Here is a 230,686-nt window from a genome sequence, read left to right as displayed (position 1 = left end):
GGTGGTATCCCCCAGGTCGGCATGGCCGTGGCGCAATTCGAGGGCCGCCTGAAGACGCTTCGTCAGCCAGGCGCGGTCCAGGCGCATCCGCTCCCGGGACAGCACCCGTGCCACGATACGATCCTGCGGATCGAGCAGGGCCGTTGCCAGGAAACGCCCCTGACCGTCGGCCAGCTCAATCAGTTGGCCGGCCTGACCGGTCGGCCAGCGCTTGGTATACGTATCGGCAATGATCCAGGGATGCCCCAACTCCAGCATCCGCACCGACTCCGCCCCTATCTTCCATTCGGACGCGTGCATTGTTGCCTGTCTCCGATCTTTATTGTCTACCTGTTCCTTTTACCCACAAACCGCCCCGTTGGCAACCACAAAGCCCCGTTCCGGGTGGGAAGAGACCTGAATCCGTGACGCCTGAACGGCAGAGCGAGCGACATGCCGGAGTCCAACGCCGCCCATTCAGCATCATGCCGGCTTTGCCGAGCGCCCTCGCTACGGTGCAGACACGGCCGGCAATGCCAGGACTGAGGCATGTTAAGCGAGAGGAGCCGTGAAGGTGTCGCGGATTCAGGTCGAATTACATCAGGTAATGCAACCCCCAGTAGCAGAGCATCCCCACCACCACCGTCCCGGCCAACGAGCGGGTCTTGAGGGCGAAGGCCAGGGTCGGCAGGGCGGCCAGCAGTTCAACCTTGCCCAGGACGAACACCCGGGGCGCCGCCTGGGTAAACAGCGTCGGAGCGATCAGGGCGCTCAGGATGGCGGGCGGGATCAACTCCAGCCACTCCACAAACCAGGAAGGAAGTTTCCGGCGGGAGAAGGTTACCAGGGGCAGCATGCGCGGCAGGTAGGTCACAACGCCCATGCAGATAATCAACAGGAGATAGTTGGTGGCGCTCATGGCCGCCCTCCCCGGTGCCGCAGGGAGCGTTTCAGCATGAATCCGGCCGTGGCCGCCACAGTGGAGGCAACAATCACGTAAGCGTTGCCCGGCAGCCAGAGATAGGCTACCACGGAACAGAAGGCCGCCATCAGGGCGGTGGCAACGAAAACCGGGCCGCGCAACTGGAAGACCAGCAGGCAGATGAACATGCCGGTCAGGGCGTAGTCGATCCCCAGGGCGCCGGAGGGAATGAACTGCCCCACATAGACACCGGCCACGGTGCTGACGAACCAGGTAAAGTTGGTAGCCTGGTTGAGCGTCAGGGCGCTCCGCCGCTCCCAGCCCCCCCGGTTGAATCGGACCATGTTGACGGCAAAGCTCTCATCGGTCAGGCCATAGGCGAACAGGGCCAGGAACCGTCGGGAGACGCCGGGAAAATGCACCGCCAGAGCCGAGCTCATCAGCATGTGGCGCAGATTGACCATGAAGGTGGTGGTAACGATGGCCGGGATGGAGGCGCCGCTGCCGATCATGGCAACGGCGATGAACTGGGAGCCGCCGGCATAGACTACGATGGACATGAGCCCTACCTGCCAGGGGAGCAGTCCCCCCTTTTGGGCGAGTACCCCCAGGGAGAGACCGATGGGGAAATACCCTAGGCAGATCGGCCACGCCGCCTTTATCCCCTCTTTCACGCAATCGAATGTCTGTGCCATAGATTTATCATCCGGAAAAGGTGAGTTGCCCAAACCAACAGCATCCGGCCGCGCCCCGGATCCGTGGGGCCTGTGCGGCGGAGCGAGCGGCATGGCCGGGGTCCCGACGCCGCCCGTGGAGCATCATGCCGGCTCTACTGCACGTACTCCGCCCGGAAGGGGAATACTACCGGCAACGCCGGGACAGAGGCATGCAAGTGAGAGGAGCCGCGCGGGCCCCGCGGATTCGGGGCTCACGCCTTTGATACGTTTGCCAGCTTGACGTTCAGGAAGACCGAGCCGATGACCACCGCCATCCCCACCCCCTGCATGCCTGATACGTGTTCCTTCAGCACCAGGGCGATGCAGATCAGCGACAGGATCGGCACCAGCAGGGCGCAGTTGGACGAGCGGCTGGTGGGGATCATGCGCAGGGCGCGGTTCCAGAGGATCAGGGCCAGGGCGGTGGTCACCACCCCCAGGTAGGCCAACAGGAGCATGTCGCCCCCACCGGGCGTCCAGCGTACGGGGTAGAAGGGCACGAGGCAGAGCAGGAACAGTAGCCCGAACAGATTGAAGAGAAACATGCCGGCCGTTACCGAGAAACGGGCATGCTTGATCAACACGCAGAACAGGCCAAAGGAGAGGGAGGTCCCCATGGCCAGCGCCACCCCGATCGAGAGACGCACATCGCCCAACCCACCGCCGGCCGTCACCAGCACGCAGACCCCGGCGAACCCCAGCGCCACGCAGAACACCGCCCACCAGGTGGACCGTTCCCGAAACACCAGCCACGACAGGAAGAGCATGACCAGGGGATAGGTATAGTGCAGGATCACCGCTTGGCTGGCCGGGATATACTCGTAGGTCTTCAGGCAGAGCAGCTGCTGCACCCCCAGGCCGATCACCCCGGCCAGGACGAAAAACAGCGGCCTCCGGCGGAACTCGGCCGCCATGAGCCCGAGCTTGCGCTCCCACGCCAGCCATGCCAAGAGGGCAAGGGTCGCCCAGATGCCCATCCAGACCACGACCGAGAAGCTCCCCAGATGCGTTACCGCCACCTTGAAGCCGGTGCCGAGGGTGGCGAACAGCCCCACGGACAGCAGGGCATAGATGGTGCCTTTGGTTGATTCCGTCATGCCGCGTATTTTTCCAGAGTTTTGCTGCTTTGAAAAGAAAAAAGCCCGCCAAGGCGAGCTTTTTTCTTTGGGACATAGTCGGGTCAGGCTGTGAATCGTGAAAGGTGAATGAAAGGCCGTTTACTTCTTCACGATTCACGATTCACGATTCACGATTCACGATTCACCATTCACACCTTATCCCTATTCAACCCAGTCGTCATCCGATTCTATGGGTGCAAACCCCCGGCGCATGGTATTTTCCGTCACCACCCTCGGGTCCATGAAGTGCAGCAGGTAGTCGGGGCCGCCCGACTTGGTGCCGACGCCCGACATGCGCGCCCCGCCGAAGGGCTGACGCTCCACCTGGGCCCCGGTGTTGTTGCGGTTGATGTACAGGTTGCCCACCCGGAAGTCGCGGCGTGCCTGGGCCAGATGCTCGGGGCTGCGGCTGAAGATGCCGCCGGTCAGGGCAAAGCGGGTCGAGTTGGCCCACTCCACGGCCTGGTCGAAATCCTTGGCGCGCATGACCGCCAGCACCGGGCCGAATACCTCTTCCTGGGCCAGTCGGTGCTGCGGGGTGATGCCGCCGACAATGGTCAGCGGCACCCAGTATCCCTCTCCTTGGGGGATCGGGCTTTCGTAGAGCAACTTCCCTTCCTGCTTGCCCAGGGCGGCATACTCGAGGATGCTCTTCTGAGCGGCGGCGTCGGCCACGGCCCCCATGGTGTTGACCGGGTCCTCGGAGGGACCGATCCGATAGGCCTGGGCAGCCTTTACCAGTCGTTCCGTGAACCTGTCGTAGACCGCATCCAGGACGATGACCCGCGAACAGGCCGAGCACTTCTGCCCCTGGAAGGCGAAAGCCGAGTAGAGTACGTGCGGCACGGCCTCGTCCAGGTCGGCGTCGTCGTCGATGATGATCGCGTTCTTGCCCCCCATTTCGGAGATGATCTTCTTGACGTTGGGCTGGCCCGGATAGACCTTGGCGGCCCGTTCGACGATGCGCAGGCCGACCTCCATGGAACCGGTGAAGGCGATGAGACTGATGTCCGGGTGATCCACCAGGAAGTCCCCCATCACACTGCCACGGCCGGGGACGTAGTTGAACACGCCGGCCGGCAGCCCGGCCTCCTTGAAGATCTCCATCAGGTGATGGCCGATGATGCCGGTGATGTTGGAAGGCTTGTAGATCACCGGATTGCCGGTCACGATGGCGGCGGACGCCATGCCCATGCTGATGGCCAGCGGAAAGTTCCACGGTGCTATGACCGCCGCCAGCCCCTTGGGCTCGTAGAAGTAGTGGTTCAGCTCACCGGGCGCGTTGCCGACCCGTTGGGGGGTTCCCAGACGAATCATCTCCCGTGCATAGTACTCCAGGAAGTCGATCGCCTCGCCCACGTCGGCATAGGCCTGGTCCCACTGTTTCCCGATCTCCAGCACCTGCCACGCCGACAGTTCGAAGGCGCGCCTGCGGGCGATCTCGGCCGCTTTGAGCAGGTACTGAGCCCGTTCGCGTGGCGGCGTGTCGCGCCAGGTCGGGAAGACGGCCTTGGCGGCGGCGATGGCCCTGGTCACCTCGGGGATGCCGGCCTGGCAGATCTGGCCCAGCACCTCCGACGGCTTGGCGGGGTTGACGGTCGGGATCAGGTCGGCGGTGGTCACCTCCTGGCCGCCGATGAAGAGCGGATAGGTCTTGCCAACGTTGGCGCGCACCTGGGCAAGGGCGGCGGGGAAGGCGGCGCGATGGTCGGCGCGGGTGAAATCCACCATGGGGTCGTTGACGAAGCGGGGAAGGCCGCCGGGCCCGGCCACCGCTTTCTTCGGCTTTGCGTCCCGTTCGCTCCGCTCGCGATCCGCAGTCTTGTCCGGGTCTTCCAGGAGGCGCTCGATCTGGGCATCTTCGGCAAAACTCTGGCGCAGGAAGGATTCATTGGCGGTATTTTCCAGCAGGCGCCGCACCAGGTATCCCATGCCCGGCACCATGTCGCCGTAGGGGCAGTAGAGGCGGATGCGCCCCGCGACCTTGAGGATGCCCTTGCGGACCGGTTCGGCCATGCCGTACAGCACCTGGAACTCGTAGCGCGACTCGGGCACGTGCAGCGCGTTGGCCATCTCCATGACGGCCGAGATGGTGCGGATGTTGTGGGAGGCGCAGGCGAAATGGCAGATCTGGTGGTTTTCCAGGATCAGGCGCGCCTGGCGTTCATAGGCGGCGTCGCTTTCGGCCTTGATCGTCCAGACCGGGATCGGCCAGCCCATCTGCTTGGCCTTGACCGTCTCGTAATCCCAGTAGGCGCCCTTGACCAGGCGGATCGATATCTGCGTATTCTGGGCCTTGGCCCAGGCCAGCATATTGGCCAGATCCTTGTCCGTATCCTTCAGGTAGGCCTGGAACACGATGCCGATGTGCGGATATTCCTTATATTCCATCTTCAGGCGGCGGAACACCTCCTGGGTGATCTCCTTGAAGCGGTAGGACTCCATGTCGATGCAGAGGAAACCTTCCATCTCCACGACCTTGGCGCAGATTCGGCGCATCTGGCGCAGGATCGCCTCCACCGACCCCTCGAAATCCTGGGGGTTGGCCAGGCAGAACAGGGCGGTCGGCTTGACGGCGATATTGACCTTGGGCGCGTGGCCCCAGTCCAGATTTCCATCTCCACCGTGGCCGGCCAGCCCCTTCCACCCCTTCTGTTCATTCTTGAGGGCGTCCAGCAACTCCAGGTAGGTCGTCACGTAGACCTCGGCCTCTTCCTCCGAGAGGGTGGCCTCGCCCAGCACGTCCACCACGGCGGCAAAACCGTCCTTACGCAGCTTTTCCATGTTCTTTATGGCTTCTTTGGTGTTTTCGCCCACGATGAACTGGCGGGCCATCTCCTGGATATTGGCCGAGATGAACTTGTTGAGCATCGCTCCACCCAGGGAACCGAGCATCCCGGCCATCTTGGCGCCGGTGGAGAGTACCGGCGGCATATCTTTCTCCTCGCCGAAATACTCGCGGATATGGTCGGTCAGGAGCTTGGAGGTCGTCAGGGAGGGAAAGGCGTCCACAAAGCGGAACATCTGGACCTTGAACTGCTCGTTCTGCATGCTCCAGTCCATGACCTTGCCCATCCAGGCCCCTTTGTTGAAGAGAGAGGGCTTTTCACCGGAGATGGTGGAGAAGAAATCCTTGCCGCGCGCTACGATCTTCGTGTTGAGCTCTGGATTCTGCATATGACTCTCCTTGTGCCACTGTGAATGTGATACGGAATCAGCTGCAAATGGTTTAACCATTAGTACGAAATTTTATTCCTGGTGTCAAGGGAACAAAACGGCAAATGACCAGGCTGCGCTTGTCTCTGGCCGGTAAAAATGGTAGTGTGGTTTAACCATTAGAGGCGGAAAACGAGTAAAAAACGCCTTGAGGAAGGATAGCAACATGTTCAAACATGTCAAACAGAGCCGTGCCTATCAGGATGTGGTCGAACAGATCCAGGACGGCATCATAGCGGGCACGCTCAAGCCGGGGAGTCAACTCCCGGCCGAACGGGATTTGAAGGAACAGTTCGGCGTCAGCCGGGGGACACTGCGCGAAGCGCTGCGGGTACTGGAGCAGAAGGGGCTGATCGAGATCCGGACCGGCGTGGCGGGTGGTTCCATCATCAGGGAGGTCAACAGCGAACAACTCAGCGAGAATTTGGGATTGTTGATTCGCAACCGGACGGTTTCCCTGCGCGACCTGGCCGAATTCCGCGAGGGGATGGAGGGTGGCGTGGCGGCCTTGGCGGCTCAGCGTGGGCAGGAACAGGACATGGCCCTGTTGAAGAAGCTGCTGACCGAGGCCGAGGAACATCTGAAAGAGGGACGCAAGGGGTGGGACGCCTTCATCCGTACCGACGAGATGCTTCACATGGCCCTGGCCCGCATGAGCGGCAACCAACTCTTCATCTCCGTCCTGGAAAGCGTCTATTACAACATCCACACCTACTACGAGAACTACCTGTCCCGGGGGAAGAAGATACTCCAGGAGAATTTCAACGATCTGCAGGCAATCGTGACCGCCGTAACGGAAAGGAATGAGGAGGCGGCAAGGGAATTGGCCCAGGGGCATGTACGGCGTTTCAACACCTACATGGAGGAGAAGGAGGCGTAACCTTTTTCCGCCCCCCCCCCCAAAAAAACAAACGCCGCGCGACCATAAAGGTCGCACGGCGTTTGCATTCGCGGAGGCACCCACGAAAGCGTTGCGATGCAACTTAATCCATCTTGACCGGGACCTTGGCCTTCAGGACATATTTGCCGCCTTTGACTTCCAGCAGGCAGAGCGGCGACTTGATCGGCTCGCGGTTGTTGCGGATGGTGATCGTGCCGGAAACGCCTTCGAAGTTTTTGATCTTGGCGATGGCATCCTTGAACACCTTCGGATCGTTGCTCTTGGCGGCGGTCATGGCAGAGGCGATAAGCTTGACCGCATCATACCCCTGGGCGTCGAACAGGCCCGGAAGGGCACCGTTGTTCTTGCCCTTGAAGGCTTCGATGAATTTGGCGGTCACCGGTGACGCCTGTTCGGGGGAGAACCCGACGTAGGACATGGCACCTTCCACCGCTGTGCCGCCCAGCTTGATGAACTCGGGCGAGAACAGGCCGTCGCCGCCGAATATGTTGACCTTGATCCCCTGCTTGCGGGCTTCCTTCATGAGCAGGGCGCCCTCGGTGTAGTAGCCGGAGTAGAAGAGGATGTCAGGTTTTTTGGCCTTGATGTTGGTCATCTGGCCGGAGAAGTCCTTGTCCCCGTCCTTGATCTTCTCGTCGGCCACGATCTCGATGCCGGCGCCTTTGGCGGAGTCACGGAAGAGCTGGGACATGCCGACGCTGTAATCGTTGTTGTCCGAGGTGAGCATGGCCACCTTCTTGAACTTGAGGTTCTTGGCGTAGTAATCCAGCAGGGCCGGGATCGCCACACTGTCCAGCAGCGTGTCGCGGAAGATGTAATCGCCGATCTCCACCACGCCCGGGCCGGTGGCGCCGGCCGAGAGCAGCACAACCTGGGCCTTCTGGGCAATCGGGGCGGCAACCTTGGTGATGCCGGTGGTCGGGTCGCCCACGATAGCCACAACATTGTCGCGGCTGATCAGTTTCTGGGTGACCGAGGCCCCTTCCTGCTTGTCGCCGCGGTCATCGGCTTCAACGATCTCGATCTTCTTGCCGTTGACGCCGCCGGCCGCATTGATCTCTTCGGCTGCCATCTTCATGCCGACCAGGGTCGGCGCGCCGAACATGGCGACGTCACCGGTCAGGGCGCCGAGAAAGCCGATCTTTACCGTGTCGCCGGCAGCCTTGGGAGCCGCATCAGGTTTTGCCTCTTCCTTTTTCTTGCAGCCGGCGGTTACAGACAGGGCCAGTACGCCGGCCAACAACAGGGCAGCACTCTTCTTGAAGTTCATGGTTTCCTCCCTTGGAGAGATAGTGTCTGGTTAGCGACCCGGCTTATCGAGGTTGTTCAGGATTTCGTCCGCTTCCTTCAGCTTCTGCTGCAGTTTTTTCAATTCCTCTGCGGAATAAACCTTCTTGCCCTTCTTGATCTCGGTGTTGATCTTCCTGATCCGCTGCTGGATGCTGTCCACCTGATCCTTGCATCCCTTGGAGGCCAGGAGGCACTCGTCTTTTTCACTGCTCTTCACATCGGCTGCAAACGCCGCGGTAGCGGCGGAGAGGGCAAAGGCGGTCAGTACGGCAATCAGAACTTTTTTCATGGGTCTGCTCCTTTTCTTTGGAATGAAGCAGGGGCGCAGAAGCGCCCCATGGATTTCAGAAATTAGAACGCGTACTTGAAGATGATCTTGGCATCATAGGGGTTGACCGGTGTCTCACCGTTCAGGGCAACTCCCTTGTAGTAATCGCCCAGGAACACGTAGGCGACACGGACACCGCCGGTAAGGTTTTCGAGCAGCTTGTAGTTGGCCTCGGCGTTGATCTCGGTGCCCAGGTAGTTGCTCTTGTGAGCTTTGCCGAACGCACCGTTATCCTTGGCCACAGCGGCAAAACCGGCATTGGCGGCGGTGGTCAGCCGGTCGGTGAGCGGCAGTTCATAGCCGATATAGCCGCCGATCTGGCCCTGGCCAAAGTTCCCGGCAGTGGCAATGATCGAATTGTCGGTGGTCATGGCGTTTTTATCGCGGCCCAGGATGACCATCTCGTTGTCATAGTAACCGTGCTCAGCAGTGCCAACATTATTGAACACTGCGTAGAAGGCGTTGCTGTGGCCGGTCGTGCCGGAATCACCGGATACATACAGGAACTCGGCATGGGCTTTACCAGAACCGACCTTGTACTTGGCACCGGCATTGAGGGCATAGGCGGTGGTGGCACGCGCGTTGACCGTGCCCACTTCCAGGATACCGAACCCGTTCAGGGTCAGCGGGCCGGCGGTGTACTCGGCGTTCAGGCCCAAGGTATGGAGCTTGACGTCCTGTTGGAAATCAATATTGGTGAGATCATTGCTATCGGTAGTAATAGCATTGTTTCTGAAGAAGTAGTAGGCAGCGCCCACCTTCAGGTCCTTGTTCACTTCATACTTGCCGTCCAGTACGAACAGGTCGTTGGTCAGGTGGCCCAATACGTTGTCTTTATTGTTGCCGGTGTCGTTGAAGCGGAAGAAGCCGATGGTGGGGGTGAATTTGTTGTAGCTGCTGGAGAAGGCGATGCCGGCCATGTCGGCGTCGAACATGATGCTTTTGAAGGAGTCGTTATAGGGCATCATGCCCAGCCTCATGTTGACGTCCTTGAAGATATTGGCATCCAGGTAGATGCTCTTGGTCTCGATGTTGGTCTGGTCTGCACCGATGGCCGCGCCGTGATTGCGATGCGTGCCGTAGGAGCTGTCGCCCCAATAGGCGTAGTCCAACTCAAATTGGGTGACCAGTTTCAGGTCGCTGCTGGCCTTGGCGGTGTAGCCGAGCCGGGCGCGCTGCTCGACGAAGTTGGCCGAGTATACATGTTTGGGCAGGCCGAAGGGGACGTACTGGGTATCGCCACCGTAGGTCGGCCCTACACCGGCATTAGCGGGGAAAGTGGTTGTGGCTGCTCCGTTGAAGTTGGAGTTGATGTACTGCGCCTGGAACATTCCGTGGAACTCGTTTTCCAGCGCCATTGCCGGAGTGGTCGCAGCGGCGGTCACGCCGAGAATGGCCAACGCTGCAAGGACATTACGTCTTTTCATGGTACTTCCTCCTTTGTGTGATGTTCTGCTGATTACATCCCCCCTTCAAAGGGAGTGCGCGTACTGCGCATTACAATATTTGGCTCAGAAACAGCTTGGCCCGTTCATGGTCGGGACTGGTGAAGAAATGCTCCGGCGTTCCTTCCTCCACGATTTGGCCATGGTCCATGAAAATGACCCGGTCGGCCACCTCGCGGGCAAAGCCCATCTCGTGGGTCACCACCACCATGGTCATCCCTTCCTGGGCCAGGTTCTTCATGACATCCAAGACCTCGCCGATCATCTCCGGGTCAAGGGCCGAGGTCGGTTCGTCGAACAGGATCGCCTTGGGGTTCATGGCTAGGGAGCGGGCAATGGCCACCCGTTGCTGCTGGCCGCCGGAGAGTTTGGCCGGATAGGCGGCGGCCTTCTCGGCGATGCCGACCTTCTTGAGCAGTTCCAGGGCAATCTGCTCCGCTTCCCGACGGTTGCGCTTGCGGACCACCGTCTGGGCCAGGGTCAGGTTCTCCAGCACGGTCTTGTGGGGAAAGAGGTTGAAGGACTGGAACACCATCCCGATCTCTTCCCGTACCTTGCAGATATCGACCTTCGGGTCGCTGACATCCATGCCGTCCACGATGATGGTGCCCCGGTCGATGGTCTCAAGACGGTTGATGGAGCGCAGGATGGTACTCTTGCCTGAACCGCTGGGGCCGATGATGACCACTTTTTCGCCGTCCCGGACGCTGAAGGAGACATTCTTCAGCGCCTGGAACGCCCCATAGAACTTGGAGACCTCGCGCGCCTCTATCATAAGTCGGCTATTTTCCTGCATTGAGCCGTTCCTCCATGATACCGATTAACTTGGAAAAAAACAGGGTCATGACCAAGTAGATCAGGGCGATAACCGTATAGGTTTCAAAATAGCTGAAGGTTTCCGAGGCATACTCCCGGCCGCGGCGCAGCAGGTCGGAGACTGCCAGGATGGAGACCAGGGAGGAGTCCTTGAGCAGGGCGATGAACTCATTGCCGATGGGGGGCAGCACCACCTTGAAGGCCTGGGGCAGAATGACCTGCCGCATGGCCTGGCCGCGGGACATGCCCAGGGACAGGGCCGCCTCCATCTGCCCCTTGGGTATGGACTGGATGCCGGCCCGGAAGACTTCGCCCATGTAGGCGCCGTAGCAGACCGCCATGGCGATGATGGCGCTCAGCATATCCGGGATTTTCACGAAACGGCCCAAGGCGTAATAGATGTAGAAGATCTGGACCAGAAGCGGGATGCCGCGAATCACCTCCACATACAGTGAAGCGGCGCCGTTGATGAACCGGTTGTCGGAGATTCTTCCCAGTCCGGTGATCAGGCCGATGCACGTGGCCAGCAGGATGGCCCCGAAGGTGACCTTGAAGGTGACCAGAATGCCGTCCGGGACGAATTTGAAGATCTCGTAATAAGGGTCAGACTTGCCAAAGGCAAGATACAGGGAGACGAAGATCGCGCCAAAAAAAGCGATGCGCCAGGCGGTAAACAACCCGGCGTCGTTCTTGTTGGGGATGGCGGCTCCGTCGCCGACATCTATGGGGGTATGGGATGTAGGATTTTTTGACATGGGCGTTGGGCAAGGGAAGGGGCGGCCGGGAAGCCGCCCCTTCTCAGCAAATTATTTCACCCACTTGGTGTGGATCTTGGTGTCCAGCTTCTTGGCCTTCACCGCCTTGATCCCCTTGTTGAGAAGGGCGACCAGGTCCTTGTTACCCTTTTTCACGACAATACCGTAGGCTTCCTTGGTGAAGGATTTGCCGACGATCTTGAATTTGTCCTTGTACTCTTTTTTCTGGAGGGCAAAGTGGGCGGCAACCGGCTCGTCGCACACCACGCCGAAGATGCGGCCGGCTGCCATGTCCTCGAAGGCCAGGCCGATCTCGTCATAGGTTTTGAGCTCGACGCCGGTGACCTTCTTGATCTCCATCGCACCTGTCGTGCCGATCTGGGCACCGACCTTCTTGCCCTTCAGGTCGGCAATGACCTTGGCGGTCTTGTTGGTTTTGGGGACGATCAGGATTTGGCCGATGCTGGTATACGGCTCGGTAAAATCATATTTTGCCTGGCGTTCTTTCGTGATGGTGACGGAAGAGATGATGGCGTCGTACTGGCCGGAATCAAGACCGGCAAAGATGCCGTCCCAGGCGGTGTTTTTGATCACGACCGCCACGCCAGCCTCTTTGGCGACAGCTTTCAAGAAGTCGATATCATAGCCGACGATCTGCTTGTTCGTGTCAACCATCTCCATCGGCGGCCAAGTGGCGTCGGTGGCGACCTTGATGCTCTTGGGGGCGGCAAATGCGGTGAGGGACAAAGCGGCCAGCAATGCCGCAGTTGCAGTAAACGTACGCAAAAATTTCATTGGATCCTCTCCTTTTTCATTAAACTGTAAACGATAATGGTAAGACCACGCTGTTCTTTTAGGGGATGTAACGCAGTATTGTCAACAAAAAAACACCGGTTCGCAACGTTTCGGAAACCATTTGCACGATGTCGCAGCTTTTTGCTTGCCCTCGCGGGCTCCTTCGTTTATGAAACATGTGGATATTACTATTTTTGATAAAAATAAATTATTCAGTGGATTCCGGAGTATCAGGCAATGAACCGATTCAAAGCAGCAGTGTTGCTGCTGACCACCACCTTTTTCTGGGGGGTGACCTTCACGGTCGTCAAGGAGGCCGTGGAAAGCGTCGATGTTTTCGTATTTCTGGCCCAGCGCTTCATCCTGGCCTTCGCCTTGATCCTGCCGGTCAGCATGATCAAGGGCAAGCGCCTGGACAGGGGGACCCTGCGCCAAGGGTGCCTGATGGGGGTATTCCTGTTCGGCTCCTATGCCTTCCAAACCGTCGCACTGCTCTACACCAGCGCCTCCAATACCGCCTTCCTGACCGGGTTGAACGTCGTCATGGTGCCGGTCATCTCGGCGCTCATGCTGCGCCAGCGTATTCCGAGGACCGTCAGGGTCGCCGTGATCCTTTCCGTTGCCGGCTTGTTCCTTCTGTGCGGCAACGGGACCTGGCACTTCACCACCGGCGACATTCTGGCCGCCATCTGCGCCCTCTGTGTCTCCCTGCACCTGATCTATACCGGCGAGTTTGCCCGCCAGAGCGACTACTACTGGCTGACCGCCATACAGTTGGGCATGGTGGCCCTCTTGAGTACCGCCGGCGCCGTTATCCGCGGCAAGCAGGTTTTTGTCTGGCACCCCCAACTTCTGGGGACCCTGATCGTCTGCTCACTGATCGCAACCGTGTTCGCCTTTCTGGTGCAGACGTCCATGCAGCGTTTCATCAGCCACACCAACACGGCTCTGATCTTCTGTACCGAACCGGTTTTTGCGGCCCTGTACGCCTGGTACGCGATCAACGAGCGGCTGGGCATCTATGGTTTGGCTGGGGCTCTGTTGATTCTAGGCGGGATGATTGTCTCCATCCTGCCGGAAGATTTGGGCAAGCTGGCAAAGGAGGGGAGCGCTGAAGCGGAGATCGGTGAACTGGATGAGTACCGGGCCGGAGAGTAGGGACGCCTACAAACCGGCGCGCCAATCCTCAAGCCTCTCCAGGGCGCGTTCCGCCAGTTTCTGACGCTTTTCCTTTTTCTTCACCCGCCCCGCAAGCTCGGGGAACAATCCGTAATTGACGTTCATGGGCTGGAAGTGACGCACGTCGGCGTTGGTGATGTGATGCACCAGCGCCCCCAGGGCCGTTTCGGCGGGGGGCACCGGCAGGGGGCGTCCCTGCTGGAGACATGCGGCGTTTATGCCCGCCAGGAAACCGCTGGCCGCCGATTCCACATACCCCTCCACCCCGGTGATCTGGCCGGCGAAGATGATGCGGGGGTCGCTTTTGAGCTGCTGGGTCTCCAGCAGCAGGGCCGGGGCATTGATGAAGGTATTGCGGTGCAGGGAGCCCAAACGGACGAACTCGGCCCGCTCCAGTCCCGGAATCATACGGAAGATGCGCCGCTGCTCCGGCCAGGTCAGCTTGGTCTGGAAGCCTACCAGATTGAACATGGTCCGTTCCCGGTTTTCGGCCCTGAGTTGGATCACGGCGTGGGGCTCGACGCCCGTGCGGGGGTCGCTCAACCCCACCGGCTTCATGGGCCCGAACCGGAGCGTTTCCACGCCCCGCTCCGCCATCTCCTCAACCGGCATGCACCCCTCGAAGTGGACGATCTTTTCGAAATCCCGCGGCGGAACCTTTTCCCCTCTGACCAGTTCATCCACGAACCGCAGGTACTCCGCCTCATTCATGGGGCAGTTGAGATAGTCGTCCCCGTCCCCCTTGCCGTAACGCGAGGCGGCGAAGATCGTGGTCATGTCGAGGGAGTCGGCGGCAACGATGGGGGCGATGGCGTCGTAGAAGTACAGCCGGTCCCCGGTCAAGCGGGCCAGCGGTTCCGCCAGGGCATCGCTGGTCAGGGGGCCTGAGGCGATGACCACGGTACCGGCGGCGGGCAGGTCGGTAACCTCGCCCCGCTCCAGCCGGATGAGGGGATGCGCAGCGATCTTCGCGGTGATATAGTCGGAGAAAAGTTGCCGATCCACGGCCAGGGCGCCGCCTGCCGGGACGCGGGTGGCTTCGGCCGCCTCCATGGTCAGGGAGCCGCAGCGCCGCAACTCCTCCTTGAGGAGCCCCACAGCGTTTTCAAGGGAGTCCCCCCGCAGGGAGTTGGAACAGACCAACTCCGCCAGGCCCGCCAGATGGTGGGCCGGGGAGAAGCGCTCGGGCTTCATTTCGTGAAGGACGACGGAAACGCCGCGCTGCGCCGCCTGCCACGCAGCTTCGCAACCTGCCAGGCCAGCTCCGATGATGGTAAGAGTTTCCAATTATTTCGCTTCCTTGCCGCCCTCTTTGAAGTCGCACCCTTCCTTGGGGCACTTGACGTACTCCCCCTCGCGCTTGCTGATCTTCTTCACCAGCAGCGGGAAACCGCACTTGGGGCATTTCCGTTCCACCGGCAGGTCCCACAGGGCAAACTTGCACTGGGGATAGCGGTTGCAGGAGTAGAACATCTTGCCGTAGCGGGATTTCTTTTCCGTCAACTCCCCTTCCTTGCACTCAGGACAGACCACGCCGGTGCCCCGGGGCTTGACCAGCGGCTGGATGTTCTTGCAGGCCGGATAGCCGGAGCAGGCCAGGTATTTGCCGTAGCGACCGTCCTTGATCAGCATCGGCTGGCCGCATTTTTCGCACTTCTCGTCGGACAGGACCGGCTCCGCCGACTCGGCACCTTTTTCCGCATCGATGTTGCGGGTGTATTTACACCCCTCCTGAAAGCCGGAACAGGCGATGAACTTGCCCCGCTTGCCCAGCTTGACCACCAACGGCTTGCCGCATTCGGGGCAGGCCTCGTCCATGGCTTCGGTGGTCAGGTCGGACTTGTTGACCTCCCCCTCCTTCTGCTTGAGCAGGGTGGAGAACGGCTCCCAGAACTCCTTCAGGAGCGGCTTCCACTGTTTTTCGCCCCGGGAGACCTGGTCCAGTTCCTCCTCCAGCCCGGCGGTGAAGTTGTAGTCCACGTAGCGCGCGAAATGGGCCGTCAGCAGGTCGTTCACCACCATGCCCACATCCTCGGGGAAGAAGCGTTTCTTGTCCAGGCGGGTATACTTGCGCTCCACCAGGGTGTTCATGATCGAGGCATAGGTGGATGGGCGGCCGATGCCGTACTCCTCCAGGGTCTTGACCAGGGTGGCCTCGGTGTAGCGCGGCGGCGGCTGGGTGAAATGCTGTTCCGGGATGATCTCGTGCTGTTTGAGGGAGACACCTTCAGCCATGGCGGGCAACAGCCCTTCCTTTTCCTCGTCCTGATCGTCCAGCCCCTCGATATAGAGCTTCATGAAGCCGGGAAACCGGATCACCGTGCCGCTGGCGCGCAGGCCGGCCTGCCGGGCTCCGCTGAACGGGCCGGCGGCGGGGGGCGCGGCAAGGTCCGCCGCAATGTCCACCGAGGTCTGATCCAAGAGCGCCTCGGCCATCTGGCAGGCCACGGTGCGTTTCCAGATCAGTTCGTACAGCTTGTGCAGATCGGGGGTCAGGAACTTCTTCAACTCGGCCGGGGTCTTGGAGATATAGGTCGGCCGGATGGCCTCATGGGCCTCCTGGGCGTTCTTGGTCTTGGTACGGTAGAGACGAGGCTTGGCCAGGGCGTATTCCGGGCCGTAGGCGGCGGAGATGACGTCGTGGGCCTCCAGAAGGGCCTGGTTGGAGAGGTTGACGCTGTCGGTACGCATATAGGTGATCAGACCGACCGTGCCCCCCTCTCCGATGTCGATCCCCTCGTAGAGCTTCTGGGCCGTGGACATGGTCTTCTTGGCCGAAAAGCCGAGCTTGCGGGAGGCCTCCTGCTGGAGGGTCGAGGTGGTGAACGGCGGTGCCGGGGTGCGTTTCTTCTCGGTCTTGGTGATCTTGTCGACCCGGTAGCTGCCCGACTGGAGGGCCGCTTTCAGGCCGGTCGCCACCTCTTCGCCGGGGATGTCGAACTTGCCCAGCTTCTTGCCGCCCACCGCCACGAGGCCGGCCTTGAACTCCTGCCCCGGTGCAACCCCCAGGCGGGCCGCAATGGTCCAGTATTCCTGCTCGACAAAGGCCTGGATCTCCTTTTCCCGTTCGCAGACCAGACGCAGGGCCACCGATTGCACCCTGCCGGCCGAAAGGCCGTAACGGATCTTCTTCCACAGGAAGGGGGAAAGGTTGAAACCGACCAGGTAATCCAGCACCGAACGGGCCTGCTGGGCGTCCACCAGTTCGGCGGCAATGGCGCGGGGATGTTCCACGGCATGGATGATGGCATCCTTGGTGATCTCGTGGAACACGACACGCTGGATCTCGATGCCCGGATTCTTCTTTTTGTCCAGCCCCAGGGCAGCCAGCAGATGCCAGGAAATGGCCTCCCCTTCGCGGTCGGGGTCAGTTGCGAGAAGCAGTCGGTCGGATTCCTTGAGGGCCTTTTTGATGGCGTCGAGGTGCTTCTTGCTCTCGGGCAGCACATGATATTTGGGTTCGAAATCGTTCCCGATATCCACCGAGCCCTGTTTGCTGGGCAGGGCCCGTACATGGCCGAAAGAGGCCAAGACCTTGTAATCCTTGCCCAGGAACTTCTCTATGGTCTTCGCCTTGGCGGGCGATTCTACGATAACGAGATTCTGCGACATGAATACATCCTTCTGAGATAATTAATAATAATTCAGCGCACGGGGGAGAGGCCCGTAGCCTGCTTCACCATTACCCTGCTACGGCAAAATGCTTGCCCGGCAGCGGTGTTATCGCCCCCTTGAGCTCAAGGTGCAGTAACATAGAGGAAACCTCTCCGGCTGTCAATTCCGTTTGGGCGATGATGTCGTCGATATGCAGCGACGAACGGGCCAGGAGCTCATATACGGCGGCTTCCCTGGGGGTCAGGCTGAAGGTTCGGGCGACGGCCTGCTCCGGGGCATGTTCTCCGTTCAGGGCCAGGGGACCGGGCAGTTCCTCCAGGATATCCTCCACGCAGTCAACGAGTTTGGCCCCCTGCTTGATCAAACGGTTACTGCCGCGGCAGGCGGCAAAGGAGATGTTGCCGGGAACGGCAAAGACGTCGCGACCATGCTCAAGAGCAAATTGGGCGGTGATCAGGGAACCGCTGTTTTCGGCAGCCTCCACCACCAGCACGCCGCGGGACAGCCCGCTGATGATCCGGTTGCGGCGGGGAAAGTTCTCCGCCAGCGGCAACGTCCCCAGGGAAAACTCGGACACCAGGCACCCCGTTTCGGACACCGCCTCGAAGAGCGTGCGGTTTTCGGGCGGATACACCTTGTCGATGCCGCATCCCAGGACGCCGACGGTTCTGCCGCCCCCCTGGAGCGCCCCCTTGTGGGCTGCGGTATCGATCCCGCGCGCCATGCCCGATATCACGGCCACGCCATGCCCGGCCAGCGCCTCGGCGAGACGTCCCGTGGCCAGCAGCCCGTAGGAGGTCGCCCGGCGTGAGCCGACGATCGCCACGGCCAATTCGCTACTGCGCAGTTCGCCTCGCACGTACAGAAAGGGGGGCGGATCGGGAATCTCGAACAGGGACTTGGGGTAGTCGGCCGAGACGAACGTGACCAGCCGCGCGCCGCTTCCCGCCAGCCGGCGGCACTCCTCGTCGGCAAAACGCTTCCAGCTCCCTTCCCTGATCGCCCCAACCACGGCCGGGGTCATCCCCCTGACACCCGCCAGCTCCGACGGCGATGCGGCCAGCGCCGCCCCGGGGGCGTCGAAACGTTCCAGCAGGCGCCGAAAGGTGACATTGCCGATGCCGGGCACCGCCTTGAGACCCAGCCAGTAGAATTCTTCCATATCCCACACCCTCCAGTCGCCGCTCCCGCGGACATGAGAGAAAAAAAAGACCGGCCCCCCGGCCGGTCTCGTGTGGTGCGTTCATCCCTATTTTGTCAGGCTGACGAGCTTGTCGCCCTTATAGATCGCATCGATGCTTTTGACCACCAACGCGGTCGCCGTTCTTTTACCGGTTTCCAGAATGACCAGTGCCCCCAGCAGCTCCTGGGGCAAGCGCTCGACACGCCCTTCGACGTATTTTCGGTCGAGGGCCACATCGCGGATAATATAGAGCATATTGCCTGCCTCGGCCCCCTGGGCGCTTCCCAGGTCGATGTAGACGATGTCGCCGGCAGCGATGATCTCAGTCCCGCTGTAGCTCTCGACGATATACCCTTTCAACTCCCTGGTCGGCATCTTGAGGGATACCTCCCGGCGTTTGTCGTCGCGATACGGCATAAGGTAGGAGCCGGGGGAGATTTCCTGATAGGTCTTGGTAATGATGGCGCGCGAGGCCTTTTGCTCCAAGTCGGTCAGTTGCAGCGTTCCCAGCGGAACCACCTTGGTGCCCATGATCTCGCTTGTGACGGGATGGCTGACGGTCCCCTCCTTCCGGTAGACCGAAAACTTTTCCCCTCCTTTCGCGCCTTGCACCTTTCCGATATCGGTGTAGACGATATCGTCGTCCCCGGCCACGATACGGTCATGGTGGATGGCGACGATAGAACCGGCCGGCTTGGCGTCGGTCTCCATCAGAAAGCCTTCACTCCCCCGCACGCTATAGGTGCGTTCGGCAACCACCTCGGCCATGGTTTCCGCCTGAGCCGCCGCCTTTTGAGCTGCCGGTGCGGCCTGGTCCCTGGGCTCGAATTCCAGCCGGTCGGGGAACACCCGAACCTTTTGCCCCGGATAGATCAGGTGCGGATTGGTGATTTGGCTGTTCCTGGACCACATGTTCGGCCAGTAGCGGGGGTTTTTGATAAAGCGGTCGGACAGGCCCCAGAGGGTATCACCCTGCTTTATGACGTAGATGGTCGGTTCCTCATCCGCGGCCAAGGCCAGGCCGGGCACGAAAAGCGCTACGGTAAACAACAGCATGGCAAGTCTGATTCTCATACGCACCTCGGTCGTTCCTGAAAGAGTAAACAGCGGGAAACGCTACAAGCTCTTAATGGGCGGTCAGTCGTTCCCGCGCCTTGGCCGCTACCGGGCTGCCGGGATAGGCCTTGATCAGGCGTTCATAGGCGGCGGTAGCCTTATCCTTCTCGCCCATGGCCGCCAGAGTATACCCCAGTTTCAGAAGTGCATCCGGGGCCTTGGCGCTTTTGGGGTAATCGTCCACAACCTTTTGGAAGGCGTCGCGCGCCTTGGGAAGCGCGGACAGGCTATAGTGGCACTCGCCGATCCAATAGACGGCGTTGGCGGCATAGCTGCTTTTGGGGTTGTTTTTGAGAAACGCTTCAAACGCCTCGATGGCGGCCGGAAAGCTGTTGGCGCTATAGAGGCCGAACGCCTGGACATAGTCGGAAGGAGGCCCATAATCCTTGCCCTTGGAGGCGGCCTCCTGATTGATGACCTCGATCTTGGGCGCCGCCTGCAGCGAGATGCGCGCCTTGAGTTCATCCTGGGCGGTCCGCAATTCCCTGATGGTGTCCTGAAGCTGCGTGAGTTGGGCGCTAACGGCCTTGGCCTGATCTTCCTGGGACTGGACCTGGCCGGACAACTCATTCATACGCTGTTCGGCCCTCTTGTCGGACTGGATAAGATGTTCGACCTTCGCCTCGGTCTCGGTCTGGCGTTTGACCATGAGGTCGTTCGACGCACAACCGGCCAGCGCGAGAGAAGCGGCAACGCATACGGCCCACCGGATGCCGGATGGCATAATTCCTCCAAATGTCAGGATTTTTTCATAAATTAAAGCTATAAACTTTCGTTTGTCAAGCGAAAGCTGGCTTTTCGACCCGAGGAAAAACGGCGGGAGCCGTCAAGCAGAAGAATGGAACTCCGACCGCAAGCTTCTTTTTGCCCGTTACGGGAAAGAGGGCCGCTTATGCCGCTACCCACGCCCTGCCGAGGCAGAAACCGAATTGTTATAATATGGACTACCATGTAAGCCGTACTCCCGGGGGGCCGGACAAACTACGGCCAACCGTTTTTTCTTGGTTTAATTAACGGGCAGAATATGTTAGCATTTTCTCTCCACGCATCCAGCCACCACATCACGACGGGAACCATCCGTGAACACCCCCGAACTTCTGGCTCCGGCCGGCAACATGGAAAAACTCAAGATCGCCGTCCATTACGGCGCCGATGCCGTCTATTTGGGCGGGCGCTCCTTCGGGCTGCGCAATCTGTCGGACAACTTCGACATCGAGGAGATGCCGGCAGCCCTGGACTATTGCCACAGCCACAGGGTGAAGGCATACCTGACGGTCAACAGCTACCCCCACAACGATGCATTGCCGCGGCTCGAGGAATTTCTCCGCCAGACGGCGCACCTCCCCTTCGACGCCTACATCGTGGCCGACCCGGGCGTCATGGCCATGGTGCGCACCATCTCCCCCCAACGCGAACTGCACCTCTCCACCCAGGCCAATACCATCAACTGGCAGAGCGCCCGATTCTGGGCCAGCCAAGGGGTCAAGCGGATCAACCTGGCGCGGGAGATGGGCCTGGACGCTATCCGCGAGACCGTGACCCACGTCCCGGAGGTGGAATTCGAAGCCTTTGTCCACGGCGCCCTGTGCATCTCCTATTCGGGCCGCTGCCTGATTTCCAGCGCCATGGCGGGCCGCGACGCCAATCAGGGGGAATGCGCCCACCCCTGCCGTTGGAGCTACCATCTGGTGGAGGAAACCCGCCCCGGCGAATACTTCCCGGTGGTGGAGGACGAAAACGGCACCTTCATCTTCAATTCCCGGGACCTCTGTCTACTGGAGCATCTGCCGGCACTGGTGCAGAGTGGGGTGTCCGCGCTCAAGATCGAGGGGCGCATGAAGGGGATCAATTATGTGGCCTCGGTACTGCGGGTCTACCGCCAAGCGCTGGACGAGTACCGTGCAAACCCGGCCGGCTGGCACTGCCGGCCCGAATGGCTGGAGGAGTTGGCCAAATTGAGTCACCGGGGGTATACCACCGGCTTTCTCTTCGGCGCTCCCCGCAACGTGGGGCAGGAATATCACGCGGCCTACATCCGCAGCCACGAGTTCGTCGGTCTGGTGGAAACGGCACGCGCCGACGGCGAGGTTGTGATCGGGGTGCGCAACCGCATCCGCTCGGGTGACGAACTGGAGTTCATCGGTCCCGGCATGCGGGCGGAGCGACTGACGGTACGGGATATGCAATTCTTGACGCCGGAAGGCGACTCCGTCGAGGCCGATACCGCCAACCCCAACCAGCGAATTCTCCTTGCCCCCCCCTTTGCGGTCGAGCCCTTTGACCTCGTGCGCCGGGAAAAGGGGGAAACGCCGTGAGGGACCTGAAGGGGTACGTCCACGACGGGGGGAGCGGCTGGCTGCGGGACATGGTGATCCTGGCCTTTGTCCTGGGCATCCCCTTTTTCCAGTTTCTGGGAGGATTGCCGCTGATCGATCCCGATGAAGGACGCTACGCGGAGATCCCCCGGGAGATGGTGGAGCAGGGGGATTTCGTCACCCCGACCCTCAATTACGTCAAATATTTCGAGAAGCCGCCGCTCCTATACTGGCTGAACGCCGCTTCCCTCAAGCTCTCCGGCCTCACCGAGCAGGCCGCCCGCTTCCCGTCGGCACTGTGCGGCCTGCTGACCATGCTGGCAACCTATATCATCGCCCGACGTCTGTACGGCCGGCGCACGGCCCTGATTGCGGCGGCGATCCTGGGGACTGCGGCAGGTTTCGTGCTCCAGTCGCGCATCATCCTGACCGATATGCTGTTGACCTTCTGCCTCACGGCAGCGTTGGGGGCCTTTATCATAGCCAGCCAGCGCGAGGGGCGTCGCAGCACTGCGGGGCCCTGGTACGCTTTCTATCTGTTCTGCGCCCTTGCGGTGCTGGCCAAGGGGTTGATCGGCATCGTTTTCCCGGCCGGCATCATCTTCTTTTACCTTTTGTTGAGCGAACGCTGGAAACTGCTCGGCGAGATGCGCATCCCCACCGGCCTGACGCTGTTCCTGGCCCTGGCCGCTCCCTGGTTCGTGGTGGTTTCCCTGCGGAATCCCGAATTCGCCCGCTTTTTTTTCATCCACGAGCACTTTGAACGCTTCACCAGCACCGTGCATGGCCGCTATCAGCCGTTCTGGTTTTTTCTACCGGTCCTGGCGGCAACCCTGCTCCCTTGGTCGTTTTTCATCCCCGGAGCCCTGAAACGGGCTTGGCGCGACCGCCATCACGACGACAGCCAGGCCGGGCTCTACCTCCTGATCTGGACGGTGCTGATCTTCCTGTTCTTCTCCAAGTCCAACTCCAAGCTGGTCCCCTACATCCTGCCGATCTTTCCGCCCTTGGCCATCCTGATCGCCAACCGTATCGACCAGGTGCTGGATGGCCAGGGACGAGAGCTCAAGCTGGCCTCCATTCTGCTGGGCATGACCCTGACCATTCTGGGCGTCGCGGCCCTGGCCTATGCCCGCCTGCCCGAGCTGGCCGACCTGCTTGCCGGAGTTCTGCCGAGGCTGAGCGACCCGCTGCACCAGTTCATCAACAACGCTCCGGCGGTGACCGCAGCGGGGGGCACGTTCATCGCAGCACTGTTTCTGATACAGGGGATAGCCGCCATGGTCTTTGCGGGCAGCAACCCGTTCCGCATGGTGGTTACGCTCTGCCTCTGTTCCTTTCTGCTTGTAATTTTCATCCCGCGATTGATAATGGTGCCCATCGCCCAGGTCGAATCCTCCCGCCCCCTGGCCCTGCAAGCCCGCTCCCTGGCCGGGCCGCAAACACCCATCGTGACCTTCGGTCCCCAGCAGGGGGTCTCCTGGTACACCCAGCGCCGGATCATGGTCACCGATAAACTGGACGAACTGGAGTTCGGCAGCAAACAGGGGGATCAATCCGCCTGGTTTCCCGACCAGCAGGCGCTGCTGCGGATGTGGGCGAGCGATACCCCGCTGCTGATCATCCTCAAAAAGGGCGAACTCGACCGCCTGCTTCCGTTGCTCCACCCCGCCCCGCGGGTTCTGGGGGAATCGGGCCGGCGACGGCTGATATCGAACCGGTAGTCTTTTATCTCTTCAATACACCGGGCGGCCCTGCCGGGTTGCCCTCGACAAAAATCAAGGAGCAGTTCTTCCATGCGCGAAACCTTTCTCCCCTTTTCCACCCCAACCATCGAAGATGCCGAGATCAACGAGGTCGTCGACTCCCTCAAATCCGGCTGGATCACCACCGGCCCCAAGGTCAAGCGTTTCGAGGAGGCTTTCAAGGCCTATGTGGGGGCTCCCTACGCCATCCCCCTGAGTTCGGCCACCGCCGGCCTGCATGTGACCCTGCTGGCCCTCGGCATCAAGGAGGGGGACGAGATCATCACCACCCCCATGACCTTCGCCTCCACGGTCAGCATGATCATCCTCTGCGGCGCCACGCCGGTATTGGCGGACATCGAACCCGGCACCCTCAATATCGATCCGGCCAGGATCAGGGAAAAGATTACCCACCGCACCCGGGCCGTCATCCCGGTGCACTTTGCCGGCCAGTCCTGCGACATGGACCCTATTTTCGCCCTGGCCCGGGAACACAACCTGACCGTCATCGAGGACGCGGCCCACGCCGCGGGCACCGAATACAAAGGGCGACGCATCGGCTCCCTGGACTCCATCTCCATCTTTTCCTTCCACCCCAACAAAAACATCACCACCGGCGAGGGGGGCATGGTCTGCACGGCCGACGAGGCGTTGGCCGAGGAGATCTCCCTGCTCAAATTCCACGGCATGAGCCGCGAGGCCTGGAAGCGCTTTGCCGCCAGCGGCACCCCCAACTACGACATCCTCCTGCCAGGCTTCAAATACAACATGATGGATATCCAGGCCGCCATCGGCATCCACCAACTCCCCAAACTGGACGACTTCATCCAAAAGCGGACTGAGATCGCGACCTATTACAACCGGGAGTTCGCCGACGTCGCCGAGTTGGCGCTGCCCGCCTCTGCCCCCTATGACCAGCGCCACGCCTGGCACCTCTACACGCCGCTGATCAGGATCGAAAAACTGGACATCGACCGCGATCAGTTCATGGCGGAGTTGAAGAAGCACAACATCGGCAGCGGGCTGCACTACAAGGCCATCCACCACCATCCTTACTATCGCGACCACCTGGGCATAGTCGACAGCGACCTGCCGGTGGCCACCTATGCCTCGGAGAGGATACTCTCCCTGCCGCTCTTTCCCAAGATGACGAAAGAGGATGCCGCCGACGTCGTGACGGCGGTGAAAGCGGTGATTACGGCCCACCGCTGCACCCGGTAAGCCGGAGGGCGTCCTGAATCCGTGACGCCGGAATGCCGCTTTGACCGGAAGAGCCGGGGCCCGCACGCCGCCCCTGTCGTGGCGAGCCACCCACCCTGCCGGTCCTCCGTCGGGTTGCCGGTATCTCCCTAAAGGCAAAGGCTGAGGCCTTCCGGACAAACAAGGCATGGAGGCGTCACGGATTCAGGGGCGTAAAAAACGGGGCGGCATTTTGCGCCGCCCCGCGTCTGTTGCACCTTCTCATGGCTGCTCTCGTCATTTAATGGCGATATTCTTCACCACCCGCTTGTCCTCCACTTTGGGGACCCTGATCTCCAGAACCCCCCCGTCGAACTTGGCGATCACCTTGTCGGCGTCCAGCCCTTCCGGCAACCGCAAGGTTCTGCTGAATTTGCCGTAGCCACGTTCAAGCCTCAGGTAATCACGCGTGTCGATCTTTTCCTCGGTCTTCTTCTCGCCGCTGATTTCAAGCATGTTGTCAATCAGCTTCACCGTGATGTCGTTCTTTGTCAGACCCGGCAAATCGGCCTTGACGACGATAGTGCCGGCGTCCTCGAAGACATCCACCGATGGCGACATCCCTTCGCGCCCCATGTCGTGCAGGAACCCCCTGAACGGTGCCATGCCCGTTTCAAAGAACGGGCGCCGGAACATCTCATTCATCATCCGTTCCATGTCGTCGATCAGGCTGGGAAGCCGTGTGGTTTCAAGCCAACTCCCCCGGGTTGCGGGCACATGCTCCGCCGTTACCGGCACCGTTGTGGTTTCACCGGTGTCCCGTACAGATCTGAGATGTGTCGTGCCTCTCATGACCATGCACCTCCTTTGTACACCATAGTCACCTACGACATAATTATACCACTTTGAAAATGCAGGTCAATATCATTACAATCGCTCCGGACACCCGGCAGTGACGGGTGAACCCCTTAATTATCTTGAAGGATGGGGACTTTTTGCGTAAACTGACACCATGCTGATACTACTGGGCCCGGGATCGTGGCCGCAGGAGAAACCAATTATGAGTATTGCCGAACAGATCAGACAAATCGCCGTGGAGGCCCGTCAGGCTTCGCTGGTTATGGCGCGTCTGTCCACCACCGCCAAGAACGACATGCTGTTGCGGATGGCCGATGCCCTGGAAGGGGACACGGCCGGGATCATCGCCGAAAACGGCAAGGACCTGGAGTCGGGGCGCCGGAAAGGGCTCTCCGCCGCCATGCTCGACCGCCTGATGTTGGATGAAAAGCGGATCGCCGCCATTGCCGCCGCCCTGCGCGAGGTGGCCGCCCTGCCCGATCCGGTGGGTGAGATCACCGGGATGCGCAAGCGCCCCAACGACCTGATGGTGGGCAAGATGCGCATCCCGCTGGGGGTGATCGGCATCATCTACGAGGCCCGCCCCAACGTGACCGCCGATGCGGCCGCCCTCTGCCTCAAGGCAGGAAACGCCGTGATCCTCAGGGGCGGATCGGAGGCGATCCACTCCAACCTGGCCATCGCCGCAATCCTGACCCGGGTCATGGCCGGCATGAACATCCCGCCGGCGGCCCTGGCGGTGCTCCCCTTTACCGAACGGGAAGGGGTGCTGGAGATGCTCAAACAGGAAGAGTCCATCGACCTGATCATCCCCCGGGGGGGCGAGAGCCTGATCCGCTTTGTCTCGGAGAACTCGCGTATCCCGGTCATCAAGCACTACAAGGGGGTCTGCCACGTCTTTGTGGATGCCACGGCCGATTTCGACAAGGCCGAAAAGATCGTCGTCAATGCCAAGGTGCAGCGCCCGGGCGTCTGCAATGCCCTGGAAACCCTCCTGATCCACAAGGATGTGGCGGCCGTCTTCATCCCCCGCATCGCCGCCACCCTGGAAGGGCTCCAGGTGGAACTGCGCGGCGACGAAACCTTCCGGCGGTATGCCCCCTCGGCCACGCCTGCCACCGAGGAGGATTGGCATGCGGAATACCTGGAGCTGATCCTTGCCTGCCGGGTGGTGGCAGACATGGATGCGGCCATCGACCACATCAACCGTTACGGCTCCCTGCATACCGAGGCCATCGTCACCAGCGACTACGGCCGGGCCCAGCGCTTCATCCGCGAGGTCAACTCGTCCTGCGTGCTGGTCAACGCCTCGACCCGCTTCGCCGACGGCGGCCAGCTCGGCCTGGGGGCCGAGATCGGCATCTCCACCACCAAGCTGCACTCCTTCGGCCCCATGGGGCTGGAGGATCTGACCACCACCAAGTTCATCGTCTACGGCGACGGACAGGTCCGGGCTTGACCGGAGAAAAGAGCCGAACATGACCGCTCAACAACAGATCGACACATTCCTCGCCTCGCCGGCCTTCGGGGTTGTGGGGGCATCGAAGAATCGTTCCAAATACGGCAACAAGGTGCTGCGCTGCTACCTGCAGCACGGCTACGAGACCATACCGGTCAACCCCAATGAAAAGGAGATCGAAGGGGTTGCCTGCGTTGCCGCCATCAACGATCTTCCACCCCAGGTCAAGAGCATCTCCATGATCACCCCGCCCGAGGTAACCGCCCAGCTTGTGCCCCTGGCCCTGGAGAAGGGGATCGAGAACATCTGGATGCAGCCGGGGGCGGAGCACCCCGAGGCGGTGGCCCTCTGCCGGCAGCGGCACATCAATGTCATTGCCGACGGGAGTTGCCTGCTGGTGGTGCTGGGGTACCATGACCACTAACCCGGAATGCGGACGTTTAAAACCGGCCTGAGTCTATTTTCAACGCCACAGAGACGCAAAATATCCGGCATAATGGATTGTTACACGATATTTGCTTGCCAGCGGCCTGAAAAGCTGACATAGTAATAAGAGTTAATCTGGACGGGCGTATGCCCGTCCTTTTATTTTGAAAGATTAGGAGTTTTACCATGCAGGAACGTATCAGAAATATCGCCATCATCGCACACGTCGACCATGGCAAGACCACATTGGTTGACGCCATGCTGCGCCATTCCGGCGTCTATCGGGAAAACGAGGCCATCACCGAACGCGTCATGGATTCCAACGACTTGGAGAAAGAGCGCGGCATCACCATTCTGGCCAAAAACCTCTCCATCCACCATGGCCGCTACAAGATCAATATTGTGGATACCCCGGGCCACGCCGACTTTGGCGGCGAGGTGGAACGCGTCCTGAAGATGGTCGATTCGGTACTCCTGCTGGTCGACGCCCTGGACGGCCCCATGCCCCAGACCCGCTTCGTACTCAAGAAGTCCCTTGACCTGGGACTGAAGCCGATCGTGGTTATCAACAAGATCGACCGTCCCGGCAGCCGGCCGGACGAGGTGCTGAACATGGTCTTCGACCTGTTCTGCGAATTGAACGCCAGCGACGAGCAACTGGAGTTCCCGGTTGTCTACACCAGCGCCAAGATGGGCTACGCAAAGCTGGACGTCAGTGCCGATTCCAGCAGCATGGAACCTCTCTTCGCCGTGATCGAGAGCAATGTCCGCCCCCCCCAGGGAGATGCCAAGGCCCCCTTCCAGATGCTGGTGGCCAATATTGACTACAATGACTACATCGGACGCATGGCCACCGGCCGCATCTTCAACGGCGGCGTCTCCTCCGGCGAGACCGTCGCCATGATCAAACAGGACGGCACGATCCAGCGGGGACGCATAACCAAACTGCTGGGGTACGAAGGGCTGAAACAGGTGGAAATCAGCGTGGCGGAAACCGGTGATATCGTTACCGTGGCCGGCTTCGACGAGATCAGCATCGGCGAGACCCTGGCCTCGGCCGAGAACCCCATCGCCGTCCCCTATGTCTCCATCGACGAACCGACCCTGGCCATGAACTTCATGGTCAACGCTTCCCCCTTTGCCGGCCGGGAAGGGAAATGGGTCACCTCGCGCAACATCCGGGAGCGCCTGACCAAGGAGTTGCGCACCAACGTATCCCTCAGGGTGGAAGACACCGACTCCCCGGACACCCTGAAGGTTTCGGGCCGCGGCGAGTTGCACCTGTCGATCCTGATTGAGAATATGCGCCGCGAAGGCTTCGAGCTGGCCGTATCCAAACCGGAGGTCATCATCCGCGAGAAGGACGGCCAGAAGATGGAGCCGATGGAGTACCTGGTGGTGGATGTGGCCTCCGAGTTCCAGGGCGCCATCATCGAGAAGATGGGACCGCGCAAGGGTGAAATGGCGGCCATGAGCCCCATGGGCGACATGGTGCGCCTGGAGTTCATCGTCCCGGCCCGCGGCCTGATCGGCCTGCGGGGCGAAGTACTGACCGATACCCGCGGCACGGCGGTCATGACCCATACCTTCCACGAATACGCACCCTACAAGGGTGACATCCCGGGCCGCAAGAACGGCGTGCTGATGGCCATGGAGCACGGCGAGACGACCGCCTACTCCCTGGACGCCCTCCAGCCCCGCGGCACCCTCTTCATCGGGGCCGGGGTGGAAGTCTACGGCGGCATGATCATCGGCCAGCACGCCAAGGACAACGACCTGGACGTCAACCCCTGCAAAGGGAAGAAGCTGACCAACGTGCGCGCCTCCGGCACGGACGACGCCATCAAGCTGATACCGCCGCGCATCCTGACCCTGGAGCAGGCCCTGGAATTCATCGACGACGATGAATTGGTGGAGGTCACTCCGCTCTCGATCCGTATGCGCAAGAAGGAACTGGACCCGACCAAACGGAAACGGGCCTCAAAAGGCTAACCGCCCGGCATCTGTAAAATATCTGCGGGATGGAATCGGCTGATTCCATCCCGTTTTTTTGTATCTGCGGCCGGGCGAGGCCACCGTTTGCCGACAGTCATTTTGCGTCGGCGGCCAACGCCCCTGGTGACGGCTATGGCACCGGCGCACCGGGAACAGCCCCTCTCCCGCTGGAGTCGCGAACGCAAATGCCCACATCTTAGTCATCGCCGGCACCTCCCCCTGCTCTCCCACGGCACCCCTGTGCACAAAAAAACAGCAAACATATCCCGTATAGACCTCTCCGCGCCCCACCAACAAACATAACAATTCGATATTGCTACAACAATCAGCTTGGCATACCACATGCAAAGTGCCTGCATACCTGAAAAACAGACATGCATAACCGAAACAGGGGAAGATATTTGGCAAAGGCGCCAACCATTTACCGAAATGGCGCGCCTTTTTTATTGGGGGCCGACAGGTTTGCCCAGAGAGAGGTGAGGGACATCATGGCAAAGCCCGACTGGTACGACACAACCGACTGCGAAACCCACGACAAGGGCGCGCCGAAATTCTGCAAGAAATCCGAACCCGGCGAAGGCACCGAACGCTCCTGCGCCTACGACGGCGCCCGTGTCGTATTGATGCCGATTACCGATGTGATCCATCTGGTGCACGGCCCCATCGCCTGCGCCGGCAACTCCTGGGATAACCGCGGCGCCCGTTCTTCCGGCTCACAGCTCTTCCGGCGGGGCTTCACGACCGAGATGCTGGAAAACGACGTCATCTTCGGCGGCGAGAAGAAGCTTTACAAGGCCATCCTGGACCTGGCGGAGCGTTACAAGGGACAGGCCAACGCCATGTTCGTCTACGCCACCTGCGTGACCGCCATGACCGGCGACGACGTGGAGGCGGTCTGCAAGGCCGCCTCGGAGAAGACAACCATCCCGATCATCCCGGTCAATACCCCCGGCTTTATCGGCGACAAAAACATCGGCAACCGGCTGGCCGGCGAAATACTGTTCAAATATGTCGTCGGCACGGCCGAGCCACCGGTGCTGGGTGACTATCCCATCAATCTGATCGGCGAGTACAACATCGCCGGCGACCTGTGGGGCATGATGCCGCTCTTCAACCGCCTGGGCATCCAGATCCTCTCCTGCATCAGCGGGGACGCCAAATTCGAGGAGTTGCGCTACGCCCACCGGGCGAAACTCAACATCATTATCTGCTCCAAGTCCCTGACCAACCTGGCCAAGAAGATGCAGAAAACCTACGGCATGCCCTACATAGAAGAGTCTTTTTACGGCATGACCGATACGGCCAAGGCGCTCAGGGATATTGCCCGAGAATTGGACAATGCGGTCAACGGCCTCGAGAAGCGGACCATGCAGGACCGGGTGGAACAACTCCTGGCCGAGGAAGAGGAGCTGTGCCGCCAGCGCATCGCCCCCTACCGCGCCCGGCTGGAGGGGAAGCGGGCCGTGCTGTTCACCGGCGGCGTCAAGACCTGGTCCATGGTTAACTCCCTGCGGGAACTGGGCGTCGAAATTCTGGCAGCCGGCACCCAGAACTCGACCCTGGAAGATTTCTACCGCATGAAAAGCCTGATGCACAAGGACGCCAAGATTATCGAGGACACCTCCACCGCGGGGCTCCTGGGGGTCATGGCCGAGAAGATGCCGGACCTGATTGTGGCCGGCGGCAAAACAAAGTACCTGGCGCTCAAGACCAAGACGCCATTTCTGGACATCAACCATGGCCGTTCCCACCCCTACGCCGGTTACGAGGGCATGGTGACCTTTGCCCGCCAGCTCGACCTGACGGTCAACAACCCGATCTGGCCGGTGGTGAACGCCCCGGCACCGTGGGAAAAAAGCGATGACGAACTCGCCGCCGATGTTGCCGCGGCTGCGGGTCACGCCGCCACGTTCCTGGCCGAGGACCTCTCGGCCTCCCGGGTCAAGGTTTCTACAAAATGCGCCACGGTCAACCCGCAGAAGAATTCCCCGGCCCTGGGTGCCACCATGGCCTACCTGGGGATCGACAACATGCTGGGACTGCTGCACGGCGCCCAGGGGTGCTCCACGTTCATCCGCCTGCAACTGTCGCGGCATTACAAAGAGTCCATCGCCCTCAACTCCACCACCATGAGCGAGGAAACGGCCATCTTCGGCGGCTGGGAAAATCTCAAGAAGGGCATCAAGCGGGTGATCGAAAAGTTCAAGCCCGAGGTGGTGGGCATCATGACCTCCGGCCTGACCGAGACCATGGGTGACGACGTGCAGAGTGCCATCGTCCACTTCCGCCAGGAAAACCCCGATTGCGCCAGCGTGCCGATTGTATGGGCATCCACCCCCGACTACTGCGGTTCCCTCCAGGAAGGGTACGCCGCCACCGTGGAAGCGATCCTCGCCACCCTGCCGGAAGCGGGCCCGGCCATGGAGCGGCAGGTCAACCTGCTGCCGGGCGCCCATCTCACGCCCGCCGACGTGGAAGAGATCAAGGAGTTGGTCGAGTCTTTCGGCTTGACGGTGCTGACCATCCCGGACATCGCCAATGCCATGGACGGGCACGTTGACGATGTGGTTTCGCCTCTCTCCACCGGCGGCATTACGGTGGACGCTATCCGCACGGCGGGCCGAAGCGTAGCGACCCTGTATATCGGCGACTCCCTGGCCAAGGCCGGCCTGAAACTCAACGAGCGCTTCGGCATCCCGGCCTATGGATTCAACTCCCTGACCGGACTGGCCGAGACCGACCGCTTCATGGAGACGCTCAGCGCCATCGCCGGGCTCCCCATCCCGGAAAAGCACCGCCGCTGGCGGAGCCGCCTCATGGACGCCATGCTGGACAGCCACTACCAGTTCGGCACCAAGAAGGTGGCCCTTGCCCTGGAATCGGACAACCTCAAGGCGCTGGCCACCTTCCTGAGCGGCATGGGATGCGAAATCCAGGCGGCCCTCAGCGCTACCCGTACCAGGGGGCTGGACGCCCTGCCGAGCGCAAACGTCGCCGTGGGCGACTTGGAGGACCTGGAAGACGCCGCCCAGGGTGTCGATCTGCTGGTGGCCAACTCCAACGGCCGCCAGGCGGCCGGCAAGCTCAAGATCGGGGCACACCTGCGGGCGGGAGTGCCGGTCTTCGATCGCCTGGGCGCCCACCAGAAGGTCTGGGTCGGCTACCGGGGAACCATGAATCTGGTCTTCGAGGTGGCCACCCTGTTCCAGGCCAACGCCAAGGAAGCGCTGCGAGTGGCGCATAACTGATAGGCAATTCCGCCGCAGAGCAGACAGGGGATTCGCCGAATCCACCGGGCCTCTGGGCAAACAAGGAGCCAACCATGAAAATAGCATTCACCACTTCAACCGGCGAGATGATCGATCAGCACTTCGGCCAGTGCCAGAGCTTCCACATCTGGGAGGTCGGCCCGGACGCGGCGGAGTTCCTCACGACCGTCACTGCCATCACCACGGCCGAAGACGAGGAGGACCGCATCATGGCCCGGGCCAGCGCCATCGCCGACTGCGCCATCGTCTATACCATGCAGATCGGCGGCCCGGCGGCGGCCAAACTGGTTGCCAAGAAGATCCACCCCATGAAAACCGGCTCTGAAGTCAGCCTGAAGGAGACCGTCGAACGGCTTCAGGAGGTCCTGCGCGGCAACCCGCCGCCATGGATCAGAAAGGCAATGAACAAGGAACAGGCCACCTCGTTTCTGGAGGATTGATGTACCCGCAGGACACGCGCCACATCACACAAACATAACGGAGGAAAGAACCATGTCTTACATCACCGCCCTGACAAAGAACAAACAGGAATGGACCCCCCAATTCATCAAGTCCATCGACGAAGAGCTCTGTATCGGCTGCGGACGCTGTTTCAAGGTCTGCGCCCACGACGTCCTGGCCTTCGAGGAACTGGACGAGGATGACTCGGCCAAGATGTTCATGAAGATCGAGAATGACGGCAACTGCATCGGCTGCCAGGCGTGCGGCCGCACCTGTTCCAAGAAGTGCTTTACCTTTGAGCCGGTCTCACTGTAGAAGACCGGTCGGGATTCGGCGGATTTGAAAATTCTGCCGGATTGCGGCAAGGAGGTGGTATGCTCATCGCAGTCGCATCCAAGGACGGCAAGGAAATCAACCAGCACTTCGGTCATGCCGAGCGTTTTTTGATCTATGACGTGGAACAGGACGAGGCCAAACTGGTTGATGAGAAGAGGGTGGAGCGCTACTGTAGCTTTGATCCGGAGAACCCGCTGCGCGGCCACGCCCTGAGAGGGATTGCCGAGGCGCTTACGGGATGCCGGGCGGTGGTGACGGCCCAAATGGGCGAGCATCCCCAGGGTGAACTGGAAAAACTGGGGATTACCGCTTTCGCGGTATCCGGCCCCATTAAAGCCACGCTGGTGGAACTGGCAAAGATACTGTAGCCCGTTCGAGAGAGTAACCATTCACAACGAGGTGATAACCTGTGGAAAACGGTTCATTCAACTACTGCAACCTGCCGCCGTGGGTTATCGCCTCGCGCCACTTCAACGACAATCCCCAACCGCTGGAGATTCAGGGCGTCAAGGAGGGCAATCGTTTCCTGTTCGAGAAGCTGGCCTCCATATCCTCCCAGGAGGAGCGCGCCCTGATCTTCAACGACTTCATGTCGGTCAAGTTTCAGCTCCACAACTGGCAGGACCAGGCCACCGACACCGCCCGCAAAAGCATCAAGAACAGCTACCTGCGTTTCCTGCGCGGCTGGATGATGGATTCCAACTCCGTAGAGGGGGCGGTGCTCAAACGCTGGGTCGAGAGCCGCATGGGCATCACCCCCACCTTCCACCGCGCCAGGATTTCCGACATCCACAGCGAGGCATATTTCGATTTTTCGGTGGATGTCATGAAGGGGAGCGCCCGCACCAACGCCATCCAGTCCCAACTCGACCTGCTCTACGAATACTGCCAGTTCGAGCTGGTCCGCAAGTATCCGGCAGCCCTCACCATCCCCCTCTACCGGGGCACCTACGATGCCAATGAACACAGCGTGCTGGAGCAGATCGGCAAACGTGAGCAGATCGTCCGTCTGAACAACCTGGTCTCATTCACCTCGGACGAGGAGCGGGCCTGGGAGTTCGGCTCCACGGTGTGGCGGGTCGAGGTGCCGCTCAGCAAGATCTTCTTTTACAACGACCTGCTGCCCGGCAGCATCATGAAGGGGGAGGGAGAGTACCTGATCATCGGCGGCGAATACCGGGTCCGCCAGGTGATGTGCACCCTTTAACAAGCTATTGAAAAATCCAGGTTGTTCAAAAATAGTCAGATCGCCGCACCCGCAGAATGCCCCGCGGAGGCGTAGCAGCGCTACGCCGCACAATTCAGCTTGCTGAATTGGACCGCGAAGGCGCCCGAAGGGTGAGGCCAAAGGCCTCAGTCACAAAAGGGCTTTCGAGGACGGCGACGAGATGGCTGTTTTTCAACAACCTCTTAATCTCGCGGCGGGCAGGCCCCCTTGGGAAAGCGCGGCACCCCCATCTTCCCCAGGATCGTGAACAGGGGGCAGAACTGGGTAAAGCCGGACTGGAACAGGTTGAGGCCGACAAAGCCGGTGAACCAGAGCCAGTAGGGGGAATGGAAATGGGCCAGCAGCAACGAGACGATGATGAATGACCCGGCAATGATGCGGACCACCCGTTCGACGTAATATTCTTCTTTCATGTGCATTTCTCCTCTGTTTCTCTGCGACGGAACACTCACAAGCATTCCATCCTCCAGAAGCGCAAATTGCCCGCTTCTACCTTTTTGCCAACATCTCCGCTATCTTTCCCGCCACCTCCCCCGTCAATATCGGGCAGATACCCTTGTCGTTGGTGGCGCGGATGGTCTTGCAGCAGGTTACCCCATACTTTCCCTTGAACCAGGTATGCAGTTCGCGGGTAAGATGGCTGATCAGCTTCTTGTCTTCCTTCAACACCAGCCCCAGTCCCACGGTGGCGCCGGATACGGCGCCACACATACAGCCGGAGCCGGAGCCGCCGCCGAAACCGCTGGCCATCTGCACCACCTCCTCGGGCAGGTCGGGGCGGAAATGATTCCTGACCACCGCCAGCACCGCCTCGGCGCAATGATATTTCCCCGAGCGATACAGCGCCTCGGCCTCGCTCCGACATTGTTCGGACAGTTCCACCCCTCCCGGCGATGGTTGTGTGTTTTTCGACCAGAACATGAAATCCTCTCTCGTACGTTGGTATGCGGATGGACAGGATGCGGGCGTCGTGTGCCCCCTGCTCTGTCACCCCTGTGTCATCATGCCTCTTGTTGCTTCTTACCGTTATGCCGTTCCTTCCAGTTTTGCACCAAATAGTACAGGACCGGTATGGTCACCCGGGACAGGGTCGTGGAGGCGATCTCCCCACACATCATGGCGATGGCCAGTCCCTGGAAGATCGGATCGAAGACGATCACGAAGCTCCCCACCACCACGGCCGCGCCGGTCAGGAGCATGGGGCGGAAACGTACCGCGCCGGCCTCGATGATGGCCTCGTCCAAGGGCATCCCCTCCCGGCGCTTCATCTCGGCAAAGTCGATGAGGATGATGGAGTTGCGTACGATGATGCCGGCCAGGGCGATGAAGCCGATCATGGAGGTGGCGGTGAAGAACGCCCCGAACAGGGCGTGCCCCGGCAGGATGCCGATCAGGGTCAGGGGGATGGGGGCCATGATCACCAGGGGGGTGGTAAAGTCCTTGAACCAGGCCACCACCAGGATGTAGATCAGCACCATCACCGCGCCGAATGCCATGCCCAGGTCGCGGAAGACCTCGTAGGTGATGTGCCACTCGCCGTCCCACTTCATGCCCACGTGTTCCTCGCTCCACGGCTGCCGCGAGGCCAGCACCTCGATCTTTGCCCCGTCCGGCGTCGGCAGGGCGGCGATCTCGTCGCGCACCTTGAGGATGGCGTAGACCGGGGCCTCGATCTCGCCCGCCACGTCACCGATCACGTAGACCACATTCTTCAGGTTTTTGCGATACAGTGTCTTTTCCTCGGCCCCCGTGGTGGCCCGCACCAGTTGGGAGAGCGGTACGTTGCCCCTGGGCCCGGGGAGGGAGATCGACGCGAGGTCGGCCACAGAACTTCTCTGGGTGACCGGCAGGCGCAGGTTGATGGTGACCGGCTCCTTTTCCCGGGGCAGATGCAGCAACCCCACATCCTGCCCCCCCAGGGCGATCTTGAGCGTCCGCGCCACATCCTCCACCGGGATGCCGGCCAGGGCGGCCTTTTCCCGGTCAACGGCGAGGGTCACCTTCTGCTGGTCGTCCTCCCGATACCAGTCCACGTCAACCACCCCGGCGGTCCGGGCCAGGATCGCCTTGACCTTGGCGGCAACCCCCGCACGGCTGGCGTCGTCCGGGCCATAGACCTCGGCCACCAGGGTCGAGAGCACCGGCGGTCCGGGGGGAATCTCGGCCACCTTGACCCGCGCCCCGTACTTGTCGGCGACCGCCTTCAGCAGTGGCCGAATGCGCTTGGCAATGGCATGGGACTGGTCTTTGCGCTCGTCCTTGCGCAGCAGGTTGACCTGGATATCGGCCAGGTTCGGCCCACGGCGCAGGTAGTAGTGGCGTACCAGGCCGTTGAAGTTGAAGGGCGCGCTGGTGCCGATGTAGAGTTGGAAATCGCTGACCTCGGGCACGTTCCTCAGGGCATCCCCCATCTCGCGGGTAATGCGGGCGGTCTGCTCCAGCGGCGTCCCGTCCGGCGCATCGATGATCACCTGCAACTCGTTCTTATTGTCGAAGGGGAGCATCTTGACCGTAACGGCCTTGAACCAGATCAGCGAGCAGGAGAGCAACAGCAGGACCACCACCCCTGCCAGGAAACTGTAGCGCAGGGTGACGTTATGGATCAGGGCCCCCATGCCCTTGCGGTAAAAGGCGGTCAGCTTCGAATCCTCGGGCGCCTCGTTGGAACCGTAATGGGATTCCCCCTTCATAAAACGGTAGGCAAAGTAGGGGGTCACGATAAAGGCGATCAGCATGGAGAAGATCATGGCCATGCTGGCCCCCACCGGGATGGGACGCATGTACGGTCCCATCAGCCCGCCCACGAAGCCCATGGGCAGGATCGAAGCGATCACCGCGAAGGTGGCCAGCACCGTCGGATTTCCGATCTCGTCCACCGCGCGGACGGCGGCCTCCAACGGTTTGAGCACCGTGGTGGTGAAGTAACGGTGGATGTTCTCCACCACCACGATGGCGTCGTCCACCAGAATACCGATGGAGAAGATCAGGGCGAACAGGGTGATGCGATTGAGCGTGTAGCCGATCAGGTAGAAGATCAGCATGGTCAGGGCCAGGGTGACCGGAATGGCGATGGCGGCCACCGCTCCGGCCCGCCACCCCATGAACACTGCGATCAGGATCGTGACCGAAAGCGCCGCCAGGAACATGTGGAACAGGAGTTCATTATTCTTCTCCTTGGCGGTCTCGCCGTAATTGCGGGTGACGGTGACCTGCACATCCGCGGGGATCACTTTCCCCTTGAGGGCCTCGACCTTTTTCAGCAGGTCCTCGGCCACCCAGGTCGCGTTGGCGCCCTTGCGCTTGGCGATGGAGATGGTCACCGCGGCGTAATCCTGGTTCGGGTCGCCGGTCAGGCCTTTGGCATGGGCCCCCGGCCCCATGCCCATAAAGACATACGTATCCGGCACCCTTGTCCCATCGGTGACCTGGGCCACGTCGGCCAGATACACCGGTTTGCCGTTGTACACCCCCACCACAAGGCGCTTGACCGCATCGCTGCTCTCCAGGAAATTGCCGGTTTCCACCAGCATCTCCCGGTTGCCGCTGGTGAAGGAACCGGAGGCCAGCGCAGCGTTGCCCTTTTGCAGGGCCGCCGCCACCTGGAGGGGCGAGAGGCCATAACCGGCCAGTCGCGGGGCATCCAGGGTCACCCGCACCTGGCGTGTCAATCCGCCCTTGATCTCCGTTTCGGCGGCATTGTCGCCCTTCCTCAGATCATCGCAGATCTCCCGGGCCAGGGTACGGAGGGTGGCGTGGTCATAACGCTGGGACCAGAGGGTCAGGGCCATGATGGGGACATCGTCGATGGATTTCGGCACCACCAGCGGCTCCCCCGCTCCCGGCGGGAGGATGCCGTGGTTGCTCATGACCTTGTTGTAGAGCTTGACCAGCGAATCCTCCATGGGTTGCCCCACCAGGAAGCGCACCGTAATGATCCCCATGCCGGGTCGGCTCATGGAGTAGAGGTATTCGACCCCCTTGATCTCCCAGAGCTTGCCTTCGAAGGGCTTCACCACCCGCTCCTGCACCTCCTGGGGTGATGAGCCGGGGAGGGGGAGGTAGATATCCACCATCGGCACGACGATCTGGGGCTCTTCCTCCCGTGGGGTCATCTTGACCGCAAAGACGCCCAGAAGGAGCGAGGCGGCAACGATCAGCGGCGTCAGCTTGGAGTCGATGAAGGCGTGGGCTATTTTTCCGGCAAAGCCGAGACGTTCCATGGTCTATTCCACCTTCGCGCCTTCGCGGACCTTCTCCGCGCCCGAAACCACCACCCGCTCGCCAGCGGAAAGGCCGGAGAGGATCTCCACCTTGCCGCCAACGCTCTTACCGGCCTTCACCAGCCGCATGCGGGCAATATTAGTCTGATCCACCACCCAGACCGAGGTCAGCGCCCCGCGCTCCACGACAGCATGCTCCGGCAGCAGGATGCCGTTGACAGTGATTCCCAGGCTGATGGAGGCGCGCCCGAACATACCCGATGTCACCCCTTTCTGGTCCAGGGGCACCTTAGCGATGAACGTGCGGCTCTGGGGATCTGATGAAGGGACGATCTCGGCAATCCTGGCGCTGAGGGTTACCTTCAGGGCATCCAGCGTAACCTGAACCGGCGTCTGGACCTTGGCCCTGGTTGCCAACGATTCCGGCAAGGCCAGCTCAAGCTGGTAACTCCCTTCGCTGTCGATGGTCATCAACGGCTGGGCCGGGAAAACCGTGGACCCCAGGTCAACCTGCTTGACAGTGACGACCCCGGAGATCGGGGCAACTATCGTTGCGTAATCGGCCATGCGGGAGGCGGCCCGCGCTTCTTCCCTGGCTTGCCGGTAACGGGCCTGGGCCCGGGCGACCCCCTGGGCGGCCACCTCCTGTTCGGTCTGTTTGGTGTCGAACTCCTGGCGGGTGATGGCCTGCTCCTTATAGAGGTGCTGATAGCGGTCGAACGTCACGTCGGCCAGCCGCTTGCGGGCCTGAGCTTCATCCAGCGCGCGCTGTGCCTCGTCACTACCCGCCACGGCAGCGGCTCCGGTCGCCCCGGTTTCCAGGGCATCAAGGCGGGCCAGAAGCTGTCCCTTCCTGACCCGGTCCCCTTCCCGCACCTTCAGTACGATGACGGTGCCGGGGATACGGGCAGAAACCACGGCGCTGGTGCGCGCCTTTACGGTGCCGACCACCTCCATGAGGTCCGGCACGGCAACGGCCTTCACCGTTTCCACCTGAACGCCCTTGACGACCGGTGCCGGCGCACTTACCCCATGCCCGGCCTCCGGCCCTTTCCCGCCGCAACCGGCGAGGATCGCCGCCAACAGGCTCACGGCGAGCAGATACGAAAACCTCGTCATTTCATAATCTCCTTCAGGAATGTCCCGGCCGCATGATAGACCCCCCCACCGGCCAGGGCATAATTGGCCTCGCTTTCCGCCAGGTTTGAGCGGACCTGATTGAGGGCGTTCTGGGCATCCAGCAACTCAACCATGGTCGCAAGGGAATTTTCGAAACGCCGTGTCAGCAGGCGCACCGTCTCTTCGGCATCCCGCAGGGCATTGCGGGCCACCTCAAGCCGCTTGCCCATCTCCTCCCTCCGCAGACGGCTTTCCTGCACCTGGAGGGCGATATCCCTGCTTGCCTGTTCAAGTTGCTCGGCCGTTGCCGACCGTTCGGCAACGGCCCGGTCCCGGTCGCGATAGCGGCGAAACCCGTCGAAGAGTTGCCACTTGAGGCTCACCCCGGCCGCCCAGGCGTCGTTGTCGGTCCCCAACGGGACATCCCTGGCATTCATCTGGTACGAAGCAAAAGCGCCCACTTCGGGCAGGTAGGCGCTGCGGGCCAGCTTGAGGGCCGCCTCGGATTTCCCCAGTTCGGCACGGTACTGTTGCAGTTCTTTCCTGTTCTCCCGGGCTACGGCCGCCAGGTCGTCGGAGGTGAGGATCGGGACAAAGGCTGGCGCCGATTCCGCGATGTCCAGTTCCTGTCCGCTTTTGAGGCCAACCACATCGGCCAGATGCAGCTTTGCCAGCTCCAGGTCGTTGCGGGCGCTGATAAGCCGCTGCTCCACGGTGGAGAGGTGCGTCCTGGCGCGAAGTTCGTCGGAAAGCAGCCCAACCCCCGCATCACGGCGCACCCCTGCCAGCCTCAGATTTTCGCGCGCATCTCCGATCGCCTGGTCGGCGGCCCTGAGTTGGGCAACCGCTTTCTGCACCTCCAGATAGCGCCTGAAAACCAGGAAAGCGGTATCCTGCCGGGCAGCCTCCACTCCCAGGTCCTGCTTCTCGGACTCCCGGGCGGCCATCTCCCTGGCCGGAGCGATGGAGGGACGGTATAACGGCTGATTGACCGTCAGGGCAGTTCTGAAGTCATGGGAGGCGGAGGGGTGATTAAGATTATTGGTAAGAAAGTCGTTCTGGGTGAAGCGTGCCTCGTCAAGCTTCATCATGAAGGCCTGGGTAGGGGCATTGGAGGCGGTAAGGGCCTCCTCGAAGGTGAGGGAGGGGTAGTAGTACGATTCCGCGATGGCAACCCCCTGGCGCGCCGCGGCGGCATGGTGGCCGGCGGCCCTGATGAGATGGTTATTCTCCAGGGCTGTGCCGATGGCCTCCTTCAGGGTCAGGCGCTGAACCGCGGGTGCAGCGCTTGCCTGCCCCGCCATCACCGCAATCAGCATGAGAATAATGAATGCCTGTTTCACCGCTTAGCTCCCTGAAATAGATTAATATATGAAAAACAATATATATTATCTTTCGGAATGTCAAGGGAAACGTCTCAGCAAACTCCTGTCTCGATGTGCAGGGCAGCCCGAAAATGAATACGCCGGGATGCGGTCAGCATTCCGGCGTATATCATCTCGGCCGCATATGAAGTATGGGACGTACTTATTGCACGATAACGAATTCATCCCTTCTGTTCTTGGCCCAAGCGGCCTCATCGTGGCCGTCAACCGCCGGTTTTTCCTTGCCGTAGCTGATGATGGAAAGGCGGTCGGCGGCAACCCCCAGGGTGGTCAGGTAGTGCAGAGCCGACTTTGCACGGCGCTCACCCAGGGCCAGGTTGTATTCGGCCGAACCGCGTTCATCGCAATGGCCGGCGATCTGAACCTTGATGCCGGGCTTGTTTTTCAGCAGGATATCGGCGTTTTTGCTGAGCACGTCACGGGCATCCTGGCGCAGGTCTGATTTGTCGAAATCAAAATAGACGCTTTCAAAAGCGGTTTCCGCAGCCGGGGCGGCGGCAACAGGGGCTTCAGCCGGCTTGATCGGTTCGGCCGCCGGCGTCGCCTGCTCTGGCTGAGCCTGTTTGGTCGGAGCGGGTGCGACTTCCGGTCTGGCAACTTCCGGGGCCTTTGGCTGCTCGGCCTTGACAACCGGTTCCTCACTCTTGACGACTTCCTTGTTTGCGCAACCGCTGGCCAGCAAAGCCGCTAGACTAAGCGCTGCCAGCACTACCATGGTTCCTCGTTTCATAACAATTCTCCTTGGTCTTGGGTTTAATATGATCTGCTGCCTGACTATCAAAGTGTCAACGAATTATACAACAGACAAAAAGATTTGCAATTGCCAATAGGGAATAATTTCAGACCTGTTGGGGAAGCGTATCCCCGGCGTATGGCCGGTTACGTCGTCGCAGAACGGCCACACAACGGTTCTTCAGTAACCTGTCAGCGGACCGACCAGGCCGGCTGGCTCCCATTTCCCTTGCCCTGGCTGACCCTGATCTGGCCGCTGCCGTCGGCCCGCATCACATAGATCCCATCGGGGCCGCCCCTTTTCGAGCTAAATGCAATGAAACGCCCGTCCGGCGACCACGCGGGATTTTCGTTGCTCCCCGTAGTGGTAAGCTGGGTGTCGCCGCTGCCATCGGCATTGATGACATAGATATGGAATGCCCCGCCATGCATGCGGGCATAAGCGATCTTGTCACCCTTGGGCGACCAGCGGGGATTGACGTTATACCCACCGGCGGTGGTCAGCCGACGCACATTGCCGCCATTGGCGTCCATCACGAAAATCTGCGGCTTGCCCAACCGGTCGGAGACAAAGGCGATACGTTTGCCGTCCGGCGACCAGACCGGCGAGACCTCGATGGCAGGGTTGACGGTCAGGCGCACCGGGTTGCTGCCGTCCCTGGCGATGGTGTAGATTTCCGCGTTGCCGTCCTTGCTGAGGGCTAGAGCGATCTTCGTGCCGTCCGGCGACCAGGCGCCGGTGATGTTGAGCCCTTTGCGTTTGGACAGGGGAATTTCGACCGTGCTCGACAGGGCGCGCTTATACAGGTCGGGATTGCCCCGTTTGTATGAGGTGAAAACGATCTCCCGCCCGTCGGGCGAGAAGTCGGGGTTAAGGTTGATGGAGCCGTTTCTGGTCAGCGGCAGCAGGTTGTGCCCGTCCCAATCCATGACGGCAACCTCTTTGTTGCCGGACTGGGTCGAGATAAAGGCGATATGGGTCGTAAAGGGGCCGCGTTCGCCGGTCATCTGCAGCAGCACCTCGTCACAGAAGGAGTGGGCGAACCGGCGCAAATCCCTGTTCTTCCCCAGGTAACGCTTGGCGATCATCATCTTGTTGTTGAGGGCGTCGTACAGGCGGAACTCCACCGTAAGATTGTCGCCGCTGATGCTGTATTCGCCGCGCACCAGCATATCGAACCCCGCAGCCAGCCACGGGGCGAAATCGGTCGCCCCGAACATGAGGCCGCCGGCAAGCGGCAACGGCTCCCTGATCTCGGCATTTGCCAGACCCGACATGTTCATGTCGAAGGCGATCACGCTGGCCATCTCCTTGGCGGCGCTCGCACTCGACGCGGCGTTTTGCGCGTGGGGTATTTCGACCGCAAGCTTGAGTTGGCGATTGCCCGGCGCCGTTACCTCGACATAACCGGGCTGGGCATGGAGGGCGGTCGGCAGGACAAACAGCAGCATCAGGGTTAAAAGCAGTTTCATGCGGACCTCGTTACAGCTTGTTGCGGGAAATGCCTTTGGGTTTGAAGACAAACGTCCCCTCAAAGACCTTGTGGTTGGGGGGCGGCACGAGTTTATCGCCGGCCTTTTCCACCGCCCGCAGCACCGACAGTTCAAACGTCCGGTCGCCGCTGCTCTTTTCGATCTTCTGGCGGGTCACCTTGCCGTCGGCATCGATATATAAGTGGACAACGACCTCGGGATTTTTGCTGGTATAGGAGATGGTCTGATAGAAGGCGTCCTTCAGACGCGACTGGACATAGGCAGTGTAATCACTGCCGGCCTCGCTGCCGCTGCCGGCCGGCATCCCGGTCCTGCCGCTCCCGGTCGTCTTGACTTTTTTGCGGAGCCGCTCCAGGGCGGCCTCCTGTTGCTGGGACTCGGCCTTGCTCTCAAGCTTTGCCATCTTTTCGGCAAAGGCCGCATCGCTGGAGGTATCCGCCTTTTCGGTTTTCTCGGCCTTTTGGGCTTTTCCGGTCGGTGCGGTGCGCGCCTTAGTGCTCGGTTGCGGGGGGGACGGCATGCTCAACGGGGATTCGTGGGTTTGGGGCGGGGGTGGGGCTTCGGCATCGTTCCCCTTCTGGGTCGGACTGCCGGCCCGGGGGTTGGCTACCGGCAGATTGACCACATCGACATAATAGGTTTCCTGAACGGTTGCGGTGGTCGGGAAAAGTTGCCCCCACCACAGCAGCAACAAAAAAACCGCCAGATGAATGACGGCGGAGATACTGAAGCTAACGCCCATGCCAGCGTCATGTGTGTCCTGCGTTGTGATCATCTTATTTCGGAGACGGCTCCGTCACCATGCCAAGCCGTTCTATGCCGGCCCCTTTGATATCGGCCATGATCCTGACAACCTCGCCATAGGGAACGCCGGCATCGGCCTTGAGAAAGACCTCTTTCTTGGTTCGCGATTCAAACATGGCGGTCAGCTTGGAGCGCAATTCCCCCGCAGGGGTTTCCTCTTTGTTGATAAAGACCTTGTTGTTCTTATCGACGGTGACCACCACCGTTTCCTCCGCCGGGTTCATGGCCTTGGTGTCGGCCTTGGGGAGGTTGACCTGCACCCCCTGCTGCATCATCGGCGCCGTCACCATGAAGATGACCAGGAGCACCAGCATGACATCGACCAGCGGGGTGACGTTAATCTCCGCCATCGTATTCCTGTTGCTATTTTGTCCGCCGCCCATTGCCATCGGTTATTTCCCTGCAACGTTTCGTTGCACGATATTGAGGAACTCGGTGGAGAAACTGTCCATCTCGTTGATCAGCACCCGAATCTTGTGCTGGAAATGGTTGTAGGCCATGACGGCCGGGATGGCGGCCACCAGGCCGATGGCGGTGGCGATCAGCGCCTCGGCGATGCCGGGGGCGACGACGGCCAGCGAAGCGGAGCCGGTCTTGCCGATCCCCTCGAAAGCGGTCATGATGCCCCACACCGTCCCGAACAGGCCGATAAACGGCGATGTGGAGCCGGTGGTTGCCAGGAAGGTGGTATATTTTTCGAGGCGGGTGATCTCCGAGTTGGTGGCGCGGCGCAGGGCGCGGGAGACGTTTTCGATCCCTCCCAGGTCGGTGCTGAGGATGCTGGGGTCGGCCTTGCCGCTTCCCTCGACGAATTTGCCCAACTCGCCGTACCCCTCGTTGAACAGCACCGTCAGCGGCGAACCGGTGAAACGGTCCACCTGGGAGGCGATGGCGTCAAAACGTTTGGATTTCCAGAAAAAGTCCATGAAGCGTTCCGAATCGCTGTTGGCCTTGTAGATCTGGAAGAACTTGAACATGATGATGGTCCACGACAGGACCGAGAAGGCGATGAGAATAAACAGGACAATCCTGACAACGAGACCGGTACCGACTAAAATGCCCACGGGGAGCACCTCCGAGTAAATATGTTCGCCTAAAAACTAGCCCGTTCACGGGATCAAGTCAAGCCAAAATCATCAAAGCACTCAACAACCCATGGTAATGCGCTCAATGCTGAGCGCCTTGCCGTTTTCCGGGTCAACCCCGACCAGTACCCCATTCAGGCGGATATCCTTTTTGGGAATCTCAAATTTTACCGGCAGTTGGGTGAGAAACTTGCGGATGGCCTCTTCCTTGCCGATGCCGATCACGGAATCAAAGCTTCCGGTCATGCCGGCGTCGGTCAGGTAGGCCGTCCCCTGGGGGAGGATACGCTCGTCGGCGGTCTGCACGTGGGTGTGGGTGCCGACAACGGCGCTGACCCGGCCGTCGAGATACCACCCCAGGGCCGACTTCTCGGACGTTGCCTCGGCATGGAAATCAACGAAGATGAGCGGCGTTTCCTTCCTCAGCAGTTCGATCTCCCGATCCGCGACGCGGAAGGGGCATTCCAGGTTCTTCATGTAGACCCGCCCCTCCAGGTTGAGCACCCCAACCTTGACGCCACCCGGGGTGGTGACGACGACGCTGCCGGTACCCGGCACCTCCGTGCCATAGTTGGCTGGACGGAGAATGCGGCGGTCGGCCAGCACGAGCGGAACCTGTTCCCTCTTGTCCCAGATATGGTTGCCGCTGGTCAGACAGTGTACACCCGTGTCGAACAGCTCCTTGGCCGTTTCGGTGGTCAGGCCGAAACCGCCGGCCGCGTTTTCGCCGTTGGCGATGATCAGGTCCACCGCGTGCCGGTCAACCAAACGGTGCAGTTCGCGGGAAAGGGCCTGACGCCCCGGCTTGCCGATGATGTCGCCGATGAAGAGGATTTTGATGCTCATTGAGTGCTTTCTCTACGCCCCCCTCCCATGGGGAGGGGGGGATGCGGGGATATGAGGGGGCTGGCGCCAGCGGATCAGCGGGCGAACTCGACGGCTCGCGTCTCGCGGATCACGTTCACCTTGATCTGCCCCGGATAGGTCATCTCGGCCTCGATCTTCTTGGCAATGTCCCGGGCCATGATCAGCGATTGTTCGTCGCTGACCTGTTCGCTGGACACCATCACGCGAATCTCCCGGCCAGCCTGAATGGCGAAGGAGGAGCTTACGCCGCTGAAGGAGGTGGCAATGCGCTCCAGGTCTTCCAGACGCTTGACATAGGTTTCCATCATCTCGCGCCGGGCCCCGGGGCGTGCGCCGGAGAGGGCGTCGGCCGCCTGGACCAGCACCGCCAGCACGGTGGAGGGTTTTTCGTCCTCGTGGTGGGCCATGATGGCATGCACGATCTTCGGGGATTCACCGTACTTCCTGGCCAACTCGGCCCCGATCACGGCGTGTGACCCTTCCACCTCGTGGTCAACCGCCTTGCCCAGGTCGTGCAACAGGCCGGCGCGCTTGGCCTGTTTGACGTTGATCCCCAGTTCGGCCGCCATGATGCCGCACAGGAACGCCACCTCCAGCGAATGCTGGTAGACGTTTTGGGTGTAGGAGGTGCGGTATTTGAGACGCCCTATCAGCTTGAGCACCTCGGGATGGATGCCGTGGACCCCCAGGTCGAAGGCCGCCTGCTCGCCCGCTTCCTTGATGGAGAGATCGACCTCTTCGGTGGACTTGGCCACCACCTCTTCGATACGGCCGGGATGGATGCGGCCGTCGCCGATCAGCTTCTCCAGGGAGAGACGGGCCACCTCGCGACGAACCGGGTTGAAACCGGACAGGATGACCGCTTCGGGGGTGTCGTCGATAATCAGATCGATGCCGGTAGCCGCCTCCAGGGCACGGATGTTGCGCCCCTCGCGCCCGATGATACGGCCCTTCATCTCATCGGAGGGGAGCGGCACCACCGATACCGTCCGCTCCGCCACGTATTCGCCGGCATACCGCTGAATGGCCAGAGCCATGATCTCCTTGGCCTTCTTGTCGGCAGTCTCCCGGGCTTCCTCTTCGATAACCTTGATGAGCTTGGCCGCATCGTGTTTGGCTTCGCTCTCCATGGCGTTCATCAGTTCCTTTTTGGCCTCGCCGGCCGTCATGCCCGAAATCTGCTCGAGTTTGGCCATCTGGGCGCCGACCGCCTTTTTCAGTTCGTCTTCGCGCTCGGCAAGGGCCTGCTCCTTGGCGGAATGAACCTGCTCTTTTTTCAGGATATCCAGTTCTTTCTGGTCAAAAAGGGCAACCTTCTTGTCCAGATTTTCTTCCTTTTGCAGCAAACGCTTTTCGAGATTCTGGAGCTCACGCTTCTTCTCCCGCATCTCGCGTTCGTACTCTTCCTTGGCCTCGATGGCCGCGTTCTTTGATTTGAGCTCGGCCTCCTTGGTGATGGTCTCGGCCTCGCGCCGGGCATCCTCGATGACCTTGTTCGCGAGGTCATCCGCCTGACGGACGATGGCGTCCGCATCCTTCTTGCTGAACCTGCTGCCGGCGAAATACGCCCCGGCGGCCACCGCCAGGATGGTGACAACCATCCAGATACTCACTTCCATATCAATAACCTCCTCTATCAGGCCGTTGAAGCGTTGCCGCGGGGTCGTATCCCACTCTCCCCGCTCCGGTCGCACCAGCCTGTTTTTTAATCCGGACCACCGAGATGGCTCCGGTTACTTCCGCAGCGGACAACCCGCCGATCGCTGACGATAATCTCCATTCGTATATCGTGCCCTTCTGCCGGGATTGCCCCACCGACAATCTGAAAATCATGGCACAGTCCCACCAAGTGGGCCGTGCGTCCCGGATGTCGCAGGAAGCGGTCGTAAAACCCCTTGCCGTAGCCGATACGATGCCCGTTCAGGTCAAAGGCCACTCCCGGCACCACGATCAGGTCCGGCTCATCGGCGTGGTGATCGACGCCCGTGGGACACGGTTCAAGAATGCCGAAACTCCCCTGTTCGAGACTAGCCAACCCCTCTACCTGACGGAACACCATGTGTTCCCCGCAGACGGCCGGGTACAACACCCGCTTCCCGGCCCTGAAGGCGGCTGCCACGATCTCGGTGGTATCGGCTTCGTTACGCGCCGGGGAGTAGAGGGCAATACACTTTGCTCCGGCGTACTCTTCGAGGCTGAGCAGGTTTTGCTGGGCCAGCAGACTGGAGGCATGCCACGCTTCCTGGCTGAGCGCCAGACGCTGGGCCAACATCTGCTGCCGTAATGACCGCTTGGGCATACTATCGATTCCACCAAATTCGTTAAAAAAACAGACAAGTAGAGAGTGCCCAGAGGAAGAGGGTCCTGGGAAGGTCGATCAGGGAGGGTGAAAGGGGGAATGGCTCGTGAGTGCCGCAGAATTTGGTTGGGCGCTGTTTTTTCCTCGGGAGCGATTCCTTCCTTTCGTCGTTGAATATATTCTGCGGGTGTCAGGTTATCAGCAGGCGGGGACCGGCGTCGCCGCACCTACCGGAACTGATTGTGATGCTGGTGCGAATATATGATCAAGTCTCCCTTACGAGACCTTGTACGTGCAGCCGGATGTTCCGAGCTCATCACGCTTTTTCCAACTTTTCTAGCAACCGGTGCAGCGAGGCATCGATCGGGCCGCCCAGCTCTGTGGAACTGCGCAGTTCCAGCAACTCTTCACTGATGTTGAGCAGCGCCAGCATGAGCACCAACTGGGCATCGCCGTTCTTGAGGGCACTGCCGATTTCGTGCAGCCTGGCATTGACAAACGATTCCACCGCCTGGACCTTTTCGGCGGGAGCCGAACTCCTGACCGAAAGCTCCCGGCCAAGCACCGTCACCAGATGGGTCGTCTTCATAGGGGCTCACCGGCACCTGTCGCGTTTACCGGTATCCCGGCACACCTGCCGCACCTGTCGGCAGAGACGGTCCGGTATCGGCGCAGCCGCCTTCCCGGCAATTCAAATCCCTTCGAGCTTGCCAAGAATGGCATCGACACGCGACTTGAGGCCTTCGCGCTCCGACAGGAGGCGCCCGTTTTCCTCAGCCAGCCGGGCATTGTCGGCTTTCAGGCTTGAATACTTGTCAAGCAGGTCATCGACCTTCTTTTCCAGCGCTGTAAACAGTTCCTGATCCATGGTGCAAGCTCCCTTTCGCGACAGATCACTATACCCAGGGGGTGCAGTGAAGTCAAGCCCTAATTGCGTGAAATCTCGGGCTTCTCCGGCCCTTCGGCGTTGTTTGGCGGCGGGTTTGTCAGGCCTGGAAGAGGGCATCCGTGAACTCCTGCGGATTAAAGTCGCGCAGGTCGTCAATCGCCTCCCCAACACCGATATAGCGGACCGGCAGACCGAATTCATGGCTGACCGCCACCACGATCCCTCCCTTGGCGGTGCCGTCCAGCTTGGTCAGGGCGATACCGGTGACCCCGGCCGCCTCCTTGAAAAGCCGTGCCTGGGAGACGGCGTTCTGGCCCGTGGCTGCATCCAGCACCAAGAGCGTCTCATGGGGGGCGCCGGGGATCTCGCGGCCGATGACACGGTGGATCTTCTTCATCTCCTCCATCAGGTTGACCTTGGTATGCAGCCGGCCGGCCGTATCGACGATCAGGATATCCACCTGCCGGGCCACGGCAGCCTTGCAGGCGTCGAAGACCACCGCGGACGGGTCGGCCCCCTCCTTGTGGCGGACGACATCCACGCCGGAACGTTCCCCCCAGGCCTCGAGCTGCTCGGCAGCCGCGGCGCGGAAGGTATCGGCGGCAGCGAGGAGCACCCGTTTCCCGTTGCCGGTGAAACGGGAGGCCAGTTTGCCGATGGTGGTGGTCTTGCCGACCCCGTTCACGCCGATGACCAGCAGCACAAAGGGGTGTCGGGTATCGGTGTCGAGCACGCTATGGTGGGCGTTCAGACGCGCCAGGATATCAGCCTTGAGAGCCGCACGCAGCGCCGCGCCGTCCTTGAGTTCGTTGCGTCCCAGGCGTTGCTCCAGGGAGCGGATCAACTCCACCGTGGTCTTGACGCCGATGTCCGAGGTGATCAGAATCTCTTCCAACTCCTCCAGGGTGTCGGCATCGATCTCCTTTTTTCCCAGCACCAGGGCGTCGATGCGTCCCACCAGCCCATCCTTGGTCTTTTTCAGGCCGTTTTTGAGGCGCGAGAAAAAACCGGGCCCGCTATCCGGGCGTTCTTCCGCCCCGGCCGACGGAGTTGCCGGCGGCTCCCCGGCCGTCGGTGACGGTTCGATATCATTCGTCTGCGGTTGCCCGGCCCCGGCGATTTTATCCACCAACCCCCGGAAAAAACCCTTCTTTTCCTGCTGCTCCATCAGATCTCCTTCTTGAGCCGCGTCACGGCAGCACGAAAATGATGCAACGCCAAGGCCACCGGGCAGGCGCGGTCGACATCCATCACCAGGGAATAATCGTCGTCGATGCAGCCGATGATCAGGTGGCGCTCGCTGGCGGTCACCACCACATCCTCAATGGCCCCCACCTGCTCACTCCCCTGCATCTCCTTCAACCGGGCCAGGATAATCCCCTTGTGGGCGCCGATGAAGCGCATCTCATAAGGATCGCAGAGACACCACTCCTGTACCGCCTCACCCTCCCAATCCACAAGAATGGCTCCCACTGCCCGGGGGGTCTCCTCGACCAGCGTTTTCAGAATACGTTGAAACGGCATTATCATATCCTCACGACAAAATACCAGCACCCGCACGGGGCATAAAAACAAATGTCATGCCGTCTTGCCGGATCGGGGGGCCACGGCGAGCCTCAACTTCCTTCTTCCCGGCACCACCTTCAGTGCAGCCTGACCGACACGATCCGCGACGCCCCCGGCTCTTCCATGGTGATGCCGTAAAGGGTGTCGGCCACCTGCATGGTGGCCTTGTTGTGGGTGATGATGATGAACTGGGAAACGGCGCTCATCTCCCGCACCATGTCGTTGAAACGGCCGATATTGGCATCATCCAGAGGCGCGTCCACCTCATCCAACAGACAGAAGGGCGTCGGTTTGATCAGGAAGATGGAGAAGATCAGCGCCACCGCCGTCAACGCCTTCTCCCCCCCCGAGAGGAGGGTCACATTCTGGAGCTTCTTGCCCGGCGGCTGCACGATGATATCGATGCCGGTCTCCAGAAGGTCTTCCTCGTTGGTCAGGCGCAACTCGGCCCGCCCCCCGCAGAACAGGCGCGGAAAGACCTCCTGAAACGTGGCGTTGACCTGGTTGTAGGTCTCCAGAAAGCGCTGCCGGGTGGTGCGGTTGATACGCTGGATGGCCTGCTGGAGGCTGCGCAGCGACTCTTCCAGATCGTTTTTCTGGGATGACAGGAAGTTGAAGCGTTCCTCCATGCCGGCGCACTCCTCGATGGCCAGGAGGTTTACCTCGCCCATGTCGTCCAGGAGGCGCTGCAACTCGACTTGGCGCGCCCGGCGGGCCGCCTCGTCGAATTCCACCCCTTCCAGCCGCGCCAGGACCTCGGCCATGCTGGTGCGACTATTTTCTTGCACGGAACGTTCCAAATGTTCGGCCTGCATCGTCAATGTGGAAAAACGCAGGTTCAGATCCGCCTGGAGTTGACGGACCGCGTCGCTCTCCTCACGGGCCTTTTTGGTCCGGGCTTCGGCCTCGGCCAGGGCCGCGGCGGCCTCTTCGCTGGCGGAGCGCACGCCGGCCAGCAGGCTCTCCGCTTCGGCCTGACGGCGGACGAGCCCTTCCAGGCGCTCGGCTTCCGTGGCAATGGCACTCTCCAGACGCACCCGCTCGCCGCCACCCGTCTCCAGTTCCAGCCGGTCGGCGGCCAGGCGCCGGGTGAGTTCCTCCACCTGGCGTTCCAGGTCGGCGATGTCGCGCAGGTGGGCCTCATGCTGTTCCTTGAGGGTGGCCGTCTGTACCCGGATGGCGGTGACCCGCTCCCGGGCAACGGCCAGATCCTTCCGGCGGGCCTCCAGTTCTTCCTTCAGGCGTCCCACCTCCTGCTCAAGCTCCCGGGAGACGTCGTCGGTCTCCCCCAAACGGGCCTGGGACTGCTTCAGTTCGGCCTCCAGCCCTTCCCGTTCCTCGTCCAGGGTTGCCGTCTCCAGGGCCTGCAGGGCCAGGCGTTCCTCGATCCGGGCGATCTCGTCGGCCGTCTGCTGGCGGTCCTTGGCTAGGCCGGTCCGCTTCAACTCGGCCTGGTGCAGCTGGCTCCCGGTGACCTTCAACTCCTCCGCCACCTCCAGGGAGCGGTGCCGCAGTTCGTCACGTTCCTTGGCCAGGGATTCGGTTTCCCGCTCCAACCCGGCCACCGTCTCTTCCAACTCCTTGATTTCGCGCTTCTTATGGATGATCCCTTTTTGTACCTGTTCGGCGGAGCCGCCGGTCACAATCCCGCCCAATGCCGCCATATCGCCATCAGGAGTGACAAAAATGAGCTCAGGATGCTGCCGGGCCAACCGAATGGCCTCGGCGATCCCGTCCACCAGCAGGACATTGGCCAGCATGAACCGGATCAGGCCACCGAACGGCCCGTTGACCGCCACCCGGTCGGACAGCGCCGTAGCACCCGGCACAGCAGGGACAGTTCCCGCCCTCGGCTCCAGGGGGAGAGCGATACCGGCCCGCCCGCCGTTGTTCCCCTTGAGAAACCGCAGGGCCGCCAGGGCGTCGCCATCATCCGCACAGAGTATGCACTGGAGCCGGTCCGCCAGGACCGCTTCCACCGCCGCCTCAAGCTCGGGCGGGGCCTCGACGGCATCGGCCACGACCCCGCTGAAACGGGAACGCAGCCCCTCGTCCTTCATGAGCTTGCGCACTCCCTGGCCGTAACCGGCAAACTGGTTTTCCAACTCCCGCAGGGAGTGGAGACGAGACGAACTGCGGTTCAGTTCATCCCGCCGGGACTGCCATTTTTTTTCCACCTCGGGCAGACGCTGCCGCAACTCGGCCTCCCGTCCGCGCAGGGCGTTTAACTCCACCTGGAGTTGTTCCTGCTCCAACTGCGCCTCGGCCACCTGGGCATCCAGCGCACCGGCGCGCTGGCCGGCCAGTTCCAGGCGTTCCCTGAGTTGCAACTCTTCACGGCGGTGCCGCTCGAACCGTTCCGCCAGACCGGCCAAGCGCTTCTGGGCCGTTTCGTAACGGAATTTGTGTTGGGACGATTCGGCCAAGGCCGCGAACAGCTCCTTGCGCCGGGCCTCCTGCCTGCGGTTGAGCTCCTCCTCGGCCTGCTGGTGCCCGGCCAACGCCTCCTCGGCCCGTTGCAACTCGGCCTGCATGGCGGCGGTATCGGTCGTGGAGCTGTCCCGGCGCAATTGCAGCAATCCCCGGCGCTCGGAACACTCGGTCAGACGCTTCTCCCGTTCCCCGGCCTCGCCTCCAAGTCGCTCCAGCCTCCCCTCCAGGGCGGCCAGTTCCTTGCGCTGGAACATCACGCCGTTCTCGGCGGCGCTGAACTCGCTCCTGACCCGGAAGATATCCTCCTGGGTCGCGGCTAGGCGCTTTTCCGCCTCCACCAGCCGGAGCCGGGCCTCTTCCACCTGGGATTCCCCCAGGGCAGCCCCGGCAAACGCCCCGCGGATACGCTCGTTGAGTGCCGCCAGCTCCCGTTCGGCCTCGCCGCGCCGGGCCTGGGTGTCACGGTATTCGCGCCCCACGAAGAGCAGTTCGATCTCCCGCAGTTCGTCCCGGTACGCGCGGAAATTCTCGGCCTTTTTCGCCTGGCGCTGCAACGAGGCCAACTGCCGCCGGATCTCCCCCAGCACGTCGTTCAGGCGGGAGAGGTTCTGGCGGGTCCCCTCGATCTTCTTCAAGGCCAGATTTTTGCGTGACTTGAACTTGGTGACCCCGGCGGCTTCCTCGATCAGGAAGCGCCGTTCCTCCGGGCGGGAATGGAGGATCATGCCGATCTTGCCCTGTTCGATGATCGAATAGGCGCGGGTGCCGACGCCGGTATCCATGAACAGTTCGGTGATATCCAGCAGGCGACAGGGGGTCTTGTTGATCAGGTAATCGCTCTCACCGTCCCGGTAGAGGCGGCGGGTAAGCTGAATCTCGGCATAATCCAGGTATTTGGCCGGCGCCCGGCCGTCCTCGGTGGAGAAGACCAGCGAAACCTCGGCCACCCCCAACTGCTTGCGGGTCTCGCTGCCGGCAAAGATCACGTCTTCCATGGCCTTGCCGCGCAGGTTCTTGGCCGACTGTTCACCCATGCACCAGCGGATGGCGTCCACGATATTGGACTTGCCGCAGCCGTTGGGGCCGACCACGCCGGTCACCGCCTGCTGGAAGTCCAGCACCACCTTGTCGGCGAAGGACTTAAAGCCTGATATTTCGAGACGTTTTATTTTCATAGGGGTGGCTACTTTATCAGAGGGGAGGAAACTCTGTCCAGAGGGATGTTCCAATGGCGCCCCAGGAGGGACGTTACAGCCGCTGTCTCTTACTGCGCATCCAGGCGCCCCCGAATGTTCGGAGACCATTCTCGGCCAGATCCTGAATCTCGCCCTAGGGATGTTCGATCGCCTACTGTAGGCAACTTTATCGGTTTGTCAACACGAGAAGCACGGGGCCCGGATGAGGGCAAAAAAAAGGGGCCGCGCTTCGCGGCCCCTTCACCTGAGGTCCTGTTGCATGTTTACCTCCTCATTTTTGTGCTAGGCCTTGTGTTCCGCCGTTTTTGCTTCGCCCTTGGCCACGTCCTTCACGCCTTTCGCCATGCCGAACATGAGCAGGATGGCCGGCATGAGCTGTGCCGCGACGATCAGTGCACAGAAGCCGAGAAAGATCCAGACGAAGAGCCCGCTGTCATCGACACGCGGAGTGGTGGCTGCAAATGCGGTTGCGGGTGCGATGGTTCCGATAATGGTAGCTAACGTTTTCATGGCGTCCTCCTTTTATTTTGTGATCCGTTACGCTCTTGACCTTTATTTAGCATCGTGCGTGCCAAAACACTCGCCGGGAGAAAACCAGTCTTATAACATAGCGTCATGACTTGATTTAATAATTTTACAGCGAGGGTGCGGCCGAGATGGGGGGGGTGACACGCGCCGGGAGGTGTATTGCAACGCCATACACCCGTAGAGGGGTAAAAAAACGACAATCCCGCTACGGGTGGGGCTTTGAAGGCTTTGCGCCGGATCAAAGGAGGTGTATATAATTATACGCAAAATTGAGGGGATAGATCACGGGAACCATACCGGTCCGTGACCGGCATTACGCCAGAGGCCCGATTCTCCCAAGCCCCATCAGGATGCAGCACCATCCTCCATGACCACCGGCAGTTCATACCCGGTCAGACGGTAGAGGTTGTGCCAGGCGGTGGCACAGCGGCCGCAGGTATGCCACTGTTCCAATTCCCCTTTCGCCGAGGTGATGTGGCCGGGGTTGATGTCCCGGGAGCCGCACTTGGGGCAGCGTTCTCCATGCTGTTTGACAAACACCTCCTGGGGCACGAACTCCGGCTTAATGGTCCCCTGGATGGCCTTGTAGACCGTGGAGGTGGTGGCAACGCCGGAGATGCAGGCGTCGGCTTCCGATGCGCTGGCATCGGCGATCAGTATCTCGGGCGGTGTGCTGTCCCGGTACACCAGGCTGCAGGTGTACCCCCGGGAGGTGCGCTCGATCTTCAGGCCAAAGGCGGTGTCCTTGAGCGGCCCCAGGTTCAGGTCGGTGCAGCGGGCCTTGAGTTGCTTTTCCGTGACTTTCATTGTTTCCTCGTACGCTTCGCGTGTGATAGGCGGCCTTCCGGCCGCCGGGTTGCGTATCCTATTGCAGTGCCTCCAACTCTTCCCAGCGGCCATAGGCGGCGGCCAACTCCTGTTCCAACTCCCCAAGCCGGGTGTTGATCGCGGCCACCTCGGCGCCGGCCGACTTATAGAAATCGGGGTCGGCCAGGGTGGCGTGCAGCCGCCCCTGTTCCTCCTCAAGGGCGGCGATGCGGTCCGGCAGGGCAGTCAACTCCCGCTCCTCCTTGAAGGAGAGCTTGCGGGGGCGTTCCTTCTGGGACCGCCCCTTCTCCTGTGCCGGTTTGGAGGTAACGGGAGCAGCGGGCGCCTCCGCGGCGGCCTGGCGGAGCCAGTCGTCGTATCCCCCGACGTATTCGCGGACCGCGCCGTCACCGGAAAGTACCAGCGTGCTCCCCACCACATTGTTGAGAAACTCCCGGTCATGGCTCACCAGAAGCAGGGTCCCGGAATACTCCAGGAGCAGATCCTCCAGCAGATCCAGGGTCTCGGCGTCCAGGTCGTTGGTCGGTTCGTCCATCACCAGCACGTTGGAGGGCTTGGTGAACAACTTGGCCAGGAGCAGCCGGTTACGCTCGCCGCCGGAGAGGATCGAGACCGGGCTGCGGGCCCGTTCGGGTGAGAACAGGAAGTCCTGGAGATAGCCGATGATGTGGCGGCTCTTGCCGTTGATCACCAGGGTGTCGTTCCCCTCCCCCACGTTGTCCTGCACGCTCCGGTCCGGGTCGAGCTGTTCCCGCATCTGGTCGAAATAGACGATCTCCAGGCGGCTGCCCGCCTTGACCGCGCCCTGGTCCGGCGTCAACTCCCCCAGCAGCAGGCGCAGCAGGGTGGTCTTGCCCGAGCCGTTGGGGCCGATGATCCCCACCCGGTCCCCGCGCATGATGGTGGTGGTCAGGTCGGTGATGATCGGACGGCCGTCGTAGGCAAAGGAGACGTGCTCCACCTCCGCCACCAGGCGGCCGGAACGCTCCCCCTCCTGGAGCTGGATCTTGGCCGTGCCCTGGCGCTCCCGGCGCTGGCGGTACTCCTCGCGCAGGCTCTTCAGGGCCCGCACCCGTCCTTCGTTTCTGGTCCGGCGGGCCTTGATCCCCTGCCTGACCCAGGCCTCTTCCTGGGCCAACTTCTTGTCGAACAGCGCCTGGCGGGTGACCTCGGCCTCCAAGAGCGCCTCCCGGCGCTCCACAAACTCGTCGTAGCCGCAGTTGAAGGCATAGATCCGCCCCCGGTCCAGCTCCGCCACCCGGTTGGCCAACCGCCGGGCAAAGGCCCGGTCATGGGTCACAAAGACCAGGGTCTTGACCTGATGCAGCAAAAAATCCTCCAGCCAGAGGATGGTGTCGATGTCCAGATGGTTGGTCGGCTCGTCCAGGAGCAGGATGTCCGGCGCGGCGATCAGCGCCTTTGCCAGCAGCACCCGCCGTTTGGTGCCGCCGGAGAGGGCAGAGAAAGCGACCTCGGCGTCCAGTTGCAGCCGCTTCAACACCCGCTCCACCTCATGGTTCAGGCTCCAGCCGCCGCTTTCCTCCAGCTTGTGCTGCAACTCCTCCAGTTCCGCCAGGAGCGCCTCGCTCCCCTCCAGGGAGAGGCTGTGGGCGACCCGGTGGTATTCGGCCAACAGCTCGGCCGCGTTGCCCATGCCCGAGGCCACCACGTCGAAGACCGTGCCGTCGATCCCCATGGGCACATCCTGGGAGACCAGGGCGACCCGGAGCCCTTGCTGGCGCTGAATCTCGCCCCCCTCCAGGGGAAGTTCGCCGCCGATCAGCTTGAGAAGCGTCGATTTGCCGGTGCCGTTGCGCCCCAGCAGGCAAAGCCGGTCCCCCGGCTCGATCTGGAGGTTGATGCCGTCGAAGAGCGGCGGCCCGCCGAAGGCCAGGGTTATGTCGCGAAGGGTGATAAGTGCCACGGGTACCTCATGATGATGTGATTGGCTGTAACGATTGTGCGGATCACGTGGTGCGGATGTATCGCAGTAGCGTGCATTCGCTGGTTATGACAATTCGTCGTCGTTGCGTTATACCTCGGATGGTGAAAAAACTCGCAAAATAATTTACCGGTCCCCCATCATCCCGGCACCACCGCTGACATTGGGCAGGAAGAGTGGGTAAAATTTGCACATTCAACGTTCAAATTTCACCCAGCCACTGGAATCTCGGCACCTTGCGCCCGTCCACCAGAACCTCCTCCAGAAACATGCCGAGCGGCCGGACCCACAGGGAACGGTCGCCGTACAGCTGGCGGTAGACCACCATCTCCTCCTCGGTCTCGCTGTGGCGGGCGATGGCGACCACCTCGTATTCGTTCCCCTTGTAGTGCCGGTAGCGGCCGGGGCGCGGCCGAGTCGGGGCGGCAGTCATAGCCCCTCCTGCAATTGTGGCAACCGGGCGGCAAGGCACCGCGCCAGGGAGTCGATATGGCGCTCGTCCGTGCCGCAGCACCCACCCAGCACCTTCATGCCCAGATCACCGTGCAGGGCGGCCACTGCCGCGCCGAAGACCTCCGGCGCCTCCTCCACCAACGCGATGCTGTTGTCCAACTCTTCCGGGCTCAAGGCGGCGGTGTTGGCCAGCAGGCCGATCACCCGCTCCCTGACCAGCGGTGACGAGTTACGCTCGTGGCAGAGGGCGCGGCGGAAGACCGAGGCGTGGGTGCAGTTGATCAGGTAGGCCAGGGGCGGCCGTGAGGCCTGGCTGTCGATGGCGGCGATGGCGTCCTTGAGCGGCGTGCCGTCCAGCAGGGTCCCTTCAGGGCGGGCCACGAAGCTGATCAGATAGGAGAGCCCGGTGGCCGCCAGGGCCTGGGCCAAGCCGATGGCCTCGCCCAGGGCCGGCAGGGTGGTGGCCAACAGCAGATCGACCCCGGCAGCGGCCAGGGCTTCGGCCTGCCAGGCGTGGAAGGCCGAAGCCTCGGGGGCGCTCAGGGCCTCTTCCGGCTTATAGGCATCCCCCTTACAGCTCAACAGCCCGCCGATGACCACGTTCTTGCCGTAATCCCCCTGCTCCCGGCGCAGGGAGTCCAGGAAGCGGAAATTGTCGCCGTTCAGGTCGCGACCGGCCAGCCCGGCGGCGGCGATACGCTCGCGGCCGGCACGCCAGGTGGGAGTGGAGAGCAGGAGCGGCAGGCCGTAGTTGCGGCCGATCTCAAGGTACTGGCGGCAAATCCGCCCGAGGGTGCTTCGTCCGCGGTCGTCGTAGATCAGGGCCGAGTTGACCACCTGATCGTCCAGGCGGATGTCGGGCATGCGCCGCAGGCGTTCGATGACCGCCCCTTCGGCCAGGATGACGGGAGAGGCTGCCAAAAGCCGCTGGAAAACGCCCGGATGATTCATACGCCCCCCTCCCCGTGCGCCCACGACAACAGCAGCGCGGGGTTGCTCCAAAACGAAAGGCCCCGTGCGGGGCCTGGGCCTTCGTCCCTCAATGCCCCGGCATCCCCGGCGCCCCCCCTTGCTGGGCGGGCAGGTACTGTTCGAACTGTTTCTTGTCGATGGAGCAGCGGTAGGCCTCTTCCGGGTTGATTTGCTTGGTTTTGAGCAGGTCCAGCAGGTGCTGGTCCATGAGCTGCATGCCGTCCTTCTTGGCGGTCTGGATGATGGAAGGAATCTGAAAGGTCTTCGCCTCCCGGATCAGGTTGCCGATGGCCGGCGTGCCGATCATGATCTCCAGGGCCGCGGTACGCCCCTTGCCGTCGGCGGTCTTGAGCAGTTGCTGACAGACCACACCCTTGAGGGATTCGGACAGCATGGCGCGCACCTGTTCCTGCTGATCGGTGGGGAAGACGTCGATGATACGGTCGATGGTCTTGGCCGCGGTGTTGGTGTGCAGGGTGCCGAAGACCAGATGCCCGGTTTCAGCGGCGCTCATGGCCAGGGAGATGGTGGTCAGGTCGCGCATCTCCCCCACCAGGATGATGTCCGGGTCTTCGCGCAGGGCCGCGCGCAGGGCCGAGGCGAAGCTTTCCGTATGCTCGCCGATCTGGCGCTGGTTCAGGAGGGACAGTTTGTTCTCGTGGATGAACTCCAGCGGGTCCTCAAGGGTCAGGATGTGTTCCTTGCGGGTGGAATTGATCAGGTCGATCATGGCCGCCAGGGTGGTGGATTTTCCCGAACCGGTCGGCCCGGTCACCAGCACCAGCCCCTTCTTGAAGTTGGTCATGCGCCGCACCCCCTCCGGCAGATGGAGGTCGTCGGCCGAGAGGATCTTGGTGGGGATGATGCGAAACACGCCGGCGATGCCGCGGTGCTGCATGAAGACGTTGCCGCGGAACCGGGCCAGGTCGGGCACGGCGTAGGCAAAGTCCAGGTCCTTGGTGGCCTCGAACTGGGCGCGCTGCTTTTCGTCCAGGATCTCGAACAGGACCTCCCGGAGTTCTTCATGTGCCAGGCTTTTGAAGTTAAGCCGCACCATCTCGCCGTTCAGACGGAAAATAGGCGGATTCCCGGTGGAGAGATGCAGGTCCGACGCCCCCTGCTCCCTCATCATCCTGAAAAGCGCATCGATCTTTGCCATGTTAGAATCCCTCCACTGTTCCCACGGAGACAGCGCCTTGATTTGGAATCAGTATTACCAAGCTGTTGAAAACCAAGGTTGTTCAAAAACAGTCAGATCGTCGCACCCGCGAGACAAGCCCTGCGGGGGCGTGAGCTTTGCTACGCCGCACACAAGGGCTTTCGAGGACGAAGGCCTGATGGCTGTTTTTCAACAACCTCTTACAACACCACCGAAGCGATATATTCCTCCGGCGATACCTGCCCCTCCATCAAAAGCCGCAGCCCTTCCTGGTCGCTACCGTAATAATCCACCTGGCGCAGGTAATTGTCCAGGGCCGTCACATCCAATGACTGTTTGAAGACCCGCAGAAATTGGTCGTCGAAGACCAGCGCATCCACCAGGAAACGCCGCGTGCTGAATCCGCTGTGACCGCACGCGTCGCAGCCGCTGGTGCGGTAGAAAGCGGCCGGGGGCTGGTCCAGATGCATGACGGTCTGCTCCTCCTGCGGCGGAACGTAGGCGGTCCGGCACGCGGGGCAGAGGATCTGGACCCCCTTGAAGGAGACCAAGCCGTTGACGAACCCCGGCAGGAAGTAGTTTTCCTGCTGGTAGAGCAGGAGGTGCCGCAGGACATTACGGGTGCCGCGTATCTCCAGGCCGGCGAGCACCAGTTTACCGCGCATGGCGGCGCGGCAGGCGGCGGTGAAAGGCATTCCCTCGGTGGCGTCCTCGATCACCAGCACATCCGGGTCATGGTCCAGGACGTCCATGATCAGCCGGGCCCGGCCTGCCTCGGAATGGGGCAGGGGGATGCGCGGAAACCGCTTGTTCATCCGACCCGGCCCCTCTCCCAGGATGATGACGTTCTTTCCGGCGGTATCGGCCTCCTCCAGCATGAGATCCATGAAACGGCACCGCTCCTGGCCGTTGCGCGAGGCGAAAAAGGTAATGCCCTGATTCGTCCGGGCCAGCAGGTTGAAGGCGGCCTCCTGGGCCACCGGCAGATGCAGCTCGGCTACCCGGGGAGGAACGTTGGCGCTGACATGGGTCCGCAGGGTGACGTATTCGCCCCCCTGGCCCGGCATGACCAGGACCTGGAAGGTCACCGGGCGAGATTGGTAGGTAAAGGGGAGCAGGCCGATGGCGTTCCGTTCGGCCAGAGGAGCGATCGCGGCGCTCCTGTGCAGCCGGAGGATAACGTCGGGGTAGTAATTGGGGGCCAGGGTGCCGATGGGACGGGTGATCCCCCCCCGCTTCCCGGTAATAGCCACCTCGTCGCCGAGGGGTTGCAGGGAGAGGGACGAGAGACGATTCTGGATGATGAAAACCATCAGGTAGTTGAGCAACGTGTCGCCGCTGATATCGCCGTTGATGGCCTCAAGGGACTTGTCGGAAAAGGCGGTGGAACTGAAACCAAGACGCTCCTGGCCGACCGGGCCGTACCACGCGTCGACCATCTGGCGGATCTCCCGGATCAGCGCCACGGACAGGTTGACCCGCAGACCGGTGTGGGCCTCGACCGCTTCGACCGCCGCCCGGTTGAGCGGATCGGCAACGGCAACGTTCAGTTCGCCGCCGGTGCAGATCAGGGGGATGAGGTTATAGGCCCGGGCCACGTCGGCCGGCACCAGGGCAATGGCTTCCGGGTCGATCATCTCCTTCTTCAGTCGGATGTAGGGAAGATCCAACTGGTTGGAGAGCGCCCAGTCGATATCCTCCTGGGTAACGACCCCCAGGTTGACCAGCGCCTCGCCGAAACGGATGCCGAAACGTTTCTGTTCTTCCAGGGCGTTGACGATATCCGACTCGGTGATGATCTGTGAAGACGAGAGGATATGGCCCAGGGACCCTTTTTTCACTAATTCTGCCATGCTGCCCTCCTGGAGTCGCAACGCACGTCTGCCGCCCCGTCGAGATGCCGGGAAACGGCATCACGCATCGGGCCGGTCGCTTTTGTTCTCAAAACGGGTATGCTCGCCGAGGAACACCAGTTCCACCGTACCGATGGCGCCGTTACGCTGCTTGCCGATGATGACCTCCGCATTCCTTTCATGGTTCTGGGTACAGGAGCCGTCCCGCTTGCGGCAGTGCTCGCAATAGACCGATTCGCGGTAGACGAACATGATGACGTCGGCATCCTGCTCGATGGCGCCCGATTCGCGCAGGTCGCTCATCATGGGGCGCTTGTCGCCGCGACTCTCCAGGCTGCGGTTGAGCTGGGAGAGGGCCACGACCGGCACGTTCAGTTCCTTGGCCAGGGCCTTGAGCGAGCGGGAGATGTCCGAAATCTCCTGCTGGCGCGATTCGGTATTGGCGCCGCCCCGCATGAGTTGCAGGTAGTCGACGATGATCAAGCCGATGTCGTGCTCGCGCTTCAGGCGCCGCGCCTTGGAGCGCAACTCCAGCACGCTGATGGCCGGAGTGTCGTCGATGAAGATCTTGGAGTCGTAGAGGATGCTGGCGGCCCGTTGCAGCCGGGGCCAATCCGAATCCTGGAAGTGGCCGGTACGCATCTTGCCGGAATCGACCCGGGCGATGGAGGCAAAGAAACGCATCACCAACTGTTCCTTGCCCATCTCCAGGGAGAAGATCACCGAGGCGACCTTTTTCTTGGCCTCGGCGCTGGCGTACTGGGCGATATTGAGCGCCAGGGTGGTCTTGCCCATGGAGGGGCGGGCGGCAACGATGATCAGGTCGCCCGGCTGGAAGCCGGCGGTCATGTTGTCCAGCTCCGTGTAGCCGGTGGGGACGCCGGTGACGTGTTCCTTGCGGTCGTGCAGTGTCTGGAGGATCTTGAAGGTATCCTTGATGATCTCCTGCACCGGCACGTACTGGGGCCGCAGTTTGTTCTCGGAGATCTCGTAGAGGTCCTTCTGCGCCAGGTCCAGAAGCTCGTTGACGTCCGTTTGTCCGTCGTAGCCGCGGGTGGCGATCTCGGTAGCCACGGAGATCAGCTTGCGGTTGATGGACTTTTCCTTCACCAACTTGCAGTAATAGCTGACATTGGCCGCCGTGGGGACATAGTCCACCAAGGTCGCCAGGTAGGCCGCCCCCCCCACCTCCTCCAGTTCGCCCTCTTTCCTGAGCATGTCGGTCATGGTGATCAGGTCGCACGGCTCGCGCTGATCGGAGAGGCGTATCATGGCCCGGAAGATCTTGCGATGGCTTTCGCGGTAGAAATCGTCCGGCCCGATGACCTCCAGCGCGCGGTTGATGGCGTCGTTGTCGATCAGAACCCCCCCCAGGATGGACATCTCCGCTTCCAGGCTCTGGGGGGGGAGTTTGCGTGAATCGTCTGTCATACTCATACCTTTATCTTCAAACAGATTATGGATTTATGGTTTCCGCAGCCCGCTGCGCAATGGCGGCCACGTCAAGCAGGACGCATTCGCCTTCGGGCAGATGGAGCAAGGCGGAAGCGCAGGGATCGTCCGGGGCTTCCCCCAGGGTGGCCTGCTCCGGCGGTGCAATCCTGATGACCCGTTCAACCAGAAAGGCCAGTGCGGCGATGCGGGGATCGGCCACGACGACCTTTTCCAGGTCGTGGCAACTGGGCAGTCCCAGGAAGGCGGCCAGATCCATGACCGCAACTATGGTGTCGTGGAAGTTCATTGCACCGACATAACAAGGAGCCGCGCCGGGTAGGGGCCAGGTGAGCGGCGGTTCGTCAACCTCGGCCACCTGCAGCAGGTTGACGGCAAACCGCCGCCCCTGCAGGGTAAAAAGGAGGTATCCGTGCTGGTGCCGGGTCATGCCTGATCCGGTTCGCCGCGGTCGACCTTGAAGCGTTCCACCACCACCAGCAGCCCTTCCGCCAGTTTTGCCAACTCATTGGTGGCCAGCGCCATATCCTGCATGGCAGCCAGCTGTTCTTCGGTGGCGGCCGAGACCTGCTCGGTGGCGGCGGCGTTATCGTCGGCCACCTTGGCGATCTCGTCCACCGACTTGACCATCTTGCCCGAGCCGTCCATCTGCATCTGGGAAAGGTCGGCGATGCTGTTGGCCCTCCGTTCGGTTTCCAGGACGGTCGTGAGGATTTCCTGAAAGGCCGTGGCGGTGACGTCGATGTTTTTCTTCCCCTCCCTGATGGTGCGGGAGCTTTCCTGGATGATCTCATGCACCCGATGGCTCTCTTCCCGCAGGCTTTCGATCATCTCGTTGATATCCGCCGCCGACTGGGCCGAGCCATCGGCAAGCTTGCGCACCTCATCCGCCACCACGGCAAAGCCTTTGCCGTATTCCCCGGCCCGGGCCGCCTCGATGGAGGCGTTCAGGGCCAGCAGATTGGTCTGGCGGGCCACGTCGGCGATGAAATCGGCGATCCTGCCGACCTTCTGCAGCTTGGAGCTGAAGACGTCGAACTGTCGGCCGATCTGTTCCTGGCAGTCGAAAAAATCCTTCATCCGCTCCAGGGAATCGGTGGCCAGGGTGCCGCCGTGCTGGGCAGTGAGGCTCGTCTCCCGGGCCGCCTTGGCGGTTTCCTTGGCGCGGGAGGCGACCAGTTCGATGGAAATGGCCATCTCGCGAATGGTCTTGGAGGTCTTTTCCACCATTTCAGCCTGGGTTTCGGCGCCGCGGGAAATCTGTTCGATGGCCTGGGCGACCTCTTCGGTGGAGGCGCTGATCTCCAGGGCGTTGGAGTTGATCTCCCGGGCGGAATTGGTGAGTTTGCCCGAAGCCTTTTTGATGTGCCCCACCAGATCGCGCAGATTCTGGAGCATCAGGTTGATCAGGTCGGCCAGCTCATGGGTTTCGTCAGGTATCCGGGTGGGGGGCATGTCCACCGCCCGGGTCAGGTCGCCCCTGCTGATGGATTCGGCCGCTTCGGTCAAGCGGCTGATGTTGGCCGTAAACCCCTTGGAAAAGAGCCACCCCAGGATGAGCCCCAGGGTCAGCGCCATGGCATACCCCAGGATGCCGGATATCTCCGGAGAATAGCCGAATAGGGCGACCAACCGGGGGCTGAAGGCCACCGCCGCCACGACCACTATGAACCCGAGGATAAATTTATAGCCTATGGGAATCCTCATACCACCCCTCCGCCCGTGATTCAATTCATGATATCCGCCGATAGATGCGTTCGGTGCGGCAAACCGGCGCGAAACGGCCGCGCGAGCTGCCGACCAGCACCTCGGATTTGCCCAGCACAAGTATACCACCCGGCCTGAGAATATCCGCGATCCTGTTGAGGATCCTCTCCTGTTCGGGCCGCGCGAAATAGATCAGGGTATTACGGCAACAAACCAAGTCGCTGGGCACGTACTCTTCCGGGTTGCAGATGTCGCCCCGCTGAAAAGCCACCATATCCCGGATCTCGGGAACCAAGCGGAATAACCGCCCGTCCTGGCGAAAATAGCGTTCCCGCAGATCGACCGGCATCTCCTTGAACCGCCCCTCGTCATATTCGGCCGCCCGGGCGGCCTGGAGCGTTTTGTCGTCAATGTCGGTAGCCAGCAGGGACACCCGCTCATGACGGATCTCCCTGCCGAAGAATTCCCGCAGCATGATCGCCAGGCTGTATGGTTCCTCACCGCCGGCGCAGCCGAGACACCAGAATCTGAGCGGCTCGTCCCGGTGATCCGTCCGTGCGGCGAAGAGCTCCGGGATGACCTCCTTGCGCAGTTTTTCAAACACGGAGTGGTTGCGAAAAAACTGGCTGACATGGATGGTAAGCGATTTCTGGAGCAGGTCAAGCTCCTGGTCGCTCCGGCTCAGCAGGTCGCAATAGGCGGCGGCATCGCTGCTGCGTGTCGAACGGATTCTGATGGCCACCCGCCGCTTCATGCAGGTGTCCTTATAGACGGCCAGACTGAACCCGCGCCACCTCTGCAGGATCGCACCGATCGTCTCTAGCTCCTCGTCGCTTATCTCCGGGAGCGCCGGAAAGATACTTACGCCAAAGGGCACCTTTTCTGCCGCCTCTCTGTCCGGGCCGGTCGCCCCGGAGTATGCAGGAACATTCCAACGCGTGCAAACCGGATGCCTTTATGCTGCCCCCGCACCGGAATATTTCCCCAGGCCCCATCTGTACCACGAAGCCGCTCCCGGCGCAACCGCATGTATGGACCTTCCGCCCGGGTTTGCCGATAAGCTGTTTCTCTGGCAGGCTGTTTGCAGTATCATTATCCGGTAGAGGAACACGTACGAGGCGCAAACCACCCGGAGAAAGCCGCTTCGGAACACCCCACAGGAGATTTACCCCCCCATGAACCAGTCTGCAAATTTTGCGGATAGTGATCAAAAACTGTCACACGACCTTCAACGGGTCCTTCTGGCCGACAAGGACGAGTTGTTCGAGATCATGCAGGAATCCGACGGCGAGGTTCTGCTGGCGGCCCTGCGCAACCGGTCCCTCGACGAGAACCATCTGCTGGCTCTGCTGAAGCGCCGCGGCCTGCCCGGAGAGCTCTTCACCGCCCTGTATAACGGCAGGCGTTTCGGCGATAGCTACCCGCTCAGGTTCGCCCTGGCCAGCCACCCCGACACCCCCGTGCACATCGCCGGCAACCTGCTGCCCCAGCTCAATATCTTCGACCTTATCAAGCTCTGTTTCATCCCCGCCGTGCCGCCCGACCAGCGCCTGTGCGCCGAACGCATCATCATCCAACGCCTGCCCGCCCAACCCCTGGGCAACAAGCTCACCCTGGCCCGGCGGGGAACCGCGACGATTGTGGAGGCGTTGCTGCGGGAAGGGCTGCCGCCGGTGGTGGAGGCCTGCCTAGACAACCCGCACCTGAAAGAGGGAGCGGTTCACCAGTTCATCACCTCTGCGGCGTCACATGCCGAAACCATCTCCATGATCGCCCGGAACGGCCGCTGGAAAAACAAACCAAATATCCGCCTGGCGCTCCTCAAGAACCCCCGGACACCGGTCATCTGGTTTACCCTGCTTCTGCCGGGGCTGCCCCCCGGTACGCTTCGGGAACTGCTCTCCGTGCCGCGCCTTACCGGAGCCCAGAAGGAACTGGTCCGGCAGGCCTTGAGCAGCAGGGGGGGCAGGGCATGATGCGGCCGCTTCCCGTCATCCTGATGATGCTTCTCGGCTGGAGCGGCACCAGCGGGGCCGCTTCCTACGGCGTGGCCCGGAGCGCGGCGCCGGTGCTGAACAGCCCGGCTTTCAGCCGCATCTTTGGAGGAGCGGACGGCAGGTCCCTGAAAACCGACCGCTGCGGCCAGGTGCGGGAGATGGAGTTCATCGCCCTGCCGGGGACCGTCTTCAGGGTGCGGGAAACGATTCCGGGGACCGGGGCCACCGTCTACCGGGTGGAGACCGACGATTATCCCGCCCCGGCCGGCATCTCGCTGTATGTGGACAGCCGCTTCATCGAACTTCGCGACGAACAGCCCCCGGCACGTTCCCGAATCCTGCCGCCCCGGGAACGGATCATCGCCGCGCTCCGGGAGGCCGTCGGCAGCCCTTACGTGTGGGGCGGCAACCTCCGGGAGGGGGCACACGCCCTGTTCGGGACACTCTACCCTGCCGAGGCGTCATGGGACGACAGGGCCAAACGTCGCCTCGCCCTGGCCGGGCTGGACTGTTCAGGGCTGCTCTACCAAGCCACCAACGGATGGACGCCCCGCAACACATCCCAGTTGGTTGCCTACGGCACCGGGGTGGCCGTGGAGGGGAAAAGCGCCCGGGAGATCGCCGAGAAGTTGCAACCGCTCGATCTGCTCGTCTGGAACGGCCATGTGATCATCGTCCTGGACCGGGATACGACCATCGAAAGCCGCCTGGAGTGCGGCAAGCCCGGCAATGGGGGGGTGGTGAGGACACCGTTGCGCCAACGGCTGGCGGAGATCATGCGGACCCGCCGACCCCTGGATGCGTGGCCGGCACCGGGGAAGCGGCAGGGGGTCTTTGTGGTCAGAAGGTGGTACGGACTTTAGCATATTGCACCGAAAGGCGGGCGAGCCGTTGGCGTCGCCCCTACGGAAATATATATTGACCTACATGTGCCAGATGCAAATCCAATAAAACGTAGGGGCGATCCCAACGGGTCGCCCTTGGTGCAATTGGCAATAAGTCTAACGCCTACTTTTTTCGCGATTTCTCCGGCACCGGCAGCTTCAGGAGCCGCAGCACCTGGGTCATGTCCTCCCAGACCTCCCAGAAAGGCCCCGAATCGCCCCGGTTGCGCAACAGGTAGGAGGGGTGATAGGTCGGCATGACCGGCACGCCGTGGTAATCGCAGAACTTGCCGCGCAGCTTTGAGATCGCCTCCTTGGTGCCCAGCAGGGTCTGGGCGGCGAACCTGCCCAGCGCCACGACCACCTCGGGCTGGACCGATTGCAACTGCCGCAGGAGGAACGGGGCGCAGGCGGCAATCTCGTCCGCCTCCGGGTCACGGTTGTCGGGCGGACGGCACTTGACGACGTTGCAGATATACACGTCCTCCCGCTCGAGCCCCATGGCGGTGATGATGCGGTTCAGGACCTGCCCGGCCTCACCCACGAACGGCTCCCCCTGCCGGTCCTCGTCACCCCCCGGCCCCTCTCCCACAAACACCAGCCGCGCCTGGGGGTTGCCCACGCCAAACACCAGATTCTGCCTCCCCTTCGCCAGCTTGCAGCGTTGGCAGTCACCCAGGCTTTTCCGGATCTTTTCCAGGGATTCATGCTTCTGGTCGTGGGGCGGCTCTCCGCTCTCTGCCGCTGCCGGTGATGCCGCAACCGTCTGCGGTACCGCTGCCGTTTGCGGCATCGTTGCAGGGGGCGCGGCGACAGGAAGACCGTCCAGGCCGCTTTCCTGAATGGTCAACAGGTATTCCCGCAGGGACGATGCCGCCACTGCCTTGAACGATTGAGCCATTACTATCCCTTGTGTTGTATCATTCCCCATTCTGGGGTAGCATTATCGTGGTATACTTTTTGAACTGTACCAGTTCCTTCAAAGCCATGTCAAAGCGAAAGAGGCCATGTTTCCATTCGTGTTGTTGCTGACCATCTGCGGTGTGCTCGTCCCCGATGCGGCTCACGCCTGGGGCGGCGGCATCCATCTCCAGGCGGGCCTGAGCGTGCTGTCCGCCCTCGACACCCTGCCCCCCGCCATTGGGGCGGTTCTGGGGGCATACCCCCGCGACTACCTCTACGGCTGTATCGCGGCCGACATCATCGTGGGGAAGAAATATACCCATTACCTGCTCAACTGCCACCGCTGGCGCATCGGGCAGAAGGTGCTGCAGGCGGCCCACAGCGACGGCGAAAAGGCCTGCGCCTACGGCTACCTCTCCCACCTGGCGGCGGACGGCATTGCCCACAATTATTTCGTTCCCTACAAGATCATGCGCTCATTCGCCTCGGTGACCATGAAACATACCTACTGGGAGATGCGGTTCGAGACCTTTGCGGACAAGGCGGTCTGGGAGCGGGCGCGGGAAATCTGCCGCTCCGACCAGCACGCCAACGACGCCATGCTGCGCAGCGTTCTGACCAACACCCTCTTCTCCTTCGGCACCAACAAGCGCATCTTCAACTCCATCATGCTCCTGTCGCGTCTGGAAAAATGGCAGAAGGTCATGCAGACCCTGTCGGACAACTCCCGCTACACCCTGGCGGAGAGCGATCGGGATGAATACATGACCCTGACCGAGGAGGCGGTCTTTGATTTTCTCCACCATCCCGAAGAATCGGAATGCCTGATGACGGACCCGACGGGGGAAAAAGCTCTGGCTGCTGCGGATGCCCTGCGGAAGAACCTGCGGCTCCTCTATAAAAATGGGCGGATCTCCAAGGCCGATGGCCTGGAACAGGTGGATTTGCTAAAGCACAAACTGCGGCAGGCGCTGCACAAACCGGAACTGCTGAAGGAATTGTACCGGGGGTGAGTGGCGCGGACCTGACCTACCGCCGCTGGGCGGGGAGACGTGAGGCGATCTGGTCCAGGATGCGGTTGGCCAGTTCATCCTTGGACATCAGGGGGCATTCCTGGCGGGAGCCGTCCCTGAAGAGGAAGAGCGCCCGGTTGGTGTCCACATTGAAACCGGCATCCCCCAGGCTGACGTCGTTGGCCACGATCATATCCAGATTCTTTTCCGCAAGCTTTTGGGCGGCGTACTCCTCCAGGCGGGAGGTCTCCGCGGCAAAGCCCACCAGGAACGGACGTTTCTTCAGGCGTCCCAGTTCCGCCAGGATATCCGGGTTTTTGACCAGCGTCAGGGTCATCTCGGCCGCCTGCTTCTTGATCTTGTCCCCCTTGCGCTCGGCCGGCCGATAGTCGGCCACCGCCGCGGTCTTGACGACCACCATGCATTCCTTGACATGCTCCATCACGACTGCCTGCATATCGCGGGCGCTTTCCACGCAGATCCGCTCGACGCCCGCCGGGGCGGCAAGCCCGGTAGGGCCGCTGACGAGAATCACCCGTGCGCCGCGCTGCCGGGCGGCCCGTGCCACGGCATAGCCCATCCTGCCCGACGAGTGATTGCTGATGAAACGGACCGGATCGATCTCCTCCCGGGTTGGACCGGCCGTGACCATGACGGTCACCCCCTCCAGGTCGCCGGGCCTGAGCGCCGCCACAACCGCTTCGAAGATCGTCTCCGGCGCGGCCAGTTTCCCCTCCCCTTCCCAACCGCAGGCCAGGGCGCCGGTTTCGGGCGCCACGAAAAGGTAGCCGAGCCGGCGCAGCTTGTCCTCGTTTTCACGGTAGATCGGATTGGTGTACATGTTGACGTTCATGGCCGGGGCGATCAGTACCTGCGCCTTGGTCGCCATGACGGTGGTGGTGAGCAGGTCGTCGGCGATGCCGCCCGCGATCTTGCCGATCACGTTGGCCGTGGCCGGGGCAATGACAAACAGGTCGGCCCGGTCGGCCAGGGAGATGTGCCCGATCTCCTGCTCGGCGATCAGGTTGAACAGTTCGCTGTGCACCGGGTTGGCCGAGAGGGTTTGGAAGGTCAGGGGGGTGACGAACTCCTGTGCCGAACGGGTCATGACCACGTGCACCCGGGCGCCGGCCTTGGTTAGAAGACGCAGCAACTCCACCGCCTTGTAGGCGGCAATGCCCCCCGTAACACCTAGTACAATCCGCGTATCCTTCAGCATATCGTCATGGTCCTCAGAAGTAGGGGTTATGGCGTTTTTCATGGCCAATGGAGGTCTCGGGGCCATGCCCCGGATAGGCGGCCACATCGTCCGGCAGGGTAAAGAGCTTGGCTTGGATGGAGGCCAGGAGTTGGTCGTGGGAACCGCCGGGGAGATCGCTCCGGCCGATGGAGTCGGCAAACAGGGTGTCGCCGGTGATGACTTTGCTCTCTTCGGCCAGATAGAGACAGCACCCGCCCTGGGTATGGCCCGGCGTATGCAGCACCTTCAGGCGGTGGGTCCCGAACTCGATCTCCATCCCATCGGTGAGAAAACCGTCGGCCGCCGGGGAGTTCTCGCCTTGGATACCGTACATGCGCCCCACTTCGGCAACGAGGCCGAGCAAGTGGGCATCCTCCCGGTGGATCAGCAGCGGGGCCTTGAACGTCGCCACCGCCTCGCGGTTGCCGCCGACATGGTCGAAATGTCCATGGGTGTTGATGATATACCGTATCGTCAGCCCATGGCGTTGAACCGTCTGGATGATACGCTCCACATCGCCGCCCGGATCGACCACCACCCCTTCGCGGGTCTCTTCGCACCCCAGGATGAAGCAGTTGACCGACAGGGGCCCGACTACCACCGCATCAAAGATCATCGTTTTCTCCCGCTTGGTTGACATCCGTCTTGAAGCTGCTACAATACCTCCCCAGGATTCGGGAGGGAGTTACCAATGAAACGACCGGTTGTGGATCAGGAAAGTTGCATCAGTTGCGGTCTCTGTATTTCGACCTGCCCTGAGGTCTTTCGCTTCAACAGTTCCGGGAAGGCGGAATGCTTCGCCCCATCCGGCGCCCCTGAAAAGGATATTCAGCAGGCTATCGACGGCTGTCCCGTCCAGTGTATCAGCTGGGAATAATCTCTATCACAAAGGAGCATTGCTATGGAACGTTGGATCTGCACCATCTGCCAATATGTCTATGATCCCGCCACGGGAGATCCCGACCGGGGCGTTCCTCCCGGAACGCCCTTCGAGTCCCTGCCCGACGACTGGACATGCCCCTTGTGCGGCGCGGGCAAGGATGCCTTTGAAAAGGAATAGTACGCCGGGCTGAGCGTCAGCCCCAGACGGCATCGCACAAAAAAACGCAGCACCATCAAGCCCTCCGCCAGGAGGGCTTTTTTCATTTTTTCTTGTCGGGTGGCTTGATGATGTCGATCTTCATCTCGCCCGCCTCGGTCTTGACCCGCCAGACAAGCCCGCAGACGCCGCACTCCTTGAGCGGCGATTCGTCGGAAGAAAATCCACCGGAATGCATGTCAAGATTCAAGGATGTCCTGTTACCGCAATTTGGGCACTTCATGGCATGTTCCTCCTGTGTATCGGTGCGGGACCGGGCCGGCGCAAGGGGCGAATTTCAGGCCAGGTCGGGCATAATGCTGATAATGGCGCTAAAGAGTTCCTCCAGGTCGTGGCGGGTCATGTCCCCCATATGGGCGATACGGAAGGTCTCACCCTTAATTTTGCCATAGCCGTCGTCAAAGGCAAAGCCTATTTCGGCCAGTCCCTTTTTCAATCCGGCCAGATCGACGCCGCGACTGTTGCGGGCGCAGGTCAGGGTGAGCGAACAGTATTCCCGGTCGGGGAAAAGTCCGAAACCGCGGTCGGTCAACCATTGGCGGGCATACTCGGCCATGTCCCGGTGGCGCGCCCAGCGCGTCTCCAACCCTTCGGCAAAGATTCGCTCCAACTGGCGGTCCATGGCGAAGATCTGGGAAATGCAGGGTGTGGAGGGGGTGTTGTGTTTGGCGTCGTTGGCGGCAAACTCCGTAAAATCGAAGTAATAGCCGCGGCCCTCCATGGTCGATGCCCGTTGCAGCGCCTTGTCGCTGGCGGTGAAGATCGTCAGACCCGGCGGCAGGGCAAAGGCCTTTTGCACCCCGAAGATGCAGCTGTCGATGCCCAGTTCATCCACCGGGATCTTCAAGGCGCTCATGGAGGAAACCGTATCGACGATGAACATGACATCCGGGAATTTGCGCATCACCTCGGCGATTTCGGGCAAGGGAGACATCACTCCGGTCGAGGTTTCGTTATGGATCATGGTCATGCTGTCATACAGGCCGGTGGACAGGGCCTGTTCGACCGCCTCGGGCGTAACCGGCTTGCCCCAGTCGAACCGGATGGCATCGGCCTGTTTGCCGCAGCGGAGGGTGACATTGTGCCACTTGTCCGAGAAGGCGCCGTTGCAGAAGTTGGCGCACCGTTTTCCCACCAGATTGCGAATGGCCCCCTCCATGACCCCGAAGGCGCTGGAGGTGGCCAGGAAGACCTTCCCTTCCGTGGCCAGGATCTTTTGCAGGCCCGAGGTCACCCGTTCATGCATTTCGGCATATTCCTTCGTGCGGTGACCGATCATGGGGGTCGCCATGGCGGCGAGGATGTCGGGATGGACCGGCACGGGGCCGGGGATAAAGAGTTTTTTGTACATGGTGAGGCACTCCGGATTTGCCCTGAAGCTATGTTCAGCGGCAGAGTTTTTTCGACGAACCGAGATGTTACTTTGGCAAGCTAACAAAAGCACTTGGCAAAGTCAAGGGCACAGCATTGCCAAGGGTCGTAAATTCGGGAGGTTAGGTATACATTGACGCCATCCGTCGGCCGGTGACCCGGCGCATGGGCAAGGGCACGACCGGGATGCCGCAACGGAAGTTGCCGTCATGAGTCGTGATTTACGTGGGCACCGTTAATGCAGATGTTGGGGACCTCCTTTATCCTGTTGTAATTTCATCTTCTTTATTCGCTGCATCCGTTCAGAAAGTGTGTATGCAGTATTCAATTTTCGTTGATTTAGAACTTTCTGTTGTGTAGTGTATATTAAATTTATACACCCATCTTCATTACACCCTATTGGTATGGAGGAGCACTGTTATGCAGTTTGTTTTCTGTCGTATGCTGCCGTTTCTGATGCTGCTAATGGTCTGGGTCGGTCCGTCGCTGGCCCAGCAGGGAATGGCGATCGACCCGGCCACCTGTCTGGGCTGCCACGGTGACAAGATTTCCGTGCGGGCGTTTGCCGAGTCGGTCCATGGCAAAAATGCCTGTACCAGTTGCCATGTGGATATCACCGATCTCGCCAAGCACATGAGAAAAGAGATCAAGGTCCAGAAGGTCCAGTGCGAGCGCTGCCATAAAAAGCAGAACGCCGAACATTATGCCAGCGTCCACATTGCCAAGGGTGTCATGTGTGCCGACTGCCATACCGATATCCACGTCCACAAGTACTGGAAGAACGACAAGCGCCTCGTCGTCGCCAAATGTGTCCAGTGCCACGACAAGGAGTCGGTCTACCAGAAATCGGTCCACGGCAAGGCGGTTGCCGCCGGCAATGAGGACTCCGCCGCCTGCAATGATTGCCATGGCCTGCACGAGATCAAACCCCTGGGAGATCCCAAGAGCCGTTCCAACCGGGAATTCCACACCAAGGTCTGCCTGAAATGTCACAGCAACGAAGAGATGATGAAGCGCAACAACGTCTTCAACGTTGCCGTCAAGACCTACATGGAGAGCTACCACGGCAAGAACTACCGCCTCGGTTTCCCCGAAAAGGTCGCGGGCTGCGCCGACTGCCATACGGGACACTCGGTGCTCCCCAAGGATGACCCCAACTCAAGCGTCAATCCGGCCAACCTGGTAAACACCTGCGCCAAGTGCCACGCCAAGGCGACCACGCTCTTTACCAAGTTCTATGCCCATGGTGAGCATACCGACCGGGAGAAGTATCCGATCCTGTACTACACCTTCCTCGGAATGACCGGTCTGCTGCTGGGCACCTTTACTGTCTTCTGGATTCACACCCTGCTTTGGATGTTCCGCGGCTTCGTGGAAAACAGGGAAAAAGCGGCCAAACTGGCCAGCGGCGAATACCACCATGTCGTACCGGAAGCCCACAAACAGTACCGTCGTTTCAACCGTATCCATATCTTCATGCACATCCTGGTGATCACCAGCTTCCTGGGGCTCTCCCTGACCGGCCTGCCGCTCAAGTTCAGCACCCAGCACTGGGCCATCTCCCTGATGAATCTCTACGGCGGTTCGGCCCATGCCGGCTTCATCCACCGGATCTGCGCCGGCATCACCTTCGTCTATTTCGGCATGGCGATCGTCATGAGCATCAATTTCCTCTTCTTCAAGAAGGGTATACAGGGGAATCCGATCCAGCGCCTGTTCGGCCCTGACTCGCTCTGCCCCAATCTGCGTGACATCAAGGATGTCGGCGCGATGTTGAAATGGTTCTTTTTCAAAGGGCCGAAGCCAACCTTCGAGCGCTGGACCTACTGGGAAAAGTTTGACTTTCTCGCGGTCTTCTGGGGTATGTTCGCCATCGGCGGATCGGGCCTGATGCTCTGGTTCCCGGAATTCTTCGGCCTGTTCCTGCCCGGCTGGGTGTTCAACGTAGCGACCATCGTCCACTCTGACGAGGCCCTCCTGGCAACCGGCTTCATCTTCACGGTCCACTTCTTCAACACCCATGGCCGTCCGGAGAAGTTCCCCATGGACTTCGTCATCTTCAATGGCCAGATCGGCAAGGAAGAGATGCTTGAGGAGCGCGGCGATCAGTGGAAGCGTTACGAGGAGTTGGGCATCATCGAACAGTACGCCTGCAAGAAGACCAGCGGCGTGGCCTATGACTTCCTGGTCAAAGGGTTCGGCTTTACCGCCCTCTTCATCGGCATCAGCCTGCTGCTGCTCATGATCCTCGCCTTTGGGAACGGCGCCCACTAAACCGGGGCCGCATCTGCCAGATTCACCCGGGGGGCGAACTTTCGCCCCCCTTTTTTTGCCCCCTACCTCAATGTGAATCCTTGACCCCGGAGACCCCACTGGCCGAGGTGACGCGGGATCTTATCACGTTGATGCCCCTGAACGACCGCTGCACGTGCTGCAGCAACGGCATCCTGAGCACCGAGAGCGATCGAAACCTTATATGGTGCGGGATGTTCCGCCAGCAAAACCCATACGTGCGAAAGAAACCTTGGACTTATTTTGTTTGACAAAGGTATAACCGTCGATGTAAAAATAAAAATTTACTGTATACTCAACTTTTTTTGGCATACAGACACGCAGGGAGGTGTACGTTGGAACTTAAAAACTCAAGTATTTACCGCTATTTGATGAACAGCACCAGTATCATCGGGGCACTCATGGCATTGATCGCAACCGTCCTGATCATTGCGTTCCTGCTCCTTGAGGCCTTCACCGGGCTGGAAAACCCCTATATGGGCATGTTTGTCTACTTCGCCTTCCCCGGCATGCTCATCTTTGGCCTGCTCCTCATCCCGGCCGGCGCGTGGAGGGTCCGCAGCCGGTTCCGCAAACACCCGGAACTGGGCATCCCCCGCTTGCCGCGCCTCGACCTGAACGATCCCCATACCCTCAAGCTTTCCATCTTCTTCATACTGGCGTCGGTGGTCTTTCTCATTGTCGTCGGCACAGCGTCCATCAAGGGGTTCGAGTTTACCGAATCAACCACCTTCTGCGGCGAACTCTGCCACGTGGTGATGCAGCCGGAGCATACCGCGTGGTCGAACTCGCCCCATGCGAAAGTAAAATGCGTGGAATGCCACGTCGGCCCCGGTGCCGAATGGTACGTCAGGGCAAAACTCTCGGGCCTGCGCCAGGTCTGGGCCGTCCTGACCCACTCCTGGCCCACGCCGATTGGAACCCCCATCGAAAACCTGCGCCCCGCGCGCAGCACCTGCGAACATTGCCATTGGCCCGAGAAATTCTATGCGGGCCGCCAGAAGATCTTCTACCACTACGCCCCGAACGAGGATAACACCCCTCGCGAGATCAACATGCTGATCAAGATCGGCGGCACCCCCAAGACGCCCAACGCCATGGGAATCCATTGGCATATCGGCCGCGAGGTAACCTTCATCCCCGGCGACAAGAAGCGTCTGACCATCCCCTACGTGGCGGTCAAGGGCAAGGACGGCACGGTTACCGAATACATGGACCCCTCCAAACCGCTTTCACGGGATGAAATCGCCAAAGCGACCAAGCGTATCATGGATTGCACCGACTGCCACAACAAGCCGACCCATATCTACTATTCCCCGGGCGAGGAGATGGACAGGAACTTCGCATCCAATACCATCGACCGCGGCTTGCCCTACATCAAAAAGGTGGCCGTAGAACTGCTCGAAAAGCCCTACGCAAGTACCGAAGAGGCCGTGAAAGCCCTTGACGCCGGCATCAAGGACTACTACGCGAAAAATTATCCCGAGGTTGCGGCCAAGAAGGGCGCCGCCATCACCCAGGCCATCGGGCAGATCCAGAATATCTACAAGCGTAATTACTTCCCGAAGATGAAGGTGTCGTGGAAGACCTACCCAAATCATATCGGCCATTTCTACACCGCCGGCTGCTTCCGCTGCCATGACGGCAAACACAGATCGCCCGAGGGGAAACTGATCTCCAAGGATTGCAAGCTCTGTCACGAAGTGCTCGGCCAGATTCAGGAGAATATCCCCACCGGGAAGAAGGTAAGCGAATTCGTGCACCCGGTGGACATCGGCAACGAGATCTACAAGACCAATTGCAGCGAGTGTCATGCCGCCGGCGGATATGACGTCCCCGGTGGGGGTAAGCACTAACTCACCGCTAAACGCAAAAAGCCCCTGGAAGAAACCTTCCAGGGGCTTTTTGCGTTTCCGGGCGTTCATGCTCAGAGTTCCTCAAAAACCTCCCGCTCACCTCCGTCGTCCCCATCATCCTGTTCCTGACCGCTGTCGGCATCGTCCGCCAAAGCCTGGAGGAAACGGCGGTTATCATGGATGGTTTTGTGGATGTCACCCAACAGGGCATCCAGGTCGTCAGGGGTCGCCGACATGGCACGTTCCTTACTTGCGAAGTGTTTCCAGATACTTTTCGGCGTCCAGCGCAGCCATACAGCCGGTCCCGGCCGACGTGATCGCCTGGCGATAGATGTAGTCCTGCACATCGCCGGCGGCGAAGACCCCCTCGATATTGGTGGCCGTGAGATTCCCCTCGAGACTGCACTTGGTCCGGATATAGCCATTTTCCATATCCAGCTGCCCCTCGAAGATGGTTGTGTTGGGCGTGTGGCCGATGGCGATGAACACGCCGTGGACCGGCACCTCCTTGGTCGAGCCGCTGCGATGGCGGATGCGGATGCCGGTCACGCCGCTGGCGTCCCCCAGTACCTCGTCCAGGACATGGTGCCACTCGATCGTGACGTTGCCGTTCTTCGTCTTTTCGATCAGCCGGTCAGTCATAATCTTTTCGGCGCGGAACTGCTCACGACGATGCACCACCGTCACGTGGCGGGCGATATTGGAAAGGTAGAGCGCCTCCTCGACCGCGGTGCTGCCGCCGCCGATGACCGCCACATCCTGGCCGCGGTAGAAAAAACCGTCGCAGGTGGCGCAGGCGGAAACACCTTTTCCCTTGAAGGCCTGCTCGGATGGGAGCCCCAGGTACTTGGCCGAGGCGCCGGTGGCGATGATCAGGGCATCGCAGGTATAGGTGGCACTGTCCCCTTCGAGCACGAACGGCCTCTGGAGCAGGTCGGCGCGTTTGATGTTGTCAAGGACCATGCGCGTGTTGAACCGTTCCGCGTGCTGCCGCATGCGCTCCATCAGGTCAGGCCCCTGGACCCCTCCATATTCTCCCGGCCAATTATCGACCTCCGTCGTCGTGGTCAATTGCCCGCCCGGCTGCAATCCGGTTATGATAAGAGGGCTCAGGTTGGCCCGTGCGGCATAAATAGCAGCGGTGTAGCCGGCCGGCCCGGCGCCGAGAATGATCAATTGATGGTGCTCTGCCTCCATGATGCCTCCTCTAGGATGTTCTCTTGCTAATGTACCAGCAAAGCGAAAACTTGCCAAGAGCCCAAAACGGCGGTTCTTCACATTTGACCCTGCTTGACCCGTCTGGTACTATGACACAACTACCCTTTGGAGAGCCCACGGCCATGCCCTTTTACGAACTCATACAGGAAGCCTACGACCGCCTCAGGAAACGCGTTCGCCGCACGGAGATGATCTACTCGCACCACTATACCGAGAAATTGGGTGCGCCGCTGTTCTTCAAGTGCGAAAACCTCCAACGTACCGGTTCCTTCAAGATCAGGGGGGCTCTCAACTTCATGACCGCCCAGACGAAAGAGGCCCTGAAACATGGCGTCATTACCGCATCGGCGGGAAATCATGCCCAGGGGGTGGCCTTTTCGGCGGACCTGTTGGGCGTCAAGGCGACCATCTACATGCCGGAGATCACCCCACCCCAAAAGGTTCAGGCCACCCGCGACTACGGCGCCGACATCGTGCTGATCGGTAAAAATTTCGATGAATCCTGCGAAGCGGCACAGGAGGCCCAGCGTTCCACCGGCGCCCTTTTCGTGCACCCCTTCGACGATGAACTGGTCATGGCCGGCCAGGGCACCATAGCCCTGGAGATTCTGGAAGAATTGCCGGACGTGCAAAACCTGCTGGTCCCGGTAGGAGGAGGCGGCTTGATAGCCGGCATGGCGGCGGCGGTGCGGGAGCGCGCGCCCCACATCCGCATTATCGGCGTCGAATCCACGGCCGCCCCGTCCATGTCGGCCTCGTTTGCGGCAGGCGCTCCCTGCGAGACGCCGGTAAAGGTGACACTGGCCGACGGCATTGCCGTAAAGCGCCCGGGGCAGCTGACGGTGCCCATCATCCGCGCCTGTGTCGATGAAATCGTTCAGGTTGAGGAAGAGGAAATCGCCCAGTCCATCGTATCGCTCCTGGAGCGAACGAAACTGCTGGTGGAGGGAGCCGGCGCCGTTCCCCTGGCGGCGGTGCTGCATGGTAAGGCACGGAATCTGAAAGGCAAGACCCTCTGCCTGCTGTCGGGCGGCAATATCGATGTCAAGACCATCGCGCTCGTTGTGGAACGGGGACTGTTGGCTGCGGGGCGCTACCTGAAGCTGACGATAGAACTCGATGACCTCCCCGGAGCGTTGGCCCGGTTAGCCACGGATATTGCAGAAACACGCGCAAATATATTCCACATCAGCCACGACAGACGTTCAAAATCATTGACCCTCGGCAGAACCGACGTATCGCTTGAACTCGAAACCCGCGGCTTCGAACATATGCGCAAGGTAATCGAGTGTCTCGAAAGGAAGGGATACGCCCTTACGGTCGAATAGCCGTGTTATTGCTCGGACGGCTTGGTCCGCAGGCCGGTGGCGATGTTGAAGTTGATATCGATGACGATGGAGAGTTTTTCGGGTTCGGGAAAGGCCAAGACATTAAAAAGGTGATTATCTACGAAGAGGCTGAGGTTAAGGATGTCCTCCTTCAGATTTCGCGGGAGCGGGTTTTCGGGACTGCTCAACTCGGCCTGGAAGAAGCTCCAAACCTTCTGGTTGAACTTTATCGCCTCTCTTAGTTTCGCGTCACGGTCTGACGCATCCCAGTTCTCCTGCACCTGTTTCAGCATGAGAGCGGCACGGGAGAGCACCGACGCCTCCAGTTCCCTTCCGCTGAGCGACTCCTTCTGCATTGTTGTGTAGGCATCAACAGGATTTTGATACATTGATTAGAAGCTCCTCTTCATAGGCGATGAGTTTTTTGGCCTGCTTCAGCGCCTGGTAGTATTCTCTGTTCAGGGTATACTGATTTGTCTTTGAAATCAACTCTTTCATGCTAGGTACGGCCTCCAGCAACTCATCGACGAGGGCGCTAAAAATGGGGAGCGTGGCGGCACAATTTTCCTCGTCAATGTACATGAGCTGGAGGGCAAGATAGATCCGGCGACACGGTGTCGTCGCCTCTGCTTCGGTGAGGATATCCGCCTGTCTCAGGACAGGGACGTTGTTTTCGATGGTGAAATGAGAGGTAGAAGCCCCGTTCTTGACGACGGCGCCTCCGATGATGACCTTCTCTTGGGGTTTGAGGGTAAGTTTTAGTGGCATGGTAATCAGCTTTTTGAGTAATTTTTTTGTCGTTGTAGGTTGCCTGGAGGCGGCGGTTGGCGGACTGTGCATTTTGTACCGATATGGCTTACCCCTGTCAAGCAATAAAGGGAGGAGACCAAAGTCCCCTCCCTTTATTATTTACCGATTCTCTGTCACTCCCACCCTCTATTAGAAGAGTTTGAGAACAGACTGGGCTGCCTGAGACGAGAGGCTCAGGGCGGTGGTGCCCAGAGACTGACGGGTCTGAAGTGCCAGCATGTTGGCGCTTTCCTGGTTCATATCGGCCAGGGTCAGGTTGTCGGCGCCGGTCTGCAGCGTGTTGATCATGCTGGTGGTGAAGTCCTGGCGGGTCGTGATGACGGACAGGTTACTGGCCAGGGTAGAAGCGTTGGAGCGCAGCGTGCTGAGGGCGTTGTCCATGAATGCGGAGGTGGACGTAGCGTCAGCCGTCGAGCCAACCCACGTAGCGCTGGCGCTGACGCCCAGGCCAGCGGCAGAGCCGTTGACACCATTGATGGTGAGGTTGGAGTCGCCGGTCTTCTGACCGAACTCGATGGAGAGCGTGCCGTTGGTCAGCAGGTTGGTGCCGCGGTAGCCGGAGTCGCTGGCCAACGTGGTGATCTGCGAGGTGATCGACAGGAACTGGGAGTAGTAGGTTGCCTGAGCGGTTGTGTCGTTGGTCGATGCAGCCTGGCTGGCCAGACCTTTGGCCGACTGGATCAGGGCGGTGATGCCCGTGATGCCGGCGTTGGCAGCCTGGATGGTCTGGACCGCCTCGCTCATGCCGTCCTTACGGTCGTTCAGGTCGCTGGCGCGCTGGGTTTCCGACTGGGCTGCAAAAAAGTTGGTGGGGTTGTCAAGGGCGGAGTTAACCTTCTTGCCGCTGCTCAGACGCTGCTGGGTCTGCGAGACTGCAGACGAAGTCTGCTGAAGTGCGAGGAGGTTGTTCCGCATGCCCGATGTGAGAGAAATATCATTGATTGCCATGGTGATGCTCCTTTCTGGGGTTGTGCCCGGCCATTCTGCCGGGTGCGCTTTCTGCGCTTACTATACTCATCGTTCTTTGGTGAAATTTCTTTAGGAAAAAATGAGTACCGCAAAAAAAGTTGAAATCAGGGTTGGCCCCCTCCCGCCTCGGATGATCCGCACAAACGGCTATGCCACAGAACGACCTGGTGCGGGCGAGGTACGAGATACGGCACCTCGTCCGGCAGTGTCTCCAGTGTCGTGCCGAACAGGTAGGGGAGACTGAGAAGCAGCACCTGCAGATCACACACGGGCAGCGACTCCCCATGCGGCACGACCCGGGAGACCCCCCGCACCGAGCCGACGAGCGTCGCCAGTTCCGGTTGGCACGTTACCGTCACGCAGTATCCCAGGTCTGCGAGGTGCGGAATGAAGCGGATGAACTGAATGGTATCGCCATACCCCTGTTCACTGTGTACGAGGAGTCTCTGCCCCCCGGGATGTCTCTCCAGGTCTGATTGTTGGAGCAGCGGCCAGGGGGGGAGCTGCGAATCGACCATGCCGTGGCGCCATTCGTGGTGGCGCCATCCTTCGGCAAATTCTCCCAGGGCCAGTAGGGAAAAGGCAAGGTTCAGGTGTGCCTGCACATGTTCCGGAGACAGTTCCAACGCTCTCCGGTAGTGGGGAATTGCCTCCCGGTGCCTGCCGAGCAACCCCAGCGCCGCTCCCACATTCAGGTGGGCGACCGGGTCGGACGGGTTCAAGGTACGTTCCCGCAGATATCCGTCAAGGGAGCGTTCCAGCCAGGCCCGCTCCTCAGAAAACCGCGTCGGCCCAGGACATCGCGGCTGCGGAGGGTATTCGCCCCTCCCGCTGGAAGCACGTTCGTTCAGGGCCTCGGCAACCGCCTGGATCACCGCATCCCATGCACCGAGATCCGGCTGGCGGAACAGGCGAACGCCGGGATACCAGGGGCTGTCCTCACCTGTTGTCAACCAGCGCCAGTCGGCGGCATAGGGGAGAAGCACCCATGCCGGCTTGCCCATCGCTCCTGCCAGATGGGCGACAGCGGTGTCGATGGTTATGATCAAATCCAGATTCGCGACAAACGCCGCCGTATCCTCAAAATCATGGATATGTCCGGTGAGGTCCAAAAGCGCCATGCCGGGCGGCGGCTCTGCAGCCCGGTCCACCCCGCTGCCCACTTGCAGGCTGTAAAAGGTCACGTTCGGGACATCTGCGAGCGGCGTAAAGGCGGCCAACGGGCATGAGCGCTTGCGGTTGAGCACCTTGTTCTGGCGTCCCGACCAGACAAGCCCCACCTTGAGCCCACGGGGGCGCTTCGCCAGTCCCGGCGGCGTCTTTGGACACGTAACCGGCACACCGGCGTTTGCTTCCCCCGGAGAGGGGGCGTTCAAGAAAACCGGGCCCGACGCCGCCGGTGAAGCCGCGCGGCGATACTGTTCCAGCGCCGATGCGACCGATCGCACCACCCCCTGCCAATCGCCCGGAACGGATTGCCGGAAGAGACGCGTACCCGGATACCAGGGGGAATCCTCACGGTTCGCCAGCCAGCGCCAATCAGCCACATGGGGAAGAAGCACCCAGGTCGGCTTAGCCATCGCGCCGGCCAGGTGTGCGACCGAGGTATCGATGGTGATGACCAGGTCCAGGTTGGCAATCAAGGCGGCAGTGTCGGCAAAATCCCGTATATGGGCGGTAAGGTCAACCAGATGCAGGCCGGCAGGCGCTTCAGCCGCTTGTTCGGCGCCATCGCCCACCTGGAGACTGTAAAAGATCACGTTCGGGACGGCGGCCAAGGGCGCAAAGGTGCCCAAATTACAGGTGCGCTTCCTGTTGAGCACCAGGTTTTGACGACCGGACCAGACCAGACCGACCTTCAGGGATTTAGCCGATCCCATGCGGCCGCGCCAGATCGCCCTATCCGCCGGATCGGCACGGAGGTAGGGAACGTCAGCCGGTATGGTGGCCACCGTTGTTTGGAAGATCAGCGGCAGTGACAGGAGATGGGCATGACAGTCCATGCGCGGCAAGGCCTCACCGGCGGCAATGACCTCGGAGACGCCGGCAACGCCCGCAATCAGACGTTTCAGTGCCGGCGTCTGGCACTCCACAACGACACGGCCGCCCCGCTGTGCTACCAGCGGCGCATAGCGGATGAACTGCAGGGTATCGCCGAATCCCTGCTCGCAATGGAGCAGAATGGTCCTGCCGTCGAGGGGGGAACCATCCCAGCGGGGTTGATCAAAATGACGTTCCGGGACCGGATTGGATTTTTTGAAGCGCCATTCGTACTCCAGCCACCCATCGCGGTACTCGCCGCTGGCAAGGAGCGACAGCGCCAGGTTCCAGTGCGCCTCCGCATAGGAGGGATCAACGGCAACAGCCTGTCGCAGCACAGCCACCGATTCGGAAGATCGCCCTTGGGATTGATAGACGGCCCCCAGGTTGTTGAGCACCGTCAGGGCGTCAGGCTTGGCTGCGAGCGCTTTCCGGTAACACTCCTCAGCGGCCTCGAGACTGCCGATCAGATGAAAGACCATGCCGAGCATATTCTGTGATTTGACGTTGCCCGGTTCGATCGCCAACGCCCGCTGGTAGGCCTCGATCGCCTCCGGAAACCGTTCCTCGGCCTGGCAGATTTCTCCCAGGCTGTGCAGGGCAGAGGCGTCATCGGGCCTGAGCGCCAGTACCCGTTCCACGCAGCCGCGTGCCCGCGCGAAGTCCCGCTCTTCCTTCCAGATCTGCGCCAGGCAGAGGTCTGCTTGCAGCAGACCCGGCGACAACTCCCGAACCTGTTCGTAGCAACGCCGCGCCTCGGCAAGCTCGCCCAATTCCCGATGGACATTGCCCATGTTGAACAGGGCCTGGACGAAATCAGGTCTGAGGGAGAGGGCGGTCCGGTAACTGGCGAGCGCCTCCCTGTATCTCTTTTGGTTATCGAAGGTTGCCCCGAGATTGCTGTGGGCCTCGGCGTAATCCGGGGCCAAGGCAATGGCCGCGGAAAAGGCCTGTTCAGCCTCCCCGGGTTGCCCAGCCTGCAGCAGTTCAATGCCCCGCTGATTATGGATGGCAGGGCTGCCGAGCCGTTGCCCCAGCGCTTCCCGAACCCGCTCCACGACGCCGTGCCAATCTCCGGGAGACCGTTGCCGGAACAGGCGCATGGTGGGGTACCAGGGGGAGTCGTCACGCGCCAGCAGCCAGCGCCAGTCCGGCACGAACGGCAACAATGTCCAGGCCTGCTTGCCGAGTGCGCCGGCCAGATGGGCCACGGCAGTGTCGATGGTAATGACCAGGTCGAGATTGGCGATCAGTGCCGCGGTATCGGCGAAATCGGAAATCCGTGCGGTGTGATCGATGATCGCGCACCCCGCCGGGAGAGACGCTATCTCCTCCACGCCCCGGCCCATTTGCAGCGAGTAGATGTCCACGTGCGGGAGAGAAAGGAGCGGTACACACGCGCTCAGGGGCATGGAACGGAAGGGGTCCGGTTTTTCCTGGCCGGCCCAGACCAGGCCGACGCGCACCCGCCCGTTGGCCGGCATGAGCTGCCGCCACGCCCCGACCTTTGCCGGGTCCGGCCTCAGATAGGGAATCCGGTTGGGAACCGTTTCCAGGGTCGTCCCAAAAACGCGGGGGAGACTGAGTACGGGGATGTGGACATCGAACTCCGGCAACGGCCCTTGGCGATCCACGACCTGGCCTATCCCCTCGACGGTTGCCAAAAGCGCCACCAGTTCCCGCAGGGCGCAGACGACGACCCGTCCTCCCGTGGCTGCCGCCAGCGGGGCATACCGGATAAACTGGATCATATCGCCCCGGCCCTGCTCCATATGGATCAAGAGCGTTCTACCCGCCAACGGAGAACCATCCCATTGGGGCCGGCCCAGGTCCTGTTTTTTGGTACTGCCCTCTCTCGTCTCCCACCGCCACTCGTACTCATCCCACCCGTGGCCGAGATCTCCGGTCAGGAGGGCGAGTTGCCCGAGCAGCCCATAGGCCTCGGCATGTGCCGGATCGAGGTCTATGGTCTTGCGGGCACAAGCCATTGCCTCCTGGTACAAACCGCTCCGCCAGAGGGCCGTGGCCAGGTTGTAGTGGGCCTTCACAAAGCAGGGATCGAGGGCAATGGCGGCCCGATAGTGCCCGATGGCCTCCACCAGCCGTTCCTGGAGTTGCAGCACGACCCCCAGGCTGTGCTGCGGGTCCGGGAGATCGGGAGCCTGTTCGACGATCCGCCTGAAGCAGCGCTCCGCCCCGGGGATGTCCCCCCGTTCCTTGAGCAGCGCTCCGAGCTGATAGCATGATTCGATATCCATATGGCCCTGTTCAGTTTGCTCGTTCACGTACCAATGACTCCAAGGCATTCTTGACCCGCTGGACCGCCCCGCCCCAATCCCCCGGCCGCTCCTGCCGGAACAGGCGCATGGTCGGATACCAGGGCGAATCATCCCGCCCGACAAGCCAGCGCCAACAGTGATTATGGGACAACAGCACCCAGACCGGCCTGCCGAGCGCGCCGGCCAGATGGGCAACCGCCGTCTCGATGCTTATGACCAGATCGAGGTTGGCGATCAAGGCGGCGGTATCGGAGAAGTCTTCCAACCGGCTGGTCAGGTCAGTGATCTCCATGTCTGCGGGCGGAGACGCGGCCTCTTCCGCCGCGGATCCCACCTGGAGGCTGTAATAGCTGACGCCGTCGAGAGCCGCGAGTGGCGAAAATGCCGCCAATGAACTGGAACGGTCCTGATCCAGCGGATTCCGGGGATTGCCGCGCCAGACCAACCCGACACGGAATGCAGAATCGCCCGCCAGCAACTGTCGCCATGCCGCCACCTTTGACGGCTCAGGGGCGAGGTAAGGGACGCGGTTCGGCACGGTGTCGATAGTTGTGTGGAAGATATGCGGGAGGCTGAGTGATTGGATATACACATCCGTGGCCGGCGGCGTCCCGGATTTCGGTACAACCCGTGCCACGCCGGGGAGGGAGTTGAACAGCGGGACAAGCGGCTTCTCGACTTCAAAAACGACCTTGCCGCCACGTTGGGCGATCAGGGGGATGTAGCGGGAAAACTGGATTGAATCACCCATGCCCTGCTCCCCAAACACGAGGATGGTTTTCCCCGCCAGGGGGGAACCATCCCACCGCTGCTGGGGATAGATGCGCGGGTCGATCTGAAACCTCTCTATGGAAAGGCGCTGTTCGAAGTTGGCGAAGCCGGGCAAAAAATCACCGCTGCGCAGCTGCAAAAACCCCATGTTATAGATGGCTTCCGTGCAGTCGGGTTTGATGGCGAGGATCTTCTGGTCACAGCAGAAGGCTTCTGTTGTTTTCCCCTGGGGGACCAATGCAGCACCCAGGTCGAGCAAGATATCAACCGATCCCGGCGCGAGTTCATGCGCCTTCCCCAAGCACGTCTCTGCCTCCTCGAACGCCTTCAGTTCCAGGTAGAGGCGGCCCAGGGCGAGCCAGATGTCGGGGCTGTCGGGTTTCAAGAGGAGCGCCCGGCGAAAGCACTTCTCCGCATCGGCACGGTTTCTTTGGAGACGGCGGGCGCGCCCCAGGTTGAACCAGACAGCCGGATTGTCCGGGAACAACGGCAGGAGTTTGAGAAATTGGGCGACAGCGACGTCCGGGACGTTCTGCTCAAGGGACTCCATGGCCCCCAGAAACAGGGAATCGCACTGCTCGTCCGTCAAGGTGGCCCCCACTGCTTCGTGCGTTGTCACGTCGCGTAACGTTCCTGCGACCTCATTAATCACCGCCCCCCAATCGCCTGGGCCCGGTTGCCGGAACAGCCGCATGGTCGGATACCAGGGGGAGTCGCTCCGGTCTTCCAGCCAGCGCCAGTCCGCGGCACAGGGAAGGAGGGTCCAGACCGGCTTGCCGAGCGCGCCGGCCAAGTGGGCAACCGCGGAATCGATGGTGATGACCAGGTCGAGGGTGAGGATCAGGGCGGCGGTGTCGGCAAAGTCCCTGATGCCATCCGTATGGTCGATCACCCCTGCGGCAAACTCCGGCGGAAGGGGAAACCGCTCCCGTTCGCCGATCTGCAGGGAGAAGAAGCGGACTCCCGGCGTGGCCAGGAGAGGCACGAGGTATTCGGGGGGACAGGAACGGTTGGGGTAGGGGCGTTCCTTGCCGGCCCAAACCAGGCCGATACGCAGGATACCCGGCTCAGAGGCTGTACGCGCGCGCCAGACTGAGGTCAGAGACTCAGAGGGGAAAAGGTACGGTACAGAGACGGGAATGGTTTCCAGGGTCGTCCCGAAGAGGTGGGGGAGACTAAGCAGGGGGATATGACAATCCGTGACCGGCGGATTTGCGGACTTTGCAACAACCCTGTCGACGCCGGGCAGTGTCGACAGGAGGGACAACAACGGCGGTTGCGCCTCCAGCACCACCTTTCCGCCTTGGCCAGCCAGCAGCGGCACGTATCGGCCAAACAGGATCGCGTCGCCGAAACCCTGCTCGCAGTAGACCAGGATGCTGCGGCCGTTTAGAGGGGAACCGTCCCAGCGGGGCTGGGGGTAGACGCGGCAGTCCACATCCTGAATGGCGGCAAAGCGGGCCTCGTAGTCGGCAAATCCGGCGGCCAGCTCCCCCCTGCGGAGAAGATGTGCAGCCCTGTTGTAGCGTGCCTTGGCGTTTCCAGGAGCCTCGGCCAGGACCGATTCGTAGCAGCCGAGCGCCTCTTCCGCCTTTCCCTGTTCGCCCAGCACATACCCAAGGTTCAGCAGGGTTTCCAGGGAGTGCGGCGCCAAAGCCAGAGTTCGGCGGAAACAGTTTTCAGCGTTGGCATAATCGCCCCGTGCCGTAGCGGTAACACCGCAATTAAACCAAATTTCAGGGATGTCAGTCGCTATTTGTTCTCTCACTCATTTTAACCGTTTATTTATATTTATCATTTGGGTCATAGTTGACAAGAGGCAAGATGCGCGCTGATCTCTTCTTCGCGGTTTATCTCTTCAATAATTGCTGTAGTGCCATCTGTCTGACTCAGTTTAAGTTTTTTTACCAGATAAGTCCTTGAGGGAAAAATTTGCCGATTATGGCCCTGATCTTCGCGATGGTTTCTTTTTTACAACACCGGAGTCGGTCCAGTAATTTCTCTAGAAGCCTTCAGCGTCACTGTTTAGCTCTTTTAGTGGGTTGAAGATGGTTTAAATCTGATTAGCCATCGAAATCAAGTCTCCTGCGATGTCGATTTATACCGCCACCGTTTATTAGTTGTTACTCCGGCAAGTTATCTTTTTTGCTGTCCACAAAAATCCCTTGGACATAATCCTTATCCGCAATTCCTACGTTGCATACTACCCGACGCTGATCAAAGCGTTCCGGGCAATTTAGGGAGAGGTAATAATGGACTATTTCATCATAATGATCCGTCAAAACGGTTGACGCGGCATCGAGATTGGTCACAGCCCCTAACCCTGAAGGCTTGGTCGGGATAGTCATTATTTTCAGATCCGGCCTGAATGTTTTGAGACAGGGAATGATCCGCCACACATCGCCGGTCCAGAAACCGGTACAGCGCTCCCGCTCCGCAACGATTGGGGCAACTGGCAGGCAATCGTGGATCAGTATGACCGAATCCTTTCTGGAATAACGTTCCAGATTGATGAAGTCCTTCAGGGCTTGTTCGAACAGGTGCAGGCCGTCGATAAATCCCAAATCAAATGTTTCCCGACCCATGACTTCCCGCAGATCATATTGGGCAAAGAAGTCGTCACTCGTCAACGGGAAGAGCGTAGCCGGGCCATGGGGGCAGACATAGTTCAGACGCCCCCAGAACCCCTGGTACGGATCGACCCCGATCGCCTTTGTATCTGGACCGGCCAGAGCAAGTGACCGGCCATGCCCGAGACCGATCTCGACATAACTGGCCGGACGCAACCAGTCATGAAAATGTTGCAGCCAGTCGTAGTAATCTTCTCCCGGCATCTCTTTTTCCGCAGTGAGCACAAAAAGGCTGTCGCCCGCTCCGCCGAAGGCAGGATCACGTGACTGGATCTGGTTAAATGTTTCATATGCGCCGGGCAAGTCTCCCAGAGCGGTCTGGACTCTACCCTTGAGCGCGTGTAGCATCGTTATATCCGGGGCTACCGCCAGAGCAGCCTTGATCGCCTCAAGGGCGCTGGTATAGTGCCGACGATGCAACAGAATCAAACTATGGCAATAAAGGGTCATCACCGGGCTCGGCTGGACTTCGAGCGCCAACCGTTGAATACTTTCCGTCTCTTTACCGTAGCCAAGGCCCTCGTAAAATCGAAGTGCCTCGAAAACAAGCTCATACCCACCAAATGCAGCGACCAGATCCCCGTCCTTCTGCAGGGTTGCCGACTCGCGCACTTGTTCTGTTAATTTGCCGAGCATATAATTTATCACGAGATCACGCCTCCATCCCTTGCAGGAGTTTATCGGACTTACATGCCTGGATCTCGACAAAACGTCGCAAGGCTGCAATTAAGGGATCGTCTCCATAACGTAGCGACGCCTCGGCAAGCAGCTTGCCGGCATCGTCCTGTCGGCCCTCGGCTATCAGGGCCTGCGCCTGATCCGCAACGTATGCCGGAAATCTGCTCTCGAACAGACGTTGATTGCCGGCGCGGCCGGCGATTCCCCGCCACTTGTTCAAGAAAACCTTCCGGTTACGCACAAGGATTTCCCCGGCCGTTTCGGCCCGTTCATAGAAGGAAATCTCCCTCAGCGCCCGAATGGTGCCGCTCCAGTGGTGGTCATAGGCGGTTGTGGGTACGATGTAGGACTCAAGGCCAGCCTGTTTGATCTGCAGCCCCAAATCCCACTCCTCGAAATAGCACGGGGTGAATCCGTTTTCAAAGCGGATCAACTTGGCGCTGAAATGTTCCAGCTTGACCGCAAAGAAGAACCCTGAAACGGCATCCACCTTAATCGGATGACTGAAACTTCCCTTGTCGAAATAGAGGTAATCCTTTGTCAGGGCAAAATTGAGGAAACTCCCCTGGGGGCCGACACAGGCGGCATCCGGCAGGGAGTGCAGCGCCTGCTCGAGTGAGTCTATGGCGGCCCGCTCCACATGGAGGTCGGCGTTCATGATGAAGACGGTCGGTGTCGCCGCCATCTCCAACCCCAGGTTCCAGGCCCGGGCAACGCCGATGTTCTGTTTCATGATGGCGTAGCGGTCGATGCGGGGGTGCCCTTTAAGCTGCTCCGCCACCTCCTGGCCGTTGAAGACCACGATCACGTCGCCCTCCACCCCTTCCAGGTCGCGCAACAGGGTGGTGACGTTGTATTCGCTCGCCGGTGACATGTCGAGCACCGGGATGACGAAGCTGCGCCGGGCAGTGCTGATGCAGGCGGAATCGTGAACCCCGGCATCCACCGGCGGCACGCCGACGAGGGAACGTTCCCGCAACTCTTCCGCAGAGAAAGTGTCCGGCTTACCACCAAGTGCAACCGACAGCAGGTCTTCGACCCGATGCCCATAGGTATGGGCGTTGTGAACGAGGCGTTGTCCACGGGCAGCTATCTGCTCCCGTAGCGCCTGGTTCTCCAGATAAAAGCGGGCCACGTCAACGATCTCGTTATCCGGGTATACCGCGCAATCCTCACCATCCCTGAAAAGGGCGTCCTGTCCGCTGTTCCTTGCCAGATCGGTCAGGAGAAAAGAACCCGTGGACATGACCTCGAAGACCCGCATGTTCAGATCATTGCGGACCGCTTCGTTGAAAACTATTTTCGATTCGGAGAAGAGTCGGGCCATATCGTCCCAGAAACAGCGCTCGTAATGGACCGGTAAATGGGCGTCTAGCGTCGCCAGGAGCCGCTGCCGCCTGGACCCTTGCGGGATTCCCCCGACAAAGCTGATTTCAAATTTTTTTTCCGAGCCAGCCTTCTTGTGAACCTCCGGATCGCAACCGAGCGGCAGCCAGAAAGCCCGTATCCCCTGCCGGCGAAATTCCTCCAGGTATTCCCGCTGAGCGATGAATACCATGTCGAAGTTCTTCCCCCACTCGAGATGCAGAGGAAGGCTGAGATGGCTGTCGATGAGATAACAAACCTTCGGGCATTTCAGTGCTGCCAGGTTCCGAGGGAAGTGACCGGGCACCGATTCGATCCAGAGGTAGAGGTCGGGATGCTCGGCGGAAGCGGTATCGCCGAGGATCGCAGCCATGTCCGGGACAAAATCAGTTGATATGTCCTGTTCCTTTAGTGGGAGCTTCATGTTCTGCAGCTGCCATCTGTCAATGAGATCGGCAGGGAGGGGAGGTCCAACGGTGGTGGTTCGGCATATTTTGCGCAGCGCCCGTTCGAAATAGACTGCTGTCGTTACCGGGTACGCTACGTAGCTAAGCCATATTTTCATATCTTGCATGCTGTCCCCGAAATGAGTTCTGAGCTGACTACGGTTTTTTGCAAATGAACCCCCAGTACTCATCGGGGCCCATTGGGGTGGTAAAGGCAAACCGGACCGTATCGCGGACAATGAAACCACAACGGCCGAGAAGCGAGGTCCACGAGCCGTGACCGAACACGCTGTAATGATTTGGGTTCGTCTCGTGATGGCAAGCTGTCTCAGGGGCAGGCACCTCCAGGTAGAGCATGCCCCCCTTCGCCAGTACCCTGGCGAATTCGGTCAAGGTAAAGTACGGGAAGATGCTGTGCTCGATCACATGACGAGCCCAGACAAAATCGAAAGACTCGTCCCCAAAGTCCAGGAACGATTGATCCATCTTGTGCACATCATGCCCAGCTTCTCGGCAGACCCGCACATCTTCATTGTTCAACGTAATGCCGATCGCGGACAGATACCCTTTGGTGCGGAATATATCCAAGGCCGGCCCTTGGCCGCAGCCTATGTCCAGTATCCGCGCATCCTCACTGATCTGGTACGTGGGCAGGAGCGTCTCGAGTACCTTGGCGGTAATCTCCGAGTGAATGAAAGAGGGTGCCTCCGGATAGGTTTCACTCTCGATTTTATCCACAAAGGAGACAAGGCGGGCAATCCCTTTGAATGAAACATCCATCAAATATTCCTCACGTTCTTGAATGGCCGAATACGGCCGCATTGTTAAGCTTCGTGGCGATATAATGAAATTGGTGCGCCGCTTTGTCCCACGCCAATCTTTTCATGTCCTCGGCGGCAATGGCGCTCTTGTGGCGGCGGATGTCCCGGTTCCGGTAGGCCGATTCCAGCTGTTCGATAAGCTCTTCGACGGAGGGTTCATGCCAGATGGCACTTGGTTGCCCTGCGGCGTCCTTGACCAGCAAAGGCGTATAGTCGGCAAGGGGAAAGGCATTCCGGTCGGTTATAATATCCGCCTGGCCGGTGGCATCGCTGGCAATGACCGTCCGTCCGCAGGCCATATACTCACACATGACCATGTTGTTGCCACCTTCGCAACGGTTGGGAAAGATGCCGATGTCGCTCTGCTGGTAGATCTGCCTTATCTGGGCATTATCGACAAGGGGGGTCAGACAGACCCGCTCCAGAGGTATGCCGTTCTCGTGAAGTGTCCGCTGCAGGATCGTCAGACAGTCGTCGTTTGTCAACCGGAACGAGATGTGGGGAGAGTTGGCCATTGTGGCAAGGGAAAAAGGCCATTGATTGATCCAGGAACAGACCAGGCAGGCGTCCTGATGGCGCTGCATGAACGTACGCATGGCGGCGATCACCAGGTCTTGCCCTTTGCGGAACTCAAACTTGCCGCCCGAGAAGACTATGAACCTGCTGTCGTCTTCAAGAAACGGTGTCGGGTAAAAGTTGTCCGGATCGATCCCCTGAAGGATTGTGGCTGTCTGCCGAACCCCGCCGATCCGCAACTGGTGCTCGCACCACGACGAACCGGCGACGATGAAGTCCCATTCGCGGGCGGCTCGACGGGTATGCCGGAGGGCTTCGATATCATTTTCGAAGAAACAGTAGCCGATGTTGATCCGATCCCAATCGGCCGGCTGCATGGGGTGGAAGTCATGGCCACTGATACAGTGCAGGGTCACGCCATCAAGAGGCGGCAGCTTCGCAATTTCCTTCGTCAAGTACTCCCCGGCGACCCCCCACCCGTGAGTTCGCCCGCTGGGCATGGAAACCTTCATCTCAACTCTCTGCTCCCATGTGGCCTTCTAAAACCGCGAGGTTCGCACGCGCATCGTTATTCCATGGCTGCACGGCGAGAATACGCTCCAGGAAAAAACGGGCGTCGGACTCCTGCCCCACCTCCAGGCAAATGGTGGCGAGGGCCATGAGGATCTCGATGTCTTGCGGGGCAGCGGTCAGAAGTCGAACATAGATCTTCAGCGCCTCTTCAACCTCCCCAAAACCGATGCAGAGGACGTCGGCAAGATTCTTTGCAAAGACGGTGTTGACGGGCTGAAGCCGAACCGCTTCTTCGTGGTAGTGGCGGGAACGCCGCAAGTCGCCCTGTTGCTGATAGAGGACGCCCAGGTCGTTATGAGCGGGCGCGTAATTGCCGTACTGCTCCAGCAATTGTTCAAGCAGCCTGACCGCATCATGGGGTTTCCCGTCGTTGGCAAGGGTCAGGGCAGCCCGGTGGAGCTCTTCGGGAGAGCGCGCCGGTTCGGGCGGCAATCCGGGGAAAACGATTGGCGCTGCCGGAGAGACGGGAGCGGGTGCCGCCGGCTGCGACTCTCCCCGGGCGGGAGAAAAAGCCTCAGGAAGCGGGTTGGGGTCGTTCGAAGGCTGCGCAACCCCCAACTGCAGCAGGGCCTGCCGTGCATCACCGTTGCGGGTGTCAAGCTGCAGGGACCGGGAGAAATACTGCCGGGCCTGTTCCCGGCGTCCCAGGCTCAGACTGATGGAGCCCAGGGAGTTTAAGGCCTCAACGTCGAACGGATTGTCCTTGAGGATATCCAGGTAGGTGTAGATGGCGTCGTCAGACCACCCCAATTCGACAAAGTAGAAGTCTGCCAGATTCTTGCGGTAGGTTATGTTCGCGGAGTCCAGTTTATGGGCCTTTTCATAATGGGCCAGGGCCTTGAGGTTATTTCCGGTGCGATAATTAAGCGTCGCGAGATCGTTATGAGCCTGGGCAAATTCCGGGTAGATCTTCAAAAAATCCTGTAGATGCCGGATCGCCTCTTCGATTTCGATATCACGGATGGCCGCAAGAATCCGCTCATAGGTGGCAGCGCCCTCGATGGCAATCAAATTTTGGTTGGTAGGTAACGACATGCGACCTCTCACAGATTAAAATTACGGTATATTAATTCATATAGAGAAAAAACCGTTACAATACAATCAAAAAACCTTAGAACGGGGTGGTGCTGGATCCGTCGACCTCGTCCGCAGTCTGATCCATGCTCCGGCCGCTTGCGTCTTGCCCGCTGAACTTGAAGACGATATGGGACGGGTCAATTACCGCAGTACCTGCGGCATTCTGGCTGATACGGAAATTCACGGTTGCCTCGTTGGTGAGGGGGTTATAGGTGATCGCCTGAGGTGTGCTCAGGATTGTGGCGTCCTTGTTGCTTACCGGCATCATGTTATTGTAGAAGCCCGCTGCCGTACTATTCGCGCGTGAAATCGACCAGTTTTGCGGATTGGTGATGGAGGACACATCCATGGCATTGGTGAAGCTGATGGTTACCGAATAGGTCTTTGAACTGTTGGGCGCGGCCAGAGACGGATCAAGATACCAGAGGGGGGTACTCGGACCCAGGATGCCGTTGAATGCTCCGGGGGCGGTTGTGTTGATAGCGACCATCTGCGGCTTGTTGATGATAAACTGCAGCTGCGAAGCCAGGGTGGTATCCGTGTTCTTCAGAATGGACAGCTGGTTCTTGGCGTCGGCTGTCCTGCCCAACCCGTTGTAGGCCACGCCGAGTTCATAGTTGGCAGACGGGAACTTTGTTTTCAGGGTGAGGGATTTCTCCAGATTTGTTGCCGCCTCGTCGTATTTCCCTTCCTTGTTGTAAACCTGCCCCAGGGCATAGTAGACATTGCCATCCTTGGGGGATAACTTTTGCACCTTCTTAAATTGCGCTTCCGCCTCGCTGAGGCGATTTTGTGTAATATACTGCTGCCCCAAGGTGTAAACGGCAACCGGATTCTGAGGATTTAACCGCGCAGCTGTTTTATATTCCTTCTCTGACTGGGTGTACTGCTTATTCTGCAAATAGGCGTTTCCCAGGCTGATATGGGCGTCTGCCAACGTAGGCGCGGTGGACGAACCGTCTGCGGTAGCGGCATTGGATTGTATCCGTACGATCTGCTGGAACGCCTTGATGGCATCGGCATTCTTTCCCTGGGACATGTATATCTGGCCTAAATAGTTGTAAGCGGTGGTGTTCTGTGGATCCAGGCCCAAGGCCTTCTTGAAGGCCGAGACCGCCTGGTCCGTTTTGTTGTTCTGCATATAGGTCGCGGCCTGCATGATGGCGTACTGCGCCAACTGTGTGCGCTGATCCTGTACATTTTGATAGATGGATGTCAGGTCAAAGGAAACGGTGTAATTAGAAGTTGAAGAACTCATGGGTTTCTCCTCGGTCTCTTGTCACAGAGCAATGCCCCATAACTATACTATCGGCACAAAGAATTCGTTGTTTAGTTATTAGATTGCCATGAACGGCTTCGGGTGCCCAAGGCGGCAGAGTATCAGTCTGCCGGAGCAAGACGAGCCGGCCTTGCCCGGCTCTCCAGGGCATGCGCCACCCGTTGGACGGCCTCCCGCCACGAACCAGGCCTCGCCTGACGGAAAAGGCGCAGCGACGGATACCAGGGAGAGTCCTCCCGCCCTGTCATCCAGCGCCAGTCCGGGGCATAGGGCAGCATGACCCAGGTGGGCTTTCCCAAAGCTCCCGCCAGGTGCGCCACGGCCGTATCCACGGTGATGATCAGGTCGAGTTGAGCAATCAGGGCGGCGGTATCGCCGAAATCCCTGACATGGCCCGTTGGATCGGCCATCGGCAACGGCAACGCCTCCTTCCAGCCGAACTGAAGCGAATACCAGGAGATATGTTCTACTGCCGCCAAGGGTGCCAGTAACTCCGGCGGGCAGCTCCGGCCGGGATCGGGATACGACTTGCCAGCCCAGCAGAGGGCGACCTTCAAGCGTCCTTCATCGGGAACGAGACTGCGCCAGAAAGGGAGACGATCCGCGGGGGGCGTCAGATAGGGGACCTCAGCGGGAATGGTCTCCACGCTCGTTCCAAAGATCATCGGCAGACTGAGTAGCGGCACATGCAGATCAAAGGAGGGGAGTGGCTCACCCATGGGAACCGCCCACACCCCCACCATATTCATCAGCGACGCCAACGGCGGGTGGCACTCGAAGACGACCCGGGCGCCGAGGGCAGCCACCAGCGGGACATAGCGACAGAACTGGAGCGTATCGCCAAATCCCTGTTCGGCATGGATCAGGAGGGTCTTGCCGCCAATGGGCTCACCTTGCCAGCGGGGCTGGGCAAAATCCCGCAGCGGCGACGTAAAGTTGCGTTTCAGCCAGCGCCATTCGTATTCCCGCCACCCCTCGTGGTAATCGCCATGCAGAAGGAGCAGCAGGGCGCGGTTCCAGTGGGCTTCGGCGTGGTTGGGATCCACCCTCAAAACAGCCTCGCAGGCAGCCTGCGCCTTTGCAAACTGCCCCAAGGCCTGATAGCAGGTGCCCAGGGTCACTCGGGCGTCATGGAAGTCAGGAGCCAGCTCCAGGGTCCGGGAAAAGCTTTCTGCTGCATCGTTATACCGGCACAACTCCAAGAGCGCATTACCCCGGTTGTTCCAGAGAGGGGCACTATCCGGCGAAATCCGTAGCGCCCGGTCATACACCTCGAGGGCCTCATCGAATCTTCCTGCAAGGTGAAGGCAATGCCCCAGACAGAGGTATGCGTCCGTAAAGCCGGGCGCCAGACTGAGCGCCTTCCTGAACTGGAAGGCCGCCTCGTTGACCTTGCCCGCCTGCAACAGCGTCATGCCGAGCGCGTGGATAGTCTGGGACGTTATGGTTGCTGCGTTCTGGTGGCTTGGCATAACAATCTCTAGCGGAAAGACCGCCTGCTAAAATTTCGGGCGGCGTTCCGGTCTCTCGATGCCGAACTTCTCCAGGCGGTACTGGAGGGTCTTGTAGCTCATCCCCAAAAGCGGAGCCGCCTTGCCGATCACCCAATCGGCCCGTTCCATAGCCTTGACGATGATCCCCTTTTCCAGTTCCTCGAAGGCGATCCCCTCCGGCGGCAGCTCAAAGGGGATGCCGCCGCCCAGGGCAGACGCCGCGGTAACCTCGGCCGGCAGGTCTTCCGGCTCGATGTAATTGCTCTCCGCCATGAGGACGGAACGTTCGATGACCGACTCCAACTGGCGCACGTTGCCGGGCCACGTGTAATTCATAAGCAATTTGAATGCCGGCCGGGAAATGCCCTCCACCCCTATGCCGGAGGCCTGGCTGTACTTTTTCACGAAATATTCTGCCAAGGTTTTGACATCGCCGCCCCGTTCGCGCAGCGGGGGCAGATTGATGCGGATCACATTGAGGCGGTAGAAAAGATCCTCGCGGAAGTTCCCCCGCCTTATTTCCTGTTCCAACTCCTTGTTGGTGGCGGAAAGGATGCGCACATCCAGCGGTATGTTGACCTTGCCCCCCACCCGGCGAATCTCCTTTTCCTGGATGGCCCGCAGCAGCTTGGCCTGCATGGCCACATTCATCTCGCCGATCTCGTCCAGGAACACCGTGCCGCCGTTGGCGGCCTCGAAGATGCCGATCTCGCGGGCGTTGGCCCCGGTAAAGCTCCCCTTTTCATGGCCGAAAAGTTCACTTTCCATCAGGGAGTCGGGGATGGCCGCGCAGTTGATGGCCATAAACGGCTTGTCCCGACGTTGGCTGCCGTCGTGAATAGCCCGGGCGACCAACTCCTTGCCGGTGCCCGATTCACCCACGATCAACACCGTGGAATTGGTTGCGGCGATCTTGCTCACAATGCGGAAGACCTCCCGCATCTTTGGATGTTCGCCCAGGATAGTGGGGATAGTCTGAATCTGCTCGACCCGCTTCAGCAGAACCCGATTCTCCCGGACCAGCCCGATGCGTTCGAAGGCCCGGCGCAAGGTGAGGATCAGGTTGTCTCGTTCCAGCGGTTTTTCCAGATAATCGAAGGCCCCCTTCTTCATGGCCTCCACCGCCGAGTCAATTGTTCCATGCGCCGTCATAATAATGACACACTGCTGCGGGTCGGCGGCCTGAATCGCCTCCAGGAGATCAAGGCCGCTCTGCCCCTGCATCTTCAGGTCGGTCATGATCAGGTCGAATTCCCGCCGGTCCAGCTGTTCCAAAGCCTCGCGCACCCCGGGTACGTCGGCAACGTCGTACCCTTCCTTCTTCAGGATAACGGTGAGAATCTCCCGCTGTCCCTTTTCGTCATCGACGATCAATATGCTTCCCTGTGTGGCAGCCACTAGACGGCCCCCTGTTCTGTGGAATTGTCCGGCTCCTCCGGCTGAAGCGGCAGCATCACGGTAAATGTCGTGCCTTCGCCAAGCCGGCTTTCCACCAGGATTTCGCCGCCATGCTCCTTGATGATCCGCTCGGTTATCGCCAGGCCCAGGCCGATGCCCACATCTTTGGTGGTAAAATAGGGCTGGAATATCTTGGCAAGATCTTCCGCACTGATCCCCTTGCCCTGATCGGCAAAGGTCAACCGCACCCGCCCGGACGTCTCGTCCCTGGCAGCCCCCAGGGTGATGGTGCCCCCCTCATTCATGGCCTGAGCGGCATTGCTGACGAAATTGATGATGCAGTTGCGCAGCAACTCCTGATCGACCCACAGGGGCGGCAGGCCGGGGGCGAGGTGCTGCTTCAGGACGACGCGCTGCTCCGACAGCCGCTCGTTCAAGAGCGGCAAGGTCTTTGCCAGGATATCTTCATAGGGGATCAGCACCCGGCGCAGCTTGAGCGGCCGCCCGTAATTCATGAAATTGAGCACCATATAGTTGGCCCGGCGCACCTCTTCCTTGATCTTGGCGGCCAGATCCTCCAATTCTTCCTGGCGATCCCCGCACAGGGGGAGCATGTCGGCCCTCAGGTGGTCGATGGCAAGGCTTATATAGTTCAGCGGGTTACGGATTTCATGGGCAATGCCCGACGCCAACTGGCCGACACGGGAGAGGTGCTCGGCCTCATAGAGCCGTTTTTCCAACGCCTCACGTTCACGCAGCTTCTCCACCATGGTATTGAAACCGGTGGCCAGGTCGCCGATCTCATCCTTGCTGTCGGCGGTGATGGTCACCGACAGGTCGCCCGACGAAACCCGCTTGAAGACATCGACCAACCGATGGATCGGGTCCGTATAACGGCGCGCCAGAAAGATGGTCAGGGCGATACCGACCACGAACACCATGCTGGTGGCAAACAAGCGGCGGATGAAGTTGGCATGCTGGATGTCGCGAATCTTGTCCAGCAGCATGTTGATCTGCACATAGCCAAGTTGTTCATCGCCAACAATGACCGGAACCACCACCTCATAGGGCCTCTGGGAAAGCAGGGAACCGCCGATGGGGCGCTGGACCGCCCGGATGCCCTTTTCCAGTTTCTTCACCTCCCGCTTCTTGCCGATCTTCTCGGGGTCGGAGGAGTCGATGATCTCTCCTTCATTGCTGATGATGTTGATTTCATTGATGCCCTTGTCGCGGGCATCGTGGAGATAATCGGTCAGGCGGGAGGTCTCCGCATCCGAGGTAAGATCTGCGATACTCATCTGGACCGCTTTGGAGATTTCCTGGGAGCTTTCCTGGATCTCGCGCACCAGGTCGTCCTGGGCGGACTGGTTGAGGATAAAGAGGGTCAGCATGGCCAGCACCAGCAGTGTGAGCATGATAATGACGAGTTTGGCGTTGAGCTTCATGGAGACCCTTACCTAGCCGGAATAATGCAAAAGTATAGCTCAGGGGGACGTCAGAAACAAGCGCTATAACCTTGTTCACAACTGCGGCGTTGACACCCTGCTCGACAGAATGATACATATATCACTTATGTCAAAATTGTGCCACATACCAGGCAGGAGCCTGATTCCGTTTACATTTTTCCTGTTCCTTGCAGTGCTGCTCGGGGGGTGTACGACCTACATCCCGCGGGAAAAGGTCCCCGGCATCTTTGCGTCCTATACCAGTAACACCCCGGTCAAGGTGGTCGCCATACCGCTGCCGGTAATTGCCTCCAGCCCCAACGAGGGGATAACCGCCGGCGCGTTGACCGCGTTCCTGTTTCACAACAAAAATGACGAGATCAACGCCCTCTTGGCACCCCAGGTGAACCATAACACGAATTTCGGCGTCACCACGTCCCTGTACGGCGCATTTTATCCCACTCCCGACCGGAACGCCGAGATCAACCTCTCCCAATCCACCATCATCAACAACGATTACGAGATCAAACTCCACGATAAGACCTTTTTTGACAAGCAACTGGAATTGAACCTTGTAACCTATCTCTTCAACGACGGCTCCGCCCGTTTCTTCGGTTTTGAAGCCAAGAGCCCCAAGCAACGGGAAACCAATTACACCGATGGGGAAATCGGTTTCAACCTGTCCGTAGGCTATGACATCGGCCGTCACTTTCAGGTGGTCCTGGGGGAACGGTACCGTGATGTCAGTATCGAACCGGGGGCGGTCAAGGGGATCCCCTATATCAAAGACCAGTTCAGCACTAGGCACGTGCCGGGGATAAACGGATTCGCCACCCATTCCCAACGCATCTCCCTGGTCTACAGTACGCTGGACTCCGCCACCACCCCAACCTTCGGGGGGTTTGCCAAGGTAACCTTTGAGCCTACGTTCAAGGCCCTCGGCGGAGCGGCCGACTTCCGCCATTACGAGGCAGAAGCCAAGGGTTTCTTCCCCCTGGATGACGCCCGCTACGTCAGCGTCTTTCGCCTTATGTACAACCAGACCCTGGGGAAAGACGTCCCTTTCCTGGAACAGAGTATCCTGGGGGGGGAGACCACCCTGCGGGGGTATGGCCGAAACCGTTTCATCGACAACAGCTTCCTGCTCTGCAACCTTGAGGAGCGAATCAGGCTTTTCCGCTGGGAGATATTCAACGTAACCGCAGATTGGGAGGTCGCACCCTTCGTCGATCTGGGGGCGGTGATGGAGGCATTTGACAAGGCCCGCGCCAGCAATTTCGAGTTCAACCCCGGCGTCGGCTTCCGCGCCATTGTCCGGCCGAACATCATCGGCCGGGTCGATATGGGGATCGGCCGGGATGGCCCGGCCATATTCGTCGGCTTGGGCTACCCGTTTTAATCCCGCAAGCCTCCTCCGCGACGGTCAGCCGGGGCGCGAGACTATAACAGTTCCTCCTGCAAACGCTGGCTGCGATACATCTGCGCATACAGCCCACCCTGCGCCAACAGGTCGGTAGGCCTTCCCTGTTCGGCGATCCCGCCGTTTTTCAGCACAACGACCCGGTCGCAGTCGCGAAAAGCCGACAGACGGTGCGAAACGATCAACACGGTCCTGTTACGGTAGAACACCCCCAGTTGCGCCAGAATCTCTTCCTCGTGACCGGCATCAACGGCCGAAAGCGGGTCGTCCAGCACCAGGATGCGCGGGTCCGTCGCCAGCGCCCGGGCGATGGACAGCCGCTGTTTCTGCCCACCCGACAACATCACACCTTTTTCTCCCACCATGGTGTCCAGTCCATCGTGAAAGTTGCCCACATCCTCCAGAAACCCGGCCTGCCGTGCCGCATCGTCGATAATGGCCCCCTCGGTTCCCGCCGCCAGGCCATAGGCGATGTTCTCCCGGATGTTGCGGGAGAAGAGAAAGGCTTCCTGGGGCACATATCCGATCAGGCGACGCAGGCTGCTCAGGGCGATGCGGTTGATATCCCGGCCGTCCAGAAACAGCATCCCGTCACCCACCGGCAAGAGCCGCAGCAGCAGCCTGAGGAGCGTGGACTTGCCGCTGCCGACCTCCCCGGTGATCCCCACCTTTTCACCCGACGCAATATGGAGGGAAATCCGCTCCAGCACGGTCTCATTCCCGTAGCCGAAGGTCAGCTCGCGAAACTCGATCCCCTGCCGCACCTCCTCCAGGGGTTCCGCGTCGGCCGCATCCCCAACCGACGGCTCGGCCGTCAGAATCACGGCCAGACGCGCCATCGAAGCCGCGCCGCGCTGGGCCAGGGTCAGTATCCACCCCAGCACCGCCGTCGGCCAAACCAACATGGTCAGATAGCCGCTGAAGGCGACAAAATCCCCCAAGGTCATGGCCCCGGCAATGACCAGGCGACCCCCCAGAAAGACCACCACCAGCGTGCCGGCCCCGGTGGCGGCAGCCATTACCGGCAAGACAAGCCCGCGCAGCCGGGCCAGGCGCAGATTGTGGCGCAGATAGCTGCCGGACATGGCTTCAAAAAGGCCCCGGAAATGATCTTCGCGGCAGTAGGACTTGATCAGACGTACCGCCGAGACGGACTCCTCGGCCATGCTCGACAGGCGGGCCAGTTCCTCCTGGGCCGCAAGGGAGCGCAGGAACATACTCTGGCTGATCCGCTTGACCACCAGCACCATCAGGGGAAAAGGAAGTATGGCCCACAGGGTCAGCCAGGGCTGGATGCGCACCATCAGCGTCACCGCCGCCAGATAAAGGATTACGGTATTTACGGCGCTCATGGCCCCAAATCCGGTCAGCATGCGGACGTTGGTCAGGTCGTTGGAAAATCGTGACAGGATGTCGCCGGTCCTGCTGCTGGAAAAATACTGCAGATCGAGAAGCATCAGGCGGCGAAAAAGATCGTTACGGATACGGAACTCAATGATGCGGGCCGCGTTGAGGATCAGGGTACGGGAAAAGATGCGGGTGATGCAGTGCGCCACGGCCAAAGCAACGATCACCGCGGCGCAGGCGGCAGGGGAGAGGCGTGCGGCGGCCGGATGCTGCAATCCCTCCACGGCCAGCTTCATGAACCAGGGGATCAGCAGGGCAAAGCTGTTGGTCAGCAAGAGAAAGAGAGCCCCGCCGGCATAGCGGCGGCAGAGCGCTCCAAGGTATGGGACTAACAGGGCGAGATCTTTAATGCGTGTGCCTCATGGAATCAGCCGGAAAAGGATAAACAAACCGTCAAACGGTACTATGACAACCAATGCGTCTTATTTTAGATTGAAATCTTCAAGTTTGCAACGTTCTCCAAGGTCAGCAGGGCGGTCTTGCGCTCCAGGCCGCCGGCATAGCCGGTCAGGGAGCCATCCGCCCCCACGACGCGGTGGCAGGGGATGACGATGCTGATCGGATTGTGCCCCACGGCACCGCCCACCGCCCGGGCAGAGGTCATGCGCCCTTCGCGCTCTGGGGCCAGTTGCCGGGCCAGGGCGCCGTATGTGGTGACCGTCCCCGGGGGTATGGTACGCAACAGCGCCCATGCCGCCATTTGAAACGGCGTTCCCCGGGGGGCGACCGGCAGATCGAACCGGCGCAGTTGACCGGCAAAATAGGCGCCCAGTTGCCCCCGCAGCGCCGTGAAAACCTGATGATCCGGGTCGGGCAGCCACTCACGGAAATGTTCCGGGGCATATTTCTGACCGACAAACCAGAGTCCGCAGAGGTGTTCCTGCTCTACCGCTGCGATCATTTCTCCCAGAGGCGTCAGGATGGTGCAATACCGTTTCATAGCTTTTCCTCCCCTATCGTTTCAAGCAAGGTGACTCCACAGGCTCAGGGTGGCATAGGAACGCCAGGGCGACCACCCTTGGGCCAGAGCCAGTATCTCCTTTGAGGTCAGGCCCATGAGGGCCTTTTTTACGCCGTAATCCATATGGGGAAACGCGTCCGGCCACCCCAAGGCCCGCATCGCCAGGTAGTGCACGGTCCAGGGACCGAATCCGGGCAGAGCGGCCATATGCGCCATTTCACGCGCCGGCTCCGCGCCCGGTTCCAAGCGGATTACTCCCTGCCGCATCGCCTCGGCCAACGCCCCGATGGACCGGGCGCGGGTGCCGATAACCCCCAGCGGCCCCAACAGATCCTCGATGGGGCATTCCAAAGAGCATATGCGCTCGACGGTCGGAAACGTTACGGTCAATTCCTTGAACGGTGTTTGCACCCGGTCGCCCAAGTGTACCGCAATACGCATGGCAAGGGTCCGGGCAGCCCGCACCGTGATCTGCTGGCCCAAGATGGCCCGCGTCGCCATTTCAAAGGGATCGAAACAGCCGGGCAACCGAAGCCCGGGCTCGAACACCCTCGCGCCCCCGATCTCCATGGTTGCCAATTTTTCCGCAATATCTTCCGGTGTGCAATTCAGGTCAAAGAGAAACCGTACCCGCGCCAACACCTGGTTGATAACCGGGAAGAGGGATGAAGAGAGGGTTACCGCCACCACATGCCGCTCCGGGCGATGTGAGACGGCTATCCACCCCCGGTGGGCTACACCTTTGCAGCTAATGGCCACGGTGCGCCGGTACCGGGAAGCATCCACGGACTCGACGCCCGGGATGGCCCGCTCTCCCAAAAATTTCAAAAGGGTTTCCCAGGCAAAGGGGGGGCGATACCCGAGCAACAAGGTAATGGGGGCTGCCGGATCATGGCAGGCCCCTCCCCGTTTCCGCAAATCCGTCGGGGTGGAGCCATACCGCGTGCGAAAGAGAGCGTTCAGTCGCCTGACGCTGCCAAAGCCCGTATTCATGGCCACCTGCATGATGGGCATCGCGGTTTCGGTCAACAGCTGCCGAGCGGCCAGGAGGCGCTGGGTTTGCAGCCAGGCAACGGGGGAGACTCCGTATTCAGCGGCAAAGACACGCCGTAAATGGCGGTCGGTTGCCCCCAGAGAATCCGCCATCTCGGCGATGGTCGTGTCGGACAGGCCATCCGACTCCATCCGTTGTGCCGCCAGCCGGGCCAGCCGCGTTTCGGCATCCACCCGGGCCAGACCCGGCGCCAATTCGGGCCGGCACCGCCGGCAGGGGCGGAAGCCTGCCGCTTCTGCCGCCGCGGCACTGGCATAGAAAGAGCAGTTTTCCTCCTTCGGCGTCCTGGCCCGGCAGACCGGGCGGCAATAGATGCCGGTGGAGGATACACCGACGAAGAAACATCCGTCGAAGCGGGAATCCCGCGCCCGCAAGGCGGTATAACAGGCTGTTGCATCCAGCAGCATGCGGCACCTCTTCCATCGAGCGTCCTTCTCGATAAAAGAAATATACCATGGTGTGGTACACCTGTGCTCGCCATTTTCGGACATGGTCCCCTATTCGGGAGAGCCGTGCCGACCAGGTCATATATGAACAAAAACCCCCTCAGAATCGAATCTGAAGGGGTTTCGTTCCCACTGGACCTCCCCCAGAATCTGGACCAGTTTCCAGGGAGGAGGCCATATCTTCATGATTTATTTCAGTGATCGCTCTTTTGCCCTGCTGCTGAGAGCCTTCCCCAAAAGGTCATTGGCATTTTCGGCTTCTTTCTCACCGACCCTGGCCTTGAAAACGGTTATCAGGCTCCTCATCTGAGCCTCAGTGAGCCCGGTGTTGAACCCGATGGCAAAATGGGCCTGCAGCTGGGGATTGACGCCTTTCATGTTGGCCAGAGCCGAAATAGTGGCAAGCTCCCTGCTCTGGAAGTCCAGATTGTCGCGCCCAAAGATATCTCCGAACAGGTGTCCTTTCAAAAACCGGTCGATGGCGGGAGCAAAGGTATATATCGCCCCGGTGACCGGCTTTCCTGCCAGGCGTGTCTGGATCTCCGTGCCAAGCTCCATACTGCTTTTAGTAGCGGGAAAGGGGCGTGCCTCCTCGCCGGCTTTGTCCCTGATCCCCTTCCTGCCCCGTTCTTCCATAACGCCCATGAAGGCGCTGATCGCGTTCAAGCTGCGCGGGAACCCCGTATAGGCATACAGTTGCACCAGGATCTCCTTGATTTCATTCACGGTCAAGCCGGCATCCAGACCTTCATGCAATGCCGGCTTCAGCCGCTCCATATCACCGTTGGCGGTAAAGGCCGCAATGGTGACGATACCTTGCTGTTTGGCGTTCAGCACCAGATTATTGTCCATGTTTTGCGCCTCCGAAATGGTGGAAAAGCAGCACAACGCGGCAAGCATGATTGCCGGTAATACGTTGATTTTTCTATTCATGGGTATGTCCCTGTTTGCCGTTGTATTGCTCGTCGGTGACCTTTTCCAGCCATTCGACGTTCTTGCCGTTGACGGTGCCCGTGATGGCGATATGGGTCATTGCGGTCGCGGGTGAGGCTCCGTGCCAGTGCTTTACCCCTGGCGGGCACCAGATCACGTCTCCCGCCTTGATTTCAACGATCGGTCCGCCCCATTCCTGGGTCCGGCCGACACCGGCGGTAACGAGCAGGTGCTGCCCTGTCGGGTGGATATGCCATGCGGACCTGGCCCCCGGCTCGAAGGTGACCTGCCCACCGGAATAGGGTGCCGCATCATGTGCCGGGAAGAGGGGGTCAACACGGACCTGACCGGTAAAATATGCGGCAGGCCCTTTGACGGAAGCCTGGGAACCCGCCAGGGTTATGGTCTGCGACGGTTTGCTTGCTTCGGCGGCCGATGCCGCCCGGCCCGTAAAAGCACCCGCCGCAATGAAAAGTGAAAGCGGCAAAAAAAGCATTGTCGTGGTCTTCATTTTATTTCCCTTCGACTGTTCCTGACTCGATCATTTTACTGTTCCAAGGCCCGGCTGGAACCGTTACAGTGCCGAGCGCAGGACGTCAACGATGTCCGATTCGCCCATGGGCGGACAACCGGGGAGACGCCCCTGATCATCGTGTACGATGTGCAGCGTATCCTGCGCATACTGCTGAAGCAGGGCAGCGTCGATGCCCAACTGCGACAGCCGCAACGGGCAGCCGATGGAGGCGAGGAACGCCTCAAAGCGCTCAATGCCTTCAATGGCGCAGCCAAGCTCATCACCCGGCCTGGCCGGGACTCCGAAGATGCGCTGGGCAAACTGTGCGAAGCGGGCCGGACGGGCTTTGGCGGCAAAGCGCATCCAGGCCGGGTTGACCACGGCCAGCCCCGCCCCATGGGCGATATCGTGGAGGGCGGACAGCGTGTGCTCGATCATGTGCACCGGAAAGGCCGCGTCGGTGCCGATCTGCACCCAGCCGTTGAGGGCCACGACCGATGCCCATTGGACCTGGGCGCGGGCCTCGATATCACTGCCATCGGCCACCGCTTTTTTACCCCACTCCATGGCGGTGAGGATGACCCCTTCGGCAAAGCGGTCCTGCAAAGGCGTGCCCTCGACGCCGTTGAAGTACCCCTCGGTCACATGGGTGATAATGTCGCAGACGCCGTATGCGGTATGATCCGCCGGGACCGTCAGGGTCAGCTCCGGGTCCACCAGGGCGACCTTGGGGTAAAGGCAGTTGGCCTGTATGAACGACTTCACCTTTGACTCTTCATTGCTGATGACCGCTCCGCAGTTCATCTCCGAGCCGGTGGCGGCCAGTGTTGGCACGGTAATGACCGGAAGGGCTGAAGCCGGTACATGCACGTTCTCCTGCCCGTGGAGGAACATGTCCCACGGGTCCCCTTCATAGAGGACAGCCGCCGCGATCACCTTGGAGGCATCCATGGTGCTGCCGCCTCCAAGGGCAATGACCACATCGCACTTTTCGCTTCTGGCAATCCCGGCACCGCGGATCACCGACGAGATGCGCGGATTGGGCTCGATGCCGGAACATTCCACCACCGAGACGCCGGCAAGCTTCAGGCTGGAAACGGCACGATCAAAGACGCCGCTGCGCTTGACACTGCCGCCGCCGGTTACCAGCAGGGCACGCTTACCGTGCGCGCTTGCCACCTCGCCCAAGCGAGAGAGTGCGCCGGCGGCAAAAACCAGGTGGGTTGGATTCTGAAATTCAAATTTCATGGTAATCTCCTTAGAAGTGAGTTCTTTACAATCATCTTTTTGTATGGTGTGCCCTCTATTCGGATAGTACTCCCGGACGGGCGAATGCTGTAGACCATTCCTCTCAATTTCTTGCCTGATCCTAAAAGACGCCACAGAAATGTTTGTAATGCGTGAGATGAATTGGTAATATTTCCGAGGGATTATTTGAATCAACTATTTACGAAGCGAGCAAGAGAGGGGTTTATTATGGGCAACGGTATGGAAACAGCGGTCGAAGCCTTGGGAAAGAGCATTGCCCGATGGACCGACAAAAACACCTTGCTTGAATCAGCGATCCCGGGCCTGTTGCTTTATCAACATGATAAACCGACCCCACCGCAGAATGCGCTGTACGAACCGAGCATTTGCCTGGTCGCCCAAGGGGCTAAGCGCGTGCTGTTCGGAGATGACGCCTATGTCTATGACGCGCACCACTATCTGATTGCATCCGTGCATCTGCCCACCATGGTGCATATTGTCGAAGCGAGCGAAGAGAAACCCTGCCTGGGACTGGTATTGAAGCTTGATCAGCGCGAGATCTCACAGCTGATGGTTGACAGTCATCTCCCCCCACCTCGGGCACAACAATCGGGCCGCGGCATGTTGCTCGGCGAAATGACGTTGCCGCTGGTCAACGCCTTTCAGCGATTGATCGACTTGCTTGCGGAAACGAAGGACATACCGATCCTTGCACAGGTCATCCAGAGGGAAATCACCTATCGATTGCTTGTGGGGGACCAGGGTGCGCACCTGCGCCAGATAGCATCGGTGGGGAGCCAGAGCCATCAGATCGCGCGGGCAGTCGACTGGCTGAAGAACCACTTCGACCAGCCGCTGCGTATCGACGACCTGGCTGAGCAGGCCAGCATGAGCAGTGCGACGTTTCATCATCACTTCCGATCGATGACCGCCCTCAGTCCCTTACAGTTCCAGAAGCAGTTGCGCCTGCAGGAAGCCAGGCGTTTAATGCTGGCAGAACGTATGGATGCGGCGACTGCAGCATTTCAAGTAGGCTACGAGAGCCCTTCCCAGTTCAGCCGTGAATACAACCGGTTATTCGGGGCGCCGCCGTTACGGGATATCGCGAACTTGCGGCAATTGGCGGTAGGTGAATAGATCGCGCCCAGCCCCTGCGTATAACGCCTCGCTTCAGGGTGGGAAAAGGCCCCCGCCTGCTTTTGTTACCGCTTCGGATCGAACGGTGGAGGGGAATCCCGCATCAGAAATCGATTTCCGCGACTTAACAACGACAAAGTCCCCCCAGAACTGAGTCTGACGGGACTTTGTCTACATACAAATTATAGATACTGTTAAAAAGGAATATCGTCATCCTGGAACGGCGGTTCCTCGAATCCCCCGCCGCCATGCTGCACCGGTTCCGAGGTCACGTCGTTACCACCGCTCCGGCGCCCTTCGCCCTTGGGGGAGAGCATCTGCATCTTTTCACCGACGATCTCGGTGGTATAGCGCTCATTGCCGCTGTTGTCCTGCCACTTGCGGGTCTGCAGGCGCCCTTCGATGTAAACGGTCTTACCCTTGGTGAGGTATTCGCCGGCGATCTCGGCCAGCTTCGACCAGAGGGTGACCCGGTGCCATTCGGTGCGTTCTTCCCATTCGCCGCTCTTGTTCTTGAAGCGCTCGCTGGTCGCCAGGTTAAAGCTGGCAACGGCAGCCCCGGACGGGGTATAGCGTACTTCCGGGTCCTTGCCCAGGTTTCCTATCAGCATGACCTTGTTCAGGCTTGCCATGTTCGTGCTCCTTTTGTTGCAATAGTATCACAGGGTAACGCCGCTGAAAACCGTCGCACCCCTGTCAGGCGGATGCAGAATACATCATCTGGCACGCCAGGGCAAGGATTCCCGTCCATCCCCCGTTACGCCCCATTTTCAGCCTGGCAGCCGGCCCACACTTTGCGCTGAAGCCCAAATGACAACCATTGTGAAAATTTATTCTTGACTTTAATGGTATCATTTTATATTCTGTAAACAGGTTTAATCAAAATAGCATCGATCAAGATAAACGACAATACTAAACCATCCGCGAGGATGGGGCGGAAAACCTACAGGGTCTCACCGAGACAGCCGGGTCGCCGAAATATCATACCAGATATTCGGCCCCGGTTTTTTTGTACCCGGAATCGATAACGAGGGGGTAGAGAGAACACCAGCGTTGCAACGCCTGAAGGGCGGACATTTGTACCGGGCAAGATTGCCTGTAAAGCCGGTACAAGATACCCGTGATACACGATACTACTAAACCATCCGCGAGGATGGGACGGAAAGCCTACAGGGTCTCACCGAGACAGCCGGGTCGCCGAAATATCACTCTCGATATTGGGCCCCGGTTTTTTTGTGCCCGGCATCTTGCAACAACCTACTGAGAAATAACAAACAGATGCTGCTCATCCTTCGACCGAGCGCAGCAGGAAGCAAGGAGAACAAGTGGAGACTCATATGGACAGGGCAGACCGCACACCACATGGATCAAAGAAAGGAGCATCAATGACAAACCTGATCAAAAGGACACTTGCAGCAATCACGGTATTCTCTCTGGCAACGGTTGGCCTCATGCTTGCCGGCTGCGGCGGCGGAGGAGGAGGGCTCTCCTCCCAGACCGTAAGCGGTACGGCCGCCGTCGGGGCGCCATTGTCCGGCCAGGTAAGCCTCAAGGACTCCTCGAATGCACCCCAGACAAGAACGACCGTCATCGCCGGCGACGGCACATTTGCCATCGACGTCACCGGCCTGCAGGCCCCCTTTATCCTCCAGGCGAACGGTAGCGCCTCCGGGACCACCTATAAGCTGCACTCCTTTGCCGAAGGCACCGGCACCGCCAACATCAACCCGCTTTCCGACGCCATAGTAGCCAGCGCCGCAGGGGATGCCGACGCGTCCAAATCCTACGACGACGCCGATCACGACAAACTCATCAAGATCAAGGGAAACCTGGCGGCAACCGTGGATACCCTGCTGAATAAGCTGCAACTCCTCCTCCAGAAATACAACGCCCAAAACACCAACCCGATCACGTCACGCTACATTGCCAATCATATGGACCTCGACGGCATGTTCGACAACGTGAAAATCACCGTGGCCAACGGGGTGCTGTCGATCCTCAACAACAACGGCGCCGTTATCTACAGCGGCAACCTGGCCGACATCGCCAACGGGAACTTCTATCCCGGCAACATCCCCTCGACCCCGACCGCCCCCATGGCCCCGACCGGAGTAGCCGCAGTCGGCGCCGCCGGCCAGGTGACCATCTCCTGGACCGCCGTCAGCAACGCAACCTCCTATAACATCTATTACGCCACCACCTCCGGCGTCACCACCGGCACCGGCACCAAGATCGCCAATGCCACCACCCCGTACGTCCAATCCGGTCTCTCCGCCGGCACCACCTACTATTATCTGGTCACCGCCGTCAACAGCACCGGCGAAAGCGTCGCCTCGGCCCAGGTATCGGCCACCACCAGCGCCGCCGTGCCGACCCCGGCCGCACCGGCAGCGCCGACCGGCGTAACCGCCACCGGCGGAACCAAGCAGGTGACCATTTCCTGGCCGGCGGTTTCCGGAGCCACCTCCTATAACATCTACTATGCCACCGCTTCCGGCGTCACCACCGCCAACGGCACCAAGATCGGCAACGCCACCAGCCCCGCCGTCCAGACCGGGCTCTCCGACAGCACCACCTACTACTATGTGGTAACCGCCGTCAACAGCAGTGGCGAGAGCACCGCCTCCGTGCAGGTTGCCGCGACAACCCTGGCGGCCGTGCCGGCTCCGACCGTACCGGCCGTGCCGACCGGCGTAACCGCCACCGGCGGCGCCAACCAGGTGACCGTCTCCTGGTCGGCGGCCAGCGGCGCTACCTCGTACAACCTCTACTACTCCACCGCCAGCGGGGTCACGACCGCCAACGGCACCAAGATCGCCGGAGCCACCACTCCCTATGTTCAGACCGGACTGACGGCCGGCACCACCTACTACTACATAGTAACCGCAGTAAACAGTACCGGTGAAAGCGCCGCTTCGGCCCAGGCATCGGCAGCCACCTCGGCGCCGGCCTTTGATGCCTTGGCATACTATAATTCCGTCTGCCTCGGATGCCACGGTTCGCTGGGCGTCAGGACTGCCGCCCAGATTCAGACGGCGATCACGGCAAACCGGGGCGGAATGGGGTCCCTTGGACTGACGGCAGCCCAGATTGCCGCCATAGCGGCAGTATCCTATTAATTTAAACATGTTATAACAACAAAAAGGGCTCCGATTTCGGGGCCCTTTTTGTTGTGTGCGCCCTTGCTCGATATAGCGCTTGAAGCCCCGGCTGTTTTGACTTACAGTTATGCCACGTGTTTACAGCATCCACAATTCCATTGAATACGGGGTCCGCCCATGAAAAAACCGCTTCTCCTGATGATCCTCGATGGTTGGGGGATCAACGCCAATCCCGAGAATAACGCCGTCGCCCTGGCCCACCCCCCCAACTTGACCGGACTTTTGGCGGACTATCCCCATGTCCAGATCCACACCTCCGGCATGGCGGTGGGCCTGCCCGACGGCCAGATGGGCAACTCGGAGGTCGGCCACCTCAATATCGGCGCCGGCCGGGTCGTGTATCAGGACCTGACGCGCATCACCAAATCGATCCGGGACAACGATTTCTTTGCCAACCCGGTGCTGCTGGAGTGCATCGCCAAGACCAAGGCCGGCGGCGGCAGGCTGCATCTGGCGGGGCTCCTCTCCGACGGCGGGGTGCACTCCCACAACAGCCACCTGTATGCCCTGCTGGAGATGGCCAAACGGGAAGGGGTGAAGGAGGTGTTCGTGCACTGCCTCCTGGACGGCCGCGACACCCCGCCCCAGAGCGGCAGCGACTACCTGGCCCAGTTGGAGGCGGAGATCGGGCGGATCGGCACCGGCCGGATCGCCACGGTCATGGGACGCTACTACGCCATGGACCGGGACAACCGCTGGGAACGGGTCGAAAAGGCCTACAACGCCATGGTGTGCGGCGAAGGGGAACAGCGCACCTCGGCCCGGGAGGCCATCGAGGCCAGCTATGGCGCCGGGGTGCACGACGAATTCGTCGTCCCGGCCGTGATCACGGAAAACCGCGCGCCGGTCGGCACGATCAGGGACGGCGACGGCTTCATCTTCTTCAACTTCCGTTCCGACCGGGCCCGGGAGATCACCCGCGCCCTGGCGCTGGACGACTTTGACGGCTTCCAGCGCCGCTGCCGCCCGAAGCTGGCCGACTATGTGTGCATGACCGAGTACGACGCCACCTTCGGCCTGCCCATAGCCTACGGCCCCGAGCAATTGACCAACATCCTGGGCGATGTCCTGGCCCATGCCGGATTGAAGCAACTGCGCATCGCGGAGACCGAAAAATATGCCCATGTGACCTTTTTCTTCAACGGCGGCGTGGAAACCCCGTTCCCCGGCGAGGAGCGCTGTCTGATACCCTCCCCCAAGGAGGTGGCCACCTACGACCAGAAGCCGGAGATGAGCGCCTACCCCGTGACGGAGGAGTTGTTGAAGCGTATGGACGAGGATCTCTATGACGTGATCATCCTCAACTTCGCCAACTGCGACATGGTCGGACACACCGGCATCCTGGAGGCGGCTGTCAAGGCGGTCACGGTCGTTGACGATTGCGTGGGCAGGATCGTGGCCAAGGTGCGGGAAAAAGGCGGCGCGGCGCTGATCACGGCCGACCACGGCAACGCCGAGCAGATGGCGGACGACAACGGCGAGCCGTTCACGGCCCACACCACCAATCCGGTGTGGCTGCTCTTGGTGGACGACAGTCGTAAAGATGCCGCGCTGCGCGAAGGGGGCCGACTGGCCGACATCGCACCGACCATGCTGAAGATGCTGGGCCTGGCCCAACCCACTGAGATGACAGGAGAGAGTCTGTTATGAAAACCGCAAAGATACCCGCCACGGACAATGAATACCTGATCGGCAAGATCCTCTGCATCGGCCGCAACTATGTGGACCATATCAAGGAGCTGGGGAACGAGACCCCGGCTGCGCCGGTGGTTTTCCTGAAGCCGGCCACCGCGGTTGTGGACGACGGCGGCACCGTGGTCATCCCCCCCTACAGCACGGCATGCCATTACGAGGCGGAACTGGCGGTATTGATCGGCACGGACGGCAAGGATATCCCCGAGGCTGAGGCACTGTCCCATGTGGCCGGTTATGGAGTCGCCATCGATATGACCCTGCGGGATGTACAGGACACCCTCAAGAAGAAGGGGCTGCCCTGGGAAATCGCCAAGGGGTTCGACACCTCCTGCCCCTTGTCGGCATTTACCCCGGCGGCGCAGGTTCCCGATCCCCAGGATCTGACCATCAGGCTGCTGCTCAACGGCGCAGAACGCCAGAACGGCTCCACCAGCCTGATGATCAATCCGGTGGCCAGGATCATCAGCTATCTCTCCACCATCTTTACGCTGGAAGAGGGGGACGTGATCCTCACCGGCACCCCCGCCGGCGTGGGGCAGGTCCAGCCGGGGGACGGCATGATTGCCGAAATTGCAGGGGTGGGGCGGCTTACCATCTCAGTGAAATGATCTTCTCCTACCGGGCTGTGGGGTCTCATGACAAAGGGTGCTCCAATTCGGCATAACAAGCGTCTGGTGCGGATGTTGCGCCTGTTCAAGCACATCCGTTTCGCCGTTCAGCCGGTCACCTACCGGCGCAACCGGGTAGCGCTCTACCCGGACGGCCCCCACTTTTTTCAAGCCCTGTTTGCCGCCATCCGCTCGGCAGAGCGGTACATCCTTCTGGAATACTATCTGATCCGTAGCGATGCCACCGGCTCCGCCTTTGCCGCCGAACTTATGGACGCGCAGCGGCGGGGCGTGCAGGTGTCCCTCATCTACGATTACATCGGCTGCGTCGAAACCCCCTCCGCCTATTTTAGAAATCTGGCCCAACACGGCATCAAGCTTGTTGCCTTCAACGTGCCCTCATTCAAGCGGGGTATCCACTGGTTCGATAAGCGCGACCACCGCAAAATGACCATCATCGACGGCCGCCAGGCCTTCCTGGGGGGATTCAACATCGGCGACGAATATGCCGGTTTGGTCTCGAGTCCTGTCAAATTCCGCGACGTGGGTTTCAGCATCGCCGGCAGCGCCGTGCATGAGTTGGAACGCATCTTTTCCGAGACCTGGCAGATGGAACGGGAAAAACCGCCCCGAGGTCCCACCGGCGGCGGGGATTCGGGCGCGCCCCGCCCCGGACGGGCCAACGTCATCATCGTCAGCGGGGGACCGCACCATCGCAGTTCCTACATACGCAGCGCCTTTCTGGCCGCCATCACCTCCGCCTCGGAGAGCGTCGTCATCGTCACCCCTTACTTCGTTCCCGGCCCGCGCATCATCCGTTCCCTGCTGCTGGCGGTCCGGCGGGGCGTACAGGTACGGATACTGCTCTCGGCCAAAAGCGACGTGCCGCTGATGCGTCTGGTGGGGTGCAGCTACTATACGGCCCTGCTCAAGGAAGGGATCGAGATTTATGAGCTGGAGCGGGAGATACTGCACGCCAAGGTCATGCTGATCGATGGCGAGCGGACGGTGATCGGCTCGGCCAACCTGGATCAGCGCAGCTTCCACCGCAATTTCGAGATCAACGGCATCATCGACAATAACTCCTTCGGCCGGCAAATCGCCCGGATGCTGGAACAGGACTTTCGGGATTCCCGGGCCATCACCCTTGCAGATCACGAACGTCGGGGCAAATTGTCCCAATTGCTGGAGAAGGTAGTCAACCTGATCGCCTGGTTTCTGTAGGGGCCGCCAGAGGGCGCCCCAAAAGCATAAAGCGGAACCAGAGCCACACCAAGCCCGCTGCCGCCATCGCCGCGGGACGCGTGCAAAAGAGCAGCTTCAGGCGACGCTCGTACAGCCGAAGCCAACAAGGCTCAACCTCTCCCGGCCCCCTCCCCAGGGAAAAAGCGCGGCGGGTATCCAGCCAGAAGAAGATCTGCCAGGCGTTGGCGGCCACATGGCGGCCGGTAATACGCCAGAAAGCGCGCCGCCACTCCCCTGAGCGGCCCGCGAGCAGGGTGCGGATGCCGTCCAGGATCGGGTGGAGCGAGAGCCGGCCAGTCTCGGTGTCGAAGCGGTACAGCCCGGAAAGGGTGGTGAAGAACTCCGTCCAGCCGGCCACAAGGCAGTTGACGATGATGGCGTTCAGCACCTGCCGTTCCCACAGCCCTTCCGCTTCAAAGCGGCGGGCCGAGGTGCCGATCTCGGCGGGGAGGAGCAGCCAGTCGCAGTGCGCCGCCACCGCATCCACGAAGCGGAGGTCCTCCAGAAAGGGCATCTGCTCGTCAAAGCCGTTGAGGGACCGGAAGAACGAACGGGGCAGCATGAAGCCCTGGTCGCCCCGGATGCACTCCGGGCGGCCGAGGCGCGCCTTGGCCTCGTAGAAGAAGTAGGCCGGGGATGGTGTGGCGTCACTCCGGAGAAAACCAAGGGCGAAACGCCCGGCGACCTCATGACGCCCGGCGGCCTGCCGGGCCCGCAGCGCCGAGAGTCCGCGGGCCAGGGCATCTGCCGCAGCGAACGTCGAATCGGCGTGGAGAAACAGCAACGTATCGGCACGGGCAACGGCGGCACCGGCATTCATCTGGCGGCCGCGACCGCGGGGCGCCGGGACGACCTCCGTTGCAAACGGCACCTGCCGGGCCAGCTGGGCGGCCCGCTGCGGGGTACCGTCGCCCGAACCGCCGTCGCAGAGGATCAATTCGAAACGAATGCCCTGTTGGGCGGTAAGGGTGGCGAACAGGGGCGCCAAGTGGGCGGCCTCGTTGAGAACCGGCACAATAATGGAGAGTTCAGGGGTGTGATCGTTGGTCATGGGCGCTCCGGGAGAATGAAGACCAGTGTATCCGAATCAACCATATTTGCAATCCGAAGCTCACGCGGGTTTGATCGACACCCACTGCCACCTGGACCTGGAGCCGCTTGCCCCGCACCTGCCCCAGGTGCTTGCAGCGGCGCGCCGGGCCGGGGTGACCCGCTTCGTGGTGCCCGGGGTGCATCCCGACGGCTGGAAGCGGATTCGGGCGTTGGCGGCAGCGCACCACGAGATCCTGCCCGCCGTCGGCATCCATCCCATGCATGCCGTTCTGGCCGACGATGACGCCCTCTCCGCCCTGGCCCGGCTGGCCGCCGGCAGCGTTGCCATCGGCGAGATCGGCCTGGACCCGGCGTACCCCGTCCCCCTCGAAATCCAGGAGGTCGCATTCCGCCGGCAACTCAAACTGGCCGTCTCCCACGGCCTGCCTGTGCTGGTGCACTGCCGCCGGGCCTTCCAGCGGACCTTGCAGATCATGCGGGAGGAACGGGCCGACCGGGTGAGGGGCATCATGCACGCCTTCTCCGGGTCGCCGGAGATGGCGCGGGAGTTTATCCGCCTCGGCTTCCTCATCTCCCTGTCCGGCACCCTGACCTGGAGCGGCGCGGTGCGCCCCCTGCGCCTCGCCAGGGAGGTCCCGCTGGAACAGCTGGTCCTGGAAACCGACGCCCCCGACATGCCTCCCCAAGGCCACCGGGGGAGCGCCAACCAGCCGGCCTGGATGGTCGAGACCCTGCTCGCCCTCGCGGCGGCCAAAGACAGCACGCCGGAAACCGTTGCCGCCGCCACACGGGATAATGCCGTCAGGGTACTCGGCCTCTCCGGGGAGAGCAACGTCTCTTGACTCGCCATATCCCGTAGCGGTCGTATCGCAACAAGCGGCACAATGTCGTAGACCTGTTCATTATCGGCCGGTTGCAGCACCCCGCACCCCCACCACCTCTCGTGGTTTAGCCACATCAGCAGCGCCCCCCTATCCATATTTGTTGCACAATCCACAAATATTGACATCGTCTTCTTTCTTTCTCTCTCGCGGGCTTAGACCATGCATTTTGCCGCGCATCGGCTGCAACGTTTCTTGCAGCACCGTCTCGCCACCCCGCGCAAACATCTCAACAACATCCCGTTATTATTAATCTATTTTTTTGGCCCGATAGCTGCAAACTTACTCGCTAAATCAGTGCGTTGGGGGCGTCGTGTAAGCGACAATCCCTCGGCCCGCCTCTACGATCCAACAAAAACAGTGGGGAGGTTCAACATGGCAATGGGGAAATGGACACACCGGGTGTATCTGTACTATCGCTCCATACTGCTTGCCGGCTGCGCCCTGGCGATGTGGGGATGCAACGGCGACACCACAAATATTTCGGCACTTTCCGCCTCTTCCGGTTCGAAGAGCCCGCTCAACCCATTGATGCTCCAACAATTTGCCACACCCCTGCCGATCATCCCGGCGGCCACCGCCGACACGACATCCGTCGCCGGATCCGACTATTACGTGGTCAAGGCCCAGCAAAGCGCCGACTATGATTTTGGACTGCGAAATATCGACGGCGGCGAGCTCAAGAACCCGTACACCGGCAAGCCCGTCCGAAGCACGGTCTGGGGCTACTCGGTGAACGGCCTCAGCGCAGGATATCTGGGGCCGACCATCGAGGCACGCTCGACCCTCGACACCTCGGGCAGAAAGGTTGTGGTCAAATATATCAATGATCTCCGTGACGCTGCCGGCAACCTGCTCACGAAACACCTCCTGTACGTTGATCCGACGCTGGACGGAACCAACAATGGAGAGCCGGAAATCCGTATCGTCCCCCACCTCCATGGCGGCCACACCCAGTCAGGCTTTGACGGGAACCCGCTGTACTGGTTCACCAACAACCCGAACGCTCCCGCCAACGGCATGGGGGGGCCGGCCGGGAATACCGTTACCTATACCTATGACAACGATCAATTGGGTACCACACTGTGGTACCACGACCACGCCATGGGGATTACCCGGCTCAACGTTTACGCCGGGCTTGCCGCCTTTTATATCCTGCGGGACAATTACGAGGACAGCCTCAACCTGCCCAAGGGGAACTACGAGATTCCCCTGGTCATTCAGGACAAATCATTCTACGAGGACGGCTCCATCGCCTACCCCACAACCCCCTTGCTCGACCCCTACACCCATCTCCCGATCGTTGACGCAAACGGCAAGCCTGTTCTGTCGTCCCTTCCCGAGTTCTTCGGCAACACCATTGCGGTAAACGGGAAGGTCTGGCCAAAGCTCGAGGTCGAGCCGCGACGTTATCGTTTCAGACTGCTCAACGGTTCCGATTCACGCTTTTACAACCTGTGGATCGAACTTCCCGACGGCAGCCCGCTCCCCGCCGGGATGATCACCCAGATCGGCAATGAAGGCGGTCTGCTCCCGACGCCCGCCACGGTGGGCGACACGGAGGACCATGGCATCCTGCTCGCGCTTGCCGAACGTGCCGATCTCATCATCGACTTTTCAAAGGTACCGGTCGGGACCAAGATCACCATGCGCAATAATGCCAACGGCCCCTACCCCGACGGCAACCCGCCCGATCCGAAGACCACCGGCAAGATCATGCAATTTACGGTGACGAAACCCCTTTCAGGCACCGATACCAGCGCGGCCACCGCCTCCCGGCCGCACGCGCCTCTGGCGGCTGCGGATAACGTCCGTGTCGTCGATCTCCAGGAGTTGCGCGATATCTTCGGCATCAATTATGATCCGGCCGGCGAGGGGACCCTCTTCTACCGCCACCTCCTGCTCCTGAACGGAAACCTTTTTACGGACCCGATCACGGAAAAACCGGTCTTGAATACCGTGGAGGACTGGATCATCGTCAACGGCACCGTCGATATGCATCCGATGCACCTCCATCTGGTCAGCTTCGAGGTCGTGGAGAAGGGAACCCTGACCGGCTACATCCCGGCCGCCCTCGGATTGCCGCCCCGCTATGCCGCACTCAATAAAGATACCGACCCGGCCGGACGGACGCCGCTTGACCCCGAATTCGACCGGAATTACACCGTTACCGGCAACGAAATAGGCTTGAAGGATACGGTAAAGGTCCCACCAGGCGGTCTGGACCCGAATGGCGACCCGGACCCCAATAATCGTGGCTATGTGCGCATCCGCGCAAAATTCGACCGCCTCGGCATCTATATGTGGCATTGCCACATCCTCTCACACGAGGATAACGACATGATGCGGCCATTCGAGGTTGTCGCGCCGTAATACGCTGGGGACACCGGCAGACATGAAAACGGGCCGTCATTGCGGCCCGTTTTCATGTGCCCTCGCCCCCTTGGTGGCCCAACCGATACGCAGAAAAACCACTCTCTGATGCCGCAAAGATCTTGACCACAAAATCAATCGTACGGATGCTTCAGGCGGATGATTCCAGCTATTTTTAGCGAATTTGCTTAAAATGACTTGCTTAGGTCAAGATCAGAGGGTAAGCTTTGTCGTCAACCCTTGCGAGGAGCACCATCATGAAATATCTTGTTGCCTCTGTTGCGGCGACCATCGGTCTGGCTCTCAGCGGCTGCACCATGTTCTCCGCCTGGAAGAGCATCCCGCCCCCCGGCGGTTGCGACCAGTGCCACACATTGGCGATCTCCACCAATTGGCAGGTCACCTATCAACCGGCCATGGTGTCCGATGAACGGGGCAGGCAATATTTCCAGACGCCTGAATATAACCTCTCCCAGCAGGGCAAACAGCAATCCCCCCTCGATACCAAAAAGGTCGAGGAGTTGGCATGTTTTGATTGTCACAAATCACCGACGCCGGCGCATCAGGGGCGTAAAGGGCGCTTTCACCATTGATCCCCGCGGCCCACAGCGAACTGCTGCCGCAGACGGTTTAATTTGTGTTCTAATTATTTTTTCTAAAAAAATAGCTCTATTTGCACAAAAAAATATTGACATAGTTTTTTTTGCGAGTATATTTCGTGTTTGATTTTCAAAACCATGCGCATAGCGTTCAAATGGTGAATTCTAAGAGAAAGAGGTGACACAAAATGAAAAAACTGATCTCCCTGACGCTGGTACTGGCCCTTGCTACCGTTTTTGCTGCTGGCTGCAAGAAAAAAACGGAAGAAGCTCCTGCTCCTGCTCCGGCTCCTGCTGCTGCTCCGGCTCCTGAGCAGAAACCGATGTCTTCCGCTAAAGCTCCTGCTGCTGAAGCTCCTAAGGCTCCGGAAGCTCCTGCTGCCGACAAGAAGTAATTCTGCTTTCCCTGTGTGGATTGCACAAGCCTGCGGGGTAACCCGCAGGCTTTTTTTGTGTCAATTATCCGAGTTCGAGCAGTACCAATACAGCGCAGCGGGTGAATGCGCGCTACCGCAGGAGAGCCCACCATGCACGAGATGTCCATAACCCAGGGAATCATTGAAATCTGCGAACAACATGCCGGCGGCAGGCGCGTGCTCTCACTGGACGTGGAGATCGGCGAGCTGAGCAGCGTTGTCCCCGACGCGGTGGAGTTCTGCTTCGAGGCATGCAGCCGCGGCACCCTGCTGGAGGGGGCACGTCTGAATATCCTACGGATTCCGGGCCGGGGGCATTGCCTGGATTGCGGGACGGACACGCCGCTCACCGCGGCCTTTGGATCGTGCAGCCGCTGCGGCGGCTATCGGGTGACCATCGAAACAGGGGAAGAGATGCGGGTCCGGGAAATCGAGGTGGATGAATAGAAAAGGGCGCTGCCGGAAGCAGCGCCCTTTCTTGCTTTAGAGCCGGATCACATGACGTTTGCCACGTCATCCGGAACAGATGCCCGATACTTCTCGAAATTTCCCCGGAACAACTCGACGAGCTTCCGGGCGGCTTCATCGTATTTGGCCTTGTCGGCCCAGGTGTTGCGCGGATTCAGCACCTCCGCCGGCACCCCCGTGCAGCTGGTGGGGATATCCAGACCAAAGAAGGGGTCCTTCTCAAAGCGCCCGGCGATCAGGGTGCCATCGAGGGCTGCGTTGACCAGGGCGCGTGAATAGGCGATCTTCATGCGCGAGCCGACGCCGTAGGGGCCGCCGCTCCAACCGGTATTGACCAGCCAGCAGGAAACCGCGTGCCGGGCGATCTTTTCCCGGAGCAGTTCGCCATACACCGCCGGGTCAAGAGGCATGAACGGGCCGCCAAAGCAGGTGGAAAAGGTGGCCGAGGGCTCTTTGACCCCCGCTTCGGTGCCGGCGACCTTGGCGGTGTAACCGGAGAGAAAGTGATACATGGCCTGCTCCTTGGTGAGCCGCGCAATGGGCGGCAGCACGCCGTAGGCGTCGCAGGTCAGCATGATGATGTTACTGGGATGCCCGGCCGTTCCCGAGAGCACGATGTTGGGTATGTGGGTCAGGGGATAGGATGCCCGGGTATTTTCGGTGAACGAATCGTCGTCCAGGTCTACCCTGCGGCTCTGGGTGTCGATGGCGACGTTTTCCAGAATGGTGCCGAATCTGCGGGTCGTTTCGTAGATCTCCGGTTCGGCCTCCTTGGAAAGTCTGATGATTTTTGCGTAACACCCCCCCTCGAAGTTGAAAACCCCCTTGTCATCCCAGCCATGCTCGTCGTCGCCGACCAGCGAACGGTGAGGATCGGCCGAAAGCGTGGTCTTGCCGGTCCCGGAGAGGCCGAAGAATATGGCCGTGTCCCCCTTGGGTCCCACATTGGCCGAGCAATGCATGGAAAGGATCTTCTTTTCTATCGGCAGGAGGTAATTGAGGATGGTGAAGACCGACTTCTTGTTTTCACCGGCGTAACTGGTGCCGCCGATGATGATCAGCTTCCTGGCAAAGTTGACGATGATGAAGGTCTCCGAGTTCGTGCCGTCCACCGTCGGAATGGCGTGAAAGTTCGGCATGTTGACGACGGTGAACTCGGGGCGGATGGTTGCCAGTTCCTCCTGGGTGGCGCGCACGAACATGTTGCGGGCGAAGAGCGACTGCCAGGCCTTCTCGGTAATGACCCGGATCGGGAGGCGGTGCTCCCGGTCGGCACCGGCAAAACAGTCCTGCACGAACAGGTCCTTGCCGTGCATATAGGCCAGCATGCGGTTATAGAGGGCGTCGAACTTGGCCGGATCAAACGGCTTGTTGACCTTGCCCCAGGCGATGTTGTCGCGGGATGCCGGTTCATCGACGATGAACTTTTCATTGGCGGCCCGTCCGGTGTAATGGCCGGTTTTGACGGCAATGGCTCCCAGGTGGGAGACGAGCCCTTCGCCGCGCTTGATGATCTGTTCGTAGAGGACCGCCGTGGGAGGGGTCCAGAAGATCAGGTTTGCATTGGTGATGCCGTGTTCCTCAAGCCCTGAACCGCGGGTGACATCGTTGAATTTCATCGTCGCACCTCCCGTGTGATATATGGCGGTTATTCCCTGCGGAGCGGTTTTAAAAAAAAGCTGGGCGAGAAACCATACCCCTGCGGCGTCTTACCCAGCTTTCTTAAGTTTAATAACCCCGGCCCGGGCCGGGGTTCAGTGGCTGTAGCGGCCCTTATTCATTCCACCCTTCGGGATTGACCTCGCCGATCTGCTCCCAATGTTCCGGGGAACGCCACAGGCTGGAGAGGATCAGTTCACGGATATGGAGGAATTCCTTGGGGAGGCGGTCGTACATCTTGACGAACAACTCCTCATGGGAAAGAACCTCTTCCTTCCACACATCCCGGTCAATGGACGTCAACTCGGAATATTGCTCGCGGGTGACGTTGTCCAACCCGGTCCAGTCCAGATCCTCGTAGCGCGGCATCCAGCCCAGGGGGCTTTCGGTGGACGACCCCCGCCCATTGGCCCGGTCAACGATCCATTTCAGCACCCGCATGTTTTCACCATAACCGGGCCAGAGGAACTTGCCGTTGGCGTCTTTGCGGAACCAGTTGACGCTGAAGATGCGCGGCGGGTTGGGGTTGGTGCGCCCGACCTGGAGCCAGTGATTGAAATAATCGGCCATATGGTACCCGCAGAAGGGGAGCATGGCGAACGGGTCGCGGCGCACGTTGCCGACCTTGCCCACCGCAGCGGCCGTGGTCTCGGATCCCATGGTCGCGGCCAGGTAAACGCCGTAGCTCCAGTTGAATGCCTGGTACACCAGGGGGATGACGTTGTTGCGGCGGCCGCCGAATACAAAGGCCTTGATCGGCACCCCTTTGGGGTTTTCCCATTCAGGATCGATGGAAGGGCACTGCCCTGCGGGCGCGGTGAAACGGGAGTTGGGGTGGGCGGCATTCCTGCCGCAACCGGGGGTCCAGGCGTTGCCCTGCCAGTCGGTCAATTCGGCGGGCGGCTCATCGCTCATCCCCTCCCACCAGACATCGCCGTCCGGCGTCAAAGCGACGTTGGTAAAGATGGTGTTGCGGGAGCAGGACGCCATGGCGTTGGGGTTGGTTTTGACGTTGGTGCCGGGGGCCACGCCGAAAAAACCCGCTTCGGGGTTGATGGCATACAGCTGCCCGTCGGGGCCGGGTTTGATCCAGGCGATGTCGTCGCCCACGGTGGAAATTTTCCAGCCGCTCTCCTTAAAGGATGCGGGCGGCACCAGCATGGCCAGGTTGGTCTTGCCGCAGGCGCTGGGGAAGGCCGCCCCCAGATAGGTTTTCTCGCCTTTAGGTGACTCGATCCCCAGGATGAGCATATGCTCGGCCAGCCACCCTTCGTCCTTGGCGATCTTGGAGGCGATCCGCAGGGCCAGGCATTTCTTGCCGAGCAGGGCGTTCCCGCCATAACCGCTGCCGAACGACCAGATGGAACGCTCTTCCGGGAAGTGGACGATGTACTTTTCCTTGTTGCACGGCCAGATCACGTCCTTTTGGCCCGGCTGCAGCGGAGCACCCACCGAGTGGAGGCAGGGGACGAATTCGCCGTCGCCGAGCACATCCAGAACGGCCTTGCCCATACGGGTCATGATCCGCATGTTGACGGCAACGTAGGGAGAATCCGAGATCTCCACCCCGATCTTGGCGATGTTGGAGCCCAGCGGTCCCATGCTGAAGGGGATGATGTACATGGTGCGCCCCTTCATGCAGCCCTTGAAGAGCTTGTGCAGGGTTTCCTTCATCTCCTTGGGGGGCATCCAGTTGTTGGTTGGTCCGGCATCCTGTTTGGAAAGGCTGCAAATGAAGGTGCGGTCCTCGACGCGGGCCACATCGCTGGGGTCGGACCAGGCCAGGTAACTGTTGGGACGTTTCGCCTCGTTCAACTTGCGGAAGGTTCCGCTCTTCACCAGCAGGTTACAGAGGTTGTCGTACTCCTCATCGGAGCCGTCACACCAATGTATCGCATCGGGTTCGCACAGCGCCGCAACTTCTTCGACCCACTTCCGCAACTGCTCGTTCTTTACCTCGTAACCCATACCACTTCCTCCTCATGTTTAAGTAAGTTTCATACCTAATAAAACCGGAAAGATCTTGGTCAAGATAGGTAGCATGATTGATGATACTGACGGCGTTAGCGCAGTATATCGATGGGAATTGCGGCGGAAGAAGGGCGGGCAAACAGCCATGATCAGGCTGGTTAGGGCAATGGCTGGGTTCTGGGTGAAAACCTCGGCAACCTTTTTCGGGCCTGCTTTCAACCCTGTGGCTACAGGTAAACACCGTTGATTTTTGCTGTCCTGCTTCCCCGTGCAATAACACAAAAAATTTATCTGTACTAAATACCACAGGGATTATCAAAATGCAAAAGCGTTTTACTAAATAAATGCCATAGAGGATAAATCCGGTTTCGCCAGGCTTAACTGCCTGAACTGCCTTGCAGTTATCCGGCAGCCTGTAAAGGGGTTGTCCATCGCTTTTAGGCAGAATAAAGGAGCTGGTTGGGGACAACAAGGCTGCATAGCCGTGGTCGTATCGGCCGGCAGCCTACCCCGACAGCCCCTCCCATTCCCCATACAGCTCCTCCAACCGGACGTTCAGGGCAACATGGCGTTCGCCCGCCTCGGCGCCCCGCTGGGGGTCGTCGAAGAAGCCGGGCCCATTCATCTCCACCTCCAGGCGGGCGATCTCGGCCTCGGTGCGGGCAATCTCCGACTCCACGGCGGCCAACTGTTTCTGGCGCCCCTGTTCCTCCCGCTTGCGCTGTTTTTCCTCCTCACGCCCCTTCTTGCGTTCTTCCCTGGTCATCTCGGGGAGCGGCAGCGGTGCGGCTGCACCTGAGTCGGCCGCCCCCGGCGCAGCGACGGCGGCCCGCACGACGTTGGGAGATGCGGCGGCCGCCGGCTCGGACCGCTCCTTTTTCTCCCGATAATACTCGTAATCGCCGTAGTAATTGATCAGGGTGCCGCCATCGACCTCCACAATACGGGTGGCCAGACCGTTTACGAAATAGCGGTCGTGGGAGACGAACACCACCGTGCCGTCGAAGGAGCGCAGGGCGTCCAGCAGCACCTCCTTGCTGAACAGGTCCAGGTGGTTGGTCGGTTCGTCCATCAGCAGCAGGTTGGACGGGCGCAGCAGCATCTTGGCCAGGGCCAGGCGGTTGCGCTCGCCGCCGGAGAGAACGCCGACCTTCTTATGGATGTCGTCCCCCGAGAAGAGAAAGGCGCCCAGGATGTCCCGCAACCGGGGGACCATGTCATAGGGGGCGTCGGCATAGAGCTCATCGTAGGCGCTGCGCGTGGCGTCCAGAACACTGACCTGATCCTGGGCAAAGTAATCCATGACGAGGTTGTGCCCAAGGATCCGTTCCCCCCCCTGGAATTCAGCGCCGGCCAGGACCGACATGAGGGTTGACTTGCCGGCCCCGTTATGGCCCACCAGTGCGACCCGCTCCCCCTTTTCGATGACGAGATCCACCTGGTTGAGGACCGCATGGTCGCCGTAGGCCTTGGTCAGGCCCCTCAGTTCCATGACGGTCTTGCCGCTTTTGGGGGCGGGGGGGAAGTGGAAACGGATTTTTTTCCGCTCCGGCGGCAGCACGATCCGTTCGATCTTGTCCAACTGCTTGATGCGCGACTGCACCAGCGAGGCCTTGTTGGCCTGATAACGGAAACGGCGGATAAAGTCCTCGGACTTCTCGATCTCCTCGTCCTGACGGCGTTTGGCCTCCCGCAGGGCCGTGACCCGCTCATCCCGCTGCACGAGGTAGGTAGAGTAGCTGCAATGGTAGTCGGCGATGGTGTGGTTCCAGACCTCACTGATCCGGCTACAGACCCGGTCCATGAAGAAACGGTCATGGGAGACCAGGACCACCGAACCGGGATAGGAACAGAGGTACTCCTCCAGCCAGTTGCGGGCCTCGATATCCAGATGGTTGGTCGGTTCGTCCAGGAGCAGCACGTCCGGCTTCTGCAAGAGCAAACGGGCCAACGCGATGCGCATCTGCCAGCCGCCGGAGAACTCGCCGCAGTCCCGCTGCCAGTCCTCCTGGGAAAACCCCAACCCCTTCAGCACCGTCCCGATCTCAGCCTCCATGGTGTAGCCGCCCCGGTGGCGGAACTGCTCCTGGAGATCTCCATAACGCTGAAGGGCCGCGGGATGTTCGGCGGCATCATGGGGGAGCCGCTCCAATTCCTGCCCCAGGCGGTGCAACTCATCCTCCATGGCCAGCAGTTCGGCGAGCGCCGTCCGCGCTTCATGGAACAGGGTGCGCCCGCTGGTGACGATGCCGTCCTGGGGCAGATAGGCGGCCTTTGCGCCCCGGGCAAGCTGGATCTCGCCCGAGGTGGGCTCGCTGAGTCCCGCAATGATCTTCATCAGGGTGGATTTGCCGGCGCCGTTCTCGCCTACCAGGGCGACCCGCTCACCCTTCTTCAGGTGCCAGGAAATGGCGGTAAAGAGCGGGTTGCCGGCAAAGTCTTTGGAGATATTTATGAGTTGAAGCATGGCATTGTTGTAGCACAACAGGGGCGTCATCGGCAAGTGACGCGCGCGGTTCGCGGGCATATTCGCCGGGGGAGCCCTGCAAATTTACATTCGCATTCTTGGCAATACGATGATAAAGTTTACCATCCTTTGCCCGCCCGACCGGCGGGACAATCGGCAACTATGGGGAGAATTGCCCTTCGGGCGCGGGTAAAGCCAGCCATGAACGTACCATCGCTTACAAAATTTTTTCTGGGGCGCCAGCCGATCCTGGACATCCGCCAGGAAATCGTGGGATACGAACTCCTCTTCCGTTCGACCGAGAAAAATTTCAGCGAATTCGAAAGCCAGGACCAGGCCAGCATGAGCGTCATATCCAGCGCCATGGCCAACTTCGGCTTCCGTAATGTGCTGGGGGACAAGGATGGCTTCATCAACGTCACCCACGATGTGCTCTTCTCGGACATGGTCGAAGTCCTGCCTCCCAAGCAAACCATCCTGGAACTGCTCGAGTCGGTGGCACTGACCGGCGCGGTCAAGGAGCGCTGCAGCGAACTCAAGGCCAAGAACTTCCGCATCGCCCTGGACGATCACATCTATTCCCCGGACCACCACGACCTGTATAGCTTCGTGGACATCGTCAAAATCGACCTGCTGGAGACCGATCCCGCCATCCTGCACGAGGCCGTCGCCGCGCTCCGCCAGTTTCCCCTCACGCTCCTGGCGGAACGGATAGAAACCCAGGAACAGTTCCAGGACTGCCTCGAGCTGGGCTTCGAGCTCTTCCAGGGTTATTTCTTCGAACGGCCGGTGGTGCTCAAGCGCAAAGGGCTCGAACCTTCCAAGATGGCTATGCTGCGGCTGCTCGGCCACCTTAAGAGCGAAACGGATTTCGGCAAGATCGAGGAGGTATTCAGGGACCACCCGGAATTGTCGTACAACCTGCTGAAACTGGTAAACTCGGTGCATCTGGGGCTGCGGGAGAAGATCAAGAGCCTGCGGCACGCCATCATGCTGCTCGGGCTCGGCAAGTTGCGCCGCTGGGTCCAACTGGCCATCTTTGCCAGCGCCGACAGCCGCGGGGTCGACAACCCCCTGCTGGAGATGGCCGCCGTTCGGGGACGCCTGATGGAGTACCTGGTCATGGAGCGTTACCAGCTGCCCCGGGGCAGCGAGCAGGTGGAGGCGGCCTTCATGCTCGGCATCCTGTCACTGGTCGATGTGCTTTTCGAGACCTCCGTGGAGGGGGTGGTGCGCGAATTGCAGTTGAACGACGAAATCTCCGCGGCGCTTGTCAACCGCGAGGGGAAGCTGGGTGCCCTTCTGGCCCTGGCCGAGACCCTGGAACAAACCAATTTCGGCGAAGTCACCAACCTGACCGAAACCTGCGGCATCCCCATCGCAACCCTGCTGACCGCCCAACTTGACGCCTTCAACTGGCGGACCAGCATCTCGGAAGACAAGGAACCTCCCCAGTAGCGCTCCCCCTCAATCCGTTTCCAGTTTCAGGGCCGCGGCCGCATGCTGATAGACCTGAAGCGCCTCGTCGTTATACACGACGAAGACGACCCGCTCCAGCCCGGGATCGCACTCCGCGGCCTCCTTTGCCGCCGCCAGCGCGATCAGGGCCGCAGCCTTCATGGGGTAGCCGTACACCCCGCAACTGATGGCCGGAAATGCGATGCTCGCCAAGCCGTTCTTTGCGGCCACTTCAAAACAGCGCCTATAGGCGCTTCGCAAAAGATCCGGTTCCCCTTGGGCGCCGCCGCGCCAGACAGGGCCAACGGTATGGATGACATGGCGCGCAGCCAACCGGTAGCCCCTGGTAATCTTGGCATCCCCGGTCTCGCAGCCCCCCAGGCCGGCGCATTCCGCGACCAGTTCCGGCCCGGCCGCCCGATGGATGGCGCCGTCCACCCCGCCGCCTCCCAGCAGGGTGTTGTTGGCGGCATTGACAATGGCATCCACGGCCATATGCGTGAGGTCTCCCCGTATGATCTCGATTCGTGGCTTCATGGGCTTGCTCCCGGCAGGTGGGATATCGTTACCGGTAAGTATACCACACCGGCCCCATGGCGGGAGGGGATACCCTGGGATATCTTCATGGGAAGCCCCCTCCCCATGAAAGGACGGCGGTTCATCTGCGTGCCTCCCCTGAAACAGGAACGGCGGCTCCATCACTCCAACGCCTGCCTGACCCGTTCCAGAAAGCGTTCCGCCGTGAACGGCTTCTGGAGAAAATCAATTCCCTCTTCGAGCAACCCGTCGTGGACAAAGAGCTCATTGGCGTAGCCGGAAATATACAACACCCTGAGCTTGGGCAGGGATTCATGCAAATAGCCGTACAGATCCCTGCCGTTCATCTCCGGCATGACCACATCGGTTACCAGCAGGTCGATGGCGGACCTGTTCTGCCGGGCAAGTTCCCGGGCCGCGGCGGGATGGTCCGCCACAAGCACGCGATAGCCCGATGACTCCAGCAGCTCCACCGCCATCTCCCGGACCATGTCGTTGTCCTCCACAACCATGATGCTCCCGCCGCGTGGCGTACCGGGCGCCACCGTCGGTGCAACGGGCTCCAACTCCTTTATGGCCGTTTCATGGTGGCCGAGCGGCAGATAGAGGCAGAAGGTTGTCCCTTCCCCGCTGCCGCTTCTCACGGTGATATACCCTTCGTGCTGCTTGATGATGCCGTAGACCGTGGCCAGGCCGAGCCCTGTCCCATGCCCCACCTGCTTGGTGGTGAAGAACGGCTCGAAGATGTGCACCAGGGTTTCGTCATCCATGCCGCAGCCATTGTCGCTGAAGGCCAGCAAGGCATAGGGACCGGGCCGCATGCCGGGATGCAGGCGGGCGTACTCGTTGTCCAGCACCACATGGCCGGTTTCGACGATGATGGTGCCGTTCCCCGTAATCGCATCCTGGGCATTGACCGCCAGATTGAGCAGGACCTGTTCGATTTGACCGCGATCCGCCAGGATGACGACCTTTCCCGGCGCCAGACGGATATCGATGGAGACACTCTCCCGAATCGTGCGGCGCAGGATATCCTGAAACATGCGGACGATCCCGTTCAGGTCCACCGGCTGGATCGTAAGCATCTGCTTGCGCCCGAAGCTGAGTAGCTGCTGGGTCAGATCCCGCGCCTTGCAGGCCGCCGAGATAATCCCCTGGGTCTTGCTCCTCTGGGGGTCGTCCTTGGCCAGTTTGTTCTGCATCATCTCGGCATAGACGAGTATGGGGGTCAGGAGGTTGTTGAAGTCATGGGCGATCCCACCGGCCAACTGCCCGATGGCCTCGATCTTCTGCACATGGTGCAGCTGCACCTCAAGATGGTTCCGCCGTTCCTCGATCTTGAAGCGCCCGATGGCGATGCTGGCGAGATGCGCGGCGGTCTCGATCATCTGGATCTCGAATTGATCCGGTGCCCGTGGCTCCCGGTAGTACATGGCAACGGTACCGAGCAACTCATCCTCCGACGAAAACACCGGTTCCGCCCAACAGGCGCGCAGGCCCGCTTCCCGGGCGGGGATGAAGTCTCTCCACGAGGGGTGTGCCGCCAAATCATCCACGATCATCCGCCGGTATCGGCGGCCATCCGCCCCGCTGGACAGCAGCCATTGACCGGGCCGTTGCCCGTCAACGGCCTGGTTATAGAAATCGGGAAGGCTCGGGGCGACGCCACGGCGGAGGTGTTGTTCATCCTCATCCAGCAGGAGTATGGAGCAGAGTGCGCCCCTGCACTCCTGCTCCACAAAACCGACAATATGGAGCAGGAGGTCCGCCAGACCGGCGCCGGTCGCCATCTCTTCCAGGATGCGCAGCCTGGTATGCTCGCGCAGCTCGTTGCGCTTGCGCTCACTGATATCCCTGACGATGCTGAGGATCAGGTCCTTCCCATCATCCGTCATGGCCCGGGCATGGATTTCCACCGGTAGGACCTCTCCCCCTTTGGCAAGGTAGGCCGACTCGAAGATCGCTTCGCCGCGTTCCAGGGTCGTGGCGGTGTGGACATCAGTACAGGTCATAAATTCCGGTGTCTGTAGGTCGCGGAGGTTCTTGCGCAGCAGTTCGTCCTGGGTAAAGCCGGTCATGTGGCACAGGGTAGTGTTGACGTGCAGCAGATGCCCCTCGCTATCCGTCAACAGGATCGCGTCGTTGGCGGCATCGATTTGCGCCGCCTTGAGCCGGACCTGTTCCTGTTCCTCCCGCAGGGAGTTCTGCGTCCCCTGCAGCCGGTCGAGGTAATTCATCAACAGGTGCATCAGCAAGAGGATGGTGAGGCTGAGGCCGGCCAGGATGGTTGCCTGAAAAACGGCTTTCTGCCGCCAGGAATCCAGGAAATCGCCCTGGTGCAGGGAGACAACCGCCACGACGGGAAAGCGGGAAATCCGATAGTATGAAATAATGCGGGGGGTGGTATCCAGGGGACTCTGAGAGCCGCGAAAGGTTCCTGCCGGGGCATGGGGAAGGTAGCGCCGGAAGAGAGCGGACTGTTGAAAATCGGTCGTATAAGCGTTTTCGGCAAACGGCTCGTTCACCAGCGGTGCCCCGTCGGTTCGGATCAGAAGCACCTTGCCGCGCGGCCCGAGGCTCGTCGAGGTATAAAAGCGATGGAAGTAATCGATCTCGAAAGCCGCCGCCACCAGCCCGGAGAAGCTGCCGTCCGCCGCAACGAGCGGCCGTGTCATGGTGAAACGCCAGCAATTGCTCAGCCGGCTCACGAGCGGTCTGCTGAAAAAGAGCCCGGCGTTGGGATTGTCCTTGCCGGAAAGAAAATAGTCCCGGTCGGCTACGTTGATCTGCCGGGAAGGGAACTCCAGGGAATTGACCGCCATGACCCCCTTGCGGTTGACGATGAAGATCGCGCCGATCTGGGGGGTGTCGCCTCCCTGGCGCCTGATGAGGTGGAACAGGGTGCGTTGATCGACCCGCTCCACCCCCCCGCGCTGATCGATCTCGCTGGCGATATCCTGCAAGGCGCGGTCCGCCTCGGCAAAGGCGCTGCCGGCATGTTCTCCGAGGGCGCGGGCATACCCCTCGGATTGTTTTTCGGCAGCATTGATGATGGCGTGGCGTTCGGAAACCATTTGCCAGGCCGAGATAGCGATAACAACCACCAGCAGCAGCCCGACGACGAGCCTGACGCGTGTCTTGAACTGAGTGATGGTAAGTGCGGGCCGTTGCCTCACGGGGGTGCTCCAGGGTGTTTTATTACTGAATTCCAATAATGTAAACTTTGTATACTAACTCAAACTCACAGCATCTGTCAGCAATAAAAGCCTTGTTGGAACACCCCCGCACCGGAATCCTATTCCTTGATCTGCCCCTGAATGCCGATGGTAACCTCGTTGTAAGGTATCTGCTTGCCGCTGGCGGCGATGGCCTGCCGGGCAGCTACGGCGATCCCCCCGCAGCAGGGCACCTCCATCTTCAGCACCGTGACGCTCTTGATATCGGAACGGATAAAGAGTTCGGTCAGTTTCTGCTGGTAGAACTGGTTGTCGTCCAGCTTGGGGCAGCCCATGACAACGGCGCGCCCCTTGAGGAAATCCTCGTGGTAGCCGGCATAGGCCACCGGCACGCAGTCGGCCGTGATCAGCAGGTCGGCGCCCTGGAAATAAGGGGCGCTGGTGGAGACCAGGTGCAGTTGCACCGGCCACTGGGCCAGTTGGCTCTGGCGGCTGCCGGTGGGCTCCGAAGCGGCCGCCGCCTGCGGGCGGGCGAAGCTCATGGCGCGGGAGCCGGGGCACCCGCCGCCGTGGTGAGGGGCCGGTGCCGGTGCGGCGTGATGATGCGGCGCAGGTTTCCCGTGGGTTGCCAGGTGCTGCTCAACGGCCGCTTCATCGAATTCGTCAGCCTCCCGCTCCTCGACGGTAATGGCGTCACGCGGGCACTCGCCCAGGCAGGCACCCAGGCCGTCGCACAGGTTCTCCGCCGAAAGCACCGCCTTGCCGCCAACGATCTTTATGGCCCCTTCGGCGCAGGAGGGAACGCACAATCCGCAGCCGTCACATTTTTCCTGATCTATCTTTACGATCTTTCTCAACATGGTTCGTTCTCCTTTTTTAAAGTTCCGTATGTTTTTTTTCGATTCAAGCCTTTATCTCTGTGTTGCTCAGTGTCTCTGTGGCAGGTTATGACTCTCGATTTCAGAAGAAATAATGCCAGAGGTAATCAAGCCTCCCTCGCAACAGCAGTTTCTTCCCGGAGTAGGCCATGATCTCCTTCACCTTTGCCCGGTTTGCCTCGTTGTAGCAATGAATCCGGCACCGTTTACAGGTCGGCTTCTCCGCCTCCAGGGGGCATTTCAGCCGCCGGGCGACGGCGTAGGCCATGAATTCGGCGCATTCGGCGCACAGGGTGTGCTCTCCCACCCCTTCCGGAAGGCAAAACCGCGAATGTCCGCCGGACCCATGCTTGCCGGTGCAGTAGACCTCCACAAACCTGCCGATCAGCCTGATATCCTTTTTTTGCTGCTTTGTAAGCGCTTCCATGGTTGTCATCATGCTCCCATATCCCGGAATCTTACATGACAAAGGTCAAATAAATTCCTTTTGCGGGCCGGCTCCATTTTTTCCTTTGCCTCTCCCCCCGGATTGCAGGTAATATGACCCGATTTCATCACTACCGGATTGCGAATTTAGAGTCTATAGACCCCATGGCAGAGCAAAGAAAAGAAAAACTTACCAAAGAACTGCAGGGGATGGCGCTCGCCACGGTCGGCGTCTTCATCCTGCTGGCGTTTGTGACCTTCAACGCCGGCGATGTCTCCTTCAACAGCTACTCCAACGAGGGTACCGTCCATAACCTGGGGGGGCGTCTGGGCGCCCAGGTGGCCGACCTGTTCTTCATCTGCTTCGGCCTGGCCTCCTACCTGGTCCCCCTGGCCCTCCTGTACATGGCCTACACCCTGTTCCGCTTCAAAGAGATCCGCCTGCGTTCCTACAAGCTTTTGGCGTTTTTCGGGCTGATGTTCACCCTTTCCGTCCTGTTCGCCTTCTTCCGGGACAAGACCATGTTCCTGGGTCAGCAGGTGCCCACCGGCGGCGCCGTGGGGGTGATCGCCGCCCGCCAGCTCCGGGCAACGGTCGGCGTAACCGGCTCCATGCTCCTGCTGCTGCCGCTCCTGGCGGCCTCGATCATGATCCTGTCGCGCTTCTCCTTCATCCTCTTTGCCGGGTGGTGGCTGGAGACCCTCAAGCACAAATGGCTCGCCTGGCAGGAACGCCGCGCCCACGGCCTCAAGGAGCGCCAGCGGGAAAAGGCCAAGCAGGAGGGGATGCCGGTTGCCGCGGCAGCGGCCGGGCCGGTCATCAAACCGGCAACTCCGCCGCCGGTCCAGGCCAATGTGTTCAAAAAAGAGAAGGCCAGGAAAAAGGAGGCCGAAAAGAGCGCCTCGGTCCAGGAATCCTTCGAGTTCATCAAGGCCGACGGCGACTTCCTTACCCCCCCCTTCTCCCTGCTGGACAACCCTCCGGTCACCGAGAAGAAGCTGGATCGGGACGCCCTGACCATGAACGCCCGGCTTTTGGAAAAGAAACTCAAGGACTACGGCATCGACGGCGAGGTGGTGGAGATCTGTCCCGGCCCGGTCATCACCATGTACGAGTTTTCCCCGGCTCCCGGCATCAAGATCAGCCGGATCGCCGGACTGGCCGATGACCTTACCATGGCGTTGCAGGCCATGTCGATCCGGATCGTGGCCCCCATTCCCGGCAAGGGCGTGGTGGGGATCGAGGTCCCCAACCGCGACCGGGACATGGTCTTCCTGCGGGAGATCTTCAACTGCGAGGAGTTTCACCACAACAAGATGAAGCTCCCCCTGGCCCTGGGCAAGGACATCGCCGGCATCCCGGTGGTCACGGACCTGGGCAAGGCGCCGCATCTGCTGGTGGCCGGCTCCACCGGATCGGGCAAGTCGGTCTCCATCAACACCATGATCCTCTCCCTGCTCTACACCGCCACGCCTCAGGATGTGCGCATGATCATGGTCGATCCCAAGATGCTGGAATTCTCCATGTACGAGGGCATCCCCCACCTGCTGCTGCCGGTGGTGACCGAGCCCAAGAAGGCCTCTCTGGCCCTGAAATGGGCGGTCAACGAGATGGAGCGCCGCTACAAACTGATGGCCAACAAGGGCGTGCGCAACATCGAGTCCTACAACAAGAAGCTGGCCGGGGAGGCCTTGGAGCAGGAAGAATTGAGCGCCATCCCCGAGGCCGAAATCATCGAAGAGCTGGAGGAGATCGTCGAGGAAGGGGATGCGGTCGTCGATCCGATCCCCTTTGCCGTGGACGCCGAGGAGGAGTTGGAGCACAGCCACCTCCCCTACATCGTGGTCATCGTGGACGAGTTGGCCGACCTGATGATGGTGGCCGGCCGCGAGGTGGAGGAGCACATCGCCCGCCTGGCCCAGAAGGCCCGCGCCTCGGGCATTCACCTGATCCTGGCGACCCAGCGTCCGTCGGTGGATGTCATCACCGGCCTGATCAAGGCCAACCTGCCGTCGCGCATCTCCTTCCAGGTGTCGTCCAAGGTCGATTCGCGCACCATCCTGGACTGCAACGGGGCCGAGAGCCTGCTGGGGGCCGGCGACATGCTCTACATGCCGCCCGGCACCTCCAAGCTGCAACGTATCCACGGCGCCTTCGTCTCCGACGCCGAGGTCCAGCGGGTGGTGGATTTCCTCAAGAAGCAGGGCAAACCGGTCTACGAGAAATCGATCCTGGAGATGAAGGATACGGACGAGAAGGGGAGCGACGGGGAGGAAGAGGAACAGGACGAGCGCTGGGAGGATGCCCTGCGGCTGGTGGCCGAGACCAAACAGGCCAGCATCTCCATGGTCCAACGCCGTCTGCGCATCGGCTACAACCGGGCCGCGCGCATCATCGAGATGATGGAACGGGAAGGCATGGTCGCCCTCAGCGACGGCACCAGCAAACCCCGGGAGATCTACACGGACATCATCAATGCCTACCTGAATTCCCAGCTGACGCGGTGAGGTGAAACCAATGAGTTCGCTACGGGCAGCCGCTATCCAGTTCAACGTCAGGCAGGGGGACGTGGACGCCAACCTGGCCCATGTCCGGGAGGCCCTGAAGCGCGCCGCCGCACAGGGTGTCAACCTGGCCGTGCTGCCGGAGATGTGGTCCAGCGGCTTTGCCTACAAGAGCCTCAACGAACTGGCCCAGCGTACCGCCGGGATCGTGGAGGAGTTGTTGGCCCTGTCGCGGGAGCTGAAACTGGTGATCGTGGGCAGCATGCCCGAACCCAACGGGGACAAGGTGTTCAACACCGTGTTCCTGGCCGACAACGGCACCCTGGCCGGGGTCTACCGCAAGATCCATCTCTTCTCCCTTTTGGGGGAGGATCGCGCCTTTTCCGGCGGCAACCGCTGGCTGTTGGCCGAGACCTCCGTAGGCAAGGTCGGCGTGATTGTCTGCTACGACCTGCGGTTCCCCGAGCTTTCCCGCCGGCTGGCTGTGGAAGGGGCGCAGATGATCTGCGTGCCGGCCCAGTGGCCCCGCCCCCGGGAGGAACACTGGCGCACGCTGCTCCGCGCCCGGGCCATCGAAAACCAGCTCTTCGTGGTGGCCTGCAACGCCTGCGGCCCCATCGGCAAGTTGGAGCTCTTCGGCATGAGCATGGTCATTGATCCCAAGGGTGAGGTGCTGGCCGAGGCGGGCGACGGTGAGGGTGAAATAGTAGCCGACCTGGACATGCAGGCCATGGCGGACTGGCGAGCCCAGATACCCTGCTTCAATGATCGCCGGCCCGAGTACTACTGATACAAACAAAAAATCCGCCACAGAGACACGGAGACACAGAGAAAAGCATTAAGATCACGAACTCAGGGCTTTTACCTCATTTTATTTCTTTTGTTTTTTCTCTATGTTCCTCCGTGTCTCTGTGTCTCTGTGGCAGATTCTAAAGATTCTAGAATTCTATCCATACCGGGAGTCAGAGATATGTCCGTAGCAGAGCAGATGGCCGTCATCAAGCGCGGCGCCGTGGAAATCCTTGTTGAAAAGGAACTGGAAGAAAAGCTGGAGAAGTCCTTCAAAACCGGGGTTCCCCTGAAGATCAAGGCAGGCTTCGACCCGACCGCCCCGGACCTCCATTTGGGCCATACCGTGTTGATCCAGAAGCTGCGCCAGTTCCAGCAACTGGGGCACGAGGTCAACTTCCTCATCGGCGACTTCACCGGCATGATCGGCGACCCCACCGGCAAATCCGTAACCCGCAAGGTTCTGACCCGGGAGGATGTGCTCAGGAACGCCGAAACCTACAAGGAGCAGGTCTTCAAGATCCTCGACCCCGCCAGGACCAAGGTGGTCTTCAACTCCGAGTGGCTCAACAAACTGGACGCCGGCGGCATGATCGGCCTGGCCTCCAAGTATACCGTAGCCCGCATGCTGGAGCGGGACGACTTCAACAAGCGCTTCACCAGCCAGCAGCCGATCAGCATCCACGAGTTCCTCTACCCCCTGATCCAAGGGTACGATTCGGTGGCGCTCCACTCGGACGTGGAGCTGGGCGGCACCGACCAGAAGTTCAACCTGCTCATGGGGCGCGAACTGCAGCGGGAGTGGGACCAGCCGCCCCAGTGCATCCTGACCATGCCGCTCCTGGAAGGGCTGGACGGGGTCAACAAGATGTCCAAGTCCCTGGGCAACTACATCGGCATCAGCGAGGCCCCCGACGAGATCTTCGGCAAGGTCATGTCCATCTCCGACGACCTGATGCTGCGCTACTACGAACTGCTCTCCGACATGCCGCTGGCCGAACTGGAACGACTGAAGGCCGGGCTGAAGGATCATTCCGTCCACCCCATGGCGGCCAAGAAGGCCCTGGGACGCGAGATCGTCTCCCGTTTCCACGGTTCCGGGGCCGGCGAGGCCGCGGAGGCGAATTTCGTCAAACGTTTCAAGGAGAACGAGATCCCGGACGAGATGCCCCAGGTCGGCTACCCCCTGGCCGACGGCCCGGTGCTCCTGGCCCGTGCCATGACCGAGGCCGGCCTGACCAAGTCCAACGGCGAGGGGAGGCGTTCCATCGACCAGGGAGGGGTCAAGCTGAACGGCGAAAAGGTCAGCGACACCAACCTGGAGCTGGCCAGCACTGGTGAGTACATCGTCCAGATCGGCAAGCGCAGGTTTGCCAGGATCGTGATCGCCTGAACCATTCCCAGGCATGGCCGCAAGCGACTTCATGGGAAGTTATCATGCGCTCCCCTGTCTCCGGCGTGGTAGAATAGGCAGGAGATGATGAGATCGTGAAAGGGGGTGCACCTATGACCACACGCAAGGAAAAAGATACCCTCGGCGAGATGGAAATCCCCGCCGAGGCGTATTACGGCGCCCAGACGGCACGGGCGGTACGCAACTTCCCCATCTCCGGCCTGAAGCCCCATCCCGCCTTTGTGTGGGCCACGGTGGCCATCAAGAAGGCTGCGGCGAAGGTCAATATGGCCGGCGGCAGGCTCCCTGCCGAGATCGGCGCTGCCATCGTGGCGGCAGCCGACGAGGCGTTGGCCGGCAAATTCGACGCGCAGTTCGTGGTCGATCCCTTCCAGGCGGGGGCCGGCACCTCCCACAACATGAACATCAACGAGGTCTTGGCCAACCGGGCCCTGGAGCTTCTGGGCCGGCAGCGGGGAGACTTCTCCACCCTGCACCCCAACGACCACGTCAACATGGCCCAGTCCACCAACGATGTGATCCCCACCGCCATCCGCCTGGCTTCGCTCAGAATGCTCGATCCGCTGCTGGAGGTCCTGGAGGGTTTGGAGAAGGGCCTGGCCGACAAGGCAAGGGAGTTTGACCCGATCCTCAAATCGGGGCGCACCCACCTGCAGGATGCGGTACCGATCCGCCTGGGCCAGGAGTTCGGCGCCTATGCCGAGGCCGTGCGCCGGAGCCGCGAGGGGTTGGAGGGATGCCTCCCGGCGCTCTTGGAACTGGGTATCGGCGGTACCGCCGTGGGTACCGGCCTGAACGCCGAACCGGACTATCGCAAACGCATGGTGGAGGAGTTGGCCGCTGCAACCGGTTTTCCGGTCATTGCCAGCGGCAACCTGTTCGAGGCCATGCAGAACATGGAACCCTTCCTGGCCCTCTCCGCGGCCCTGCGGGGGACGGCGGTCGCCGTCGGCCGCATCGCCAACGACCTGCGCCTCCTCGCCTCCGGGCCGCGCACCGGCCTGGACGAGATCCGTCTGCCGGCGGTCCAGCCCGGTTCCTCGATCATGCCGGGGAAGATCAACCCCTCCATGGCCGAGATGATCAATATGGTCTGCTTCCAGGTGATCGGGTGCGACCAGGCGGTCATGTTGGCGGCCCAGGCCGGACAGTTGGAGTTGAACGTGATGATGCCGCTGATCGCCTACAATGTGCTGTTCGCCATGGAACTGCTCACAAACGGCGTGCGCAAATTCACCGAATCGTGCATACTGGGAATACAGGCCAACGCGGAACGCTGCCGCCGCTATCTGGAGGAGTCGCTGGGGCTGGTGACGGTGCTGGCGCCGTACATCGGTTACAATGCGGCGGCGGACGTGGCCAAGGAATCGGTGGCGACCGGCAAGTCCATCCGGCAGATCGTGCTGGAACGCGGCCTGATGCCGGAAACGGAACTGGAAGCGGTCATGAAGCCGGAACACCTGACCGAACCGGGGTTGCCGTTGCGTTGATACCACTTGAGCAGGGGAACACAGGGCTGATAAACAGTTTTACAGGGATGTGCAGAATGAAGACCCCTCCATCCTGCCTCCCTGGTGACTCGGTTTTCACGACTTTGTGTCATTACACATACCAAAAAGGAGAACAGCGATGAAAGCAGAAGTCGAAAAGGTACTTGAAATGGTGCGGCCCGGCCTGCAGGCCGATGGCGGCGATGTGGAACTGGTGGAGGTGACCGACGATGGCGTCGTCAAGGTTCGTCTGAAGGGTGCCTGCGGCAGTTGCCCCATGTCCACCATGACCCTCAAGATGGGCATCGAGCGGGCCGTGAAGGAGCAGGTCCCCGGCGTCAAGGAAGTGGTGCAGGTGTAAGCTTGCTAACCATGACTCGCTTGCGGGGGAAACGGTCTGCCGTTTCCCCCGCAGTGCGTTGAAAGCGCCGAAGAGGGGTCAAGCCCGGCGATAGGAAACGATCAGCACCGCCAACAGAATCACCCCGCCTCCGACAAAGAACGACAGCGACAGATGTTCCCCCAGCACCAGCCATCCCAGGAGCGCCCCCACCACCGGCTGCAGAAAGAAGAAGACCGAACCGGAGCCGGCCTCCACCAGACTCATCCCCTTGTTCCAGAGATAGAAGGCCCCTGCGGTGGAAACAACCCCCAGGTAGAGCACCGCCCCCCAGAGCACGGGATTACCCAACCCGCTGACCGGCAGGAAGCGCCATTCGATGACCATGGCCGGGGTCGTCATCAAAGTGGCCCAGAAAATGGCCCCGGTGGTGATGACCAGAGGGGACAGGCTGGCCGAGAATTTCCGGGCCAGGACCGACAGGAGCGCCCAGGTGACGGCGGCGCCGATCAGGGCCAGATTGCCGGCTAGTACCCGGCTGCCGGTGGCGGTAGTGTCCCACCCCACAACGATGATGACCCCGATGCTCGCCAGCAGCACCGAGAACAGCTTGCGGGGGATCAGGCGCTCCCCCAGCATGAGCCGGGCAAAGAGCAGGATAAAGACCGGGCTGGCGGAGGTGAGGATCGCCCCGTTGTGGGCCGAGGAGAGGCGCGTCCCGATGAACTGGAGGCCGACCGAGACGAAGTAGCCCACAAAGCCCACGGCGATGAAGGCGCGGTGGTCGCTGCGGGTCAGTGGGGCGGTCTTTTGGCGCGCGGCCAGCGGGTAGAGCGTGATAAAGGCGGTGACGTACCGCAGCCAGAGCAGGGTGAAGGGGGGGATGAAATCGAGGGTATATTTGCTGACCACGTACATGCCGCCCCAGATGGAGGCCGCCGCGGCCAGGGCGCAGTACCCGCGCATGGTCTGACGTTCGCTTGTATGCATGCTGTCCTTTTCCGATGGAGAGAGGTGATCCTGCCGAAGAGAGTATTCGAGTGTATATCACACAATTTTCCCTTTAAATTAAACAAAATGCACCAGATCGCACAATTCGCTTGCAGGCGTGCTGTTTACCATGATAAAAAACAATGCTTTTTTTCTTTGTAAAAGGCACCTGTTTTCATACACTTTTACGCATAATCACGGGATATCCTGCATGTTCCTGCAACAACTCATCAACGGCATTGCCCTGGGCTCCACCTACGCCCTGATCGCCCTGGGCTACACCATGGTGTACGGCATCATCGCCCTGATCAATTTCGCCCACGGCGAGATCTTCATGGCCGGGGCGTTCGTCGGCCTCCTCATGGTGGGCGTCTTCAAGCTCAATATCTTCCTGGCCATGGCCTGCGCCATGATCTTCTGCATGATCATGGGGGTCGTCATCGAATTCATCGCCTACCGCCCCCTGCGCAAGTCGTCCCGGCTCTCGGCGTTCATCTCCGCCATCGGCGTCTCCACCTTCCTCTCCTCCCTGGCCCTGATGGTCTTCGGCGCCAACGCCAAGGGGTTCCCCGATCAGGCATTTCCCTCGCAGCAGATCAGCATCGGAGACGCGGACATTTCGACCCTGCAACTCCTGATCATCGGCGTGTCGGCGGTGCTGATGATCAGCCTGGAGTTCATCGTTCAGAAGACCAAGGTCGGCAAGGCCATGCGGGCCACCTCCGAAGACTACAACACCGCGGCCCTCATGGGGGTCAACGTCAACTTCGTCATATCCTTCACCTTTGCCCTCGGTTCGGCCCTGGCCGCCGCCGGCGGCGTGCTGGTGGGGATGCTTTTTAACGCCGTTTCCTTCAACATGGGCCTGATGGCCGGCCTGAAAGCCTTTGCCGCCGCCGTCCTGGGAGGTATCGGTTCCATACCGGGGGCCATGCTGGGCGGCCTCCTCCTGGGCGTGACCGAGGTATTCGGGGTGGCCATCGGCTACTCCTCCTACCGCGACGCCATCGCCTTCGCCATTCTCGTATTGGTGCTGCTGGTCCGGCCCACCGGCCTCCTGGGCCGCAAGATCCTGAAGAAGGTCTGAACATGCTGCAAGGCTTTGTCAATTCCATCGACCCCTATTTTCTGCAGATCCTGGTCAACATCGGCATCGGGATCATCCTGGCGCTGGGTCTCAACATCATCACCGGCCTCACCGGCCAACTGTCCCTGGGGCATGCCGCCTTCATGAGCGTCGGGGCCTTCGCGGGCGCGCTCCTGACCCTCAAGACCGGCACCCCGTTCTACCTCACCCTCATCCTGAGCGGCCTCTTCACCGCCGCCGTGGCCGCCCTCATCGGCTGGCCGATCCTGCGGCTGACCGGCGACTACCTGGCCATCTGCACCCTGGGCTTCGCCGAGATCGTCAAGGTGGTCTTCCTCAACCTGGAGATCACCAACAAGGCCCTGGGCCTGACCGTCCCCCCCCCGCAAACCGCATTGCCCATGCCGGTGATCGTACTGATCGTCGCCATTTTGACCATCATCGCCTCGACCTTCATCCAGAATTCCCGCTTCGGCCGGGCCCTCAAGGCGATCCGGGACGACGAGATCGCGGCGGAATCCATGGGCATCAACATAGCCCGCTACAAGGTCCAGGCCTTTGCGGTCAGCGCCTTCATGGCCGGGACCGGCGGCTGCCTCTACGCCCACTTCCTGGGATACATCAACCCGTCCGACTTCGGCTTTCTCAAGTCCGTGGACATGCTCAGCATGATCGTCCTGGGCGGCCTGGGGAGCATCCCGGGCGCGGTCTTCGGCGCTTCCATCCTTTCCGCGGCGCCCGAATTCCTGCGGTTCATGTCCCAGTACCGCATGATGGTCTATGGCGCCCTCATGGTCTTTTTGATGGTCTTCCGCCCCAACGGGCTCCTGGGGGGCATCAACTTCACCGACCTGGTGCTGCGCAAGCTGGGGGTGAGGCCGCGCGGCGCACTGCGTAACTTGGAGGAAAAACAGTGACGGCGCTGCTCAAACTCGATAACGCCACCATCCGTTTCGGTGGCCTGGTGGCCGTGAACGGCGTCAACCTGGATGTGGAAGAGGGGGAGATCATGGCCCTTATCGGCCCCAACGGCGCCGGCAAGAGCACCATCTTCAACCTCATCACCGGCATCTACCCCCCCACGGAAGGGGGCATCAGCTTCAAGGGCAAAAGCATCGCCGGACTGCAACCCCACGTCATCGCAGGCGGGGGAATCGGCCGCACCTTTCAGAATATCCGTCTGTTCAACGAACTCACCGTCCTGGAAAACGTCCTGATCGGCGCCCATACCAGGGGAAGCTGGAACCTGACCGGTGCGCTGCTCAAACTGCTCCCCCCGGTGCGCCGGGAAGAGGGGCGGCTCCTGGAACTGGCCATCCACTGCCTCTCCCAGGTGGACCTAGCCCACAAGGCCTACGAGCAGGCCTGCAACCTCCCCTACGGCGAACAGCGCCGTCTGGAGATCGCCCGGGCCCTGGCCATCGAACCGGCCCTCATCCTGCTTGACGAGCCGGCTGCCGGCATGAACCCTCAGGAGAAGCAGACCCTCCTGACGATGGTGCGCAACATCCGCGCCTCCGGGGTGACCGTCTTTCTGGTGGAGCACGACATGAAATTCGTCATGGGGCTCTCGGACCGCATCGCGGTCCTGGACTACGGCGTCAAGATCGCCGACGGCAAGCCCGAGGAGGTCCGGGCCAACCCGGCCGTCATCGAGGCCTACCTGGGGAAAGGAGCCACGAACTGATGCTGTCGGTCGAGAACCTTTCCGTCAACTACGGTGCCATCCGCGCCCTGCACGACGTCTCCTGCCGCGTGGAACAGGGGGAGATCGTCGCCCTCATCGGCGCCAACGGCGCCGGCAAGACCACCATACTCAACACCATCTCCGGCATCGTCCCCTCCATGGGCGGCGTCATCGCCTTTGAAGGCACGGAGATCACCCGCATGGCCCCGCACCTGATTGTGCGCAAGGGGATTTGCCAGGTCCCCGAGGGACGCCGGGTCTTCGCCCGCATGAGCGTGCAGGAAAACCTGGAGATGGGCGGTTTCATCCTCTCCAGCAAGCAGGAGGTGGCCCAGGGGATCGAGCGGGCCTTCACCCTGTTTCCGCGCTTGGCCGAGCGCCGCAAGCAACCGGCCCGCACCCTCTCCGGCGGCGAACAGCAGATGCTGGCCATGGGCCGGGCGCTCATGTCCAACCCGCGCCTGCTGCTCCTGGACGAGCCCTCCATGGGGCTGGCCCCCATGCTGGTGGAGAAGATCTTCGAGATCGTGGTGGAGATCAACAAATCCGGCACCACCATCATGCTGGTGGAGCAGAACGCCTCCATGGCCCTGTCCATCGCCCACCGCGCCTATGTGCTGGAAACCGGCGAAGTGGTCCTGTCCGGCGACGCCGGGGAGCTGGCACGCAACCCCGAAGTGAGGAAAGCCTACCTGGGGGAGTGAACCACCCATGCATTCGTAATGACGCCCTGCCGGGAAGGATGAACCCGGCAGGGCGTTTTTGTTTAGATCTACCACCCCCTGCCCCCCTCCTAAACTAGGAGGGGGAAGCTTTGGGCGACGCTTTTCTCCCCTCCTGGTTCAGGAGGGGCCGGGGGTGGTAGCCAGCCTTAAAACCTTGTTGGTCCACGAAAAGCACGGAAGACACGAACAAGGCAACTTGACTATTCTCTGACGCGCAGTAGATTTTCTTATGCCGTGAATCGTCCGGATCTGAATACTGTGTGGGCCTGACACCCACTCACTGATTTTATGGAGGTCGTATGCCACATTTACAATTCGAATTTAACAGGAGTCTGACGGACGCTCAAAAAGCTGCTTTCGCCGAGCAGGTCCGCACGCTTTTCTCGCAGGTCATGGATACGGGAACCGACCATATCAGCATTTCCATCCGTGAATTCGGCACCTACAATCTGTCCATCGGGCGGGTCAAGGAGCCTGAAAAGGGCGTTGCCGTGGTGAATGCGGATATCCGCGAAGGGCGGACCATGGAGAAACGCAGGGCCCTTACCCTGGGATTCATGGAACTCATCAATAGGTCGTTCAATATCCCGGTTACGAATATGTATGTCACCCTCACGGAACACAAGGGTGAGGACTTCCACCTTTTCGAGAAATACCTTGCGAGTTGGCAGACAGGGGAGGACCCTCTTGCCGATTTGAAATAATATAGTGGGGGCGCTCGGGGTCAGGTTCGACTGTCAGGGCCAGGCCCACATTCTCAGCAAAACAGGGAATCCCCCTGAACCATTAATAACTCCACCCTTTTCCCCCTCCTCTTTTACCCTGCAATCCCAGCGCTAGCGGACAAGACCGCCACCTACAGCATATGAGAGAAGAGATGTGAAAACCACTCCCGCATCCTTGAGGCCCATGGCCTTTTCTCCCATTCCTCCTCTTTGATCCGGTCGGATTCGGCGAGATCCCTGGCGAACATGTTCTCCATTTCCGTGGCGAAATCGCCACTGAGAATGACCGTATTTATCTCGAAGTTTTTCGCAAAGCTCAAAAAGTCCAGGTTGGTAGACCCGACGGTTGCCCAGACGCCGTCTATAACCGCGGTCTTTGCGTGCAGGATGGCGTTGCGCCGTTCATAAAGTTTGACGCCGGACTCCAGCAGTTCGTCGTAATAATACCTTCCGGCATAGAGGGCCAAGTTCTGATCGCTTTTTTTCGGCAGGATGATCTTGACGTCCACGCCGCTTTTCGCGGCATCGCGGAGAGTTTTTATCATCTGCCCCTCGGGTACGAAATACGGGGTCGTCAGATGAACCGATTTCTCGGCAAAAGCGACTGCGGACACATACATGACGTAGGTGGTTCTGCCTGCTTCGCCGGGCCTGCTCTTTATGACCTGCACCAGGTTGGCGCCGTGTTCCTTCTGTTCCGGGAAGTACTCTTTTTCATTCAGGGCCGGCCCCTTCTGCGCTGCCCAGGCATGGAGAAAAATCTTCTGGAATTCGGCAACGGCCGGACCTTCGATCAAAATGTCCGTATCGCGCCAGGGTATTTTTGGCGTTTTCTCTTCTTCCCCGAAAAACTTGCTCGAATAGACCTGGCTGATATTGACGCCGCCGGTTATGGCGGTCGTGCCGTCCACCACCAGGATCTTGCGGTGATCCCGCAAGGTCAGCCGATATTTCTTGGATGCCTTCAGCGGATTTATGGGGTTGAATTCGACAACGTTGACCCCTTTGTCGCGCAACCGCTGGAAGAATGAAGCGGGAGTTTCCACGCTGCCTACGCTGTCGTAGATGAGGTTTACCCGGACCCCTTCCGCCCGCTTCCGGATGAACAGGTCCGCCAGCTTGCGCCCCGCTTCGTCATCCTCAAACATGAACGTTTCCATGTTTACCGTATGCCGGGCGCTCCCTATTGCCTTGAACATGGCGGCGAACGTGGCAGGCCCGTCAACCAGGAGCCGCACCCTGTTCCCCTTGATGAGGTGGCTGCCGCTCACCTCTTCGTTTACTGCGACCTGGCGCTCCAGTACCTCCGTCGGACCGGACACGGATTTCAGGCGCTCCATGATGGCGCTGCTCTGTTTTGGGGACAACACGCCATGAATGGGAACTATTCGCGGGGGTTTGCCGTCGGATTTGACCTTATCCATGACGTCGGACGTTTTGGGCAGGGGTGTGCATCCGGCTATGAATCCCAGGGAAGCTATCAATGCCAACAATACGGGCACTTGCATAGTGGGCACCACAAAAATGGCGTCTTTGGCCAGAAGTCAACAGTAGGTCAGGAGGCGGATGGAGCAGGCGCTCTGTTACTCCCTCTCCCGGTGTCTGATCTCTCTCGGCCAGTGCGTCCTCGGCAGATCCCTCCACCCCCCGCCTCTTGACCTCGAGTACTGCCAGCGATCACGGTTATAGTAATAGTAATAGCCGTTACTGTAGTAATACGGGTCTACACCCAATTCAATAATCGCCGGCAACGGGGGCGCAATTTCTACTTCCACGCCGGTGCGCGGCGGTCCGGGGGCTACTACGCATGCCGTGAGAAGGAACGCCGCAAAAAAAGTAATAATCGCCCTGCTGGATAAACTTTTCATTGGCTTTCTCCGTTGTTATTCGGGTTTATTTATATTAGATATCATTGGGAGGGTTGTTGTCAAACGAAGTGTACCGGAAGCGGAGGTGGGGAGGAGTGAACGCTTTGCGGGGAGTGTTTCCAGGCGTCACGGTCCAGGGGGACCGCCTGGGGTCGGGTTCGACATTTAAAAACATTCCCGACCATCTCCTCTCCCGAAAACCAGCCAGGCTACCGGCACCACCTGACCCGCCTTTCCTCTGGCTTCCCCAACCCCTTCACCACACAACCGGATTCTCCAAACAAACAAAGCCCCTCCGATTCAGAGGGGCTTTGCTGTGCAAGCCGAAGCAATTCCGGGGAATTCCCGACGCAGCGGCTGAATCTGGCCTCTTCGGTTAGTCGATTCCGTAGATCAGGCTCACGCGCCCACCTTGAAGTTGCTGAACCTTCCGAAGTTCAAGCCCACGACAACGTTCCGTTGTCGCAAAGAGCCCCTTCCCCTCACCGGCGATCAGCGGATACATAATAAGCCGGAGTTCATCCACGAGTCCGGCATCGATAAGGCTCGCCGTTGTTCGAGCACCCCCAATGAGATAAATTGCCTTGCCGGACTGTTGCTTGAGGGCAGCGATTTCCTCCAGTCCCCGGATGAAGCTCGTGTTTGGCCAGAGCGCCGAAGTCAGGGTGCGCGATAGTACATAATGCGGGGTCTGTGCAATGAAGCGTGCCCATTCAAGCTCAGCAGGTGTCGGCGGGTTGCCGGTGATCCATGCGGGCTTGTCCGGCTCATTCTGTATCCCGGTCCAATACTGCTCGTAGCCGGGGTACATACCTCCCCCCAGCAAGCACGCATCTACCTCAGGCATCACGCCGTAGTCATCCGACCACGCCTCTACCCACTCCGCATAGCCCTGAGGCCCCTCGAACTTCCCATCAACTGTAATTTTCATTCCAGAGATTAATTTACGCATGGCAGTAACCTCCATGCTTTATGATAGCAAATTGCTTTTTCACCATCAAGCGCTCAACGCTTGCACCTTTTCATGGGCTGAAATCGGGACATGCATGTGCCGTCTTCGGGGTTGTCACCCCGCTGCGGCAGATTGAGGTAGTGCCAACCCACCAGTCTTAAACATTTTGTTTGGCATTATCAAATCCACCCCGCCAAAAATAAAACATCTTGACTTTGCCATTTTGTTGCTCTTATGATGGCCCATATTCAAAAGGCAACGAAGAGGAGTAGTAGTCGTTTCAGGCTTCCCAGAGAGCCGGTGGTTGGTGCGAACCGGTAAGCGTGATCGATGAACTCGCCTCAGAGCCGTTTCGGTGAACCTCTGGCTAGCCGAAGCCGTCCTCCCGCGTGAAGGGTGAATCGAGGCCTGATACAGATCATCGTGTCGGGTGAAAAGGGTGGTACCGCGAATGTGCTTATAAAGCCTTCGCCCCTGTTTGGGGCGGAGGCTTTTTTTATTTTTGATCACCATACCACGACGCCGGAATTCTACCCCCGGCAGAGCGAAAGGCCGAAAACGGGATATACTTGCCCCAGGGCTTTCGACGAACGAACGGCGTTCGTGTACAACCAGGAAAGGAGCGTAGCGAGACATGGCAAAGGCACCGACGAAAAAACAGAAGCAGGACGACCGGCAACTCATCAGGGTTTTTGACACCACGCTGCGGGACGGCGAACAGGCCCCCGGCAACAGCATGAATATCGAAGAAAAACTGCGGGTGGCAAAACAGCTCCAGAAGATGAACGTGGACGTGATCGAGGCCGGCTTCCCCATTGCTTCCGAAGGCGATTTCGAGGCGGTCAAGCTGGTGGCCCAGCAGATCAAGGGACCCCAGATCGCCGGTCTGTGCCGCGCCGGCGACAAGGATATCGACCGCGCCTGGGAGGCGCTGAAGTTTGCCGGGGACAAGGGGCGCATCCACACCTTTATCGCCACCTCCGACATCCACATGCAGTACAAGCTGAAGATGGAGCCGGCCAAGGTGCTGGCGGCGGCCATCAAGGCGGTCAAGCGGGCCGCTTCCTATACCCCCAACGTGGAGTTTTCCTGCGAGGACGCCACCCGGACGCGGCTGCCGTTTCTGGCCGAGGTGGTGGAGGCGGTCATCGACGCCGGCGCCACCACGGTCAACATCCCGGATACGGTCGGCTACACCATTCCCTTCGAGTACTTCAACATCATCACCTACCTGAAGGAGCATGTGCGGAACATCGACCGCGCCATCATCTCGGTCCACTGCCACAACGACCTGGGGCTGTCCGTGGCCAACTCCATCGCCGCCGTGCAGGCGGGCGCCCGCCAGGTGGAATGCACCATCAACGGCATCGGCGAACGGGCCGGCAACTGTTCCCTGGAGGAATTCATCATGGCGCTGCGCACGCGTCACGACATCCTCCCCTTTACCACCAACGTGGCGACCGAACAGCTCACCCCGGCCAGCCGGCTCCTCACCAACATCACCGGCATCGGGGTCCAGCCCAACAAGGCGATCGTGGGGGCCAACGCCTTTGCCCACGAGGCGGGCATCCACCAGCACGGCATGATGATGGACAAGTCCACCTACGAGATCATGACGCCGGAATCGGTTGGGCTTTCCGCCAGCGCCCTGGTGCTGGGCAAACACTCCGGCCGCCACGCCTTCAAGCAACGCCTGGAGCAGTTGGGCCACGAGCTGGACGACGACAAGCTCAACCGGGCCTTTGAACGCTTCAAGGCCTTGGCGGACCTGAAGAAGGAGGTCTTCGACGAAGACCTGGACGCCATCGTGATGGAAGAGTCCCGCGAGGTCGTGAAGTACCGGCTGGGGCACATCACCGTCACCTGCGGTTCCTTTGCCGTGGCCACCGCCACGGTGCAGCTGGAGATCGACGGCGAGCCGGTGCGCACCGCCGAACTGGGCGACGGCCCGGTCGATGCCACCCTCAAGGCCATCAAGAAACTGACCAAGACCAAGGCCAAGCTGGTGCAATACAACGTGGGCGCCATCACCAGCGGCACCGACGCCCAGGGCGAGGTCACCGTCCGCGTGGCCGAGGGGAACAATATCGTGGTGGGTAAGGGTTCCTCCACCGATATCATCGAGGCCTCGGCCAAGGCCTACGTTCATGCGCTCAACAGGCTGAATATGAAACAGAAGCGCCTCAAGGAAACCGTCTGATCCAGCCTCCCCTCCCTTCCTTCCACAAAAAGCCGGACCATAAAGTCCGGCTTTTTCCTCGCCCTATATCAGACAAATAAGATTGTAAATATCCTTTTTATTTGCTATTTCAAAAATGTATGGTATAGATTTAACCTATTAATTTAACGGCGTTCTTATCTCCAGCATGGGAGCATCTCCATGAAAAAAGCCCTTTGCCGCCTGCTATCTGCCGTTTCCCTCCTGGCCCTCCCCGCTACCGCTTCTGCGGCCGAAACCGCCGTCGATTCCACCACCATCTTCCGGTTTGAACAGCGCGACATTTCGGGGGCGTCCAAACAGGACTTCATGCCTGCCACCCAGTTCCTGGGCCTGGATGTGGAAAAGCTGGCCGACGGCAACCTCTCCCTGCATTTTTCCGGCTGGGGGCGCGCCGACCTGGCCGACAAGAGCTACAACAACGACAAGGTCGATGGGAGCTTCACCTACGGGTATCTCCAGTACCGCTTCAAGGAGGCCAATGCCACAGTCCGCCTCGGTCGCCTCTTCGTGCACGAGGGGATCGCCAATGAGCAGGTGGACGGCATCAGCGCCCGCACCGACCTACCCCTGGGCTTCGGCCTGTCGGCCTTCGGCGGGGCCACCGTACATACCAAGCACCTGTACGGGGAGAAGAGCGACGGCAAGGGGGATTCGATCATCGGCGGCCGGGCCACCTATCGCTACAAAGGGTTCCTGGAGCTGGGGGCTTCAGCCGTCTACGAGGACAACGCCCCCAAGCTGATCAATTACGCCAATGCCACCCACCGCCTGCTGGGGGGCGACATCTGGCTGACTCCCCACCGCATGGTGGAGATCATGGGGCACAGCAGCTATAACACCGAGACCAGGACCCTGGCCGAGCACAGCTATCTGCTCAACCTGAAGCCTCTCCGCAATCTGGTCGTCACCGGGGAATTCAACGAGTACCGGGACCGGGGCTACCTCAACTCATGGGCCATGTTCTCCGGCGCCGCACTCAACCCCGCCGACAAATCCCGCTCCCTGGGGGGGAGCGCCTCCTATGACATTGCCAAAAATGTGGAGTTGGCCGCCGATTACAAGCATTATACCCGCGAACTGGGCAATGCCGACCGCTACGGCATAAACGGCCGCTTCGGCTTCCTGAACAACACCGTCCGAACCGGGATCGGCTACCACTATCTCCGCGCCGGCTCCGGCTTTGCCATCGGCACCACCCCCAGCGCCTCCTATCACGAACTGCACGCCTTTGCCCTGCATGACTCCGCGACGTACTTCGCCGCCCTGGACGGCATCGATTACATCTTCAAGGACAAGGTCTACAACGAGAAGAGCGCCTGGGAGGGGACCGCCTCCCTGGGGTATCACATCACACCGGCCCTGGCCCTTTCCGGTGATGTGAGCTACGGCCGCAATCCCCAGTTTACCGAAGAAATCAAGGGGCTCGTCCGCCTGACCTACACTACGACCTTTGACAGCAAGAGGGGGAAAAAATGAGAATCGCGCACCGGATGCTTCCCGCGGCGTTCCTGGCCGGACTGATCACGCTCCTGGCGGCCTGCGCCCAGATGCAGGAACTCCCCAGCCTGCCCGCATCGCACCCCGAGGCGTTGGCCGTGGGGCAACAGACGGACTGTTCGGAGTGTCATGACGACCAGGCTAGGGGGACCCTGAAGGCCCTCACCGCCTTCAGCCATACCCCGGCCTTCGTCAAGAACCACCGTTTTTACGCCGCTTCGGACGACCGCCTCTGCGCCGTCTGCCATAAGAGTTCCTTCTGCAACGATTGCCACACCAACAAGGTGGAGATGAAGCCCTCCTACAAATTCGGCTATCGGCCCGACCGGGAGATGCCCCACCGCGGCGATTTCCTGACACTCCACAAGATCGAAGGCAAGCTCGACCCGGCCAGTTGCTACCGCTGCCACGGACGGGCCAACAACGAACGCTGCGTGGCCTGCCACCGCTGACGGAGGTTCAATCTATGAAATGCCTGTTTAAGCCGGCCCTGTTTGCACTCGTTGCCGTGACGCTCTTCGCCTGTTCCAAGGGCAACGACAAGGCATCCAACATCGATCCGCGCACCGGCAAGCATCCCGCCGGGTGGGCGGTCGCCAACACCGGCGGAAGCCATCCGACGGCCTTTCTCAGCGTGCCCAGCTCCTGCTATGAATGTCACGGCAAGGACCTGAAGGGGGGCATCAGCGGCGTGAGTTGCTTCACCGCCTCGCGCAGCGGCATGAGCTGCCATGCCAACGGACCGTCGGGGCATCCGGCCGGATGGGCCGCGCCCGACGTCCACGGGGCCGCAGCCAAGGCGGCCTTGAGCGGCATGAACGGCCTGGCCCGCTGCCAGGTGTGCCATGGTGCCGACTTCTCCGGCGGCATCGCCAAGAAATCCTGTCTGAATACCGCCGGTTGCCACGGTACCGGGATCATGGCGGCCCATTCGCCCAAACCCTGGCTGTCGCGCATCGGCGGCCGCACCCACACCTCTGCCGACCCGTCCAACGCTGCGGCCTGCGCAGTCTGCCACACGGCCGGCGCCAATTCATCCCGTAAGCCCTCCGCCACCCCACCGGCGGGGACCGCGCCCAACTGTTTCAACAACACCCTCTGCCACGGCGTCGAGGGGCATGCCTTTGCCAGTTGGACCTCTGCCGGCTTCCACGGTGCGGCGGCCAAGGCCGCGGCAGGCGGCATCACCGTCAACGGCCAGTACAGTCCGGTCAGTTCCTTCGCCAGTTGCGTGGCGTGCCACGGAACGGACTATAACGGCGGCACCGCCCAGCAGACCTGCCTGAAGACCACAGGCTGCCACGGGGCCAACGTAGCTGCCCCCCACCCGGCCAGACCGTGGCGGTCCACCACCGGCGGGGTGACCCACACCACCACCGACACCAGCAATGCCGGACAATGCGCCGTATGCCACACGAACGGCGCCAATTCCACCCGTGTGCCGCGGGCCGGCGACGCCGTCGGCATCACCGGCTGCTTCAACAATACCCTCTGCCACGGCACGGAAGGGCACCCGGCGGGCTGGAGCGCCGCTGCCCAGCATGGCGCCGCGGCCAAGGCGGCCCCCGGCGCGACCACCGGATTTTCCTCGTGCCAGCCCTGCCACGGCACCACCTTCAACAACGGTGCGGAACCGTCCTGCACCAATACCCTCGGCTGCCACGGCCTGTTCGTATCGTCGCCCCACCCGGCCAAGCCCTGGTCGTCCACGGTGGCCGGGGCATCGACCCACACCACCACCGATCCGGGGAATGCGGCCATCTGCGCGGCCTGCCACACGGCCGGCGCCAATTCCACCGTCGTTCCCCCCAACCCGGCCAGCGGGACCGCCAGCTGCTACAACAACACCCTCTGCCACTTTCACCAGATACCCTTTGCCCCGCCTGCGGTGGACCCGTCGGTCCACGGGAGCCTGGCCAAGCAGAACCTGACCGTCTGCCAAACCTGTCATGGCGCCAAAGGGACGACCTCGTTCGATGGCCTGGCCCTGGCCGGCGGCGTCACGACCATTGCCTGCTCCAGTTGCCATACCTTTGCCAAGGCCCACCCGACGGCCTGGCAGGGGAGCACCACCAATCCGGGAGAAACGGTTATCTACTCCCACCGCACGGCCGGCAACATCGCTAATGCCTGTTCGTTGTGCCATGACGTCACCCAGGGACGCACCGCACCGCTCGCCGCAGCGCCTAGTTGTTTCAGCACGACCTTCACCAACAGTCTCACCCAAACCGGAACCTGTCACGCCAACGGACCCGGCGTAGCGCCCCACAGCGTACCCTATCCCAACCACAACGCCACGGCCCGCAGCAACTTTACCTATTGCCTGGGCTGCCACCAAGTGGCCGCGAATGCCGCCGGTTCGAAACCGCCGGGATGCCAGAACTGCCACCTGACCAGCCCGACGGTCACATCCACCGGCTGCACCTCCTGCCATGCCAAACCGCCGGCCGGGACGAGCTATCCCAACATCGCCGGGGTGCATGCCTCCCATGCCGTTCTGAACGTCACCGAAAACACTACCCAGACCGCCGTCTGCGACCAGTGTCATAACGGCCTGGGGCTGGGGACCCTCGACCATCTCAACCGGGCCCGGGCGCGCACCAGTTCGGTCCAGGCCAACCCGGTCGTCTTCGGCAGCCTGGCCTTCACCGGCGGCCTGGCGCCGACCTACACGGCCGCGACCCAGACCTGCGCCGCCACCTACTGTCACGGCAATACCCTGGACAAACCGGCGTCCGCCATCCTCTCGCCGTCGTGGACCACACCCTTCCTGACCGGAAGCGCAGCCAGCGATTGCATCAAATGCCACGGCTATCCGCCTAGTTCCCATGCTGCCGGTATTACGCCGGCCCAGTGCATCAACTGTCATCCCCACGTCAACAGCAGCGGCACCGGTTTCACCGACGCCACCAAGCACATCAACGGCGTCATCGATGCCACTGGAGCCCACACCGTCCCCTACCTGACCCATAACGCCGTTGCGGCGGCCTCCTGTCTGGCGACCAACGGCGGCTGCCACAGCACCGGCACGGCCGCCTCCCCCTATCCGGCCGCCACAGGCGTACCGCCGGACTGCATGTCGTGCCACACCCTGGCCGATCCACTGGGCACCGGCAACGGCCTGGGCAACTGCAAATCGTGCCACGGTACCGGCGGCACCGGCACGCTGGCCGCCCCGACCGGCACCACCTGGCCCAACATCCGCGGCACCAACACGAATGCCCGCCATCCGAGCCATCAGGGGTCGAGCTGCGGCTACTGCCACCCCAATGTGGACACCACCGGCAGGTTCACCGGCACCATCGCCGCGGGCACCGTTGCCGCCGGTTCCGGCGCCGGGGTGAACCACGGCCCCAACAAGACCATGACCAGCGGCACCAGCCAGACGAATGTGGTCAATACCGCCGCCGGCATCGTGCCGAAGACGCCGCGCGGCACCGGCGCCACCTGCACCCACGGCAGCCTGGCCGTCAGCGGATGCCACAGCGGACCGGGCGTTCAGACGTGGTAACGGCGTAATACATCACCCATAACAGCGAAGGCCGGGCAGCAGTTGCGCCCGGCCTTCGTTCGTTCCATTCCGAAGATTTCTCCTCAGCCGAGCTTCACCGTCTTGTAGAGAAAATTCTTGAACTTGTACAGCCGCAGCCGCTCCTCCTCCGCTGCCCCCCCACCCACCGCCTTGAGGTGGCGCGCCACGGCCGGCAGGGTCTTGCCCGCCGTGGCGCGCGCCTTCTCGATCACCAGCCGCACCGTCTCCCGCGGGATGTCGCTGCGGGTAAACGGCTCGTAGACCTCGCCCCAGAAATCGCCCCCTGCGGCGATCCGTTCCAGGATGTCGTCCGCCAGCCGCTCGTCCAGATCGCGGGCCGGCGGGAGCGGCCGGGCGCTGTGCTCCCCCTCCCCCATGCCGGCAATGGCCTGGGCGATGGCGTCGCCGGAGATGACGTTCGTGCGCCGGAAAAAGAGCGTCCTGAGCAGGATGCTGCGCAGTTCGCGGATGTTTCCCTTGTAGGTGTGCCGTGTGAGGATTTCCTTGGCCCCCTTGGTGAGGACGGGGGGCTTGTCCGAGGGTTCGCTTTCGCCCCGGTAGGTGCGGTACAGCTTGCCCAGAAAGTGCACCGACAGGTCGGGGATATCCTCGCGCCGCTCGTTGAGGGAAGGGAGGCGGATGGAGAGCTCGGCCAGGCGGTGGTACAGGTCCTCGCGGAAGCGACCGGCGGCGATCTCCTCCTGCAGGTTCTTGTTGGTGGCGGCCACCACGAGCACCCGGCTGTAGCGTTCCGTGTTCTCCCCCAGGCGCACGAAGCCGCCGTTGTCCAGAAAGCGGAGCAACTGCACCTGGGTCTTGGGGTCGGCGTCGCCGATCTCGTCCAAAAAGACGATGCCGCCGATGGTCTCCTCCAGGATGCCGCGCCGGTCGGTGTAGGCGCCGGTAAAGGCCCCCTTCTTGTGGCCGAACAGCTCGGAATAGGTCAGGTCGCCGGCATAGGCGGCGATGTTGGTCTTCTTGACCGGCAACTCGCCCCCCGGATTGATCTGCTGGCGGTAGAGGCCGTTCAGGTTGTTGTAGAGGTTGTTGAAGAAGAACTCCTTGCCCGAACCGGTGGGGCCGGTCACCAGGATCGACGGGAGCCCGATGGTGGCCTCCTGGAGGATGTTGCGGTTCCAAAAGACGATCCGGTTGAAGAGCGGCGGCGAGACGGTGCTGATGAACTCCACCACGGCCTGGGACGCGGAGCTGTTGCCAATCATGTTGCCCAGGCGGTAGGAGGAGACGTGCGGGTCCTTGTACGCCACGTCGCTGGTCAGCCGGTTTACCTCCCCCTGGAGGCGTTCGATGCGTTGCAGGTCCGAGATGTGCCGGGCGGTCAGGGAGCCGATGATTTGCAGGATGCGGCGGTGTTCTTCGCGAAAATGGTCGTAGTACAGGGAATTGAGGCAGATCACCGCGATCACCTCGTCGTCGCAGATGACCGGCACGGCGATCTCGCTCTTCAGGAGATCGCTCATGGAACGGTGGAAGCCGCCGGCCTGCTGTTCCTCCTCGACCTTTGCTATGATCTTGGGCTGCTTGGTGAAGGCCACGTAGCCGGTGAGGCTGCGCTCCTCGGACGGCAGCTCCGGGCCGCCGATCAGAAACGGCGGGATATACCTCTTGAGCCATTCCTTGTTCTTGGCGCCGATGATGTTCCCGGCCTCGTCCTCCACCACCAGCCACTTGACCCCGTCCCGCTCGCTGACCACGGCGATGCTGCCGGTATCCGCGCCGATCAGCTCGGTGGCCTTGGAGAGCACCTTGGTCAAAAACGGCTGGAGGCTCTCGGTGCTCTCGTTCAACAGGTCGGTGATCTCGGACAGGACCCGGATCTCCAGATGCTCGCCCCCCACCTCGCTGATGACCCGTTCCACCATCTCGGCGTGGGTCTGCAACAGCCCCATCTCGAAATCGCTGAAACGGTACAGGTCGTGGGAAAAGTAGTTGACCAGGCAGATGATGCGGCGGCTCTTGGGCTCGAAGCGCGGCACCACGTACAGCGAACGCAGGGCCATGGACTCGGTCAGCTCCCGCTTTTGCAGCCGGTGCTGGGTCAGGTCGGCGATGAAGATCGGCTTGAGCAGACGCTCGTCGTCGATCACCGCCTGATCGTTCACATACAGGGAGATCAGTGACTTGCCTTTGTGCAGATCGATGGCGCCCTGCTGGTCGTAGAGCGCCTTGAGTTGGGCGTCCTCCGAATAGCTGGCCAGGATCTCCAGTTCGCCCACCGTTGCTCCCGGCTGCTGCCCCGGCACGAGCACCGACGCCAGGGAGAGCTTCTCGATCAGCCGCACCGCCGACTGCACCATCATGCCCGCCGCCTCACGGGCCTTGAACTCCTCCAGGCGGCGGGCCAACTGCACCTGCTGGTGGTAGATACGGGCCTGATCCAGCCGGTCGGCCGCGAAACCGGCAAAATCGGCCAGGAGGGACTTGTCCTGGGCATTCAGGATCTCCCCGCCGGTCTCGCTGTCGACGCAGAGCACGCCGATGGATTTGCCCAGGCTCACCACCGGCATGATCCAGGCGGCGCGGAAGGCGAAGGTCTCGGCAAAGAGGCGGTCGGCCGAGAGGGGCGGGGCAACGGCGCTCCTGAAATCCACGGGATACTGGCTGACGAAGACGCTGGAGACCACGGTTTCGGTGGAGATGATCGGGAAATGCACATCCCGGATGGTCGCCGCCTGGTCGCCGGTGGCATAGACGCAGGAGAGCGCCCCCCGCGTCAGGTCTTCCAGGTAGATCCGCACCCGCTCGCTCCCCGACAGCAGGCGGGCCCCCTCGGAGAGGGCGTACAGCAGTTCCCCCTGGTTCTCCTTGCCGTAGGTGGCGATCTTGACGCGCAGGGCGTCCAGTCTTGTATCGATGGGCATATGCACTCCTGAGACGGGGTGGAATGCGCTCTGCGGAGCGGCGCATCCTGTGCTGGTCGGCGGCCCGACTTGAGTAAATATTTTACACAGTTGAGTTTAGCGCGGGTGGTGACGGGGTGTCAAGGGGGGGGGTCTCTCGTTCGCATCCGTACTGGCTCCCCAGCGCGGACCAATCTGGGCAATGGGTAGAGGAACTGTCGTTGTAACGGTGGTGAGGCGCAGCGGCGGCGAGGTTCTACTGCCGCCGAGTGGTTGGGCGCTTCCCTTCTATTTACAGGTAAATACCGTCTGGAATGTCAATCTTGTGATTATAGGTGTCCAGAAACCAGAGTCCTTGGTCAAAATGAACAACGATAGTCACTTCAACGCCGGGAAATTCTATGTTAAGGCGTTCTCTCCAAGCCTTTCCGAGTTCCAATAAGTTTTCTTTCGTTCTGTTCAAGAATCTGCCTTGCTTTTTTCCTCTGTAAAGAAATGCAATGTCAGCAGTGTGGTAGCTATCGAAATTCTGAATGGTTGGGTATTTTCCTGAATCAATCTCTTCTTGGAGTCCTTTGCCTGACCAAAACACGATTAGCCGCTGGCCAAAACCGCTTAAACAAACAATTTCTGTGCTTTTCAGCTTTTCAATTTCTCTTCGCTGACTTTTTAAAAAAATGCTCAATCGAAGCATAATTTATTTCCTTCATCGCCCAACGGTAGCGTGGCGCAGCGGCGCGAAGCGACCAACTGCCGCTGCGCGGTTGAATCTTCATGTTCTAATCAAGTTGAATGCGAAACTAAGCCAAGTCAATATTCCGATCAGAAAAGTAAGGACATAGACTCCAATGAAGACCGTCAATGTCCTGTCTTTCAACTGGGTGTATTCTCGTTTGCAAATAAATTTATTCAATCTCACGAATTGTTTTATCGAGAACCCGCAGAACAACCTTCCGTCTATTCCCAGTTCACCAATTACTTCTTTGTGGCACGTATCAAGCCTCGCCCCAATCAGGATAAGTGAAATGTTCCATATGACAGCGGACACCATGAAAATGACGAACATACATTTTCCTTTTTTACTTGATTCAACGGCGCGGGGGCGCACCGGCGGGAGGGCAAAAGGTGACAGACACCAATTACTCTTTTGATGAGGTGATGAAAAAGCAGGTATCGGCTATCGCTCTGGCTGCTCTTGGCATCTATCCTCATATATCATAATTTGGTGCCTGTCACCTTATTTGCCCCTTTTTGGTTTTGATGCCCTCGATAAATTAAAAAACAAAAGAATATTCCCAACAAAATACAAGAAGTTCCAAATATTTCTTTTATTGACGATGAAGGATATAGTACATGCATATGCTGTTTGTAACTATATGCACCACCGCCCTCATTGAGGGAAATCATAAGTATTCCTGCTAAAATAAATACTATTGCCCACGCTAAATTAATTAGTTCTTGTTTTTTCAAGGTCGTTCCTCGCGAGCAATCGTATTAAAATTTCCCAAAAATTTTCAAAAATTGATTTCATCCGGGGAATTCCGGGGACAGCATACTTAACTCTCAATTTAATATACTGGCCCCGTAATTCGCCGCCGATCATTACCTGCCGTTGTTCAGATAATACTCCAGGGACTCCTGGGAAAAACCGTTCATCTTGTTCGAGCCGATGATGATCAGCGGCACGCCTCGGCCACCCAGTTCCTTGTAACGTTTATGGGCGGTGCCGTCCTTTTCGATGTCATAGGCAACGTAGGGTATGCCCCGGCCCTTCAGGTAAGCCTGGGCCTTTTTGCAGTAGCCGCACCAGTCCGTGACGTAGAGTTCCACCGTACCGGAGAAGTTCTCCTTCTTGGGGGGTGCGGGCGGTGTCGGCGCCAAGGCGCTCTTCGTGGTGTTGTGCTTTGCGGGCTGGGGTTGTGGTTGAGTGAGGGGAGCGGGAGCGAAGTCGCTGTCGCTATAGACCTTTACCTTCCTGCGCTTCTTGGATGCGGGGGGAGGCGTGTCCTTGAAGGTCACCACACCGTTTTCATCCACCCATTTGTACATCTCGGCTCCGGCGAGCGAGAACCCAAGCGACAGGATGATGAGTGCCAGCACCAGCTTTGTGAGCATTTTCCCCCCATGGTGTAGTCATTGAGTCAATAATTTCCCATCCATTTTTACCAATACCCCTTCTACTCCACCAAAACACACATTTCAACGCAATTTCAGCATGTTAAAAAATTTAACACAAACGAGGCAATCGCCTATCCAGCTGTTTTCAAATGAAAAACGGCGCCTAAAACCTGTTCAGGCACCGCCGTTTGTATCACTTTGATACAAAAAATGTTGTTCGGACCAATAACAAAAAGGGCCTACAGATCAACTCTGTAGGCCCTTACTTTGGTTGCGAATGTGTGAAGGCAGTTCCCGCTACATCTCCATGATCACCGGCAGGATCACCGGCCTCCGCTCGATGGTCTTCTTGAAGAAGCGCCGCAACGCCTGGCGCACGGCGGTCTTCACCGCCTCCGAATCCCGGCGCATCTCGTCGTTCAACTCGTCCAGCGCATCGACCACGATGCCGCGGGCGGTTTCCAGGTACTCCTGGCTCTCGTCCTCGAACACGAACCCACGGGATACGATATCCGGCCCATGGATCAGGACGCCGCTGGACTGGTTGAGGCCGATGATCACCACGACCATGCCGTCCTCGGAGAGGTGTTTGCGATCCTTGAGCACCACGCTCCCCACGTCGCCGACCCCCTTGCCGTCCACGAAGACCCGCCCCGACTCCACCTTTTCGGTGATCGCCGCCGTATCGGCGTAAAAGGAGACCACGTCGCCGTTGACGGCCAGGATGCAGCGTTCCTCGGGGATGCCGACCTTCTGGGCGAGCTGAATATGCTTGACCAGGTGGCGGTATTCGCCATGCACCGGCAGGAAGAAACGCGGCCGGACGACGTTCATCATCAGCTTGAGCTCTTCCTGGCTGGCGTGGCCCGAGACGTGGACCTCGGAGACCTTTTCGTGGAAGACCTCGGCCCCGCGGCGGTAGAGATGATTGATCAACTCCGAGATGGTCCGTTCGTTGCCCGGTATGAAACGGGAGGAGAGGATGACCGTGTCGCCCCGCTCCAGCTTGATCTGCTTGTGGTCGTCCAGGGCGATGCGGGTCAGGGCCGACATGGGCTCGCCCTGGCTGCCGGTGGTGACCATGCAGACCTGCTCGGGCGGCAGATAGGGGAGTTCGCGCACGTCAAGGAGCATGTCGTCGGGGATGTTCAGGTAGCCGAGTTCGCGGGCGATGCGCACGTTGGCGATCATGGAGCGGCCGTTCAGCAGGACCTTGCGGCCGCAGGCGATGGCCACGTCGGCCACCTGCTGCACGCGGTGGATGTTGCTGGAAAAAGCCGCCACGATGATACGCCCCTGGCACTTGGGAAAGATATCGGCAAAGGCCTCGCCCACGTACTTCTCGGAAATGGTGTACCCCTCCCGCTCCACATTGGTGGAATCGGAAAGCAGGGCCAGCACCCCCTGGTCGCCGTAGGCGGAAAGCCGGGCCAGGTCGGTCAGCTGCCCGTCCACCGGGGTCTGGTCGATCTTGAAGTCGCCGGTGTGGATCACCACGCCTTCCGGGCTCGTGATGGCCAGGGCACAACCGTCCACGACGGAATGGGCCACCCGCAGGAATTCCACCCGGAAGCACCCCAGTTCGACCGTGTCCCGGGGCTTGACCGTGATCAGTTCCACCACCCCGTCCAGCTTGTACTCCTTGAGCTTTTCGTTGACGAAGCCGAGGGTCAGGGCCGTGCCGTACACCGGCACGTTCAACTCTTGCAGCACGAAGGGGAGGGCGCCGATGTGGTCCTCGTGACCGTGGGTCAGGCAGATGGCGCGCACCTGGTCGCTGCGCTCCCGCAGCCAGGCGATGTCGGGGATGACGTAGTCGATGCCGAGCATCTCCGGCTCGGGAAACATGAGGCCGCAGTCGGCGATGATGATATCGTCGCCGTGCTGGTAGGCCATCATGTTCAGGCCGATCTCGCCCAGCCCCCCGAGGGGGATGATCTGAAGGGCGCTATTTGATATTGGAGTATCCATAGACGTTTCTTTCTGCCGCAACGGGCCGATGGTTCGGTACACCCTCTGGCTACGGGGCGCACCGAGAATGGATCTTGAGCGAAGTTACCGCTCCCGCTGTAACGGCACCAGCATGGCGATTTTTTGATCGCAGCGCCCGATCCACTCCGTGCCGGGCTGCACCAGCCAGCGATCGGCGTAGAAGGCGCTCCGCAGGGCACGGTAGGCGATCAGGGCACGGTTGACGTCCCCCTGCCGTTCCGCGATTTCTCCCAGGAACCAGAGTTTTTGGGCCGCCTTTTCAATGGTCGGATGGGAGGGTATATACATATGGATGGCCGACTCGTATCCTGCCAGCGCCCCGGTGAAATCGCCCTTGGTGAAGGCCGCTTCGCCCGCCTGGAACTGGGCCTCCAGCCGCCACCAGGTCCCGGCGAGGAACAACAGCAGGGTGAGCACGATGATGACGGCGGCGTTGACGGCGGTTTTTTTGATTCGTTCGTCCATTAATTCACCTGAAAAATGAGGGGATTATGGTCAACAGGATGCCGACCGCCGTCAGGATGACGCCGGCCAGGACCGCCAGCGCGGCGGCGATATCGTACGGCTTTTGCAGGCGATGGGCCGCGGGCAACCCCCAGATAACGGCGGCGAGACCGACAACGACCAGCGCGAGATACTGATAACCGATTTCCATTCAATGCTCCAGGGCCGAAACGATGGTGGAACGGGTCCGCTCCATCAGCGCTGTTTCGGCTTCACTTTTTGAAATGTCCGGCGGCAGCACCAGCGGCGGGTGCAGCACGATGTCGATTGCACCGCTCGAAAGCCTGATCAGGCCTGCGGGGTTGATCCTGCCGCTGCCGTTGATCGTGACCGGGACCACCGGCACGCCGGCCTTGCGCGCCAGGATGAAGCCGCCGCGCTTGAACGGCAGCAGTTCCCGGGTCAGGGAGCGGGTCCCTTCGGGGAACATGACCACGCTCTTCCCCTCCCTGATGATCGCAGCGGCGTTGTCCATGCTCTTCAGCGCCTTGCGGCCGTCGCCCCGGTCCAGGGGAATGTAGCCGCCGCGCCGCATGGAGGGGCCGAAGACCGGGATATCGAAGAGCTCTTTCTTGGCGATCCAGTAAATCTGGCGCGGCATGGCCGCCAGGAGCGCCAGGATGTCGAAATTGCTCTGGTGGTTGCTCATGAAGATGACCGGCCCGGCCGGGAGGTGCTCGCTGCCGCTCACCGTCACCCTGACGCCGGCCATGGCAAGGGCCAGCCGCGCCCAGAGCCGGGCGTGAACGGCATAGACCCTCCCGCTGCCGTCCAGCAGGGTGCCGAGAAGCGCGCTGGCGGCGAAGAGGAAGGTGATTGGAACAAACAACGCCAGATACAGGTATGCCCGAATTCGGGAAGCGTCCACGGTGTCTCGCTTAACAGGTTGTTGAAAAACTCGGGTTGTTCAAAAATAGTCAGATCGTCGCACCCGGAGAAAGCCTTGAGGAGGCGTAGCAGCGCTACGCCGCACGAAGGGGCTTTCGAGGATGGCGGCGAGATGGCTGTTTTTCAACAACCTCTTACTCGTCAATGATGATACGGTTCGTTATTCAGTATGCTGAACGCCCGGTAGAGCTGCTCCAGCAAAAACACCCGCACCATCTGGTGCGTAAAGGTCATCTTCGACAGGGAGAGCAGCCGCCCGCGGCTGCGGAATTCTTCGGAAAATCCGTAGGCGCCCCCCACGGCAAAAATCACTTCACCGATACCGGCATCCCGCTGTGTCCCGATAAAGGCGGCCAGTTCCGGGGAAGCCATCTGGCGGCCCCGCTCGTCCAGCAGCACCAGGGTCGCTCCGGGCGGAATCTGCTTTTCCAGCCGCTCGCACTCGCGCCGCCGCATCTCTTCGGCCTCGGCGCCCTTCTCGTCCCGCACCTCGCACAACTCCAGCGGGCAGTAACGGCGGATGCGCCCGGCATAGTCGGCCAGCGCCTCCTTGACCCACTCTTCCTTGCTCTTTCCCACCCAGAGGACTCGGAGCTTCATCGTTTGTACCGTTTTGTCAGATTAACAGGCTTGTGAAAACTCAGGTTGTTCAAAAATAGTCAGATCGTCGTAACCGCAGCAGGCCCTGAGGAGGCGTAGCAGCGCTACGCCGCACGAAAGGGCCTGCGAGGACGACGGCGAGATGGCTGTTTTTCAACAACCTGTCAAAAATCGTCTTCCTTGCGGGCGCTTTTGATCTCCTCCGGCAGGTCCAGTTCCGGTGCCAGGTGCCAGAGTTCGTCCAGCTTGTAGTAATGACGGAGCTGGTCGCTGAAGATATGCACGATCACGTCGCCGTAATCCATGACGATCCACTTCCCCTCGTTCTCCCCCTCGATATCCTGAATCTTGCCGTACTGCTTCAGGCCGGTCCGGATGCCGTCGGCAATGGCTTGGTTCTGCTTGTCCGAGTTGCCGGAGATGATCACCAGGTAGTCGGCGATGGAGGAGACCTTCGAGATGTCCAGGGCCCGGATGTCGAAGGCCTTTTTGTCATAGGCCAGTTCGGCGCATTTCAATGCCCGCTCCTGGGAGGAAAGCACCGGTTTCTCTGCTACTGTCGTTTTTGTGACCGGCATGTGTTGTAGATCCCCTGTTCTGTAATGTAGGCCGCCACCTGCGGCGGCACCAAATCGGCGATGGAACGCCCCGCCGCTGCCAACTCGCGGATTTCGCTGGACGAAATATCCAGCGGGTAGCCGGAAAGGAATTGGACGCTGGTGCCGGCAGTATGGTACAGCCTGCGTGCGCCGGAAGTATAGCTGAACTCTGCCCGTATGGCAACAGGAAGGGCTTCCACCGGGTCGCTGATGCGCTTGCCCGGCCGCTCCACCACGATCAGGTTGCAGGAGGCGAAGATCTCCCGGAAACGATACCACTGCCCGATCTCCAGGAACGAATCGCTGCCGATGATAAAGGAGAGCTCATCCTGGGGAAACCGCTCCCGGAAAACACGGATCGTGTCGATGGAATAGGATTTACCGGCCCGTTCACCCTCGACCAGCGATAGTTCGAAAAAGGGATTGTCGCTGATCGCCAGAGCGACCATGCGGCTACGCTGGGCAAAGGGCACCTCCCCCGCCAACGGTTTGTGGGGCGGGTCACCGGTCGGAATAAAGACCACCCGGTCGAGGGCACAGGCCTCCCGCGCCTCCTCCGCTATGTGAAGATGGGCAAGGTGCACCGGGTTGAAGGTGCCCCCCATCAGTCCAATTCGCATATTGCTTTCACCGTCCGATTGAAACCAAAATCAACATCCGCCACGGAGACACAGAGACACAGAGAAAAGCAATAAACAGGAAGCACTTGAAAAGTCCCCTCCCCCCTTGCGGGGTAGGGGAAGTTGATTTGTGAGGCTTTTGCGACAGTCTTCCTTGTAAAGCAGGTTCCGCCTTTGACGTTCTCTGTGTCTCCGTGTCTCTGTGGCAGAAGTGCTTTGCTTTTATCTTAATATTTACATGATGACCGGCTTGAGCAGGGTTCCCCTGATCGGCACCTTATACACGCCGGGCGAGGCCGTGAACTTGGCCAAAAGCAGGAACACCAGCTTCTGTTTGTCCATGAACTCCGGCTTGGGCATGATCTCAAGGGTCAGGTTGAGCGGCAGCGTCGCGGCATTGGCGCCACCCGGGAGTTCCCCCGACAGCCGCATGTAGAGGCCGTCCCCCTGCAGGGTGAAGCTCTCCAGTCGCGCCCGGCCGTTCGTGACCCGTACCATCCCCTGGCAACGCAGATTCGCGGCGTCGGGCAGCGGAAAGGCCCCCAGTTTGACCCCGGTGAATGCCAGCTGTTTCACCTCCAACTTTAGGTCGCCGGACACCCTGCCCGATTTGCGGGTAAGCCTCCCCTCGCTCCAGAGGCTTCCCCCGGCCGTGGCGCCCAGGACAGTCTTGAAGAACGGGATGTCCGACAACTGTATGCCGTCGGCGGCGAGTTCCAGGGCGTCCGGGCCGTTGATGCCGTATCCCAGGTCCAGGTGTCCCGCCCCCAGGGCCGCGGTTACGCCGACCACGGCGTGCCCCGTTGCCAGCGGCAGCAGCCGGAGCCGGACGGCCAGCCGGTCGAAGCGCGCCAGCGCCCCCTGGTCGGAGGAGAGGACCGGCTGGCGCCACGCCAGGCCGGGGAGCAAGGTTTTGTGCGCTCCGGGAGTCAGGGCAAGTCCCTGATCGGCCAACAGGCGGCCGATCAGTTCGTTCACCCGTTGCGTGGGCAGGAAGAGGTAGGTGCAGGCCAGGAAGAGGGCTATACCCGCCGCCAGCAGGCCGCCCACCCGCAGCAGGCGTTGCCGTGGTATCATTTGCGCTGTCCGGGGGCCGGTTTCAGCAGGGCGACGATCAGGGCCAGGTCGAGGCGGGAGGGGTCGTCGAAACGAACCCGCAGGTTGGCCTTTTTCACCAGTACCGGCCGTCCCCCCTTTTCCAGGCGGTAGATCAGGTTGATGGCCTCATTGGCGGTCACAGCGTCGATCCTCACGTCGGCGGCATCTTCCAGCATGCCGCCCCGCTCTTCCCCCTTGATCGGGGCGATCTTGACCCCTTTGCCCTTGATGCCGATCTCGTCGATGACCTTGGCGACGGAATCGTCGGGACGGACCGATGCCATGCGCCCAGCTAGCTGGTCGGAGGATTGCTTGGCCGTGCGGTAGGCAACACTGAGCGGCAGCAGTTCTTTGAGCACCGCCTCCCGCGCGTGACGTTTCTGTTCCAGGGCCGCAGTGCGACCGGCCAGGGCCGACCACAAAAGGAAGACGGCCAGGAGGGCGATCAGGCAGTATCCGGCCGTGAGCCGGGTGCGGCGGTCCAGGTCGCGCCAGAAGTCTTGGAGTTCTGCCAGCAGGTTCATCATTTCCTGGCCTCCTTGAGCGTGCCGACCAGGGTGAAGGTCACGGAGCCGTCGGGGCGGCTTTTGACCTCACCCAACTCCACGGTCGCCATGAACGGCGCCAGGGCCGCCTTGAATTCGTTGACCGCCTGGGCCGACCGGGCATCCCCCTTTACTCGCAGGTTCCCCCCCTCAAGCTCGGCCTCGTAAAGGCCGTTGATGGTGGTACCCTTGGCTTCGGCCAGTTTCTTGAATACGTCGAGGGAGGAGCTTCCCTCCGCTGGGCCGGCCAGCTTTCTGATCTCCCCCTTGACCTCGGCCACTTCATCCACGGCCTTGGGGCGGCCGGGGAAGATCCCCCGGTAGATGGCGGCTATGGATTTGTCCAGGGAGGTTAGATCGGCCTTCGCGGCCCGGTACTTGAGCCCCTGGGAGACGAACAGCAGGATAACCGCCGCGGCCAAAAGGGAGGCGGTTACCATGAGTTTTTTCCGCAGGGCGGCGTCACCGGCCGTCCAGGCCAGTTCCAAACGGCGGAAGTCGGGGAGCGCGCCGGCTTGGCAGGCCCGGGCCACGGCCAGGAGCCCGGCCAGGTGTTGGAATGCCTGATCGGTTTTAAACAGGGGGGCCAGGGCATGGGGCATTTCCAGCCGCTCCGTTGGCAGGGCAAGGTCGCCGCTGGCTGCGAGTTCGGCCGCTCGTTCGCCGAAGAGGACCAGCCGGGGAGGGAGCGGTGCCTCCGCCAGTTCCAGGGCCGCCAGGGTGGCGGTGATCCCTTGGTGCGGTTCGGCGGCGTCAAGGGCGCGGGCGAAGGTCACCCGGTCTCCACTCATGATCGCCAGGGCGGTGCCGTCGCACACCGCGGCGTCGGCGGGGCATTCCGGCAGGAAGTTCCAGGCGAAGGGGGCGGATGTGATCACCTGCGGTTCGCAGCCGGCCTCCCGGAAGGTGTCGATGGCGTGGCCGAGATCGGCCTTGCGCGCCCACAGGGCCAGGTAGCGCCCGCTTTCGAGCGGGAGGGCATCGAACACGACCTCTTCCACCGGCAGGGCGATCTCGCCCTGCATTTGCCCCGGCAGCACCTCCCGCACCTTGCGCAGGTTATCCAGCGGCAACTCCACCTCCCGCTGGGCGAACAGTGTCGGGGAGAGGCAGAGCACGACGCGCGGCGCGCCGTCGATACCGGCTGCGATCCGGCCGGCGATAGCGGAGAGCGGCTGTTCCTCGGTTATTTCGAATTCGGCTGCCCCCGAAAAGGAGAGGGACGTGCCCCCAACCCCGAAGCGGGCCGCAAGAACACGTTGTGATTCGACCTGTATGACCAGATAGTCCATGTCGTTCCTATGTTACGTTAATAATCAAATAAACGGGCAGGGGGCTGCCCGTCATCCCCAGAGCAGATACCCCGGTTCGTACACATTCCCCAGCACCTTGTGCCGGGGCATGACCCGCAGCATGAAACCGTGCCGACCGCAAAAGCGGCATTCAATGGTGCCGCTGAACAGGTAGAGGCCGTTGCCGGCCGGCGTTACACTCTCCAAGGGGACCGTTTCCCCTCCCTGAATGTTTCCGGTTGAATCCAATACGCCGAAATACCCCTCCACCGCCACATCCTCCACCGGAAGATCCCCCAGGAATACCTTGGCGGACACCGGCACGAGACTGCCCACCGCCACGGCATCGGCGACCTGGGCAGAGGCATCCTCGATGCGCACCAGCGGCCAGGCATTGAAGGTGCGCTCCTTCCAACGTGCCAGGTCCAGGGCTAGGGCCAGGTTGTCGTCCACCAACTGTTTCCATTGCTGATAGGAAGGGGTATAGGAGCGGCCGGCGTATTCCTGCACCATACGGTCGGTGGAGAATACCGGGCAGAGGCTCTGCATGGAGGCTTTCATGGTGGCGATCCAGGAGCGGGGGATGCCGTCGCTGCCCCGGTCGTAGAAATGGGGGACGATCTCCTTTTCCAGCAGATCGTAGATGGCCCGGCTCTCCACCTGGTTCTGGTACTCCGTATCCTCGTAGACCTCGCCCTTGCCGATGGCCCAGCCGTTGTTGCCCTGGTACCCCTCGCACCACCAGCCGTCGAGGATGCTCATGTTGAGGCCGCCGTTGAAGGCCACCTTCATGCCGCTGGTGCCGCTGGCCTCCAGGGGCCTCCGTGGGGTGTTGAGCCACACGTCCACCCCCTGCACCAGGTGGCGGGCCACCGCCATGTCGTAGTCCTCGATGAAGACGATCCGGTGGCGGAAACGTTCCAAGTCGGAGATCTGATTGATCTGGCGGATCAGTTCCTTCCCCTCCTGATCCTGGGGATGGGCCTTGCCGGCGAAGATGATCTGCACCGGCATCTCCGTATTGTTGAGGATGCGCGCCAGCCGGTCCAGGTCACGCATCAGCAGCGTGCCGCGTTTATAGGTGGCAAAGCGGCGGGCAAAGCCGATGGTCAGCACCTCCGGGTCCAAGACCTCCTCGGCCGTGGCGATCTCCTTGACCGTGGCCCCCACCTTGACCAGCTGTTCCTTGAGACGCTTGCGGGCAAAATCCACCAGCTTTTCGCGGCAGCTCTGGCGGGTGCGCCACAACTCGGCGTCCGGGATCTTTGAAACACGGCGCCAGACGTTGTGGTCGGTCGGGTCGTCCAGCCAGCGGGTCCCCAGGTAGCGCACCAGCAGGCTGGCCATGTGGTTGGACATCCAGGTGCGGGTATGGACGCCGTTGGTGATGGAGGTGAGCGGCAATTGCTCCTCGGGCAGTTCCGGCCAGGTGTTCTTCCACATCTTGCGCGAGACCTCGCCGTGCAGTTCGCTGACGCCGTTGGCGTGGCCGGCCAGCTTGAGGGCCAGTACCGCCATGCAGAAGGTCTCCTGGGGGTTCTTCGGGTTCTGGCGCCCCAGGCCGAGGAAATCGTCGCGACTCAGGCCGAGGGAGCGGTAGTATTTACCGAAATAGCGATCCAGCAGTTCGGCGGGGAAATGGTCGATGCCCGCCTCCACCGGGGTATGGGTGGTGAAGACGTTGCCGGCTCTGACGATCTCCAGGGCCTCGTTGAACCGGACGCCCCGTTTCTCCATCAGGAGCAGGATGCGTTCCAGGGCCAGGAAGGCGGCATGCCCTTCGTTCATGTGGCACACGTTGGGGATGATCCCCAGGGCGCGCAGGGCGCGAATGCCGCCGATCCCCAACAGGATCTCCTGCAGGATGCGCATCTCCTGATCGCCGCCGTAGAGCTGCGCCGTGATCAGGCGGTCGTCGGGGTTGTTCTCCTCCAGATTGGTGTCCAACAGGTAGAGCGGCACTCGGCCGACCTGCACCCGCCAGATGTGCACCTTGAATCTGCGGGGGCCGAAGTCCAACTCTATGCTGAGCGGGGTTCCCTGTGCGTCCCGCTCCAGGGTCAGCGGCAGGTTGTAGAAATCGTTCTCCGGGTAGTACTCCTGCTGCCACCCCTCGTTGTTGAGATACTGGCGGAAGTAGCCCTGGCGGTAGAGCAGCCCCACGCCCACCAGGGGCAGCCCCAGGTCGGAGGCCGATTTGAGGTGGTCGCCGGCCAGGATGCCCAGACCGCCGGAATAGACCGGCAGCGACTCATGCAGCCCGAACTCCATGGAAAAATAGGCCGCCTTCATCTGGGAACTGCCGTTGCAGGTCTTCTGGAACCAGGTTTTCTCCGCCAGATAGTCGGAAAGCTTCTCGTCCACCATAGCGAGATGGGCCATGAAGCCTTCATCGTTCTTCAGGCTCTCCAGGGTGGTCTGCTGGAGGATGCCCAGCATCTCAACCGGGTTGTGGCGCGTGGCTTCCCACAATTCGGTGTCCAGGCGGCGGAAGAGGTTGATGGCGTCCGGTTCCCAGCACCACCAGATGTTGTAGGCAACCCGCTGGAGCGCAACCAACTCGTCGGTCAGCGACGGAACGACCGTGAATTTATGCAACATTTTGGTAAAGTCCATGGGGCTCTCCCTACTTGATCAACTGGTTCATCTCGAATATGGGCAAGAGGACGGCCATGACCACGACGCCGACGGCCAGGCCCATGCCGAGGACCAACAGCGGTTCCATCAGCCCCATCAGGCGGGTCAGCCGCGTGCTGAACTCCCGCTCGTAGGCGGTGCCCGCCTTGAGCAGCATCTCCTCCAGGGTGCCGCCCCGTTCGCCCACGCCGGCAAGATGAACCAGCATGGGGGGAAACAGGCGGCTCTTCTTCAGGCTTCCCGACAGGCTGCCCCCCTGGGAAACCTCCTCCATCACTTCGTGGAGAAAGGCGCGGTAGACCCGGTTGACCAGCACCTCGGAGGTGATCTCCAGAGCCCGGATGATCGGCACGCCGCTGGAGAGCAACAGCCCCAGAACCCGGGCAAAACGCGACAGGAGCAGGTGCTGCAGCATGCCGCCGGCTACCGGCAATCGGAGCAGTAGTTGGTCACGCTTCATGCGCAGATTGTCCCGCCGCATGGCGGAGCGGTAGAGCGGCACGGAGCCTATGATCAGTCCGGCCGGGATCCACCACCACCCCCGCAGGAAATGGGACAGCTTGATCAGGATCACCGTGATCAGCGGCAGGGCGGCCTTGCTCTCCTCGAAGATGACCACGATCTTGGGGATGACCACGGTCAGGAGGAAGAGCATGACCCCGCTCCCCACCAGTACCATCAGGATCGGGTAGGCCAGGGCGGAAACGACCCGGCTCTTTACCTGTTCCTGTTCCTCCAGAAAGTCGGCCAGCCGGTCCAGAACGGCATCGAGGGCGCCGCTGGCCTCGCCGGCAGCCACCATGCTGACGAAGCTCTCGCCGAAGATCCGCGGTTCGGCCGCCAGGGCACGGGACAGGGAGGCGCCTTCGGCGATCCGGTCCCGCACCCGCGCCAGCACCTGTTTGAGAGGGCCGGTCTCCTCCTGCTCGTGCAGCGACCCCATGGCCTCGAACAGAGGGACGGAGGAGGCCACCAGGGTGGCCAGGCGTCGGGTGAACAGGGACAGTTCGGCGGTGGTGATGCCCCGTTTGAAAGAGAAGGCCCGGGACGTGCCGCTCCCGGCCGCTTCTTCGCTGACCTCTCGGGGCAGGAGCCCTTTGCCCTTGAGCTCGGCCAGGGCATGGCGTTCGGTGTCGGCCTCGATAGAGCCGGATACGGTGGCCCCGGCACCGGTGTATGCCTTATACCGGTACGTCGGCATAGTCTTCCTGGGTGACGCGCAGCACTTCTTCGATGGTGGTGACGCCGGCGGCGGCACGGGCCAGGCCGTCGTCCCGCAGGGTCTTCATGCCGTGGGATACGGCGTATTCCTTGATCTCGCCGGCATGGGCGCGTTTGATGATCATGGAGCAGACCTCCTGGTCCACCGGCATGATCTCGTAGATGGCGCTGCGCCCCATGGTACCCAGGCCGTAGCATTTGTCGCAGCCCCGGCCCCGGTAGAGGCGCTCCGGCAGGGTGATGCCGGCATACTGTTCCACCGGCCGGTATTCCTCGCGGCAGTGGGGGCAGATCACCCGCACCAGGCGCTGGGCCATGACCGCGGTCAGGGACGAGGCGATCATGAATGGCTCGATGCCCATGTCCACCAGGCGTGTTACGGCCGTGGGGGCATCGTTGGTATGCAGGGTGGAGAGCACCAGGTGGCCGGTGAGGCTGGCCTGGATGGCGATCTCGGCCGTTTCGGCGTCGCGGATCTCACCAACCATGATGATGTCCGGGTCCTGACGCAGGATGGAGCGCAGGCCGGCGGCAAAGGTCAGGTCAATCTTGGCGTTGACCTGGATCTGGCCGATGCCCTTGATCTGGTATTCGATCGGGTCTTCGATGGTGATGATGTTCTTTTCGCTGGTGTTGAGCCGGTTCAAGGCCGCGTAGAGGGTGGTGGATTTGCCGCTGCCGGTGGGGCCGGTCACCAGGATGATGCCGCTGGTGCGGGCAAGCACCCGCTCCATGGTGCGCACCCCTTCGTCCCCCAGGCCGATGTCCTCCAGGGAGAGCACCCCTTTTTTCTTGTCCAGAAGGCGCAGGACGGCCCGCTCCCCGTAGTAGGTAGGGATGATGGAAACGCGGATGTCCACGTCGCGGCCGGCGACGAGTACGCGGATGCGGCCGTCCTGGGGCAGACGCTTCTCGGCGATGTTGAGACCGGCCATGATCTTGACCCGGGATACCAGGGCATCCTGGATGATCTTGGGGGGGGTCAGCTTTTCGTAGAGGATGCCGTCGATGCGGAAGCGCACCACCAGATCGCGCTCGTAGGGCTCGATGTGGATGTCGCTGACCCGTTCTTTGACCGCTTCCGAGAGGATGGAGTTCAACAGCCGGATGACCGGGGCCTCGTCGGCAAGGTCCAGCAGATCCTGGGGGTCGTTGAGCGCGGTGGCCACCGTGGAGAGGTCTTCACCCTCCAACTCCTGGAGTACCTCCTGGGCGGTGCCGGAGAGGCTGCCGTAGACGTGGTTGATAGCGTCTCCCAGGGTGGCCTCCGGCACCAGGACCGCCTCCACCGGCTTACCGAACAGAAGCCTGAGTTCGTCCAGGGCCAAGAGGGCCGCGGGGCTGGAGAGGGCGATCCTGATCCGCCCATCCTGTTCCCGCAGGGGCAGGATGGCGTGGGCCCGGGCAAAGGTCAGCGGCACCCGGGCCAACAGGGCCGGATCGACCTCGGCCACCGCGATCTCGGGTTGGCAGGCGATGCCCAGCCGCAGGGCGGTGGTGGCCAGTTCTTCCGGGGGCAGGCTCGGACTCATTTGCCGCTTATCTCCTTCTGCAGATCCACCGGCTCGACCCTCTTGGCGGCATCGCCGAATTTTGCACGCTGGGTGTCGGAGACCGCGGTAAGGTCGGAGTTATCCTTGACGATATGGGGGGTCAAAAGAATCATCAGGTTGGTCTTGGTCTTGCTTTTGCTCTTGGTCTTGAACAGCCACCCCAGGCCGGGGATATCGCCGAAAAACGGGACCTTGCTTATGGTTTCGTCATCCTGGTCCTGGATCAGGCCGCCGATCACGATCATCTCATTGTCCTTGACGACGACATTGGTCTTGGCCGAGCGCTTGGTGGTGATACGGTCCGTGGAACCGCTGCCGACCGTGACCGTGGAGCCGATGGCGGAGATCTCCTGGGAGAGGTCCATGCGGATGTAGTCTCCCTCGCTGATCTGGGGCTTGATCTTCAGGGTGATGCCCACGTCCTTGCGTTCGATGGAGGTGGTCGTGACACCGGAGGAAACGGTGGACGACCCCTGGAACGGGACGTTCTGACCCACGACGATCTCAGCCTCCTTGTTGTCCGAGGTCAGGATATTGGGCGTGGAGAGTACGTTCACCAAGCCGTTGGAGTCAAGGGCCTGGAGCACGGCCCCGATGTTCGCCGGCGTGGCTAAACTGGATAATCCGCTGGTGGACGAAATCGACGATGTGGCGGTTTCAATGGTGGAGAGAACGCCGAAGGGGTCATAGTATCCGGCTACGCCAAAATATCTGCTGATGCTGCTGACCCCCAGGGTGCCGAGCTGCATGCCCACTTGCCGCGATTTGGAGAGCGAGACCTCCGCGATCAACACCTGCACGAAGACCTGCTTGCTGCGCCGGTCCAGTTTTTTGATCACCTGGACCAGGTTGTTGTAATCGGCGGGAGACGCCATGATCACCAGGGAGTTGGAAGCCTTGTCCGCGGTGATGGTGACCTTGCCGCTGTCGAAGGGTGACGTCTGGGGCGCCGCCGTCGTGCCGGCCGCCTGTCCTGCAGTGGCCGTGGCGGCGCTGCTCATCCCCTTGATGACGCCGTCCAGCACCTTGGCCATCTCGGTGGCGTCGGTGTTTTCCAGATAATAGACATTGACCTTGTTGCTGGCCTCGGGCGACGGCACGTCCAGCTTGGCCACCATCTCCCGCACCGCATGTTTGATGCTGTCGCTGCCGAACACCAGAAGGGCGTTCAGCCGCTGGTCGGCCAGCACGTTTGCCTGACCGCTGGAGGCCGCAGCCGGAGCCGCGCCCGGCTGCCCGGTGGATTTGCTCTCGCTGCCCGTGAGCCATTGCTGGATAGTCTTGGCGGCGCTCTCGGCGGCGGCGTTTTTCAGGTAGATGATCTCGATCCCCTCACGGGTCTTTTCAGTGTCGATTATCTTCAAAATATCCTGAATCTTGCGCAGGTTGATGGCCCCGTCCAGCACCAGCAGGTTGCTGGAACCAAAGGCCGAGATGCCGCCGTCCTTGGAGACCAGCGGCTGCAGGAAGGGAATCGCCTCCTGGGCAGAGATGTTTTCCAGCTTGATCACCTGGGCGATGTAACTGTCGTTGACCGGCGGCCTCTTGCCCGACGGCAACAGGGGAAAGCCGGAGGTCTTGGCGTTTGCCGAAGGGACGACCTTCAACACCTTGCCGCTCTGCACCACCGTGAAACCTTTCAGTTCCAGCACCGAGGTAAAGACATTGTAGGCCTCTTCGTTGGAGAGCTTGGAGGGGGAATAGACCGAGATCTTACCCTTGACCCGATCATCCATCACGAAGTTCTTCCCGGTCAGGTCGCTGATGAACTTCACCATTGTGGAGATGTCCACGTCGTTGAAGTTCAACACCACCCCATGGGCGGCAAAAGCCGGCGAGGTGAATAATATTCCTGCCAGAAGCAGGGTGCAGAATGTGCGTATCAGGTACTGTTTCAAGCGTGCCTCCACGTTGTTTCGTAACAGCGGAATCGTTGATGACCGGCAGAAACGGTTTTCCTTTTCAGGCATGAACCGGAAGAGGGGCCATTCACCGTATATCGTAGTTGAATGTCGCCGGCTGTCCATCCCGGATAAGGTCGAGTTTGAGTTTGCTCTGCCCCTTGAGGGCGATGAACGACTGCAGAGCCTTGTCCGGCGAGTCCATGGGAAAATCGTTGAGCCGCAGGAGTACGTCACCGTTCTTGACGCCAACCAGGGCGAACAGGCCGTTAGGCTTCACCTCCGAGGCCCGGAACCCCTCCACCTTGCCGTCCTTCTGGCTGGGGAGCAGGCGGGCATCGCTCATGGCCTGGGCCGGGTTGTCCAGGGCGGCGTTAAGCGCCCGCTGGTCGATCACGAAATTTCCCCCGCCGATATTGGCGACCGACACGCCTCCCTGGGGGGTGCCCGGTTGAGCCGGAGCGGCCGGAGGGGGGCTCATGGGGGTCAATATCTCCACCTTTTTGCCGTTAATCACGATAAAGGCCCGTTCCTTGGTCACTTGGGCCAGACGCCCGGCGTCGAAGACCATGTCCCCCAGGCGGAACACGCGTTCCTCCTGCTTGGCGGTGTTGCGCACCAAGGCAAAGGTTTCGCGGAACGAGCCCGTCGCCGTGCCGAGCAGCAGCAGTTCGGCCGGCGCGGTCACCGGTGCGGCCGCCTGGGCCGCAGCAGGGGCGTTCACCAGCGGGGTGAGCTGTCCCTGGGTGGCCTTGCCGAACAGGCCGTTGACCAGAATCGGGGCGTAAAACGCCAGATCCTCGATCCTGGGGAGCGGCGCGGCCGTTGGTGCCGATTTGCCAGCTCCCACGCCCTTGGAAACAAAGGCGGAAGTGAGCCGCCGCCCCAGACCGTCGGCCGTGATGGCCGCCAAAAGGGCAATGATGACAATTCCAAGCAGGACATTTATGATGGTAAGAGCACGTGGCATAAGTGTATATCACCTTCCCCTTTGGGCAAGCGGGGAGAGAAGGAAGTTTTTGTGGGACGCCCTACAGCTTGATCTCGCCGTTGAAAACCTCTACCGCCGGGCCGGTCATGTAGATAGTGCCGTCCTCGGCCCACTCCATCTCCAGGTCGCCCCCCAGGAGGTGGTTGAGGATCTTCCTCTCGGTCAGGCCGTTCAGTACGCATGCCGCCGTCACGGCGCTGGAACCGGTGCCGCAGGCCAGGGTTTCGCCGGCCCCCCGTTCCCAGGTCCGCTGGCGCACCTCGCTGCGCGAAAAGATCTGGACGAATTCCACGTTGGTGCGGCGCGGGAACAGCTCATGATGTTCGATCAACGGCCCATAGGTGGCAACCGGGAAGTTCTCCACATCATCCACGAAGATCACGCAATGGGGGTTGCCCATGGAGGCGCAGGTGATCTGGAAGGTGCGGTCGAGGACCGTGAGCGGCTCCGCGATCACCTTGGCGGCGGCGTCACCGGTCATGGGTATCTCGCCCCTGGTCAGCCGCGGCGGTCCCATGTTGACACGGACCTTTTCTATCGTGCCGTCGCTCCCCGGCACCAGTCGCAGGGTCAGGATGCCGGCCCCGGTCTCGGCGGTGATCTCGGTCTTCGAAACGATGCCGTGATCATAGGCGTATTTTGCCACGCACCGGATGCCGTTGCCGCACATCTCGGACTCGGAACCGTCGGAATTGAACATCCGCATGCGCACATCGGCCTTATCCGAGGGCATGATCAGAATGAGCCCGTCCGAGCCGATGCCGAAGTTGCGGTTGGAAACCTGTATGGCCGCCTGCTGAGGATGGGCAACCGTCTCCTCGAAGCAGTTCACATAGACGTAATCATTGCCGGCGCCCTGCATTTTGGTGAATTTCATCGCACTCCATCTCCTTTTCCCGATCTTACCCAGAGACTGTAAAACATACCAAATATGGGGCGGTGCAACAAGTAAATAAATCGGTACAGGCTCGGCAAAAGCCGCATTTGCAAGGCATTTATTGCCAATCCCACCCGAAATGCGTATACTTCATCCCTTCATTCACCGTTACCGGAGGGCGAGTAATGATCCGACCGTTCCAGGGCATCCAGCCGAAGATCGACCAGTCCGCCTTCGTGGCGGAGACCGCCGTGATCATCGGCGATGTGGAGATGGGCCCCCAGAGCAGCATCTGGTATAACTGTGTGGCCCGCGGCGACGTGAACCGTATCCGTATCGGCGCCCGCAGCAACGTGCAGGACCTGACCATGCTGCACGTCACCCACAAAAAACATGCCGACGACCCCGGCGCGCCGCTTATCATCGGCGACGACGTCACCATCGGTCACAGCGTCACCCTGCACGGCTGCACCCTGCACAACGGCTGCTTCATCGGCATGCAGGCCATGGTGATGGATCATGCCGTGGTGGGCGAAGGCGCTCTGGTGGGCGCCCGTGCCCTGGTCACCGAGGGGACGGTCATCCCGCCCCACACCCTGTGGATCGGCGCGCCGGCCAAGTACAAGCGCGACCTGACCCCGGACGAGGTGGCCTGGCTGGGGAAATCCGCCGACAACTACGTGAACTACGCCCTGCAGTATATCAACGACTGATGCCGAAGCCGCCCCTCAACCCTTACCTGGCCGTGATGGCCGCCGTGGTCGCGGTTTCCTTTTCAGCCTTGTTCGTGCGGCTCGCCACGGCGCCCCCCCTGATCATCGCCACCTACCGCCTGCTGTTCACCTTTCTGGCCCTGGCCCCCTTTACCCTGATGAAACGGAGGATACTGGCCACCCTCGACCGACGCCAAGTGGCGCTCTCCGCCTTGAGCGGCCTCTTCCTGGCCTTGCACTTCGTGACCTGGTTCACCTCCCTGGGCTACACCAGCGTGGCCAGTTCCACAGTGTTGGTGACCCTCCAGCCGGTCTTCGTGGTGCTCGGGTCGCTGCTCTTCTTCAAGGAGCGCATCTCGCGCCTGGCCGTCATGGGGGGGCTCTTGGCCCTTACGGGGAGCATCATCATCGGGGCCGCCGATTTTCAGGTGGGCCCGCGGGCGCTGATCGGCGACCTGCTGGCGCTCCTGGCGGCCGTGATGATCTCAGGCTATCTGCTGATCGGCCGCAGGCTGCGCAAGGGGATCCCCCTGGAGGGGTATACCTTCGTCACCTACGGGACCAGTTCCCTGGCCCTGGTGGCGGCAACGCTGATCACCCGAACCCCCTTTGGCGGCTACCCTCCCCGGGATTGGCTGCTGTTTCTGGCGCTGGCGCTGGTCTGTACGGTCATGGGACATACGGTCTTCAATTGGGCACTGAAATACGTCCAGGCCTCGGTGGTTTCGGTCAGCATCCTGGGCGAACCCCTGGGGGCCATACTGTGGGCCGCCGTTTTCCTCGGTGAGCCGCCGACCCTGCGACAGATGGCGGGCGGGGCGTTTATCTTCGGCGGCCTGTATCTCTTTACTCGGGTGGCGGCACGTCCCCCGCAGCCTGCCTGACACATCCAAAGAAGGAAGGAACCCACCCATGCACGATAATGAACTCAGCCCCAGCGCCCGCAAGGTGCAGGAGGCCCTGGAGGCGGCCGGGGTCCCCTGTCGCGTACAGGAATTGGCCGCCAGTTCCCGCACCGCCGCCGAAGCGGCCGAAGCGGTCGGGTGCGATGTGGCCCAGATCGTCAAATCACTGATATTCAAGGGCGCCCATTCGGGGGATCCGGTGCTGGCCCTGGTAAGCGGCAAAAACCGCGTCAACGAGGCGCTTTTGGCAGCGGCCTGCGGCGAACCGGTCGGCAAGGCCGATGCGGCCTTTGTCCGGGAGCGTACCGGCTTCGCCATCGGCGGCATCCCGCCCCTGGGGCACCTGGAGCAGCTTTATCCGGTCATCGACCGGGACCTTTTGGAATACCCCGAGGTCTGGGCCGCGGCCGGCACCCCCCACGCCCTGTTCCGCATCACCCCGGCCGACCTGCTGGCCGTAACCGGCGGCCGGGCGGCGGACCTTTCCTGAACCGGGATCGGCCCATGTCCTCCCCCGCCCGTCAGGAACCGCTCCGCCAAGGCCTGATCTACGGCTTTCTGGCCTACCTGGTCTGGGGGTTTTTCCCGGTCTACTTCAAGGCGCTGCACGGCATCCCCCCTCTGGAGGTGGTTGCCCACCGCATCGTCTGGTCGCTCTTTTTCCTGTTGGCCCTGACGGCCATCTCGGGGCGTTGGGGAGAAGTACGGTCGGCCTTCCTGTCGCGCCGCGTGCTGCTGACGCTGGTCGGCTCCACCACCCTGATCACCATCAACTGGCTGGTGTTCATCTATGCCGTGGAGCAGGGTCAGGTACTCCAGTCGAGCCTGGGATATTTCATCACCCCCCTGGTCAATGTGCTGCTGGGCATGGTCTTTCTGCGGGAACGGCTGCGGCCGCTGCAGATGATCAGCCTGCTCTTGGCGGTTGCCGGGGTCGGCCTGCTGACGGCCCGGGTCGGGGCGGTGCCCTGGATCTCCCTGGGCCTGGCCGCATCCTTCGGCCTCTACGGCTTGCTGCGCAAGACGGCTCGCGTTGAATCCCTGGCAGGCCTGCTGGTGGAAACCATCCTGACTGGGCCGCTGGCCCTGGCGTACCTGATCTGGCTCGACGCACACGGCCAGGGGGCCTTCCCGGCGGCCGTGGACCAGGGCGCCCTGTGGCTCCCCCTGGCAGGTGTCCTGACCGCCACGCCCCTTTTGCTCTTCGCCGCGGCGGCCCGCAGGCTGCGGCTGGCCACCATCGGCTTCCTGCAATACCTGACCCCCAGCCTGCAGTTCGCCTTGGCCGTGTTTGCCTACGGGGAGCAGTTCACCCCCACCCACATGGTGACATTCATCTTGATCTGGAGCGGCTTGGCGCTCTATACTGCCGACGCGGTTCGCACCTTCCGCAATCCGGCGGCAAGCCGCGACGCAGAGCGCACCTGACCGCGGGGAAACGGCACCCATTATGGAAGAAGAAACCCCTCCACCTGTTTCTCCCGATTCCCGGACCGTCCAAACCGCCCTGGACATCCTGGACGGCCAGTCGCGCCCAAACCGGCTGACGCGCCTGATGCCGTTTCTGGGACCGGCCTTTATCGCCAGCGTAGCCTACGTGGACCCGGGCAACTTTGCCACCAATATCCAGGGGGGCGCCCAATTCGGCTACCTCCTGGTCTGGGTGATCGTGGCCAGCAACCTCATGGCCATGCTCATCCAGACCCTTTCGGCCAAACTCGGCATTGCCACGGGCATGAACCTGGCGGAGCAGTGCCGGGCACGCTTCCCCCGGCCGGTGGTCGTCGCCATGTGGCTGTTGATGGAGATCGTGGCCATGGCAACGGATTTGGCCGAATTCCTCGGCGCCGCCCTGGGCTTCCAACTCCTCATGGGCATCCCGCTGTTTGTCGGCGCCCTGCTCACCGCCCTGGCGACCATGCTGATCCTGGGGATGGAACGCTACGGGTTCCGCCCCCTGGAGGCGATCATCTCATCCATGGTCGGGATGATCGCCCTCTGCTACCTGTTGGAGACCATCATCGTCAAGCCCGATTGGGGTCTGGTCGCCTACCATGCCGTCGTCCCCCATTTTTCCGGGGCCGAAAGCGTTCTTTTGGCCTCGGGAATCCTGGGGGCCACCGTCATGCCCCATGCCATCTTCCTCCATTCCGCCCTGACCCAGGGACGCATCGTCGTGCGGGACAAAAAACGGCTCCAAAGCCTGTACCGTTTCGAGATCGCCGATGTGGTCATCGCCATGGGCATGGCCAGTTTCGTCAATATCGCCATGCTGGTCATGGCGGCAGCCACCTTCCACGCCACGGGGCACTCCGCCGTCGGCACCATCGAGGAGGCCTACCGGACCCTGGAACCGCTTCTGGGATCATCGGCCAAATGGATCTTCGGCCTCTCCCTGCTGCTCTCGGGGCTATCGTCATCCACCGTGGGCACCAGCGCGGGGCAGGTGATCATGCAGGGTTTCATGCAGCGGCACATCCCGATCTGGCTGCGACGCCTGGTGACCATGGCTCCCTCGCTGATCGTTATCGGCATGGGCATGGACCCGACCCGCACCCTGGTGGTCAGCCAGGTGGTGCTCAGCTTCGGGCTCCCGTTCGCAATCATCCCCCTGGTCATGTTCACCCGCAGCTCCGACATCATGGGGGATTTGGTCAACAAACGCATCACGACGGCCATAGCAACAATGATCGCGGGAACCATCCTTGCGCTCAACGCCTACCTCCTCTATAAGACTCTGGTAACGGGGTGATCCCATGTTCAAACATTTCCTTGTCCCTTTAGACGGCTCACGCCTGGCCGAGGCGGCCCTGCCGGCCGCCGCCTTCCTGGCGGACAAGCTCGGCGCCCGGGTCACGCTCTTCCATGTGGTGGAAAAAAACGCCCCCAGCGAGGTCCATGGCCAGTCCCACCTGAGGAATGCGGAGGATGCGGGGGCCTATCTGCGCCGCCTGTCGCAACGCGCCTTTCCCCCCGGGACCGTCGTTGACTGCCACGTGCATGCCGCGGAAGCGGACGATGTGGCCGACAGCATCGTTGCCCATGCGGACGAACTGGAGCACGATCTGGTGATCATGTGCTCCCACGGCCGCGGGCAGGCCCTTCACCTGTTTTTGGGGAGCATCGCCCAGAAGGTCATTGCCCTGGGCTCCCGCCCGGTCCTCATCACCCACCCTGACGACCAGGGCGGCGCGCCGGCGTTCGCCTGCAACAACATCCTCGTCCCCCTGGACGGCGACGCCGATCATGCCCAGGCCCTGCCGGTTTCGGAGGAGATCGCCCGGGCCTGCGGCGGGGCCCTGCACCTCATGATGGTTATTCCCCGTTTCGCCTCCCTGTCGGGGACGGCAAAGGTTTCCAGCAGGATGCTTCCCGCCACCACGTCCCGCATACTCGAAATGGCCTCCCAGGATGCCCGGGAGACCTTCCGGGAGCAACTGGAAACCTTGCGGAGACAGGGGTTTACGGCAAGTGCCCACGTATTGCGGGGCGATCCGGCACAGACGATTGCAAAGGCCGCCAGCCATGCCCGGGTAGACCTCATCGTGCTGGCCACCCATGGGAAAACCGGTATGGAGGCCTTCTGGGCGGGGAGCGTCACCCACCGGATCTGCACCCTGAGCAAGATCTCGCTGCTCTTGATCCCACTCCCCAAGGCATAGCCGGACCGGTTCATCAGGGCCCGCAAACGCCGGCAGCAGTAACGGGTTTCAAGAAATCCGCCTTGCCTGCATCGGGGATTTCTGTTATTTTCCAGGCATATTACGGAAAGGACGTTGAATGAAGGTAACCATCCTGGGGAGCGGGACATCGACCGGGGTTCCCATGGTGGGATGCAGGTGCCGGGTATGCACGTCGGACGACCCGAAGGACCGGAGAACCCGGGCCTCCCTGCTGATTCGGCACGGGGGGCGGAACATCCTGGTGGACACCTCCACCGACCTGCGACGGCAAGCCCTGCGGGAGGGGTTGGACAGGGTAGACGCCGTTCTCTTCACCCACCCCCATGCCGACCACGTGAACGGCATCGATGACCTACGCGGCTTCCACTTTCTGCACAAGGAGGTCGTTCCCTGCTACGCCTCCCCTGAGACCTTCCAGGTCTTGTGGGCGGGGTTCCGCTATATCTTTTTCGAAGCCAACGGATCGGGCTATACGCCGCTTTTGTCGGCCCACGAGGTCTCCGGCCCCTTCGATCTGTTCGGGCTGACGGTCATCCCGATCCCGCTCCTGCACGGCAAGGGCACCGCCATGGGCTACCGCATCGGCCCGTTTGCCTACCTGACGGATTGCAGTACCATCCCCGCCAGCTCTCTACCGCTTCTGGAGGGGCTCGACGTGCTGGTCATGGACGGGCTGCGCTGGACGCCCCATCCGTTCCATTTCAACATCGAGGGGGCCATTAGCGCGGTGAGACCGATCAAGCCGGCCCGCGTCGTCCTCACCCACCTGACCCACGAAGTGCTCCACGGCGAACAAGCCAAACTGCCGCCCGGTTTCGAATTCGCCTACGATGGCATGGCGTTCGATGTAATGTAATTGCGATAGGAGAGGGGGAGTATGCACAAGGACATACGGCTACATGGGCAGGTCGGCAGCCATGTCGAGTATTTCGTCATGGTGGTGGGCAACGATGCCTATCAGCGTTACTTCTTCAACATCGTCCAGGAGGAGGAACACCTCCGCATCTTCTCTCCGGGCAACGAGTTCATCATCTCCCCCGAGGGGATCGGCTACCAGGGGAACGGCGGCTATTTCTGCGAATACATGTTCGGCGTCGACCAACCCTCCTCCGATCTCTCCAAACCGGACATCATCAACCGCCTGGTCATGTACGGGGCACGTTCCAACGACACGGGCTCTATCCGTTTCAGCGACCGCACCCAGGGGGAGGAGAGCTTCGAAAATATTTTTTTCGAGGGAAACGCCGTCTGCAACTACTATTTTTTCGTCCACTCCAACCAACTCTCCCGCAAACTGAAATACCAGCAGGAGGAGTTGGTCAAAAACCTCGGAAAGATCATCAAGCGCTCGGAATCGGTGGGCGACGAGCGTGACGACGCCCTTATCTCCAACATCTTTCCGCTGCTCAGGGACGATTCGGCCCAACTCTTCATCATCAAGCTGATCAACCGCCACCACCGGGAATATCGCGACCTCTTCAAAAGCCTTTACTACCGCAACAAGAAGATCGCCGACGATGATTTCTCCCGCCTGGTCAAGCTTGCGGCCACCTACCGGATCGACCGCTATCAGCAGGAACGCATGCGCATCGACGCCATGTACCGCCATCCGTCCAACAAACGCATCGTGGACGAATACCGCAACATCCTCCTGGCCTGCAACAACAAGGGAGAGATCAGCCATCTGGACAATGCCCGGCTGACCCGGCTCAAGACCTTGTCGGTGCGTAACAAGATCCCCGGCGCCCTGTTCTATACCCTGGACGAGATGCTCAAGCGAGGGCGCAACCTGGTCCACCACGAGGAACAGGACTACATCGCCGCCACCCGCGAGGTGCTGCAGGGGATCTTCCTCAGGGAAAAGGAGATCGAAAGCCCGATCAACCGCGAGGACATGCTCAACCTGATCCAGGCCAAGAAAAAGGCCGTGGAGAACCGCGACCATTCCTTCGACCAACTCATGCTGGACGCGAGCAAGGAATGCGACGAAAAGATCCGCGACGGCGCCGACCCGGGGCTGATGGATGGATTTTCCTACGTCATCACCTACCTGGACCGTTTCGACAGCGTCTCGAACCTGATCAGCCAACTGGCCTTCATGGAGAACGTGCGGGTCAACGAGGAGATGCTCCAGGGACTCCTGGAGCACAAGGCCGCCTTTGACAATCTCAGGGAGGGGTGCTTCGAGGAGCTGTTCATCCACGAACTGTTCCATAACGCCTACCTGGGCCGTTTCGGACGGCGCAAGGTAACCGCCCTCTTGGCAGGGCTCAGGGCCGTGGAAAAACGTACCGGCAGCACGGAAGAATTGAATCAGCACCTCCAGAAAATCGACCAGGAAGAACGCATTTCATCGGTGCTGCTGGAGCATGTACGCGACCGGATCCGCAACTTCTATTCCCGGTTCACCACCAAGGCCGACCAGGAGGCGCTGCGCCGCGAGGTGATCGAGGAATTGAAGAACAAACGGCTCATCAAGGCCGATATCCCCGACCACATCTTCCATGAAACCATCTTCACCATCAAGAAGGAGGCCATGTATCTCCACTCCCTGTTGCCCCAGATCATCGCCGAACGCAATGTGGGGTTGCGGGAGGATTTCCTGGAAAACTCCGGTCTCGACCGTTTCTATGTTGAAGAGCTGGAGCGGGAATATTACGAGAAGAACGGGTTGAGTCTCGAGGGGTTGTACCAGATCAGGAAGGGCTTGAGTTAGTTTTCCGCTCCGGGTGAGCTATCGCTTGACCGGGACGGCCCCGTCGGCTATAGTTCCGTATCATACTTTTCCCGGCGATGGAGTTCGCCACAACCGCTTGCAAAAGCTGATGACTCCTACCTTTCACATGCGAGGTAGGAGTTTTTTTATCCCGCGGATTCCGCTCACGCGAGCCTTGGCAAAACAGTGGTGACATCGCCCGAAAGGCCGCTATACTTTTCATGCACGGAGGAGGTTTCAGATGAAGACCGCTGCCACGATTGCCATCTTCTGCGCCGGGGGTGGGCTTACCCGCTACTACCTCTCGGGCTGGGTCTACAGCCAACTCGGCCGGGTATTCCCCTACGGCACCTTTGCCGTCAACATCATCGGGGCCTACCTCATCGGCCTGGTCATGGAACTGGGCCTGCGCAGCACCGTCATCCCTGATACGTTGCGTCTGGGGCTGACCGTTGGTTTTCTGGGGGGACTGACGACCTTCTCCACCTTCAGCTACGAGACCTTCAAGCTGCTGGAGGATGGCCAGTTCCTTGTCGCTTTTGCCAATGTGCTGGCAAGCGTAGCGGTCTGCCTGCTGTTCACCTGGCTGGGTATTATTACCGTCCGAACGATACTCCAAGGAGGTTTGTGATGACAAAACTGATCGGCGAGAAGATGCTGATGCGGATATTCATCGGAGAGAGCGACCGCTATGGCCGCAAGCCGCTGTACGAGGCGCTCGTGGAACTGCTGCGCAAGGAGGGCTTTGCCGGGGCCACGGTCCTGCGCGGGGTCTGCGGCTTCGGCGCCCATAGCGTGTTCCATACCCAAAAACTCCTGGACCTGTCCGCCGACCTGCCGCTGATCGTCGAGGTGGTGGACAGTCAGGAGCGGATCAACGCCATCATGCCCCGCATCGACGAGATGATGGATGGCGGCATGATCACGCTGGAGAAGGCGACGGTTATCCGCTACAGCCGCAAAAACAAGGAGCAGTGAAAAAGGAAACACACGTAAGGCCTCAATCACCGGCGGCGTACCGGTTGACGCCGCTGCCCGCGTGTCCCTACACGGCAATACCGTGCAGGTCGCGTTTGTGGTATCTCCAGGCAAAGGCCGCCCCGCGGAAATACCAGTCGATCAGGAATACCCCCCATACGGCGTACAGCGAGAGGTGCAGCCATTCGGCCGCTACCCACGACAACGCCACCCGTATCCCCCACATGGCCACCAACGTGACGATGAAGACGTAGAAGGTATCGCCCGCCCCCCGCAGGCTGCCGGCATAGACGAACGAAAGCGCCAGCGGCACCTGGGCGAAGGCCACCAGCCGCAGGAAAACGCTCCCCTTGGCAATAACGTCGCCGTCATGGGTGAACAGCCCGATCAGGTAGTGGGGGGCACAGAAGAAGACGAGAGCCATGAGGGTCATGACCACCACGGCCAGCCGCAGCGCCTCGTTGTGGCTGATGCGGGCACGGCGGAGCTTCCTGGCCCCCAGGGCCTGCCCCATGAGCGTGGCGGCGGCGATTCCCATGCCGGCGCCGGGCATGAAGGAGAGGGATTCGATGGAAATGCCGATCTGGTGGGCGGCGTAGGCGCCGGTGCCATAACCGATGATGAAGCTCGAATAGAACAACTGGCCGCTCTGCTGGGCCACCCGCTCCAGGGCCACCGGCCACCCCACCCGCCATACCATGCCGAAAAGCCAGCCGTCCGGCCGGCCGAAGGTAAGATACCGCTTGCGCACCGCCTGGATCAGCAGGTAGGAAAAGCCGACGAATTCCGAACTGTTGATGGCAATGGCAGCGCCCTTGACCCCCAGCGCCGGAAAGCCGAGCGTGCCGTAGATCAGCGGCCAGGCCAGGGCGACATGCAGGATGTTGACCAGGATGATCGCCTCCATGGGCGTGCGGGTATCCCCGGCGCCCTGCATGATGGCGGAAAGGATGTTGAGGCCGGTTGTCCAGACCAGCCCGAGGAACACCAGGCGGATGTAGTCGGCGGCCAAGGCCTGGACATCGGGTGCGGTACCCATCATGCGGGCGATATCACCTCCCCAGGCGGTGCCCGCCGCCGTACAGGCTGCCGTCATGGCCAGGCAGGCGAGGCAGCTCACGTAGGCCGCCCGGCGGGCCTCCTCGCGCCTGCCGGCACCCCACAGATGGGCGATCACCACCGTTGCCCCGGTGGCCAATCCCCAGAACACGGTCATGGTGACGAACATCAACAATTGGCCCAGTCCGGTGGCGGCAATGGCCGCAGCTCCCAGACCGCCGGTCAGGAAGATATCGACGATGGATACCAGGCGCTGGAACAATGAGGAGAGGAGCACCGGCATGGAAAGGCGGAAAACGTTACGCCGGATGGAGACCGGCCGATGACGGTGCAAAACGATTCTGGCAGGGCTGTTGAGCATGGTCCTTTATAGGGTGCGCTCCTGGGGAGGTCAATGCTTTTCACGCAAAAAAGGCGGGGCCGCAGGGCCCCGCCTTGATATTATTCATACCAGCCGCGGAGGGATCACTTCAGATAGTCCAGAAGCGACATCTGTGAAATCTTGGCGGTGGCCGACAAGGATGCCTGGTAAGAGGTTTGCTGTTGGGTCAATTCCACACCCACCTGCGCCAAATCCACGTACTGGACATTCCCGGCAATCGTCTCCAGGGTATTCTTGGTGTTTGTGTTCAACGTGGTCGCATTATTGAGCCGCAACAGGCGTGCCGCCACGTCGGTCTGGGCATTGGTGATCTGGGTGGCGCCGGCCTCAATAGCCTGGGAATCGGCCTTGATGCCGCTCACGTTGTTGGCGCCGATATCCGTGATCAGATTGTCGATGGTCTGCAGGATATTGGTGGTGCCATAGGGGGTAGGGTTCGCCGGTGTTGCCGTAGAACTCCCGGTAAGCAGCTGGTTCCCCGTGATATTCATCTGTTGGGTCGCCCCCTGGCCGATCTCCACCGAGAGGGTGTTTTCATTTCCCTGATAGCTATTGCTCGAATAGCTGAAGGGTTTCTGGTTATTGGTCCCCCCGAACACATACTGATCGCCGTACTGGGTATTGCCCATGTCCACCAGCTGCTGTTTCAACGATTGCAACTGGGAGATCACCGTCTGGCCGACGCTCGGGTCGGTACTGCCGGCTGTTATCGAAGCGGCCAGTTTTTTTGCTTGTTCCATGAAACCGGCCATGCCGTCCAGCGCCGTACTGGTCGTCTGCAGCCAGGTGCTCGTTTTGGTGATGTTGCTGGCATACTGGTCGCCGGCCTTGATTTTATCGCCGATGTCGGTCAGGAGCCTGGCGCCGATCGGATCGTCGCTGGGGCGGTTGATCTGCACCTGGGACGACGCCTGTTCCTGCAGCTTGTTCAGTTTGACCTGCTCCTGCTGGAGATTATAGAGGGCCAGATCGGAGGTCATGTTTGAGGTAATGCGCATAGCCAGATTCTCCTATTCTCTCTTATCTGATAAGTCCAATTACGGTATCCATCATATCGGTCGCCGTGGTGATCAATTTAGACGAAGCCTGGTAGGAACGCTGGTATTGCACAAGTTTGGTCAGTTCCTCATCCAGCGACACGCCGGAATTGGAATCGCGGAGCGTGCTCAACTGATTGCTGAATGCCGTATCCTGGGTCACGGTATCCCCGCTCGACTTGACGTCCAGGCCGACCTTGCTGACCAGGGTGTCATAGTAGCTGTTGAAGGTTGCCCCGGACATGGTCGTGGTGTCGTGTTGCAACACGGCAATCGCCGAGGCGTTGGTGTTATCCCCGGGGAGCGTGGCGCTTCCCGATGCGGCTATCGTGGCCGTTGTCAACCCGGTTGCAAGCTGAAGGCCGGCCGCGGCGCCACTGGCGGCGGCCGGAGGGGTGAAGAAATCCTGGCCGGTCCCGCCGGTCGGGCTGAACCCCGCGGTATGCAGGCCGTTCACGGTGTCTGCAATCGATTTGGCCAATGCATCCACCTGGCTCTGGTAGCCGGGAATGATCGTATCGCGCAACGCCAGGGTTGCTCCCAACGCCCCTGTGGTCGGCTTTACCACCGCCGCGGCCGCTCCGCCGGCCGGCGTCAGATTGACATCATAGAGGGTGGGGGTCGTGGCATTGGGCGTCAGCGAGAATGCGCCGGCCTGGGAACCGGTCACCAGGGCGCCGCCGCCGTCCGCGAACTTGATGTCCGTCGTGCCGTCGCTGTTTTCCGTGTAGGTGATGCCGACCTGCTTCGAGAGGTTCTGCACCAATTGATCCCGCTGGTCCTTCAGCTCATTGGCGTTACCGGTCACCAACTGGGTCGTTCTGATCTGGCCGTTGAGTTGGGCGATGTCTTTCAGGGTTGCATTGATGCTGTCCGTCGTAGCGACGAGCGACGTATTCTGGGTAGCGATGGTATCGCTCAGGGTCTTGCTGGTGGCATGGAAGTTGTCCACCATGATCTGGGCCTGGGTCAAAACCGTCTGGCGTTCAGACGTGCCAGACGGATTGAGGGTAAGATCCTGCCACGCCCCGAAAAAATTGGAAATGGCGGCGCCCAGGCCGTTATTGGCGACCTCGTTGAACGTGGGCTCGATCTGCTGCAGCACCGTGGATTTGGCCGTGTCGTAGCCGAGGGTGGTCTGGGCAGTCACCATCTGTTGTTGTATCAAGCCGTCATAGTAACGCTCCACGCCGTTGACGCTGACGCCGGTGCCGATGGAGAAACCGTTGGCGGTGGTCTGCGGTGCGGTCTCCAGAATGACCCTTTGACGCGAATAGCCGGGGGTGTTGACGTTGGCGATATTTTCGCTGGTGACCTCGGTAGCGATCTGATATCCGCTGAGGCCGCTCTTGCCGATCTGCATTATTGAATTAAGGCTCATCTCATGCCTCCCTGTTGATCATGACCGACCCTGTCGCCCGCTGCTGATACCCGCCCGATGCGCCGTACACACTGGACTGGTTGATGACGCGGGTCAACAGACTCAAGGTGGTGCTGGCTGCCGCCACAAAACGCTCCGCGATCTCCCGGTTCATGGCGGCCCGTTCCTGCACCTGCCGGGCCGTAACGTTGAGCTCGCGGTACAACCGCTGAATATCCTTCTGGGCGGTTTTGGCCGCAACGTCGCCCAATGTGGCATCGGGACCGAGCCCCATGGCGGAGGCGGCCGCGGAGATCGCCTGGCGAAGCGGCTCGGTATGGGCCTCTATGCGTTCCGTCAGCTCTTCCTTCATCCGGTTTACCTCAGCCATGGCACCCAGATTCATATCCCCCAGTTCATGCGTCTCCCGTTCAAGGAGGCTGCGCAACTCTTCGAGCAGGTGCAACTGGAACGTGAGTGTCTCGATCATTGCTTTATTCATGGCTGCGGCTCCCGGACATGGCGCTCATTCCTGATGATCCGTCTTTTTGACGGAAGTTCGGCTTTCCTGGCGAATAATATCCTTCTCGATGAGGGGTGCCAGCCCCAGGCTGCCCCGCTTGGCTGCGGCTGCGGCATACTCCTGGTCCAGCATGGAGCGATAAATCTCTTCGCCGTGGCCGCCCCCGGTCAGCTTGTCCTTGCCGACCGTCGCCCGCATGGATTGCAGCATCATGCCCACGAAAAGGGCTTCGAAATCCTGGGACACCTTGTGGGCCTCTTTGAGCTGCTGCTGGCTCAGGCCGGTCGAAGTGCCCTTTGTCTGCCGTTGCAGTTGCCGCGCTTTTTCGGCGGCAGCATTGTCGGTATCGGTTAGTATCGGGGAAATGCCGATATCCATAGCCATTCTTTCTTATCGCCACATGGGCCGGGTTCTTGAGTCCCGAGGACTAAATTATTTCCATCAGAAAACTAGCAGGCTGTTGAAAAACTCAGGTTGTTCAAAAATAGTCAGATCGTCGCCCCCGCAGAAAGCCCTGAGGAGGCGTAGCAGCGCTACGCCGCACGAAAGGGCTTTTGAGGACGGCGGCGAGATGGCTGTTTTTCAACAACCTCCTAGATGATGGAAAGGTCCGCCTGCAATGCCCCGGAGGCCTTGATCGCCTGGAAGATGCCGATCAGGTCGCGGGGGGTCACACCCAGTTGGTTCAAGGCCCGCACGACATCGCCGATGCTGGCGCCCTCCGGCAGGACCATCAGGCGCCGCGACTCTTCCGTCACCTTCAATTCGGTGCGGGGCACGGTCACCGTTTGGCCGCCCCTGCTGAGCGCAGTCGGCTGGGACACCTGCGGCGTCTCCCTGATCACGAGGGAAAGATTGCCGTGGGACACCGCCACCGTGGAGATGCGCACATTCTCTCCCATGACGATGGTGCCGGTCCGTTCGTTGAGCACCACCTTGGCCTGGTTATCCGGCCGAACCTCAAGGGTTTCCAGGGCGGCCACAAACTCGACCGGGCGGTTGGCGTACGCCTCCGGAATCTTCAGGATCACCGAACCGGGATCGGTGGTGGTCGCGACGGCCGAGTTGAACTTGGCGTTAATGGCCGTCTCTATGCGGGATGCGGTGGTGAAATCCGCCTTGTGCAGATTGAGGCGCAGGGTTGTTTTACCCGCCAGCACGTTGGGAATCTCCCGCTCCACAAGCGCGCCGCTGGGAATGCTGCCGGCGGTGGGGTGGTTTTTCTGGGCGCTGGCCGCCTGGCCGCCAAAGGCAAAGGAGTTGGTCAGGACCGACCCCTGGGCAACGGCATACACCTGGCTGTCACCACCCCGGAGGGGCGTCATGATAAGGGTGCCTCCGGCGATGCTTTTCGCATCGCCCATGGATGACACCAGGACATCCAGCTGGTTTCCCTGCTTGGTGAAGGCGGGCAGCGTTGCCGTGACCATGACCGCGGCCACGTTTTTCAGCTTGATGGAACCGACGTTGGTGGTAATCCCCATCCGTTCCAGCATATTGACGACGGACTGGATATGAATCGAGGCCTGATCGCTGTCGCCGGTGCCGTTGAGGCCGACAACCAGGCCGTATCCGACCAACTGGTTCTCGCGCACCCCTTCGAAGGCGGCAATGTCCTTGATCCTGATGGCATGGGCAGAGGAAGCCAGAAACAGGGCGAGCATGGTAAAGACGACTATTCTTCTCATTTCACATCACCTTTGCGGAACGAACCTTAGAAAGGCCAGATCTTGTCAACAATATTCATCAGCCATCCCGGGCTTTGGCGGTCGGAGATGATGCCCCTCCCGGAGTAGCTGATCTTTGCGTCAGAGACATAAATGGAATTGACCACATTGTCCGGACTGATATCCCGCTGCCGCACGGTGCCGGTCAGGACGATCTCCTGGTCTTCGTTGTTAACCTTGATGTTTCTTCGCCCCTCGATCAGCAGATTGCCATTGGAAAGCACATCGATCACCTTGGCGGAAATGGTGGCCGTCAGGTTTTCCTGGCGCGATGTGGAGCCGGAACCGGAAAATTTCGAATCGACGTTGGCATTGATCAGTTGGCTCAGATCCATGTTGTTCTTCAGCATGCCGGCCTTCTCCAGGCCCAGGAAATTCGGCATGCCCGCACTGACCGACGAACTCCGCCCCGTATCCGTGCTGGCCTTCTTGGACGCGCTAGCCGTCTCCGAGATGACGATGGTGATGATGTCTCCCCGCCGATGCGCTTTGACATCCTCGGTGATGCCGCCCGATGAGGCCGCCTGCCAGAGGGAACCGCTGGAATAATCCAAAGGCGTTTTCGGAATCTGTTCGTCGAGGCCGACCGTCCTGATTTCCGTTTTCTGCTGTGCGCAGCCTGCGCACAGCAGTATCAGAAGAAGGCATATGCTCCGTTTCATACCACGTCCTTTTCCCTCATGCATCTAGAACCCCACCTGTACCGTCGTGGCGTTGACCACCCTGGCCGGAATCTCCTTGAGCGAACTCAGGTTCTGAACCATGATGGTGTCCCCTTCTGCGCCGGCACTCCTGGCCCGGCCGGTGACGGTAATCCTCATAACCTCGTTTTCAGCCACAATGGTCACCATCTGGCCGGATTTGATCAGGGGGACCTTTTCCACCTGGTCGGTCCGGATCGCGGCATTGGCCTTGATGGAGGTCCGTGTACGTCTGCCCACAATGGCGTCCAGGCTGCAGCTATACTTACCCGCCACAGCGGCCACATCCCGCTTCTGCAGGGTAACATCCCCCTCGGAGATAACCGCACCGTAGTCAAGCTGCCGCAGGGCGACAACCATATCGGACAGCGCCTCCACCTCCACCTGAACCGAGGTGTTCAGCACCACGCGGTCACGCTGCCGGACAACCACCCCCAGATTGGCGTTGCCCCATCCCTCCCACTGCTGCGGGGCCACCACCTCGAAATCCAGCGGCCCTTCCGGCAGGGTCGGGTTGCCGTTGATGCTTATCCGTTTGATACGGATCTCCAGCCCGAGATGGGCGGTCTTCTGCTGGATATACCCGGACACGGCCTCATGGACCCTGGCCTGCCCCGGTGAAGCGCCCTGTTGTGCCGGGGCAGCCACGACCAGGGACGGCGCCAGGAGAAGGCAAAAAAAGAGTATGCCGATAAATCGCTGTATCATATATTCGCTTGGGTCCTACTCTGCGGTATGGCCGTTTGCAGGTGCGAACAGCCATCACAAAGAGATCCGCTTACCTCTTCATATTGTTGGCGGTCTGTAGCATCTCGTCGCCCGTCTGTACCGCCTTGGAATTGATCTCGTACGCCCGCTGGCCGACAATCATGTTGACCATCTCGCTCGCCACGTTGACGTTGCTCATCTCCAGGAACCCCTGGGAGATGGTCCCAAGGCCGGTTTGCCCGGGGGTGCCGGTGGTGGCGTTGCCGGAAGAATCCGTCGGGAGGAACAGGTTTTTCCCCTGGGCCGCCAGCCCCGCAGGATTGGCAAACTGGGCCAACTGGATATTTCCCACGTTTGTGGGGGCGGTCTGGCCGGCTTGGTTTACGGATACGGTCCCGTCATTGCCGACGCTGATCTTGGTGGCGTTGGTCGGGATAACGACCTCCGGCAGCAGAGGGTAACCGTCGGAGGTGACGATCCGCCCCGTGCTGTCCTTCTTGAAGGCGCCGGCCCGGGAGTACGCGGTTGTGCCGTCGGGCATCTGGATCTGGAAAAAGCCGTCGCCCTCGATGGCCATGTCCAGATCGTTGCCGGTCTGGGTGAGATCGCCGGAGGTAAAGATCTTGGTAACGGCGGCGAGGCGCGTCCCGAGGCCGATCTGGATGCCGGTCGGCACCTGGGTGGTGTTGGTGGACGGAGAACCGGTCGTCTTCAGGCTCTGGTAGATCAAATCCTGGAAATCGGCCCGGCTTTTCTTGAAGCCGGTTGTGTTGACGTTGGCCAGGTTGTTGGCAATGACGTCGATATTCGTTTGCTGGCTCTGCATACCTGACGCGGCGGTCCAAAGCGCTCGTAACATGGTCTCAACTCCTCTTTTCGTTTAGTGCCTATTAGGATTCCTTACAATTTGCCCAGATCATTGGCGGCCTTGGTGGCCATATTGTCGTAGCTCAGTATCACCCGCTGGCATGCTTCAAAGTAGCGGTTGTTTTCGATCATTTGCACCATCTCGCTGACCGTATCCACGTTGGAACCCTCCAGGTGCCCCTGGCGAACCTCCGCCTTGGCGGGCTGCGGCGTGGCAGCCGGTGCGCCGGATGGCACGAACAGTGCGCTGCCCGCCTTCGTCAGTTTATAGGGCTTGGGGAAATCCACCAGGTTCAAGGCCCCTGCGGGGGTGCCGTCGACACTGATCTCACCCTTTGCGTTTATGTCGACCTTGCTGCCTTTTATGCTGATCGGGCCTCCCTGCCCCAGAACCGGGTAGCCGTCCGTCGTGACCAGCGTTCCGTCCGCGGTCAGCCGGAAATTGCCCTGGCGGGTGTACGCCGTCCCGCTGGGGGTCGAGACGGCGAAAAAACCGTCGCCGTCAAGCGCCACGTCCAGGGTATTGCCGGTCTGGCTGACCGGGCCACTGGCGTAGTCGATGTAGACGGTCTCCTTCTGCATGATCGGGTCGGCCGTCTTGGCCTGGGGGTACGCCGGCGGCGTGGTGGCGCTGGTGATCAACCCCTCGAAGGTCATCTTGTCTTTTTTAAAGCCCGGGGTATTCACGTTAGCCAGGTTGTTGCTGATGGTGTCCATCCGCTTCATGGCCGCGATATTGCCCGAAAGCGCGGAATACATGCCACTGTTCATGTAAAGCCTCCTTTAGTCCCGGTACAGCTTCAGCTTGCTTTTCAACCGGATCATGGCCTGGCTGAGGAGTTGCGATATGCGCGACTCGGTCAAACTCACGATGGCGCCGATTTCCTTGAGGTTCATCCCCTCGTGGTAATAGAGCGTCACCGCCAGCCGTTCCTTGTCCGGCAAGGCCTCGATGGCATTTCCCAACGCCTGGGCCAGTTGCATCCGCATAACCTGTTGCTGCGGGCTCTTTTCTTCCTGCTCGCTCAGCACATCCGCCAGGCAGAGCGAGTTGCCGTCCTCGTCTTCCCAGCTGTCGTCCAGGCTGAGAAAGGTGAGCACATGCACATCGTCCAATAAGTCGAAGTATTCGTCGAGACTTATGGAAAGTGCCTTGGCCACCTCTTCGCTGGTGGGGTTCCTGCCCAGGGTGTGCTCGAGGGTCGTCACCTCCCGCTCCAGACGTTTGTACTTCTCGCGCATGGAACGGCTCAGAATATCGTAGGAGCGCAATTCGTCGATAATGGCCCCACGCACATGCTGTTCGGCAAAGGTCCTGAACAGCACGCCCCGTGCCGGGTCGAACCTATCGGCCGCATTTATCAGGCCAATCACCGCCGCACTCGTCAGATCCTGGGGGTCCAGGTGGGGCGGAAGCTGGGAGACGATACGCCCCACCAGGTACTTGACCATGGGCATGTTTTCCATGATCAAGGTGTCGCGCAGCGCCGGTTCAGCCTCGGCGTAGGGACAATTTTGCTTGCCGGCGGCCACGGCTTAAGCGCCCGCAGGATTGTCGAGGAACCGCCGGAAAAAAAACTGGATATTCCCCTTGAGCCTTGTTTGACATGTGTTCTCGATGACCCTGCGTGCCAGGGTGGTGAAACAGGTGGCCGCCTCGGAATCGGGGAAAAGGTCGTAGACCGCCTTTTGCCGCTTGACCGCCTCCACCACCTTTTCATCCTTGACGACGCATCCCAGATAATCCAGGGAGATATCGAGAAAACGGCCGGCGACGTTAGCCAGCTTGCGGAACACCTCCAGGGCGTCCTCGCTGTCCTTGGCCATGTTGACCAGCACCTTGAAATGGTGTTCCGAATACCGCGTCGCCAGGAGCTTGATCAGGGCATACACATCGGTTATGGAGGTCGGCTCGGGAGAGACCACGACAATGATTTCCTGCGCCGCCACGGTGAAATAGGTCACATTCTCGGAGATACCGGCCTCGGTATCCACGATCATGATGTCGAACTGTTCTTCCAGTATGTCAAGCTCGTCCAGGAGCCTGAGCTTGTCGTGCTGGCTCAAACTGGTAACCTCCTGAACGCCGGACCCGGCCGGGATCACCTTGATGCCGGCAGGGCCGTCGATGATGATCTCGCTGATGCTCTTCTCGCCGTTGAGCACATGGTTCAGGTTATAGGCGGGAGAGAGCCCCAGGAGCACGTCCAGGTTCCCCAACCCCAGGTCCGCATCGACGATCAGCACCTTCTTGCCCTGGGCGGACAGGGCCATGGCCAGGTTGGAAACCACGTTGCTCTTGCCCACGCCCCCTTTGCCGCTCGTTACCGAGATGACACGAATACCGTGCTCTTCACCAACCGCGCCCGGCCCGGCTTGCTCCGCAGAGGCGTTTTTCCGGCTCTGTCGAGCCATCTGGCGCAAGGTATCGGCCTGGTCGCCTGTTCCGGTTACCGCGCTCATTCGGCCGCCTCCCGCAGGATCATGTCGGCCAGTTTGGCGGAGGTTGCGACCTCGATATCCTCCGGCACCCGCTGCCCGGTGGTAAAGTAGGCTATCTGGAGATTGTCCTTCATCAACAGGTTGACCATATTCCCAAAGCTCTCGCTCTCGTCGATCTTGGTAAACACCACCTTGTTGATCTGAAAAATTTTAAACCGGTTGAGGATCTCTTCAAGCTCCCGATCCTTGGTGGTGGCGGAGAGGCACAGGTAGACCTCGATAGGAATCTTGTTGTCGAGAAAGTTCTTCATCTCGTCCAGCTTCTCTTTGTCCTTGTGGCTGCGGCCCGCCGTATCGATGAAGATCAGGTCGCAGGCGGAATGTTTCTCCACGGCCTTTTCCAGCTCCTTGGGGGTGGAAGCCACCTCCAGGGGAATCCCCATGATACGGGAGTAGGTCTTGAGCTGTTCCACCGCGCCGACGCGGAAAATATCCATGGTGATAAGTGCCACCTTGTTGCCCCGGTTGAGGGCGTACATGGCGGCCAACTTGGCGGTGGTGGTGGTCTTGCCCACGCCGGTCGGCCCCACCAGGGCGATGATGCGGGGGGAGTTTTTGCGCATCTTGAGGGTGCCGGCAAACTTGATCAGCTTCGAGAACGTGGCCACCAGGCGGCTTTTCTGGCTCTGGCTGCCGTCCTCGGCCGGCAAGGCGCTGAGGGTGTCGAGAATCCTCCTGATAAGATCCGTGGAGATGCCGGATTGGGCCAATTCCCGCGCCAGGGGGGAATCCTCGGGCAACAGTTCCAGGCCGGTCTGGGGCTCCGTAGCGGACGTTTCCGCCGCATTGGGCCACTGCACCGTTTTGACGCCCCCCTCCTGACTCTTGGCCAGGGTGTTGAGCAGGAGCTTCTTGATTTCCTCCAGGTCCTCGCGGGGTACGTTCTTGAGGTTGAAACCAACCGGCGGCGGCTCTTCCTGGCTTTGGTTTTCCCCCTTGGCCGCCGGTTTCCTTGCGTCGTCTTCCCGCCGGGCGAGCGCATCGACCTTCTCCCGCAGTTCCTTGAGCTCCCGCGCCAGGGGCGCAAACATGGAACTTTCCAGCTCCTCTTTCGCCGTTCGTTCCCGTTCCGGCCGGGGGCGTGGGGGTGCATACGCCGGTGGCGGCGCCGGGGCCTGCCTCGGTGCCGGCTCTATGGCGGCGGTCACGCGATACACCGACTTGCTGAAAAAACCGAGAATCCCGCCGGTGTTCTCCTTCTTGGTGGACAGGATCATGGCATCCGGGCCGAGTTCGGCTTTAACCATGCGGAGCGCTTCCGCCATACTTGCTGCTTGAAAGGTCTTAACCAGCATTGACGCTTACCACCCCTAGCGACTGGATTTTGATGTTCTGCGGAATTTCATTGTGGGAAAGCACCGCCATATGCGGAATAAAACGTTCGATCAGCTTCCTGACATGCCGGCGGATGGTGGGCGACGCCAGCAGCACCGGCTGGGCGCCGCTCGAACCGAAACGATCCGCCATGGCACGGATAGTGGTAATGATCTGCTGGGCGACGTTGGGTTCGATCGCCAGGAAACTTCCCTGGTCCGACGGCTGGATGGCTTCGGCGATCACATCCTCCACCTCGCGGTCCAAGGCGATCAGGAACAGGGTGTCGTCGTCCAGCTTGTATTGATCGACGATAAAGCGGCCAAGCCCCTGACGCACAAACTCGGTCAACACATCCGGGTCCTTGGTAAGGCCGGCATAATCCGCCAGCGTCTCCAGAATGGTGCGCATGTCCCGAATCGAAACCCCTTCTTTGAGCAGGCCCTTGACCACCCTCAGGACGGTGCCCAGGTTGAGCTGGTTGGGGATCAGTTCTTCCACCACCTTGGGGGCGCTGACCGCAACGTTGTCCAGCAGTTGCTGGAGTTCCTGGCGCCCCACCAGTTCGTGGGCATAGCGCTTGATGATCTCGCTGATATGCGTCGCCACCACCGTGGTGCTGTCCACAACGGTATAGCCGTTGACCTGGGCCTGGTCCCGGTCATCGGAGCGGATCCAGACCGCCGGCAACCCGAACACCGGCTCCTTGGTGGCGTTTCCCGGCAGGGCCGAGGTCACCGCACCCGAGTCCATAGCCAGGTACTGGCCGGTCAACTCGCTGCCGCCGACACGGGCGCCCCTGATAAGCAGGTTGTACTCGTACGGCCTGAGTTGCAGGTTGTCGTGGATATGGATAGGGGGGACGACAAACCCCATCTTCTGGGCGTACTGGCGCCGGATCGAACGGATGCGCTCCAGCAGTTCCCCATCCTGGGAGGCGTCCACCATCGGGACGAGGCCGTAGCCGACCTCCAGTTCAAGCACATCCAGCGGCCGGATGGTCGAAGCCTGGTCGATGGCGTCTTCCCCGGAGGCCGCTTCGGGCGCGCCGACCTCTTCATCCACAACCTGCGCCTTTTCCCGCGCCATCTTGCCGACCAGAAAGGTAGCGCCCGAGAGCAGCAGGAAGGCGAAGTGGGGCAGGCCCGGGATCATGGCGAACAGGAACAGCACCCCCGACGAGACGTAAAACGCCTTGGGATAGTTCATGAACTGGCCGGTGATCTCGACGCCGAAGTTGTTTTCGTCGGCCGACCGCGTCACGATGATGCCGGCCGCGGTCGAGATGATCAGGGCCGGAATCTGGGCCACCAGGCCCTCGCCGATCGTCAGGAGGGTATAGTTGGTCAGCGCGGCCTGGAGCGGCATCCCCTGCTGCCAGACGCCGATGACCAAACCGCCGAAGATATTGACCATTACGATCAGGATGCCGGCCACGGCATCGCCGCGGACGAACTTGCTGGCGCCGTCCATGGAGCCGTAAAAATCGGCTTCGCGGGAGATCTTGATGCGCCGCGCCTTGGCCTCTTTTTCGGTGATCATGCCGGCCGAGAGATCGGCATCGATGGCCATCTGCTTGCCCGGCATGGCATCCAGGGTAAAGCGGGCCGTAACCTCGGCCACGCGCCCGGCGCCCTTGGTTATGACCACGAAATTGATGATGACCAGAATCAGGAAGATAACGGCCCCAACGATATAATTCCCCCCGACCACAAACTGGCCGAAGGCCTTGATGACCGCGCCGGCCGCTTCAACCCCCTCGCTGCCGTGCAGAAGGATCAGACGGGTCGATGCGATATTCAGGGCCAGGCGGAAGAGCGTGGTAACGAGCAGTACGGATGGGAACACGGAAAAATCAAGGGGATGCTGCGTATAAAGACAGACCAGCAGAATGGAAAGAGCGATAGTGATATTGGTCGCCAGAAACAGATCCAGAAAAAACGCCGGCAACGGGATGACCATCAGCGAGAGCACGCCGATCAGGGCAATCGCCACATAGATATCCGAATTTTTGCGGAAGCCCCGTAATTCTACCGTTTCAGTTGTTCCGTTTGCCATTTCCGCTTCCGTTGTCCGTTGTTACGTAACGTATCCAAAAATCATTTGTTCCATGCATTTATTGTGCCGTCATCAAACCACTCGCTCCGGCATCCCTGAGTTGCCAGAGCCCGCAGGAACGCCTTTTGCGGGTATGCGCGGCACACCGACCGCGTGTCAATTTCTTGAAATTGTCATAATTTTGACCGGCGTCGTTGGCCCACCACCGGGCATCACATCTTCCCCTTCAGGCGGTACACATACGCCAGCACCTCCGCAACCGCCGCATACAGCGATTCGGGGATCGGCGCGTTTTCATCGACCTGATCATAGAGTTCCCGAGCCAGGAACCTGTTTTCCACCAGGGTGACCTTATGCTCCCTGGCGATCTTCTTGATGGCCTGGGCCATGACGTCAGCACCCTTGGCGATGACGACCGGGGCAAGCATCCGCTCCCGGTCGTACTTGAGGGCCACGGCATAGTGAGTCGGGTTGGTTATGACAACGTCGGCGGTCGGGACGATCTTGATCATCCTGCGCCGCGCCATCTGGTACTGCATCTTTTTGATCTGGCCCTTGATCTCCGGCGAGATGTCCTGCTCTTTCGTCTCCTCCTTGACCTCCTGCTTGGTCATCTTGAGCTTGTCGATGTACCGCCACTTGACATACATCAGGTCCAAAACACCAAGAACGATCAAAACGCCGCAGGCGTGGGTGATGATCTGGAACGCTATATGGCCCACATAGGTGATGATCGTCTCTATGTCGGCCTCGGCCAGAAACGCGATGTTCTGACTTTCGTCCTTCATGACCCGGTAGGTGACGTAGCCCACCACCAGGAGCTTGAGGAGCGACTTCACCATCTCCATCAGCGCATCCTTGTTGAAGAGCCTGCCGAAGCCATTCATCGGGTTGAGCCGGGTGATGTCGAACGCAAGACGCTCGGTTTGAAACTCAAACTGCCCGTTATCCTGGATGATATTCGCCAGTATCGCCGTAACGATGATGGTGACCACCAGGGGGGCGAGCAACATGAGCACCAGCGCGAAGAGCTTGAGCGAAAGCGTGTACATGTTGGACTCGGTCAGATCGAAGGTGCCCATGGTGCTCAGGATCGAAACCATGTGCTTTTTCAGGCCGTCCATCATGTAGCTGCCGAAGATATAGAGAGTGATAATCCCGGACAGCAGTGTGAGCGAGGAGGTGAGCACCTGGCTTTTGGGCGGCGCCCCTTTTTTTCGTGCTTCGCTAAGCTTTTTTGCCGTCGGTTGTTCTGTTTTGGAATGCTTGTCGGAATCTTCCCCCAGGCGTCATCCCCCCTTTGCCATCAACCTGAACAGGGTATCGATCTGCCCCTTCAGGTTGCCGAATGACACCTCCAGAACGTGGAAAAAGATCAGCAGCGTCCCCCCCATAATGAGAAAACCGAGCCCGATGTTCAAGGGCATGCTGACGATGAAGATATTCATCTGCGGGAAGGCGCGCGCCATGATGCCCAGGGCCACGCTGGCCAGCAGCAGGGCAACCATGACAGGCGCCGCCAAGCGGATGCCGATCACGAAAATGTCCGAGGTCCGCTGGACCAGAAAGGCGATCACCCCGCCGGTAAGGTGCCAGCCCCCTATGGGGATGACACTGAAACTGTCGACGACGGCCCGAATGAAGACATGGTGAACGTCCAGAGCCAGAAAGAGCAGCGTTGCAAACAGACTCTGCAGGACGGACATGATCTGGACCTGGGTTCCCATGGCGGGATCAATAATCGAGGAGATCGTCAGCCCCATCTGCATGCCGATGATCTGCCCGCTGAACTCCACGGCCACAAAGACAATCTGGGCGATAAACGCCAGCGTGAGCCCGACCATGACCTCGCTCAGGGCAAGAAGCCCCAGGGTAAAAACGTCCGTGGGCATGGGCGGCGGCGTTATCTTCAGGACGGGAAAGCACACCAGCGTGATCATGAAGACCAAAAGCGCCTTGACGTTCATCGGCAGGCGGCTTCCGCCGAAGAGCGGCAGCGCGGCAAAGATGCCGGCAACCCGGCTCAACACCAGGGCAAAGATGATCACGTCACGCAGTGAGGGGAAAGGGAGCAGCGGCAACATGCCCTAATCCCTCGCCTGCAGCCGGCGTGCCCCGGGGCCCGGCTGTCCAGGGCTCACCACGGGCAACTCTCCATGGTAGCGATGCGTCGCCACGTCAGTGACGCATCGTGGCGATGAAGGAGTACACCTCGCGGGTAAAATCGCTCATATAGCTCATCATCCAGGGGAAAAAGATTATCATGGCAACCATCACGGCGATGATCTTCGGGGCAAAGGTCAGGGTAGCCTCGTTGATGGAGGTCACCGCCTGGAAGATGCTTATGAGCAAGCCCACCACCAAGCTGCCAATCAGGAGTGGCGCAGCCAGGAGGAGCGTCGCCTCGAAGCTGCGGCGTGCGAGCTGAACGACAAATTCGGGTGTCATAGAAACCTCTGCGGGGGGCCCGGGAGAAGGCGAAGGTCGAAAGCGGCCACAGCCGTGGCCCGAGCCTGTTTATTATCCAAAACTCTTCACCAATGATCCTATTACCAAGCCCCAACCGTCAACCAGCACAAACAGGAGAATCTTGAAAGGGAGCGAGATCATGACCGGCGGCAACATCATCATGCCCATGGACATCAAGACCGAGGCCACCACCATGTCAACCACGATAAAAGGGATGTAGATCAGAAAGCCGATCTGGAAGGCGGTCCGCAACTCGGAAATCATGAAAGCGGGAATAATGGTCAGGGTCGGGATGTCGTCCGCATTCTTGGGGCGCGGCAGCTTGGAAAGACTGACGAACAGCGCCAAATCCTTTTCCCTGACCTGGGAAAGCATGAATTTACGCACCGGCTTGACGGCCCGCTCCATCGCCTGGTCCTGGGTGATCTGCTGGGCCTTCCAGGGCTGGTAGGCTTCCTTGTTGATCTGCTGCCAGACCGGGCTCATGATAAAGAAGGTCAGGAACATGGAGAGCGCCAGAATGACCTGGTTGGATGGCGCCTGCTGGGTCCCCATGGCGGTGCGCACAAAGGAAAGCACGACCGAGATGCGGGTGAACGAGGTCGTCATGATCAAAAGGCCCGGAGCCAGTGAGAGAACCGTCAACAGCAGGAATATCTGGATGGTCATGGCAACGTCGCCCGGTTTGCTCGCCGTACCGACGCCGATATTCAGCGAGGGGAACGGCAACGGCTCGGCCGCCAGGACCGTAGCAGAGAGGAGCACCACCAGGGCGGGGACCGCCAGGAAACATATCCTTTTCGTCATACTGTTCATTTTCATGATCGTAGCCTGTCCAAAATCCCCGCAAAGCCCTTTTCGGAGCCTTTACCCTCGGGTATGACCTCTATTTCCTCGAGCATATCGATTTGCTTGATAAGGCTGAGACTGTCGTCGGTACACGACAGGAGCAGATACTCCCCGCTCACCTCAACAAGTATGAGCGCCTTTTTGGGGGCGATGTAGCGGCTTTCCACCAGGCGGATATGCTTTGTAGCGGACCGGCCAGCCGTAACGCCCCGGGTGAACTTGTTGAAAAGATGCCACGTAATGAGGATCAGGCCGATAACGACGGCCAGGGCGGCGATCATCTGAAGAAAGCTGGAGAAAAAACTGAATTCCTGTCCGGTGGTGCTTTCGGCGCAGGCGAAGGATGGCAGGCAGAGGAGCAGTGCGGCAACCGCACCTCTCACAAAATTTTCTCCACGCGCTCGTTGGGGCTGACGATATCAACCAGGCGCACGCCGAACTTGTCGTTGATGACGACCGCCTCGCCCCGGGCCACCAGCTTGGAGTTGACAAAGATATCCAAAGGTTCCCCCGCCAGCTTGGTCAACTCCACCACCGCCCCCTGGTTAAGCTGGAGAACATCCTTGACCAGCAGCTTGGTACGGCCCAGTTCCACGGTCACCTGCAAGGGGATGTCAAGGATGAAGTCGAGGTTCTTCCTGTCTTGTTCCGGCTCGTTCTCTTCAGGCTTGTCACTCACTGCTGCCCCCTTTTATCTTGGTGATCTGTATTGCTTTGTTGCCATGGCGGATGCCGGGAACGCAATCATATTTCGGCATCCCTTCAACCTTGACCAGCAGTTCGCTTGAACAGGGTTTGTCCAACATGATCGTATCACCCGCCGTAAGGTCCAGAAGTTCCCGCAGGGAAATATTGGCGTTACCCATCTCCACGGAGACCTCAAGCGGGGCCTCGAGGATTTCGGACGAGAGCCGGTACGACCATTGCGGGTCGATGGCCATCAGGTCGAACTGCATGCCCGCCTTGAGCTTTTCCCGTATCGGATCGATGGTCATATAGGGGACGGCAAACACGACGTTCCCCACTGTTTCTTCGATCTGAATCTTGAGCGACATCGCCACGATCTGATACTCGGGCGGGACGATGTTGACCAGGCGCGGGTTCATCTCCATGCGCAGCAGGTTCATATGGGTTGCGTAGAGCGGCGCCCAGGCCTTCTCGAAATCCTGCAGGATGTCCTTGGCGATCTTTTCGATCAGCCGCACCTCGATGGAGGTAAAAAGCCGGTTGACGACAGGCCCTTTTGAATTACCGGTCCCGCCCAGCAGGCTGTCAACCAGGGCCAACACCAGCGGGCTGTCAAAGGCGATCAGCGCCGCCCCCTTGAGCGGCTCGATCTTGAAGATGGCCATGCACGCGGGTGACGGCAGCGTCTGAAGAAAGTCGTCGAACTTGTAAGAGCGGGCGCCGACCTTCTTGATCTCAACGACCTTCCTCAGCCGGTTGGAAAGGGTGACGCGATTATAGCGGATCAGGCTGTCGTAGACGATATCCAGGTTGGGGACGAACCCCTTGTGGGCCTCCGTGTTAAAGAGGTCGTAACTGACGGCAGTCCCTTCGGTTTTGGCCAGTTCCTTCTCCGGCTCTATCCTGCCGTCGAAGACAGCGTTAAGGAGCGCCTCGATTTCCGCTTTTGTGAGGATTTTTTCCATAATCGGCGGCGCTGCCCTACTGGACGACGAAATCGGTAAAGTAGATCTTGGCGATCTTGCCGGGAGGGAGGACCTTGTTTATCGCTCCCAGGATCTCGTCCTTGAGTTGGTTTTTCCCCTGCACGTCCTGGATGTCCTGGAGGGTTTTGGCGCTCAGCAACACGAGGATCGCATCCCTGATGGGCGCCAGGCGCGCATCGATCTCCGCCTTGACCCCGACCCCGACCATCTCCATCTCCACCTTGACCTTGAGGTAGCGCAGTTCCTGGCCGTCGTAGATATTGACAATGAACGGTTCCAAGGGGTAGATGTTGCTGGCGGCCGCACCATCCTTGCCGCCCGCTTCGCCACCTTTGGCGCCCTCGGCCTTGGTGTCGGCCTTGCCTTCGACCTTGGCCTCATCCTTGCTCTTATCCTTCTTGTCGCCCTTACCACCCAACATGAAGACAACGGCACCCAGGATAACCGCTACTGCAACGGCAGCCCCGATGATGATAAACAGTTTATTGTTGCCGCCTCCGCCTTCCGTTTCAACAGCAGCCTGATCGTCCTTGGCCATCTTCTTCCTCCGTGCGCATCAATGCTGATTCCAGTAAAGTTGAAAGTAGTATCTTTATTAAAACTTATTGCATGCCAATGCAACCAATTAAACCGGCATCAAGGCGCGTCCCGCTCTTGCGGGACGCGCCTCGGTGCCCGTGCCGATGCCTGCTTACTGTTTGAGGTTCAACACTTCCTGGGTCATCTGGTCCGCCGTGGTGATGGTCTTGGAGTTGGCGGAATAGGCCCGCTGGGTGGTGATCATGTTCACGAACTCCGTCGCCATGTCCACGTTGCTGTACTCAAGGTCGTTGGAAAGAAGCTTCTCGTTGGTGCCGTTGGCACTGGCGAAGACGCCGGTCGCCGGGGCCGTCGGGGCACCCGAGGCGGCGGTCAGCGTGAAGAGCGTCCCCCCCTGCTTAAGCATCCCCTGGGGGTTGGGAATCTTGGTCTCGGCCATCTTGACCGCCGTCGAGGCGGGTGTAGGGGCAACGCCCGCCCCGGCATAGGGGAGGGTGGCCGTATTGCCATTGGCGTCCGCGTACAGCAGCGAAAGGGTACCGGTCGAGTCTATGGCGGAAACCTTCTGGAACTGAAGGGTGTTGCCGGCGGCGTCCGTTGCGGTCTGACTGAACACAATGGCGTTGCCGGCCGTATCGACCACCCTGTAACCATCTGGGTTCACCAGGCCGAAACCGGTGCTGTCGAGCCGGAAGGAACCGGCCCTGGTGTAATATGCCGTCGAGGCGGTAGCCGTGGTGGCATTCGGGCTGGCCAGCACGAAAAAGCCGTCACCTTGTACGGCCACGTCGGTGACGTTCGTGCTGCTCTCGTACGACCCGGCCGAGAACAGGTTATCGATCTTCTGCACCTTCACGCCGGTACCGATCTGCGAATTATTCCCGACGTTCAGGGAGAGCATGTCGGAAAAGAGGGTGCGGGAGTCTTTGTACCCGACGGTGTTGACGTTCGACAGGTTGTTGCCTATGACGTTGATGGCGTCGGCGTTGGCCAAAAGGCCACTGACGCCGGTAAACATTGCGGATGTAATGCCCATGATGATGCCTCCTAATCCTTTTGAGTTTGGGTGAAGCGCGTCAATCGGTCGGCGCTTCGGGGGCTTCCTCAAGGAGGTCCAGCCCTGTTGTGTTGTTAGATGATGACTGCTGAATCGATATTCGTGAAAACATTCCCCTGCATCTGGCTTTTGTCCAGTGCGGTTACCACGGTGCGGTTCGTGATGCTCACCACCAGTGCCGCATCCTTCATCATGACCAGAGATTCCTTGCCACCCTTCTGGGCTACACTGTTGACGGCCCCTTCAAGGTTGGCGATGTCGTTGGCGGAGAGGACGATGTTACGCGATCTGAGCCTCTCCTGGGCGTGTTGCGAGAACTTTACCCCCTGGCTCGGGAGTTTTTCATCCAGTACGCGGGCAAACGAAGAATCCGAAACCTGTCCGCTCGTCGGTTTCTGCGGCTGGGGGCGTTCTTGCCTCCCCGGCTGGACGGGGTTTGGGAAAAAGATCTGGTCTACCATTTTTCTGGTTACACCCCCTTCACGCTGAGGACATCGGACAACGCCACGGACACGGAGCCGATGGTGAGGGTTGGGACACCGTTGACAAATGCCACGCCGTTAACCGTCCCGGTTGTATAGGGGGTTGCCGTTACGGCAGAACCGCTGGCCGACGTGCTCGACACGGCAAAGGTGTAGGCCCCGGCCGGGAGCAGAGTCCCACTGCTGTCACGCCCATCCCAGGTAAAGGTGTTATCCCCCGCGGACTGTGCCGCGACGGTGGCGGTCCTGACCGTTTTCCCCGATGCATCGGTGATCGTGACGGTGGAGGAGGTCGAAGCGCCGGCGAGGTTGTACTGGAGTGTTGCCGCCGATGTTCCGTCGAACGCTACGCTGTTGCCGTTCGCCTTGACCGTTTTACCGATAAACGACACGCTATTCATGCTGGTGGCGTTATTCTGGGCCGTTAGCAGACTCGTCAAATTCGTGTTCGTATTATAGGCCTGTTCCACTTGGGACATCTGGGCCAGTTGTCCCAAAAATGCCGAGGAATCTTGGGGTGACAAGGGGTCTTGGTTCTGAAGCTGGGCGACGAAAAGTTTCAGGAAGTCCTGGCCGGTAAAACCCAGGTCTTTTTGCATTTGGACCGAGGCCGACGATGTATTGGTTGTTGAAGTGACGCTACTTACCATTGGAAATCACCTCTCTTTCAAAAATGAAGATCGACCATCGTGTGCTGGGATGGCGTTTGATATGCCAGTTGGCTTGAAACCGCCGTTGCTGTATCCGGCAGACGGTAGCCACCCGACGACAGCCAGGCGTTTTGTTGTTTCTGCTCGGCAAACTCGCGCCAGGCATTCTGCTGTTGCCCCTGGCCGGGGTTGCCCGCTCCGCCGCGACCGGCGGTCGTCACGTCAAAGGACTCCATGCTGATATTCTGCCGCGCCAGCGACTCCTTGAGCGAGTCGGTATTTTGCAGCAGGGCGTCACGCACCATACGGTTTTCCGCCACGATCTCAACCTTCAGGCGTTGCCCGTCCATACTCATGTTCACCCGCAAGTCGCCGAGGTTTTCCGGCGAAAGCTTCAGCACGATCTGGTCGGTGCCCGTTTTGACCTCGTGGTTCACGAGACGGTCCTTGACCTGCTGCATGATCTGCTCGGAAAGCTCGGGCCGCTGCCCGCTGTTTTGGACCGGAGCAGCAATGTTGCTCGCTACGCTTGCGCCTTCGATCTTCCCCTGTTGGTGCACCGCGGTGGTCTGAAACTGACCGTTTGTAAACTGGTCCGCCGCACCTTTCTCGCCGCCACTGCTGAACTCACCGCTGGTTGGCGCATCGCCGGGGGATTGTGCCACGTCAACCGAGGCGCTTTCCACGGCCTTTGCCACAGCCCCGCGCTCGACACGCGTCTGGGTGGTTTCTCCTCCAAGCTCCACACCCTTTTTCCCGGCCTCAGGCACAACGCCAGTATAGACCGCTCGTGTTCCGTCACCCGTGCTGCTGGTACGGGTATCGGCGGTTGCCGCCGCTTGGTTCGGCAGCTGCGCATCCGGTGACGCCTTTCCTGCGGTAGCCAGGAGAGTTTCCGGTGTCTGCGCATTCTGCGCCGTTGGCGTCGATGGAGCTGTTTTGGCCGGCTCCGTCGTGCTGCCGTCTTTCTGGGTGGGGCCTCCCGCCAGCGCAGCCTCAAGGGCGGCTGAACGTGGCAGGATTACTGCCTGCTGCTGTTCCACATTCACCTGTGTTGGTGTTGCCGTTTTGACCTCTGCAGAGGCCTTCCCCGGCGTGTTCGACTCTGCACGGGAGAGCGTTGCTTCACCGGCACTTCCTGCCTGACCGTTCGACGCTATGCCACGTTCTGTGGAAAGGTTGCCAACGTTCGTCATCAGAGCGTTCTGCTCTGCTGCGGCCATAACCGTCTGTGCTGCCGCCGGAGCCGTCTGGGCGGCCGTTAGCGATCTCGCATCTCCGGCCGGCTTCTGCCCGCCGTCAATTCCTGCGGCCAACGCCGCCGGGGTAGCCATGGCGCGGTCATCGGTTGCAACGGCACTTTCTGGCACCAGCGCGGCAACATTCGGCTGGGCAGCCGTGCCATCCGCCCGCAGCATTGCGCTGTCACTCATCCGAATCGGCTGGGCCCCACCTGTTGTTGTACTCACCTCCGACACCGGCGCCGCAGCATTCTGCTGAATAACCGTGCCATCGGCTTGCAGCATTCTGCTGCCATTCATCTGAACCAGCAGGGCCGACTGTATTCCGTCTGCATTCAGCGCCACATCCTGTGGCTTTGCGGCCGAAGTGCCCGCCGGCGGCACATCGGTAGTGGGCTCCGCGCCCGTTGTTGCAAGCGGTTTGGCGCTCATATCGAGCTGATTGAGCAATCCCGCCATCAGCCCGGTCATACCATCCTGCACGACCGTCGCGGCATCGGTCCCGCCATCCTTCTCCGGCGGCGCCGACGCCGGAGCGCCTTTGCCGGCGGAAACGGCCCCCTGAGGCACCTTCTGGGCCGTCATCCCTTGCAGCACCCCGACGAAATTGCCGCCGGCCTGCTCTCCCGCCTCCACTAACCCGGCTGTGGGAGAAGCGAGCTGCGTAGCAGCCAGCGTTGCCACACCGGCACTCGCCGGCATCATACTCATCTGTCCTGTTTCCATTTTCGTTTCACCTCCCTTCTCACGGAATTTTTTATAGGCAGGGACAGTTACGTGCCCATAAAAGCCGATTTCTTATCTTCCCCGAAGATTTTCACTTATCCACCTGACGACCCGCGGCTGATTGATGAAGGGAGCCAGTTTCGCCACCGTCTTCGTGTCCAGCCGGCTCAGTAGCGCCAGGGCCAGGTCTTCGTGCAAGCTGTCAATATATTGGCCGGCCTGTTCGCCACGCAGGGTCTTGAACAGTTTGACCATCTTTTGCATCTTTTCGTCCTGCGTTTTTTTCTGGGCCGTGGAGCGCACCTTCATGCTCTCATCGACCCTCTTTTTGCTCTCCTCCAGGGCCTTGACCTGGGCTTCGAGCTTGGCGCTGAGTTTTTTCAGCTCCTGCTCCTTGGCGGCCAGCGCGGCTTCTTTCGTCACCAGTTGCTGGCGGCGCGCATCCTGGATGGCTTTTTCCTCGCGGGCGGCACGGGAGGCGCTGAACGTCTGATCTTGCGCAGCTTCTTTTCCCCCCCCTGCTCCCTTCCTGGCGGGACTCCCGCTCTCGGCCCCGGTCCGGGGGGTTACCAGGGCCACCATCCCCATAACCAAACCGGCCATTACCGAAACCTTTGTCAATAATCTGGCTGGACGGAACATCACGGTTTGTTACCCTTTTTCTGGATGGATATTTCGTCCAAAAACGCCTGTTCCTTATGGTCCATCATCCGTTTGAACTCTTTCGCCTTCTGTTCTTTAAGCGATTCCAACACTTTTTTGTCCTTGGCCGCATCCAGTAAAAAATCTCGCCGATCATTCATGATGGTACCGAGTTGATCGAGCCGTTCCTTTTGCTGCTTGATATCTTCACGCTTGCGGGCAAAGAAATCGGCATACATGCGCATTTCCTGGATGCTTTCCAGTTCGCCCTGGCGGTGGCTGAACTCCTCGGCAAGATTTGCCACGCGCTCTTTTTCCCGTTTGAGCCGGTCGCCCGCATGCTCGAAATCACGCTTGGCCGAGGCAAACTCCTGCTTGCGCATCTTCTCGATTTCGCAGCGGTAGTTGAGCACCTGCTCCAGTTTGAAGCCATTGCCTTTCACGAACGCTCACCTCGGTCTGCTGTTCAGGCATCAAAGAGCTTCTTGAGACCTTGGACGGCATCGGCCATGGACACCGGGTCTTGGACGGCCTGTTTGAGATACGTCACCATGCCGTCATAGCGTGCTATAGCATAATCTATACCGGGATTGCTGCCCGCCTTGTAGGCCCCGATATTGATAAGATCCTCGGACTGGCGGTGCGTTGCCAGTGCTTCCTTGAACTTGCCGGCCAGGTCCAGGTGCTCGCGGGTGGCCACATCCGCCATGACCCTGCTGGCACTGGCCAGCACATCGATGGGCGGATAGATGTTGCGTGCCGCCAGGCTTCGGGAGAGGACGATATGGCCGTCCAGGATGCTGCGCATGGCGTCCGATATCGGTTCGTTGAAATCGTCCCCTTCGACCAGCACGGTGTACAGGCCGGTGATGCTCCCGTCGGGGAAATTGCCGGTGCGTTCCAGCAGCTTGGGCAGGGCGGCAAAGACCGATGGCGTGTATCCCTTGGTGGTCGGCGGCTCCCCGATAGCCAAACCGACTTCGCGCATGGCCATGGCAAACCGGGTGGCCGAGTCCATCATCAGCAGCACCTTCTTGCCCTGTTTCTGAAAATATTCGGCAATGGTGGTGGCGATATAAGCGCCCCGCATGCGGACAAGCGGCGGCTGGTCCGAGGTAGCGACCACCACCACCGTTTTCTTGAGCCCCTGCTCCTGGAGGTCCTTCTCGATGAACTCCCGCAGCTCGCGCCCCCGCTCACCGATCAGGGCGATCACGTTGACATCCGCCTCGGTATAGCGGGCGATCATCCCCAGGAGTGTCGATTTTCCGACGCCGGAACCGGCCATAATGCCGACCCGCTGCCCCTGGCCGCAGGTCAGAAGCCCGTTGATACTGCGGATACCCAGGTCGAGCGGCTTTCTGATGGGGGGCCGTGTCATGGGGTTGACCGGCGTTGCATAGATCGGGTACTCCTCCTCCACCCTGATCGGCCCCTTATCGTCTATGGGGTTGCCGAGACCGTCAATCACCCGGCCCAGCATCAGCGGCCCCACGCCCAATGTGGCGTTTTCCCGCCGGACGGAGATCAGGCTGTCCAATCCTACGCCCCGCAACTCTCCCAACGGCATCAGGAGGGTCTTGTTGTTGCGGAAGCCGACCACCTCAGCCGGAATCGGCTCCCCGTTCTGGGGTTTGATCTCGCAAATGGCCCCAACCGACGTATCCGGGCAATACCCCTCGATCACCAACCCGACGACCTGGGTGACCTTGCCGTGCAATTTTACCGGCTTGGCTGATTCCAGCGCTGTCCGGTATTTCTTCAGGTTGAGGTGCGACATGCTCTCCCCGGCCTCAGGCGTCGGGAGCCGAGGCCCGGCTCCGCTCTTCGAGCAGGCGCCGATAGATCTCGTCGAGCTGGCCATCAACGCTGGCATCAATGGTGCCCATCTCGGTATCTATCTGGCAATTGCCCGGTAAAACGGCGGCATCGGCCCTGAAGGTCATCCGGTCGCTCTTCAACTCCTGCTGGAAATAGTCCCCATGGCCGCTGGTAATCAGCGCATGATCGTCAGGGTGCAGACGCACCGTTACCATGTCACGCTCAGAGAGCCCCGCAATGGCCGATTGGACCACATCTTCGAGGATGGAGCGGTCCATCTTGACTTCCCGCAGAATCACCTTGCGGGCGACCATGATGACGAGCTTGAGGAGTTCTTCCTCCGACTCCCGCAGAACCTTCTCCCGCAGGTCGCGAATCCCTTCGGCCGCGGTCCTGAGCGATCTGAAGACGTTCACCAGGCCGCGTTCGGCCAGGTTTTTACCCTCCTGGAGGCCGCTGTTGAAGGCGTCGCGAAGCTGTTGGTCCAGCTCCTCCTCGGTCATGGCCACCCCGGCGGGCTCCACAACCTCCGGGGCCGCTTCGGGAGACGGGGCAACCGGTGCCGCGTTGATCTCCGATGAGTCGAAGAGCCCCATGGGGACAAAGCCGGTTTCATGGACAGCGCCGTTCGCCTGGCCGACCTGGCCGAAGGTATACTCGGTGACGACGATCCCTTCCGTTTCCGCCGCTTTGAAGATCTTAGACGAGGACATCGTCTCCCCCGCGGCCGGCAAGCACGATCTTGCCTTCCTCTTCCATCTTGCGCACAACCTTGATGATTTCCGACTGGGCCTTGTCCACATCCGAGAGCCGCACCGGTCCCATGACCTCCAGGTCCTCCTTGATCATTTCCGCCGCGCGGCTGGAGATGTTCTTGAAGATTTTGTCCTTGACCTCGTCCGTTGACGTCTTCATGGCCAGGGTCAGGGTGTCGTTGGAGACCTCACGCATGATGGCCTGAATACTGCGGTCATCCAGCTTGAAGATATCCTCGAAGGTAAACAGGTGCTTGCGGATGATCTCGGCAAGGGGCGGGCTGAGTACGTCCAGTTTGTCAAGGATCTGTTTTTCCTTGCTGCGGTCGAAGTGGTTGAACATGTCCACAACCTTCTCGACACCGCCCACCTTGTAGCGCTGGACACCACCCATGGACTTGATTTCCCGCCGGACTACGTCGTCGATCTCCTGGAGGATATCCGGAGAAACCTGCTCGACATCGGCAATCCGCAATACGACTTCGGCCTGCAGTTCCTGGGGGAGAAGGCTGATGATCTCGCTGGTCTGCTTGGATTTCAGCTTGGCCAGGATGACCGCAACGGTCTGAGGATGCTCCTGGGACAGGAAGTTGGCAATACTCTTGGAATCCATATTGCCCAGGATATCCACCAGATCGCCGTAACTGGAGGCCTGCAACTCCTCCATGAGCATATCCGCTTTAGCAGGGCCAAGCGCCTTTTCCAGGATCTTGCGAACGAACTCTTCCCCCTGGGAGAAAATTCCCGCCTCGGGGTTGATAACGCCGGTGAAATCCTCCACCACTTCCATAATGGTGCTGCGCGGAACATGGCCCAAGTGGGCCATGCTCTTGCTGATCTTCTTTATCTCGTCGTCATCCAAATGCTCGAACACCTTGCTGGTAACCTCGTTGCCAAGGTAGAGCAGCAGGATGGCAGCTTTTTCAGACCCCGTCATGGACCCTGTCATGAATACACCCGTTCATCGCTATGAATATTTTTTAGTTGTTGTTCTCTTCGCCCAACCAGTTCTGAAGTATCTGGGCAACCTGGTAGGGATCCTTTTTAGCCGTCTCGATAAGACTCTGTTGTTCAGCCACCTGCACGGCTATCTGGGCCTTTTCGGCGGAAGAGAGCTTTTCGGGCGCCTCGCCGAGCGGTTCAAACGTTTCAAATACCGGTTGCTTTATCACCTTGAGCGATTTGAGGAGCGGCCTGATAATGAAGAGGACCATCGCCAGGAAGCCCAGGCCGATCAGCAGGTTTTTGTAGAGCGCCATGAAGAAGGGGCTGCTCCACCAGGAGGGCGTCTCGTCCATGCCCGTATCGCCCATATCCTGGAACGGGATGTTCTGTACGCTCAGTTGGTCTCCCCGCTCGGCGCTGAAGCCGATCGCACTCTTGACAAGGGCATCGATCTTCTGCAACTCGTCGGGAGAACGGGGGACATATTTGGCTTTGCCGACCTGCCCATCCTTGACGGCTACGGGCATCTCGTACTTGCCGTCCACAAGGACGGCCACGGAGATTTTACTCAAGGTCCCCACCGGTTCGATCGTCTTGGAGGTCGACCGGCTCACCTCGTAATTAAGGGTCTCATCGTTTTTGGAGCCGCCGCCGGACGTCGAATTCGGTTTGGGAGCGGTCTTGCCCAGGTTGGTCTGCACGCCCGGGACACCGGCGATCGCGGTGGTGGACGCCCCCTTCTCCTCGGTGCGCTGCTCGCTTCTGACGGCAATGGTTTCCGGGTCGAACTTCTCGTCGACCCGCTCCACCTGTTTGAAGTCAAAGGTCGCTGTTGCCCGCGCCACCGATTTGCCCGAACCGACAATGCGGTCCAGAAGCGACTGGATGCGTTCTTCAACGTTCTTTTCGTAGGCGCGCTGGGTATCCTGCATGGAAGCGGTCATGCGGGCCGCCGGGTCGCTGCTGCCCCCCTTGCTGAGGATCTTGCCGCGGCTGTCCAGGACGGTGACATGCTCGGGGTCCATTCCCTCAATGGAAGAAGCGACCAGATGCACCACACCCTGGACCTCGCCATCGCTCAGGGAGCGGTTCGATTTCATCTTGAGCACAATTGAAGCGGTGGCAGGTTTTTCACTCTCCTTGAAGAGCGATTTTTCCGGCATCACGAGATGAACGCGCGCCTGCTCGACGCCATTTATCTGGGAAATGGTACGGGACAGCTCCCCCTGGAGGGCACGCTGGTAGTTGAGTTTCTGGACGAACTCCGTCATGCCGAAATTCTTGCGGTCAAAGATCTCGAAACCGACGCCGCCGCCCTGGGGCAACCCCTCCGAAGCCAAGGAAAGCCGCATCTCATACACCTTGTCGGACGGGACGAGAATCCCCTTGCCGTCTGCCGTGATCTGGTAAGGGGTCTTGGCATCCTTCAGCTTTTTTACGATTTCCCCCGCATCCTCAGCGGAAAGGTTGGTAAAAAGCGGCTTATAGTCGGTACGATTCACGACAAAGATCAGCACCGCGAAGGCCAACGCCGACAACAGCGCGATGCCGGCGATGAGCATGCGTTTGCCGGGGGACAACGCCATGAAAGGCTCTATAACTCTTTGGAATCCTTCGGGCATGTAGAACGCTAACATCCTTTCAGATACAGGTGAAAAACGGAATTTCTTTGCAACAGCCGAGAATCAGGGGACCTTACGGACTACACGTCCTACACCTGCATGCGCATCACTTCCTGATATGCCTCGACAGCCTTATTGCGCACCTGGGCCAAGAATTGGAAGGAGATGCTCGCCTTTTCCATGGAGATCATGACTTCATGGAGATTTTTGTTTTCTCCCGTGGCAAGGCCTTGGATGGCCTGATCGGATTGGGTCTGCAGGTCATTCACCTTGGAGACGAGTTCGCTGAAAAATTTGCCGGCCCCTTCGGGCGCAGACGCCGATTTTGCCTCGCCGACCCCAGGGAATACCGCGCCGAGGCCGAGGCCGCTTTCTATACCTTTTACATCCACACTAAACCTCCCGAAGGTTCAGCCCGCCACGCACGCGAAGGCACTGAGGCGAGACTGGGAAACTACTTGCCGATTTCAAGCGTTTTCAGGGCCATGTTCTTGGCCGCCTGGACAGCCGTCACATTGGCTTCATAACTGCGGCTTGCGCTGATCATGTCCGCCATCTCCTCGACCACATTGACATTGGGCATGGCCACGTACCCCTGGGCGTTGGCGTCGGGGTGGCCGGGATCGTACTGCATGCGTGGGGGGTTCTGGTCCTCTACGATCTCGGTGACCTCCACCTGGCGGGTCTGTTGGCCGACAGCGCTGTTCAAGGCCCGGTTGAAGCCGCTTTCCAGGGGGGTTGCGGAAAAGACCGCATCCTTACGCTTGTAGGGCCCCCCCTCGGATGTCCGGGTTGAACCGGCATTGGCCAGATTGCTGGAGATCAGGTTCATCCTGGTGCGCTCAGCCGTAAGGGCCGAGGAGCTGATATTCATTGAACTGAAAAAATCCATTAGTTACCTCCCTTGATCGCCACACTCAAATCACTGAACTTCTTGGAGAGCATCTGGACCGAGGCGTTGAACATGATCTGGTTTTCCAGCAGCTTGCCCATCTCATTCTCCAGTTCCACCGCATTGCCGTCGTTGCCGGGGGTCTTGGCCGGGGTCTCCACGACCTGGCCGGTCACGGACTGGAGCCCCGCCCCGCTACCTCTCAACGGCAGATGCCTCGGATGAGTGATTGCCGGCGTTCCCCTGCTGCCGCTTTTCACCGCACCCTGCAACTCCTTCTCGAAGTCCAGCGATTTGGGGGTGTAATTGGGGGTTTCCGCATTGGCGATATTTGATGAAATCAGGTTTTGGCTCTTGGTCCGCAGATCGATACTTTTGCCCAGCACATCAATCGTCGTGCCAAAAATCCCATTAACCGGCATGCTGAACCTCCCTGACAATAAAGAACAACTGGAACTGTTCTGCAAAAAACATACCTGCTTTACAGCCTACGGCAAAAGGCCGCCCCGCCTGGGGAGAATGCCCTCATTTATACCACCGTCGGGCAAAACGCACCATGCACATTTTTGTCACATTTTGTGTCGGTTTTTTGACTGGGTCCGATTCTTGACAGCCTCCCCGGCGCTTACCGCTTGGCTGCCCCCACGTCCAACGACTCGATGGCCTGTTGCGCCAGCCTTTTCCAGTCATCGTCCTTGCCCTTTTTGACCACCTGCTCGAAATAGGCCCGGGCGACCTGCTTCTTGCCCTCAAGGGCAGTGATCTCGCCCGCCTTGTAGAGGAACTCTTCATTCCGCTCGTTGTCGGGCAGCTTTATGCCGGCGTCAAGTATGCGCAAAGCGCCCTTGCGATCACCCGCCGCCAGACGCGCCGAGGCGGCCACGTAGTAGGCGTCGGGCAGCAGATGGGCGTCCTTCGCATCCCGGCCGGCCGTGGCAATATAGAGGTCCATGGCCTTGCCGGCCTGGGCGGCACCCTTCTGCTCCCACAAAGAACGGCCGAGATAATAGTAGCTCTCGCTTCTCTGGGCGCGTTCCTTCTTGTTGAGCAGCCACAGCAGGGTATCCCGGGCTTCCTGATACTTACCCCCCATGAAATACACCCCGCCCAGGCGTTCCAGCATGAGCCGCGCCCGGGGATGGGTGGGATATTTGCGCAAAAAGGCGCGCAGGGTCTTCTCGGCCAGCGCGCTATCGCCCAAGAGGTCCGCATTGGAAGCGATCTCCTCATAGAGATAGGGTCCATTGGTGCCCACCCATTGGTGATCCAGGAGGGTGCTGAAAAATTTGATCAGTTCAATGGGCCGGGCCGCCTCATCGTAGGCCTTGGCAACCTCCGGGAGAAAATCGGGCGCATCCATGCAGGCCGCCAGGTAGTCCTGATGCTCCTCGACAAATCTGATCAGCCCCGGGGCATCCTTGCGCCAGTTACTTTCATGGTACACCTGGGCAACCAGCACCTCCCGGATGGTTCGGCACACGGTGACATAGACCCCGCGCGGAAACCGCTTCTGAAACGAAACAACCTGCTGCAAGGCGTCGGATGCGTCGCCATGGATGGCATGGAGCAGGACATGCTTGAACAGGGCCTCCTCGCGCATATCCACATCGCTGTTCTGGCGCGAGATATTCAGGTAAAGGTCGCTCAGGCGCTGGTAATCCCACGGGGTGGCGCGAAGAAAATCGCGATCGGCCAAACGCAACTGCGCCATCTGGTTGGCCTTGTTGTCCGGGAAATTATCGGCTACCGTGCGGTAGATGGCCAGGGCCTCCCGGTCATGCCCCTGGCGCGTCAGGATGTCGGCCAGGCGCACCAGCAGGGTGGGGGCGTACTTTTTGTCGGCAAGCCGGGCAATCAGGCGGGCAAGGAGCACCCGGGCACCGGCAAGGTCTCCGCTCCGGGCGATACTGTCCCCGTAATAAAACGTGACACTCGGGTTGAAGGTCAGAAATGCCGGCCAGATTTTTTCGGCTTCACGAAACGCGGCCAGGGCCTGGGGATATTTTTGCAGCTTATACCACGTTTCGCCAAGCCGGTAGAGGGCCAGCGGTCTCACCGCGCTCAGCCGTGAGGCAAACTGGGTGAAGGCTTCCTCGGCCTCGGTCAGGGACCCTTTGTAGAGTGCCGCTTCTGCCGCCATGAAGGCCTGTTGATCGCTGTCATTGAGGATATTCTTCAAAATCTGCCGATCAGTCGGCACAAAGGGGATATCTGTTTTCAGCGGCGGATCAAAATCCCGCACCAGTTTCTCAACGCCGTTCCAAATCCGCTCACGCCCGGCAATGTACAGCCGGGGAGGAGCCGGGGCGAACTTTGTACCCACATCGAGGGCAATGGCGCAGGTGCCATCTACCGTGGCATCGCGCCACCCTGTCCCGGAAGCCGCCCGGAATGTGACCTGAAGATTTGACCCGCACCGGGAAAACAGCAAACCACCGATGCTGGCATCCGAATAGCGGCGGTATTTGTGGAAAAGGGGCCCGTCCGTATCCTGGAGCGTCAGCCGCAAGCGGTTGCCGGGCAGCGACGCGACGGTAAACTGCGGGTTTTCCTGGAGACGGAGGATTATGCGGGTATACCCCTGCTTGGGGCGGATATCGACCCGAAAGACCCGGTTGGGGATGGAGGCCTGGGCAGGCGCCGGGAAGAGCGCTGCAACGGCAAAAACAGCCGACAGTACCAACAGCATGGCTTTCGCGAGCATCACGTTGCGCGTCAACGCACCTATGCCACACCGACAAAACAACATAATGACATCCCCCCGACCGTCACGGGCCGTCACTGCACCGGCGGTTTGCAGAACCTGCGCACCTTGGCAATCAGTTCCTCTTCGCTACAAGGCTTGATGATAATCTCCCGAGCCCCGTATTTCAATGCCTTCAAAACGGCCGTCCGGGTCCAGCGTTGGGCACTCATGATGATCGGGGGCGGCGAGTTCTGGCGGATGGCATTGACCTTGATGCAAACCGCCAACTCGTGGTCACTCGCATCCTGCGAACCGACCAGCACCAACCGCACGTTGCGGCCGGTGAAGAGCTCCTTGATGTCGGCATTGAGCGTTCCCTCCACCACCTGATACCCGGTCAAAGCGGCCACGGTCACCATCTGGCGGCGTTCCTCGTTATCGTCCTCCAGCACCACGACGCTGTCAATTCCGGCCTCTGCCGAACCGGCTTCCTCCCCAGGGGAGGGCGCTGCCCCTTCGTCGGCCTCGTCGGGTTGCGCCTGCGCCGCGGCATCCCCGTCCTCGGCAGGCGCGGGGGCCTCCTCCTCGGCGGGAGGCTCCGGCGGTACCTCGCTGGGGGGATCGAACTGGTTGCCCAGCCCAACGGGTATGAGCACGTCCAGATAGTTCAGCTCCTGGTCCGGCATCTCCAGTTTCGAGCGGAACATGAGGTAGTCGCCTTCGGGAAGCGGCTCGCTTTCGCTCAATTCATCGACTTCGGGAATAAACTTTTTGGGCGAAAGTAACTTCAGATGCACCTTGTTGGGGAGGCTGCCCTGAAAAACGGTGTTGAACGCCCCGTTGATCATATTGGCAATCTCGGCAAAGGCATCGATGTCATCGCTTTCGATGATGCTGAGACGCTTTTTTTCCTGGATGCGGGCCGGGGGGATACCCAGCAGGATACTGCTCATGACGATGGCGTCACGCAGGGAGAACACCAAATAAAATTGGCCGGTGTAAGCTTCCCGGGACTCCACGCCGATCACGAAGCAGGCATCCTCAAGGCCACCGAAATAGGATGTTTTACTGGTGGTGAGAGAATCCGAAAGGGCAATGGCGAGCTCTTGCCCCAAAAGCATGCCGCTTTCCTCGCCTGCCTGCTTCAGGGCAGAGGCCAACATCTCATGTAACGTGGTATATCCATCCATCAGGGATTGTCTTCCGGTTCTGGGTCAAGCCATGGGCTGCGGCGATTACGCCCGCGTCCACAGAGCGTTGTCAGTCTTCTTTCTTAAGGGTGAGTCCGACGAGAAACCTGTTGTCGTTGACGCTGAACGGGATGACGACACAGTCGATGTCGGAAAGCGAGTTGACGGTATAATCTTCGCCGGAGATAACCGTTGGAATCGAGAGCTTGACGTCCATGCCTCCCTTGGAAAGCACCTGTTTTACGCTCCCGCCCAGCATATTGGCTATTTCGCCGATGGCGTCGTTCAAGTCCTCGTTGACCTCTTCGCATTCCATGCCCAGCATGCTTGAGGTGATCTGAAGGGCCAGGGCAACCGGGCAGTGGATGGAAATCACTCCCGAATAGATGCCCGCGAATCCCACCATGCCGGTGATGCTGCATTGAAAGCGATGAATCGGGTCCTTGAGGGGATAATCGTCCGCCGGGTCCATCATGACCATGGTGGAGAAAACATCTTTGGTGGCATCAATGACGTACCGGGCAAGCTGCTCTTCCGTAAACCTAGCACTGCCGGCGATGTCAGCGTTAAGGCTCATATCAGCCCCCCCAGTTTTTCCTGCAACTGGTCGGGCGTGAAGGGTTTTTTGATGCTGTCGCTGGCCCCGCTCGCGATGGCTTCCTTGAGTATCTCTTCGCCACCCTCCGTGGTGATCATGACAATCGGGACGGTGTTGCCGTTGGCCCTGACCTGTTTGATGAATTCCAGGCCGTCCATGTTGGGCATATTGATATCGGAGAGGATCAGCGTCACCGGCTTGCCGGAGGCAAGCACGCTCAGCCCTTCAATGCCGTCGCCGGCCTCGTATATTTCATCAACAGCCAGGCCGGCCTGCCGAAGTGAGCGTGAAATGATCTTGCGCATTGTGGAAGAATCGTCAACGATGAGAATATTCGCCATGCCAGTAATCCTCCTCTTTCAAACATCCCATTGGGCTTAGTAATTACGTGAATATGCACGTGGGAACTTAATATCACAAAAACAATAAAATTCATCCACTTTTTATCTTGTTACCAATCAGGGAATGGGGTTGCGGTATTCCGCATCGGCAGGGCATGCACCATAAAGAAAGCCTACCCAGATAACCGCAGTAGGCTTTATCCTGAACCGATCTTACAACCCCTCTTTCCAAAACAGCATTGGACAGGTGGCTTTGCGTCACACGGTTGCCCATGCTTTGCCTTTTGATGGCCGAATTACACTTAGGTCATTGATATAAAAAATAATTTGAGGATATGTCAAGTTATTAATTTCATACCGCATATTTTTAGCGGCGCGTCCGGGTCGTTACAGTGCCGCCAGGACTTCCGCAGCGCGCAGCAAACGGTCCACCTGGTCCGGGGTTCCGGCCTCGCTGTACAGCCGCAGGACCGGTTCGGTGCCCGAGGGGCGGATCAAAAGCCAGTCGCCGTTCTCGAAGATAAACTTGAAGCCGTCGCTGAAGTTGGTGGCAGCCACCCGCCGGCCGTCGATCTCTGCCGGAGGGGCCGACTTCAGACGCGCAATGAGCTGTTCCTTGGCGTCGCCCCCGATACGCCGGTCGATACGGCGATAGGAGAAATGCCCGATCTCGTCCATGGTTTCGTCAAGAAGCCGGCGGAGGCCTTTCCCGCTGACCGCCATAGCCTCCAGGAGCAGCAACCCGAGCAGGATACCGTCCCGTTCCGGGATGTGCCCCTTGACACCCAGCCCCCCCGATTCCTCGCCCCCCATGAGGATATCCTCCGTCAGCATCAATTCGCAGATATGCTTGAAGCCGATGGGGGTCTCGAACAGCGGCAGGTCGAATTTCCGGGCCAGCAGGTCCACCATACGGGTCGTGGAGACGGTCTTGACCACACCGCCCCGCAGATGCTTGTGTTCGATAAGGTGCCGCAGGATGACGGTAAAGATGCAGTGGGACGAGAAGAAATCGCCATTCTCGTCCACCGCCCCGATCCGGTCGGCGTCTCCGTCCAAAGCCAGCCCTACCCGGTAGGAGCCCCCCTTGAGGAGCGCGGAGAGTTCCGCGAGATGTTCGCCGATCGGCTCGGGTGGCTGTCCCCCGAAGGAGGGGTTCTCACTGTTGTGGATCTCGTGAACCCCGGCCAGCAGGCGGGGCAGAAAACCCGAGCCGGCACCGTACATCGGATCAACGACAACCGGGATGCCGGCCCTGGCGATCAGTTCCAGATCCACATAGCGGCCGATCTGGCGGAAATACCCCTCACAAGGGTCGAAGATCTCGATCATCCCCTTCCCCAGGGCCTCCTCGAAGGGGGTGGCCACCACGCGGCGGTCGTTGGCCACATTGAAGGCGACGATCTCCTCCAGCACCTTTGTGGTGGAGGGGCGGGCCGAACCGCCGAAAGCCTCCTTGACCTTGAATCCATTATATTCCGGCGGGTTGTGGCTTGCCGTGATCATGATCCCCGCCCCGGCTCCCGACTCGCGAACCGCCCACGATACGGCCGGCGTGGGCGCATAGCCGTCGGTCAGGCGGACCCGTATGCCGTTGCCGGCCGCCACCTCGGCCACACGCCGGGCAAAATCGCGGGACAGGAAACGCCGGTCATAACCGATCACCAGCCCTTTGTTGCCCGAGCCATCGCGGTTCAAGTAATCCATCGTGGCCTGGGCCACCAGGGAAAGGTTGTCGAAGGTGAAATCGCGGGCAATGACCCCCCGCCAGCCATCGGTTCCGAATTTGATCTGCATGCATCCTCCTCTAACAGGCTGCTGAAAAACTCAGGTTGTTCAAAAATAGTTAGATCGTCGCACCCGCAGAAGGCCCTGCGAAGGCGCCCGAAGGGTGAGGCCAAAGGCCTCAGTCACAATTGGGCTTTCGAGGACGAAGGCCTGATGGCTGTTTTTCAACAACCTTCTAACCGCCTTTCAGTGCCGATCCTGCTCGATTCCGTACAGCCACACCAGTACCTCGGCCACGGCGCGGTACAATTCCGGCGGGATGAACGCATCGGTATCCACCTGCATCAGCAGATTGACCAGTTCCGGTGATTCGTGGACATAGACTCCCGCTTCGCGCGCGCAGGCTATGATCGCCTCGGCCATCACCCCCTTGCCCCTGGCAACGACCACCGGAGCGTAATAGCCCTGTTTGTAGGTAAGGGCCGCCGCGCGGCGCTCTTCATCCTTACGGGATTTCATGGGTTACGCCGATCTCCGACGGCACCAGCCCGGACGCCTCGAGCTGTTCGGCAAGGCGCGGCAGGCCGGCCTTCAGAAGTTCCGCCGAGTCCGACTGTGCGGCGTTCAGTTCGATGCTCACCCTGCTGCCGTCGAGCTTCAGGCTGGCCGTGACATTCCCCAACTTCGGCATATCCAGGGTGAGCGACGTCTCCCAGGAGCGCGTCTGTTCACCGGACTCATTGCGGTGCGCTTCGCGCTCGCGCACCGACCACTCCAAGTGCTGGCCCGGCACCAGGTCTCCGCGAAAGAGGACTTGCCCGCTTTGCAAGGCCGCCAGTTGTTCCTTGACGACCGGCAAGGCCTGCTGGTCCACAATCCCCTCATGGGGCATGGCGGTACCGGCCTTCCTGAGCGCAGCCTCCATAGCCTCCACGGCGCCCCCCTTTAAACCGGCCAACCCCATGTCCTGCACCAAGTTGGCCGTCTCCTGCCCGGGCGGACGGTGGAGCGGGGACAACCGTCCCTGGGGCTCCCGCAAAAGATCCTCCAGAGGATAGTCGCCGCCAAACCAGCGCGCCAGGTGGGATTCGTAAAACAGGCCGCCCTCCCGCAGCCCCCGCTGCAGAAGCCCGCTTACCTGGGAGGCATCGGTCGGCGGCTCGGAGAGCAGGGTCTTCAGGATTCCCAGGGTCTCCCGGGCCGGCATCTGCTCTCCGGCAGCGCCGAGGAACCCGCTCAACCACCGGCCGGTTTCACTGACCCGCGCATCGCCGGGCTTGCCGAAACGGGTCATCAGGAAGGTGGGTTGCGGTTCGTCGGTGACGAAGAAGAGCGTAACCATGTCCCCCTGTTTGATCCCTTTGGGCAGCATGAATTCCATGGCCTGGCCGGCCACCTGCACCATGAAGCGCCCCCCGCCCAGGGAGGTCATGATCTCGCCCCTTATCTGCTGACCCGGCAAAAAAACGCCCCCGGATGCCTGTTGGTTGATGGCCTCAAGGAGCGCCAAACGGTTACCCCTGATCAGCGCCTGGAGCAGTTTGGCCATATCGTCGCTGAGGATGATGCCGGTGCCGGGTTGCAAGGTGGCCTGCGGGTTCTGCACGGCGGCCGCGCCCGCCTGGGGCGTCACCCCCGGTTGGGCCGGCTGTTGATCAACGGGCTGGCGGCCGCGCATGACCGTCTGGTAGGTGATGGCCTCGTCCTGAATGGCGGTAAAGGCCGGCGAGTCCGGCGGCAGGCTTTTCAACACCGTGTTCAGACGCTCCAGCACGTACATCTGTTGTGTCGATCCCCCCCCGTCACCGTGTTCCAAGGCGCTTAGCCACCGGCCCGCCTCACTGAGCGAGCTGGGAACGCCGGCGGCGGCCCGTTGCAGCGCAAACAGCGGCCGGGGGTCGGACGTGATGAAGGTCAGGCGGAGGATGTCCCCGGTCTGGACCGGCCGGGGAATAAGCAGTTCCAACGACGTCCCCGCAAGCTGGACGAATACCTTGCCGCCCGGCAGGGTGCCGAGCACCGCGGCGTCAACCTCTTCCCCCGGCATGAGGGGAAGCGGCGTTACCGGCTGGTTGGCCGCCTCGGTCAGGTCAAAACGGGAATTGCGGGCGATATTCTGGAGGATCTGCGCCGCATTGGCCTCGAAGGACGACAGACGGGTCTGTTCGGAGACGGCGCCTTGGACGGCCGCCGGTAGCGTCCCTTCCTGTCCGGCGCGCCCCTGCTGGAGGGGAACATCCGGCAGCAGGGTTGGCGCTGTTTCCCCTTCGCCGGGCGCCCCGTAGGTGAGCGCCTCGTCCATTAGGTTGGCAAGGACGCCCGCCTCTCCCGGGGAACGCCGCAGCATGTCGCTGATACTCAAGAGCGAGGCCCGAAGGCTCGGGTCGACGATCTCTTCGCTGCCGACCAGGAGACTCAGGAGCCGGGACGCATCCGAGAGGCTGACCGGCGGGGCGGCGACGCCCTGGCGGGCTACGGCGAAGGTCGAGCGCGGCTCCCCGGCAACAAAGGTCATTTCCAGGGTCTGCCCCGGACGGACCGCCATGGGCAACGCCAGGTTGAAGCGTTCCGTGCCGATCTGCACCTGGGTCAGGTTGTTCGGCAGCGTCGTCAGTACCGAGGCGCTCACCTGCTGCCCCGGGACGAAGCTGACCCGCGCTCCCGCCTCCTGCTCGGCGCTTACGAACGAGAGATTGGACGCCTGGGAGAGCAGGTTGTACACCTGGCTCTGGATGTCAGTCGGTATGGCCATGGGTTCCTGGAGCGGCAATCGCCGTACTCGTGCTGACGACACAAGGGCAAAGCGGCATGCCCGCCGGCAACAGGCACGGGGCTGGGGTGCGGGGCGCAACAGGCATGGTGTGACGGCGGGCTACCATCAAAATTCCTGCCACGAGAGGAACTCTCCCGTGCCGTCCATATTGACCACCGCCTCGACGGTGCGGGCCGCTTCCTTGACGAATCCCCGGGCCGTGATCCGGAAGATTGTGCCTTTGGTGGTTGCCCTCCCTTGTAGGGTGGAGCCCAGTTGGCTGTCAAACCGCGACAGTTCACCAACGTTCTTGAACGGCGTCAGGCGCCGCGCCTCAATGATCTGGTCCGCCATGCTTTCGCTGATCCGGCTGTCCAGGGCCATGAGCACCTCTTTGGGGGCGGTGTTCACGTTGACGACCACGGTGGCGCCGAGCCCCCCGGGCTTGTTGGGGTAGACGGTCACGAACGGCTTGAGCTTATTGACCATGTCCGCCGTAAAGCCCTTGACCAGGGACAGTTCGTTCACCGTCGTCAGTCTGCCGTTGCGGGCCGAGTAAGGCGGGTTTAGGGATTTGTAATAGGAGTTTTCCGCGCCGCCGGAGAGCGGCAGGTCGTCGGTGTCGATCCAGTCCGCCAGCGCGTTCCATACGCTTTCCGGGATTTGCAACTGCACGCCTAGGCGCTTCAGCATCTTCAGGGTATCATCATTAGGGGTGTTGTCGTTATTCACCAGCGCGTTGAGGTTGATCTTGCCGCTCTCCTCGGTGGTCGTGATCTCGATGCGCCCGATCTCGTCGTCCATCTTGAACGGGGCGGCCCACTTGTCCGAGAGCGACGTGTAGCTGCTTTGTGCCGCAAGCAGCGTCTGGAGCAGTTTTTTGCCCCCTTCGGCCCCCGATTCCGCCAGCAGCGAGGCCTGTTGGCCATCGCGGAAATTGCGGTTGAGGGACATATCCACGTACACTTGGTGGATCAACTCCACCGCTGCCGCCACCATCAGGGCGGTGACCACCAGGGTCAGGACCAGGGCAAAGCCCTTTTCGCCTCTCACGAGCCCACCATCCTGGGGGCCGCATAGACGGTGAACGTCACCGGCGTCCCCTCCTCCTCCACCTGCACCGTGATGCGCACCAGCTTCGGCAGTTTATTGCCGTTCAGGGCGGTATCCCAGGTTTTGACCCATGCCGTGCCGTCGTTGCTGCATTCCACCAGAAAGGAGTTGATCCGCTCCATCTGCGGGTAGGCGGGCACGGTGGTCGAGTCCAACAGGAGATCCTGTTCCTTGCGGGTCAGGAGCAGTTGCTGTTTTTCCTGCTCCACCATGCGGTACTGGACGTCGATGGTGCCGGACTCCTTACGGGTGTCGCTCAGGGTGGACGGGGGCGCCAGGGTCGTCAGTTCCAGGTTGGAGGCCGGCCGGCCGAAACTGTCCCGGTCCTCGACGATGAATTTGAGCCGTTTGTCGGTGGGGGAATAGAGGGCCGAACCGATCTCCCGCCGCAGGAGGTCGAGGGTGGCGCCCAGTTCACGCCGCGCCTCCATCCCCTCCGCCGACCGCTCCCGCGCCTTCAATACCGTGAAGTAGCTCCCGTACAGGGCGGCGGTCAGGATGGCCAGAAGGACCACGGCGATCAGCACTTCCAGGAGGGTAAACCCCTTATTTCGTGAGATAGCGCTCAAGCGCCACCTCCCGTTTGTCGCCGGTCCGCCACACCCGCACCACCAGCTTTTTGAGAACGATCAGGTCCGTGGCGGAAATCTCGGCCTGCCAGGAGAGTTCCGGGTGAGCCGGGGCCAGGGTGCCCTCGCTCTTCTCGGGGAGCGTTTGCCCCTGGTTCTTCAGTAGTTCCAGTTCAGCCATCTTGGCCCGTGCCAGAAGCGTCAGGGCGGTGCTGTCCCGTTCGTTGGTGATGATCGTCAGGTGGTAGTTGACCGCCCCCAGCACCGTCAGGATGACGCTCGCCATGATGGCCAGGGCCACCATCACCTCAAGCAGGCTGAAACCTCTCATAGTGCGTCTTCCTGATACCCTTGGTAAATCTTGACCTTGCCGCTGGACGGGAACGCCATCACCGTCCAGAAC

Annotated in this window: 208 protein-coding genes, 4 riboswitches and 1 other annotated feature (2 of these 213 only partly in view); of the genes, 57 read left to right on the top strand and 151 right to left on the bottom strand. The window is 60.5% G+C overall.

Translation table 11 applies throughout. From position 1 onward, the window contains the following. The 5 genes from F6V25_RS01285 to pruA all read right to left on the bottom strand — a co-directional run. Window positions 1–300: the 5' end (the start) of a class I SAM-dependent rRNA methyltransferase gene (locus F6V25_RS01285; RefSeq protein ID WP_151126491.1), read on the bottom strand. The gene continues 906 nt to the left of window position 1, outside the view; the window shows 300 of its 1,206 coding nt (coding positions 1–300); it begins with the start codon at window positions 298–300; its stop codon lies off the left edge, out of view. A gap of 274 nt (window positions 301–574) precedes the next feature. Further along, complete coding sequence (locus tag F6V25_RS01280; RefSeq protein WP_151126488.1) at window positions 575–898, bottom strand: AzlD domain-containing protein; 324 nt, start codon at window positions 896–898, stop codon at window positions 575–577. Next, window positions 895–1,596 carry an AzlC family ABC transporter permease gene (locus F6V25_RS01275; RefSeq protein WP_151126485.1) on the bottom strand — a complete coding sequence of 234 codons (702 nt, stop codon included), beginning with the start codon at window positions 1,594–1,596 and terminating at the stop codon, window positions 895–897. The genes F6V25_RS01280 and F6V25_RS01275 overlap by 4 nt, the downstream gene beginning before the upstream one ends. Window positions 1,597–1,829: 233 nt before the next feature. Beyond that, the gene (locus tag F6V25_RS01270) at window positions 1,830–2,714 is read right to left on the bottom strand and encodes a DMT family transporter (protein WP_151126483.1); all 885 of its coding nucleotides are present in this window, start codon (window positions 2,712–2,714) and stop codon (window positions 1,830–1,832) included. 183 nt (window positions 2,715–2,897) lie between these two features. Then, the gene (pruA, locus tag F6V25_RS01265; RefSeq protein WP_151126480.1) at window positions 2,898–5,912 is read right to left on the bottom strand and encodes an L-glutamate gamma-semialdehyde dehydrogenase; all 3,015 of its coding nucleotides are present in this window, start codon (window positions 5,910–5,912) and stop codon (window positions 2,898–2,900) included. A 205-nt stretch (window positions 5,913–6,117) separates the two neighbouring features. Between pruA and F6V25_RS01260 the strand changes: the two genes are divergently transcribed. Next, window positions 6,118–6,831 carry a FadR/GntR family transcriptional regulator gene (locus F6V25_RS01260; protein ID WP_151126478.1) on the top strand — a complete coding sequence of 238 codons (714 nt, stop codon included), beginning with the start codon at window positions 6,118–6,120 and terminating at the stop codon, window positions 6,829–6,831. A gap of 103 nt (window positions 6,832–6,934) precedes the next feature. On the opposite strand, the gene F6V25_RS01255 is transcribed toward F6V25_RS01260, so the two are convergent. From F6V25_RS01255 to F6V25_RS01230, 6 genes are all read right to left on the bottom strand, one after another. Continuing rightward, the gene (locus tag F6V25_RS01255) at window positions 6,935–8,122 is read right to left on the bottom strand and encodes an ABC transporter substrate-binding protein (RefSeq protein ID WP_151126475.1); all 1,188 of its coding nucleotides are present in this window, start codon (window positions 8,120–8,122) and stop codon (window positions 6,935–6,937) included. 30 nt (window positions 8,123–8,152) lie between these two features. Next, complete coding sequence (locus F6V25_RS01250) at window positions 8,153–8,431, bottom strand: hypothetical protein (RefSeq protein WP_149307509.1); 279 nt, start codon at window positions 8,429–8,431, stop codon at window positions 8,153–8,155. A gap of 62 nt (window positions 8,432–8,493) precedes the next feature. Then, the gene (locus tag F6V25_RS01245; protein WP_151126472.1) at window positions 8,494–9,897 is read right to left on the bottom strand and encodes a hypothetical protein; all 1,404 of its coding nucleotides are present in this window, start codon (window positions 9,895–9,897) and stop codon (window positions 8,494–8,496) included. A gap of 70 nt (window positions 9,898–9,967) precedes the next feature. Next, window positions 9,968–10,711: an amino acid ABC transporter ATP-binding protein gene (locus F6V25_RS01240; protein WP_275095125.1), complete on the bottom strand. Its 744-nt coding sequence runs from the start codon at window positions 10,709–10,711 to the stop codon at window positions 9,968–9,970. Then, window positions 10,698–11,486: an amino acid ABC transporter permease gene (locus tag F6V25_RS01235; RefSeq protein WP_151126467.1), complete on the bottom strand. Its 789-nt coding sequence runs from the start codon at window positions 11,484–11,486 to the stop codon at window positions 10,698–10,700. Before F6V25_RS01235 ends, F6V25_RS01240 begins: the two co-directional genes overlap by 14 nt. 51 nt (window positions 11,487–11,537) lie before the next feature. Then, entirely contained in the window at window positions 11,538–12,281 is a 744-nt protein-coding gene (locus F6V25_RS01230; RefSeq protein WP_151126464.1) for a basic amino acid ABC transporter substrate-binding protein, read from the bottom strand. 237 nt (window positions 12,282–12,518) lie between these two features. Between F6V25_RS01230 and F6V25_RS01225 the strand changes: the two genes are divergently transcribed. Continuing rightward, window positions 12,519–13,439, top strand: a complete 921-nt coding sequence (locus F6V25_RS01225) for a DMT family transporter (RefSeq protein ID WP_151126461.1) — start codon at window positions 12,519–12,521, stop codon at window positions 13,437–13,439. 6 nt (window positions 13,440–13,445) lie between these two features. Here F6V25_RS01225 and trmFO read toward each other — a convergent pair whose 3' ends face one another. From trmFO to ybgF, 5 genes are all read right to left on the bottom strand, one after another. Next, window positions 13,446–14,747, bottom strand: a complete 1,302-nt coding sequence (gene trmFO / locus F6V25_RS01220) for a methylenetetrahydrofolate--tRNA-(uracil(54)-C(5))-methyltransferase (FADH(2)-oxidizing) TrmFO (RefSeq protein WP_151126458.1) — start codon at window positions 14,745–14,747, stop codon at window positions 13,446–13,448. After that, window positions 14,748–17,072: a type I DNA topoisomerase gene (gene topA / locus F6V25_RS01215; protein WP_149307516.1), complete on the bottom strand. Its 2,325-nt coding sequence runs from the start codon at window positions 17,070–17,072 to the stop codon at window positions 14,748–14,750. 70 nt (window positions 17,073–17,142) lie between these two features. Continuing rightward, the gene (dprA, locus tag F6V25_RS01210; protein ID WP_151126455.1) at window positions 17,143–18,237 is read right to left on the bottom strand and encodes a DNA-processing protein DprA; all 1,095 of its coding nucleotides are present in this window, start codon (window positions 18,235–18,237) and stop codon (window positions 17,143–17,145) included. Window positions 18,238–18,324: 87 nt separating this feature from the next. Continuing rightward, window positions 18,325–19,332, bottom strand: a complete 1,008-nt coding sequence (locus tag F6V25_RS01205) for a LysM peptidoglycan-binding domain-containing protein (protein WP_151126452.1) — start codon at window positions 19,330–19,332, stop codon at window positions 18,325–18,327. Window positions 19,333–19,384: 52 nt separating this feature from the next. After that, the gene (gene ybgF, locus F6V25_RS01200; protein WP_151126450.1) at window positions 19,385–20,098 is read right to left on the bottom strand and encodes a tol-pal system protein YbgF; all 714 of its coding nucleotides are present in this window, start codon (window positions 20,096–20,098) and stop codon (window positions 19,385–19,387) included. 355 nt (window positions 20,099–20,453) lie between these two features. Between ybgF and F6V25_RS01195 the strand changes: the two genes are divergently transcribed. From F6V25_RS01195 to F6V25_RS01185, 3 genes are all read left to right on the top strand, one after another. Then, window positions 20,454–21,689, top strand: coding sequence for a peptidase U32 family protein (locus F6V25_RS01195; RefSeq protein ID WP_151126447.1), 1,236 nt, complete (start codon window positions 20,454–20,456; stop codon window positions 21,687–21,689). Then, entirely contained in the window at window positions 21,686–23,413 is a 1,728-nt protein-coding gene (locus F6V25_RS01190) for a phospholipid carrier-dependent glycosyltransferase (protein WP_246166925.1), read from the top strand. Before F6V25_RS01195 ends, F6V25_RS01190 begins: the two co-directional genes overlap by 4 nt. Window positions 23,414–23,485: 72 nt before the next feature. Then, window positions 23,486–24,655 carry a DegT/DnrJ/EryC1/StrS family aminotransferase gene (locus tag F6V25_RS01185; protein ID WP_151126444.1) on the top strand — a complete coding sequence of 390 codons (1,170 nt, stop codon included), beginning with the start codon at window positions 23,486–23,488 and terminating at the stop codon, window positions 24,653–24,655. 255 nt (window positions 24,656–24,910) lie between these two features. Here F6V25_RS01185 and F6V25_RS01180 read toward each other — a convergent pair whose 3' ends face one another. Beyond that, a complete protein-coding gene (locus F6V25_RS01180) occupies window positions 24,911–25,465 on the bottom strand; it encodes an Hsp20/alpha crystallin family protein (protein WP_151126441.1) in 555 nt (184 codons plus the stop codon). Between the two features lie 208 nt (window positions 25,466–25,673). Here F6V25_RS01180 and F6V25_RS01175 point away from each other — a divergent pair, with 208 nt between their 5' ends. The 8 genes from F6V25_RS01175 (at window position 25,674) to F6V25_RS01140 (ending at window position 34,604) form a co-directional block, all read left to right on the top strand. Then, window positions 25,674–26,930 carry a glutamate-5-semialdehyde dehydrogenase gene (locus F6V25_RS01175; protein WP_151126438.1) on the top strand — a complete coding sequence of 419 codons (1,257 nt, stop codon included), beginning with the start codon at window positions 25,674–25,676 and terminating at the stop codon, window positions 26,928–26,930. Window positions 26,931–26,949: 19 nt separating this feature from the next. Next, a complete protein-coding gene (locus F6V25_RS01170; protein WP_151126435.1) occupies window positions 26,950–27,354 on the top strand; it encodes a CoA-binding protein in 405 nt (134 codons plus the stop codon). Window positions 27,355–27,542: 188 nt separating this feature from the next. After that, window positions 27,543–29,348, top strand: coding sequence for a translational GTPase TypA (typA, locus tag F6V25_RS01165; RefSeq protein WP_149307525.1), 1,806 nt, complete (start codon window positions 27,543–27,545; stop codon window positions 29,346–29,348). Window positions 29,349–29,839: 491 nt separating this feature from the next. Beyond that, window positions 29,840–32,599, top strand: a complete 2,760-nt coding sequence (locus tag F6V25_RS01160; protein WP_151126433.1) for a bifunctional nitrogenase iron-molybdenum cofactor biosynthesis protein NifEN — start codon at window positions 29,840–29,842, stop codon at window positions 32,597–32,599. 74 nt (window positions 32,600–32,673) lie between these two features. Continuing rightward, entirely contained in the window at window positions 32,674–33,060 is a 387-nt protein-coding gene (gene nifX / locus F6V25_RS01155) for a nitrogen fixation protein NifX (RefSeq protein WP_151126431.1), read from the top strand. A gap of 52 nt (window positions 33,061–33,112) precedes the next feature. Continuing rightward, complete coding sequence (gene fdxB, locus F6V25_RS01150) at window positions 33,113–33,376, top strand: ferredoxin III, nif-specific (RefSeq protein WP_149307528.1); 264 nt, start codon at window positions 33,113–33,115, stop codon at window positions 33,374–33,376. A 59-nt stretch (window positions 33,377–33,435) separates the two neighbouring features. Continuing rightward, entirely contained in the window at window positions 33,436–33,765 is a 330-nt protein-coding gene (locus F6V25_RS01145) for a NifB/NifX family molybdenum-iron cluster-binding protein (protein ID WP_151126428.1), read from the top strand. A gap of 41 nt (window positions 33,766–33,806) precedes the next feature. After that, window positions 33,807–34,604, top strand: a complete 798-nt coding sequence (locus F6V25_RS01140) for an NAD(+)--dinitrogen-reductase ADP-D-ribosyltransferase (protein ID WP_151126425.1) — start codon at window positions 33,807–33,809, stop codon at window positions 34,602–34,604. A gap of 203 nt (window positions 34,605–34,807) precedes the next feature. On the opposite strand, the gene F6V25_RS01135 is transcribed toward F6V25_RS01140, so the two are convergent. From F6V25_RS01135 to F6V25_RS00995, 29 genes are all read right to left on the bottom strand, one after another. Continuing rightward, window positions 34,808–35,038: a YgaP family membrane protein gene (locus F6V25_RS01135; protein ID WP_151126422.1), complete on the bottom strand. Its 231-nt coding sequence runs from the start codon at window positions 35,036–35,038 to the stop codon at window positions 34,808–34,810. Between the two features lie 76 nt (window positions 35,039–35,114). Beyond that, on the bottom strand, window positions 35,115–35,546 hold the full coding sequence (locus F6V25_RS01130; protein WP_151126419.1) for a C-GCAxxG-C-C family protein: 432 nt from the start codon (window positions 35,544–35,546) through the stop codon (window positions 35,115–35,117). An 80-nt stretch (window positions 35,547–35,626) separates the two neighbouring features. Further along, window positions 35,627–38,845: an efflux RND transporter permease subunit gene (locus F6V25_RS01125; RefSeq protein WP_151126417.1), complete on the bottom strand. Its 3,219-nt coding sequence runs from the start codon at window positions 38,843–38,845 to the stop codon at window positions 35,627–35,629. A gap of 3 nt (window positions 38,846–38,848) precedes the next feature. After that, complete coding sequence (locus F6V25_RS01120) at window positions 38,849–39,964, bottom strand: efflux RND transporter periplasmic adaptor subunit (protein ID WP_151126414.1); 1,116 nt, start codon at window positions 39,962–39,964, stop codon at window positions 38,849–38,851. Then, a complete protein-coding gene (locus F6V25_RS01115; protein ID WP_246166924.1) occupies window positions 39,961–41,307 on the bottom strand; it encodes a TolC family protein in 1,347 nt (448 codons plus the stop codon). The genes F6V25_RS01120 and F6V25_RS01115 overlap by 4 nt, the downstream gene beginning before the upstream one ends. Before the next feature lie 184 nt (window positions 41,308–41,491). Further along, window positions 41,492–42,079 carry a peptidoglycan-associated lipoprotein Pal gene (gene pal / locus F6V25_RS01110; protein ID WP_151126412.1) on the bottom strand — a complete coding sequence of 196 codons (588 nt, stop codon included), beginning with the start codon at window positions 42,077–42,079 and terminating at the stop codon, window positions 41,492–41,494. Between the two features lie 194 nt (window positions 42,080–42,273). Continuing rightward, window positions 42,274–43,554, bottom strand: a complete 1,281-nt coding sequence (gene tolB / locus F6V25_RS01105; protein ID WP_151126410.1) for a Tol-Pal system beta propeller repeat protein TolB — start codon at window positions 43,552–43,554, stop codon at window positions 42,274–42,276. A gap of 10 nt (window positions 43,555–43,564) precedes the next feature. Further along, the gene (gene tolA, locus F6V25_RS01100) at window positions 43,565–44,317 is read right to left on the bottom strand and encodes a cell envelope integrity protein TolA (protein WP_191966039.1); all 753 of its coding nucleotides are present in this window, start codon (window positions 44,315–44,317) and stop codon (window positions 43,565–43,567) included. A 34-nt stretch (window positions 44,318–44,351) separates the two neighbouring features. Then, window positions 44,352–44,768, bottom strand: a complete 417-nt coding sequence (gene tolR / locus F6V25_RS01095) for a protein TolR (protein WP_151126406.1) — start codon at window positions 44,766–44,768, stop codon at window positions 44,352–44,354. A gap of 3 nt (window positions 44,769–44,771) precedes the next feature. Then, window positions 44,772–45,443: a protein TolQ gene (gene tolQ, locus F6V25_RS01090; protein WP_151126404.1), complete on the bottom strand. Its 672-nt coding sequence runs from the start codon at window positions 45,441–45,443 to the stop codon at window positions 44,772–44,774. An 81-nt stretch (window positions 45,444–45,524) separates the two neighbouring features. Continuing rightward, window positions 45,525–46,310, bottom strand: a complete 786-nt coding sequence (locus F6V25_RS01085) for a TIGR00282 family metallophosphoesterase (RefSeq protein WP_149307541.1) — start codon at window positions 46,308–46,310, stop codon at window positions 45,525–45,527. Window positions 46,311–46,384: 74 nt separating this feature from the next. Then, window positions 46,385–47,932 (bottom strand): ribonuclease Y, encoded by a 1,548-nt coding sequence (rny, locus tag F6V25_RS01080; protein WP_476703886.1) that lies wholly within the window; start codon window positions 47,930–47,932, stop codon window positions 46,385–46,387. Window positions 47,933–48,036: 104 nt separating this feature from the next. Beyond that, the gene (locus tag F6V25_RS01075) at window positions 48,037–48,630 is read right to left on the bottom strand and encodes a 5-formyltetrahydrofolate cyclo-ligase (protein WP_151126401.1); all 594 of its coding nucleotides are present in this window, start codon (window positions 48,628–48,630) and stop codon (window positions 48,037–48,039) included. A 316-nt stretch (window positions 48,631–48,946) separates the two neighbouring features. Next, window positions 48,947–49,219, bottom strand: coding sequence for a cell division protein ZapA (locus tag F6V25_RS01070; protein WP_151126399.1), 273 nt, complete (start codon window positions 49,217–49,219; stop codon window positions 48,947–48,949). A gap of 102 nt (window positions 49,220–49,321) precedes the next feature. Beyond that, window positions 49,322–49,498 (bottom strand): cell division protein ZapB, encoded by a 177-nt coding sequence (zapB, locus tag F6V25_RS01065; protein WP_149307545.1) that lies wholly within the window; start codon window positions 49,496–49,498, stop codon window positions 49,322–49,324. 118 nt (window positions 49,499–49,616) lie between these two features. Then, window positions 49,617–50,687, bottom strand: a complete 1,071-nt coding sequence (ftsY, locus tag F6V25_RS01060; RefSeq protein ID WP_151126396.1) for a signal recognition particle-docking protein FtsY — start codon at window positions 50,685–50,687, stop codon at window positions 49,617–49,619. Further along, a complete protein-coding gene (locus tag F6V25_RS01055; protein ID WP_149307547.1) occupies window positions 50,687–51,043 on the bottom strand; it encodes a roadblock/LC7 domain-containing protein in 357 nt (118 codons plus the stop codon). Before F6V25_RS01055 ends, ftsY begins: the two co-directional genes overlap by 1 nt. A 119-nt stretch (window positions 51,044–51,162) precedes the next feature. Next, window positions 51,163–54,693, bottom strand: coding sequence for a chromosome segregation protein SMC (gene smc / locus F6V25_RS01050; protein ID WP_151126393.1), 3,531 nt, complete (start codon window positions 54,691–54,693; stop codon window positions 51,163–51,165). Between the two features lie 303 nt (window positions 54,694–54,996). Beyond that, window positions 54,997–55,224: a hypothetical protein gene (locus F6V25_RS01045; protein WP_149307549.1), complete on the bottom strand. Its 228-nt coding sequence runs from the start codon at window positions 55,222–55,224 to the stop codon at window positions 54,997–54,999. A 363-nt stretch (window positions 55,225–55,587) separates the two neighbouring features. Then, window positions 55,588–56,049, bottom strand: a complete 462-nt coding sequence (locus tag F6V25_RS01040) for a hypothetical protein (RefSeq protein WP_149307550.1) — start codon at window positions 56,047–56,049, stop codon at window positions 55,588–55,590. A 58-nt stretch (window positions 56,050–56,107) separates the two neighbouring features. Beyond that, window positions 56,108–57,994: an ATP-binding cassette domain-containing protein gene (locus tag F6V25_RS01035; RefSeq protein ID WP_151126391.1), complete on the bottom strand. Its 1,887-nt coding sequence runs from the start codon at window positions 57,992–57,994 to the stop codon at window positions 56,108–56,110. A 220-nt stretch (window positions 57,995–58,214) separates the two neighbouring features. Beyond that, a complete protein-coding gene (locus tag F6V25_RS01030) occupies window positions 58,215–58,445 on the bottom strand; it encodes a DUF1653 domain-containing protein (protein WP_151126389.1) in 231 nt (76 codons plus the stop codon). Continuing rightward, window positions 58,442–59,416 carry a homocysteine S-methyltransferase family protein gene (locus F6V25_RS01025; RefSeq protein WP_151126387.1) on the bottom strand — a complete coding sequence of 325 codons (975 nt, stop codon included), beginning with the start codon at window positions 59,414–59,416 and terminating at the stop codon, window positions 58,442–58,444. The genes F6V25_RS01030 and F6V25_RS01025 overlap by 4 nt, the downstream gene beginning before the upstream one ends. A gap of 88 nt (window positions 59,417–59,504) precedes the next feature. Then, window positions 59,505–60,596, bottom strand: coding sequence for a type IV pilus twitching motility protein PilT (locus F6V25_RS01020; protein WP_149307554.1), 1,092 nt, complete (start codon window positions 60,594–60,596; stop codon window positions 59,505–59,507). 200 nt (window positions 60,597–60,796) lie between these two features. Continuing rightward, the gene (locus F6V25_RS01015) at window positions 60,797–62,449 is read right to left on the bottom strand and encodes a GspE/PulE family protein (RefSeq protein WP_151126386.1); all 1,653 of its coding nucleotides are present in this window, start codon (window positions 62,447–62,449) and stop codon (window positions 60,797–60,799) included. A gap of 60 nt (window positions 62,450–62,509) precedes the next feature. Continuing rightward, entirely contained in the window at window positions 62,510–63,880 is a 1,371-nt protein-coding gene (gene dnaB / locus F6V25_RS01010; RefSeq protein ID WP_149307556.1) for a replicative DNA helicase, read from the bottom strand. A gap of 25 nt (window positions 63,881–63,905) precedes the next feature. Continuing rightward, a complete protein-coding gene (locus F6V25_RS01005) occupies window positions 63,906–64,331 on the bottom strand; it encodes a chemotaxis protein CheW (protein WP_151126383.1) in 426 nt (141 codons plus the stop codon). After that, window positions 64,328–65,608: a methyl-accepting chemotaxis protein gene (locus F6V25_RS01000; protein WP_151126381.1), complete on the bottom strand. Its 1,281-nt coding sequence runs from the start codon at window positions 65,606–65,608 to the stop codon at window positions 64,328–64,330. The genes F6V25_RS01005 and F6V25_RS01000 overlap by 4 nt, the downstream gene beginning before the upstream one ends. A gap of 25 nt (window positions 65,609–65,633) precedes the next feature. Continuing rightward, window positions 65,634–66,485: a CheR family methyltransferase gene (locus tag F6V25_RS00995; protein ID WP_151126379.1), complete on the bottom strand. Its 852-nt coding sequence runs from the start codon at window positions 66,483–66,485 to the stop codon at window positions 65,634–65,636. Between the two features lie 298 nt (window positions 66,486–66,783). On the opposite strand from F6V25_RS00995, the gene F6V25_RS00990 reads away from it, so the two are divergent. Both F6V25_RS00990 and F6V25_RS00985 read left to right on the top strand, forming a co-directional pair. Continuing rightward, window positions 66,784–67,584, top strand: coding sequence for a hypothetical protein (locus tag F6V25_RS00990; protein WP_151126377.1), 801 nt, complete (start codon window positions 66,784–66,786; stop codon window positions 67,582–67,584). Beyond that, window positions 67,581–68,468, top strand: a complete 888-nt coding sequence (locus F6V25_RS00985; protein ID WP_151126375.1) for an NlpC/P60 family protein — start codon at window positions 67,581–67,583, stop codon at window positions 68,466–68,468. The genes F6V25_RS00990 and F6V25_RS00985 overlap by 4 nt, the downstream gene beginning before the upstream one ends. A gap of 145 nt (window positions 68,469–68,613) precedes the next feature. Here F6V25_RS00985 and F6V25_RS00980 read toward each other — a convergent pair whose 3' ends face one another. After that, window positions 68,614–69,390 (bottom strand): uracil-DNA glycosylase, encoded by a 777-nt coding sequence (locus F6V25_RS00980; protein WP_151126374.1) that lies wholly within the window; start codon window positions 69,388–69,390, stop codon window positions 68,614–68,616. A 106-nt stretch (window positions 69,391–69,496) separates the two neighbouring features. On the opposite strand from F6V25_RS00980, the gene F6V25_RS00975 reads away from it, so the two are divergent. After that, window positions 69,497–70,405, top strand: coding sequence for a zinc dependent phospholipase C family protein (locus F6V25_RS00975; RefSeq protein WP_151126371.1), 909 nt, complete (start codon window positions 69,497–69,499; stop codon window positions 70,403–70,405). 16 nt (window positions 70,406–70,421) lie between these two features. Here the strand turns inward: F6V25_RS00975 and coaBC are convergent, their stop codons facing one another. Continuing rightward, window positions 70,422–71,624, bottom strand: coding sequence for a bifunctional phosphopantothenoylcysteine decarboxylase/phosphopantothenate--cysteine ligase CoaBC (coaBC, locus tag F6V25_RS00970; RefSeq protein ID WP_151127191.1), 1,203 nt, complete (start codon window positions 71,622–71,624; stop codon window positions 70,422–70,424). A 13-nt stretch (window positions 71,625–71,637) separates the two neighbouring features. Further along, window positions 71,638–72,261 (bottom strand): MBL fold metallo-hydrolase, encoded by a 624-nt coding sequence (locus F6V25_RS00965; protein WP_151126368.1) that lies wholly within the window; start codon window positions 72,259–72,261, stop codon window positions 71,638–71,640. A 75-nt stretch (window positions 72,262–72,336) separates the two neighbouring features. On the opposite strand from F6V25_RS00965, the gene F6V25_RS16915 reads away from it, so the two are divergent. Beyond that, complete coding sequence (locus F6V25_RS16915; protein ID WP_149307565.1) at window positions 72,337–72,522, top strand: ferredoxin; 186 nt, start codon at window positions 72,337–72,339, stop codon at window positions 72,520–72,522. A gap of 24 nt (window positions 72,523–72,546) precedes the next feature. Next, entirely contained in the window at window positions 72,547–72,705 is a 159-nt protein-coding gene (gene rd, locus F6V25_RS16910) for a rubredoxin (RefSeq protein ID WP_149307566.1), read from the top strand. An 82-nt stretch (window positions 72,706–72,787) separates the two neighbouring features. Here the strand turns inward: rd and F6V25_RS00955 are convergent, their stop codons facing one another. Beyond that, window positions 72,788–72,967, bottom strand: a complete 180-nt coding sequence (locus F6V25_RS00955; protein WP_149307567.1) for a hypothetical protein — start codon at window positions 72,965–72,967, stop codon at window positions 72,788–72,790. Window positions 72,968–73,021: 54 nt separating this feature from the next. Then, window positions 73,022–74,095: a pyridoxal-phosphate-dependent aminotransferase family protein gene (locus F6V25_RS00950; RefSeq protein ID WP_151126365.1), complete on the bottom strand. Its 1,074-nt coding sequence runs from the start codon at window positions 74,093–74,095 to the stop codon at window positions 73,022–73,024. 440 nt (window positions 74,096–74,535) lie between these two features. On the opposite strand from F6V25_RS00950, the gene F6V25_RS00945 reads away from it, so the two are divergent. Both F6V25_RS00945 and F6V25_RS00940 read left to right on the top strand, forming a co-directional pair. Then, window positions 74,536–76,389, top strand: a complete 1,854-nt coding sequence (locus F6V25_RS00945) for a cytochrome c3 family protein (protein ID WP_151126363.1) — start codon at window positions 74,536–74,538, stop codon at window positions 76,387–76,389. 419 nt (window positions 76,390–76,808) lie between these two features. Then, window positions 76,809–78,263, top strand: coding sequence for a cytochrome c3 family protein (locus F6V25_RS00940; protein ID WP_420849947.1), 1,455 nt, complete (start codon window positions 76,809–76,811; stop codon window positions 78,261–78,263). Between the two features lie 71 nt (window positions 78,264–78,334). On the opposite strand, the gene F6V25_RS16905 is transcribed toward F6V25_RS00940, so the two are convergent. Together F6V25_RS16905 and trxB are read right to left on the bottom strand one after the other, a co-directional pair. Then, window positions 78,335–78,499: a hypothetical protein gene (locus F6V25_RS16905; protein WP_191966038.1), complete on the bottom strand. Its 165-nt coding sequence runs from the start codon at window positions 78,497–78,499 to the stop codon at window positions 78,335–78,337. Between the two features lie 10 nt (window positions 78,500–78,509). After that, complete coding sequence (gene trxB, locus F6V25_RS00935) at window positions 78,510–79,460, bottom strand: thioredoxin-disulfide reductase (RefSeq protein WP_151126357.1); 951 nt, start codon at window positions 79,458–79,460, stop codon at window positions 78,510–78,512. A gap of 143 nt (window positions 79,461–79,603) precedes the next feature. On the opposite strand from trxB, the gene ilvA reads away from it, so the two are divergent. Beyond that, window positions 79,604–80,809: a threonine ammonia-lyase gene (gene ilvA / locus F6V25_RS00930; protein WP_151126354.1), complete on the top strand. Its 1,206-nt coding sequence runs from the start codon at window positions 79,604–79,606 to the stop codon at window positions 80,807–80,809. 5 nt (window positions 80,810–80,814) lie between these two features. Here ilvA and flaF read toward each other — a convergent pair whose 3' ends face one another. From flaF to F6V25_RS00860, 14 genes are all read right to left on the bottom strand, one after another. Beyond that, on the bottom strand, window positions 80,815–81,198 hold the full coding sequence (gene flaF / locus F6V25_RS00925) for a flagellar biosynthesis regulator FlaF (protein ID WP_151126352.1): 384 nt from the start codon (window positions 81,196–81,198) through the stop codon (window positions 80,815–80,817). Continuing rightward, on the bottom strand, window positions 81,179–81,577 hold the full coding sequence (locus tag F6V25_RS00920) for a flagellar biosynthesis repressor FlbT (protein WP_151126349.1): 399 nt from the start codon (window positions 81,575–81,577) through the stop codon (window positions 81,179–81,181). The genes flaF and F6V25_RS00920 overlap by 20 nt, the downstream gene beginning before the upstream one ends. A gap of 171 nt (window positions 81,578–81,748) precedes the next feature. Further along, window positions 81,749–82,567, bottom strand: a complete 819-nt coding sequence (locus tag F6V25_RS00915; RefSeq protein WP_151126346.1) for a flagellin N-terminal helical domain-containing protein — start codon at window positions 82,565–82,567, stop codon at window positions 81,749–81,751. Between the two features lie 125 nt (window positions 82,568–82,692). Next, window positions 82,693–86,913, bottom strand: coding sequence for a tetratricopeptide repeat protein (locus F6V25_RS00910; RefSeq protein WP_191966037.1), 4,221 nt, complete (start codon window positions 86,911–86,913; stop codon window positions 82,693–82,695). Further along, window positions 86,897–89,446 carry a tetratricopeptide repeat protein gene (locus F6V25_RS00905; protein WP_151126340.1) on the bottom strand — a complete coding sequence of 850 codons (2,550 nt, stop codon included), beginning with the start codon at window positions 89,444–89,446 and terminating at the stop codon, window positions 86,897–86,899. The genes F6V25_RS00910 and F6V25_RS00905 overlap by 17 nt, the downstream gene beginning before the upstream one ends. A gap of 355 nt (window positions 89,447–89,801) precedes the next feature. Next, complete coding sequence (locus F6V25_RS00900) at window positions 89,802–90,956, bottom strand: class I SAM-dependent methyltransferase (protein ID WP_191966036.1); 1,155 nt, start codon at window positions 90,954–90,956, stop codon at window positions 89,802–89,804. A gap of 4 nt (window positions 90,957–90,960) precedes the next feature. Continuing rightward, a complete protein-coding gene (locus tag F6V25_RS00895) occupies window positions 90,961–92,775 on the bottom strand; it encodes a glycosyltransferase family protein (protein ID WP_191966035.1) in 1,815 nt (604 codons plus the stop codon). Between the two features lie 178 nt (window positions 92,776–92,953). Then, window positions 92,954–93,577: a class I SAM-dependent methyltransferase gene (locus F6V25_RS00890; RefSeq protein ID WP_151126331.1), complete on the bottom strand. Its 624-nt coding sequence runs from the start codon at window positions 93,575–93,577 to the stop codon at window positions 92,954–92,956. Window positions 93,578–93,587: 10 nt separating this feature from the next. Beyond that, on the bottom strand, window positions 93,588–94,589 hold the full coding sequence (locus tag F6V25_RS00885) for a glycosyltransferase family 4 protein (RefSeq protein WP_246166923.1): 1,002 nt from the start codon (window positions 94,587–94,589) through the stop codon (window positions 93,588–93,590). Window positions 94,590–94,647: 58 nt separating this feature from the next. After that, window positions 94,648–95,742, bottom strand: coding sequence for a tetratricopeptide repeat protein (locus tag F6V25_RS00880; protein ID WP_151126325.1), 1,095 nt, complete (start codon window positions 95,740–95,742; stop codon window positions 94,648–94,650). Between the two features lie 76 nt (window positions 95,743–95,818). Beyond that, window positions 95,819–97,042 (bottom strand): tetratricopeptide repeat protein, encoded by a 1,224-nt coding sequence (locus F6V25_RS00875; RefSeq protein WP_151126322.1) that lies wholly within the window; start codon window positions 97,040–97,042, stop codon window positions 95,819–95,821. Between the two features lie 122 nt (window positions 97,043–97,164). Beyond that, window positions 97,165–98,535, bottom strand: a complete 1,371-nt coding sequence (locus F6V25_RS00870) for a tetratricopeptide repeat protein (RefSeq protein ID WP_151126320.1) — start codon at window positions 98,533–98,535, stop codon at window positions 97,165–97,167. A gap of 27 nt (window positions 98,536–98,562) precedes the next feature. Further along, window positions 98,563–99,954: a sigma-54-dependent transcriptional regulator gene (locus F6V25_RS00865; RefSeq protein ID WP_151126318.1), complete on the bottom strand. Its 1,392-nt coding sequence runs from the start codon at window positions 99,952–99,954 to the stop codon at window positions 98,563–98,565. Beyond that, on the bottom strand, window positions 99,954–101,399 hold the full coding sequence (locus tag F6V25_RS00860; protein ID WP_151126315.1) for a sensor histidine kinase: 1,446 nt from the start codon (window positions 101,397–101,399) through the stop codon (window positions 99,954–99,956). Before F6V25_RS00860 ends, F6V25_RS00865 begins: the two co-directional genes overlap by 1 nt. 193 nt (window positions 101,400–101,592) lie before the next feature. Between F6V25_RS00860 and F6V25_RS00855 the strand changes: the two genes are divergently transcribed. Beyond that, window positions 101,593–102,798 (top strand): BamA/TamA family outer membrane protein, encoded by a 1,206-nt coding sequence (locus tag F6V25_RS00855; protein ID WP_246166922.1) that lies wholly within the window; start codon window positions 101,593–101,595, stop codon window positions 102,796–102,798. Between the two features lie 41 nt (window positions 102,799–102,839). Here the strand turns inward: F6V25_RS00855 and F6V25_RS00850 are convergent, their stop codons facing one another. The 6 genes from F6V25_RS00850 to F6V25_RS00825 all read right to left on the bottom strand — a co-directional run bounded on the left by F6V25_RS00850 (window position 102,840) and on the right by F6V25_RS00825 (window position 109,382). Further along, entirely contained in the window at window positions 102,840–104,501 is a 1,662-nt protein-coding gene (locus F6V25_RS00850) for an ABC transporter ATP-binding protein (RefSeq protein ID WP_246166921.1), read from the bottom strand. Window positions 104,502–104,653: 152 nt separating this feature from the next. Beyond that, complete coding sequence (locus F6V25_RS00845; RefSeq protein ID WP_151126307.1) at window positions 104,654–105,166, bottom strand: methylated-DNA--[protein]-cysteine S-methyltransferase; 513 nt, start codon at window positions 105,164–105,166, stop codon at window positions 104,654–104,656. A 21-nt stretch (window positions 105,167–105,187) separates the two neighbouring features. Continuing rightward, on the bottom strand, window positions 105,188–106,648 hold the full coding sequence (locus F6V25_RS00840) for a DNA-3-methyladenine glycosylase 2 family protein (RefSeq protein WP_151126304.1): 1,461 nt from the start codon (window positions 106,646–106,648) through the stop codon (window positions 105,188–105,190). Between the two features lie 228 nt (window positions 106,649–106,876). Beyond that, window positions 106,877–107,620: a carboxymuconolactone decarboxylase family protein gene (locus F6V25_RS00835; RefSeq protein WP_151126302.1), complete on the bottom strand. Its 744-nt coding sequence runs from the start codon at window positions 107,618–107,620 to the stop codon at window positions 106,877–106,879. After that, complete coding sequence (locus F6V25_RS00830) at window positions 107,613–108,131, bottom strand: (R)-mandelonitrile lyase (RefSeq protein ID WP_218043522.1); 519 nt, start codon at window positions 108,129–108,131, stop codon at window positions 107,613–107,615. The genes F6V25_RS00835 and F6V25_RS00830 overlap by 8 nt, the downstream gene beginning before the upstream one ends. A 63-nt stretch (window positions 108,132–108,194) precedes the next feature. Beyond that, window positions 108,195–109,382, bottom strand: a complete 1,188-nt coding sequence (locus F6V25_RS00825) for an iron-containing alcohol dehydrogenase (protein WP_151126299.1) — start codon at window positions 109,380–109,382, stop codon at window positions 108,195–108,197. Between the two features lie 228 nt (window positions 109,383–109,610). On the opposite strand from F6V25_RS00825, the gene F6V25_RS00820 reads away from it, so the two are divergent. Then, entirely contained in the window at window positions 109,611–110,519 is a 909-nt protein-coding gene (locus tag F6V25_RS00820; RefSeq protein ID WP_246166920.1) for an AraC family transcriptional regulator, read from the top strand. 194 nt (window positions 110,520–110,713) lie between these two features. On the opposite strand, the gene F6V25_RS00815 is transcribed toward F6V25_RS00820, so the two are convergent. Next, complete coding sequence (locus F6V25_RS00815) at window positions 110,714–111,151, bottom strand: single-stranded DNA-binding protein (RefSeq protein WP_151126296.1); 438 nt, start codon at window positions 111,149–111,151, stop codon at window positions 110,714–110,716. A 269-nt stretch (window positions 111,152–111,420) separates the two neighbouring features. Next, window positions 111,421–111,497: riboswitch (cyclic di-GMP riboswitch) on the top strand. 147 nt (window positions 111,498–111,644) lie between these two features. Further along, a riboswitch (cyclic di-GMP riboswitch) is annotated at window positions 111,645–111,721 on the top strand. A gap of 183 nt (window positions 111,722–111,904) precedes the next feature. Between F6V25_RS00815 and F6V25_RS00810 the strand changes: the two genes are divergently transcribed. From F6V25_RS00810 to F6V25_RS00795, 4 genes are all read left to right on the top strand, one after another. Then, window positions 111,905–113,638, top strand: a complete 1,734-nt coding sequence (locus tag F6V25_RS00810) for a fibronectin type III domain-containing protein (RefSeq protein WP_151126293.1) — start codon at window positions 111,905–111,907, stop codon at window positions 113,636–113,638. A gap of 159 nt (window positions 113,639–113,797) precedes the next feature. Further along, entirely contained in the window at window positions 113,798–115,330 is a 1,533-nt protein-coding gene (gpmI, locus tag F6V25_RS00805; RefSeq protein ID WP_151126290.1) for a 2,3-bisphosphoglycerate-independent phosphoglycerate mutase, read from the top strand. Then, window positions 115,327–115,983 (top strand): fumarylacetoacetate hydrolase family protein, encoded by a 657-nt coding sequence (locus F6V25_RS00800; protein WP_151126287.1) that lies wholly within the window; start codon window positions 115,327–115,329, stop codon window positions 115,981–115,983. The genes gpmI and F6V25_RS00800 overlap by 4 nt, the downstream gene beginning before the upstream one ends. A gap of 27 nt (window positions 115,984–116,010) precedes the next feature. Further along, window positions 116,011–117,207: a phospholipase D-like domain-containing protein gene (locus tag F6V25_RS00795; RefSeq protein ID WP_151126285.1), complete on the top strand. Its 1,197-nt coding sequence runs from the start codon at window positions 116,011–116,013 to the stop codon at window positions 117,205–117,207. Here the strand turns inward: F6V25_RS00795 and F6V25_RS00790 are convergent. Next, complete coding sequence (locus F6V25_RS00790; RefSeq protein WP_151126283.1) at window positions 117,182–118,279, bottom strand: TIGR04283 family arsenosugar biosynthesis glycosyltransferase; 1,098 nt, start codon at window positions 118,277–118,279, stop codon at window positions 117,182–117,184. The genes F6V25_RS00795 and F6V25_RS00790 overlap by 26 nt on opposite strands. 70 nt (window positions 118,280–118,349) lie before the next feature. Here F6V25_RS00790 and F6V25_RS00785 point away from each other — a divergent pair, with 70 nt between their 5' ends. From F6V25_RS00785 to hypA, 5 genes are all read left to right on the top strand, one after another. Continuing rightward, complete coding sequence (locus tag F6V25_RS00785; protein WP_151126280.1) at window positions 118,350–119,123, top strand: TatD family hydrolase; 774 nt, start codon at window positions 118,350–118,352, stop codon at window positions 119,121–119,123. Between the two features lie 414 nt (window positions 119,124–119,537). Then, window positions 119,538–121,535, top strand: coding sequence for a multicopper oxidase family protein (locus F6V25_RS00780; RefSeq protein WP_191966034.1), 1,998 nt, complete (start codon window positions 119,538–119,540; stop codon window positions 121,533–121,535). A 257-nt stretch (window positions 121,536–121,792) separates the two neighbouring features. Further along, complete coding sequence (locus F6V25_RS00775; RefSeq protein ID WP_151126276.1) at window positions 121,793–122,128, top strand: cytochrome C; 336 nt, start codon at window positions 121,793–121,795, stop codon at window positions 122,126–122,128. Between the two features lie 194 nt (window positions 122,129–122,322). After that, window positions 122,323–122,529 carry a hypothetical protein gene (locus F6V25_RS00770; protein ID WP_149308437.1) on the top strand — a complete coding sequence of 69 codons (207 nt, stop codon included), beginning with the start codon at window positions 122,323–122,325 and terminating at the stop codon, window positions 122,527–122,529. A gap of 132 nt (window positions 122,530–122,661) precedes the next feature. After that, entirely contained in the window at window positions 122,662–122,997 is a 336-nt protein-coding gene (gene hypA / locus F6V25_RS00765) for a hydrogenase maturation nickel metallochaperone HypA (protein WP_151126274.1), read from the top strand. 47 nt (window positions 122,998–123,044) lie between these two features. On the opposite strand, the gene F6V25_RS00760 is transcribed toward hypA, so the two are convergent. The 3 genes from F6V25_RS00760 to F6V25_RS00750 all read right to left on the bottom strand — a co-directional run bounded on the left by F6V25_RS00760 (window position 123,045) and on the right by F6V25_RS00750 (window position 129,115). Next, the gene (locus F6V25_RS00760; RefSeq protein WP_151126272.1) at window positions 123,045–124,637 is read right to left on the bottom strand and encodes a phosphoenolpyruvate carboxykinase; all 1,593 of its coding nucleotides are present in this window, start codon (window positions 124,635–124,637) and stop codon (window positions 123,045–123,047) included. Between the two features lie 154 nt (window positions 124,638–124,791). Next, window positions 124,792–126,645: a phosphoenolpyruvate carboxykinase (GTP) gene (locus F6V25_RS00755; RefSeq protein WP_151126270.1), complete on the bottom strand. Its 1,854-nt coding sequence runs from the start codon at window positions 126,643–126,645 to the stop codon at window positions 124,792–124,794. A gap of 508 nt (window positions 126,646–127,153) precedes the next feature. Beyond that, entirely contained in the window at window positions 127,154–129,115 is a 1,962-nt protein-coding gene (locus F6V25_RS00750) for an ABC-F family ATP-binding cassette domain-containing protein (protein WP_151126268.1), read from the bottom strand. Between the two features lie 201 nt (window positions 129,116–129,316). On the opposite strand from F6V25_RS00750, the gene F6V25_RS00745 reads away from it, so the two are divergent. Continuing rightward, window positions 129,317–130,573 carry an EAL and HDOD domain-containing protein gene (locus tag F6V25_RS00745; RefSeq protein ID WP_151126265.1) on the top strand — a complete coding sequence of 419 codons (1,257 nt, stop codon included), beginning with the start codon at window positions 129,317–129,319 and terminating at the stop codon, window positions 130,571–130,573. 9 nt (window positions 130,574–130,582) lie between these two features. Here the strand turns inward: F6V25_RS00745 and F6V25_RS00740 are convergent, their stop codons facing one another. From F6V25_RS00740 to F6V25_RS00725, 4 genes are all read right to left on the bottom strand, one after another. Beyond that, complete coding sequence (locus tag F6V25_RS00740) at window positions 130,583–131,110, bottom strand: O-acetyl-ADP-ribose deacetylase (protein ID WP_151126263.1); 528 nt, start codon at window positions 131,108–131,110, stop codon at window positions 130,583–130,585. A 161-nt stretch (window positions 131,111–131,271) separates the two neighbouring features. Continuing rightward, window positions 131,272–134,286 (bottom strand): ATP-binding protein, encoded by a 3,015-nt coding sequence (locus F6V25_RS00735; protein WP_191966033.1) that lies wholly within the window; start codon window positions 134,284–134,286, stop codon window positions 131,272–131,274. Between the two features lie 119 nt (window positions 134,287–134,405). Then, the gene (locus tag F6V25_RS00730; protein WP_151126260.1) at window positions 134,406–135,146 is read right to left on the bottom strand and encodes an ATP-binding protein; all 741 of its coding nucleotides are present in this window, start codon (window positions 135,144–135,146) and stop codon (window positions 134,406–134,408) included. A gap of 100 nt (window positions 135,147–135,246) precedes the next feature. Beyond that, window positions 135,247–135,603: a nitrous oxide-stimulated promoter family protein gene (locus F6V25_RS00725; RefSeq protein ID WP_151126258.1), complete on the bottom strand. Its 357-nt coding sequence runs from the start codon at window positions 135,601–135,603 to the stop codon at window positions 135,247–135,249. 152 nt (window positions 135,604–135,755) lie between these two features. Here F6V25_RS00725 and F6V25_RS00720 point away from each other — a divergent pair, with 152 nt between their 5' ends. The 5 genes from F6V25_RS00720 (at window position 135,756) to F6V25_RS00700 (ending at window position 142,149) form a co-directional block, all read left to right on the top strand. Then, window positions 135,756–138,098, top strand: coding sequence for a DNA translocase FtsK (locus tag F6V25_RS00720; protein ID WP_151126257.1), 2,343 nt, complete (start codon window positions 135,756–135,758; stop codon window positions 138,096–138,098). A gap of 10 nt (window positions 138,099–138,108) precedes the next feature. Beyond that, window positions 138,109–138,885, top strand: a complete 777-nt coding sequence (locus F6V25_RS00715) for a carbon-nitrogen family hydrolase (RefSeq protein ID WP_151126255.1) — start codon at window positions 138,109–138,111, stop codon at window positions 138,883–138,885. 180 nt (window positions 138,886–139,065) lie between these two features. Beyond that, entirely contained in the window at window positions 139,066–140,277 is a 1,212-nt protein-coding gene (gene tyrS, locus F6V25_RS00710) for a tyrosine--tRNA ligase (RefSeq protein ID WP_151126253.1), read from the top strand. A 113-nt stretch (window positions 140,278–140,390) separates the two neighbouring features. After that, entirely contained in the window at window positions 140,391–141,788 is a 1,398-nt protein-coding gene (locus tag F6V25_RS00705) for an aspartate ammonia-lyase (RefSeq protein ID WP_151126251.1), read from the top strand. 139 nt (window positions 141,789–141,927) lie between these two features. Beyond that, window positions 141,928–142,149, top strand: a complete 222-nt coding sequence (locus F6V25_RS00700) for a NifU family protein (protein WP_149308409.1) — start codon at window positions 141,928–141,930, stop codon at window positions 142,147–142,149. A gap of 78 nt (window positions 142,150–142,227) precedes the next feature. Here the strand turns inward: F6V25_RS00700 and F6V25_RS00695 are convergent, their stop codons facing one another. After that, the gene (locus F6V25_RS00695) at window positions 142,228–143,118 is read right to left on the bottom strand and encodes a DMT family transporter (protein WP_151126248.1); all 891 of its coding nucleotides are present in this window, start codon (window positions 143,116–143,118) and stop codon (window positions 142,228–142,230) included. Window positions 143,119–143,329: 211 nt separating this feature from the next. Between F6V25_RS00695 and F6V25_RS00690 the strand changes: the two genes are divergently transcribed. The 5 genes from F6V25_RS00690 (at window position 143,330) to F6V25_RS00670 (ending at window position 147,321) form a co-directional block, all read left to right on the top strand. Then, complete coding sequence (locus F6V25_RS00690; protein WP_151126245.1) at window positions 143,330–144,205, top strand: branched-chain amino acid ABC transporter permease; 876 nt, start codon at window positions 143,330–143,332, stop codon at window positions 144,203–144,205. 2 nt (window positions 144,206–144,207) lie between these two features. Continuing rightward, complete coding sequence (locus F6V25_RS00685; RefSeq protein WP_151126242.1) at window positions 144,208–145,122, top strand: branched-chain amino acid ABC transporter permease; 915 nt, start codon at window positions 144,208–144,210, stop codon at window positions 145,120–145,122. Next, window positions 145,119–145,892, top strand: a complete 774-nt coding sequence (locus F6V25_RS00680; RefSeq protein WP_151126240.1) for an ABC transporter ATP-binding protein — start codon at window positions 145,119–145,121, stop codon at window positions 145,890–145,892. Before F6V25_RS00685 ends, F6V25_RS00680 begins: the two co-directional genes overlap by 4 nt. Beyond that, entirely contained in the window at window positions 145,892–146,596 is a 705-nt protein-coding gene (locus F6V25_RS00675) for an ABC transporter ATP-binding protein (protein ID WP_151126238.1), read from the top strand. The genes F6V25_RS00680 and F6V25_RS00675 overlap by 1 nt, the downstream gene beginning before the upstream one ends. Window positions 146,597–146,916: 320 nt before the next feature. After that, window positions 146,917–147,321 (top strand): tautomerase family protein, encoded by a 405-nt coding sequence (locus tag F6V25_RS00670; protein ID WP_151126236.1) that lies wholly within the window; start codon window positions 146,917–146,919, stop codon window positions 147,319–147,321. A 152-nt stretch (window positions 147,322–147,473) separates the two neighbouring features. Here the strand turns inward: F6V25_RS00670 and cls are convergent, their stop codons facing one another. Then, the gene (gene cls / locus F6V25_RS00665) at window positions 147,474–148,766 is read right to left on the bottom strand and encodes a cardiolipin synthase (RefSeq protein ID WP_246166919.1); all 1,293 of its coding nucleotides are present in this window, start codon (window positions 148,764–148,766) and stop codon (window positions 147,474–147,476) included. Window positions 148,767–149,586: 820 nt separating this feature from the next. Beyond that, the gene (locus tag F6V25_RS00660; protein ID WP_151126232.1) at window positions 149,587–150,162 is read right to left on the bottom strand and encodes a dihydrofolate reductase family protein; all 576 of its coding nucleotides are present in this window, start codon (window positions 150,160–150,162) and stop codon (window positions 149,587–149,589) included. A gap of 249 nt (window positions 150,163–150,411) precedes the next feature. Continuing rightward, window positions 150,412–150,641, top strand: a binding site (T-box leader). A gap of 155 nt (window positions 150,642–150,796) precedes the next feature. Here F6V25_RS00660 and F6V25_RS00655 point away from each other — a divergent pair. The 4 genes from F6V25_RS00655 (at window position 150,797) to F6V25_RS17345 (ending at window position 157,391) form a co-directional block, all read left to right on the top strand. Next, window positions 150,797–152,362, top strand: a complete 1,566-nt coding sequence (locus F6V25_RS00655; RefSeq protein ID WP_151126230.1) for a 2-isopropylmalate synthase — start codon at window positions 150,797–150,799, stop codon at window positions 152,360–152,362. Between the two features lie 180 nt (window positions 152,363–152,542). Beyond that, window positions 152,543–153,859: a hypothetical protein gene (locus tag F6V25_RS00650; RefSeq protein ID WP_151126229.1), complete on the top strand. Its 1,317-nt coding sequence runs from the start codon at window positions 152,543–152,545 to the stop codon at window positions 153,857–153,859. Continuing rightward, window positions 153,856–154,332, top strand: a complete 477-nt coding sequence (locus F6V25_RS00645) for a cytochrome C (protein WP_151126227.1) — start codon at window positions 153,856–153,858, stop codon at window positions 154,330–154,332. Before F6V25_RS00650 ends, F6V25_RS00645 begins: the two co-directional genes overlap by 4 nt. Window positions 154,333–154,346: 14 nt before the next feature. Further along, window positions 154,347–157,391, top strand: coding sequence for a CxxxxCH/CxxCH domain c-type cytochrome (locus F6V25_RS17345; RefSeq protein ID WP_151126225.1), 3,045 nt, complete (start codon window positions 154,347–154,349; stop codon window positions 157,389–157,391). Between the two features lie 83 nt (window positions 157,392–157,474). On the opposite strand, the gene F6V25_RS00635 is transcribed toward F6V25_RS17345, so the two are convergent. From F6V25_RS00635 to dapF, 20 genes are all read right to left on the bottom strand, one after another. Continuing rightward, the gene (locus tag F6V25_RS00635; RefSeq protein WP_151126223.1) at window positions 157,475–160,294 is read right to left on the bottom strand and encodes a GPMC system transcriptional regulator; all 2,820 of its coding nucleotides are present in this window, start codon (window positions 160,292–160,294) and stop codon (window positions 157,475–157,477) included. 271 nt (window positions 160,295–160,565) lie between these two features. Next, entirely contained in the window at window positions 160,566–160,967 is a 402-nt protein-coding gene (locus F6V25_RS00630; protein WP_151126221.1) for a hypothetical protein, read from the bottom strand. Window positions 160,968–161,488: 521 nt separating this feature from the next. Further along, a complete protein-coding gene (locus F6V25_RS00625; RefSeq protein WP_151126219.1) occupies window positions 161,489–161,743 on the bottom strand; it encodes a hypothetical protein in 255 nt (84 codons plus the stop codon). A gap of 132 nt (window positions 161,744–161,875) precedes the next feature. After that, on the bottom strand, window positions 161,876–162,388 hold the full coding sequence (locus F6V25_RS00620) for a glutaredoxin domain-containing protein (protein ID WP_151126217.1): 513 nt from the start codon (window positions 162,386–162,388) through the stop codon (window positions 161,876–161,878). Window positions 162,389–162,688: 300 nt separating this feature from the next. Beyond that, a complete protein-coding gene (locus tag F6V25_RS00615; RefSeq protein WP_151126215.1) occupies window positions 162,689–164,362 on the bottom strand; it encodes a ribonuclease J in 1,674 nt (557 codons plus the stop codon). An 84-nt stretch (window positions 164,363–164,446) separates the two neighbouring features. Further along, window positions 164,447–164,848 carry a tetratricopeptide repeat protein gene (locus F6V25_RS00610; protein WP_151126214.1) on the bottom strand — a complete coding sequence of 134 codons (402 nt, stop codon included), beginning with the start codon at window positions 164,846–164,848 and terminating at the stop codon, window positions 164,447–164,449. 4 nt (window positions 164,849–164,852) lie between these two features. Beyond that, the gene (locus tag F6V25_RS00605; RefSeq protein WP_151126211.1) at window positions 164,853–165,038 is read right to left on the bottom strand and encodes a hypothetical protein; all 186 of its coding nucleotides are present in this window, start codon (window positions 165,036–165,038) and stop codon (window positions 164,853–164,855) included. Continuing rightward, complete coding sequence (locus F6V25_RS00600; protein ID WP_151126209.1) at window positions 165,039–165,755, bottom strand: lysophospholipid acyltransferase family protein; 717 nt, start codon at window positions 165,753–165,755, stop codon at window positions 165,039–165,041. A 161-nt stretch (window positions 165,756–165,916) separates the two neighbouring features. Further along, window positions 165,917–166,375, bottom strand: a complete 459-nt coding sequence (locus F6V25_RS00595; protein WP_151126208.1) for a 23S rRNA (pseudouridine(1915)-N(3))-methyltransferase RlmH — start codon at window positions 166,373–166,375, stop codon at window positions 165,917–165,919. Between the two features lie 164 nt (window positions 166,376–166,539). Further along, entirely contained in the window at window positions 166,540–166,953 is a 414-nt protein-coding gene (gene rsfS, locus F6V25_RS00590) for a ribosome silencing factor (protein WP_151126206.1), read from the bottom strand. Beyond that, window positions 166,929–167,594, bottom strand: coding sequence for a nicotinate-nucleotide adenylyltransferase (gene nadD / locus F6V25_RS00585; protein ID WP_151126204.1), 666 nt, complete (start codon window positions 167,592–167,594; stop codon window positions 166,929–166,931). Before nadD ends, rsfS begins: the two co-directional genes overlap by 25 nt. A gap of 234 nt (window positions 167,595–167,828) precedes the next feature. Beyond that, window positions 167,829–168,671, bottom strand: coding sequence for a type II secretion system protein GspN (gspN, locus tag F6V25_RS00580; protein WP_151126203.1), 843 nt, complete (start codon window positions 168,669–168,671; stop codon window positions 167,829–167,831). Continuing rightward, complete coding sequence (locus tag F6V25_RS00575) at window positions 168,668–169,219, bottom strand: general secretion pathway protein GspM (RefSeq protein ID WP_246166918.1); 552 nt, start codon at window positions 169,217–169,219, stop codon at window positions 168,668–168,670. The genes gspN and F6V25_RS00575 overlap by 4 nt, the downstream gene beginning before the upstream one ends. Beyond that, the gene (gspL, locus tag F6V25_RS00570; protein ID WP_151126201.1) at window positions 169,216–170,529 is read right to left on the bottom strand and encodes a type II secretion system protein GspL; all 1,314 of its coding nucleotides are present in this window, start codon (window positions 170,527–170,529) and stop codon (window positions 169,216–169,218) included. Before gspL ends, F6V25_RS00575 begins: the two co-directional genes overlap by 4 nt. 51 nt (window positions 170,530–170,580) lie before the next feature. After that, window positions 170,581–173,145: a glycosyltransferase family 1 protein gene (locus F6V25_RS00565; protein ID WP_151126198.1), complete on the bottom strand. Its 2,565-nt coding sequence runs from the start codon at window positions 173,143–173,145 to the stop codon at window positions 170,581–170,583. Window positions 173,146–173,155: 10 nt separating this feature from the next. Continuing rightward, window positions 173,156–174,367, bottom strand: coding sequence for a type II secretion system inner membrane protein GspF (gspF, locus tag F6V25_RS00560; protein WP_151126196.1), 1,212 nt, complete (start codon window positions 174,365–174,367; stop codon window positions 173,156–173,158). Then, entirely contained in the window at window positions 174,348–175,919 is a 1,572-nt protein-coding gene (gene gspE / locus F6V25_RS00555) for a type II secretion system ATPase GspE (RefSeq protein ID WP_151126195.1), read from the bottom strand. Before gspE ends, gspF begins: the two co-directional genes overlap by 20 nt. Further along, a complete protein-coding gene (gspD, locus tag F6V25_RS00550) occupies window positions 175,916–177,838 on the bottom strand; it encodes a type II secretion system secretin GspD (protein ID WP_246166917.1) in 1,923 nt (640 codons plus the stop codon). Before gspD ends, gspE begins: the two co-directional genes overlap by 4 nt. A 91-nt stretch (window positions 177,839–177,929) precedes the next feature. Further along, entirely contained in the window at window positions 177,930–178,811 is an 882-nt protein-coding gene (gene gspC / locus F6V25_RS00545) for a type II secretion system protein GspC (RefSeq protein WP_151126191.1), read from the bottom strand. Between the two features lie 61 nt (window positions 178,812–178,872). Next, window positions 178,873–179,709 carry a diaminopimelate epimerase gene (gene dapF, locus F6V25_RS00540; RefSeq protein ID WP_151126189.1) on the bottom strand — a complete coding sequence of 279 codons (837 nt, stop codon included), beginning with the start codon at window positions 179,707–179,709 and terminating at the stop codon, window positions 178,873–178,875. 185 nt (window positions 179,710–179,894) lie between these two features. Here dapF and F6V25_RS00535 point away from each other — a divergent pair, with 185 nt between their 5' ends. The 10 genes from F6V25_RS00535 to F6V25_RS00490 all read left to right on the top strand — a co-directional run bounded on the left by F6V25_RS00535 (window position 179,895) and on the right by F6V25_RS00490 (window position 188,704). Beyond that, window positions 179,895–180,422, top strand: a complete 528-nt coding sequence (locus F6V25_RS00535) for a gamma carbonic anhydrase family protein (RefSeq protein WP_151126187.1) — start codon at window positions 179,895–179,897, stop codon at window positions 180,420–180,422. Further along, window positions 180,422–181,306, top strand: a complete 885-nt coding sequence (locus F6V25_RS00530; RefSeq protein ID WP_151126185.1) for a DMT family transporter — start codon at window positions 180,422–180,424, stop codon at window positions 181,304–181,306. The genes F6V25_RS00535 and F6V25_RS00530 overlap by 1 nt, the downstream gene beginning before the upstream one ends. Window positions 181,307–181,334: 28 nt before the next feature. After that, window positions 181,335–181,817: a YbaK/EbsC family protein gene (locus tag F6V25_RS00525; protein WP_151126183.1), complete on the top strand. Its 483-nt coding sequence runs from the start codon at window positions 181,335–181,337 to the stop codon at window positions 181,815–181,817. Between the two features lie 14 nt (window positions 181,818–181,831). After that, window positions 181,832–182,755, top strand: a complete 924-nt coding sequence (rarD, locus tag F6V25_RS00520; protein WP_151126181.1) for an EamA family transporter RarD — start codon at window positions 181,832–181,834, stop codon at window positions 182,753–182,755. A 22-nt stretch (window positions 182,756–182,777) separates the two neighbouring features. After that, window positions 182,778–184,079, top strand: a complete 1,302-nt coding sequence (locus F6V25_RS00515) for an Nramp family divalent metal transporter (protein WP_151126179.1) — start codon at window positions 182,778–182,780, stop codon at window positions 184,077–184,079. Between the two features lie 4 nt (window positions 184,080–184,083). Further along, window positions 184,084–184,989 (top strand): universal stress protein, encoded by a 906-nt coding sequence (locus F6V25_RS00510; RefSeq protein WP_151126177.1) that lies wholly within the window; start codon window positions 184,084–184,086, stop codon window positions 184,987–184,989. 118 nt (window positions 184,990–185,107) lie between these two features. Continuing rightward, complete coding sequence (locus F6V25_RS00505; RefSeq protein WP_151126175.1) at window positions 185,108–185,866, top strand: GPMC system MBL fold metallohydrolase; 759 nt, start codon at window positions 185,108–185,110, stop codon at window positions 185,864–185,866. Window positions 185,867–185,887: 21 nt separating this feature from the next. Next, on the top strand, window positions 185,888–187,726 hold the full coding sequence (locus tag F6V25_RS00500; RefSeq protein ID WP_151126173.1) for a TIGR04442 family protein: 1,839 nt from the start codon (window positions 185,888–185,890) through the stop codon (window positions 187,724–187,726). Between the two features lie 64 nt (window positions 187,727–187,790). Continuing rightward, window positions 187,791–187,852, top strand: a riboswitch (Fluoride riboswitch). A gap of 115 nt (window positions 187,853–187,967) precedes the next feature. Continuing rightward, window positions 187,968–188,357 carry a fluoride efflux transporter CrcB gene (gene crcB / locus F6V25_RS00495; protein WP_151126171.1) on the top strand — a complete coding sequence of 130 codons (390 nt, stop codon included), beginning with the start codon at window positions 187,968–187,970 and terminating at the stop codon, window positions 188,355–188,357. Beyond that, the gene (locus tag F6V25_RS00490) at window positions 188,357–188,704 is read left to right on the top strand and encodes a DUF190 domain-containing protein (RefSeq protein ID WP_151126169.1); all 348 of its coding nucleotides are present in this window, start codon (window positions 188,357–188,359) and stop codon (window positions 188,702–188,704) included. Before crcB ends, F6V25_RS00490 begins: the two co-directional genes overlap by 1 nt. A 67-nt stretch (window positions 188,705–188,771) precedes the next feature. Here the strand turns inward: F6V25_RS00490 and F6V25_RS00485 are convergent, their stop codons facing one another. The 46 genes from F6V25_RS00485 to F6V25_RS00260 all read right to left on the bottom strand — a co-directional run. Next, window positions 188,772–190,124 (bottom strand): MATE family efflux transporter, encoded by a 1,353-nt coding sequence (locus F6V25_RS00485; RefSeq protein WP_151126167.1) that lies wholly within the window; start codon window positions 190,122–190,124, stop codon window positions 188,772–188,774. Between the two features lie 104 nt (window positions 190,125–190,228). Further along, window positions 190,229–191,143, bottom strand: coding sequence for a flagellar hook-associated protein FlgL (flgL, locus tag F6V25_RS00480; protein ID WP_151126166.1), 915 nt, complete (start codon window positions 191,141–191,143; stop codon window positions 190,229–190,231). Window positions 191,144–191,165: 22 nt separating this feature from the next. Beyond that, window positions 191,166–192,563: a flagellar hook-associated protein FlgK gene (gene flgK / locus F6V25_RS00475; RefSeq protein ID WP_151126163.1), complete on the bottom strand. Its 1,398-nt coding sequence runs from the start codon at window positions 192,561–192,563 to the stop codon at window positions 191,166–191,168. A 1-nt stretch (window position 192,564) separates the two neighbouring features. Further along, entirely contained in the window at window positions 192,565–193,044 is a 480-nt protein-coding gene (gene flgN / locus F6V25_RS00470) for a flagellar export chaperone FlgN (RefSeq protein ID WP_151126161.1), read from the bottom strand. 24 nt (window positions 193,045–193,068) lie between these two features. Beyond that, the gene (locus tag F6V25_RS00465; RefSeq protein ID WP_151126160.1) at window positions 193,069–193,443 is read right to left on the bottom strand and encodes a rod-binding protein; all 375 of its coding nucleotides are present in this window, start codon (window positions 193,441–193,443) and stop codon (window positions 193,069–193,071) included. Between the two features lie 215 nt (window positions 193,444–193,658). Beyond that, window positions 193,659–194,753 carry a flagellar basal body P-ring protein FlgI gene (locus tag F6V25_RS00460; RefSeq protein ID WP_151126159.1) on the bottom strand — a complete coding sequence of 365 codons (1,095 nt, stop codon included), beginning with the start codon at window positions 194,751–194,753 and terminating at the stop codon, window positions 193,659–193,661. A gap of 26 nt (window positions 194,754–194,779) precedes the next feature. Continuing rightward, window positions 194,780–195,454: a flagellar basal body L-ring protein FlgH gene (locus F6V25_RS00455; RefSeq protein ID WP_151126157.1), complete on the bottom strand. Its 675-nt coding sequence runs from the start codon at window positions 195,452–195,454 to the stop codon at window positions 194,780–194,782. Between the two features lie 24 nt (window positions 195,455–195,478). Beyond that, window positions 195,479–196,201, bottom strand: a complete 723-nt coding sequence (flgA, locus tag F6V25_RS00450; protein WP_151126156.1) for a flagellar basal body P-ring formation chaperone FlgA — start codon at window positions 196,199–196,201, stop codon at window positions 195,479–195,481. 70 nt (window positions 196,202–196,271) lie between these two features. Then, window positions 196,272–197,060, bottom strand: a complete 789-nt coding sequence (flgG, locus tag F6V25_RS00445) for a flagellar basal-body rod protein FlgG (RefSeq protein ID WP_151126155.1) — start codon at window positions 197,058–197,060, stop codon at window positions 196,272–196,274. 41 nt (window positions 197,061–197,101) lie between these two features. After that, window positions 197,102–197,839, bottom strand: a complete 738-nt coding sequence (gene flgF / locus F6V25_RS00440) for a flagellar basal-body rod protein FlgF (protein WP_151126154.1) — start codon at window positions 197,837–197,839, stop codon at window positions 197,102–197,104. Window positions 197,840–197,851: 12 nt separating this feature from the next. Beyond that, window positions 197,852–198,601: a sigma-70 family RNA polymerase sigma factor gene (locus F6V25_RS00435; RefSeq protein ID WP_151126153.1), complete on the bottom strand. Its 750-nt coding sequence runs from the start codon at window positions 198,599–198,601 to the stop codon at window positions 197,852–197,854. A 3-nt stretch (window positions 198,602–198,604) separates the two neighbouring features. Beyond that, window positions 198,605–199,531, bottom strand: a complete 927-nt coding sequence (locus F6V25_RS00430; protein ID WP_151126152.1) for a MinD/ParA family protein — start codon at window positions 199,529–199,531, stop codon at window positions 198,605–198,607. Continuing rightward, entirely contained in the window at window positions 199,528–200,817 is a 1,290-nt protein-coding gene (gene flhF / locus F6V25_RS00425; RefSeq protein ID WP_338045573.1) for a flagellar biosynthesis GTPase FlhF, read from the bottom strand. The genes F6V25_RS00430 and flhF overlap by 4 nt, the downstream gene beginning before the upstream one ends. A 37-nt stretch (window positions 200,818–200,854) precedes the next feature. Beyond that, entirely contained in the window at window positions 200,855–202,942 is a 2,088-nt protein-coding gene (flhA, locus tag F6V25_RS00420; RefSeq protein WP_151126150.1) for a flagellar biosynthesis protein FlhA, read from the bottom strand. Window positions 202,943–203,154: 212 nt separating this feature from the next. Beyond that, window positions 203,155–204,228 (bottom strand): flagellar biosynthesis protein FlhB, encoded by a 1,074-nt coding sequence (gene flhB / locus F6V25_RS00415; protein WP_151126149.1) that lies wholly within the window; start codon window positions 204,226–204,228, stop codon window positions 203,155–203,157. A 3-nt stretch (window positions 204,229–204,231) separates the two neighbouring features. After that, on the bottom strand, window positions 204,232–205,026 hold the full coding sequence (gene fliR / locus F6V25_RS00410; RefSeq protein ID WP_151126148.1) for a flagellar biosynthetic protein FliR: 795 nt from the start codon (window positions 205,024–205,026) through the stop codon (window positions 204,232–204,234). A 94-nt stretch (window positions 205,027–205,120) separates the two neighbouring features. After that, window positions 205,121–205,390 carry a flagellar biosynthesis protein FliQ gene (fliQ, locus tag F6V25_RS00405; protein WP_149308291.1) on the bottom strand — a complete coding sequence of 90 codons (270 nt, stop codon included), beginning with the start codon at window positions 205,388–205,390 and terminating at the stop codon, window positions 205,121–205,123. A gap of 72 nt (window positions 205,391–205,462) precedes the next feature. After that, window positions 205,463–206,233, bottom strand: a complete 771-nt coding sequence (gene fliP / locus F6V25_RS00400) for a flagellar type III secretion system pore protein FliP (RefSeq protein ID WP_246166916.1) — start codon at window positions 206,231–206,233, stop codon at window positions 205,463–205,465. Continuing rightward, complete coding sequence (locus F6V25_RS00395) at window positions 206,230–206,643, bottom strand: FliO/MopB family protein (protein ID WP_151126146.1); 414 nt, start codon at window positions 206,641–206,643, stop codon at window positions 206,230–206,232. The genes fliP and F6V25_RS00395 overlap by 4 nt, the downstream gene beginning before the upstream one ends. After that, window positions 206,640–206,939, bottom strand: a complete 300-nt coding sequence (gene fliN, locus F6V25_RS00390; RefSeq protein ID WP_149308287.1) for a flagellar motor switch protein FliN — start codon at window positions 206,937–206,939, stop codon at window positions 206,640–206,642. Before fliN ends, F6V25_RS00395 begins: the two co-directional genes overlap by 4 nt. Next, window positions 206,932–207,912 carry a flagellar motor switch protein FliM gene (gene fliM / locus F6V25_RS00385; protein ID WP_151126145.1) on the bottom strand — a complete coding sequence of 327 codons (981 nt, stop codon included), beginning with the start codon at window positions 207,910–207,912 and terminating at the stop codon, window positions 206,932–206,934. The genes fliN and fliM overlap by 8 nt, the downstream gene beginning before the upstream one ends. 16 nt (window positions 207,913–207,928) lie before the next feature. After that, window positions 207,929–208,471: a flagellar basal body-associated FliL family protein gene (locus F6V25_RS00380; RefSeq protein WP_149308283.1), complete on the bottom strand. Its 543-nt coding sequence runs from the start codon at window positions 208,469–208,471 to the stop codon at window positions 207,929–207,931. 153 nt (window positions 208,472–208,624) lie between these two features. Then, a complete protein-coding gene (locus F6V25_RS00375; RefSeq protein ID WP_151126144.1) occupies window positions 208,625–209,509 on the bottom strand; it encodes a flagellar hook-basal body protein in 885 nt (294 codons plus the stop codon). Between the two features lie 95 nt (window positions 209,510–209,604). Continuing rightward, window positions 209,605–209,991, bottom strand: a complete 387-nt coding sequence (locus tag F6V25_RS00370; RefSeq protein WP_151126143.1) for a TIGR02530 family flagellar biosynthesis protein — start codon at window positions 209,989–209,991, stop codon at window positions 209,605–209,607. 8 nt (window positions 209,992–209,999) lie between these two features. After that, the gene (locus tag F6V25_RS00365) at window positions 210,000–210,662 is read right to left on the bottom strand and encodes a flagellar hook assembly protein FlgD (protein WP_149308278.1); all 663 of its coding nucleotides are present in this window, start codon (window positions 210,660–210,662) and stop codon (window positions 210,000–210,002) included. Window positions 210,663–210,679: 17 nt separating this feature from the next. Further along, window positions 210,680–212,629, bottom strand: a complete 1,950-nt coding sequence (locus F6V25_RS00360; protein ID WP_151126142.1) for a flagellar hook-length control protein FliK — start codon at window positions 212,627–212,629, stop codon at window positions 210,680–210,682. Window positions 212,630–212,701: 72 nt separating this feature from the next. Beyond that, window positions 212,702–213,232 (bottom strand): hypothetical protein, encoded by a 531-nt coding sequence (locus F6V25_RS00355; RefSeq protein WP_151126141.1) that lies wholly within the window; start codon window positions 213,230–213,232, stop codon window positions 212,702–212,704. A 38-nt stretch (window positions 213,233–213,270) separates the two neighbouring features. Next, window positions 213,271–213,714 (bottom strand): flagellar export protein FliJ, encoded by a 444-nt coding sequence (gene fliJ / locus F6V25_RS00350; RefSeq protein ID WP_246166915.1) that lies wholly within the window; start codon window positions 213,712–213,714, stop codon window positions 213,271–213,273. Window positions 213,715–213,737: 23 nt separating this feature from the next. Beyond that, complete coding sequence (locus F6V25_RS00345; protein ID WP_151126140.1) at window positions 213,738–215,051, bottom strand: FliI/YscN family ATPase; 1,314 nt, start codon at window positions 215,049–215,051, stop codon at window positions 213,738–213,740. A 13-nt stretch (window positions 215,052–215,064) separates the two neighbouring features. Then, the gene (locus tag F6V25_RS00340; protein ID WP_191966032.1) at window positions 215,065–215,805 is read right to left on the bottom strand and encodes a FliH/SctL family protein; all 741 of its coding nucleotides are present in this window, start codon (window positions 215,803–215,805) and stop codon (window positions 215,065–215,067) included. Then, the gene (gene fliG / locus F6V25_RS00335) at window positions 215,792–216,784 is read right to left on the bottom strand and encodes a flagellar motor switch protein FliG (RefSeq protein WP_151126138.1); all 993 of its coding nucleotides are present in this window, start codon (window positions 216,782–216,784) and stop codon (window positions 215,792–215,794) included. Before fliG ends, F6V25_RS00340 begins: the two co-directional genes overlap by 14 nt. 43 nt (window positions 216,785–216,827) lie before the next feature. Continuing rightward, window positions 216,828–218,414, bottom strand: coding sequence for a flagellar basal-body MS-ring/collar protein FliF (gene fliF / locus F6V25_RS00330; RefSeq protein ID WP_151126137.1), 1,587 nt, complete (start codon window positions 218,412–218,414; stop codon window positions 216,828–216,830). Window positions 218,415–218,503: 89 nt separating this feature from the next. Further along, window positions 218,504–218,806 carry a flagellar hook-basal body complex protein FliE gene (gene fliE, locus F6V25_RS00325; RefSeq protein WP_151126136.1) on the bottom strand — a complete coding sequence of 101 codons (303 nt, stop codon included), beginning with the start codon at window positions 218,804–218,806 and terminating at the stop codon, window positions 218,504–218,506. Window positions 218,807–218,868: 62 nt separating this feature from the next. After that, window positions 218,869–219,306 (bottom strand): flagellar basal body rod protein FlgC, encoded by a 438-nt coding sequence (gene flgC / locus F6V25_RS00320; RefSeq protein ID WP_151126135.1) that lies wholly within the window; start codon window positions 219,304–219,306, stop codon window positions 218,869–218,871. Then, on the bottom strand, window positions 219,306–219,728 hold the full coding sequence (flgB, locus tag F6V25_RS00315) for a flagellar basal body rod protein FlgB (RefSeq protein ID WP_151126134.1): 423 nt from the start codon (window positions 219,726–219,728) through the stop codon (window positions 219,306–219,308). The genes flgC and flgB overlap by 1 nt, the downstream gene beginning before the upstream one ends. Before the next feature lie 203 nt (window positions 219,729–219,931). Further along, window positions 219,932–222,010, bottom strand: a complete 2,079-nt coding sequence (locus F6V25_RS00310) for a tetratricopeptide repeat protein (RefSeq protein WP_246166937.1) — start codon at window positions 222,008–222,010, stop codon at window positions 219,932–219,934. A 74-nt stretch (window positions 222,011–222,084) separates the two neighbouring features. Then, entirely contained in the window at window positions 222,085–223,182 is a 1,098-nt protein-coding gene (locus F6V25_RS00305) for a response regulator (RefSeq protein WP_151126132.1), read from the bottom strand. 70 nt (window positions 223,183–223,252) lie between these two features. Continuing rightward, the gene (locus tag F6V25_RS00300; RefSeq protein WP_151126131.1) at window positions 223,253–223,759 is read right to left on the bottom strand and encodes a chemotaxis protein CheX; all 507 of its coding nucleotides are present in this window, start codon (window positions 223,757–223,759) and stop codon (window positions 223,253–223,255) included. Continuing rightward, on the bottom strand, window positions 223,756–224,121 hold the full coding sequence (locus tag F6V25_RS00295; RefSeq protein WP_149308252.1) for a response regulator: 366 nt from the start codon (window positions 224,119–224,121) through the stop codon (window positions 223,756–223,758). Before F6V25_RS00295 ends, F6V25_RS00300 begins: the two co-directional genes overlap by 4 nt. A gap of 211 nt (window positions 224,122–224,332) precedes the next feature. Beyond that, window positions 224,333–224,413, bottom strand: a riboswitch (cyclic di-GMP riboswitch). A 95-nt stretch (window positions 224,414–224,508) separates the two neighbouring features. Beyond that, complete coding sequence (locus F6V25_RS00290; protein WP_151126130.1) at window positions 224,509–225,918, bottom strand: phosphoglucomutase/phosphomannomutase family protein; 1,410 nt, start codon at window positions 225,916–225,918, stop codon at window positions 224,509–224,511. Between the two features lie 177 nt (window positions 225,919–226,095). Continuing rightward, window positions 226,096–226,368: an EscU/YscU/HrcU family type III secretion system export apparatus switch protein gene (locus F6V25_RS00285; RefSeq protein ID WP_151126129.1), complete on the bottom strand. Its 273-nt coding sequence runs from the start codon at window positions 226,366–226,368 to the stop codon at window positions 226,096–226,098. Beyond that, window positions 226,355–228,601 (bottom strand): flagellar hook-length control protein FliK, encoded by a 2,247-nt coding sequence (gene fliK / locus F6V25_RS00280; protein ID WP_151126128.1) that lies wholly within the window; start codon window positions 228,599–228,601, stop codon window positions 226,355–226,357. The genes F6V25_RS00285 and fliK overlap by 14 nt, the downstream gene beginning before the upstream one ends. 126 nt (window positions 228,602–228,727) lie before the next feature. Next, complete coding sequence (gene gspK / locus F6V25_RS00275) at window positions 228,728–229,654, bottom strand: type II secretion system minor pseudopilin GspK (protein WP_151126127.1); 927 nt, start codon at window positions 229,652–229,654, stop codon at window positions 228,728–228,730. After that, window positions 229,651–230,283, bottom strand: a complete 633-nt coding sequence (locus F6V25_RS00270) for a type II secretion system protein GspJ (protein ID WP_151126126.1) — start codon at window positions 230,281–230,283, stop codon at window positions 229,651–229,653. The genes gspK and F6V25_RS00270 overlap by 4 nt, the downstream gene beginning before the upstream one ends. Then, window positions 230,261–230,614, bottom strand: a complete 354-nt coding sequence (locus tag F6V25_RS00265) for a prepilin-type N-terminal cleavage/methylation domain-containing protein (protein ID WP_151126125.1) — start codon at window positions 230,612–230,614, stop codon at window positions 230,261–230,263. The genes F6V25_RS00270 and F6V25_RS00265 overlap by 23 nt, the downstream gene beginning before the upstream one ends. Continuing rightward, window positions 230,611–230,686, bottom strand: partial view of a pilus assembly FimT family protein gene (locus F6V25_RS00260; RefSeq protein ID WP_188055554.1) — the end only. 428 nt of this gene lie beyond the right edge of the window; the window shows 76 of its 504 coding nt (coding positions 429–504); its start codon lies beyond the right edge, outside the window; its stop codon occupies window positions 230,611–230,613. Before F6V25_RS00260 ends, F6V25_RS00265 begins: the two co-directional genes overlap by 4 nt.

Origin of the sequence: Oryzomonas japonica, from assembly GCF_008802365.1 — a bacterium.
In the GTDB taxonomy this organism is placed as follows: Bacteria; Desulfobacterota; Desulfuromonadia; order Geobacterales; family Pseudopelobacteraceae; genus Oryzomonas; species Oryzomonas japonica.
The sequence above is the reverse complement of the archived record's forward strand: the minus strand, read 5'-3'. Positions and strand labels throughout refer to the sequence as shown.

Excerpts from the sequence above, each read along its gene's own strand:
- pal (WP_151126412.1), bottom strand. The coding sequence starts at position 42,079 with ATGAAACGAGGAACCATGGTAGTGCTGGCAGCGCTTAGTCTAGCGGCT.
- fliR (WP_151126148.1), bottom strand. The coding sequence starts at position 205,026 with ATGTTGCCGCTGCTCCCTTTCCCCTCACTGCGTGACGTGATCATCTTT.
- flaF (WP_151126352.1), bottom strand. The coding sequence starts at position 81,198 with ATGTATCAAAATCCTGTTGATGCCTACACAACAATGCAGAAGGAGTCG.
- F6V25_RS00535 (WP_151126187.1), top strand. The coding sequence starts at position 179,895 with ATGATCCGACCGTTCCAGGGCATCCAGCCGAAGATCGACCAGTCCGCC.
- F6V25_RS00820 (WP_246166920.1), top strand. The coding sequence starts at position 109,611 with ATGGGCAACGGTATGGAAACAGCGGTCGAAGCCTTGGGAAAGAGCATT.
- F6V25_RS00300 (WP_151126131.1), bottom strand. The coding sequence starts at position 223,759 with ATGAGCCTTAACGCTGACATCGCCGGCAGTGCTAGGTTTACGGAAGAG.
- F6V25_RS00945 (WP_151126363.1), top strand. The coding sequence starts at position 74,536 with ATGCAGTTTGTTTTCTGTCGTATGCTGCCGTTTCTGATGCTGCTAATG.
- zapB (WP_149307545.1), bottom strand. The coding sequence starts at position 49,498 with ATGGATCAGGAACTGTTTACAGCGCTGGAAAAGAAGGTCGATGACCTG.
- F6V25_RS01270 (WP_151126483.1), bottom strand. The coding sequence starts at position 2,714 with ATGACGGAATCAACCAAAGGCACCATCTATGCCCTGCTGTCCGTGGGG.
- nifX (WP_151126431.1), top strand. The coding sequence starts at position 32,674 with ATGAAAATAGCATTCACCACTTCAACCGGCGAGATGATCGATCAGCAC.
- F6V25_RS01250 (WP_149307509.1), bottom strand. The coding sequence starts at position 8,431 with ATGAAAAAAGTTCTGATTGCCGTACTGACCGCCTTTGCCCTCTCCGCC.
- F6V25_RS01030 (WP_151126389.1), bottom strand. The coding sequence starts at position 58,445 with ATGACTGCCGCCCCGACTCGGCCGCGCCCCGGCCGCTACCGGCACTAC.
- dnaB (WP_149307556.1), bottom strand. The coding sequence starts at position 63,880 with ATGACAGACGATTCACGCAAACTCCCCCCCCAGAGCCTGGAAGCGGAG.
- F6V25_RS00755 (WP_151126270.1), bottom strand. The coding sequence starts at position 126,645 with ATGGGTTACGAGGTAAAGAACGAGCAGTTGCGGAAGTGGGTCGAAGAA.
- F6V25_RS00740 (WP_151126263.1), bottom strand. The coding sequence starts at position 131,110 with ATGAAGCCACGAATCGAGATCATACGGGGAGACCTCACGCATATGGCC.
- tyrS (WP_151126253.1), top strand. The coding sequence starts at position 139,066 with ATGTCCGTAGCAGAGCAGATGGCCGTCATCAAGCGCGGCGCCGTGGAA.
- flhF (WP_338045573.1), bottom strand. The coding sequence starts at position 200,817 with ATGGTTAAAGCCGAACTCGGCCCGGATGCCATGATCCTGTCCACCAAG.
- F6V25_RS00345 (WP_151126140.1), bottom strand. The coding sequence starts at position 215,051 with ATGTCGCACCTCAACCTGAAGAAATACCGGACAGCGCTGGAATCAGCC.
- F6V25_RS00895 (WP_191966035.1), bottom strand. The coding sequence starts at position 92,775 with ATGAAGCTCCCACTAAAGGAACAGGACATATCAACTGATTTTGTCCCG.
- F6V25_RS00380 (WP_149308283.1), bottom strand. The coding sequence starts at position 208,471 with ATGGCCAAGGACGATCAGGCTGCTGTTGAAACGGAAGGCGGAGGCGGC.
- F6V25_RS01040 (WP_149307550.1), bottom strand. The coding sequence starts at position 56,049 with ATGAAAGTCACGGAAAAGCAACTCAAGGCCCGCTGCACCGACCTGAAC.
- coaBC (WP_151127191.1), bottom strand. The coding sequence starts at position 71,624 with ATGCTGAAGGATACGCGGATTGTACTAGGTGTTACGGGGGGCATTGCC.
- F6V25_RS00490 (WP_151126169.1), top strand. The coding sequence starts at position 188,357 with ATGACAAAACTGATCGGCGAGAAGATGCTGATGCGGATATTCATCGGA.
- flhA (WP_151126150.1), bottom strand. The coding sequence starts at position 202,942 with ATGGCAAACGGAACAACTGAAACGGTAGAATTACGGGGCTTCCGCAAA.
- fliK (WP_151126128.1), bottom strand. The coding sequence starts at position 228,601 with ATGGCCATACCGACTGACATCCAGAGCCAGGTGTACAACCTGCTCTCC.
- typA (WP_149307525.1), top strand. The coding sequence starts at position 27,543 with ATGCAGGAACGTATCAGAAATATCGCCATCATCGCACACGTCGACCAT.
- tolR (WP_151126406.1), bottom strand. The coding sequence starts at position 44,768 with ATGGCAATGGGCGGCGGACAAAATAGCAACAGGAATACGATGGCGGAG.
- F6V25_RS01235 (WP_151126467.1), bottom strand. The coding sequence starts at position 11,486 with ATGTCAAAAAATCCTACATCCCATACCCCCATAGATGTCGGCGACGGA.
- F6V25_RS00660 (WP_151126232.1), bottom strand. The coding sequence starts at position 150,162 with ATGCGTAAATTAATCTCTGGAATGAAAATTACAGTTGATGGGAAGTTC.
- dprA (WP_151126455.1), bottom strand. The coding sequence starts at position 18,237 with ATGGAAGAATTCTACTGGCTGGGTCTCAAGGCGGTGCCCGGCATCGGC.
- F6V25_RS01000 (WP_151126381.1), bottom strand. The coding sequence starts at position 65,608 with ATGAGGATTCCCATAGGCTATAAATTTATCCTCGGGTTCATAGTGGTC.
- fliP (WP_246166916.1), bottom strand. The coding sequence starts at position 206,233 with ATGAAAATGAACAGTATGACGAAAAGGATATGTTTCCTGGCGGTCCCC.
- rsfS (WP_151126206.1), bottom strand. The coding sequence starts at position 166,953 with ATGCCGGTCACAAAAACGACAGTAGCAGAGAAACCGGTGCTTTCCTCC.
- F6V25_RS00965 (WP_151126368.1), bottom strand. The coding sequence starts at position 72,261 with ATGATCTTTGATGCGGTGGTAGTCGGGCCCCTGTCGGTCAACTGCTTC.
- F6V25_RS01070 (WP_151126399.1), bottom strand. The coding sequence starts at position 49,219 with ATGAAGACGACCCATCTGGTGACGGTGCTTGGCCGGGAGCTTTCGGTC.
- F6V25_RS00870 (WP_151126320.1), bottom strand. The coding sequence starts at position 98,535 with ATGCCAAGCCACCAGAACGCAGCAACCATAACGTCCCAGACTATCCAC.
- flgK (WP_151126163.1), bottom strand. The coding sequence starts at position 192,563 with ATGAGCCTTAATTCAATAATGCAGATCGGCAAGAGCGGCCTCAGCGGA.
- F6V25_RS00790 (WP_151126283.1), bottom strand. The coding sequence starts at position 118,279 with ATGACCAACGATCACACCCCTGAACTCTCCATTATTGTGCCGGTTCTC.
- F6V25_RS01125 (WP_151126417.1), bottom strand. The coding sequence starts at position 38,845 with ATGGAACGTCTCGGCTTTGCCGGAAAAATAGCCCACGCCTTCATCGAC.
- gspN (WP_151126203.1), bottom strand. The coding sequence starts at position 168,671 with ATGATACCACGGCAACGCCTGCTGCGGGTGGGCGGCCTGCTGGCGGCG.
- F6V25_RS16905 (WP_191966038.1), bottom strand. The coding sequence starts at position 78,499 with ATGTCGGCGACCCCTGACGACCTGGATGCCCTGTTGGGTGACATCCAC.
- F6V25_RS00800 (WP_151126287.1), top strand. The coding sequence starts at position 115,327 with ATGAAAACCGCAAAGATACCCGCCACGGACAATGAATACCTGATCGGC.
- F6V25_RS01015 (WP_151126386.1), bottom strand. The coding sequence starts at position 62,449 with ATGGCAGAATTAGTGAAAAAAGGGTCCCTGGGCCATATCCTCTCGTCT.
- fliM (WP_151126145.1), bottom strand. The coding sequence starts at position 207,912 with ATGGAAAAAATCCTCACAAAAGCGGAAATCGAGGCGCTCCTTAACGCT.
- F6V25_RS00530 (WP_151126185.1), top strand. The coding sequence starts at position 180,422 with ATGCCGAAGCCGCCCCTCAACCCTTACCTGGCCGTGATGGCCGCCGTG.
- F6V25_RS00500 (WP_151126173.1), top strand. The coding sequence starts at position 185,888 with ATGCACAAGGACATACGGCTACATGGGCAGGTCGGCAGCCATGTCGAG.
- F6V25_RS01020 (WP_149307554.1), bottom strand. The coding sequence starts at position 60,596 with ATGGCAAAGATCGATGCGCTTTTCAGGATGATGAGGGAGCAGGGGGCG.
- F6V25_RS00460 (WP_151126159.1), bottom strand. The coding sequence starts at position 194,753 with ATGAGAAGAATAGTCGTCTTTACCATGCTCGCCCTGTTTCTGGCTTCC.
- F6V25_RS01120 (WP_151126414.1), bottom strand. The coding sequence starts at position 39,964 with ATGACGAGGTTTTCGTATCTGCTCGCCGTGAGCCTGTTGGCGGCGATC.
- F6V25_RS01055 (WP_149307547.1), bottom strand. The coding sequence starts at position 51,043 with ATGCCGTTTCAACGTATTCTGAAAACGCTGGTCGAGGAGACCCCCCGG.
- F6V25_RS00595 (WP_151126208.1), bottom strand. The coding sequence starts at position 166,375 with ATGAAGCTCCGAGTCCTCTGGGTGGGAAAGAGCAAGGAAGAGTGGGTC.
- F6V25_RS00575 (WP_246166918.1), bottom strand. The coding sequence starts at position 169,219 with ATGATGAACCTGCTGGCAGAACTCCAAGACTTCTGGCGCGACCTGGAC.
- fliF (WP_151126137.1), bottom strand. The coding sequence starts at position 218,414 with ATGCCCGAAGGATTCCAAAGAGTTATAGAGCCTTTCATGGCGTTGTCC.
- F6V25_RS00825 (WP_151126299.1), bottom strand. The coding sequence starts at position 109,382 with ATGAAATTTGAATTTCAGAATCCAACCCACCTGGTTTTTGCCGCCGGC.
- F6V25_RS01130 (WP_151126419.1), bottom strand. The coding sequence starts at position 35,546 with ATGTTCTGGTCGAAAAACACACAACCATCGCCGGGAGGGGTGGAACTG.
- F6V25_RS00920 (WP_151126349.1), bottom strand. The coding sequence starts at position 81,577 with ATGCCACTAAAACTTACCCTCAAACCCCAAGAGAAGGTCATCATCGGA.
- F6V25_RS00340 (WP_191966032.1), bottom strand. The coding sequence starts at position 215,805 with ATGTCCTCGTCTAAGATCTTCAAAGCGGCGGAAACGGAAGGGATCGTC.
- F6V25_RS01230 (WP_151126464.1), bottom strand. The coding sequence starts at position 12,281 with ATGAAATTTTTGCGTACGTTTACTGCAACTGCGGCATTGCTGGCCGCT.
- F6V25_RS00365 (WP_149308278.1), bottom strand. The coding sequence starts at position 210,662 with ATGGTAAGTAGCGTCACTTCAACAACCAATACATCGTCGGCCTCGGTC.
- F6V25_RS00940 (WP_420849947.1), top strand. The coding sequence starts at position 76,809 with ATGGCATTGATCGCAACCGTCCTGATCATTGCGTTCCTGCTCCTTGAG.
- nadD (WP_151126204.1), bottom strand. The coding sequence starts at position 167,594 with ATGCGAATTGGACTGATGGGGGGCACCTTCAACCCGGTGCACCTTGCC.
- F6V25_RS01225 (WP_151126461.1), top strand. The coding sequence starts at position 12,519 with ATGAACCGATTCAAAGCAGCAGTGTTGCTGCTGACCACCACCTTTTTC.
- flgB (WP_151126134.1), bottom strand. The coding sequence starts at position 219,728 with ATGCCGGTTAATGGGATTTTTGGCACGACGATTGATGTGCTGGGCAAA.
- F6V25_RS00715 (WP_151126255.1), top strand. The coding sequence starts at position 138,109 with ATGAGTTCGCTACGGGCAGCCGCTATCCAGTTCAACGTCAGGCAGGGG.
- F6V25_RS00975 (WP_151126371.1), top strand. The coding sequence starts at position 69,497 with ATGTTTCCATTCGTGTTGTTGCTGACCATCTGCGGTGTGCTCGTCCCC.
- F6V25_RS00565 (WP_151126198.1), bottom strand. The coding sequence starts at position 173,145 with ATGGACTTTACCAAAATGTTGCATAAATTCACGGTCGTTCCGTCGCTG.
- tolB (WP_151126410.1), bottom strand. The coding sequence starts at position 43,554 with ATGAAACTGCTTTTAACCCTGATGCTGCTGTTTGTCCTGCCGACCGCC.
- F6V25_RS00430 (WP_151126152.1), bottom strand. The coding sequence starts at position 199,531 with ATGAGCGCGGTAACCGGAACAGGCGACCAGGCCGATACCTTGCGCCAG.
- F6V25_RS01025 (WP_151126387.1), bottom strand. The coding sequence starts at position 59,416 with ATGAATCATCCGGGCGTTTTCCAGCGGCTTTTGGCAGCCTCTCCCGTC.
- F6V25_RS00620 (WP_151126217.1), bottom strand. The coding sequence starts at position 162,388 with ATGCTCACAAAGCTGGTGCTGGCACTCATCATCCTGTCGCTTGGGTTC.
- F6V25_RS00700 (WP_149308409.1), top strand. The coding sequence starts at position 141,928 with ATGAAAGCAGAAGTCGAAAAGGTACTTGAAATGGTGCGGCCCGGCCTG.
- F6V25_RS00695 (WP_151126248.1), bottom strand. The coding sequence starts at position 143,118 with ATGCATACAAGCGAACGTCAGACCATGCGCGGGTACTGCGCCCTGGCC.
- F6V25_RS00370 (WP_151126143.1), bottom strand. The coding sequence starts at position 209,991 with ATGGTAGACCAGATCTTTTTCCCAAACCCCGTCCAGCCGGGGAGGCAA.
- F6V25_RS16915 (WP_149307565.1), top strand. The coding sequence starts at position 72,337 with ATGAAACGACCGGTTGTGGATCAGGAAAGTTGCATCAGTTGCGGTCTC.
- cls (WP_246166919.1), bottom strand. The coding sequence starts at position 148,766 with ATGGATAAGGTCAAATCCGACGGCAAACCCCCGCGAATAGTTCCCATT.
- flgG (WP_151126155.1), bottom strand. The coding sequence starts at position 197,060 with ATGTTACGAGCGCTTTGGACCGCCGCGTCAGGTATGCAGAGCCAGCAA.
- F6V25_RS00875 (WP_151126322.1), bottom strand. The coding sequence starts at position 97,042 with ATGAGTTCTTCAACTTCTAATTACACCGTTTCCTTTGACCTGACATCC.
- F6V25_RS00890 (WP_151126331.1), bottom strand. The coding sequence starts at position 93,577 with ATGGATGTTTCATTCAAAGGGATTGCCCGCCTTGTCTCCTTTGTGGAT.
- F6V25_RS00295 (WP_149308252.1), bottom strand. The coding sequence starts at position 224,121 with ATGGCGAATATTCTCATCGTTGACGATTCTTCCACAATGCGCAAGATC.
- F6V25_RS00985 (WP_151126375.1), top strand. The coding sequence starts at position 67,581 with ATGATGCGGCCGCTTCCCGTCATCCTGATGATGCTTCTCGGCTGGAGC.
- F6V25_RS00770 (WP_149308437.1), top strand. The coding sequence starts at position 122,323 with ATGAAAAAACTGATCTCCCTGACGCTGGTACTGGCCCTTGCTACCGTT.
- F6V25_RS00510 (WP_151126177.1), top strand. The coding sequence starts at position 184,084 with ATGTTCAAACATTTCCTTGTCCCTTTAGACGGCTCACGCCTGGCCGAG.
- F6V25_RS00455 (WP_151126157.1), bottom strand. The coding sequence starts at position 195,454 with ATGAAACGGAGCATATGCCTTCTTCTGATACTGCTGTGCGCAGGCTGC.
- dapF (WP_151126189.1), bottom strand. The coding sequence starts at position 179,709 with ATGAAATTCACCAAAATGCAGGGCGCCGGCAATGATTACGTCTATGTG.
- gspF (WP_151126196.1), bottom strand. The coding sequence starts at position 174,367 with ATGCCGACGTACCGGTATAAGGCATACACCGGTGCCGGGGCCACCGTA.
- F6V25_RS00635 (WP_151126223.1), bottom strand. The coding sequence starts at position 160,294 with ATGCCCATCGATACAAGACTGGACGCCCTGCGCGTCAAGATCGCCACC.
- F6V25_RS17345 (WP_151126225.1), top strand. The coding sequence starts at position 154,347 with ATGAAATGCCTGTTTAAGCCGGCCCTGTTTGCACTCGTTGCCGTGACG.
- flgC (WP_151126135.1), bottom strand. The coding sequence starts at position 219,306 with ATGGATTTTTTCAGTTCAATGAATATCAGCTCCTCGGCCCTTACGGCT.
- F6V25_RS00745 (WP_151126265.1), top strand. The coding sequence starts at position 129,317 with ATGAACGTACCATCGCTTACAAAATTTTTTCTGGGGCGCCAGCCGATC.
- F6V25_RS01135 (WP_151126422.1), bottom strand. The coding sequence starts at position 35,038 with ATGAAAGAAGAATATTACGTCGAACGGGTGGTCCGCATCATTGCCGGG.
- F6V25_RS00705 (WP_151126251.1), top strand. The coding sequence starts at position 140,391 with ATGACCACACGCAAGGAAAAAGATACCCTCGGCGAGATGGAAATCCCC.
- F6V25_RS01255 (WP_151126475.1), bottom strand. The coding sequence starts at position 8,122 with ATGAACTTCAAGAAGAGTGCTGCCCTGTTGTTGGCCGGCGTACTGGCC.
- crcB (WP_151126171.1), top strand. The coding sequence starts at position 187,968 with ATGAAGACCGCTGCCACGATTGCCATCTTCTGCGCCGGGGGTGGGCTT.
- F6V25_RS00645 (WP_151126227.1), top strand. The coding sequence starts at position 153,856 with ATGAGAATCGCGCACCGGATGCTTCCCGCGGCGTTCCTGGCCGGACTG.
- F6V25_RS01170 (WP_151126435.1), top strand. The coding sequence starts at position 26,950 with ATGACCGCTCAACAACAGATCGACACATTCCTCGCCTCGCCGGCCTTC.
- rarD (WP_151126181.1), top strand. The coding sequence starts at position 181,832 with ATGTCCTCCCCCGCCCGTCAGGAACCGCTCCGCCAAGGCCTGATCTAC.
- F6V25_RS01045 (WP_149307549.1), bottom strand. The coding sequence starts at position 55,224 with ATGAAAACGTTAGCTACCATTATCGGAACCATCGCACCCGCAACCGCA.
- F6V25_RS00615 (WP_151126215.1), bottom strand. The coding sequence starts at position 164,362 with ATGGATACTCCAATATCAAATAGCGCCCTTCAGATCATCCCCCTCGGG.
- F6V25_RS00955 (WP_149307567.1), bottom strand. The coding sequence starts at position 72,967 with ATGAAGTGCCCAAATTGCGGTAACAGGACATCCTTGAATCTTGACATG.
- F6V25_RS00505 (WP_151126175.1), top strand. The coding sequence starts at position 185,108 with ATGAAGGTAACCATCCTGGGGAGCGGGACATCGACCGGGGTTCCCATG.
- F6V25_RS00980 (WP_151126374.1), bottom strand. The coding sequence starts at position 69,390 with ATGGCTCAATCGTTCAAGGCAGTGGCGGCATCGTCCCTGCGGGAATAC.
- fliQ (WP_149308291.1), bottom strand. The coding sequence starts at position 205,390 with ATGACACCCGAATTTGTCGTTCAGCTCGCACGCCGCAGCTTCGAGGCG.
- trxB (WP_151126357.1), bottom strand. The coding sequence starts at position 79,460 with ATGGAGGCAGAGCACCATCAATTGATCATTCTCGGCGCCGGGCCGGCC.
- F6V25_RS00605 (WP_151126211.1), bottom strand. The coding sequence starts at position 165,038 with ATGGAAATCGGTTATCAGTATCTCGCGCTGGTCGTTGTCGGTCTCGCC.
- F6V25_RS01185 (WP_151126444.1), top strand. The coding sequence starts at position 23,486 with ATGCGCGAAACCTTTCTCCCCTTTTCCACCCCAACCATCGAAGATGCC.
- pruA (WP_151126480.1), bottom strand. The coding sequence starts at position 5,912 with ATGCAGAATCCAGAGCTCAACACGAAGATCGTAGCGCGCGGCAAGGAT.
- fdxB (WP_149307528.1), top strand. The coding sequence starts at position 33,113 with ATGTCTTACATCACCGCCCTGACAAAGAACAAACAGGAATGGACCCCC.
- F6V25_RS00360 (WP_151126142.1), bottom strand. The coding sequence starts at position 212,629 with ATGGAAACAGGACAGATGAGTATGATGCCGGCGAGTGCCGGTGTGGCA.
- F6V25_RS00610 (WP_151126214.1), bottom strand. The coding sequence starts at position 164,848 with ATGGACGAACGAATCAAAAAAACCGCCGTCAACGCCGCCGTCATCATC.
- F6V25_RS00840 (WP_151126304.1), bottom strand. The coding sequence starts at position 106,648 with ATGCTGCTGGATGCAACAGCCTGTTATACCGCCTTGCGGGCGCGGGAT.
- topA (WP_149307516.1), bottom strand. The coding sequence starts at position 17,072 with ATGTCGCAGAATCTCGTTATCGTAGAATCGCCCGCCAAGGCGAAGACC.
- gspC (WP_151126191.1), bottom strand. The coding sequence starts at position 178,811 with ATGCCACGTGCTCTTACCATCATAAATGTCCTGCTTGGAATTGTCATC.
- F6V25_RS00830 (WP_218043522.1), bottom strand. The coding sequence starts at position 108,131 with ATGAAGACCACGACAATGCTTTTTTTGCCGCTTTCACTTTTCATTGCG.
- flgF (WP_151126154.1), bottom strand. The coding sequence starts at position 197,839 with ATGAACAGTGGCATGTATTCCGCGCTTTCGGGCAATATCGCGGCCATG.
- hypA (WP_151126274.1), top strand. The coding sequence starts at position 122,662 with ATGCACGAGATGTCCATAACCCAGGGAATCATTGAAATCTGCGAACAA.
- F6V25_RS00515 (WP_151126179.1), top strand. The coding sequence starts at position 182,778 with ATGGAAGAAGAAACCCCTCCACCTGTTTCTCCCGATTCCCGGACCGTC.
- flgN (WP_151126161.1), bottom strand. The coding sequence starts at position 193,044 with ATGAATAAAGCAATGATCGAGACACTCACGTTCCAGTTGCACCTGCTC.
- F6V25_RS00835 (WP_151126302.1), bottom strand. The coding sequence starts at position 107,620 with ATGAATAGAAAAATCAACGTATTACCGGCAATCATGCTTGCCGCGTTG.
- F6V25_RS01075 (WP_151126401.1), bottom strand. The coding sequence starts at position 48,630 with ATGCCCAAGCGGTCATTACGGCAGCAGATGTTGGCCCAGCGTCTGGCG.
- F6V25_RS01180 (WP_151126441.1), bottom strand. The coding sequence starts at position 25,465 with ATGAGAGGCACGACACATCTCAGATCTGTACGGGACACCGGTGAAACC.
- F6V25_RS00760 (WP_151126272.1), bottom strand. The coding sequence starts at position 124,637 with ATGAAATTCAACGATGTCACCCGCGGTTCAGGGCTTGAGGAACACGGC.
- fliG (WP_151126138.1), bottom strand. The coding sequence starts at position 216,784 with ATGACGGGGTCTGAAAAAGCTGCCATCCTGCTGCTCTACCTTGGCAAC.
- F6V25_RS01085 (WP_149307541.1), bottom strand. The coding sequence starts at position 46,310 with ATGAGCATCAAAATCCTCTTCATCGGCGACATCATCGGCAAGCCGGGG.
- F6V25_RS00880 (WP_151126325.1), bottom strand. The coding sequence starts at position 95,742 with ATGTCGTTACCTACCAACCAAAATTTGATTGCCATCGAGGGCGCTGCC.
- F6V25_RS00725 (WP_151126258.1), bottom strand. The coding sequence starts at position 135,603 with ATGATGACAACCATGGAAGCGCTTACAAAGCAGCAAAAAAAGGATATC.
- F6V25_RS00990 (WP_151126377.1), top strand. The coding sequence starts at position 66,784 with ATGAACCAGTCTGCAAATTTTGCGGATAGTGATCAAAAACTGTCACAC.
- gpmI (WP_151126290.1), top strand. The coding sequence starts at position 113,798 with ATGAAAAAACCGCTTCTCCTGATGATCCTCGATGGTTGGGGGATCAAC.
- F6V25_RS00285 (WP_151126129.1), bottom strand. The coding sequence starts at position 226,368 with ATGAAATCCCGTAAGGATGAAGAGCGCCGCGCGGCGGCCCTTACCTAC.
- ybgF (WP_151126450.1), bottom strand. The coding sequence starts at position 20,098 with ATGCCATCCGGCATCCGGTGGGCCGTATGCGTTGCCGCTTCTCTCGCG.
- F6V25_RS01160 (WP_151126433.1), top strand. The coding sequence starts at position 29,840 with ATGGCAAAGCCCGACTGGTACGACACAACCGACTGCGAAACCCACGAC.
- F6V25_RS00845 (WP_151126307.1), bottom strand. The coding sequence starts at position 105,166 with ATGAAACGGTATTGCACCATCCTGACGCCTCTGGGAGAAATGATCGCA.
- F6V25_RS00780 (WP_191966034.1), top strand. The coding sequence starts at position 119,538 with ATGGCAATGGGGAAATGGACACACCGGGTGTATCTGTACTATCGCTCC.
- F6V25_RS01240 (WP_275095125.1), bottom strand. The coding sequence starts at position 10,711 with ATGCAGGAAAATAGCCGACTTATGATAGAGGCGCGCGAGGTCTCCAAG.
- F6V25_RS00305 (WP_151126132.1), bottom strand. The coding sequence starts at position 223,182 with ATGGATGGATATACCACGTTACATGAGATGTTGGCCTCTGCCCTGAAG.
- F6V25_RS00685 (WP_151126242.1), top strand. The coding sequence starts at position 144,208 with ATGCTGCAAGGCTTTGTCAATTCCATCGACCCCTATTTTCTGCAGATC.
- F6V25_RS01145 (WP_151126428.1), top strand. The coding sequence starts at position 33,436 with ATGCTCATCGCAGTCGCATCCAAGGACGGCAAGGAAATCAACCAGCAC.
- F6V25_RS00650 (WP_151126229.1), top strand. The coding sequence starts at position 152,543 with ATGAAAAAAGCCCTTTGCCGCCTGCTATCTGCCGTTTCCCTCCTGGCC.
- gspL (WP_151126201.1), bottom strand. The coding sequence starts at position 170,529 with ATGGACTATCTGGTCATACAGGTCGAATCACAACGTGTTCTTGCGGCC.
- F6V25_RS00290 (WP_151126130.1), bottom strand. The coding sequence starts at position 225,918 with ATGCAGATCAAATTCGGAACCGATGGCTGGCGGGGGGTCATTGCCCGC.
- F6V25_RS01245 (WP_151126472.1), bottom strand. The coding sequence starts at position 9,897 with ATGAAAAGACGTAATGTCCTTGCAGCGTTGGCCATTCTCGGCGTGACC.
- gspE (WP_151126195.1), bottom strand. The coding sequence starts at position 175,919 with ATGAGTCCGAGCCTGCCCCCGGAAGAACTGGCCACCACCGCCCTGCGG.
- F6V25_RS00775 (WP_151126276.1), top strand. The coding sequence starts at position 121,793 with ATGAAATATCTTGTTGCCTCTGTTGCGGCGACCATCGGTCTGGCTCTC.
- F6V25_RS00310 (WP_246166937.1), bottom strand. The coding sequence starts at position 222,010 with ATGCTCGCGAAAGCCATGCTGTTGGTACTGTCGGCTGTTTTTGCCGTT.
- F6V25_RS00265 (WP_151126125.1), bottom strand. The coding sequence starts at position 230,614 with ATGAGAGGTTTCAGCCTGCTTGAGGTGATGGTGGCCCTGGCCATCATG.
- F6V25_RS01280 (WP_151126488.1), bottom strand. The coding sequence starts at position 898 with ATGAGCGCCACCAACTATCTCCTGTTGATTATCTGCATGGGCGTTGTG.
- F6V25_RS00730 (WP_151126260.1), bottom strand. The coding sequence starts at position 135,146 with ATGTTGAGAAAGATCGTAAAGATAGATCAGGAAAAATGTGACGGCTGC.
- F6V25_RS00630 (WP_151126221.1), bottom strand. The coding sequence starts at position 160,967 with ATGCTTCGATTGAGCATTTTTTTAAAAAGTCAGCGAAGAGAAATTGAA.
- F6V25_RS01005 (WP_151126383.1), bottom strand. The coding sequence starts at position 64,331 with ATGACCCGGCACCAGCACGGATACCTCCTTTTTACCCTGCAGGGGCGG.
- F6V25_RS00355 (WP_151126141.1), bottom strand. The coding sequence starts at position 213,232 with ATGGCCGGTTTGGTTATGGGGATGGTGGCCCTGGTAACCCCCCGGACC.
- F6V25_RS00670 (WP_151126236.1), top strand. The coding sequence starts at position 146,917 with ATGCCACATTTACAATTCGAATTTAACAGGAGTCTGACGGACGCTCAA.
- F6V25_RS00675 (WP_151126238.1), top strand. The coding sequence starts at position 145,892 with ATGCTGTCGGTCGAGAACCTTTCCGTCAACTACGGTGCCATCCGCGCC.
- F6V25_RS00485 (WP_151126167.1), bottom strand. The coding sequence starts at position 190,124 with ATGCTCAACAGCCCTGCCAGAATCGTTTTGCACCGTCATCGGCCGGTC.
- F6V25_RS01205 (WP_151126452.1), bottom strand. The coding sequence starts at position 19,332 with ATGAGAATCAGACTTGCCATGCTGTTGTTTACCGTAGCGCTTTTCGTG.
- F6V25_RS00465 (WP_151126160.1), bottom strand. The coding sequence starts at position 193,443 with ATGGATATCGGCATTTCCCCGATACTAACCGATACCGACAATGCTGCC.
- flgA (WP_151126156.1), bottom strand. The coding sequence starts at position 196,201 with ATGATACAGCGATTTATCGGCATACTCTTTTTTTGCCTTCTCCTGGCG.
- rny (WP_476703886.1), bottom strand. The coding sequence starts at position 47,932 with ATGGTTGTCACCATCCTGGCGGTGGCCGCCGGGGCGTATTTCGCCGGC.
- F6V25_RS00655 (WP_151126230.1), top strand. The coding sequence starts at position 150,797 with ATGGCAAAGGCACCGACGAAAAAACAGAAGCAGGACGACCGGCAACTC.
- F6V25_RS00375 (WP_151126144.1), bottom strand. The coding sequence starts at position 209,509 with ATGGGCATTACATCCGCAATGTTTACCGGCGTCAGTGGCCTTTTGGCC.
- F6V25_RS00795 (WP_151126285.1), top strand. The coding sequence starts at position 116,011 with ATGACAAAGGGTGCTCCAATTCGGCATAACAAGCGTCTGGTGCGGATG.
- tolA (WP_191966039.1), bottom strand. The coding sequence starts at position 44,317 with ATGGGCGTTAGCTTCAGTATCTCCGCCGTCATTCATCTGGCGGTTTTT.
- F6V25_RS01275 (WP_151126485.1), bottom strand. The coding sequence starts at position 1,596 with ATGGCACAGACATTCGATTGCGTGAAAGAGGGGATAAAGGCGGCGTGG.
- F6V25_RS00750 (WP_151126268.1), bottom strand. The coding sequence starts at position 129,115 with ATGCTTCAACTCATAAATATCTCCAAAGACTTTGCCGGCAACCCGCTC.
- F6V25_RS00810 (WP_151126293.1), top strand. The coding sequence starts at position 111,905 with ATGACAAACCTGATCAAAAGGACACTTGCAGCAATCACGGTATTCTCT.
- F6V25_RS00815 (WP_151126296.1), bottom strand. The coding sequence starts at position 111,151 with ATGGCAAGCCTGAACAAGGTCATGCTGATAGGAAACCTGGGCAAGGAC.
- ilvA (WP_151126354.1), top strand. The coding sequence starts at position 79,604 with ATGCCCTTTTACGAACTCATACAGGAAGCCTACGACCGCCTCAGGAAA.
- F6V25_RS00720 (WP_151126257.1), top strand. The coding sequence starts at position 135,756 with ATGGCAGAGCAAAGAAAAGAAAAACTTACCAAAGAACTGCAGGGGATG.
- F6V25_RS01175 (WP_151126438.1), top strand. The coding sequence starts at position 25,674 with ATGAGTATTGCCGAACAGATCAGACAAATCGCCGTGGAGGCCCGTCAG.
- F6V25_RS00690 (WP_151126245.1), top strand. The coding sequence starts at position 143,330 with ATGTTCCTGCAACAACTCATCAACGGCATTGCCCTGGGCTCCACCTAC.
- smc (WP_151126393.1), bottom strand. The coding sequence starts at position 54,693 with ATGAAAATAAAACGTCTCGAAATATCAGGCTTTAAGTCCTTCGCCGAC.
- rd (WP_149307566.1), top strand. The coding sequence starts at position 72,547 with ATGGAACGTTGGATCTGCACCATCTGCCAATATGTCTATGATCCCGCC.
- F6V25_RS00915 (WP_151126346.1), bottom strand. The coding sequence starts at position 82,567 with ATGGCAATCAATGATATTTCTCTCACATCGGGCATGCGGAACAACCTC.
- flgL (WP_151126166.1), bottom strand. The coding sequence starts at position 191,143 with ATGCGCATTACCTCAAACATGACCTCCGATCTGGCCCTCTATAATCTC.
- ftsY (WP_151126396.1), bottom strand. The coding sequence starts at position 50,687 with ATGGAGCAGCAGGAAAAGAAGGGTTTTTTCCGGGGGTTGGTGGATAAA.
- F6V25_RS00950 (WP_151126365.1), bottom strand. The coding sequence starts at position 74,095 with ATGTACAAAAAACTCTTTATCCCCGGCCCCGTGCCGGTCCATCCCGAC.
- F6V25_RS00525 (WP_151126183.1), top strand. The coding sequence starts at position 181,335 with ATGCACGATAATGAACTCAGCCCCAGCGCCCGCAAGGTGCAGGAGGCC.
- F6V25_RS00860 (WP_151126315.1), bottom strand. The coding sequence starts at position 101,399 with ATGAAGCTCAACGCCAAACTCGTCATTATCATGCTCACACTGCTGGTG.
- F6V25_RS01260 (WP_151126478.1), top strand. The coding sequence starts at position 6,118 with ATGTTCAAACATGTCAAACAGAGCCGTGCCTATCAGGATGTGGTCGAA.